The 225,367-nt window shown below is 62.6% G+C and carries 215 protein-coding genes and 1 pseudogene (2 of these 216 only partly in view); 122 read left to right on the forward strand and 94 right to left on the reverse strand.

From position 1 onward, the window contains the following. The 8 genes from tkt to ACLFLU_RS17655 all read left to right on the forward strand — a co-directional run. On the forward strand, window positions 1-993 hold the end of the coding sequence (tkt, locus tag ACLFLU_RS17620; protein ID WP_426413424.1) for a transketolase. It extends 1,023 nt beyond the left edge of the window; 993 of the gene's 2,016 nt are visible here — the last part of the coding sequence; the start codon falls outside the window, past its left edge; its stop codon occupies window positions 991-993. Window positions 994-1,033: 40 nt separating this feature from the next. Continuing rightward, on the forward strand, window positions 1,034-2,014 hold the full coding sequence (locus ACLFLU_RS17625; protein ID WP_426414016.1) for a D-2-hydroxyacid dehydrogenase: 981 nt from the start codon (window positions 1,034-1,036) through the stop codon (window positions 2,012-2,014). A gap of 502 nt (window positions 2,015-2,516) precedes the next feature. Next, a complete protein-coding gene (locus tag ACLFLU_RS17630) occupies window positions 2,517-3,248 on the forward strand; it encodes an autoinducer binding domain-containing protein (protein ID WP_426413425.1) in 732 nt (243 codons plus the stop codon). A 194-nt stretch (window positions 3,249-3,442) separates the two neighbouring features. Beyond that, window positions 3,443-4,081, forward strand: coding sequence for an acyl-homoserine-lactone synthase (locus ACLFLU_RS17635; RefSeq protein WP_426413426.1), 639 nt, complete (start codon window positions 3,443-3,445; stop codon window positions 4,079-4,081). A 36-nt stretch (window positions 4,082-4,117) separates the two neighbouring features. Then, window positions 4,118-4,654, forward strand: a complete 537-nt coding sequence (locus ACLFLU_RS17640) for a hypothetical protein (RefSeq protein ID WP_426413427.1) — start codon at window positions 4,118-4,120, stop codon at window positions 4,652-4,654. Between the two features lie 464 nt (window positions 4,655-5,118). Next, complete coding sequence (locus ACLFLU_RS17645) at window positions 5,119-6,087, forward strand: ArdC family protein (RefSeq protein ID WP_426414017.1); 969 nt, start codon at window positions 5,119-5,121, stop codon at window positions 6,085-6,087. Window positions 6,088-6,304: 217 nt separating this feature from the next. Further along, window positions 6,305-8,035, forward strand: a complete 1,731-nt coding sequence (locus ACLFLU_RS17650) for a ParB/RepB/Spo0J family partition protein (protein ID WP_426413428.1) — start codon at window positions 6,305-6,307, stop codon at window positions 8,033-8,035. A gap of 171 nt (window positions 8,036-8,206) precedes the next feature. Beyond that, on the forward strand, window positions 8,207-8,359 hold the full coding sequence (locus tag ACLFLU_RS17655; RefSeq protein ID WP_426413429.1) for a hypothetical protein: 153 nt from the start codon (window positions 8,207-8,209) through the stop codon (window positions 8,357-8,359). Between the two features lie 211 nt (window positions 8,360-8,570). On the opposite strand, the gene ACLFLU_RS17660 is transcribed toward ACLFLU_RS17655, so the two are convergent. Further along, window positions 8,571-9,200, reverse strand: a complete 630-nt coding sequence (locus tag ACLFLU_RS17660; RefSeq protein ID WP_426413430.1) for a DUF736 family protein — start codon at window positions 9,198-9,200, stop codon at window positions 8,571-8,573. A gap of 241 nt (window positions 9,201-9,441) precedes the next feature. Here ACLFLU_RS17660 and ACLFLU_RS17665 point away from each other — a divergent pair, with 241 nt between their 5' ends. The 8 genes and pseudogenes from ACLFLU_RS17665 (at window position 9,442) to rlxS (ending at window position 17,313) form a co-directional block, all read left to right on the forward strand. Beyond that, window positions 9,442-9,765 (forward strand): DUF736 domain-containing protein, encoded by a 324-nt coding sequence (locus ACLFLU_RS17665; protein WP_426413431.1) that lies wholly within the window; start codon window positions 9,442-9,444, stop codon window positions 9,763-9,765. Between the two features lie 111 nt (window positions 9,766-9,876). Beyond that, window positions 9,877-10,038 (forward strand): annotated as a pseudogene (locus tag ACLFLU_RS17670) (transcriptional regulator domain-containing protein); the annotation flags it as partial. Window positions 10,039-10,170: 132 nt separating this feature from the next. Further along, entirely contained in the window at window positions 10,171-10,683 is a 513-nt protein-coding gene (locus ACLFLU_RS17675; RefSeq protein ID WP_426414018.1) for a DUF2285 domain-containing protein, read from the forward strand. A gap of 178 nt (window positions 10,684-10,861) precedes the next feature. Beyond that, the gene (locus ACLFLU_RS17680; RefSeq protein ID WP_426413432.1) at window positions 10,862-11,080 is read left to right on the forward strand and encodes a helix-turn-helix domain-containing protein; all 219 of its coding nucleotides are present in this window, start codon (window positions 10,862-10,864) and stop codon (window positions 11,078-11,080) included. Further along, a complete protein-coding gene (locus ACLFLU_RS17685; RefSeq protein ID WP_426413433.1) occupies window positions 11,070-11,609 on the forward strand; it encodes a S26 family signal peptidase in 540 nt (179 codons plus the stop codon). Before ACLFLU_RS17680 ends, ACLFLU_RS17685 begins: the two co-directional genes overlap by 11 nt. Window positions 11,610-12,092: 483 nt before the next feature. Then, window positions 12,093-13,040: a methyltransferase gene (locus tag ACLFLU_RS17690; RefSeq protein ID WP_426413434.1), complete on the forward strand. Its 948-nt coding sequence runs from the start codon at window positions 12,093-12,095 to the stop codon at window positions 13,038-13,040. Window positions 13,041-13,700: 660 nt separating this feature from the next. Further along, window positions 13,701-14,765: an IS110 family transposase gene (locus ACLFLU_RS17695; RefSeq protein WP_426413435.1), complete on the forward strand. Its 1,065-nt coding sequence runs from the start codon at window positions 13,701-13,703 to the stop codon at window positions 14,763-14,765. A gap of 580 nt (window positions 14,766-15,345) precedes the next feature. Next, window positions 15,346-17,313, forward strand: a complete 1,968-nt coding sequence (rlxS, locus tag ACLFLU_RS17700) for a relaxase/mobilization nuclease RlxS (protein ID WP_426413436.1) — start codon at window positions 15,346-15,348, stop codon at window positions 17,311-17,313. A gap of 7 nt (window positions 17,314-17,320) precedes the next feature. Here the strand turns inward: rlxS and ACLFLU_RS17705 are convergent, their stop codons facing one another. Then, on the reverse strand, window positions 17,321-18,670 hold the full coding sequence (locus tag ACLFLU_RS17705; RefSeq protein ID WP_426413437.1) for a GSU2403 family nucleotidyltransferase fold protein: 1,350 nt from the start codon (window positions 18,668-18,670) through the stop codon (window positions 17,321-17,323). Window positions 18,671-19,095: 425 nt separating this feature from the next. Here ACLFLU_RS17705 and ACLFLU_RS17710 point away from each other — a divergent pair, with 425 nt between their 5' ends. The 18 genes from ACLFLU_RS17710 (at window position 19,096) to ACLFLU_RS17795 (ending at window position 39,009) form a co-directional block, all read left to right on the forward strand. Further along, the gene (locus tag ACLFLU_RS17710; RefSeq protein ID WP_426413438.1) at window positions 19,096-21,123 is read left to right on the forward strand and encodes a conjugal transfer protein TraG; all 2,028 of its coding nucleotides are present in this window, start codon (window positions 19,096-19,098) and stop codon (window positions 21,121-21,123) included. A 12-nt stretch (window positions 21,124-21,135) separates the two neighbouring features. Then, window positions 21,136-21,687, forward strand: a complete 552-nt coding sequence (locus tag ACLFLU_RS17715; protein ID WP_426413439.1) for a CopG family transcriptional regulator — start codon at window positions 21,136-21,138, stop codon at window positions 21,685-21,687. A 37-nt stretch (window positions 21,688-21,724) separates the two neighbouring features. Continuing rightward, entirely contained in the window at window positions 21,725-22,663 is a 939-nt protein-coding gene (trbB, locus tag ACLFLU_RS17720) for a P-type conjugative transfer ATPase TrbB (RefSeq protein ID WP_426413440.1), read from the forward strand. 101 nt (window positions 22,664-22,764) lie between these two features. Beyond that, complete coding sequence (locus tag ACLFLU_RS17725; protein WP_426413441.1) at window positions 22,765-23,049, forward strand: TrbC/VirB2 family protein; 285 nt, start codon at window positions 22,765-22,767, stop codon at window positions 23,047-23,049. After that, a complete protein-coding gene (locus tag ACLFLU_RS17730; RefSeq protein ID WP_426413442.1) occupies window positions 23,049-23,306 on the forward strand; it encodes a VirB3 family type IV secretion system protein in 258 nt (85 codons plus the stop codon). The genes ACLFLU_RS17725 and ACLFLU_RS17730 overlap by 1 nt, the downstream gene beginning before the upstream one ends. After that, window positions 23,300-25,888: a conjugal transfer protein TrbE gene (gene trbE / locus ACLFLU_RS17735; protein ID WP_426413443.1), complete on the forward strand. Its 2,589-nt coding sequence runs from the start codon at window positions 23,300-23,302 to the stop codon at window positions 25,886-25,888. The genes ACLFLU_RS17730 and trbE overlap by 7 nt, the downstream gene beginning before the upstream one ends. Before the next feature lie 27 nt (window positions 25,889-25,915). Beyond that, window positions 25,916-26,668 (forward strand): P-type conjugative transfer protein TrbJ, encoded by a 753-nt coding sequence (gene trbJ / locus ACLFLU_RS17740; RefSeq protein ID WP_426413444.1) that lies wholly within the window; start codon window positions 25,916-25,918, stop codon window positions 26,666-26,668. An 11-nt stretch (window positions 26,669-26,679) separates the two neighbouring features. Next, the gene (gene trbL, locus ACLFLU_RS17745) at window positions 26,680-27,843 is read left to right on the forward strand and encodes a P-type conjugative transfer protein TrbL (protein ID WP_426413445.1); all 1,164 of its coding nucleotides are present in this window, start codon (window positions 26,680-26,682) and stop codon (window positions 27,841-27,843) included. A 3-nt stretch (window positions 27,844-27,846) separates the two neighbouring features. Further along, window positions 27,847-28,551, forward strand: coding sequence for a conjugal transfer protein TrbF (gene trbF / locus ACLFLU_RS17750; RefSeq protein WP_426413446.1), 705 nt, complete (start codon window positions 27,847-27,849; stop codon window positions 28,549-28,551). Continuing rightward, complete coding sequence (gene trbG, locus ACLFLU_RS17755) at window positions 28,548-29,573, forward strand: P-type conjugative transfer protein TrbG (protein WP_426413447.1); 1,026 nt, start codon at window positions 28,548-28,550, stop codon at window positions 29,571-29,573. The genes trbF and trbG overlap by 4 nt, the downstream gene beginning before the upstream one ends. Before the next feature lie 83 nt (window positions 29,574-29,656). Further along, window positions 29,657-30,847 (forward strand): TrbI/VirB10 family protein, encoded by a 1,191-nt coding sequence (locus ACLFLU_RS17760; RefSeq protein ID WP_426413448.1) that lies wholly within the window; start codon window positions 29,657-29,659, stop codon window positions 30,845-30,847. A gap of 5 nt (window positions 30,848-30,852) precedes the next feature. Further along, entirely contained in the window at window positions 30,853-31,191 is a 339-nt protein-coding gene (locus ACLFLU_RS17765; RefSeq protein ID WP_426413449.1) for a DUF2274 domain-containing protein, read from the forward strand. A gap of 510 nt (window positions 31,192-31,701) precedes the next feature. Beyond that, window positions 31,702-31,902: a helix-turn-helix transcriptional regulator gene (locus ACLFLU_RS17770; RefSeq protein WP_349626519.1), complete on the forward strand. Its 201-nt coding sequence runs from the start codon at window positions 31,702-31,704 to the stop codon at window positions 31,900-31,902. Window positions 31,903-32,274: 372 nt separating this feature from the next. Further along, window positions 32,275-33,711 (forward strand): hypothetical protein, encoded by a 1,437-nt coding sequence (locus ACLFLU_RS17775; protein WP_426413450.1) that lies wholly within the window; start codon window positions 32,275-32,277, stop codon window positions 33,709-33,711. Window positions 33,712-33,832: 121 nt separating this feature from the next. After that, the gene (locus ACLFLU_RS17780) at window positions 33,833-34,828 is read left to right on the forward strand and encodes a hypothetical protein (RefSeq protein WP_426413451.1); all 996 of its coding nucleotides are present in this window, start codon (window positions 33,833-33,835) and stop codon (window positions 34,826-34,828) included. Between the two features lie 463 nt (window positions 34,829-35,291). Beyond that, a complete protein-coding gene (locus ACLFLU_RS17785) occupies window positions 35,292-36,596 on the forward strand; it encodes an SIR2 family protein (protein WP_426413452.1) in 1,305 nt (434 codons plus the stop codon). Next, on the forward strand, window positions 36,574-38,280 hold the full coding sequence (locus ACLFLU_RS17790) for an ATP-binding protein (RefSeq protein WP_426413453.1): 1,707 nt from the start codon (window positions 36,574-36,576) through the stop codon (window positions 38,278-38,280). The genes ACLFLU_RS17785 and ACLFLU_RS17790 overlap by 23 nt, the downstream gene beginning before the upstream one ends. Before the next feature lie 261 nt (window positions 38,281-38,541). Then, window positions 38,542-39,009, forward strand: a complete 468-nt coding sequence (locus tag ACLFLU_RS17795; RefSeq protein WP_426413454.1) for a hypothetical protein — start codon at window positions 38,542-38,544, stop codon at window positions 39,007-39,009. A gap of 210 nt (window positions 39,010-39,219) precedes the next feature. Here ACLFLU_RS17795 and ACLFLU_RS17800 read toward each other — a convergent pair whose 3' ends face one another. From ACLFLU_RS17800 to ACLFLU_RS17810, 3 genes are read right to left on the reverse strand one after another with little or no spacing between them, the layout of a single operon-like run. Then, a complete protein-coding gene (locus ACLFLU_RS17800) occupies window positions 39,220-39,723 on the reverse strand; it encodes a Mov34/MPN/PAD-1 family protein (protein ID WP_426413455.1) in 504 nt (167 codons plus the stop codon). After that, window positions 39,653-41,371 carry a ThiF family adenylyltransferase gene (locus ACLFLU_RS17805; RefSeq protein WP_426413456.1) on the reverse strand — a complete coding sequence of 573 codons (1,719 nt, stop codon included), beginning with the start codon at window positions 41,369-41,371 and terminating at the stop codon, window positions 39,653-39,655. The genes ACLFLU_RS17800 and ACLFLU_RS17805 overlap by 71 nt, the downstream gene beginning before the upstream one ends. Further along, window positions 41,368-42,585: a nucleotidyltransferase domain-containing protein gene (locus ACLFLU_RS17810; RefSeq protein ID WP_426413457.1), complete on the reverse strand. Its 1,218-nt coding sequence runs from the start codon at window positions 42,583-42,585 to the stop codon at window positions 41,368-41,370. Before ACLFLU_RS17810 ends, ACLFLU_RS17805 begins: the two co-directional genes overlap by 4 nt. A gap of 110 nt (window positions 42,586-42,695) precedes the next feature. On the opposite strand from ACLFLU_RS17810, the gene ACLFLU_RS17815 reads away from it, so the two are divergent. Beyond that, window positions 42,696-43,826 (forward strand): SAVED domain-containing protein, encoded by a 1,131-nt coding sequence (locus ACLFLU_RS17815; RefSeq protein ID WP_426413458.1) that lies wholly within the window; start codon window positions 42,696-42,698, stop codon window positions 43,824-43,826. Between the two features lie 182 nt (window positions 43,827-44,008). On the opposite strand, the gene ACLFLU_RS17820 is transcribed toward ACLFLU_RS17815, so the two are convergent. Continuing rightward, on the reverse strand, window positions 44,009-44,620 hold the full coding sequence (locus tag ACLFLU_RS17820) for a hypothetical protein (protein ID WP_426413459.1): 612 nt from the start codon (window positions 44,618-44,620) through the stop codon (window positions 44,009-44,011). A 337-nt stretch (window positions 44,621-44,957) separates the two neighbouring features. On the opposite strand from ACLFLU_RS17820, the gene ACLFLU_RS17825 reads away from it, so the two are divergent. Further along, window positions 44,958-45,572, forward strand: a complete 615-nt coding sequence (locus ACLFLU_RS17825) for a hypothetical protein (RefSeq protein WP_426413460.1) — start codon at window positions 44,958-44,960, stop codon at window positions 45,570-45,572. A gap of 149 nt (window positions 45,573-45,721) precedes the next feature. Here the strand turns inward: ACLFLU_RS17825 and ACLFLU_RS17830 are convergent, their stop codons facing one another. Next, window positions 45,722-45,883: a hypothetical protein gene (locus ACLFLU_RS17830; protein ID WP_426413461.1), complete on the reverse strand. Its 162-nt coding sequence runs from the start codon at window positions 45,881-45,883 to the stop codon at window positions 45,722-45,724. Between the two features lie 95 nt (window positions 45,884-45,978). On the opposite strand from ACLFLU_RS17830, the gene ACLFLU_RS17835 reads away from it, so the two are divergent. Together ACLFLU_RS17835 and ACLFLU_RS17840 are read left to right on the forward strand one after the other, a co-directional pair. Next, a complete protein-coding gene (locus ACLFLU_RS17835) occupies window positions 45,979-47,136 on the forward strand; it encodes a hypothetical protein (protein ID WP_426413462.1) in 1,158 nt (385 codons plus the stop codon). Further along, window positions 47,133-52,010: an NACHT domain-containing protein gene (locus ACLFLU_RS17840; RefSeq protein WP_426413463.1), complete on the forward strand. Its 4,878-nt coding sequence runs from the start codon at window positions 47,133-47,135 to the stop codon at window positions 52,008-52,010. Before ACLFLU_RS17835 ends, ACLFLU_RS17840 begins: the two co-directional genes overlap by 4 nt. Before the next feature lie 394 nt (window positions 52,011-52,404). Here the strand turns inward: ACLFLU_RS17840 and ACLFLU_RS17845 are convergent, their stop codons facing one another. Together ACLFLU_RS17845 and ACLFLU_RS17850 are read right to left on the reverse strand one after the other, a co-directional pair. Beyond that, window positions 52,405-52,650, reverse strand: a complete 246-nt coding sequence (locus tag ACLFLU_RS17845; RefSeq protein WP_426413464.1) for a hypothetical protein — start codon at window positions 52,648-52,650, stop codon at window positions 52,405-52,407. Between the two features lie 522 nt (window positions 52,651-53,172). Continuing rightward, window positions 53,173-53,436 (reverse strand): hypothetical protein, encoded by a 264-nt coding sequence (locus ACLFLU_RS17850; protein ID WP_426413465.1) that lies wholly within the window; start codon window positions 53,434-53,436, stop codon window positions 53,173-53,175. 197 nt (window positions 53,437-53,633) lie between these two features. Here ACLFLU_RS17850 and ACLFLU_RS17855 point away from each other — a divergent pair, with 197 nt between their 5' ends. Together ACLFLU_RS17855 and ACLFLU_RS17860 are read left to right on the forward strand one after the other, a co-directional pair. After that, the gene (locus tag ACLFLU_RS17855) at window positions 53,634-53,864 is read left to right on the forward strand and encodes a hypothetical protein (protein WP_426413466.1); all 231 of its coding nucleotides are present in this window, start codon (window positions 53,634-53,636) and stop codon (window positions 53,862-53,864) included. A gap of 111 nt (window positions 53,865-53,975) precedes the next feature. Beyond that, on the forward strand, window positions 53,976-55,487 hold the full coding sequence (locus ACLFLU_RS17860) for a recombinase family protein (protein ID WP_426413467.1): 1,512 nt from the start codon (window positions 53,976-53,978) through the stop codon (window positions 55,485-55,487). A gap of 420 nt (window positions 55,488-55,907) precedes the next feature. Here the strand turns inward: ACLFLU_RS17860 and ACLFLU_RS17865 are convergent, their stop codons facing one another. Then, entirely contained in the window at window positions 55,908-56,996 is a 1,089-nt protein-coding gene (locus ACLFLU_RS17865) for a site-specific integrase (RefSeq protein WP_426413468.1), read from the reverse strand. Between the two features lie 169 nt (window positions 56,997-57,165). Between ACLFLU_RS17865 and dusA the strand changes: the two genes are divergently transcribed. Further along, window positions 57,166-58,122, forward strand: a complete 957-nt coding sequence (dusA, locus tag ACLFLU_RS17870) for a tRNA dihydrouridine(20/20a) synthase DusA (protein WP_426413469.1) — start codon at window positions 57,166-57,168, stop codon at window positions 58,120-58,122. 48 nt (window positions 58,123-58,170) lie between these two features. On the opposite strand, the gene ACLFLU_RS17875 is transcribed toward dusA, so the two are convergent. The 6 genes from ACLFLU_RS17875 to ACLFLU_RS17900 form a co-directional block, all read right to left on the reverse strand. Continuing rightward, entirely contained in the window at window positions 58,171-58,833 is a 663-nt protein-coding gene (locus ACLFLU_RS17875) for an outer membrane protein (protein WP_426414019.1), read from the reverse strand. A 191-nt stretch (window positions 58,834-59,024) separates the two neighbouring features. Beyond that, a complete protein-coding gene (locus ACLFLU_RS17880) occupies window positions 59,025-59,579 on the reverse strand; it encodes a TIGR02281 family clan AA aspartic protease (RefSeq protein ID WP_426413470.1) in 555 nt (184 codons plus the stop codon). Window positions 59,580-59,607: 28 nt separating this feature from the next. Beyond that, the gene (locus ACLFLU_RS17885) at window positions 59,608-59,811 is read right to left on the reverse strand and encodes a DUF1289 domain-containing protein (protein WP_426413471.1); all 204 of its coding nucleotides are present in this window, start codon (window positions 59,809-59,811) and stop codon (window positions 59,608-59,610) included. Between the two features lie 44 nt (window positions 59,812-59,855). Beyond that, on the reverse strand, window positions 59,856-61,451 hold the full coding sequence (locus tag ACLFLU_RS17890) for a sensor histidine kinase (protein ID WP_426413472.1): 1,596 nt from the start codon (window positions 61,449-61,451) through the stop codon (window positions 59,856-59,858). A 141-nt stretch (window positions 61,452-61,592) separates the two neighbouring features. Further along, a complete protein-coding gene (gene nhaD / locus ACLFLU_RS17895; RefSeq protein WP_426413473.1) occupies window positions 61,593-62,870 on the reverse strand; it encodes a sodium:proton antiporter NhaD in 1,278 nt (425 codons plus the stop codon). A gap of 22 nt (window positions 62,871-62,892) precedes the next feature. After that, window positions 62,893-63,765 carry an NAD(P)-dependent oxidoreductase gene (locus ACLFLU_RS17900; protein WP_426413474.1) on the reverse strand — a complete coding sequence of 291 codons (873 nt, stop codon included), beginning with the start codon at window positions 63,763-63,765 and terminating at the stop codon, window positions 62,893-62,895. Between the two features lie 189 nt (window positions 63,766-63,954). On the opposite strand from ACLFLU_RS17900, the gene ACLFLU_RS17905 reads away from it, so the two are divergent. The 3 genes from ACLFLU_RS17905 to ACLFLU_RS17915 all read left to right on the forward strand — a co-directional run bounded on the left by ACLFLU_RS17905 (window position 63,955) and on the right by ACLFLU_RS17915 (window position 66,870). Continuing rightward, on the forward strand, window positions 63,955-64,392 hold the full coding sequence (locus tag ACLFLU_RS17905; protein ID WP_426413475.1) for a VOC family protein: 438 nt from the start codon (window positions 63,955-63,957) through the stop codon (window positions 64,390-64,392). 53 nt (window positions 64,393-64,445) lie between these two features. After that, entirely contained in the window at window positions 64,446-65,585 is a 1,140-nt protein-coding gene (locus ACLFLU_RS17910) for a P-loop NTPase (protein ID WP_426413476.1), read from the forward strand. A 193-nt stretch (window positions 65,586-65,778) separates the two neighbouring features. Next, complete coding sequence (locus ACLFLU_RS17915) at window positions 65,779-66,870, forward strand: TRAP transporter substrate-binding protein (protein WP_426413477.1); 1,092 nt, start codon at window positions 65,779-65,781, stop codon at window positions 66,868-66,870. Window positions 66,871-67,290: 420 nt separating this feature from the next. Here ACLFLU_RS17915 and ACLFLU_RS17920 read toward each other — a convergent pair whose 3' ends face one another. The 6 genes from ACLFLU_RS17920 to ACLFLU_RS17945 form a co-directional block, all read right to left on the reverse strand. Next, window positions 67,291-68,211, reverse strand: a complete 921-nt coding sequence (locus ACLFLU_RS17920; protein ID WP_426413478.1) for an aminotransferase class IV — start codon at window positions 68,209-68,211, stop codon at window positions 67,291-67,293. A 33-nt stretch (window positions 68,212-68,244) separates the two neighbouring features. Further along, the gene (locus tag ACLFLU_RS17925) at window positions 68,245-69,024 is read right to left on the reverse strand and encodes an amino acid ABC transporter ATP-binding protein (protein WP_426413479.1); all 780 of its coding nucleotides are present in this window, start codon (window positions 69,022-69,024) and stop codon (window positions 68,245-68,247) included. 23 nt (window positions 69,025-69,047) lie between these two features. Beyond that, window positions 69,048-69,713, reverse strand: coding sequence for an amino acid ABC transporter permease (locus tag ACLFLU_RS17930; RefSeq protein WP_426413480.1), 666 nt, complete (start codon window positions 69,711-69,713; stop codon window positions 69,048-69,050). Window positions 69,714-69,723: 10 nt separating this feature from the next. Continuing rightward, window positions 69,724-70,392, reverse strand: coding sequence for an amino acid ABC transporter permease (locus tag ACLFLU_RS17935; RefSeq protein WP_426413481.1), 669 nt, complete (start codon window positions 70,390-70,392; stop codon window positions 69,724-69,726). A gap of 98 nt (window positions 70,393-70,490) precedes the next feature. Next, window positions 70,491-71,324, reverse strand: coding sequence for a transporter substrate-binding domain-containing protein (locus tag ACLFLU_RS17940; protein ID WP_426413482.1), 834 nt, complete (start codon window positions 71,322-71,324; stop codon window positions 70,491-70,493). A 53-nt stretch (window positions 71,325-71,377) separates the two neighbouring features. Then, on the reverse strand, window positions 71,378-72,175 hold the full coding sequence (locus tag ACLFLU_RS17945) for a GntR family transcriptional regulator (protein ID WP_426413483.1): 798 nt from the start codon (window positions 72,173-72,175) through the stop codon (window positions 71,378-71,380). Between the two features lie 339 nt (window positions 72,176-72,514). Between ACLFLU_RS17945 and ACLFLU_RS17950 the strand changes: the two genes are divergently transcribed. After that, a complete protein-coding gene (locus ACLFLU_RS17950; protein WP_426413484.1) occupies window positions 72,515-72,943 on the forward strand; it encodes a YunG family protein in 429 nt (142 codons plus the stop codon). On the opposite strand, the gene dmeF is transcribed toward ACLFLU_RS17950, so the two are convergent. Both dmeF and ACLFLU_RS17960 read right to left on the reverse strand, forming a co-directional pair. Then, on the reverse strand, window positions 72,863-74,134 hold the full coding sequence (dmeF, locus tag ACLFLU_RS17955) for a CDF family Co(II)/Ni(II) efflux transporter DmeF (protein ID WP_426413485.1): 1,272 nt from the start codon (window positions 74,132-74,134) through the stop codon (window positions 72,863-72,865). The two genes, ACLFLU_RS17950 and dmeF, sit on opposite strands and share 81 nt — an antisense overlap. 16 nt (window positions 74,135-74,150) lie before the next feature. Further along, the gene (locus tag ACLFLU_RS17960; protein ID WP_426413486.1) at window positions 74,151-74,426 is read right to left on the reverse strand and encodes a metal/formaldehyde-sensitive transcriptional repressor; all 276 of its coding nucleotides are present in this window, start codon (window positions 74,424-74,426) and stop codon (window positions 74,151-74,153) included. 81 nt (window positions 74,427-74,507) lie between these two features. Between ACLFLU_RS17960 and ACLFLU_RS17965 the strand changes: the two genes are divergently transcribed. The 8 genes from ACLFLU_RS17965 to ACLFLU_RS18000 all read left to right on the forward strand — a co-directional run bounded on the left by ACLFLU_RS17965 (window position 74,508) and on the right by ACLFLU_RS18000 (window position 81,949). Further along, window positions 74,508-75,482, forward strand: a complete 975-nt coding sequence (locus tag ACLFLU_RS17965; RefSeq protein WP_426413487.1) for a hypothetical protein — start codon at window positions 74,508-74,510, stop codon at window positions 75,480-75,482. Between the two features lie 249 nt (window positions 75,483-75,731). Then, window positions 75,732-76,820 carry a TRAP transporter substrate-binding protein gene (locus tag ACLFLU_RS17970; RefSeq protein WP_426413488.1) on the forward strand — a complete coding sequence of 363 codons (1,089 nt, stop codon included), beginning with the start codon at window positions 75,732-75,734 and terminating at the stop codon, window positions 76,818-76,820. A gap of 95 nt (window positions 76,821-76,915) precedes the next feature. Then, a complete protein-coding gene (locus ACLFLU_RS17975) occupies window positions 76,916-77,371 on the forward strand; it encodes a GNAT family N-acetyltransferase (RefSeq protein ID WP_426413489.1) in 456 nt (151 codons plus the stop codon). A gap of 296 nt (window positions 77,372-77,667) precedes the next feature. Further along, entirely contained in the window at window positions 77,668-78,510 is an 843-nt protein-coding gene (locus ACLFLU_RS17980; protein ID WP_426413490.1) for a transporter substrate-binding domain-containing protein, read from the forward strand. Window positions 78,511-78,542: 32 nt separating this feature from the next. Continuing rightward, entirely contained in the window at window positions 78,543-79,241 is a 699-nt protein-coding gene (locus ACLFLU_RS17985; RefSeq protein WP_426413491.1) for an amino acid ABC transporter permease, read from the forward strand. Window positions 79,242-79,276: 35 nt separating this feature from the next. After that, on the forward strand, window positions 79,277-79,942 hold the full coding sequence (locus ACLFLU_RS17990) for a GntR family transcriptional regulator (protein WP_426413492.1): 666 nt from the start codon (window positions 79,277-79,279) through the stop codon (window positions 79,940-79,942). After that, a complete protein-coding gene (locus ACLFLU_RS17995; RefSeq protein ID WP_426414020.1) occupies window positions 79,932-80,696 on the forward strand; it encodes an amino acid ABC transporter ATP-binding protein in 765 nt (254 codons plus the stop codon). Before ACLFLU_RS17990 ends, ACLFLU_RS17995 begins: the two co-directional genes overlap by 11 nt. Window positions 80,697-80,782: 86 nt before the next feature. Continuing rightward, complete coding sequence (locus tag ACLFLU_RS18000; RefSeq protein ID WP_426413493.1) at window positions 80,783-81,949, forward strand: mandelate racemase/muconate lactonizing enzyme family protein; 1,167 nt, start codon at window positions 80,783-80,785, stop codon at window positions 81,947-81,949. Between the two features lie 120 nt (window positions 81,950-82,069). On the opposite strand, the gene ACLFLU_RS18005 is transcribed toward ACLFLU_RS18000, so the two are convergent. After that, window positions 82,070-82,378: a hypothetical protein gene (locus ACLFLU_RS18005; protein ID WP_426413494.1), complete on the reverse strand. Its 309-nt coding sequence runs from the start codon at window positions 82,376-82,378 to the stop codon at window positions 82,070-82,072. Between the two features lie 434 nt (window positions 82,379-82,812). On the opposite strand from ACLFLU_RS18005, the gene ACLFLU_RS18010 reads away from it, so the two are divergent. Continuing rightward, a complete protein-coding gene (locus tag ACLFLU_RS18010) occupies window positions 82,813-83,085 on the forward strand; it encodes a hypothetical protein (protein ID WP_426413495.1) in 273 nt (90 codons plus the stop codon). Between the two features lie 35 nt (window positions 83,086-83,120). On the opposite strand, the gene ACLFLU_RS18015 is transcribed toward ACLFLU_RS18010, so the two are convergent. The 4 genes from ACLFLU_RS18015 to ACLFLU_RS18030 all read right to left on the reverse strand — a co-directional run bounded on the left by ACLFLU_RS18015 (window position 83,121) and on the right by ACLFLU_RS18030 (window position 90,372). Further along, window positions 83,121-84,671, reverse strand: coding sequence for an efflux transporter outer membrane subunit (locus tag ACLFLU_RS18015; RefSeq protein WP_426413496.1), 1,551 nt, complete (start codon window positions 84,669-84,671; stop codon window positions 83,121-83,123). Window positions 84,672-84,684: 13 nt separating this feature from the next. Then, complete coding sequence (locus ACLFLU_RS18020) at window positions 84,685-87,936, reverse strand: efflux RND transporter permease subunit (protein WP_426413497.1); 3,252 nt, start codon at window positions 87,934-87,936, stop codon at window positions 84,685-84,687. A 48-nt stretch (window positions 87,937-87,984) separates the two neighbouring features. Beyond that, entirely contained in the window at window positions 87,985-89,190 is a 1,206-nt protein-coding gene (locus ACLFLU_RS18025) for an efflux RND transporter periplasmic adaptor subunit (protein ID WP_426413498.1), read from the reverse strand. Between the two features lie 417 nt (window positions 89,191-89,607). After that, complete coding sequence (locus ACLFLU_RS18030; protein ID WP_426413499.1) at window positions 89,608-90,372, reverse strand: outer membrane protein; 765 nt, start codon at window positions 90,370-90,372, stop codon at window positions 89,608-89,610. A gap of 82 nt (window positions 90,373-90,454) precedes the next feature. Between ACLFLU_RS18030 and ACLFLU_RS18035 the strand changes: the two genes are divergently transcribed. Beyond that, on the forward strand, window positions 90,455-90,667 hold the full coding sequence (locus tag ACLFLU_RS18035) for a hypothetical protein (protein ID WP_426413500.1): 213 nt from the start codon (window positions 90,455-90,457) through the stop codon (window positions 90,665-90,667). A gap of 170 nt (window positions 90,668-90,837) precedes the next feature. On the opposite strand, the gene ACLFLU_RS18040 is transcribed toward ACLFLU_RS18035, so the two are convergent. The 4 genes from ACLFLU_RS18040 to ACLFLU_RS18055 form a co-directional block, all read right to left on the reverse strand. Continuing rightward, window positions 90,838-91,065 (reverse strand): hypothetical protein, encoded by a 228-nt coding sequence (locus tag ACLFLU_RS18040; RefSeq protein ID WP_426413501.1) that lies wholly within the window; start codon window positions 91,063-91,065, stop codon window positions 90,838-90,840. Then, window positions 91,065-91,790 carry a response regulator gene (locus tag ACLFLU_RS18045; RefSeq protein ID WP_426413502.1) on the reverse strand — a complete coding sequence of 242 codons (726 nt, stop codon included), beginning with the start codon at window positions 91,788-91,790 and terminating at the stop codon, window positions 91,065-91,067. The genes ACLFLU_RS18040 and ACLFLU_RS18045 overlap by 1 nt, the downstream gene beginning before the upstream one ends. Further along, entirely contained in the window at window positions 91,783-93,330 is a 1,548-nt protein-coding gene (locus tag ACLFLU_RS18050; protein ID WP_426413503.1) for a sensor histidine kinase, read from the reverse strand. Before ACLFLU_RS18050 ends, ACLFLU_RS18045 begins: the two co-directional genes overlap by 8 nt. A 409-nt stretch (window positions 93,331-93,739) precedes the next feature. Next, a complete protein-coding gene (locus ACLFLU_RS18055) occupies window positions 93,740-94,486 on the reverse strand; it encodes a hypothetical protein (protein WP_426413504.1) in 747 nt (248 codons plus the stop codon). Window positions 94,487-94,791: 305 nt separating this feature from the next. Here ACLFLU_RS18055 and ACLFLU_RS18060 point away from each other — a divergent pair, with 305 nt between their 5' ends. The 5 genes from ACLFLU_RS18060 to ACLFLU_RS18080 all read left to right on the forward strand — a co-directional run bounded on the left by ACLFLU_RS18060 (window position 94,792) and on the right by ACLFLU_RS18080 (window position 98,183). Beyond that, window positions 94,792-96,423, forward strand: coding sequence for an outer membrane beta-barrel protein (locus tag ACLFLU_RS18060; RefSeq protein WP_426413505.1), 1,632 nt, complete (start codon window positions 94,792-94,794; stop codon window positions 96,421-96,423). A gap of 68 nt (window positions 96,424-96,491) precedes the next feature. After that, on the forward strand, window positions 96,492-97,214 hold the full coding sequence (locus ACLFLU_RS18065) for an outer membrane protein (protein ID WP_426413506.1): 723 nt from the start codon (window positions 96,492-96,494) through the stop codon (window positions 97,212-97,214). A 22-nt stretch (window positions 97,215-97,236) separates the two neighbouring features. Next, window positions 97,237-97,410: a hypothetical protein gene (locus ACLFLU_RS18070; RefSeq protein WP_426413507.1), complete on the forward strand. Its 174-nt coding sequence runs from the start codon at window positions 97,237-97,239 to the stop codon at window positions 97,408-97,410. 26 nt (window positions 97,411-97,436) lie between these two features. Continuing rightward, window positions 97,437-97,724, forward strand: a complete 288-nt coding sequence (locus tag ACLFLU_RS18075; protein ID WP_426413508.1) for a hypothetical protein — start codon at window positions 97,437-97,439, stop codon at window positions 97,722-97,724. Between the two features lie 240 nt (window positions 97,725-97,964). Continuing rightward, on the forward strand, window positions 97,965-98,183 hold the full coding sequence (locus ACLFLU_RS18080; RefSeq protein WP_426413509.1) for a hypothetical protein: 219 nt from the start codon (window positions 97,965-97,967) through the stop codon (window positions 98,181-98,183). Window positions 98,184-98,229: 46 nt separating this feature from the next. Here ACLFLU_RS18080 and ACLFLU_RS18085 read toward each other — a convergent pair whose 3' ends face one another. Continuing rightward, a complete protein-coding gene (locus tag ACLFLU_RS18085; protein WP_426413510.1) occupies window positions 98,230-99,057 on the reverse strand; it encodes a DUF2927 domain-containing protein in 828 nt (275 codons plus the stop codon). 224 nt (window positions 99,058-99,281) lie between these two features. Continuing rightward, the gene (locus tag ACLFLU_RS18090) at window positions 99,282-99,512 is read right to left on the reverse strand and encodes a hypothetical protein (RefSeq protein ID WP_426413511.1); all 231 of its coding nucleotides are present in this window, start codon (window positions 99,510-99,512) and stop codon (window positions 99,282-99,284) included. Between the two features lie 257 nt (window positions 99,513-99,769). On the opposite strand from ACLFLU_RS18090, the gene ACLFLU_RS18095 reads away from it, so the two are divergent. Then, window positions 99,770-100,444 carry a response regulator transcription factor gene (locus ACLFLU_RS18095; RefSeq protein WP_426413512.1) on the forward strand — a complete coding sequence of 225 codons (675 nt, stop codon included), beginning with the start codon at window positions 99,770-99,772 and terminating at the stop codon, window positions 100,442-100,444. 1 nt (window position 100,445) lies between these two features. Continuing rightward, the gene (locus tag ACLFLU_RS18100; RefSeq protein WP_426413513.1) at window positions 100,446-101,801 is read left to right on the forward strand and encodes an ATP-binding protein; all 1,356 of its coding nucleotides are present in this window, start codon (window positions 100,446-100,448) and stop codon (window positions 101,799-101,801) included. A gap of 3 nt (window positions 101,802-101,804) precedes the next feature. Here the strand turns inward: ACLFLU_RS18100 and ACLFLU_RS18105 are convergent, their stop codons facing one another. The 7 genes from ACLFLU_RS18105 to ACLFLU_RS18135 form a co-directional block, all read right to left on the reverse strand. Continuing rightward, entirely contained in the window at window positions 101,805-103,094 is a 1,290-nt protein-coding gene (locus ACLFLU_RS18105) for a M20/M25/M40 family metallo-hydrolase (RefSeq protein WP_426413514.1), read from the reverse strand. Window positions 103,095-103,215: 121 nt separating this feature from the next. After that, a complete protein-coding gene (locus tag ACLFLU_RS18110; RefSeq protein ID WP_426413515.1) occupies window positions 103,216-103,977 on the reverse strand; it encodes a hypothetical protein in 762 nt (253 codons plus the stop codon). A 396-nt stretch (window positions 103,978-104,373) separates the two neighbouring features. Then, on the reverse strand, window positions 104,374-105,975 hold the full coding sequence (locus ACLFLU_RS18115; protein WP_426413516.1) for a TRAP transporter large permease: 1,602 nt from the start codon (window positions 105,973-105,975) through the stop codon (window positions 104,374-104,376). Next, complete coding sequence (locus tag ACLFLU_RS18120) at window positions 105,972-106,511, reverse strand: TRAP transporter small permease subunit (protein WP_426413517.1); 540 nt, start codon at window positions 106,509-106,511, stop codon at window positions 105,972-105,974. Before ACLFLU_RS18120 ends, ACLFLU_RS18115 begins: the two co-directional genes overlap by 4 nt. A 305-nt stretch (window positions 106,512-106,816) precedes the next feature. Further along, window positions 106,817-107,851 carry a GTP 3',8-cyclase MoaA gene (gene moaA, locus ACLFLU_RS18125; protein ID WP_426413518.1) on the reverse strand — a complete coding sequence of 345 codons (1,035 nt, stop codon included), beginning with the start codon at window positions 107,849-107,851 and terminating at the stop codon, window positions 106,817-106,819. A 108-nt stretch (window positions 107,852-107,959) separates the two neighbouring features. After that, window positions 107,960-108,442 (reverse strand): hypothetical protein, encoded by a 483-nt coding sequence (locus tag ACLFLU_RS18130; RefSeq protein ID WP_426413519.1) that lies wholly within the window; start codon window positions 108,440-108,442, stop codon window positions 107,960-107,962. Window positions 108,443-108,598: 156 nt separating this feature from the next. Continuing rightward, complete coding sequence (locus tag ACLFLU_RS18135; RefSeq protein WP_426413520.1) at window positions 108,599-109,273, reverse strand: HAD-IA family hydrolase; 675 nt, start codon at window positions 109,271-109,273, stop codon at window positions 108,599-108,601. A gap of 166 nt (window positions 109,274-109,439) precedes the next feature. Here ACLFLU_RS18135 and rpiA point away from each other — a divergent pair, with 166 nt between their 5' ends. The 3 genes from rpiA to gor all read left to right on the forward strand — a co-directional run bounded on the left by rpiA (window position 109,440) and on the right by gor (window position 112,157). Further along, window positions 109,440-110,153, forward strand: a complete 714-nt coding sequence (gene rpiA / locus ACLFLU_RS18140) for a ribose-5-phosphate isomerase RpiA (RefSeq protein WP_426413521.1) — start codon at window positions 109,440-109,442, stop codon at window positions 110,151-110,153. Window positions 110,154-110,155: 2 nt separating this feature from the next. Beyond that, complete coding sequence (locus ACLFLU_RS18145; protein ID WP_426413522.1) at window positions 110,156-110,677, forward strand: DUF2059 domain-containing protein; 522 nt, start codon at window positions 110,156-110,158, stop codon at window positions 110,675-110,677. Between the two features lie 79 nt (window positions 110,678-110,756). Continuing rightward, window positions 110,757-112,157, forward strand: a complete 1,401-nt coding sequence (gene gor, locus ACLFLU_RS18150; protein WP_426413523.1) for a glutathione-disulfide reductase — start codon at window positions 110,757-110,759, stop codon at window positions 112,155-112,157. A 51-nt stretch (window positions 112,158-112,208) separates the two neighbouring features. Here the strand turns inward: gor and ACLFLU_RS18155 are convergent, their stop codons facing one another. The 3 genes from ACLFLU_RS18155 to ACLFLU_RS18165 form a co-directional block, all read right to left on the reverse strand. Then, window positions 112,209-113,846 carry a porin gene (locus tag ACLFLU_RS18155; RefSeq protein ID WP_426413524.1) on the reverse strand — a complete coding sequence of 546 codons (1,638 nt, stop codon included), beginning with the start codon at window positions 113,844-113,846 and terminating at the stop codon, window positions 112,209-112,211. A 241-nt stretch (window positions 113,847-114,087) separates the two neighbouring features. Continuing rightward, the gene (locus ACLFLU_RS18160; RefSeq protein WP_426413525.1) at window positions 114,088-114,555 is read right to left on the reverse strand and encodes a hypothetical protein; all 468 of its coding nucleotides are present in this window, start codon (window positions 114,553-114,555) and stop codon (window positions 114,088-114,090) included. Window positions 114,556-114,645: 90 nt separating this feature from the next. Next, window positions 114,646-115,785 carry a hypothetical protein gene (locus tag ACLFLU_RS18165; protein ID WP_426413526.1) on the reverse strand — a complete coding sequence of 380 codons (1,140 nt, stop codon included), beginning with the start codon at window positions 115,783-115,785 and terminating at the stop codon, window positions 114,646-114,648. A 355-nt stretch (window positions 115,786-116,140) separates the two neighbouring features. On the opposite strand from ACLFLU_RS18165, the gene ACLFLU_RS18170 reads away from it, so the two are divergent. Next, entirely contained in the window at window positions 116,141-116,449 is a 309-nt protein-coding gene (locus tag ACLFLU_RS18170; RefSeq protein WP_426413527.1) for a hypothetical protein, read from the forward strand. 13 nt (window positions 116,450-116,462) lie between these two features. On the opposite strand, the gene ACLFLU_RS18175 is transcribed toward ACLFLU_RS18170, so the two are convergent. The 5 genes from ACLFLU_RS18175 to ACLFLU_RS18195 form a co-directional block, all read right to left on the reverse strand. Continuing rightward, window positions 116,463-116,648, reverse strand: a complete 186-nt coding sequence (locus ACLFLU_RS18175; protein ID WP_426413528.1) for a hypothetical protein — start codon at window positions 116,646-116,648, stop codon at window positions 116,463-116,465. Between the two features lie 157 nt (window positions 116,649-116,805). After that, on the reverse strand, window positions 116,806-117,435 hold the full coding sequence (locus ACLFLU_RS18180) for an FMN-binding negative transcriptional regulator (protein WP_426413529.1): 630 nt from the start codon (window positions 117,433-117,435) through the stop codon (window positions 116,806-116,808). Between the two features lie 74 nt (window positions 117,436-117,509). Further along, window positions 117,510-118,973 (reverse strand): PLP-dependent aminotransferase family protein, encoded by a 1,464-nt coding sequence (locus ACLFLU_RS18185; RefSeq protein WP_426413530.1) that lies wholly within the window; start codon window positions 118,971-118,973, stop codon window positions 117,510-117,512. Window positions 118,974-119,023: 50 nt separating this feature from the next. Further along, a complete protein-coding gene (locus ACLFLU_RS18190; protein WP_426413531.1) occupies window positions 119,024-119,620 on the reverse strand; it encodes a redoxin domain-containing protein in 597 nt (198 codons plus the stop codon). Window positions 119,621-119,636: 16 nt separating this feature from the next. Continuing rightward, the gene (locus ACLFLU_RS18195) at window positions 119,637-121,397 is read right to left on the reverse strand and encodes an MOSC domain-containing protein (protein ID WP_426413532.1); all 1,761 of its coding nucleotides are present in this window, start codon (window positions 121,395-121,397) and stop codon (window positions 119,637-119,639) included. 184 nt (window positions 121,398-121,581) lie between these two features. Between ACLFLU_RS18195 and ACLFLU_RS18200 the strand changes: the two genes are divergently transcribed. The 5 genes from ACLFLU_RS18200 to ACLFLU_RS18220 all read left to right on the forward strand — a co-directional run bounded on the left by ACLFLU_RS18200 (window position 121,582) and on the right by ACLFLU_RS18220 (window position 124,410). Next, window positions 121,582-121,962: a nuclear transport factor 2 family protein gene (locus tag ACLFLU_RS18200; RefSeq protein ID WP_426413533.1), complete on the forward strand. Its 381-nt coding sequence runs from the start codon at window positions 121,582-121,584 to the stop codon at window positions 121,960-121,962. A 358-nt stretch (window positions 121,963-122,320) separates the two neighbouring features. After that, on the forward strand, window positions 122,321-122,782 hold the full coding sequence (locus tag ACLFLU_RS18205) for a TerB family tellurite resistance protein (protein WP_426413534.1): 462 nt from the start codon (window positions 122,321-122,323) through the stop codon (window positions 122,780-122,782). 2 nt (window positions 122,783-122,784) lie between these two features. Further along, window positions 122,785-123,147 carry a hypothetical protein gene (locus ACLFLU_RS18210; protein ID WP_426413535.1) on the forward strand — a complete coding sequence of 121 codons (363 nt, stop codon included), beginning with the start codon at window positions 122,785-122,787 and terminating at the stop codon, window positions 123,145-123,147. Then, a complete protein-coding gene (locus ACLFLU_RS18215) occupies window positions 123,144-123,782 on the forward strand; it encodes a TerC family protein (RefSeq protein ID WP_426413536.1) in 639 nt (212 codons plus the stop codon). Before ACLFLU_RS18210 ends, ACLFLU_RS18215 begins: the two co-directional genes overlap by 4 nt. A 43-nt stretch (window positions 123,783-123,825) precedes the next feature. Further along, window positions 123,826-124,410, forward strand: coding sequence for a TIGR00645 family protein (locus tag ACLFLU_RS18220; protein ID WP_426413537.1), 585 nt, complete (start codon window positions 123,826-123,828; stop codon window positions 124,408-124,410). A gap of 18 nt (window positions 124,411-124,428) precedes the next feature. Here ACLFLU_RS18220 and ACLFLU_RS18225 read toward each other — a convergent pair whose 3' ends face one another. Both ACLFLU_RS18225 and ACLFLU_RS18230 read right to left on the reverse strand, forming a co-directional pair. Further along, window positions 124,429-125,376, reverse strand: coding sequence for a helix-turn-helix domain-containing protein (locus tag ACLFLU_RS18225; RefSeq protein WP_426413538.1), 948 nt, complete (start codon window positions 125,374-125,376; stop codon window positions 124,429-124,431). 100 nt (window positions 125,377-125,476) lie between these two features. After that, window positions 125,477-126,415, reverse strand: a complete 939-nt coding sequence (locus tag ACLFLU_RS18230) for a LysR family transcriptional regulator (protein ID WP_426413539.1) — start codon at window positions 126,413-126,415, stop codon at window positions 125,477-125,479. Between the two features lie 160 nt (window positions 126,416-126,575). On the opposite strand from ACLFLU_RS18230, the gene ACLFLU_RS18235 reads away from it, so the two are divergent. Then, complete coding sequence (locus ACLFLU_RS18235) at window positions 126,576-127,148, forward strand: hypothetical protein (protein ID WP_426413540.1); 573 nt, start codon at window positions 126,576-126,578, stop codon at window positions 127,146-127,148. A 126-nt stretch (window positions 127,149-127,274) separates the two neighbouring features. On the opposite strand, the gene ACLFLU_RS18240 is transcribed toward ACLFLU_RS18235, so the two are convergent. Further along, window positions 127,275-128,684: an aldehyde dehydrogenase family protein gene (locus ACLFLU_RS18240; RefSeq protein WP_254130672.1), complete on the reverse strand. Its 1,410-nt coding sequence runs from the start codon at window positions 128,682-128,684 to the stop codon at window positions 127,275-127,277. Window positions 128,685-128,864: 180 nt separating this feature from the next. Here ACLFLU_RS18240 and ACLFLU_RS18245 point away from each other — a divergent pair, with 180 nt between their 5' ends. Next, a complete protein-coding gene (locus ACLFLU_RS18245) occupies window positions 128,865-129,242 on the forward strand; it encodes a hypothetical protein (RefSeq protein ID WP_426413541.1) in 378 nt (125 codons plus the stop codon). Between the two features lie 3 nt (window positions 129,243-129,245). Here the strand turns inward: ACLFLU_RS18245 and ACLFLU_RS18250 are convergent, their stop codons facing one another. From ACLFLU_RS18250 to ACLFLU_RS18275, 6 genes are all read right to left on the reverse strand, one after another. After that, complete coding sequence (locus tag ACLFLU_RS18250) at window positions 129,246-129,623, reverse strand: winged helix-turn-helix domain-containing protein (RefSeq protein WP_128960102.1); 378 nt, start codon at window positions 129,621-129,623, stop codon at window positions 129,246-129,248. 145 nt (window positions 129,624-129,768) lie between these two features. Then, entirely contained in the window at window positions 129,769-131,049 is a 1,281-nt protein-coding gene (locus ACLFLU_RS18255) for an MFS transporter (protein WP_426413542.1), read from the reverse strand. A 49-nt stretch (window positions 131,050-131,098) separates the two neighbouring features. After that, window positions 131,099-131,542, reverse strand: coding sequence for a cupin domain-containing protein (locus ACLFLU_RS18260; RefSeq protein WP_426413543.1), 444 nt, complete (start codon window positions 131,540-131,542; stop codon window positions 131,099-131,101). Window positions 131,543-131,568: 26 nt separating this feature from the next. Then, entirely contained in the window at window positions 131,569-132,369 is an 801-nt protein-coding gene (locus tag ACLFLU_RS18265) for an alpha/beta fold hydrolase (RefSeq protein ID WP_426413544.1), read from the reverse strand. A 42-nt stretch (window positions 132,370-132,411) separates the two neighbouring features. Further along, entirely contained in the window at window positions 132,412-132,900 is a 489-nt protein-coding gene (locus tag ACLFLU_RS18270; RefSeq protein WP_426414021.1) for an NAD(P)H-dependent oxidoreductase, read from the reverse strand. Between the two features lie 86 nt (window positions 132,901-132,986). Then, window positions 132,987-134,219, reverse strand: coding sequence for an acyl-CoA dehydrogenase family protein (locus tag ACLFLU_RS18275; RefSeq protein WP_426413545.1), 1,233 nt, complete (start codon window positions 134,217-134,219; stop codon window positions 132,987-132,989). Between the two features lie 409 nt (window positions 134,220-134,628). Here ACLFLU_RS18275 and ACLFLU_RS18280 point away from each other — a divergent pair, with 409 nt between their 5' ends. Next, window positions 134,629-135,402 (forward strand): response regulator transcription factor, encoded by a 774-nt coding sequence (locus ACLFLU_RS18280; RefSeq protein WP_426413546.1) that lies wholly within the window; start codon window positions 134,629-134,631, stop codon window positions 135,400-135,402. A 64-nt stretch (window positions 135,403-135,466) separates the two neighbouring features. On the opposite strand, the gene ACLFLU_RS18285 is transcribed toward ACLFLU_RS18280, so the two are convergent. Continuing rightward, window positions 135,467-136,549 (reverse strand): substrate-binding domain-containing protein, encoded by a 1,083-nt coding sequence (locus ACLFLU_RS18285; protein WP_426413547.1) that lies wholly within the window; start codon window positions 136,547-136,549, stop codon window positions 135,467-135,469. Window positions 136,550-136,660: 111 nt separating this feature from the next. Here ACLFLU_RS18285 and ACLFLU_RS18290 point away from each other — a divergent pair, with 111 nt between their 5' ends. Both ACLFLU_RS18290 and ACLFLU_RS18295 read left to right on the forward strand, forming a co-directional pair. After that, complete coding sequence (locus ACLFLU_RS18290) at window positions 136,661-138,145, forward strand: aldehyde dehydrogenase family protein (protein WP_426414022.1); 1,485 nt, start codon at window positions 136,661-136,663, stop codon at window positions 138,143-138,145. A 189-nt stretch (window positions 138,146-138,334) separates the two neighbouring features. Continuing rightward, window positions 138,335-138,598, forward strand: a complete 264-nt coding sequence (locus tag ACLFLU_RS18295; protein ID WP_426413548.1) for a hypothetical protein — start codon at window positions 138,335-138,337, stop codon at window positions 138,596-138,598. A gap of 1 nt (window position 138,599) precedes the next feature. Here the strand turns inward: ACLFLU_RS18295 and ACLFLU_RS18300 are convergent, their stop codons facing one another. The 3 genes from ACLFLU_RS18300 to ACLFLU_RS18310 form a co-directional block, all read right to left on the reverse strand. Further along, window positions 138,600-138,980 (reverse strand): DUF779 domain-containing protein, encoded by a 381-nt coding sequence (locus ACLFLU_RS18300; protein WP_426413549.1) that lies wholly within the window; start codon window positions 138,978-138,980, stop codon window positions 138,600-138,602. Window positions 138,981-139,051: 71 nt separating this feature from the next. Further along, entirely contained in the window at window positions 139,052-140,572 is a 1,521-nt protein-coding gene (gene adh / locus ACLFLU_RS18305; RefSeq protein WP_426413550.1) for an aldehyde dehydrogenase, read from the reverse strand. 311 nt (window positions 140,573-140,883) lie between these two features. Then, a complete protein-coding gene (locus tag ACLFLU_RS18310; RefSeq protein ID WP_426413551.1) occupies window positions 140,884-141,888 on the reverse strand; it encodes a hypothetical protein in 1,005 nt (334 codons plus the stop codon). 180 nt (window positions 141,889-142,068) lie between these two features. Here ACLFLU_RS18310 and ACLFLU_RS18315 point away from each other — a divergent pair, with 180 nt between their 5' ends. From ACLFLU_RS18315 to ACLFLU_RS18325, 3 genes are read left to right on the forward strand one after another with little or no spacing between them, the layout of a single operon-like run. After that, window positions 142,069-142,302 (forward strand): hypothetical protein, encoded by a 234-nt coding sequence (locus tag ACLFLU_RS18315; protein WP_426413552.1) that lies wholly within the window; start codon window positions 142,069-142,071, stop codon window positions 142,300-142,302. Between the two features lie 58 nt (window positions 142,303-142,360). Further along, the gene (locus tag ACLFLU_RS18320; protein WP_426413553.1) at window positions 142,361-143,167 is read left to right on the forward strand and encodes a substrate-binding domain-containing protein; all 807 of its coding nucleotides are present in this window, start codon (window positions 142,361-142,363) and stop codon (window positions 143,165-143,167) included. 13 nt (window positions 143,168-143,180) lie between these two features. Then, window positions 143,181-144,938: a cytochrome c biogenesis protein DipZ gene (locus tag ACLFLU_RS18325; protein WP_426413554.1), complete on the forward strand. Its 1,758-nt coding sequence runs from the start codon at window positions 143,181-143,183 to the stop codon at window positions 144,936-144,938. Here the strand turns inward: ACLFLU_RS18325 and ACLFLU_RS18330 are convergent. The 3 genes from ACLFLU_RS18330 to ACLFLU_RS18340 form a co-directional block, all read right to left on the reverse strand. Beyond that, window positions 144,917-145,714 (reverse strand): hypothetical protein, encoded by a 798-nt coding sequence (locus ACLFLU_RS18330; protein ID WP_426413555.1) that lies wholly within the window; start codon window positions 145,712-145,714, stop codon window positions 144,917-144,919. The two genes, ACLFLU_RS18325 and ACLFLU_RS18330, sit on opposite strands and share 22 nt — an antisense overlap. A gap of 18 nt (window positions 145,715-145,732) precedes the next feature. After that, the gene (locus ACLFLU_RS18335; protein WP_426413556.1) at window positions 145,733-146,134 is read right to left on the reverse strand and encodes a hypothetical protein; all 402 of its coding nucleotides are present in this window, start codon (window positions 146,132-146,134) and stop codon (window positions 145,733-145,735) included. Between the two features lie 63 nt (window positions 146,135-146,197). Further along, window positions 146,198-146,980 (reverse strand): hypothetical protein, encoded by a 783-nt coding sequence (locus tag ACLFLU_RS18340; protein WP_426413557.1) that lies wholly within the window; start codon window positions 146,978-146,980, stop codon window positions 146,198-146,200. A 195-nt stretch (window positions 146,981-147,175) separates the two neighbouring features. Between ACLFLU_RS18340 and ACLFLU_RS18345 the strand changes: the two genes are divergently transcribed. Together ACLFLU_RS18345 and ACLFLU_RS18350 are read left to right on the forward strand one after the other, a co-directional pair. Continuing rightward, window positions 147,176-147,838, forward strand: a complete 663-nt coding sequence (locus tag ACLFLU_RS18345; protein WP_426413558.1) for a response regulator transcription factor — start codon at window positions 147,176-147,178, stop codon at window positions 147,836-147,838. Further along, a complete protein-coding gene (locus ACLFLU_RS18350; protein WP_426413559.1) occupies window positions 147,835-149,142 on the forward strand; it encodes an ATP-binding protein in 1,308 nt (435 codons plus the stop codon). Before ACLFLU_RS18345 ends, ACLFLU_RS18350 begins: the two co-directional genes overlap by 4 nt. 3 nt (window positions 149,143-149,145) lie before the next feature. Here the strand turns inward: ACLFLU_RS18350 and ACLFLU_RS18355 are convergent, their stop codons facing one another. Next, entirely contained in the window at window positions 149,146-150,042 is an 897-nt protein-coding gene (locus tag ACLFLU_RS18355; protein ID WP_426413560.1) for an alpha/beta fold hydrolase, read from the reverse strand. A gap of 181 nt (window positions 150,043-150,223) precedes the next feature. On the opposite strand from ACLFLU_RS18355, the gene ACLFLU_RS18360 reads away from it, so the two are divergent. The 3 genes from ACLFLU_RS18360 to ACLFLU_RS18370 are packed head-to-tail and all read left to right on the forward strand — an operon-like array spanning window position 150,224 to window position 153,743. Further along, window positions 150,224-151,612 (forward strand): class II 3-deoxy-7-phosphoheptulonate synthase, encoded by a 1,389-nt coding sequence (locus tag ACLFLU_RS18360; protein WP_426413561.1) that lies wholly within the window; start codon window positions 150,224-150,226, stop codon window positions 151,610-151,612. 4 nt (window positions 151,613-151,616) lie between these two features. Then, complete coding sequence (locus ACLFLU_RS18365) at window positions 151,617-151,970, forward strand: diacylglycerol kinase (protein ID WP_426413562.1); 354 nt, start codon at window positions 151,617-151,619, stop codon at window positions 151,968-151,970. Window positions 151,971-151,985: 15 nt separating this feature from the next. Then, window positions 151,986-153,743 carry an NAD+ synthase gene (locus tag ACLFLU_RS18370; RefSeq protein ID WP_426413563.1) on the forward strand — a complete coding sequence of 586 codons (1,758 nt, stop codon included), beginning with the start codon at window positions 151,986-151,988 and terminating at the stop codon, window positions 153,741-153,743. Between the two features lie 23 nt (window positions 153,744-153,766). Here ACLFLU_RS18370 and ACLFLU_RS18375 read toward each other — a convergent pair whose 3' ends face one another. The 5 genes from ACLFLU_RS18375 to ACLFLU_RS18395 all read right to left on the reverse strand — a co-directional run bounded on the left by ACLFLU_RS18375 (window position 153,767) and on the right by ACLFLU_RS18395 (window position 158,296). After that, window positions 153,767-154,159, reverse strand: a complete 393-nt coding sequence (locus tag ACLFLU_RS18375) for a cytochrome C oxidase subunit IV family protein (protein ID WP_426413564.1) — start codon at window positions 154,157-154,159, stop codon at window positions 153,767-153,769. Between the two features lie 8 nt (window positions 154,160-154,167). Beyond that, a complete protein-coding gene (locus ACLFLU_RS18380; RefSeq protein WP_426413565.1) occupies window positions 154,168-154,890 on the reverse strand; it encodes a heme-copper oxidase subunit III family protein in 723 nt (240 codons plus the stop codon). A gap of 14 nt (window positions 154,891-154,904) precedes the next feature. Then, complete coding sequence (locus ACLFLU_RS18385; RefSeq protein WP_426413566.1) at window positions 154,905-155,609, reverse strand: cytochrome c oxidase subunit 3; 705 nt, start codon at window positions 155,607-155,609, stop codon at window positions 154,905-154,907. Continuing rightward, the gene (locus tag ACLFLU_RS18390) at window positions 155,606-157,384 is read right to left on the reverse strand and encodes a cytochrome c oxidase subunit I (RefSeq protein WP_426413567.1); all 1,779 of its coding nucleotides are present in this window, start codon (window positions 157,382-157,384) and stop codon (window positions 155,606-155,608) included. The genes ACLFLU_RS18385 and ACLFLU_RS18390 overlap by 4 nt, the downstream gene beginning before the upstream one ends. Window positions 157,385-157,462: 78 nt before the next feature. Then, entirely contained in the window at window positions 157,463-158,296 is an 834-nt protein-coding gene (locus ACLFLU_RS18395; RefSeq protein ID WP_426413568.1) for a cytochrome c oxidase subunit II, read from the reverse strand. A gap of 538 nt (window positions 158,297-158,834) precedes the next feature. Here ACLFLU_RS18395 and ACLFLU_RS18400 point away from each other — a divergent pair. Then, window positions 158,835-159,743 (forward strand): DUF2189 domain-containing protein, encoded by a 909-nt coding sequence (locus tag ACLFLU_RS18400; RefSeq protein WP_426413569.1) that lies wholly within the window; start codon window positions 158,835-158,837, stop codon window positions 159,741-159,743. 59 nt (window positions 159,744-159,802) lie between these two features. Here ACLFLU_RS18400 and ACLFLU_RS18405 read toward each other — a convergent pair whose 3' ends face one another. Then, window positions 159,803-160,993, reverse strand: coding sequence for a DUF2865 domain-containing protein (locus ACLFLU_RS18405; RefSeq protein ID WP_426413570.1), 1,191 nt, complete (start codon window positions 160,991-160,993; stop codon window positions 159,803-159,805). A 142-nt stretch (window positions 160,994-161,135) separates the two neighbouring features. Continuing rightward, window positions 161,136-161,441 (reverse strand): hypothetical protein, encoded by a 306-nt coding sequence (locus ACLFLU_RS18410; protein ID WP_426413571.1) that lies wholly within the window; start codon window positions 161,439-161,441, stop codon window positions 161,136-161,138. A gap of 288 nt (window positions 161,442-161,729) precedes the next feature. On the opposite strand from ACLFLU_RS18410, the gene cysS reads away from it, so the two are divergent. From cysS to ACLFLU_RS18430, 4 genes are all read left to right on the forward strand, one after another. Continuing rightward, entirely contained in the window at window positions 161,730-163,127 is a 1,398-nt protein-coding gene (gene cysS, locus ACLFLU_RS18415) for a cysteine--tRNA ligase (RefSeq protein WP_426413572.1), read from the forward strand. Beyond that, window positions 163,127-163,618 carry a GNAT family N-acetyltransferase gene (locus ACLFLU_RS18420; RefSeq protein WP_426413573.1) on the forward strand — a complete coding sequence of 164 codons (492 nt, stop codon included), beginning with the start codon at window positions 163,127-163,129 and terminating at the stop codon, window positions 163,616-163,618. The genes cysS and ACLFLU_RS18420 overlap by 1 nt, the downstream gene beginning before the upstream one ends. Next, window positions 163,615-165,213 carry a citramalate synthase gene (gene cimA, locus ACLFLU_RS18425; RefSeq protein ID WP_426413574.1) on the forward strand — a complete coding sequence of 533 codons (1,599 nt, stop codon included), beginning with the start codon at window positions 163,615-163,617 and terminating at the stop codon, window positions 165,211-165,213. Before ACLFLU_RS18420 ends, cimA begins: the two co-directional genes overlap by 4 nt. Window positions 165,214-165,328: 115 nt before the next feature. Then, window positions 165,329-165,706 (forward strand): VOC family protein, encoded by a 378-nt coding sequence (locus ACLFLU_RS18430; RefSeq protein WP_426413575.1) that lies wholly within the window; start codon window positions 165,329-165,331, stop codon window positions 165,704-165,706. On the opposite strand, the gene ACLFLU_RS18435 is transcribed toward ACLFLU_RS18430, so the two are convergent. Further along, complete coding sequence (locus ACLFLU_RS18435; RefSeq protein ID WP_426413576.1) at window positions 165,707-166,312, reverse strand: TIGR00730 family Rossman fold protein; 606 nt, start codon at window positions 166,310-166,312, stop codon at window positions 165,707-165,709. A 200-nt stretch (window positions 166,313-166,512) separates the two neighbouring features. On the opposite strand from ACLFLU_RS18435, the gene ACLFLU_RS18440 reads away from it, so the two are divergent. From ACLFLU_RS18440 to nthB, 14 genes are all read left to right on the forward strand, one after another. Next, on the forward strand, window positions 166,513-168,468 hold the full coding sequence (locus ACLFLU_RS18440; protein WP_426413577.1) for an ABCB family ABC transporter ATP-binding protein/permease: 1,956 nt from the start codon (window positions 166,513-166,515) through the stop codon (window positions 168,466-168,468). Between the two features lie 84 nt (window positions 168,469-168,552). Next, on the forward strand, window positions 168,553-169,251 hold the full coding sequence (locus ACLFLU_RS18445) for a phosphatidylserine decarboxylase (RefSeq protein WP_426413578.1): 699 nt from the start codon (window positions 168,553-168,555) through the stop codon (window positions 169,249-169,251). 87 nt (window positions 169,252-169,338) lie between these two features. Then, on the forward strand, window positions 169,339-170,220 hold the full coding sequence (locus tag ACLFLU_RS18450; protein WP_426413579.1) for a CDP-alcohol phosphatidyltransferase family protein: 882 nt from the start codon (window positions 169,339-169,341) through the stop codon (window positions 170,218-170,220). 120 nt (window positions 170,221-170,340) lie between these two features. Further along, window positions 170,341-171,060 carry an RraA family protein gene (locus ACLFLU_RS18455; protein ID WP_426413580.1) on the forward strand — a complete coding sequence of 240 codons (720 nt, stop codon included), beginning with the start codon at window positions 170,341-170,343 and terminating at the stop codon, window positions 171,058-171,060. 15 nt (window positions 171,061-171,075) lie between these two features. Beyond that, window positions 171,076-171,900: an SDR family NAD(P)-dependent oxidoreductase gene (locus ACLFLU_RS18460; protein ID WP_426413581.1), complete on the forward strand. Its 825-nt coding sequence runs from the start codon at window positions 171,076-171,078 to the stop codon at window positions 171,898-171,900. Between the two features lie 212 nt (window positions 171,901-172,112). Further along, window positions 172,113-172,886, forward strand: a complete 774-nt coding sequence (locus ACLFLU_RS18465; protein WP_426413582.1) for a motility protein A — start codon at window positions 172,113-172,115, stop codon at window positions 172,884-172,886. A gap of 23 nt (window positions 172,887-172,909) precedes the next feature. After that, on the forward strand, window positions 172,910-173,737 hold the full coding sequence (locus ACLFLU_RS18470; RefSeq protein WP_426413583.1) for a flagellar motor protein MotB: 828 nt from the start codon (window positions 172,910-172,912) through the stop codon (window positions 173,735-173,737). A gap of 171 nt (window positions 173,738-173,908) precedes the next feature. Next, window positions 173,909-175,807 (forward strand): potassium transporter Kup, encoded by a 1,899-nt coding sequence (locus ACLFLU_RS18475; RefSeq protein WP_426413584.1) that lies wholly within the window; start codon window positions 173,909-173,911, stop codon window positions 175,805-175,807. Window positions 175,808-175,962: 155 nt separating this feature from the next. After that, window positions 175,963-177,891 carry a potassium transporter Kup gene (locus ACLFLU_RS18480; RefSeq protein WP_426413585.1) on the forward strand — a complete coding sequence of 643 codons (1,929 nt, stop codon included), beginning with the start codon at window positions 175,963-175,965 and terminating at the stop codon, window positions 177,889-177,891. A 171-nt stretch (window positions 177,892-178,062) separates the two neighbouring features. Then, window positions 178,063-178,389, forward strand: coding sequence for a rhodanese-like domain-containing protein (locus ACLFLU_RS18485; protein WP_426413586.1), 327 nt, complete (start codon window positions 178,063-178,065; stop codon window positions 178,387-178,389). A gap of 7 nt (window positions 178,390-178,396) precedes the next feature. Continuing rightward, window positions 178,397-179,575, forward strand: a complete 1,179-nt coding sequence (locus ACLFLU_RS18490) for an aminotransferase (RefSeq protein WP_426413587.1) — start codon at window positions 178,397-178,399, stop codon at window positions 179,573-179,575. Between the two features lie 6 nt (window positions 179,576-179,581). Continuing rightward, window positions 179,582-180,694 (forward strand): polyamine ABC transporter substrate-binding protein, encoded by a 1,113-nt coding sequence (locus ACLFLU_RS18495; protein WP_426413588.1) that lies wholly within the window; start codon window positions 179,582-179,584, stop codon window positions 180,692-180,694. 536 nt (window positions 180,695-181,230) lie between these two features. Next, complete coding sequence (gene nthA / locus ACLFLU_RS18500; protein WP_426413589.1) at window positions 181,231-181,869, forward strand: nitrile hydratase subunit alpha; 639 nt, start codon at window positions 181,231-181,233, stop codon at window positions 181,867-181,869. Beyond that, entirely contained in the window at window positions 181,869-182,525 is a 657-nt protein-coding gene (gene nthB / locus ACLFLU_RS18505) for a nitrile hydratase subunit beta (RefSeq protein ID WP_426413590.1), read from the forward strand. Before nthA ends, nthB begins: the two co-directional genes overlap by 1 nt. 257 nt (window positions 182,526-182,782) lie before the next feature. Here the strand turns inward: nthB and ACLFLU_RS18510 are convergent, their stop codons facing one another. Both ACLFLU_RS18510 and ACLFLU_RS18515 read right to left on the reverse strand, forming a co-directional pair. Next, entirely contained in the window at window positions 182,783-182,959 is a 177-nt protein-coding gene (locus ACLFLU_RS18510) for a LysR family transcriptional regulator (protein WP_426413591.1), read from the reverse strand. Between the two features lie 203 nt (window positions 182,960-183,162). Next, the gene (locus ACLFLU_RS18515; protein ID WP_426413592.1) at window positions 183,163-188,334 is read right to left on the reverse strand and encodes a hypothetical protein; all 5,172 of its coding nucleotides are present in this window, start codon (window positions 188,332-188,334) and stop codon (window positions 183,163-183,165) included. A 296-nt stretch (window positions 188,335-188,630) separates the two neighbouring features. Between ACLFLU_RS18515 and ACLFLU_RS18520 the strand changes: the two genes are divergently transcribed. Beyond that, complete coding sequence (locus ACLFLU_RS18520; RefSeq protein ID WP_426413593.1) at window positions 188,631-190,367, forward strand: winged helix-turn-helix domain-containing protein; 1,737 nt, start codon at window positions 188,631-188,633, stop codon at window positions 190,365-190,367. Window positions 190,368-190,370: 3 nt separating this feature from the next. Here ACLFLU_RS18520 and ACLFLU_RS18525 read toward each other — a convergent pair whose 3' ends face one another. The 6 genes from ACLFLU_RS18525 to ACLFLU_RS18550 form a co-directional block, all read right to left on the reverse strand. Then, entirely contained in the window at window positions 190,371-191,303 is a 933-nt protein-coding gene (locus ACLFLU_RS18525; protein WP_426413594.1) for a lipid A biosynthesis lauroyl acyltransferase, read from the reverse strand. Window positions 191,304-191,311: 8 nt separating this feature from the next. After that, window positions 191,312-192,589 (reverse strand): beta-ketoacyl-ACP synthase, encoded by a 1,278-nt coding sequence (locus ACLFLU_RS18530; RefSeq protein WP_426413595.1) that lies wholly within the window; start codon window positions 192,587-192,589, stop codon window positions 191,312-191,314. Between the two features lie 18 nt (window positions 192,590-192,607). Then, window positions 192,608-193,813 carry a beta-ketoacyl-ACP synthase gene (locus ACLFLU_RS18535; protein WP_426413596.1) on the reverse strand — a complete coding sequence of 402 codons (1,206 nt, stop codon included), beginning with the start codon at window positions 193,811-193,813 and terminating at the stop codon, window positions 192,608-192,610. Then, the gene (locus tag ACLFLU_RS18540; RefSeq protein ID WP_426413597.1) at window positions 193,810-194,280 is read right to left on the reverse strand and encodes a 3-hydroxyacyl-ACP dehydratase FabZ family protein; all 471 of its coding nucleotides are present in this window, start codon (window positions 194,278-194,280) and stop codon (window positions 193,810-193,812) included. The genes ACLFLU_RS18535 and ACLFLU_RS18540 overlap by 4 nt, the downstream gene beginning before the upstream one ends. Before the next feature lie 10 nt (window positions 194,281-194,290). Further along, entirely contained in the window at window positions 194,291-194,578 is a 288-nt protein-coding gene (locus tag ACLFLU_RS18545) for an acyl carrier protein (protein WP_007592476.1), read from the reverse strand. Between the two features lie 257 nt (window positions 194,579-194,835). Then, window positions 194,836-195,183: a hypothetical protein gene (locus ACLFLU_RS18550; RefSeq protein WP_426413598.1), complete on the reverse strand. Its 348-nt coding sequence runs from the start codon at window positions 195,181-195,183 to the stop codon at window positions 194,836-194,838. 314 nt (window positions 195,184-195,497) lie between these two features. On the opposite strand from ACLFLU_RS18550, the gene ACLFLU_RS18555 reads away from it, so the two are divergent. Further along, window positions 195,498-196,124 (forward strand): ParB-like protein, encoded by a 627-nt coding sequence (locus ACLFLU_RS18555; RefSeq protein WP_426413599.1) that lies wholly within the window; start codon window positions 195,498-195,500, stop codon window positions 196,122-196,124. A gap of 16 nt (window positions 196,125-196,140) precedes the next feature. Here ACLFLU_RS18555 and ACLFLU_RS18560 read toward each other — a convergent pair whose 3' ends face one another. Beyond that, window positions 196,141-196,296: a hypothetical protein gene (locus ACLFLU_RS18560; RefSeq protein WP_234680867.1), complete on the reverse strand. Its 156-nt coding sequence runs from the start codon at window positions 196,294-196,296 to the stop codon at window positions 196,141-196,143. Window positions 196,297-196,330: 34 nt separating this feature from the next. Between ACLFLU_RS18560 and ACLFLU_RS18565 the strand changes: the two genes are divergently transcribed. Further along, on the forward strand, window positions 196,331-196,714 hold the full coding sequence (locus tag ACLFLU_RS18565; protein ID WP_426413600.1) for a hypothetical protein: 384 nt from the start codon (window positions 196,331-196,333) through the stop codon (window positions 196,712-196,714). Between the two features lie 24 nt (window positions 196,715-196,738). Here ACLFLU_RS18565 and ACLFLU_RS18570 read toward each other — a convergent pair whose 3' ends face one another. The 4 genes from ACLFLU_RS18570 to ACLFLU_RS18585 form a co-directional block, all read right to left on the reverse strand. After that, a complete protein-coding gene (locus ACLFLU_RS18570; protein WP_426414023.1) occupies window positions 196,739-197,398 on the reverse strand; it encodes a flavin reductase family protein in 660 nt (219 codons plus the stop codon). 109 nt (window positions 197,399-197,507) lie between these two features. Continuing rightward, complete coding sequence (locus tag ACLFLU_RS18575; protein ID WP_426413601.1) at window positions 197,508-197,987, reverse strand: MgtC/SapB family protein; 480 nt, start codon at window positions 197,985-197,987, stop codon at window positions 197,508-197,510. Further along, complete coding sequence (locus tag ACLFLU_RS18580; protein WP_426413602.1) at window positions 197,984-198,562, reverse strand: peroxidase-related enzyme; 579 nt, start codon at window positions 198,560-198,562, stop codon at window positions 197,984-197,986. The genes ACLFLU_RS18575 and ACLFLU_RS18580 overlap by 4 nt, the downstream gene beginning before the upstream one ends. A gap of 223 nt (window positions 198,563-198,785) precedes the next feature. Continuing rightward, window positions 198,786-200,525, reverse strand: coding sequence for an ATP-binding protein (locus ACLFLU_RS18585; protein ID WP_426413603.1), 1,740 nt, complete (start codon window positions 200,523-200,525; stop codon window positions 198,786-198,788). A 435-nt stretch (window positions 200,526-200,960) separates the two neighbouring features. Here ACLFLU_RS18585 and ACLFLU_RS18590 point away from each other — a divergent pair, with 435 nt between their 5' ends. Further along, window positions 200,961-201,929: a catechol 2,3-dioxygenase gene (locus tag ACLFLU_RS18590; protein ID WP_426413604.1), complete on the forward strand. Its 969-nt coding sequence runs from the start codon at window positions 200,961-200,963 to the stop codon at window positions 201,927-201,929. Here ACLFLU_RS18590 and ACLFLU_RS18595 read toward each other — a convergent pair. After that, window positions 201,926-205,438, reverse strand: a complete 3,513-nt coding sequence (locus ACLFLU_RS18595; protein ID WP_426413605.1) for a molybdopterin cofactor-binding domain-containing protein — start codon at window positions 205,436-205,438, stop codon at window positions 201,926-201,928. The genes ACLFLU_RS18590 and ACLFLU_RS18595 overlap by 4 nt on opposite strands. Then, window positions 205,438-205,920, reverse strand: a complete 483-nt coding sequence (locus tag ACLFLU_RS18600) for a (2Fe-2S)-binding protein (RefSeq protein ID WP_426413606.1) — start codon at window positions 205,918-205,920, stop codon at window positions 205,438-205,440. Before ACLFLU_RS18600 ends, ACLFLU_RS18595 begins: the two co-directional genes overlap by 1 nt. A 260-nt stretch (window positions 205,921-206,180) precedes the next feature. Here ACLFLU_RS18600 and ACLFLU_RS18605 point away from each other — a divergent pair, with 260 nt between their 5' ends. The 8 genes from ACLFLU_RS18605 to ACLFLU_RS18640 all read left to right on the forward strand — a co-directional run bounded on the left by ACLFLU_RS18605 (window position 206,181) and on the right by ACLFLU_RS18640 (window position 214,284). Continuing rightward, the gene (locus ACLFLU_RS18605; RefSeq protein WP_426414024.1) at window positions 206,181-207,638 is read left to right on the forward strand and encodes a 6-hydroxynicotinate reductase; all 1,458 of its coding nucleotides are present in this window, start codon (window positions 206,181-206,183) and stop codon (window positions 207,636-207,638) included. Then, the gene (locus ACLFLU_RS18610) at window positions 207,635-208,531 is read left to right on the forward strand and encodes a UPF0280 family protein (RefSeq protein ID WP_426413607.1); all 897 of its coding nucleotides are present in this window, start codon (window positions 207,635-207,637) and stop codon (window positions 208,529-208,531) included. Before ACLFLU_RS18605 ends, ACLFLU_RS18610 begins: the two co-directional genes overlap by 4 nt. 15 nt (window positions 208,532-208,546) lie before the next feature. Then, a complete protein-coding gene (locus ACLFLU_RS18615) occupies window positions 208,547-209,131 on the forward strand; it encodes an amino acid synthesis family protein (protein ID WP_426413608.1) in 585 nt (194 codons plus the stop codon). 32 nt (window positions 209,132-209,163) lie between these two features. After that, window positions 209,164-210,366, forward strand: a complete 1,203-nt coding sequence (locus ACLFLU_RS18620; protein ID WP_426413609.1) for an ABC transporter substrate-binding protein — start codon at window positions 209,164-209,166, stop codon at window positions 210,364-210,366. 70 nt (window positions 210,367-210,436) lie between these two features. Next, window positions 210,437-212,326 carry an ABC transporter permease gene (locus ACLFLU_RS18625; RefSeq protein WP_426413610.1) on the forward strand — a complete coding sequence of 630 codons (1,890 nt, stop codon included), beginning with the start codon at window positions 210,437-210,439 and terminating at the stop codon, window positions 212,324-212,326. Further along, on the forward strand, window positions 212,323-213,114 hold the full coding sequence (locus ACLFLU_RS18630; RefSeq protein WP_426413611.1) for an ABC transporter ATP-binding protein: 792 nt from the start codon (window positions 212,323-212,325) through the stop codon (window positions 213,112-213,114). Before ACLFLU_RS18625 ends, ACLFLU_RS18630 begins: the two co-directional genes overlap by 4 nt. After that, a complete protein-coding gene (locus ACLFLU_RS18635; protein WP_426413612.1) occupies window positions 213,111-213,815 on the forward strand; it encodes an ABC transporter ATP-binding protein in 705 nt (234 codons plus the stop codon). Before ACLFLU_RS18630 ends, ACLFLU_RS18635 begins: the two co-directional genes overlap by 4 nt. Before the next feature lie 13 nt (window positions 213,816-213,828). Then, on the forward strand, window positions 213,829-214,284 hold the full coding sequence (locus ACLFLU_RS18640; protein ID WP_426413613.1) for a MarR family winged helix-turn-helix transcriptional regulator: 456 nt from the start codon (window positions 213,829-213,831) through the stop codon (window positions 214,282-214,284). A gap of 158 nt (window positions 214,285-214,442) precedes the next feature. On the opposite strand, the gene ACLFLU_RS18645 is transcribed toward ACLFLU_RS18640, so the two are convergent. After that, a complete protein-coding gene (locus tag ACLFLU_RS18645; RefSeq protein ID WP_426413614.1) occupies window positions 214,443-215,639 on the reverse strand; it encodes an amidohydrolase family protein in 1,197 nt (398 codons plus the stop codon). Window positions 215,640-215,796: 157 nt separating this feature from the next. Between ACLFLU_RS18645 and ACLFLU_RS18650 the strand changes: the two genes are divergently transcribed. The 3 genes from ACLFLU_RS18650 to ACLFLU_RS18660 all read left to right on the forward strand — a co-directional run bounded on the left by ACLFLU_RS18650 (window position 215,797) and on the right by ACLFLU_RS18660 (window position 218,403). Beyond that, the gene (locus ACLFLU_RS18650; RefSeq protein ID WP_426413615.1) at window positions 215,797-216,570 is read left to right on the forward strand and encodes a ferredoxin--NADP reductase; all 774 of its coding nucleotides are present in this window, start codon (window positions 215,797-215,799) and stop codon (window positions 216,568-216,570) included. A 106-nt stretch (window positions 216,571-216,676) separates the two neighbouring features. Continuing rightward, window positions 216,677-217,003, forward strand: a complete 327-nt coding sequence (locus tag ACLFLU_RS18655; protein WP_426413616.1) for a hypothetical protein — start codon at window positions 216,677-216,679, stop codon at window positions 217,001-217,003. A gap of 92 nt (window positions 217,004-217,095) precedes the next feature. After that, window positions 217,096-218,403 (forward strand): cytochrome P450 family protein, encoded by a 1,308-nt coding sequence (locus tag ACLFLU_RS18660; protein WP_426413617.1) that lies wholly within the window; start codon window positions 217,096-217,098, stop codon window positions 218,401-218,403. Here the strand turns inward: ACLFLU_RS18660 and ACLFLU_RS18665 are convergent. The 3 genes from ACLFLU_RS18665 to ACLFLU_RS18675 all read right to left on the reverse strand — a co-directional run bounded on the left by ACLFLU_RS18665 (window position 218,304) and on the right by ACLFLU_RS18675 (window position 221,438). Then, entirely contained in the window at window positions 218,304-219,554 is a 1,251-nt protein-coding gene (locus tag ACLFLU_RS18665) for a DUF763 domain-containing protein (RefSeq protein ID WP_426413618.1), read from the reverse strand. The two genes, ACLFLU_RS18660 and ACLFLU_RS18665, sit on opposite strands and share 100 nt — an antisense overlap. Before the next feature lie 92 nt (window positions 219,555-219,646). After that, window positions 219,647-220,447 carry an ABC transporter substrate-binding protein gene (locus ACLFLU_RS18670; RefSeq protein WP_426413619.1) on the reverse strand — a complete coding sequence of 267 codons (801 nt, stop codon included), beginning with the start codon at window positions 220,445-220,447 and terminating at the stop codon, window positions 219,647-219,649. A 10-nt stretch (window positions 220,448-220,457) separates the two neighbouring features. Further along, entirely contained in the window at window positions 220,458-221,438 is a 981-nt protein-coding gene (locus ACLFLU_RS18675) for a tripartite tricarboxylate transporter substrate binding protein (RefSeq protein WP_426413620.1), read from the reverse strand. 116 nt (window positions 221,439-221,554) lie between these two features. Between ACLFLU_RS18675 and ACLFLU_RS18680 the strand changes: the two genes are divergently transcribed. From ACLFLU_RS18680 to dctA, 4 genes are all read left to right on the forward strand, one after another. Further along, complete coding sequence (locus ACLFLU_RS18680; protein WP_426413621.1) at window positions 221,555-222,265, forward strand: TetR/AcrR family transcriptional regulator; 711 nt, start codon at window positions 221,555-221,557, stop codon at window positions 222,263-222,265. A 74-nt stretch (window positions 222,266-222,339) separates the two neighbouring features. Next, complete coding sequence (locus ACLFLU_RS18685) at window positions 222,340-223,311, forward strand: amidohydrolase family protein (protein ID WP_426413622.1); 972 nt, start codon at window positions 222,340-222,342, stop codon at window positions 223,309-223,311. After that, the gene (locus tag ACLFLU_RS18690; protein WP_426413623.1) at window positions 223,311-224,195 is read left to right on the forward strand and encodes an amidohydrolase family protein; all 885 of its coding nucleotides are present in this window, start codon (window positions 223,311-223,313) and stop codon (window positions 224,193-224,195) included. The genes ACLFLU_RS18685 and ACLFLU_RS18690 overlap by 1 nt, the downstream gene beginning before the upstream one ends. Beyond that, window positions 224,192-225,367: the 5' portion of a C4-dicarboxylate transporter DctA gene (gene dctA / locus ACLFLU_RS18695; protein WP_426413624.1), read on the forward strand. 126 nt of this gene lie beyond the right edge of the window; the window shows 1,176 of its 1,302 coding nt (coding positions 1-1,176); it begins with the start codon at window positions 224,192-224,194; the stop codon falls past the right edge of the window. The genes ACLFLU_RS18690 and dctA overlap by 4 nt, the downstream gene beginning before the upstream one ends.

The following is a 225,367-nucleotide window of genomic DNA, read 5'->3' on the forward strand; positions in this document are numbered from 1 at the left end:
CTCCCCGAAGGATGGCGCGATGTCACGTCGACCTACAAGGCACGTTCGATCGCTCTGGGCAAGCCGACGCCCTCAATCGAGACATCGGGCGATGTCGCAAGTGCGCTCTACGACGTCATTCCCGATCTCGTGACCTGCTGCGCAGACCTCGAAGCGCCGACCAATCACAAGCGTCAGCTGCAGGCCTTCACGGCGGCCCAAAACCGTGGCCGCTATGTCCACTGCGGTGTGCGTGAACACGCGATGGGTGCCCTCGCCAACGGCATGGCCGCCCATGGTGGCGTCATCCCGCTCGCCGTGACTTACCTTGCGTTTGCCGATTACGAACGTCCAGCGATGCGGATGGCGGCGCTGATGGGGTTGCCGGTCAAATTCATCTTCAGCCACGACTCGATCGGAATCGGCAAGAATGGTCCCACCCATCAGCCGGTCGAGGCTCTGGCTTCGCTGCGGGCAATACCGAACATGCTGGTGCTTCGACCGGCGGATGCCGCCGAGATGGCCGAGTGCTGGGACATCATGCTTGAGCATACCATGGGGCCCGTGTCGCTCGTGTGTGCCCGGCAGATGCTGCGTCAGTTGAGGTCAGATGCAAGCCGCGACAACCGCTCGCGACACGGCGCCTACGTTCTTGCCGAGGCTGAGGGGGCTCGCCGGGTCACGCTGCTCGCCACCGGCTCCGAGGTGGCCGTGGCCATGGACGCGCGCGCGAGCTTGCAGGCGAGAGGCATTCCGACGGCGGTCGTGTCCATGCCGTGCTGGGAACTGTTCGAACGACAGGACGAGGACTATCGCGCCTCTGTCCTGGGGGCTGGCACCGCCCGGGTGGGCGTTGAAGCCGCGGTGAAATTCGGTTGGGAGCGTTGGCTCGGCCATGACGGCGCCTTCGTGGGCATGTCCGGGTTTGGCGCGTCGGGTCCGGCCGACGCGCTTTACAGACATTTCAACATTACAGCCGATGCGATCGTTAAGGCTGCATTGCCACTTCTCTAACTCGACCGCGCCGCCGCGAAGTCCCTTCGGAGACAAAACCATGACGCTCGCCCAGTCTGCACGCATTGTCTTTCTCGACCGCGATACGATGCCGGCCGAAATCCGTCTTCGTTCCTTCGCATTTCCGCACGAATTGCTCGAATTCGGCGCAACGAGATCGGATCAGGTTGCCGAGAGAATTGCGAGCGCGGACGTCGTCATCACGAACAAGGTGCCCATACGGCTCGCCGAACTGGGGGCAGCACCGAAATTGCGATTGATCGCGATTGCGGCGACGGGCTCCGATGTCGTCGATGTCAAGGCTTGTGCAGATCGCGGTATCGCCGTATCCAACATTCGCGGGTACGCAGTCAACACCGTGCCTGAGCACACTTTCGCGCTCATTCTCGCGCTGCGCCGCAGCCTGATCTCCTATCGCGATTCGGTGCGCGCGGGTCGCTGGGCCGAGTCCGGACAGTTCTGCTATTTCGACCATCCCATCAATGATCTCTCGGGCGCCACGCTTGGGATCGTCGGCGATGGTGCGCTCGGCCGCGCGGTGGCCGACATCGGGCGAGCCTTCGGAATGCGTACGCTGTTCTCTTCCTACAAGGGCGTTTCTGGCATGGGTCCTCTATACACTCCGTTCGAGGACGTGTTGCGGCAGAGCGATGTCATCACGCTGCATGCGCCCTTGATGCCGCAGACGCGCAACATGATCGGAGCGGCAGAATTTGCGTTGATGGAGCGCAAGCCCCTTCTGATCAATACGGCACGGGGCGGCCTGGTCGACGAGGTTGCGCTCGGCCAGGTGCTTCGCTCCGGCCAGATTGCCGGTGCAGGCTTCGACGTGGCGGTTGTTGAGCCGCCGTCGGCCGATCATCCGCTCATGCAATTGGTCAATTTACCAAATTTCATTCTGACGCCGCACGTTGCCTGGGCCAGCCGCGAAGCCGTTCAGTCGCTCGCTGATCAACTCGTCGACAATGTCGAAGGGTTCTGGAATGGCACGCCGAAGAACATAGTGGCAGTCGCACCGTGACATCAGGCACATCTTGGCCTTCGCAATGAATATCCTGTCGCGCGAGGGCGGCGCCGAACATGCGCGGCGTTTGGAGCTTGCGCGATTTCGCCCGATAACGGGGCTCGTGCCCTTCAACGTCTATCCTTTTTGAGGTTGGGCGATGAGAGCTCGGCTGGTGTGTTCCCGGTAGGTACCCGCCCGCGTGTCTGCGCGCAAAAAGTCTCCTGTGCGGTGACGGGAGGCGCTCGCACCGCACAGGAGGATAGGGCGAGTCTTGGTTGCGGCATCCCGAATGGGCAACTCGCCTTTGGTCAAGCCCTCAGCTAGGGGACAGCTGAGTTCGGGAGTACCGATCAGCCTATCTTACATCCCCGAATTCCGGAGCGGCATCGTACGGACAGATCGCGCAATTCAAGACAATATGCGCAGAAAAATGCTGTCGATCTGCCGCGCAAGTTCGACTTTTCGATCGTCTTAGGGCGTCCACGATCTCGTAGAGGTTTGCAAAGCGCTGAACAGAATGAATCCGCTTGAAAACATATTCCAGGAATTCATTGATGCCATTCAGACCGCCGGCGACGCGGAAGCGTTCGAACGGGTTGCCGTACGATTGGCGCAACGGTTGGGGTTCCAGCGATTTGCCTATTTGAGCCTAACGGGCGACACCCCCATGCTGATCTCGTCCTACCCGAAATCCTGGACCAACCGTTATTTTCATCTTGGATATCAGCAGATTGATCCCGTGGTCCTTCGGGCCAGGGTCGAACGAGACCTCTTCGGCTGGGGAGGAACGGCGCGCGCGCCGATCGGAAATCGAGCGCAGCGTCAGTTCTTCGATGAGGCGACGACATTCGGCATTCGATCGGGGATCACGGTGCCGATCAGAGGCGGCTTTGGGCGGGTGGCCGCCTTTACGCTGGCGACCAACGATCGCGAGGTCGAAACAGATCGCCTCGCTGGCGAATGGAGGGATGTCGTCCAACAAGCGGGTTTATATTTCCATGTCCATGTCGCCGCCAGGCTTGATGCGGCTGTCGCCACGCAGCACGACACCGGAAGTGAACTGACCCAGCGCCAGCGTCAGTGCCTTGCGTGGACGGCGCGAGGAAAGACGGTCGCCGACATCGCAGTTCTTGTCGGGATAGCACCGCGTACTGTTGTGTTTCATCTCGAGAACGCGCGACGGAAACTCGGGGCGGTGTCGATTGCCCAATGTGTTGCAATCGCCTTGCGCCGCGGCCTTTTGGCCTGATCGATTTCGGTCACCTCGGCTCCCGAAACAGAGGAAAATGCGTTGCGTTGGCATGGCGAGAGAATGGCGCTTACTGCTCCAGCCAAGGTAGTCTAGCGTGATCCTGCGGAGTTGGTGGTCCCTGCAAAATCTGACAGGCGATCAGAGGATCGTTTTCTGATCTCAAGGCTTCCCGGTAACCCGAGGAGGTCAGCATGCACGCCATCGCGCTTCACACGTCTCAATTTGGTCTCCATCTTGACTTTCTGACATCGATGTATCGCCTCCGTCGGCGTGTCTTCAAGGACCGGCTTGACTGGAGCGTGTCGGTCTCGGGAGACCTGGAAATCGATATCTACGATGCCTTAAGCCCGACCTATCTTCTGGCGCTCTCAGAACAGAGGGAGGTTCTGGGTTGTGTGAGGCTTCTGCCAACCACCGGCCCGACAATGCTCACTGATACCTTTCCAAATCTGCTGGGCAACAGAGCCGCGCCCAGAGACGAGCGCATCCTGGAAAGTTCTCGATTTTGCGTCGACACCGAACGCACCGTCGAACCCGGCCGGAATGGACTCAATCGCGCAACCTTCGTGCTGTTTGCCGCGATGATTGAGGCGATGCGGGCGAGGGGAGCGCAATCCATCGTGACCGTCACCGATGCCCGCATGGAGCGCATTCTGAGGCGGGCCGGTTGGCCCTTGGAGCGGTTGTCTGAGCCGCAGCCGCTTGGGCAAACCATCGCGCTTGCGGGATTTCTTCACGATTCAGATCAGGCGCTTGAGACCATGTACCGGCAAGCGGGCGTCGATGGACCGGTCCTGGTCGCAACCGACTTGGAACGCCAGGCCGCCTGATCTCTCCTCACGTCCTTCGGCGCAGAGTCTTGTACCATGCTGGCCGATCCGCGTCACAGCTTCGTCGTTCTCGTGAACATGACGCGTGGCGGCGGGGTGGGCGCTCAGGCGCCCATCCTCCGCCACGGCCGAAGTCTGGCGTTGCTACCCGCTTGTCAGGAAATCTTCGGCATTCGCCAAATCGCGGTTGGCGAGTATCAGCGGCGCCGTCTTCCCGACCAGATTGCCGCTTCGATCGAACATCTCGATATCGATGGCTTGTCCTTGTGGCGAGATCCGGGCCTCGCGGCACGCCTCACAGAAGCCGAAGCTGGTGTCATCTTTCTGGGCGGAGCTTTCCTTGAGGAAGAGGTCATGATCGCTGCATTGGAAGGTGCAAGGCACGGCTATGACATCCGGCTGCTCGCGGATTTGTCGGTGGCACGGCATGAAGCCGATGGTCCCATCGTTCTCACTCGGCTCGCTCACTACGGGATCCTCGCGACCACAATCCGGCAAGCCCTCCTCGAATGGGCTGTTTCTCTGGGTGATCAATCCGTCGGCCGTAGGGTCCAAGAACTTCTTTCGTCATGAAGCGCCTCCCGCAAGCGGCCCCGCTTGCGGGCCGGGCTCTCGTGAAACGAGCCCGCCTTCGCGGTCTCGGCCTTTGGCTTCGATCCCTGGCGCAAACAGATCCTCTCAGGATCATTGCGATATCCACGCTTCATCATCGATGATTGAGTTCGACGCTTTCGAGAATCTGCAGACGAGGCCGCTGAAGGCGATGCTTTAGGAAGCCGGCCGCGGGCGGCCGGCGCATTTGATGAGCCCCCGGACGGCGGGGTGGGCGGCGCTCCCGCATAGCCCCGAACCGGCGGTCCGCAACCGCGCCTCTTCAACTTTCTCTGTGTCGATTGTGTGCGTGGCGCGGTCCTTCGCTGTCGCTCCGGCCGTTCCGGTGCGGTCCGCCTCTCACGTTCGGGGCTTTCCGGTCGCTCTTCGCCGCCCACCCCGCCTTTCCGGGGGCAGGCGCGGAAGAGGAGCGAGCGGAGATCGTCATGTCCAAGCGTTCAACCCACCAAAACGCGACCAAACCGAAACCAAGTCTCTACGAAGAAATTACGGCCCACATCGTTGCCGATCTGGAGGTTGGCATCTTCCCCTGGGCCCGGCCTTGGGGAACAGGTGGCGGCAATCAGGCCTTCGCACTGCCCAGGAATGCGGCCACAAGCAAGGCCTATTCAGGGATCAACGTACTGATCCTGTGGGGACGGCTGTTCGAGTGCAGCTTTACTTCGGGGCGGTGGCTCACCTTTCGTCAAGCCTCGAGTCTCGGCGGAACGGTTCGCAAGGGCGAACACGGCATTACCGTCTGCTACGCCGACCGCTTCATTCCCAGGCGCGGGCAGGGCGAGGCAAGTCGCACCGATCAAGACCAGTCGGATTCCGATGGGGCGGCCATTCCTTTCCTGCGGCGCTATACCGTCTTCAACGTCGACCAATGCGACGGTCTGCCTGACCATTGCCTCGCTCCGGCGCCGGCCTTGCCCGAGCGCGAGATCGTGCCGCAGGCGGAAGCGCTTGCTGCCGCAACACGTGCCGATATCCGCATCGGTGGCGCAAAGGCCTTCTACTCGCCATCAGACGATACCGTCCATATCCCGCCGCAGCCGGCCTTTTTCGAGCAGATCAACTATTACCGAACGCTGTTTCACGAGCTTGGGCACTGGACCGGCCATTCGTCCCGCCTGAACCGAGAGCTATCAGGCGCATTTGGCTCAAAGCTCTACGCCAATGAAGAGCTGGTCGCGGAATTGACGGCGGCCTTTGTCTGCGCCGCGCTGTCGATAAAGCCCACCGTCCGCCATGCCGACTATCTAGGCTCATGGCTGAACGTGCTGCGGGAAGATAGCCGCGCCATCTTCCGCGCCGCCAGCAAAGCCTCGAAAGCCGCCGACTTTCTGCTTGCGTTCGCAGATGGCGGCGGGACCACCGACGCCATGACAGAAGCCGAGGTCGCCCCGTGACGGAGCTGACCGAGCCAACCACGCCGCGGGCCTTCGAGGTCACGACAGCCGGCAGGCGATCGTTGATGCCGGGCACTCCCGCGGTGCCGCGTCGGAGCCGGCTCATGGCGCAGCCCTCAACTTCACCCAATCCGAACACGCCCTCTCGACATCGGGCTCATCGACGAGGTCGTCCGCAACCAAATGAGCCTCTCCTCAAGGATTAAGGAAAACAGATATGGAACTGCGCAACATCGCTTTGAGCGACCTCAGGGTCGCAAACGTCAACGTGCGGCATAGCCGCAAGGCCCCCGACATTTCCGATATTCTGCCGTCGGTTCGGGCGCGTGGCGTGCTCCAGCCCTTGCTGGTCCGGCCTCGCGGCAATGCCTTCGAGATCGTTGCCGGACGGCGCCGCTTCTTTGCGGCAAGCAAGGTCGCTGAAGAGCAGGGCGTGCCAACTGATGAAGTCATGCTGCCTTGCGCGATTGCGGCAGAAGGCGGCGATGCCGACGCCGTGGAAGCCTCCCTGATCGAGAACGTGGCCCGCGCTCCCATGGACGAACTGCAGGAATATGAGGCATTCTCCAAGCTTCTGAAGCAGGGGCGGAGTGTCCCTGATATCGCCAGAACGTTCGGGCAGACCGAGCGCTACATCAAACAGCGGCTCGCGCTCGCAAGCCTGCACAGCGCCATCAAGGACGCCTACCGGAACGGCGATATCGAATCAGAAGAGCTGCAATTGCTCGCCACCGCCACGCGCAGCCAGCAAAAGGACTGGGTTGCTGCGTTGCAGGCCGAAAGTGAACCGGACAGCGACGCCGACGGCGCGCCAAGGGGACACCACCTAAAGCAATGGTTGTTCGGAGCCGAGCAGATCGCAACAGCCGCCGCGCTGTTTCCAGTCGACGGCTACAAAGGCGCCGTCGTCACCGACCTCTTTGGCGACGTCAGCTACTTCGCCGATGTCGAGGCGTTCTGGGCCTTGCAGAACGCCGCCATTGCAAGCTTGAGGGATGGCCTTGCGGCCAAGAGCTGGAAGGTCACCGTACTCGACAAGGGAGCGCGCTTTCCGTCGTGGCAATATGATGAAGTCCCGTTGGAGGACGGCGGCGAAGCTTTCATCGAGGTCCGCACCAATGGCGAGGTGGAGGCCCACCAAGGCTATCGGGCCTATGGGGAGACGCGCAAGGATGCCAAGGGAGAGGAGCCGGAAGGCGCACCGCCGAGCGCACGATCCGAACTCACCAAGGCCGCCGAAAACTATCTTGCCCTGCACCGGCATGCCATCGTCCGCGCCGAGCTGTTGGCCCGCCCCGCGATCGCATTGCGCCTTGCGGCGGCCCACATGATCGCGAGTTCGCCGCTCTGGAGCGTCAAGCCTGACCCACAGCGCGCTGAGAAGGAAGCGACCAGCAACAGCGTTGCGGCAAGCCCGGCGCAGGCTGCTCTTGATGCCGAACGGGACGCCGTCCTGGAACTGTTGCGGCTCGAGAAAAGCTACTACGGCACGGTCACGCGCGGCAACGGCGATGCGTTCACGGGGGCGAGCCTGTTTGCCAGGCTGCTGGCGCTGTCCGACGAGGTCGTGCTGCGCATCATCGCCCTTGTGATGGCCGAGACCTTGGCGGCGGGCTCGATCCTGACCGAGGCTGCGGGAATGGCGATCAAGCCGGACGTGGCGCGGTGGTGGAGGCTGGACGACGCCTTCCTCGATGTCCTCAAGGATCGCGTTGCGATCAACACATTGTTGTCCGAGATCGCGGGCAAGGCGGTTGCCGACGCCAATGTGTCGGAGCCGGGCAGGGTGCAGAAGAAGATCATCCATGACTGCCTGAACGGCGATGGCAGAGAGCGCACCGAACGCTTCGTGCCGCGCTACATGACCTTCCCGATCGGTCTCTATGACCCGAACAAGACGCTCGAAATCGCCCGCGCGACAGAGTGCGTTAATGTTTTGTTTACCTGAGCCTAGGCCCGACGATTCGGACGCGGCTAGCCCCGCCGCGCCCGGATTGCGCACCTGCCGAGTCGCGACAGAGTCAATCTGGGTGGCGTCAAATTTAGCCGATCGAGGGCGCGGCGACTCATCCTATAGCTCGGCTCCTATAGCAGCGTACACTGCATCACGGAGCCGATGATGGCGAACCCGTTCAAGCCGTATCCCGAACCGCAAGCCGTGAGGCTGAGCCGCATTTGCCTCGCGCAAGTCGTCGTCTGCGTTTCTGCGCTGGCTTCCAACGTCGTGCTGTTGTCGAAGGTCGTGCCGACCTTGACGAGCGGGTTCAACTGATCCCCGTGATCCGACCGGAAGGCTCTGGCCGGATAGGAGCGACACCTAGAGATCAAAAGCCGGACCGTATGGCGCGACCACGCGCTCACGATCCGGCTTTGCCGTTGGTACGATCCACTCTCACAAGGCGACGGGATCGGCTACACGCAAGCTCCATGCTGCGTTGGGCCAGCGCGCCTTTCGAGAATGAAAGCGCCTGGTAGGAGAAAGACTACTTCTTTTTCTTCTTGGCTTTTTTCGCGGTGGTCTTCTTCGCTTTCTTTGCTTTCTTGGCCATGAGCCCTCCGTCAATCCTTAAAGCTAAAGATGCAGCCGGGAATCGGCATACACAAAAACAAGTGTAACATCGAATGCCTGAGATTGACATCGCATCACCTGGGCTCGCGTGCATTGCGCTGTTGAGTCGTATCCTTCGCGGCCACGAGGCTGCGGATGAAGCAGCGCACGGCCCCCGCGAGCAGCTTTCGCGGGGACCGACTGGCGTCAGTCCACGGGCTTTCCACAGTGCAAACATGCGAGGCCTCGTCGTGCCGGTAGCGCGGCCGAGATTGGCGTAGAGCTTGCGCGGGCCGAACTCGGGCGCTGCCAGCGACAGGCTCACATAGTCCTTCGCGTTTCTTGCGGCAGCGGATCCGGTCTCGCGCCGATCCCGCCCCTTGCTGAAGGCCCGGAAGTCGGGATGGCTCTCGGCGCCTCTTGTCGCGGCTCGAGCTGAGGTCGATGTGGTCCGGGAGCAAGACGCATCTCGGTTTGCCTTTGTAGCTGCCGCATCACCTTGTGCCGGCCCGATTGGCCGGGCGTTGTGCCTCGTTCTGCTGTCAGAAGGGGCCGATCTCCTCACGCGTGGCGAAGAGACCTATGGGAAGCGCTCCGCCTGCCAAAACCCTCGCCCCCAGCCTTTTTCCCCGCCGGACAAGGAAGTCCGGCTCCTCGCGGCCGCTTCGCTTTCAAAAAAGCTGTCGTCTCAGGTGCTCCGCGTGCGCTGCGCCCCGCATGCGGGTTCGAAGGCGTTTCGCTTCCCATGACGGTCTCGCCATCGCGAGGGGATCGGCTCCTCGCGAACAACAGATGAGGACAAGACCATGACCGCCATCGGATACGTCACCAAGAACGACAACGGCAGCTACAAGGGCCAGCTCAAGACCGTCTCCATCCGGGCCGATATCGACATCATCCCGAACCGCGACAAGAGTGCCGAGGCCCATCCCGACTTCCGGGTCTTCACCCAGGGCGTCGAGATCGGGGCAGGCTGGGTCCGTCGCGGCGAGAACAGCGGTAAGGACTATGTGAGCCTGTCGCTGGCAGCGCCCGAGTTCGGCCCCCGTAAGCTCTACGCCAATCTCGGCCGCGCCGCCGGTCAGGACGACGACAGCGTGTTCGCCTTGATCTGGAATCCGGCGGACTGACACCAATCGGCCCCCGCGAGAGCTGCTCGCGGGGGCCGTGCTCTTGCCTCATTTGGCCGAAACGATCCAAAGTTGTAGTGGGGCTTTGCTGAGGTGTTTTTGAACTGTTCGGTGAATTCGAACCCTGGTCGAAACCACGATGGCGTAGCTTGCCGCTCGCCGGCCGACTATGATGGCGGCGACTGGGCGTGGGAATTCCTGCGGCGGAACGCCGACTATGTCGCCGACTGGCGAAGCTCAGTTCCTCAGCACTTGCCGTGCATCACGCTTCACGACGGGACCAAGCTGTTGCGGCTCAGGCGGAGGTTTCCGCGTGCGGAGAAGTGGGGGCTCTATGCTTTCGCCGATCCAAGGCTCTGCGCGCACAAGGCGATTGCGTTTTGGCATGCCAGCGCCTTCAAGCAGATGGTGCGGCTCAATGCCAAGCCGCCGAAAGGGAGTGACGAGGCAACAGTGCGCCGGCTTGCCGACTTCAATGCCGATCGACAGGCGGTCATCGGCGTCGACGGCATTCCTCGGGTCCTCATGAAGGGCAGGGGCCTTCATGTCCCCCTCGAAATCCACGGCCTCCGAGTCCTGACCGCACCGTTCACGCCGGTCTTTGAGCTGCACGATCTCGCCGACCTCTCTGCTCAAACCGAGCTCCTGAAGCGATTGCAGCGCCTCACCGAACCCAATTGCAGAGCTCGCCCGAACCCTCCGTTTGCGAGCGACGAACGCCTTCGTCATACGCTGGTCGCGCTCGACGAAAGCCTGAAGGGTAAGACCTATCGCCAGATTGCGATCATCATCTTTGGCGAGCAGAGGGTCGCCGAGGAATGGCAGGGGGCAAGCCAGTTCCTGAAGGACCGTACCCGACGGCTCGTTGCCAAGGGAACCGAACTGATGAAGGGCGGCTATCGCGACCTGCTAGGATAGCAGCTTGCAGGTGACCTGTCCTTCGAACTGTCCTTCCCGGCACATCCGCTTGACGAGCTTGGATTGCGCGGGATGGCGAAAGCGACGCTCTCATCTTCGCCACTCCACAAAGCGCCTCCGATCTGACGACGCTTCTTCTTGCACCTTTTGGTTGTATGGGTGCAGGAGGAAAAGTTGGATGACGAAAAGTGACGACAAGGAACCGGACAAGCCGTTCCTCAACACAGTGGAGGCGGCCGCTTGGCTCAGGCTCACCAAGAACACGCTGGAGAAGATGCGGGTCCAGGGCAGGGGACCGGCCTACCGCAAGCACGGACGCTACGTCCGCTATCACATCGAAGACCTCGTCGAATGGTCGGATGCGAGCAAGAGGAGGTCGACCTCTGATGCCGATTGACCGCACAAGGCTTTGGCGCCAGGCCACCACGCTTTCGGGGATGTGCGCCGGCATCATCGCGCTTCTGATGTCGTCCGCGCCCGCGCTGCCGGTTCTGATCTACAACGCCACCGGGAGCGCGCCGCTCGGCTTCTACTACGTAGAGCAGCGATTGCCGGCCCGCGGCGAACTCGCCGTCTTCAAGCCCACTCCTGGAATCGAGCTCCTGATCGTCGCGTATGACATCCTGCCTGTGCCAGTGCCTCTTCTGAAGCGGGTCGAGGCCGTCGGCGGGGATGAAATCTGCCGCGTCAAGCAGCCGATCGGCAGCATTGCGATCAATGGAAAGGTCGTCGCCGAAGTGCTCGAGAAGGACCGGAAAGGGCGACCTTTGCCTGCCTGGGAGGGCTGCGTGAGGCTGGTCGAGGGCGAGTATTTCCTGATGCAGCCGCACCCGAATTCGTTCGACTCGCGCTACTTCGGACCGGTCCTGCGGTTCGATATTCTGGGCGTGGCGCGGCCGCTCTGGACCTGGAATCCGGATATGTGAAGGGTTGGAGACGACGGGCGCGCATCTGTCGTAACGCGCGCGCCCGTCGTGTTTCGCATGGGCCGAGCCGTGATCGACAGCCCACGCGTGACCGCCGGCAGCCTGAGTTTTCAGGCATAGGGCTGACACCCAAGGTGACCCGTCGGATTGCGACGTGGGCGATCAGAAGATCGATCGCAAAGCTCGCATAGGGTCGAATGCTCAAGCCACTTCTCTTTTGAACGGGGGACTTGAGGGGCGCTGCCCCGTCACCCCCGCAAGACCTTCTTTCGTCCTCCGGTGCAGCAAGTCCGTCGCACGTCGCGCTTCGCGGCTCGGTGCAACCGCGTTGCGCACCATCGGATTCGCGCCGCTGCGCAGACGCCAAAACAAGCTCTTGCCCCCGAAACCCCGGTCTCGCCGACGGGCAGGCGGCATGGCGAAGGCCATGCGCGCCGCGCCGATCATCAGACGCCCTTCGAGGGCTAGAAGCGAGACTTAACAATGTCAAAACTTACGAAAGCGGAAGCCAAGGCACATGCTCAGGCTGAAGAACGGTTGCGGAAGGATGTCCTCACCTACGATGAAAAGGTGTTCGTGTTGGACAACTGGCACGAGGGCGCGAGCCACATCAATGGGTCGGCCGGAGCGTTTTTTACCCCGACAGGCCTCGCGGGAGACTTTGCGATCGACGCTTGCGGTGGCCGGACGATCGACCTCTGTGCTGGCATCGGGGCGCTGGCGTTCCATACGTTCTGGCGGGCACATTATGCCCGTGGAAGTGGCGAGCCGCAGAAGGAAATCGTCTGCATCGAACGCAATCCCGCCTATGTCGCAGTCGGTCGTAAGGTGCTGCCCGAAGCTAAATGGATCTGCGCCGATGTGTTCGATTTTGACTTTGCGGGCTTGGGGCGCTTCCGCTCCGCCATTGCGAATCCACCGTTCGGAGCAACTCCCAGGCTCGGAAGTGGACCGCGCTACACTGGGCGGTCATTTGAGTTTCACCTGATCGATATCGCGTCCGACATAGCGGATTATGGGACTTTTATTATCCCGCAGATGTCTGCGCCGTTCGAATATAGCGGCGTGCAGTGCTACCGCGAGCGCCGGAGCGCTGACTATCTGAAGTTCACGGAGCAGACCGGAATTCATCTTGAGGCCGGGTGCGGCGTCGACTGCGCTTACCATCGCGATGCCTGGAAAGGTATTGCGCCAAACGTCGAAATCGTCTGCGCGAACTTTGAAGACATGCCGCGGAAGAACGCCCAGTCCGCAGCCGATCCAGAGGCTGAACTGCGCGTGATCTGGACCGAAAAGGGTCTGTCAGCGGAGCGGCAGGATGCCCTGATCGCCGAAATCGATGCCACCGCCAAGGCTGGAATCAAGTTTGATGAGCGGCCGGTTCAACCGGATTTGTTCGCAGGAATTGGCCCCTCCGGTTCGAGGCGCTGACGACCGCGGTTGTCAATTCGACTGTACATCATCTGAGCGGGGCGGGCCCCTTAGGCCCGCTCCCTTCGGTTGATGCTCAGGGCACGGACACAAACGGAGCGAAGTTAGGAAAGTGGACCGAGAGGGCACTCTCGGGTTGCGCTAAAGAATGGCCTCGGGTGGCGATGCTCCGACTCAGCGAGTTCCTACCCTGTGCGGGGCGCAGCTACGACAGCTTCTGCCTTCGCGATCACAGTTTCGGCACGCTCTATAGCGGCACGGAGTTCTTTGCTCTTCCAGGTATCAACCGAATGGCCGTCGTCGAATGACTCGTCTGTGGCGTCTTGTGTGCGTGAGACCAACTCACGAAGCGCCGCAATGGCTTCGGAGAGCAGCTCGGCATCCGCCCCGCTTTGGGAGGACCGCGTCATCTTTTTAATCCCATCACATCACAAATTTGGAGCGCCGTGCAATATCGTCACAAAGGACGACAATTGCAATTGCCGGGGGGCTCAAGTTCACCACTTGGCGAAGGTCTGAAGAGAAGCAGGTGAGCAGGTGAACGGGAGGGCTCTTCAAATCGGGCTTCGAGATACCGGTGCACGGGGATAAGACGGCCGTGGCCGAATCCGGAGCCTGGTGCAACGACTTGGAAGGTCGTTGCCACAAGGAAGAGCTCCGATGAAACTGTACGTTGGATTGGACGTCGGCCTTGAAGAAACCAGCGTTTGCATCGTCGATAGCGAGGGTCTCACGATCCGCGAAGTTAAGGTCAGCATGGAGCCAGAGGCGATCCGCTCCGCTGTGGAGGGTTACGCGGATCGCCTCGATAGGGTCGGGGTCGAGGCGTCATCGCTGGGTATCGGGCTGTATCGCGAACTACAGCCAGCCGGGCTTCCAATCATTGTCGTGGAAGCGCGCCATATGCGCGTTTCGCTGTCCACAATGCGCAACAAAACCGACCGAAACGACGCGCGCGGCATCGCGCAGATGATGCGGTTGGGCTGGTACCGCGCCGTCCATGTCAAGAATATCGACATGCAAAAAATGCGCACGCTGCTGACGAACCGAAAGCTACTCAAGCGCAAACTGATCGACCTCGAGAACCATGTTCGGGGCGCACTGCGGGCCTATGGATTGCTCGTTGGAGCGGTCGCTCGAGGTGCCTATGAGGCCCGCATCCGCGAGCTGATCGAGCACAGCGACCCGATTTTTGTGATGTCGATCCAGGTCATGCTGGACGTGCGCCGCGCGCTCCTCGAGGGCTACGATCGGCTGCATCGTGTGCTCCTGCAGGTGGTCCAGCATGATCCTGTTTGCCGGCGTCTGATGACGGTTCCGGGCGTCGGTCCGGTCGTCGCCTTGTCATTCAAGGTTGGCGTTGATGACCCTCATCGCTTTGCCCGATCCCGCACCGTGGGCGCCCATTTTGGCCTGACGCCGAAGCGCCACCAGTCCGGTACATCGATCGATTTTGAGGGTCGGATCAGCAAACAGGGCGATATCTCCGTGCGGGAGGCGCTGTGTGAAGCGGCTGCAAGTCTGCTGCTGCGGGTCAGAAAATGGTCGGCATTGCGAGCGTGGGGCCTGCGGATCGCCAAGCGGTCGAGCATGCTGTGTGCGATCGCCGCGGTCGCGCGAAAGCTCGCGGGTATTCTCCACCGGATGTGGGTCAGCGAGACCGATTTCCACGTCGGATTCGGTGCCAAGGTCACGCAAAGGCTGCGCTTAAAGCCAGCGCAGTAGCAGCTACGTAGACGAGTATAGGAAGGCGCTGGGACCACTCCCAGCATGCTGAGGAGGAAACGAATTTAGAGATCCGCGCGCGCGGTGAGCGTCCCCTGGCGGGGCCGCGAAACGGGGAATGTCCGCTATCTCTTGCCTGCTGCCGTCCTTCGGGAATGAGAGCGCCAGACTGCTTGGACAGCCCTGTTTACGAACCTGATGAAGAGCATGCGACGGCCGAAGTGCTGAACGCGAAGGAACGCATGGACCCCGCCTGGAGAATGCCACTGCAACGCGGTGTGGTGACGTTTGTGCGTCGTAGATGGAGGGAAGCAGCGATGCTTATTTTTGCGAGGACTCGAGGAAAAACCTAGGAATGAGTTGACTTTGCCCGCCCGATTAGGAAGGCAAGATAAAAGCACTGGCGCTACAGAGCACCTAAGCCGTTGTCTGCACATCCAAGATTTGGCGCTCTCTAACTCCTCGCTGTCACCACCTTTGGCTCAACGCAATGGCGTTCCTACCCATTTGCGTCTGCGTCTTGGCGGACGCTCCTCGGCTTCACATATCGCCGTCTCATTCAACGTCGGGGGTGCCGGCCATGCGAGAAATCGACGACGAATTTGAAGTAAAGCTTGGACGGATCGGTAACCGCAGAGCCGGAAGGACGGCTAGCTATCTTCGACGCGTTCGGCAGGAGGCGTCCCAGGTAGGCGCCAGCGCGCGAGCAGGTTCGTCCTTTACCGGCGGCCGCATCGGCCGCGGCCGCGCGCAGGGTACGGTGTTGGCGGGACGTGGACGAAGCCAGGGCCAACGCCGTGTCGTGGTCAAGGCCCGGATCGTGCGGATCAAAGCAGGTGACATTGGCGCCGTGCGAGCTCACTTGCGATACGTCCAGCGCGACGGCGTCACCCGCGAGGGCGCGCCAGGGGAACTCTACGACGCCAACAATGACCGCGCCGACGGCAAGGATTTTACGGAGCGTAGCGCCGGCGATCGCCACCAGTTCCGGTTTATCGTGGCGCCGGAGGACAGCGCGGAGCTAGCGGACCTGAAGCCGTTCGTCCGCGACCTCATGCGGCAGATGGAGCAGGATCTCGGCACCCGGCTCGACTGGGTTGCCGCCGATCATTTCAACACCGGCCATCCCCACACGCACATCGTCTTGCGCGGCAAGGATGGCGAGGGGAGCGACCTCGTCATTGCGCGTGATTATATTGCTCATGGCTTTCGGTCGCGGGCAGCGGAACTCATCACGCGAGAGCTCGGCCCTGAAACGGAAATCGAGGTCGTGCGCAAGCTTCAGCAGGAGATCACGGCCGAGCGGTTTACACGGCTTGACCGGAGCATCCTGAGAGATGCTCCGGGCAGAGCTCTTGACCAGGGTGCGCTGTCTGGACGGGAGCCTGCCTGGCAAACCGCGCGGATCGGACGGTTGCGAACCCTGGAGCGGATGGGGTTGGCGGACGAGACCGAACCGGGGCGTTGGCGGATTGACCCTGAGCTCGAGCCAAAGCTCCGACGCATGGGCGAACGCGGCGACATCATCAAGACCATGCACCGCGAGATGGCCGCGGCAGGAGTTACGCGGGCGGCCGGCGACTACGCGATCTTCGATCCTCAGGGAAGCGCTCACCGCCTGGTCGGGCGGGTTGTCGGCGAGGGATTTGCGGATGAACTTACGGAGCGCCGCTATGTCGTGATCGATGGGGTGGACGGACGAACGCACTATGCCGAGATTGGTGCGCTTAGCGCCAACGAAGAGGTACCTGTCCGGAACACGATCCTGGAGCTCCGTGCGCGCGTCGCTGAGCCGCGCGCAATCGATCGCACGATCGCAGAGATCGCCGGCCGCCATGGCGGCATCTACAGCGACCGTCTGCATCGGGAACTCGATCCCAAAGCGTCGGGCGAATTTGTCGGATCCCACGTGCGGCGCCTGGAAGCGATGCGGCGCGAAGGCATGGTGAGCCGTCTCTCCGACGGCACTTGGGGTGTAGGGAAGGACTATCTCGACCAGGCGCTTCGATACGAGGAGCTCCAGCGCTCGCGCAATCCGGTGCGGGTCGCCGTGCTGTCATGGCAAAGGCTCGAGGATCTGCCGCAGGCGCTGGGTGCAACTTGGCTCGACCGCAAACTCGTTGGCAAGGAGCCTGATGGGCTCGCGTCGACCGGGTTTGGCGCGGAAGTCGAGACCGCGTTGCGAGCGAGACGGCAATGGCTGATCGAGCAGGGGCTGGCGCGAGAGGAAGGTGGCCAGGTGCGTTTTGCGCGGAACATGTTGGATACGCTCGAGGCGCGCGAGCTGGCGCGGACCGCGGCCGACATATCCGCACGCACCGGCCTTGAACATGTCGATGCCAAGGCCGGCGACAAGGTCAGTGGCGTCTACCGGCGAATGCTGACGCTGAACAGCGGACAGTTCGCTTTGATCGAGCGATCCCATGAATTCGTGCTGGTGCCCTGGCGGCCGGTGCTGGAGCGGGCGCTCGGACAATTGGTCACCGGTCAGGTCGGCGGGGAAGGCATATCCTGGTCGATCGGCATCAAGCGCGGGATTGGACGATGACGAGAGACTACTTCCGTTTGGGCGCTCGTCGCGTCGAAAAATGATCGACGTCGGATGTCTTGACCAGTACGGCACCAGGGTCGTCGACCGGAGCGGAAAGATATTTGGCGCGAGCGATCTCCTCGATCCTCGACCTGTTCCTGAGGAACGCTTCCATCCGACCCTCCTGCCCGAGACCATCGGCGCCGAAATGGTCGTCCAGCGCTTCGCGACTGACAGCGCAATTGACCGTGCCGCCGGGCTCCTTTCCCGTGAACGTCACGACGTCGCGGCTGAAGTCATAGCGAGCAGGCGGATTGTCGAAAGAGAGATCGAGACCCGGAATGATCGAGCGAGGCGCGCCGACGGTCTTGAGCACTGTGTCTCGAACGGAGGCCGCAAGCAACGCCATCCCTTCGAGCATCAGCTGGCGCCATTTGGGACCGCGCCCGTGAGCCTCCTCCCATGCCGCTTTCAGCTCATTGGGCCGCCTTTCGGCCAGAGCCGCAAGCAGGGCCTCGGACTGTTGCAGGTCCTTGTCGCGCTTTGCAAACCCCTCCGGGCGCCTGCGGGAGATGATCAGCTTGTGCACGGCGTAACGCGCCGGAGCCGGCACGTGCACGTAGATGCCGGCGCCATGCAGGATGACCGCGGGCTCGGGGTCGCGGATCAGGAAGTCCAGGAAGCGCAGCGGCTGGGCGTCGGTGTTCAGGGCGGGCAGCTTTTGGGGGCGGCCGGTCTCCTTGCCCTCATGGGGCGTGAGAAAGTCGACGCGTAGGCCGCCCTTGGCGGCATAGCTGGTTACGCGCCGGCCATCAGATACGTGAGGAACGGCACGAAAGGATTTGTCGACTTCCTTCAGCACGTCCAGAACGGGCGGCGTAGAGTCCTCGACCGCCACCGAGACGTTCTTGAACTGTGCGATGTCCACGTCGCCGGTCTGCAGCGAGCCGGCGGAGAGGCGGACGCCAAGCATCGCAGCATAAGTTTGGTAGGCGATCGTGCCAACAAGCACGCCGCGAAGGCGGAACACGCCGGCCTTGGCAAGCGCAGCGATGACGTCGCCGATCTCGGGAATGGGGCGAGGAAAGCTGAACGAGCGGATCAGCGTGGAGACAAGCGCCCGACGCTCGCGCTCGTCTTCGCGAACCTCCTTGTGGTGGGCAATTCGCTTCAGAAGTTCCGGCGTCTCGGGCCCGACATAGCGCTGCGACCGCTCGGCGCCGGTGCCGGCCTGGAAGTACCAATACTTGCGGCCATTGATGCTCTTGGCCGTGAACGAGCCGTTGTCAGCGAAGGCGTCCTGGAAGGCGGCGTTCGCGGCGCGCTCCAGGAGCTCGGCATAGGTCGTCTGGGCAACCAGGGAAGGGGCCGGCATGGTCGTTTTCCCGATTTATACTCAGTTTGCGGGTTGAGTATAGAAGCCATGGAACCCGGCGTCCAGCGCGTTTATACTCGTTTCGCAAAGTGAGTATAACGCCGGTTAACCGTGATTTCGGGCCGAATCGGCGTACCAATCTCGTCAATTGATCCGTTTGACTGGTTCCGTCTCTGACCTCTGCAGCCCGCTCCCGGCGTGCTCCGGCCCGCATTCAAGGGTCGTCCAATTTGAGCCGGTAGCTCACCTCTTGTTGAGGTGCCTGATCATCCTCGCTGAGACTGGACGCAGATCGTTCTCGCCTTCGCACGCCTGATCGACATTGCTCTCGTTTCCCCGACGCGATTTTAATTTCGATTGAACGCAAAGCGCATTGGCCTCTTTCATCGCGCCGCTCACGTGGGGTGAGTGAGTGGGGCGAGCCAATGTTTCCGGCAAAAATCTACGTTGGTCAGATTGCCGTCGTGTTCGGCATCGTCGTGGTGTCGACCTGGGGCGCTACGCAATGGACCGCCGCAGCTCTCGGCTATCAGCAGCGGTTGGGTGAGCCTTGGTTCCTGGTTGTCAGCTACCCCGTCTATCTGCCGTGGCGGTTGTTCGAATGGTGGTTCGCCTACGAGGCCTATGCGCCCGAGATCTTTGAGGAGGGCGGAGCCATCGCAGCAGCCGGCGGCATTGCAGGCGCGCTGTTTGCGATCGTCAATTCGGTGTGGCGTGCGCGCCAAAGCCAATTGGTGACGACCTACGGTTCGGCACGGTGGGCCACGCCAAAGGAAATCAAGGCGGCCGGCCTGTTCGCGTCCAAGGGCGTTTTCCTGGGGCGCCTCGAGAACAACTATCTGCGTCACGATGGACCGGAACACGTCATGTGCTTTGCACCGACCCGGTCGGGCAAAGGCGTCGGGCTGGTGTTGCCCACATTGCTGTCGTGGACGTCGTCGGCGGTGGTGCACGACATCAAGGGTGAAAACTGGGAATTGACGTCCGGTTGGCGTTCGACGTTCTCGCATTGCCTTTTGTTCAATCCCACGGATTCGCGGAGCGCCCGCTACAATCCGCTGCTCGAGGTGCGCAAGGGCGCGGCCGAAGTCCGCGATGTCCAGAACATCGCCGACATCCTGGTCGACCCCGAGGGGGCGCTCGAACGCCGAACCCATTGGGAAAAGACCAGTCATTCACTTTTGGTCGGCGTCATCCTTCACGTCCTTTACGCCGAAGAAAAGAAGACGCTTACCCGCGTCACGGAAATCCTGGCCGATCCAGCGCAGTCCTTTGAGAAGACGCTCAGGATCATGCTGGCAACCAATCATCTCGGCACCGACGCAGAGCCGAAGGTGCACCCCGTCGTTGCCGCGACCGCACGCGAGCTTTTGAACAAATCAGAGAACGAGCGCTCAGGTGTCCTCTCGACCGCCGTTAGCTTTCTTGGGCTCTACCGCGATCCCGTCGTCAGCCGAAACACAGAGTCCTGTGATTGGCGCATCGCCGACCTCGTCAGCGCCGACAAGGCGGTCACGCTTTATCTCGTCGTTCCGCCGTCGGACATCAGCCGTACCAAGCCGCTGATCAGGCTGATCCTCAACCAGATCGGCCGCCGGCTGACCGAGACGCTGAACACCAAGGAGGGCGACCGCAGGCACCGCCAGCTCCTGATGATGCTGGATGAATTCCCTGCGCTCGGTCGGCTCGACTTCTTCGAGAGTGCGCTCGCCTTCATGGCCGGTTACGGCATTCGCGCCTATTTGATCGCCCAGTCGCTCAACCAAATCGCAAAGGCGTATGGTGAGAACAACGCGATCCTGGACAATTGTCACGTCCGCATTGCCTTCGCTGCCAATGACGAGCGCACCGCTAAACGGATCTCGGACGCCCTGGGTACCGCGACGGAACTACGTGCACAGCGCAACTATGCCGGCCATCGGCTGGCTCCCTGGCTTGGCCATGTCATGGTCAGTCGTCAGGAGACCGCGCGTCCTTTGCTGACGCCAGGCGAAGTGATGCAACTGCCGCCCGACCAGGCGATCGTATTGGTATCGGGCCTTGCACCAGTCCGCGCGATCAAGCTGCGGCACTATGAGGACGCAAACTTCGTCGATCGTCTGCGCAAGCCGCCATCCTTGGTGGAGGGTGAGTATGCCGATTGTCCGGCGGCCCGCACTGACGATTGGCGCGGCGAGGTGCGCACCACCGACCTTCGCCTAGCGACCCTGCCGTATCGCGAGCTCATGCATACGGGCGGCGAGGAGGGGGGTCTCAAGCAGCAATTGCCGTTGTTCGACGAGGCAGCACCAGCTGTGACGGACGTTCGTGCCATCGAGGAGCGATTGCTCGACGACGAGTCCGACGTGGCCGCCGAGCGCAGCCAGATGCAGCAGGCAGCAAACGCGTCCGGCGCCGTACGCCGAGCCCATGCCGTTACTCGCGACGACGACGATCTTCTCCCCTCATTCTGAAGAGCATCCCCCATGAAACCGAAACTGTCGGCCTACGTCTCCGAAAGTGTGGCGCAACGGCTCGAGCTCGCCGCCAAGCGCCCTGGAGCCAACAAGTCAGCCATTGTCGATGCTGCGCTTGATCGCTTTCTCAACCCCGAACGTGACGCCAGCGGCGATGCAGCGTTGATCCGAAGGCTAGATCGGATGAGCAGGCAGCTGGAGCGAGCCGACCGCGACCTCGGCGTCCTGGCCGAGACCATCGCGCTGTTCATCCGATACTACCTGACGATCACACCTCCGCTGCCTTCGCAAGACCAGGATGCAGCGCGTGCGTTGGGACGCGAGCGATTCGAGATGTTTGTCGCCCAGGTCGGCAAACGGGTCGCCTCCGGTGGCCGACTTGTCGCTGACGTCATGGATCGCGTCAGCGCCTCGAAGCCGGATCTCTTCATGCGGAACCTCGAGGAGGGCGCCCCTCTGGGCGCTGTCCAACCCAGCGATACCGGATCCCGCGCGCCGAGCGCGACGGGTGAGCCGCCGGAGCATTCTCCGGCAGGGCGAGAGGGGGTCGGCAATGTCTGATCTCCTCTCGCCAGAAACCCGTGAACGACGCCGGGGCATGCTGCGGACCGCGATGGGACCGGCAATCGCGCTGGCTCTGGAAGAGCCTGATGTCGTCGAAGTCATGGTCAATCCCGATGGGAGGCTTTGGCTCGATCGCCACGGGACGGGCCGGGCGGACACAGGCGTTGTCCTGACGCCGCAGGAGTCGGAGCGGATCATCCGGCTTGTTGCCAGCCATGTGCGGGCGGAGGCGAGCGGTTCGTCTCCAATCGTCTCGGCGGAACTCCCCGAAACCGGTGAACGCTTTGAAGGTGTGTTGCCGCCGGTCTCGCTCGCGCCCTGCTTTGCCATACGCAAGCCCGCAACGACCACGTTCCGCCTGTCCGATTACGTCAAGGCGCAGATTGCCTCGCCATTGATGGCGAAGGTGCTGACATCAGCGGTCACCGACGCACGCAGCATCCTGATCGCCGGCGGCACCGGTTCGGGCAAGACGACGCTTGCCAATGCGCTTCTAGCGGAGATCGCCGGCCTCGAAGATCGGGTTGTCATCATCGAGGACACCCGCGAGCTGCGCTGCGCTGCAAAGGATGCCGTGACGCTCCGGACAAAGCCGGGCGTGGCCAGCCTTGCCGATCTTGTTCGGTCTACGCTGCGCTTGCGGCCCGACCGCATCATCGTCGGTGAGGTCAGAGGCGCCGAAGCGCTCGACATGCTGAAGGCCTGGAATACCGGCCATCCCGGCGGAATTGCCACGGTCCATGCCAACTCGGCACGAGCTGCGCTCTACCGTATCGAGCAACTGATCCAGGAAGCAGTCGCAACGGTGCCGCGCCGGCTGATTGCCGAGGCGATCGACTTGGTTGTCTTCATCAAGGGGCGGGGTCCCGCACGGCGCATCGAGGCCGTCGCCGAGCTCAAGGGCCTCGATCCGTCAGGCGACTACCTGCTCGAGACTCCGCCCGGACTTCCAACCACCTCCCATCGCCCCTGACCTGAAGGAGACTGCATATGTCCATTCGAACTCGTCTAAACGTGCGTTCGCGCCTTCTCTGCTTGTGTTCGGTCAAGGGAGTGCCACTCGTTGAGCTCGGCGTGGCCTCAGCTTGTGTGCTCCTCAGCGTCACGGCGGCACAAGCCGCGGGTTCAGGCATGCCGTGGGAAGCGCCGCTCGAGCGCGTCCTGGAATCCGTGCAAGGGCCCGTCGCCAAGATCGTCGCCGTCATCATCATCACGGTGACCGGCATATCGCTGGCCTTTGGCGATACCTCCGGTGGATTCCGCAAGATGGTCCAGGTCGTTTTCGGCCTCTCGATCGCCTTCGCCGCAAGTTCCTTCTTCCTCTCGTTCTTCTCCTTCGGTGGCGGAGCACTGATCTGATGCGCCCCGATGGTTTTGAACTCGTGCTCCACCGCTCGTTGACCGAACCCATTCTCATCGGCGGCGCTCCGCGCGCCGCCGCCATCCTGATCGGGACCCTCTCGGCCGTGCTGGCCTTGGGCCTCCGTCTTTGGCTCGCTGGCCTTGTTCTCTGGATCGTCGGGCATAGCGCAGCCGTTTGGCTCGCAAAACGCGACCCGGCCTTCGTCGAAGTCGCCATCCGTCACACCAAGCACAAAGGGCGGCTCGCATGCTGAACTTGAGAGAATTCCGCGGCAACGCCTATCGGCTGGCGGATTGGCTGCCATGGGCATGCCTGGTCGCTCCGGGTGTCATCCTCAATAAGGATGGCAGCTTCCAACGGACGATCCGCTACCGCGGGCCGGACCTCGACAGCGCGACCGAACCCGAACTGATGAGCGTCGCGTCCCGCGTCAACAACGTTCTGAAGCGGTTTGGCTCAGGTTGGGCCCTGTTCTTTGATGCCACGCGCATCCCGGCCTCCGAATATCCGCGGTCGGAATTTCCCGATCCGGTGTCCTGGCTGGTGGATGAGGAGCGGCGTGCCGCCTTCGAAGGGCCCGCCGGTGTCGCATGGGAGGATCCGTCTCGTCCCGGCGGACAGCATTTCGAGAGTGTGCTGCATCTGACCCTGATGTATTTGCCGCCGGCCGAGCGGATATCGCGCCTCGAGGGCTTGTTCCTCGAGCGTCCGGCAGAGAAGGATCACGCATCTAGGCGAGGTCGGCGCGTGCGCCGGGACCAATCGACTGCCGATGCTGATCGAAGCGAGAATTCGGCACACAGCGACATCCGCGATGCCGATATCGACGGCCTGCAAAAGCCGGGGCGAAGCGAGCAAGGCTACCGGGATCACCTCCAACGATTCAGCCAGGAAACCGACCGGGCGATCGATCTGCTCTCGTCGGTCTTGCCCGAGATCTGGCCTCTCAACGATGCGGAGACGCTCACATATCTTCACGGCTGCGTCTCGACCAAGCGCCATCCCGTGGTCGTTCCCAAGACGCCAGCCTATCTCGATTGCTTCTTGAGCGATGAGCCGCTGACCGGTGGACTGTCGCCAGCCATCGGGCGGAGCCATCTTCGCGCGCTGACGGTGCTTGGATTTCCGCACGTCACCTTTCCCGGCCTGCTTGACGAACTGAACCGGCTTGGTGTCGCCTACCGCTGGGCCACCCGGTTCATTCCGCTGGATCGCACGCAGGCCAACGCGACGCTCTCGCGCTACCGGCGGCAGTGGTTTGCGAAGCGGAAGTCACTTGCAGCGATCCTCAAAGAGGTCATGTTCAACGAGCAGGCGGCGCTGCTCGACACCGACGCCAGCAACAAGGCACTCGACGCCGACGCTGCGCTTTCCGAGCTGGGCGACGATCTGGTTGCCTTCGGCTATATCACCACGACCGTCACCGTCACGGACGAGGACTCGCATCAAGCGGACGAGAAGATCCGCGCAGTCGAGCGGGTGATCAATAGCCGTGGTTTCACGGCCATCCGCGAGAGCGTGAACGCGGTGGAGGCTTGGTTGGGCGGTCTGCCGGGTCAAGCCTATGCCAACATCCGCCAGCCGATCGTTCACACGCTGAATCTCGCCCACATGTGCCCGCTATCGGCGGTGTGGGCCGGACCGGAGCGTTGCGAACACCTCAATGGACCGCCGCTTTTGGTCGCCAAGACCAAAGGAGCGACCCCGTTTCGTTTGTCGCTCCACGCCGGCGATGTCGGGCACACCATTATCGTTGGTCCGACCGGGGCGGGCAAGTCGGTCCTGCTTTCGATGCTCGCCCTTCAATTCCGCCGGTACTCAAACGCTCAACTGATCACGTTCGACAAGGGGCGGTCCGCGCGTGTCACCACGCTCGCGCTGTCGGGGGCCTGGTATGAGCTAGGCGCCAAGGGCGGTATCGCCTTTCAGCCGCTCAAGGACGTCGCCGAGGAGGGGGCGAGACTCTGGGCGCTCGACTGGCTCTGTGGCGTGCTTGCCCATGAGCGCGTGACCGTGACGCCCGACGTCAAAGAGACGCTTTGGTCGGCACTCAAGAGCCTCGGTTCCGCGCCAGTCTCGCAGCGGACGATGACCGGTCTCGTGGCGTTGCTTGCCCGCGACGCGCTGCGGCAGGCGCTGCAACCTTACACGCTGGAAGGACCGTACGGCCGCTTCCTGGACGCGGACGCCGACCGTCTTTCCGGTGCGGATGTGCTCACCTTCGAAATGGAAGAATTGATGGCGTTGCCGGGCCTGGTGGCGCCGGTTCTAACCTATCTTTTTCACACGCTTGAAGAGCGCTTTGACGGCCGGCCCACGCTGTTGGTGCTGGACGAGGCATGGGTGCTTCTGGACGACCCGCTGTTCGCGAGTCGCATTCGCGAATGGCTGAAGACACTGCGCAAGAAGAACGTGGCCGTGATCTTTGCCACGCAGTCGCTTGCCGATATCGCCGACAGCGAGATTGCGCCCGCGATCATTGAATCCTGTCCGAGCCGAATTTTCTTGCCCAATCCCCGTGCCCTTGAGCCGACCCAGACCGAGACCTATCGGCACTTCGGCCTGAACGACACGCAAGTCCGCCTAATTAGCGAAGCCTTTCCCAAGCGCGACTACTATCTGCAGTCGCGTGCTGGAAACCGCCTGTTCGAGCTAGGCCTTGGACCGGTCGCGCTCGCGCTCGTCGGGGCGTCCTCGCCAGAGGATCAGCGCACCATTGATGCAGTCCTGGCCCGCACTGGGCCCCACCATTTCGCCGAGCGCTACCTCGCTGAACGCGGTCTGCACTGGGCGGCCAACCTGATCAGCACCTTCGAACAAGCCCACAACGTCTGACCTCAACCTCAATGCCTGGAGGCTTCCATGATCGAACCTATCGGCCGCATGTTCTTGGGCACAACTTCAAGGGTTATCATAACAACAATACTATCAGTTGCCATCGCCGTGAGTGGGGTGCGACGGCTCGGGGCGTTCGATATCGTCTTCGATCCTACGAACTACGGCCAAAATCTCCTCACCGCCGCGCGCGCGCTTGAACAGATCAACAATCAGGTCAGGAGCCTCGAAAACCAGACCCAGTCGCTCCTCAATCAGGCGAAGCATCTCGCGAGCCTCCCCACAAGCGTCGTCGGTCAGCTCTCCTCGAACATCAATCAGATGAACGGACTGATCAATCAGGCAAAGAACATCTCGTTCGATGTCCAGACGACTCAGCAGGACTTCCGACGGCTTTACCCCCGTCAGTACGCGGCGGCCATCTCGTCCGACAAGATGGTGCAGGATGCAACGGCACGTTGGGACAACAGCTACGACGGGTTGAAGCAGTCGCTCACCGTTCAATCCGCCATCGTCAGTGGTTTGGATCAAGACGGCCAGACGCTCCGGACGCTGATGGCGAATTCGTCCGCGGCGGTCGGTTCATTACAGGCCCAACAGTCTGGCAACGAATTGCTCGCGTTGCAGATCAAGCAGTCGTTGCAAACCCAGGCACTCATGGCAACCCAAGCGCGCGCGGACACGTTGCGTGCCGCCGAGCAGCAGGCATCGTCGGCCGCCGCCAAGGAGCGATTTACCCGCTTCATCGGCGATGGCCATGCCTACAACGCCAGCAAGTAGGTGAGGGCGCCATGGCTGATCTCTCTGTCATTGACCGCTTCACCGAGACGTTCTCGCGCTACATCGACTCCGGGTTTGGTCTCCTCTCCGGCGACGTCTCATTCTTGAGTTCAACGTTGATCGGCATCGACCTGACGCTCGCCGGCCTTGCCTGGAGCATGCGCGCGGACGACCACATCATGGTCACGCTTGCCAAGAAGGTGTTGTACGTCGGCGCTTTCGCTTTCATTATCGGCAACTTCAAGAGCCTTGCCGATATTGTCTTTGCCTCGTTCTCCAGCATCGGTCTGAAGGCATCCGGCGGGAGCTTAAGTGCGGCCGACCTGGCGCGGCCCGGCTTTGTCGCCTCGGCCGGGTTTACGGCCGCTCATCCTCTTCTGGAGGAGACCGGCCAATTCTCGGGCTTTGATGTCCTGACCAACCTGCCGACGATCCTGATCCTGCTGTTCTGCTGGATCCTGATCGTGCTCGCCTTCTTCGTACTCTCGGTGCAGCTCTTCGTCACGCTGATCGAATTCAAGCTGACGACGCTTGCAAGCTTCATTCTCGTGCCGTTCGCCTTGTGGGGAAAGACCGCATTCCTGGCGGAAAAGACGCTCGGCAACGTGGTCGCCTCGGGGGTGAAGGTGATGGTGCTCGCGATCATCATCGGCATCGGCTCGACCATCTTCGGTCAACTCGCGAGCACGCTGACCCGGCCGGTCGACATCGTGTCGGCCATGAGCCTGTTGCTTGCAGCCCTTTCGCTGTTTGGCCTTGGTATCTTCGGCCCAGGAATCGCAGCGGGATTGGTCTCGGGGGCACCGCAGTTGGGCGCCGGCGCCGCCGCAGGGACGGTGGCGGGTGCGGCGGCGGTCGCGATTGGCGGTGGAGCGGCGGCCGTGGGCGGGCTGAGCTTAGCGGCGGGTGGTTCAATGACTGCGGTTCGCTCCGCGGCATCGCTCACAAGGGCGTCCTCGGCTGCGGGCTCGTCGGCCCGGGCCGCAACCGTGGATCAGCTTTCAAGCGCGAGCACTGCCGGTACGACGAGCGGATCGGCTGCTCAGGGCGCGGGGCGTACGGCCGCGTCGTCAGGACGAGGACACGCAAGGGAAGCGGCCCAGGTCGCCGCTCACACTCTGAAGGAGGGTGACAAGGGCGGGCATTCTTCGGGCCCGAAGCTGGGGGAGGAGTAGGACATGGCAGGTCACCCCTTTCAGCGCGTGTCCGTTCGCTATGGCGAGACGCCTGAGCCGGTCACACCCTATCAAAAGGCAGCCCAGGTCTGGGACGAGCGGCTAGGATCTGCCCGTGTTCAGGCCAGCAACTGGCGGCTGGCAGCGCTGGCGGCCATCGGCCTGTCCAGTGTCCTCGGATTGACGATCTTTACCCAGATCGCTCGCTCGGGTGTCGTTCCCTATGTGGTCGAGGTCGATCGGCTCGGCGAAGTCCGCGCAGTCGGGCAGGCGCTCGAAGCCTACCAGCCGTCAGACGCACAGATCGCGCATTTTCTCGCGCGGTTCATCGAGAATGTCCGCTCGCTGTCGATCGATCCGGTCATCGTTCGGACGAACTGGTTGCGCGCCTACGACTTCGTCACCGACCGTGGCGCGCAAGTCCTAAACGACTACGCGCGCGAAGCCGATCCGTTCACGAAAATCGGCTCGAAGACGGTGACCGCCGAAGTCACCTCCGTGGTGCGCGCGTCCGGCGACAGCTTCGAGATCCGCTGGAAAGAGAACACCTACGAGAATGGTGCGATCGCAAAGACCGAACGCTTCACAGGTCTCGTCACCACCATTCTCAAGCCGCCCGCAGATGCTGAAACCCTACGGAAGAACCCACTCGGCCTCTACGTCCATTCCCTCAATTGGTCGCGCGACCTCATTGGAGACGCCAAATGAATTCTATTACCCTCACCAAGCTCGCGTCGGCCAGCGTGCTCGCGTTGTCATTTGCGCTCGGCGGATGCGCCACCAAGCTCAATCTCGAAGCGCCCTATGATGACATGGTCTTCGAGAAGGGCTTTCCAGAGGCCGATCCCCCAGCACCGGTGCAGGTCGTCGAAACGCCCAAGGTCCTTCCGTTGCCGGGCCAGTTGAAGCCCTTGCCGACAAAGGGCAGCAAGGAGGAGAAGCTGCCGCCGGAGCAGGCGATCGCCACGGCGAACAAGGCGGCGAGGATAGAGCCGACGCGGGCCGGCTACATCAACGCCATCCAGGTCTACCCATGGACGGAAGGCGCGCTCTACCGGCTCTATGCGAGTCCCGAAAAGGTCTCGACCATCGCGCTCCAGCCTGGCGAAGAACTGATCGACGTCTCCACCGGCGATACTGTGCGCTGGGTGGTCGGTGATACCTCGAGTGGGCAGGGGACCGCCCGGAGGGTCCACATCCTGATCAAGCCAACGCTTCCGGACATACAAACCAATCTCGTGGTCCTGACCGACCGGCGGGCCTATCACCTCGAGCTCGTGTCGACCAAGCAGACCTATATGGCGTCCATCTCGTGGACGTATCCGACTGACACGCTCGTTGCTCTCCATAAGCAGAACGTCGCAGCGCAGGAAAACGAGGAACGGATCGTTGATCGTGGTGTGCGGCTCGACAGCTTGAACTTCCGCTATCGGATTGAAGGAGACGATCCGCCGTGGCGGCCGCTGCGTGCCTTCGACGATGGCCGCAAAGTCTATATCCAGATGCCGTCCGGCCTGTTGCAAGGGGAGGCGCCGCCCTTGTTCATTGCCGGAGCCGATGGCCGGCCAAACCTCGTCAATTACCGGGTCCGTGGTTCCTACTACATCGTGGATCGGATGTTCGGTGCTGCCGAGCTTCGCCTTGGCGAAGATCCGCAGCGCATCGTCCGGATCATCCGTATTGACGCGCGGCCGGTGTCACAGGCCTTCAGCACCGGGAGCGCATCATGACGACGGGACTGGATCAGGATCCGGAGCCGCTGGAATTACGAGCACGTCCGCGGGCGGTTCGGCGCCTCAACAGGCGCGCGCTGATGATCGGCTGCGCCGTCGCGGCGCTGTTTGTTGGCGGGGTGATACTCATTGCGCTCCGACCACAATCCTTCAAGCAGTCGGAGCGGACAGAGCTTTATAATACTGACCGCAAACAGACCGCTGAGGGGCTCAGCAAGTTGCCAAAGTCCTACGAGGAGTTGCCGCCGTCGACGCCGCGGCTCGGACCGCCGTCGCCTGGGGACATCGGCCGGGCTTTTGCCGAGAACGAGAGGAAGGCCGGCGTAGTATCGGACACTGGTTTTCGGACCAACCCGGAGGAAGATGCTGAACGGGCGGAACGGATCCGCCAAACGCGGATCAGTCAGCAGGCAAAGGAGTCGGGCTTGTTCGTCCGCCTGTCTGAGAAGCAGGACAAGCGCAAGCAGGCAAGCATGACCGAAGTGCCGGCTGCCGCTCCATCCGCATTTAGGCCTGCGGCCCCCGATACAGGTCCGTCCGCTGCGGAACTCGCAAAGACGGCGCAGGCGATGATTGACCGGTCGGGCGAGATCATTCCATCGTCGCAGGCGCGAAAGCTCGCCTTCGTGGGTGCGAAGGCCGACACGGAGACCACCAATCCCCATGCGCTCAAGCCTGCACCGTCCACCTATGCCGTGATGGCCGGCTCGATCATTCCAGCGAGCCTCGTCACGGGTCTGAATTCGGACTTGCCAGGCACTACCATCGGCCAAGTCACCGAAAACGTCTATGACACGGTGACGGGCGAGCATCTCCTGATCCCGCAAGGGACGCGGATCATGGGAAAATACGACAGCGTCGTCGCTTTTGGTCAGAAGCGGGCGCTGGTCGTCTGGACGAGACTTATCTTGCCGAACGGCAATTCAATCGTGATCGAGAATCTTCCGGCCACAGATGTCGCCGGTTACGCGGGCCTCGAGGATGAGGTGGACTTCCACACCTGGCAATTGCTCAAGGGCGTCGCTCTGGCGACCCTGATCGGGGTGGGGACGCAGCTTTCGATCGGAAACGACGAGAGCGACCTCGTGAAAGCGTTGCGCGAGAGCACGCAGCAAACGACCAATCGCGCGGGGCAGCGCCTGGTGGAGCGCGAGCTCGACGTGCAGCCGACAATCACGGTGCGGCCGGGCTGGCCGTTGCGGGTGATTGTTTCGAAGGATCTGGTGCTGAAGCCGTATCAAGACGTTCAGACGGCGGCCAAGGCGAGATAGTGCCGATGAAACTTTCAAAACTGCCCGACCGCACTCCGGTCAAGCTCAGCACGACGCTAACGCCGGCGCTTGCTGCGCGGCTTCGCGATTACGCCGATTTTTATGCAGAGACCTACGGGACCCGGGAGGAGGTGGTCGATCTCGTACCGTTTATGCTGGAGGCATTTCTAGATGGCGATGCGGATTTCAAGCGAGCCGGCCGGGCAGGCGGCGCGAAGGATCCGACGATCGATAAGCCCCGACGTCCCGATAATCCATCTACCCAGAAAGCGTCGGTGGAGAGCCCCGGCAAGAGTAAGGAACCATCTTACCAGCTCGCTAACAGGGAAGAGGCGAGCCAGTGATTTCCGTCATCTACACCGGAGTAATCGGCTCGCCTGATATCTGGCTGATGGCATCTTTCACGAGACTGATGGAACACTCAAGTCGCTGCAGGAGCGTATTTAGGTCTGAAACAGTTGCTTCCTCCATCCGAAGATTGTCGGAGTTTACGGCTCGTCGAACTAGGACGTCGAGCGCTTCGGTCGGCGGATCTGGGATGGTGTCTGCAGTATGTGGCCATAGAAAATGTGAAATTACCGTTCCGTCCGGACCAATCCCTACTGCTAATGAAGCTCTCGTCAGCACCGTTTGCTCTACGATTTGAACAGGCACTTCGATCGCAGAAACGTAATCGCTGACTCCGACAACGCGGTATCCAAATCGATAGGTATCCCCGGCAACTTCCGCGAACGGCTCTAGCTGTACTGTCCCAGGACCATTCATATGGGATGCTGCCTCCGTAGTTCTCTTTGTTGAGTATACTCAATTGTGGAGTATGCTCAACAAGAAGCATGCCGTCTTTCATGGACGGAATGCGAGACATTGTTGCAAAGAACCTTCGGCGGCTTCGGCATGAAAAAGGCTGGAGTCAGGAGGAACTCTCGTTTCGAGCGAAGGTAGATCGAAGCTATATCAGCCAGCTGGAGACCAGCACCTACAGTGCTTCGGTTACCATGCTTGGCAAGCTTGCAAAGGCGCTGGGCGTGGACGCGGGCGACCTACTGAAACGATAATCGTGCCGACGCGGGGCGCGGAGCCGGCGGTGCGTTCTCTGCAGAACTGGCGCTCGCCGGAAAGTCATCAACCTTGTCCGGGAAAATATTCCCGTTTTTGCGGATACAGGTTACCAGAGACGACTTCGATCATAACTGCCGCCGATGAAGGCAGTTCGTCTTACGCACTGATAAAGGTTTTTAGAGTTTGCCAATCAGCTTGTGGCCCGTACACGCGGCGCATCAATCCGACGACCAAACGTTTCAAATGTGCCGCCGTAACTGCAGATCGCTAGAGACCGGGGTCCCACGGCACAAGGCTCGCCCTTTTATCCGCCAAGCCATCAATTGGCTTATGCTACTCTTAATTGAAGAAGCTTGGGCGAGGCAACAATGCGGTTTCGGCGCTCGGAGGGATTGACGGCATCTGAAAAGATTCTCGCCGAGCTTTGCGACAAGTCTTTTCTAAAATTATGGACCTATCCCAATCTGTTCAGGAAGCCTACCAAGGAGCTTACCGACCTGCTGGTCGTATTCGGGAGTGACGTGATCATTTTTTCCGACAAGTCTTGCAGCTATCCTAACACCGGCGACGCGGATCTGGATTGGTCTCGCTGGTACAATCACTCCGTCACCCATTCTGTCAGGCAGATTACCAAAGCAGAAAAGTGCATTGTCGCCGCCCCGGACAAAGTGTTTCTGGACGCGAAATGTCTTCAAAGGCTGCCCATAGAACTGCCAAGCTTGGCAGAGATGCGCGTGCATCGGATTTGTGTTGCGGTGGGTGCCCTCGATCGCGCGGAAGCCGAAACAGGAACTCGGGCGTTGAGATTTGAGCCTGCAGTTCTGAATGACGCCGTTCGCTTCACCGTGGGGATCAACGACAAGGCGTTAGGATGGGTTCATGTATTTGACGAAGAGAGCCTGGCAACCGTCCTTGCCGAACTCTCGACGGTCACCGATTTCATCCACTACCTGAACAGCAAGGTTGTGCTGACCCAGACCAATTTCAAGTTTGCCGACGCAGAGACGGATCTCCTTGGCTGTTATCTCTGGCATGGAAGAACGTTCCCAGCTAGGGATCGCGACTACCGGCTGGAGCCTGGCCTTTGGGCTACGGTCGAGGCTTCGAAAGAATTTCAGGCGGGTCGGGAAGCCAACAAGCAAAGCCAGTTCTGGGACGGTCTCATCGAATACGTCAACGATAACTACCTCGACCAGACTCTTGAGTTTGGCAACGAGCACGACATGTCAGAGCATGAACGTGTGATGCGCATCCTGGCCGGCGAAACCCGCTTTCACAGAAGGGTCCTCTCGAAGGCCATTCTGCAGCGGGCTGAGTTCGCGAAAAAGCAGGCCATCAGCACTCTGCTCCCCTCCGATCAACCGGACGTCACCTACGTGCTGTATGTAGGGAAGGGCGACCAGGGAAAGGATCATGCCGCCTATCGTGCCGATCGCGCCAAAGAGCTTCAAATGCGGTGCCATGCAGCAAAGGCGGTCACTCCCGAGAGGCGCTTCATTGTCGGCATAGCGATGGATGCCCTTGATGTGAAGGGGTCGTCAGAGGACTTCATTTGCCTCGATACGGGCGACTGGACGGCAGAAGATATCCTGAAAGCGCAGCAACTGCGGACCGACATGGGATACTTCAAGGGCGGAAATCCAGTTCTCCCCCTGTCCGAGGACGAATATCCCGGGCTTAAGCGAGCAGTCGATGTGTCGAAACTGGCCGAGGAGCTTTCGAGTCTAACGGTTTCCGAGTCGGTCCAACTCGCGGAAATGCTCAGAGCGGAATGGACATATTCTGAGCCAAAATCAGACGGCTAGGTAGGGTAGCGGATAAACGGCGGAAACTGATCGTCTCGCGAAATCTCGCCTTTCGTCCAATTGTTTCATTAGCTTACAGTTGCGTTATTGGGCACTCCGCCGGGATTCAGGAGCTTCGTCATTGAACGTTTTTATCGCCAACTTCGGCCGTGAAAACTACGAGTGGCCCCAGTGTCTCCACCGCGGCACCGTTGCGACCATGAACGCCGAGGGAGTGCATGGGTTTTGGGAGCGGCGCGATCGTGCCGGCTATATCGACTATTGCATACGAAATTTGAAAGCGGCATCAGGGATCGCGCCCACGCGTCCCGTGGCGTCGCGTTGGTTCAACCTGATGACGATCATTTCCGAAACATCGGGTGACGTTTGGATTCATCGGGAGAAGGAGCAGATTTGGTGGACCATCTCCAAGTCCGACGCGTCCGAGATTGCTCTGGAAATTGATCCTAGGCCGCTGCAGGGCGCTCCGCGCGTCTATGTGTGCCACAAGCCTTGCGAGCCTTGGAGAAACGTCAATAAGCGGGGTAACCGCCTCGAATGGAATGCTTTGCACGCGAAAGCAAAGGACTTTCTGTTCACTGAGGGAACGCTACAGAAGCTGTCACCGGATCACGCCGCGTATGCCCTGGCTCTCATCGAGGGACAGGACCTGGCGCACTGGCACGACGATCCAACCTGGAAAGCCAAAGCAAAAGCCGCCACAACGCGCTCGGGCGTTGTGTTTAATGGTCGGCAAAAAAGCATTGCCGAAATGGCAATGAACGCAAGAGACACGGCTGCGCGGTCCAACGGACAGCAAGAGTTGCGAACCATAAAGAATAAGGAAGTCAGGTTTGGGCACCTCGACTTTGAACGCTACATCAGCGCGTTGCTCGACGCCCAGGATGGATTGTGCGCAGTAAGTGGCTTGAAGCTTCAATTCCGTGGCGAGCATGATGATTTGGAACTTTTGTGTTCGCTCGATCGCATCGATAGCGATCGCCACTATGAGGCCGGCAACCTCCAGATCGTGTGCCGCTTTGTAAATCGGTGGAAAAATAACAGCGTCGATGCGGAGTTTCGAAGGCTGATGAAATTGGTGCAAACGTCCACAGAAGCGCTGGTCCCCGAGTCTTAAGTGAATGAATGAAAGCCCTGCGCGTGCCCTTTTGGTGGCGTCTAAGTCCCGCGCGTCAATTTCTAAAGCGGTCTCACTGATAAGGCTTTCGCAAAAATCTGAAAAGACATCGCGCGCGTCAGCAGCACGAGGCAGACTCCCGCGCAACGAGCTTCTCTTCAAATCCACGTCGCTGAGCCTCAAGTAGGGGAGCCGCAATAGACTCCGTCAGCCCAATCTGATGCCTACACTTGGTGCAAACGATATGAGGCTCGTAGACGTGGCCGCTCATGCAGAGAAATATCGTTCACTATTCGTTCTATTCTGGCTGAAGGTTGCACCTGGGTCAACACCCCCTCGAAACGATCCCCAGGAAGGCGGGCTCAACCGCAGGCCGGTAAGCCGCTGATAGTCGCGATTGCTGGCAATCGATCTTGCTCGTAATAGTGGAAAATTGCTCGAGTGTTGGAGTTGGAGGAAATCTATGTCGTTTTGGTCGGACAAGCCCGCTGCGGCGTCCAATATCCGCCTGTTCGAGCCTAGCAATGGCTGGAAGGCGCACGACGACCAAGTGAATGAGCAAGGCCATATCGCGGCGCAGGGATCGCATTATGCCGTCGAACTGGCCCTGCATAATGCTCTCAACGCGAATAATCTCGTTATGTTGACTGGCGCGGGCTCTTCCTTCTGCGCGAGTAATGCGCCTGATCAGAAGCGCGCACCGGGCATGGTGGATCTCTGGGACGCTGCTGAAGTCAAGGTTGGCAAGAACGAGTTCGCCGCAATCATTGCAAAGATTCCCAACGCGGCTAACCTAAACAAGAACATTGAAAAGCTGCTGACGCTTTGCAAACTGTATTCCGCGCTCTTCAACGATGAGAACTCCAAGACGATCGCCGCCTTCGTGGACGAAGCGGAGAAGGCCATCCTGGATAAAGTCGATTTCGTCATCGATAGCACGGAGCTGGGGGCGCACCGCAATGTGATCAGGAAGTTCGCGCGGCGAAGCGTTAGGAAGCCCCGGGCCAAGATTTTTACGACCAATTACGATCTTTGTTTTGAAGCGGCCGCACGCCAGCTCCAGTTTGTGGCGGTGGATGGGTTCTCGCATTCAATTCCGCAAACCTACGACAGTGCTCATTTTGCGTATGACATTGTGCGTCGCGGTTCGGACGAAGAGCCTGCGGACTACATCGAGAATGTCTTTCATCTCTATAAGCTGCACGGATCCATCGATTGGCGCCGTCGATCGGACGGGATCCTCGTTCGCTCCAAGAACGGAGAGGACGGCTCGCCCGTTCTGATCTATCCGCGCGACAGCAAATTTCAGGAAGCGTTCGCGAGCCCCTATCTCGACATGATGGCCGCGTTCCAAGCCGCACTGCGCGAGCCTGACACGGCGTTAATCGTTTCGGGATTCGGGTTCAACGATGACCATATTAGCAAGCCCATATTTGCGGCTATCGAGGCCAATCTCACGCTAAAAGTTGTTCTCTGCGACGTCGCTTTCCTGGCAGATAGCGCGCTGAAGACGGAGCCGCCAAATCAGCTTGCGCCTCTCACATCCGAGCCACGGGTCAAAAACAACGAGTATTTGGAGCGTTTCAAGCGGTTGGTTACTCTTGGCGATCAACGTATCACCCTTCTCAATGGCCGATTTGAAGATATGGCTATCGCGCTGCCGGATCTGGTCGCGCAGACCGAGCGCGAGCGTCACCTTGATCGGATGCAGCAGTTTCGTCAGCAATTCTCGGGGGGCATGAACCTTGACGAAACACAGCCTGGTTGATCCCGCGCGCTATCTTGGATCTGTTTGCTTCGTTGCCGCTTCCACGGTCAAAGCCAACATGCCATTTGCGACGGCGAACTCCGAACGTCGCTCGCTTGCGAGAGGTGTTGTCGGCGACTTTGTCTTCATCGATTGCGATTTGGTCAAGCTTCTTGGTCGCATCGTTGAGGTGGGCGTGCCGGACGTCGAACGTCTAACTATCGAGCCCACTCTCGGAAAGAAGTCCGACACGCATCCGATCGGGCGCATCTTGATTTTCGCGTCGGTCGATCAACGGCAGGATAAGCTCCTTCGGGGTCTGCGGGTGCATCCGAAAGTTGGTGATTCTGTCTATCTCGCCGATCCTGCGCACTTTGGCGATCTCATTGCGAACGCCCTTGGTGATACGAGCACGATAACGCTGGAATTGGGGACGTTGGACGCAGGCGCGGGCGTGCCGCTGCGTCTTCATCCTGAAAAAGTGTTCGGCCGACATTGCGGAATTTTTGGCGCAACCGGTGGCGGGAAAAGCTGGACGCTAGCCAAAGTCATCGAACAAATTCAGGCCGCCGGCGGAAAAGCCCTTCTTTTCGATCCGACAGGGGAATTTGCGGACAGCCCCAAAATCAGCAAGCATTACGCCTTTGATGCAGCCGAACCCGGTGCGATCCAGGTGCACTTCCCTTACCGCGAGATGACAGAGGACGACCTTTTTGCTCTCTTTCGTCCCTCGGGGCAAATACAAGGCCCTAAAATGCGCGAGGCGATCCGGAGCCTCAAGCTGGTGAGGATCCTGACCGGGATTCAACATGCTTTGGCTGTCTATCAAGGACGACTTCTCACCAAGCGCGCTCAACCTCGGGCGCCTTTTTTTAACGAGCTGAACGCGAGGAAAGCACAGCTCCATAGCCCCCTTTGCGACTTCGCGATCGAAGACCTGGGTGATCAGCTTCAGGCCGAATGCGTCTACTCCACGGACTTTCAGAACTCCGCCAACTGGGGAAACGTTGATCAACAGGCACTCGGCTATTGTGAGGGGCTGATTGCCCGCATCCGCACGCTGATCCATTCGAACGAGCTCGCATGCCTCTTTGGCGAAGCGGGGCCCTCCCTGGCCACCATTCTTAAGGACTTTTTCGAGAACGAGGATGATGATGTCCTGCGGATCTCGTTCAAGAATGTCCGCTTTGAGCACAACACGCGCGAAATACTGATGAATGTCATTGGGCGGTATGTGTTGACGTGCGCGCGGGCCGATGCGTTCCGTGAAAAACCCCTGATTGTTCTGCTTGATGAGGCGCACCAGTTCCTCGGCCGCACCATAGGCGATGAGTACGCGAATGTTCGGTTGGAAGCGTTTGGCCTGATTGCCAAGGAGGGGCGAAAATATGGGTTAACCTGCGTCCTCGCCACGCAACGGCCGCGCGATATCCCGCCAGATGTTTTGAGCCAACTGGGAACGCTCATTGTTCATAGGCTCACAAACGACGACGATCGTCAGGCCGTGGAACGCGCGTGCGGCGATCTGGATCGCAACGCCGCTCTGTTCATTCCGACGTTGGCTCCCGGAGAGGCCATCATCATCGGACCAGATTTGCCCGCGCCCGTTCCGATCAATATTGCGCCGCCGCTTAATCCCCCCAATTCACATGGGCCAGCTTACCATCAGTATTGGTCGCGCCGCACGAACGACCGACGGCCATAACGTCGAAGCTACTAGTCGCGACAGAAACTCCAACCATCAGTCAGTTCCGAAGCTCCCAGTGAGCTTGCCGGATCCCCCAGCAAGGATCGGCACAAGGCGATTGGAAGCCCCTGTGCTCTATTGACTCTGAAAGATCCCCCCTCGAATCAGGGGATTGCGTTGGTCGCGCGTGGTGGGGAACCCTCGAATCGGCTAGTTCTGCACCATTCATACAGTACTTATGCACTGGCGTTGCGTTTGCTTCCGAACCTGGAGCAGGCAATGGCGAGAATTACCAAAGCCCAACGTGAGCTGGCGGCAGCGCTTGAGTTTCGCACTAGCGCGAAAGCTCTTTTGCACGACCGTTTCAATGACTGGAATGATTGGGAATTTGATTGGCTGACAGACGAGCTGCGGCGGCCTCCCGATTATATTTACACCGAGAAAGAATGGGCGGTGCTGAAGCGGCTCCAGCACTATTCGCGCTCGTTCACGGAATATGCCGGCTATTCCGTCCCGGATTTGACCGCGATCGCTTACGTCAGCCGTTTCGACTTTCAGGAGCACGAGCAGGAGTTTGCCGAAAAAGTACACCGCTGGGGTGCGACGCATCTCAAGCGGCGTCAGATCCGCTTCCTAGCGAACTTGTGTCGCCGGTTCGAGAAAATCGGCTACGACCCGTCGCCAGACTATGAGCCCGTCGAGGAATCGGAATCTGCTGGGGCTGAGGGTCTGTCATCGGCGGCGTAGCTGCAGCGACCGCCAGGATTCGGCGGACGGGTATCTAATTCGGGTCAAAGTTCTGCCGGTTACGGCTGCCGGGATTTCCGATATCTGCTTTATCAGGCTCACTCCTGAAGATAGCGCCTACTATCGCGTCCATGACATGGCCGTGGTGTTAAGCGTTGTAAGCAACCTTGAATCATAACGTGTTCAGAATAACTTCATGCAGCGACGCTGCTAGCGCGTTAGTACGATGGGATAATGTCTGGTGTGCCGGACGAACATGTAAGTTCCCGCTTCGAACCAGCAAAAGCAACTTAGTCTGACAATAAGTAGGACTGAAAAATCGATGTCGCGCTCGCCATCGACCAGGCTCTGCATAGATGCGACATCCTCGTAGCTCGGACGGACCGCATAACTCGGATGCGAATGCCACTCACCAAGGTAATTGAAGCGGCGAAAATCGGACCCGGTGCGTTGAAAAAACTTTTGAAGCTCGGCCGCATGGTGCTCGGTGCTACGGACAAAATGCGCAGCCGTGCCGATCGTATCATCGACAGAGAAATCGACAATGCGGAAATGATCAGGGCCGACCTGCTCACCCATTAGGATGCCGCCGATCTCCCGTACGCCGCCGCGTCGCAAATGCGTACGAAAACGCGCGCGCTGACTATTCGGCAGGCTTATCGTCACCATCGACGGTGCTCGGCAAGAGTTCGCGAAGAAGGGCCAAAGTTTCATCCTTCGATGCCTCGTTTTGTTCCGTCTGCCAAGGCTCTTTGCCGGATAGCTGGATTGGGCGTGTATCGAAAGGCTGTGAAAAGATCCACGCCTTGCGCAGACCGATGGCATATGCCGCCGCCGGAAACTCACTTTCTTCGCCAAGAAGTGCATCGATCACCATTCGGCTCAAATGCCCAGCGATAATCGTCACTTCGGCGTCGTCGGCGATTAATGGCGGCCCGTCATCCCTGTTCGCAGCATAGGGATTTTCTGATCCCGCGACCGGCGCCGGGATGCCCTGCTCGTCACACCAAGCCATGATCTGATTGCGCGCCCTTTGCGGTTCGGGTTCGGACCCAGGACGCACACGCGCAATAATACCGCCGATGCCTCCAGCTAAGACCTCGCCCCATATCAGGGGCTGCAGAGCTGCCTTCGCGACCGCTGAGCAGAAGTTGAAGCAATGGGGATCGGCGGTAGCATCGACGATGAGGTCACATGCTTCGAGCGCCGACATGACTGAATCTGTCGAATCGGCGCTCTCTTGACCGCCAAGCGCTACGCGCCGAACGGTCACGTCGATCGCATTGGCAATTTCCATGAGACGTGTGCGTAATCCATCAACCTTATGTTCGCCTACCGACGTGCCGCTAAGTTCATTCCGAACAAGATTTGTTGCGAAGAAAAGATCGTCATCGATGAGCGTGAACTTACCTACGCCCGCACGCGCGAGCATTATTGCGATTTTTGAGCCCAAAGAACCACAGCCAACAAGGCCGACGTGCCGGGCGGCAAGCGGGGCGTAGTTCGCGGGCAGCCGTTCAGCGGACGGCGCGACGAATGTTTTGGAACGGCCAAACTGCCGCTTTTCGTCGGCGCCAAACGCATAATAATGCGTTACCGCGTTCCCTGAAATCAGCACCAGATCCATATCACCCGACGTCGCCAACGCCTTCGGAAGAAGGCTGGTCAGACCCATGTCGGCGAGGAGCTCAACGATACTTTCCTGTTTGGGGGCCGGAGCGCGTTTTCCATCCGGCAAACGCACAACGTCCGCGCGTCTCTTGATCTCGCGCATGCCGGCTGGCCAGGCGCCTATCTTCGTGACACCGTCGATCTCGACGACCGTGACCGTGATAGCCTCGGCATAGCACTTTTCGGCAATACCGATTTCAAGGCATTCGCCAGGAAGTACCTCTTTCAAGCGCGCTTCAGCCACTGCTGTGAGCAAGAATCTGAAGATGGATCCACGAGCGCTTTGGCCGACTGACACATGATGCGCAGACGGCAGCTCCACATCAAGTGTACGCTCGCCGGCGATCAACCGGTAAGCGCTTTCGATCATCATCGCGCCTGTGACCGTACCTTCCCAATTATCCGCGCGGTATTCCAGACATAGATTTCCTCCCGGACCATATTGATGGTTCGATAGCTTGGCGCCGTCTCGCGGTATGACGATGGGAGGAGCGCTCGGAAAGAACGCGACATACGTCATCGTCAGAGGAAAAATCTCACTGCCGTGCTCGATTTCAAAATCGACCGATAGCGCGAGGCCCGTGGTCAGATACCAGCGAACGCCCTTAAGCCAGCCCACGCGTTCGGCGAGTTCCGCCACGCCCTGCCGCTCGGATCGCGCGCGCGCCGGATTATCAAACCACCAGATCATTCGATGGCACCGAATCCCTTTGGCTTCGTCGGCACGCGCCCCTTGTCGGGGAACGATAGACCGGCACCGGCAGGTGCTACTGCGGCCGCCCGCAAGAGCGAAGATGCGGCCGGTGATTGCCGGCGGCGTGCGGCACGGTCGGCAACACCGCCGCCAACGCCGCGAGCCACAGTTTCGGTGATCAACTTCTTATCGTGAGATCGCGCGGCTTCAGCAAATTCAGCCCTGGCCCTCGCCAGCCATTGGTAGAAAGCTTGGGCGCGCTCGGGATGCTCAAACCATTTATCGGCGAAGTTCTCCAAAGGATCGGTCGGGTTCGGAATCCAGTATCGATTGTTGTGCCACAGAATATGCTTGTCCATTCCAAGAAGGATGGACGTAAGTGCCTGGCCAATCGTCTCCTCGCCGCCATAGGCATGCGCCGCCAGGGTCGTGATGATGACCGAGATGGGGCGAACGTCTTTACGATTCGCGAAGCTGTAATCGCGATGCCGCTTCAAAATCATAACGGCTGCCTGCAGCGGCGTGCGCACCCTGTAATCCGGGATATCCTCGACTTTTGCACGTTTCGCTTCGGCCACGAGCCGGCGCCGACGCTCAAGAATGGCGGCCATCCGGCTCTTGAACCACTCACTGTAGCCTTTCGGGTTCGAACGTGGCCAATCATCGGTCAAAACCGTGTAGAACGGTCCTTCATTGTCGGTGATTGCGATCGCCGTTTGCGTCCATTTTGTATCGAGCCCATACGTCTCGAGCAGAATGCGCGCGCTCTGGCTATTCGGGACAGCAGGCACGATATCCATGTGAAACTGGGCATCCTCCGCGTAGTCCAGAACCCAGCAACGGCGCCCTTCGCGCAGAGGCTTCGTCATATTCTTGGCTTTGCGGTAGGCTTCGATCTCGATGCCAAGCAAATCCTTGAGCTGCTTCTGCGTGAGAGATGTTTTACTCAGTTTTTGGAGTTCGCAGACAGAGTCGACATCGTACTCTTCCGTCTCGTTCAAGGGACGGATTGTCGTACTAAGGCGAAAAGAGCCCTGAACGTACACTTTAGGATCGAATTGTCGGACGCGCGAAGCATCGCGATGAAGCCATTCGCCCAACGCCTTGTAGCTCCGCTCGGCCTGTTCGTATCGGCTTTCAGGTACGCTCAGTTCTTCGGCGAGGTCCTCGAGGAATTCTTCGCTTTCGCGCGTCAGCTGCTGTCCGCTCATTGCGCCTTTCCCGAATATTTCTTCGACCCAAGCGCGTGTATGTCGCACGGTAGGGTTGAGGTTTTGGGGTAAATCGTGAACAATATAACAACTCTCAGTGGATTCGCACTATGGCAAAGACGCAAATTCCCCCGAAAACACAGGTTGCCCTCTGGGCCAAGGCGGCTGGTCGTTGCGAATACCGAGGCTGCAATCAGGAATTAATCGGTGATCTGGTTGCTGGACGAGAGGACGGGAAGTTCGGCTTCGTTGCTCATATTGTGGCTGACAGCGCCGATGGTCCCCGCGGCGATCCAGTCCGCTCGCCCCTTCTTGCCAAAGATATCAACAACTTAATGCTGCTTTGTGCGGCGCACCACAAAGGTGTTGACGTTGACTACCTCGCTGACCATCCCGAGCCAGTTCTGCTCGAAATGAAGGCCGAGCACGAGGATCGTATCGCCATCGTAACAGGGATGGCGCAGGAGCGCGCGGCGCATGTGCTTCGCTTCGCGGCCGATATAGGTTCACGCGACGCCCTGATCTCGACGCGGTCAATCTTTGCGGCCATGCCTCCCGATCACCATCCGGCCGAAGGCCGAACGATCGATATCGAATTGGCCGGCTCCGCGCTCCGCGACCATGAAGCGGCTTATTGGAAATTCCAGCAAGACAATCTTCGCCGCGTGTTCGCGCAACGCGTCAAGGAGCGCATCGAGCAACGAGAGATCAGGCAGCTCAGCGTCTTTGCGCTCGCGCCGCAGCCCTTGTTGATCGAACTTGGTAACCTTCTGGGTGACATCGTGCCCGTCAAAGTTCACCAGAAGTGTCGCGAACCTTCAACCTGGCGATGGCAGTCAGGCCAGCCGGCCATTAACTTCGAGGTCGGCGAGTATTCCGGACCGCCGAAGACGATCGCCCTCAAGCTCGCGTTGAGCGCCACCGTGACTGATGATCGGATCCGCGCGGCGCTTGGAGACGATGTCGCCATCTGGTCGCTAACGGCCGAAAATCCGCATAACGACATCATGCGGCGCCCCGAAGATCTCGTGCTGTTTAAGCAAAAGCTTCGGCAACTCTTCGATCGGATCAAGGCGCTGCATGGGGAAGATGCGACGATCAATGTCTTTCCCATCCTCCCCAATTCAGCTGCCGTCGAAGTCGGCCGCGTTCGCATGCCAAAGGCCGATCTGCCATTGTTGATCTACGACCAAAATCGTTCCGCCGGTGGGTTCATTCCTACGCTTACAATCTCGAACTAATGCCGACGTCGGTAAACCGACAAACTGAGTCCATCCGCTAACTGATGAGCTTTGGTCGCAAAGCTTATCAGTTGTAGCGGAGTTTGAAATTCCGTGACGCCGATCGACGGAAGTCCGCAATCGGACGACCGACTCGCGTCGGTCACCCGAAGGACACATTGACGAGCTATGAGCTTGCGCGATCAAGGATGATCCTCGGAAATCACTTGTCCGCTCCCGATCTCGATAATGTCGATACCCTCCCTACGTAAAATCTCGGCAAGCCAGTTCGCCTCGGGCTCGATGCCAAGCACAGCAATGGTCAAGCGCGATCCGGGGAACGATCGGCTGTAGCGCTTGAGTTGTCCAGCTGCCTCGCCCAGAGCGGCGCTTGTGCCGTGCAATTTGCATTCGATCAGTTCGTCGGCAGTGACATCGAATATGTCGATAACGCCCCCAGCACATCGGCGCTGACGCCTGATTTGATGGCCGAGCGACGTTCGCGCACGCGCTAGCGGTTCTTCGACTTTACGGGCTTCGTCTCCTGGTCCGCGTATTTCGCGAAGCGTTTTGACGCCATCGACCAGTGCCTTTTCAAGCCCAGCCTTGAGATCGAGCGCTGCCTTTAACAGACTTTCATCACCTTCGTTCTGTGCGACAACAATCTGCCTATCGACAAGAGCGATCGCTTGCTCGACCATGACGTCTGTAGCGTGACCACTCCGAGCAAACTGCAAGATGGTCGTGATGAGGCGCACTTCATGGGTCATGTCGTTGACCCGCTTCAGCTTATTTATAAGATCCTTGTCGATCACAACACCTCTTCCCATAGCGGCCTCCAGTCGTCACCGTGGCATGCCGACTATATGCGATCTGACTACTTGCAACCTGTGATCCCCCCGCGCTTAATGGCGCGGTAGATTCTTGATCCGCCGACGGGAAGCGATTTGTATGAAAATGTTGGTCGACTTAAAGCGACGGAAACATTCCTGGGATGCGATCAAGCGTATTCTCGCAAATTCCAAAAGTGCGCTCCTAATACATTACGCCTGTGAGAGCTTCTACAAAACTGATGGACGTTCGCCCCGAGTAACATCTATTGCGGTCCGCAGGCTCGAATCAGCGCAGACAGTTTCATTTTCGATTCACAAAATGGCAGAAATCAATGGGCTGCCCCCGAACGAGATCGACGCAAACTACGATAAGCTCGAATTGCAAATGCTTGACGAATTTTATCAGTTCGTGGACGCGAACCGAAATTGCAATTGGATTCACTGGAACATGCGCGACGAAAATTATGGATTCGGAGCAATCAAACGTCGCTATCAAGTTTTGCAAGGAAAGGATTTTCAAGAAATACCCGAGTCGAGATTGTTTGATCTTTCTCGCCTCTTGGTCGGGATTTACGGCTGGGATTACGTGGGCAACCCTAAATTAGAAAGTCTTGTTCGACTAAACAATATGACCGACACCGGGTTTCTCACTGGCCAGCAGGAAGCTGACGCATGGGACAATAAGAAGTATTTAGATTTACATCGCTCGACGTTGCGCAAGGTTGGCTTATTCGAAGACATCATCGGTCGCCTGGAAAGCGGATCGCTGAAAACTGATGTTGGTAAATGGGCTTTGTACACTGATTACGTCAAAAGCCATCCGGCTTATTCCGGCGTCGTAATTATCGGTGCGCTTGCAGGCGCGCTGTATGCTATCTGGCATCTTTATTCCGTCTGGAATTGGGCCAGCATAAAATCAAATCTGACAGGATAGCACTGAGCCGATACTTCCCACTCAAGCCGGGGAACACTCCGGCTTCAATCATATTGACACGCTCACTCGAGATGCCTTGCGGCAGGAAGCCATAGGCGTTCGATTTCGACGTTGTTCGATAGGATCGGGATAATTGAGGTGGAAACCGATTAAGTTTGCCAATGCGCAGCAAGGCGAATGTCTTTGATAATCATAAAGAGATGGCGCGGGTCGGTCGGCGAAGGCGAGAATCCGAAGTGCCGATCGAAGGCAGCGGCTTGGTCATCCTTCGCGTGAACAGCAAGTGCGCGGATGCCGACCACATCGGCCACTTGCAGCGTTCTTCCCAGTGCGTCAAGCAGCAACCCTCATTGAGAATGTTCGTTAATCGTTCTATGCTGATTTGAGCCGAATTGGAGGCTACCCAGTGAGCAAGCGCGACGAGTTTTCGGCCAAAACCAAACAAGCGCTCGCGCTTCGTGCAGCATACGCCTGCTCGTTTCGGGGATGCGCATGCTCGACTTCTGGTCCGAGCGAAGAGGCTCCTGACGCTGTGAGCATGACCGGAAAGGCCGCGCATATCCATGCCGCGGCGCCGGGTGGAAGGCGCTATCTGGCATCGATGACGCAGGAAGAGCGTAAAGGCTTTTCAAACGGCATTTGGCTGTGCAGCCATCATGCCGATCTAATCGACGATGATGAGGCTACCTATTCCGCGGACGAACTTCGCGCCATGAAGCGCGAACATGAGGCCAGCTGCGACAGGCAGCACCGAGAGGGCGTTCAGAGAGGACAGACCGTCAACGAGTTGATCGCTATCGGTCCCGACATCGTTTTTTGTGGCGAGCTGATCGGTGCGAACCAGTCGGAGTGGAGCTTTCATCTGCAAGATTTTGTAGATGGCGATCTTCACGCCCTGCTTACCTTCATTGCGCGCTACGACCGCGCGCCGCCGATGGATCGGTACGTGCTGGTGAACAGCCTCGGCGATGGACGTGTCATGAGCGGAGCGCCTTCTTTCAAGAAACTGCAAAGCGGTGGATACGAGCTGGCGTTTGCCGTGGCTCCGAGCGTTGAGCGCGTCCGCGCGGCCGATCTTGCGGGGGACCTTGCTCTATCAGAAGAGCACGATCTCATGCTGACAGCGTCCGGCGACCTTGCACTAGTATCGGGCGTGGATTCGCTGCCGCAGAAGATCAAGACATGCCTCTCAAGCCAGAAAGGCGAAAGTCCCTTCCATCGTGTTTTTGGCACGCGGATCGCCGAGTATTTCCGGCTGCTCGCCGGCTCGCCCTGGTTCGAACAATTCTTGAAACTGGAGGTCATCCGGCAGGCCGCGATCCCCTACATCGATCCACTCTACAATAGCCAATACACGCCGCTCCAATGCGTCGAGCGGGTATTCGGAATCAAGCTGCTCGCCGATACTCCTACCAACAACTGGCTGCCCATTCGCCTCGACCTTGAGGTAAAGGGGTTAGGCCGTTGGCAACACGAATTGTCCATTTGCGTCCCGAAGGAGGAGGTGAGGCGGCCCTCCTGGGATGAATTGATGGCCGGTCCTTTGCTTCAGATTAGCGAATGACCGTCGTCGGGCAGCTCGAAAGTGATGACAATCCGGCTTGGTTGCTTGAGCCGCCGGACAACGCAGAAATCGCGCCTCCAATAGATACGCATGCTCAAGAGTTGCCCTTTGGTGGACTGACTTGGCAAAATTTTGAGAGACTATGCCGCAGTCTCGCAAGCTTAGATGGCGACGTCGAATATTGTCGCCTCTACGGAACCGCCGGTCAGGAGCAAGGTGGAATTGATATTTATGTTCGCCGAACCTCCACAGCGAAATATGCGACTTGGCAAAGCAAGCGCCATAAATCCTTTGGCCCTGCTAAGATCGACGCCGCCGTTAAGGAGTTCCTTGACGGTCCGTGGGCTGGAAAGAGCGATCGCTTCGTACTTTGCGTTCAAGCCAACCTTGGTTCGGCCGACGTGCAGGACAAAATCGAGGAGTGTGCGGCTCAACTAAGGGAAAGAGGCGTTGAATTCCAGCCACTCGACGGGGAACAGCTTGGGCTGCGGCTAAAATCCCAGGCAACGATCGTAAGCGATTTTTTTGGCCTAGCTTGGGCCGAGCGCTTCTGTGGCAAGCAGGCCGCCGATGGACTCGCTAAGCGACTTACGCCATCCGAATTTTATTCTCTTAAGCGCAAACTCCGCTCCTGTTACATTTCGCATTTTGCCAGCGTCGATCCCGGCGTTCTGAGCCTTCTAAACTCGCCGACAGGCGGCAAGAGGCAGTTCCAGCTGTCGGAGCGCTTTATCGAACCCGACTTGATGCTTCAAGCTGAGGTCGTGGCCGACGAAGTGCCGTCAGCGCCGCAACAGACGATGGCTAGAACCGATCCCAGTCTTAGCGAAAGGGCGACGCTGCCACTCGCTCGCAAGGATGACTCGCCCAGAAAGGAAAAGACGCGCATCGCGGCGGAGAACTGGATCGCGACCGCAAACCACGACATTGTGCTTGGAGTAGCGGGCGCCGGAAAAAGCACACTCCTGCGATTTATCGCGCTAGATATGTTGTCGGAAACTCCAAAGTTTGTTGCGCTGAGGAGCCAACATCCCGACTTCTTGCCTGTCTGGGTATCCTTCGCGTTCTGGACCAAGCTGATAGCGGCAGACAAGGATCGCTGTTCGCTTATCGATGCGATCGAGTCTTGGTTTAGACGGCAAGATGAACCCGACCTTTTAGCGCTCGTGCGCAAGGCTTATGACGATAAGCGATTGTTCCTACTCGTCGACGGCATCGACGAGTGGGATAACGAGACTGCGGCGAATACAGCATTCACGCTCTTGCAGTCGTTAACAGAGCGGCATTCTATCCGGGCGATTATGACCGGCCGGCCGCATGGTTTTAGGCTCATAACCGGGCTCGACGGTTCCTGGCGAACTTCAGAGATTGCGTCATTCTCTGTGGACCAACAAGTCGCATTGGCTAAGGCCTGGTTCGCGCATTTGAACCCCGGCGGGGAGAGCGTCGAGGAAGTCATTAGCAAGGCGAACCGGCAAGCGACGGCGTTTGTCGAGGAGCTTCAGCGAAACGGGCCTATGGCGCAGCTTGCCGCAACCCCGCTCTTGTTGACCGGCTTGATTGCGCTTAAGCAAGCACACCTGCAATTACCCCGGAACCGTTTCCTCGCCTACGACGAACTCACAAAGCTTCTGCTTGATTTGCATCCAACGGCACGAGATAAGGCCGCGCTCGCGGGCTCGCCCCGTCACACCCTAGATCTTCCAACTCGAGAAATGACACTGGCCGCGCTCGCGTACGCCATCCATAGCGGTCAGGAAGGCGCTTCACCGGATTCGATTGACATTGATCAGGCTATCAATGTCGTGAGCCAATGTCTCATTCAACGCATCGGCATGTCGGCGTCCGATGCAAATCAAAATGCTCGCGCCATTCTAACGTTGGGCGAAGAAGATATCGGCATACTCGTTAAAAAATCGACGCGCGAGGTTGGCTTCTTCCATCGAGTGTTTCAAGAATTCTTGTCCTCCCTGCACCTCGCGAGCTTAGAATTCGAACAGCAGATTGAACTCGTCGGAGCTCGTGCGGCCGATCCGCGCTGGAGAGAAGTGATCCTTTGCCTTCTCTACAAGCTGCAACGGCCGGCCGAAGTTGACCGATTGCTAGGCATCATAGAAGGCGCGGCGGGCGATATTGCGACGCTTGCATCAAGAGACACGTTGCTTGCCGAAGCGACGTTTGGAGAGTTCAAAAAGACACCCCAACTAGCGATCCGGTTGGCTGACAAGGCCTTTGATCAGATCGAGCTGGGAAGGTGGCCGTCCGTTCGGCGCGCTTTAGTGACGCAAGCTATTGAGGGTCTTTCGTCCCCAATCTTGGGTCCCAAGATCTCGGACAAGTTGCGCCAATGGTTTCCCAGGTGGACGAGTTACGGTCTCCAGGAAACCTTCGAGGTAATCGGAAGGTGGCCTGACGATCCGGGGATCGAGACCGTTCTTTGGCGTGGCTTGCACGATGAATATTTCGGCGCAGCGCAAGCAGCAGCTCGAACGCTCGCCAGGTGTTTCGGTGGTCATCCTGAAATAGCGGAACGTCTGAGCAGGCTGATTGCTGATCCTGCAAGCATCAGTGCAGCAGCTGCTGCGATCGAAGCGTTTTGGCGAGGATGGTTACAGCATCCAAGCGCCGAGACGATTTTTAGCGCTGCGCGGGACTCTGAAAGTTCCTTGATTGCGATCGCCGGAATTCGTGGATTGATCGCTTTGGGCAAGCAATGCGATGATGACTTCACTCGTCTGACGGAAATCGGAGAGCGCGACGACTACACGTTAAACGGGGTATTCGGTGAAGCCCTCCTTGCTGGCTGGGCTGGCAGGGAAAAGCTTCGGCAATTTGCGCTGCGAGAGACCGATGGCGAGCGCCACAGGTATGTTCGACGTCTCAGACCGGATTTCGGGTTACTTATTAATGGCTTTCCGGGTGATCCTCAGGTCGCGAAGTTAGTCGCAGCCGACTTTAAAAAAGAGCATCCCCACTGCCTCTTTGATAGAGAAGATTTAGCCGACCTGGCTAAGCATTTCAGAGGCGATCCGGTGGTAACGCCGGCGCTAGAAAGCTGGGTGATTAAGAATCGACCGGACGACGCGTACACGCTGTCACATGCTGCTAGGGTCGCCCCGACTCGCGCCATAAAGGCGGCCCTTCTAAAGTGCGTGGAAGGCAACCACCTCGCATTTTGGGCCGCATCGGCTCTTCTCGATCTGTGGGGGGCGGCCGACACAGAAGTCCACGAGACCCTCAATAAAGTCGCCGAGCAGCCGATCGACAAGCGACAAGACATTGCCCACGCGCTGCCATTGGTGATGAGCGATAAGGAGCGCTGCCGGGAACTACTGTTGGAGGTTGTCGAGTGCAAAGAAGATGGAGTAAGAGCCGATTTTGCCTTACAGGGACTTCTTGTTCTCGGTATCGACGCCTCGGATCGGGAGGCGACCGACCGTGTCCTTACGCGCGGCTACGACAAAGATCGTTTCGTAGTTCAAAACGAAGTCCGAGAAGTCATTTCGGGCTTCTACGGTGATGAACGCGTTGTGGGTCTGGCCAAGCGCGAGCTTGAGAGACAATCTGGCGCTATTGCCACTGTTGCGAAAGTGTTCGCGGGTGACGCCACAATGCGAAAGCTCGTGCTGGATGCTGCCGCACCGCTTGACGCAAACATGCGCTCGGCGATCGTTGAGTCGCTCTCAACACGTGCGATATCTGATCCGTACAGTCGTGCGCGTATTTCCGCTGCCCGTGGGGAGGAATCGGGCGATATCGTTATTGAGGCATCCATCAGCTTTGCGCAAGCTAACAGAGACTCCGGACAACTGCGCCAAGAGTATCTTGATGAAACGGTGAGCGAGCTAGACGCGATAGGTTCACGGATGGATTCTCGCCGTCAGGCGGCAGTGGCCGCGCTGATAGTAATGAAGCGGTTGGATCTGTTGCCGCAACCGGATCAGTTCTCAGAAATACATGGCATCGGCATGCACAAGCACCGCGAAATGTTGCGGTTGGTGGCGGCGGAATGGGCAGCAGTCGTCGAAGGGTTGGGAGGGGAAGATGAGGCCCTTAACGTCCTCGGCGTACAACGAGGAAATTTCTTCGAGGTTTTCGGCAACGACATTGACTCCTCCAAGGGCATGACGAAATTTGCCCTAAGCTTGGTCGAGGCTTCGAGTAATGGGCTGCCCGCACCGGCCATCCGGTTCGTCGAACGAAATCGACCCAATAGCGGTCTTCTGAGGGACATATGTCTGCGTGGCCTCAGTTATAGCGGACAAACGAATTGGGATACGTTTTCGACCGTACTAACCGCCGGCGAAGCCTTGGGTCGAAACTTTTCTTCGGATCAAGACCTCGAAGCTAGATTGACACGAGACCTCGAGGCAGACCCCCGTCATGCAGGTACGATTATGGCGCTGTGCGAGGGATGGCCAAAATCAGTGGCTTTGCAAGCGCTGCGCACGCGTCTCGAAGGCCAACCGCAGCTTCCAATCCCTGTAATGCTCAAGTTGGTATCTGTTATTTCGCGGCCGGATCGCCTCGTGGAGGTCTTAGAGTGGGCCGCAAGCGAACTGCAAGGCAATTTGTGGGAAAGCCCTGCTCATTGGATACCGTCCACCATTCGCCGCCTCAAGCAGGACGACGCGGCATGCTCGCTAATGCTCCAGACACTGCTCGATCAACCATCGCCCGGTGTGAAAGCAAGTTTCCCGCGGCTGCTGGTACGTGCGCGGGGCCTGACGGAGGAATTGCGAGCGTGGTGCCAATCCGAAACCGTGGACGGCAGAAATCGCTGGGTTGGCGAGGTAGGCATGGATTTGATAGCGGGCCAGCAGCGATTGGTCGCGCTGTCGCTGTTCGATATCCTAAGCGGCCAGGATCATTAGAGGTGAACGAGTAGCTGCTGCATAACAGATTCCGGAGTAAGGAAAGACGATCACAAGAGGGGCTAACGATCATATTTCGTTGAGATCGTAAAAGTGGTGAAGTGAGTTGGACCTAGCCGCCGTTGTATGGCTCAAGCTCGCCGTGATGGATTGGAACGAGAGTTCTGGTGTTTCAGTTAGTTGGAAGGCGGTGTGCGCGCCGTGTGCACCGGGAAATCAAGAAAGATCTTGCGTAGGCAACGTGAGTAGGCGTTTTGAGAGATCGGCGGATGAAGTCCCGTCGCCGAATGCGCAGAAAGAGCGACTGGCAACGGTTGATGATGTACCGCTGGCGGCGGCGGTGATGAACGCTAGGGCCGCCGTTGCGCGCCTGGCGGGCCAAAAGACCAAGCGCTTAATACCGCGGCGTCCGCGTACCGAAGCTGCCGGTGTTCGGATTGTAGTTGCCGCTGGTGCCGTAATTGTCGCGCTGCGTCCCGTTCGGATTGGTGGCGACGTAGGGCGCAACATAGGTACCGTTGCTGCGAGTGTAGCCTGATGATGTGTGTGTGCTGGGATTTGAGCCGGTGCCGCTCAGATATTGTGCCTGGGCCGCGGTTGCCATGATCGCCAGCGCAAGAGCCAAAACGAGATGTTTCATTTTCCAGTCCCCCCAATGGTTTTATCAAAGACTGCATGCAGCCATCAGTCGGCGACGGTGTCGAGCCCGACCAACGGATGAGGAGGCTTTCGCCCAGGCAGGCGGACTTGACCACACCTGAGAGGAGGAAGACGTTTCGGTTGATGTCGCCCTGTGGTTGCGGTTGGATGCCAGCAATAGTACTTTGCTTGGGGGAACATTTGATGCGCGTTGTCGCGATCTTGGCGCTTAGCCTGTCTTTGGGGGGATGCCTCACGGACGAACAACTTATTGCGGAACGCAATGCCAAAGACGACCAAAAATGCCAGGGTTATGGGGCTCGGCCTGGCACTGACGCCTACGTGAATTGTCGTGCTCAATTGGATAGCGCGCGCACGACGGCAAGAGCCATTGACAACGCAACCCCGGCTCAAACGACCGTGGTAGTGCGCCCCTCTGACGTGCCGACGCCTATGCCATCGACCGTCCCCGGACAGCGCTGCACGTCTCGGGGGCCGTTTTGTTAGCAGCAAAGATCCTCCTTCATCTGTGCTTGGTCGGCCCGATGTTTGAAGGCTTCGCATGCAGGGCGGTGCGATCACCCGTGAGCTGCTCGACGTAATCGTCGATCGCGTCGATCAGCGGGCGGCCGCAGCCAAGCGTCCTTTCGCGAATGAGATAGCGGCGAAGCCGGTCTAGCTCGACGAGCTCGGCCTCGACCGCCTTGGCGCGAGCTTCTTCGTCGAGTTTGCGCATCCGCTCCAGGTGGTACGCTTTCGCGGCCGCTCGGTTCTCTGCCTTGGTCATGGCGCCATCGAAATGATGCGCCCGCGAGAGTCAAATTTTCAATCCCTTGGGCTCCGGAATGCGATCGAGCCCCAGCTGGTAGGGGGTGTGGATAAATCGACTCGGAAAGAGCGTGCCGATATTCCGAAATTTCTCTTGCTCCGTCGGGCAAAACAGTGGTTCATGGGGTGCTCCTAATCGAATGAGGAGCGTGCCCAATGGCGGAAGAAGTCCAAGCGTCATCGGAACTTTCGAAGATCGCCAAGCTGAATGGAGAGTTCCGAAGAAACTATGGGACGCTGCTTGGAGCATTCCTGTATTTGAGATCTATCAGTGCTGCGCGGGGCCGGTCCTGGCTTCTGTCGGGCTTGGCCTCGATCGTCGGATCGTTCCTGCTCGCGTGGATCGCGAAACACGGCCCGTCTTGGTTTTCAGGCTGGTTGGGATAGGCTGAGCGCTTCCAACGGTTGGGTCGTTCCATGGGAACTGCGCTCACTGTTCCAAATGTACGATTGCCGCGACGTCGGGAGCACGAGCTCCGGGCGGCCCAGTACATCCGGATGTCGACGGATCGACAGCAGTACTCGATCGCAAATCAGATGGCGGTGATCGCGAGCTACGCAGCCGAGCATCAGCTTACAATTGTCCGCACATACATCGACGAGGGTATCAGTGGATTGAGGATCAACAACCGAGCGGGCCTTATCGGCCTGATCAACGATGTTCAGTCGGGCACTGCTGATTTCGCCAGTGTCCTGGTGCGGGACGTCAGTCGCTGGGGTAGATTTCAGGACACGGACGAAGGCGCATACTACGAGTTCATCTGCAAGCTCGCCGGTGTGAAGGTGTTTTATTGCGCCGAGGTCTTCGAGAATGACGGAAGCCCGATGTCCGGCCTCTGGAAGAACTTGAAGCGCCTAATGGCCGCGGAGGACAGCCGAAATCAGTCGGCAAAGGTTTTTGCAGGGCAAAGCCGGATTGCTGGGCTCGGCTACTGGGTAGGTGGCCGGCCTGGCTATGCGCTGCGCAGAGAACTCGTCGGCCCAAAGGGCAACTCAAGGGGGATACTCGAACGCGGCGAGCAGAAAGCGTTGCAAACCGACAGAACGCTGCTACGCGCGGGACCTCCTGCCGAAATCGCCATTGTCCGGTGGATTTTTGAAAGCTTTGTCAGCGGGAAAGAAGAAACCGCGATCGCCCGCGAGCTGAATGCGAAGGGCGTTGCCAATCACCGTGGTGTCCCGTGGAATCTCCAGATGATCGGACGCATCCTTCGGAATGAGAACTACATTGGCAATGCTGTCTACTATCGGACATCGAACTACCTGCGAGGGCGCCGCGTCATCAACAGCAAGGCGAAGTGGATTCGAGGAAAGAATGCGGTCGAACAGATTGTGCCGCGAAACATCTTCGACGACGCCCAACGAATTATTGAGCGACGATTGCGCCATAGGGTGCCGGACGATGAACTGCTGAAGAAATTACGCGTTCTTCAGCACCGGCTAGGCACTCTGTCTCACAATGCGATCAATCGGGCGAAGGGAGCCCCCGGTGCAGACATCTACGAGCGCAGGTTTGGCAGCCTTCGCAAAGCGTATGCGCTGATCGGCTACGTCCCCGAAGGTGATTATAGCTACCTCGAGACGCGCGGTGAGCGCATTAGCCTGATCAAGCAGCTCGCAGGTGAGATCGGTGCTGGCGTGTCGGATGTTGAACCCGATTTGATCACTGAGCGGGCCGGGGGCTGCCTGGCCGTGAAGGACGGGTCCTTTATATCGTTGCGCGTCGTCCGGTGCTGGCAGCATTCTCAGAGGCACTGTCCGGCATGGACGCTGCGGCGAAGCTCCAAAATGCGGCCGGGCCTCGTCGTGGTGGTTAGGCTGGATGAGCACAATCGCGTCCCCCTCGATTTCATCCTAACGCCTAGGAATGGGCTTCCGGAGCGCCCTCTAATCATGACCGAGGCGATCGTGAGGAAGCGATTTCGATCTAGGTTCAAAGGCTCAGGCGACTTGATCCGCGCTTTGAAGCGACGCCTAGCTATTCCCCGAAGAACAGTCGCTAACGGGTGACGCTGCCTCGACATGTCATACCAAGCGAAAGGATTTGAGAGGCAGAGGGCGATGATAATCCCCAATTATCGAAGCCACGACCGAAACTGATCCATAGTTCGGTCGAACCGAAGTGCAATTGACGAAATCTTCCGCGGAAGGTCCACGTTCTTGGGGGAGAAGGATAGGGGGCGAAGCTGGCCTATTCCGACAAGAGGATATTCTCTAACGATCTCAATGGACAAGAAGGCTGCGAATTATCGGAATGTGCATTGAGAACACAAAGGAAATTCGAAGACTTCCAATCTGAGTACAGGCTCGACATCTCTCACAGGCTTCCCAGCTTCACGTCACGTGCACGCTACCAAGAAAATTAGCGCACGATTGCTGGTGCGTAGTGCGACCCGCGCCCATGATCGCCCCACGCCCGTTGATGGGTGGTTACGCCAACAACTTTATGAACTCTTCCATCGACGGCTGCTGTGCGTATTGCAGCTTAAGAAGATCTTCAACCTTGAGGTTGGTATAGCGTTGGAGCTGTCGCCAATCTTTATGGCCGGTGACCAGTGCTACCTTTTCGATTGGAAGTCCCGCCTCGAACAGACGGCTTGTCCCCTCGTGACGTAGATCGTGGAAGTGCAGGTCTTCGATTTTGAGTTCATCACATGCCCGGGTGAATGCCGCACTAACTGATCGGTGGTTATGGGGAAAGATCCGCCCGAGGCCTCGAGTCACAATTCGCTGCTGAAGCACGACTTCCCACGCATCATAACCCGTTAGGTTGAGCAAAGGTACTTTCTGGTCATTTCCTTCCTTATTCCTCGGATCCTTTCTGTCTTGGATGACCACTAGTCGCTTTTTCATGTCGACGAGCGACCACTCGGGTTTGCAGATCTCTTCCTGGCGTAAGGTCGTTGCCACGGCATATCTGACGATCCGCCCCATCGGAATGAATTGCCGACGGTTCGTTTCGAAGTATTCGATTAGTTCGTCAAGTTCGTCTTGTGTGGGCCGTCGGTCGCGCTCTTTGCTCTTTCCAACCAAATTCAGGTGACTTAACGCGACGCGTGCAAGGCGGGCTTCCTCGGCTGAAACTTCGACACCGTGCACGGCTGCGGCGTGCGTTATGATTGTGCGGATGAAAGATAAATCGATCGCCAACGTCGCGGGGCCAGCGCCCTGCTTGGCGCGCTTTCTTCCGAACTCGATCAGCCGCTCTCGATTGAGCGCGGGCAGCTTCACACTGCCGAGCTCAGTCTTGAGCGACGCCATCACGGCAGCTTTTGACCGGCGAGGGGGCTTTCCAACCTCGTGCATGTCTTCGTCGTGCAGGTCAATCAGATCGCCAAACGTGCGAACGTCCCGGACCACGCGTGGCTTGGACGATCCGTTGCGGTCGATATTGCGCTCCATTTCGAGCGCCCATTCTTCTCCGTCCTTGCGTCGTCTGAACGTCTCGGCCACATAACGGGTCTTGCGGCGGACTTGGACGCGCCAGTTTCCAGATGCCAATTGAGTGAAGGTCGCCACGCGTGTGCACTCCGGCTTTCGTGTGCACTATGTGTGCACCGAGAGGTCAAAACGGGTACAAACGTGTGCAATTTCGTCTAGTTTGGAGTGCACACGTTCGTGCTTCATCCCACTGAGAGTGTAGGGTAAATCATTGGAATCGCAAGACTATCGCCTTTCTGTGGCGCCCATGATGGATTGGACCGACCGGCACTGCCGGGTGTTCCACCGACACCTGACACGGCGGGGGTTGCTCTATACGGAGATGCTGACCACGGGCGCCATCATTCATGGCGATCGGGCGCGGTTGCTCGGCTTCGACGCGACCGAGCATCCGGTGGCGCTGCAGCTTGGCGGCTCGGATCCGCGCGACCTCGCTGAAGCCTCTGGGATCGGCGAGGGATTTGGCTATGACGAGATCAATCTCAATGTCGGCTGCCCGTCCGATCGCGTGAAGGATGGGCGCTTTGGCGCCTGTCTGATGGCGGAGCCGGAGCTCGTCGCGCGATGTGTCGCGGCGATGAAACGCGCAGTCTCAATTCCCGTCACGGTGAAGTGCCGCATCGGCATCGACGATCAGGATCCCGAGATCGCGCTCGATACGCTCGCGCGTGCCGTGGTCGCGTCGGGTTGCGACGCGTTGATCGTGCATGCCCGGAAAGCCTGGCTTAACGGTCTGTCGCCGAAGGAGAACCGCGACATCCCGCCGCTCGATTATGATCGCGTCTATCGGCTCAAGCGTGCAATGCCGGATGTGCCTGTCATCATCAATGGTGGCGTCCTGAGCATCGAGGAGGCGAAAGCCCATCTTGCGCATGTCGACGGCGTGATGCTCGGCCGCGCCGCCTATCAGGAGCCGTGGCGGCTGCTCTCGGTCGATTCCGACATCTTCGGCGAGGTGGCACCGCACGCGACCATGCAGGACGCGTTCGAGGCGATGATCCCCTATATCGAGGCGCAGCTCGCGCGCGGCACGCGCCTGCACGCCATCACCCGGCATTTCGTCGGTGCCTTCCACGCCGTGCCCGGCGCACGCGCCTTTCGTCGCCATCTCGCCGAGCAGGGTGTCAAGCCGGGCGCTGGGATCGATGTCCTGCGCGATGCGATCGGATGTGTCGGTGCGCGCGCACCGGCCGAGGCTGCCTAGCCGGCAAGAAGAACCGGATCACAAGATCCGGCTCTTCCTCGATCCGCCTCAGCGGAACAGGTCGAAATGGTAGTTCACGCCGACGCGGAAGCTGTGGAATTTCGCGGCGTTCCAGTCCGGCAGGTCGTTGTGCTTGAACTCGGTGTAGAGATACTCGGCCTTGGCCGACCATTTCGGCAGGAACGCCCATTCCACGCCGCCGCCCGCGGTCCAGCCCATCTTCATCTTGTTGATCGGGCCGTCCTTCAATTCGCCGGTCGCGAGACCTGCGGTGCCGAAGAACAGCAGCCGTGAATCCATCGTCGCAATGCCGGCGCGGGCGCGGCCGGTCATGTACCAGGGCAGGCTGACCGGGGCGCTGCTGATCGCGTCACGGTTCTTGATGTCTCCGCCTTCGAAATCGTTCTCGATGCCGACCACGAACATCGGCGAGAGCTGGTAGTTGTAGCCGATCTGTACGCCGCCGAACGCGCCCTTGACCTTGCCGCCGCTCACCCCGACGAGATTGTTGAAGGCGTTGTCGCCGCTCTCGGCGTAGCCGGCGTTGAGACCGGCGTAGAGACCGGTCCAGGAATAGACAGGCTGCGGCGCAGTGTAGGCCGGTGCGGCGTAACGCGGCGATAGATCGGCCGCGCTCGCGCTGCTCGCGGCGAACGCCGCGGCAAAGGGCAGTGTGCGCAACGCGCGACGTATGGCGGCTCTGGCAGTCATCACTTTCAATCTCCCACTTGGCCGCCTCCGTCACGCGAGAAGCGGCGCTCGTCCAACCCCGATCCGGGAATGCTCTCTTTATAAACCGACTAGACGGTTTGTAAATGGCAGAAATGCCACAGCCGTGATCGTTCGGTGGGATGTCTGACGGGTCTGTCGAAGTGACCGTGCGCGGACGGAGTGCGCCGCCCTTAATCGACCGCCGTGCGCGAGCGGCGGTGGCTGCTCTGAAGCTCCGGGTAGCCCGTGAGCATCAGCGTGTCGGAGCGCACGCCCCAGCTCTCCAGGCGATCGAGGAAGCTCATGCCGAGCAGATTAGTCTTCATCTGCCCGCGCTGGACGACCAGGGCCGGCACCGACTTCTCGACGAGATGGCCGACGGCGAGCCGGTCGATCGTGAGCCGCGCCGCCTTGGTGTGGCCGCCGGCGGTTTCGAGGTCGACGTCATATTCGAGCATCTCGAGCGGCAGCCCGATCGCCTTGGCGGTTTCCCAGGTCAGCACCACCGAGGTGGCGCCGGTATCGATCACCATGGGCGCGGCCACGCCGTTGATCTTGGCGCGCAGTGCGAACTCGCCGCCCTGGCCGCGCTGAATCTGCACGGCGGGGGCAGGCGTTGCCGTTTGCGCGCGAAAAATGTGCGAGACCTTGTGGCTCGCGCGCGCGATCTGGTCGGGATCGCCATAGGCGACAACGGCGCCGGCGGTGCCGGCGAGCGTGATGAGAACGAGCAGGAAGCGGATCATGGCGCGCCTCCGATGGCGCGCTCGCCGGTCAGGCCCGTTTCGATGATCCCGCGATCGGCTGCAAACCGGCGTCCACCATGCGCGTGGGCAACAGCGCCATCACTGCGAGCCGTTCCGCGCTCTTCATGGCGTGCCAGCGCGCGATCTCCGGCAAGGTCCGGCCGCAGCCGAAGCACAGCTTGGTCTTGGGATCGATCATGCAGACGGCGACGCACGGCGTTTCTTTGTTCATCCGGACATAGTGAAGGATTGGCGGGCATGTCTGCAAGCATGTGTTTACGAGCCCGTGCCCGCGCTCATGATGGGCTTGTGGCGCGGCCGGCGCTTCTCGTCGGGCACCATGGAACTCTCCGGCTGCAGCGGCGGCGCTTCCTCCGACAGCGGCGCGAGCGCACTCATCACGCGCTCCGGCGGGAAGGTGACGATCACCTCGGTGCCGATGCGCAGCTTCGACTTCAGCGTGAACGAGCCGCCATGCAGATCGATCAGGTTCTTGGCGATGGGCAGGCCGAGGCCCGCGCCCTGTTCGGCTGATTTGATCGAGTTGGAGCCCTGGCCGAACGAGGCGAGCACGACCGGGATCTCGTCCTCGGGGATGCCGGGGCCGGAATCCTTCACCGACAGATACTGCCCGCCCGAAGCGGTCCAGCCGGCCTTGAGCCAGATCTCGCCGCCTTGCGGGGTGAACTTGATCGAATTGGAGAGCAGGTTGAGCACGACCTGGCGGATCGCACGCTCGTCGGCCCAGAGCCGTGGCATGGCCTGCTCGAACACCTCGTGGATGGTGATGCCGCGGCTGGAGGCGCGCAGCTTCATCAGATGATGGCAGTCGGCGACGATGCCGACCAGCGACACCGCTTCCTCGTTCAATTCGTAGCGGCCGGCCTCGATCCGCGACAGATCGAGGATCTCGTTGATGAGATTGAGCAGGTGCACGCCGGAATTATGGATGTCGGCCGAATACTCCTTGTAGACCGGCACCGCATGCGCGCCAAAGATCTGGCTCTTCATCACCTCGGAGAAGCCGAGAATGGCGTTGAGCGGCGTGCGCAGCTCATGGCTCATCTGCGCGAGGAAGCGTGATTTGGCGACGTTGGCGGATTCAGCGCGGTGCCGCGCCTCGTCCGAGATCGCCTTGGCCTGTTCGAGCTCGCCGATCAGCGCGTCCTTCTCGGCGCGCGCCTCGAGCGTGGCGAAGGTCGAGGAGTGCAGGCGATGCGCCAGCAGCACGAAATAGCCTTCGGCCGCGAGTGCGAGCGCGGCCAGGATGTAATTGTCGAGCGAACCGCTCATCGCAAAGCTCAATGCCATTGCGACCGCGACCGGCGCGGTGGCGGCAAGCGCTGCGATCGGCAGATTGGCCGCAAGCATGCTCGACACTGCGATCACCAGCAGCATCAGGAACATCATCAGCGATTCCGTGACCATGTCGAGCACCGGATGGATCAGGATCGCCATCCAGCACAGGCCGTAGAGCAGGTCGAGCACGACAAAGCGTGTCCGCCAGGTGCGCGTCGCCGCAGGTGAGGAAGGCTCGGCCAGGAAGCGGCGGCAGTTGCGGGTCATAGCCACGTGAAGGCAGATCATGCCGGCGGTCCAGGCCGCGGCCGGGATCGGCTGCATCCACAGCCCGAACAGCACGCCGGTGGCGACCACCAGCAGCATCACGACATAGGAGGCCGACAGGCGCGTCTGGGCATATTGGCGCAACAGCTCGGCGTCGAAGGCCGGCCGGGTTCCGCTGGTCGACGTTAACTTATCGCGCGCCTCGCGCACCCGCTGCGACGCAGCCCTTCGGCTGCTCGCCGACGGAGCGCTGATTGGCTCGGCCGGAAGCTGCACAACTTCAGGCTTTTCAGCGGGGTTACTCATCAAGCAACAACGATTCCTGCCCACGTCGGACGCGGGCCTTCTGCATTGTCTATCTCTGGCAAGAAATCCTTAAGAGGTGACTTAAGGAGCTAAAGAATTACGTTAACCGGGCGTTAATTTGGATCCCGGTAACCGCCCCGCTCAGTGCAACCAAGCATACTGTGCGACATAGACCACGGCGCCGGCCAGATAGCCCGCAAGCGCGGGCACGGCGATGCGGCGGGCGTACCAGAGGAACTCGATCCGCTCGAGCCCCATGGCCGCAACGCCTGCGGCAGAGCCGATGATCAGGATCGAGCCGCCGGTGCCGGCGCAATAGGCGATGAACTCCCAGAGGAAGCTGTCGGGCTGGTAATGGCCGAGGTCGTACATGCCCATGGTCGCGGCGACCAGCGGCACGTTGTCGACGATGGCGCTGAGCAGGCCGAGCACGACGACGATGACATCCTGGCGGCCGATGACCGTCTCCAGCCACCGGGCCAGCATCGTCAGGAGGCCAGCATGTTCGAGGCTGGCGACCGCGAGCAGAATGCCGACGAAGAACACGATCGAGCCCATGTCGATCCGGGTCAGCGCATGCGCGAGCGAGAGGGGACGGCGCACGTGCTCGTCCTTGTCGCGATGAACGATCTCGCCGACCAGCCAGACGATGCCGAGGCCGAGCAGCACGCCCATGAAGGGCGGCAGGTGCGTCACCGTCTTGAAGGCCGGCACCGCGATCAGCACGCCGAGCCCGAGATAGAACACCAGATTGCGCTCGAACCTGTCGACGGCGAGCAACCCGTTGTCTTTCGGGGGCGCCGCAACGGTCTTGCCCTTGAGTGAAAAGCTGATGAATGCGAGCGGCACAAGCAGATTGACCAGCGAGGGCAGAAACACGCCGCTCATGATTTTCAGCGGCGAGATCTGCCCGCCGATCCACAACATGGTGGTGGTGACATCGCCGATCACCGACCATGCGCCGCCGGCATTGGCGGCGATGACGATGAGGGAGGCGAACAGCAGGCGGTCCTCGCGCCGGGCGATCAGCCGCTGCACCAGCGAGACCATGACGATGGTCGTGGTCAGATTGTCCAGAATCGCGCTGAGGAAGAAGGCCACGAACCCGACCAGCAACATCAGCTTGACCTGGCTGGTCGTGCTGATGCGGGACGTGATGACCTCGAAGCCGTCATGGGCGTCGATGACTTCGACGATCGTCATCGCGCCGATCAGGAAGAACACGATCTGCGCGGTGGAGGCGACAGACTCGTCGAGCTGACGCCCGACCAGCGCGTGATCGCCCGTCGTGAGCGCGTAGATTGTCCAGAGCAGGCCCGCGCCGAGCAGCGCGGACGCACTCTTGTTGACGCCGATCGGATGCTCGAGCGCGATCGCCGCATAGGCGAGAACGAAGATTGCGGCGAGCGCGATCAGCAAGGCAGGATCAGTCCGTCAGGTGTCAGCGATTGAGGCGCGCGAGCAGGCTCGACGTATCCCAGCGCTTGCCGCCCATCTTCTCGACCTCGGCGTAGAACTGGTCGACCAGCGCGGTCACCGGCAGATTGGCGCCGTTGCGACGGGCTTCGGCGATCGCGATCGAGAGGTCCTTGCGCATCCATTCGACCGCGAAGCCGAAATCGTACTTGTTCTCGTTCATGGTCTTGTAGCGGTTCTCCATCTGCCAGGACTGCGCGGCGCCCTTTGAGATGGTCTCGATCACTGCGGCGACGTCGAGGCCACTCTTCTTGGCGAAGTGGATACCCTCGGAGAGGCCCTGCACTAGGCCGGCGATGCAGATCTGGTTGACCATCTTGGTCAGCTGGCCGGAACCGGCGGGCCCGAGCAGTTTGCACATCCGCGCATAGGCGCCTGTGATGATCGGCTCGGCGCCGGCATAGGCGCCCTCGGCGCCGCCGCACATCACCGTCAGCACGCCGTTCTCGGCGCCGGCCTGGCCGCCGGAGACGGGGGCGTCGATGAACTTGAAGCCGGCCTTGGTCGCGGCCGCGTCGAGCTCGCGCGCGACTTCAGCAGACGCGGTGGTGTGATCGACGAAGGTCGCGCCCTTCGTCATGCCGGCAAAGGCGCCGTCGGCGCCGATCGCGACCGCGCGCAAATCGTTGTCGTTGCCGACGCAGCACATCACGAAATCCTGGCCTTCGGCCGCGGCCTTCGGGGTCGCCGCGGTCTTGCCGCCAAACTTGTCCGCCCACTCCTTCGCCTTGGCGGCGGTGCGGTTGTAGACGGTGACCTCATGGCCCCCTTTTTTCACGAGGTGTCCGGCCATGGGGAAGCCCATCACGCCGAGACCGAGGAAAGCGACTTTAGCCATGTGTGTGTCCGTAGCTTGAGTTTTACGGTTGCAGCCGGGCGAGGGGCGCCAGCCGGGGGTCCTGAGGTTCCGCCTGCGGGCGGGCCGGGCGCACCATAAACCCTTGCGGCCGGAGGGCAACGGCTTCGTTGGGCGGCCTCCTGTGCTAGGATGGCGGACCTCAAGGACTTCAAAACAAGGGAGCGAAGCATGGGCGGCATAAGCGTTGGCGTGCTCGATCATTTCAACATCCGGACCCGGAATCTGGCCGAGACGGTCCGCTTCTACGAGGACGTGCTGGGCCTCGAAAAAGGCGCCCGGCCGAATTTCGCGTTCCCGGGGGCCTGGATGTACAGCGAGGGCAAGCCGGTGGTGCACCTCGTCGATATTTCGCCGACCTCGGAGCCGCAAAAGCCGGATTCCGGCGTCGTCCACCACGTCGCCTTCGTCAGCCGCGGCTTTGACGGCATGAAGCAGCGCCTGGCCTCCAAGGGCATGACATTCGACTCTCGCCAGGTGCCGGGCGGCGACCTCTGGCAGATATTCGTCCACGACCCCAACGGGGTCATGATCGAGCTCAATTACGAGGCGGCCCACGAGCAGGGGGCAGCGCCCGCCGAGATGGCTGACGATATCGGCAAGCAGTAGCCTTTTTGCCGTTTCCGCTCTAATGGGGCATCCTGAACTTTAGGAGATGCGCTTTGAGCGTGACGCAGCAACAGGTTCTCGACAGCCTCGGCCGGATCAAGTCGCCGCGCGGGGTCGTGCTCACCAATGCCAACGTGCTGAGCCCGATCAGCGCGTCCGACGGCAAGGTGTTCTTCTCGATCAATGTCGACGCCGCCGAGGCGCGGGCCTGGGAATCCGTCCGCGCCGAAGCCGAGGCCGCCGTGCGCGGCATTCCCGGCGTCACCACCGTGATGGTGGCGCTGACCGCCGAGCGTAAGGCCGGAGCCGCACCGCCGCCGCCAACCCCGAGCCGCGGCGCACCCGGCGTGCAGCCGGTCCACGCCCACAAGCCGCCGCCGCAGGGCGGCGCCCAATCGCCGATGGCGCGACAGTCCGAAATTCCGGGCGTCGCCGCCGTGATCGCGGTCGCCTCCGGCAAGGGCGGCGTCGGCAAATCGACCACCGCACTCAACCTGGCGCTGGGCCTGCGCGATCTCGGCCTCAAGGTCGGGCTGCTCGATGCCGACATCTACGGCCCCTCGGTGCCGCGCCTGACCGGCCTGCACCAGAAGCCGGAGCTGGACGGCGAGCGAAAAATGATTCCGCTCAAGCGTTTCGGCCTCGCGATCATGTCGATCGGCTTCCTGGTCGAGGAAGAGACCGCGATGATCTGGCGCGGCCCGATGGTGATGTCGGCGGTGACGCAGATGCTGCGCGACGTCGCATGGGGCGCGCTCGACGTCCTCGTCGTCGACATGCCGCCGGGCACCGGCGATGCCCAGCTCACGCTGGCGCAGAACGTGCCGCTGAAGGGCGCCGTGATTGTCTCGACCCCGCAGGACCTGTCCCTGATCGATGCGCGGCGCGGGCTTGCCATGTTCAAGAAGGTCAACGTGCCAGTGCTCGGCATCGTCGAGAACATGAGCTATTTCCAGTGCCCGCATTGCGGCACGAAATCCGACATCTTCGGTCATGGTGGGGCGCGCCACGAGGCCGAGAAGCTCCAAGTCCCGTTCCTGGGCGAAATCCCGCTGCACATGGCGATTCGCGCCAGCTCGGATGCCGGCACTCCGGTCGTGGACAGCGAGCCGGATGGCCCCCATGCGGCGATCTACCGCGCCATCGCGGGACAGGTCCGGGACCAGCTCAAGGGCGTCATCGCAGCCACTTGAGCGGGTTGTCTGGGGACATGCGACTTTCGTCGCCCCCCGTCATGCCATTGTCGCGTTCCGCGGCAAGGGCTTCCGTGTTAAACGCCACGGCAGCGAAGCCCCTTCGGTTCGACGCGGCTAGACACGTGTCGTCGGAATGAGCGGCAGCAAAGAGGAAGTTCGGGGACACGCCCCAACAAGGAGAGACCTGAAGATGAAGCGTCGTGATTTTCTGAAAGTGTCGGCAGCAGGCGCGGCGGCAACCGCAGCAGTAGCCTCGCCGGCGATCGCGCAGTCCTCGCCCGAGATCAAGTGGCGCATGACGTCGAGCTTCCCGAAGTCGCTCGATACCATCTATGGCGGCGGCGAGCAGGTGGCGAAGTACGTCGCCGAGATGACTGACAACAAGTTCCAGATCCAGGTGTTCGCGGCCGGCGAAATCGTCCCCGGCCTGCAGGCGCTCGACGCGACCTCGAACGGCACGGTCGAGATGTGCCACACCGTGTCGTACTACTACGTCGGCAAGGACCCGACCTGGGCGATCTACGCCTCGGTGCCGTTCGGCCTCAATGCGCGCCAGCAGAACTCCTGGTGGTACCAGGGCGGCGGCCAGGAGCTCGGCAACGAGTTCTTCAAGAAGTCGAACGTGATCGGCTTCGCCTGCGGCAATACGGGCACTCAGATGGGCGGCTGGTTCCGCAAGGAGATCAAGACCGTTGCCGATCTCTCCGGCCTGAAATTCCGCATCGGCGGCATCGCCGGCCAGGTGCTCCAGAAGGTCGGCGTGGTGCCGCAGCAGCTCGCCGGCGGCGACATCTATCCGGCGCTGGAAAAGGGCACCATCGACGCCGCCGAGTGGGTCGGCCCGTATGATGACGAGAAGCTCGGCTTCGCCAAGGTCGCCAAGTACTACTACTATCCGGGCTTCTGGGAAGGCGGTCCGATGGTCCACGCCTTCACCAATTTGGACAAGTGGAATTCGCTGCCGAAGAACTACCAGGCGATCCTCACCAATGCGATGGCGAACGCCAACAGCTGGATGGCCGCACGCTACGACATGCAGAACCCGGCCGCGCTGAAGCGTCTGGTCGCCGGCGGCACCCAGCTCCGTCCCTTCACCAACGAAGTGCTCGAGGCCTGCCTCAAGGCGACCAACGAGCTGTGGGGCGAGATCTCGGCCAAGAACGCCGACTTCAAGAAGTCGATCGACGCCATGCAGGCCTACCGCTCCGACGAATATCTGTGGTGGCAGGTCGCCGAGTACACCTACGACAGCTTCATGATCCGCTCGCGCACCCGCGGCTGATCTTCGAGCAAGTCGTCAGACCAAATGGCCCGGCCTCGTTCGCGAGGCCGGGTTTTTTCTTGGGCGAGGCGGCAGGGCGCACCCAAAATCCGCAAAACAACCCCATGCACAGTAGACTCAGATTGAGAGAGCATCGCGCTGTGGATGCCGCCAACAGTTTGACGCGTCGTGGCAAATCGGCGGAACGACGCATTTATGGTGGAGGTCGGGATCAGCGCGCCAATTCGCCAGACAGCGAGCATCGTTCGCTGCGCTCGCACTGACGCGTGGATACGTGGGCTTGACCCGTCGGGCAAAACAGTGGCATAACGCAATAATCGAATAATCCGAAATTGTCGGTTCCGATCTTGGGCTACGGCGATGACTGAGAGCTGACGGCGATCGGTCGCGGCGGCAGGCCGTGGTCCCGGTGAAACGCTCTCAGGACGAAATGAACTCTGCGTACAGGTCGGCCATGCGCCGCGTGACCGGACCGGGTTGCCCCTGTCCGATTTTTCTGCCGTCGACCTGAGCCACTGGCGTGATTCCACCCAAGGTACCGGTCACGAATGCCTCGGACGCATTGTACACCTCAGCGAGCGTGAAATCATGCTCGCGAACCACTCCGCCGTCGCGACCGAACAGGGAAATCACCTTCTGGCGCGTGATTCCTTTGAAATTGAAGCGGCCCGTCGAGGTCCACAATTCGCCGCCCCGTACAATGAAGAAGTTGGTGGAATTGCAGCTTGCTACGAAGCCGTGCGGGTCGAGCATGAGCGCCTCATCCGCGCCTGCGTTGATGGCCTGAATCAGCGCCTGGATGAAATTGAGCCGGCTGTGCGAATTGAGCCGGAGGTCAAAAACGTCCGGTCCACTGCAGCGAATGGCGGAGGTGAAAAGACTCAACCCCTTGGTCTTCGATTCCGGCTTGGGTGTCTTGTACTCAGCCACGATCACGATCGTCGGCTGGCCCAGCGCAAAGCGCGGGTCCTGATTGGGAGTCTTCTTCCGGCCGCGGGTCACCATCAGTCGCGCATGAGCGCCGTCAGTCATATCGTTCTTCTTGAATGTCGACCAAATGGCGTCGACCATTTGATCCCGCGTCAAGCCGATGTCGAGCTCGATGGCGCGTGCTCCTTCGTAAAGGCGATCCAGGTGGTCGTTCAGCGCGACAATCTTGCCTTTGACCAGACGGATTCCTTCCCAGACGCCATCGCCAAGGACAAAGCCGGCATCGAAGACCGAAACTTTCGCCTCGTCCCTTCGGAAGAATTGACCGTTGACGAAGATCATGACGCCGTCGTTGCGATCATCGTCGACATAGCCCTGCGAGCTGGTCTTGCTGGTGGTGAGTGTTGTCATCTGGAGGGTCTCCCGGATACTTCCGCCGCGCGCCTAGAAGGAAAATTCCGTAAACCGGCTCAGGAAGGCGCGCGTGCGTTCCTGCTTCGGATGCTTCAACACTTCGTCCGGCGTGCCCACTTCGTGGAACACGCCATCAGCGAGGAAGATCACTTTTGTCGCGTAGTGATAGGCAAAGCCGAGTTCGTGCGTGACGAGCAGCATTGTGCGCCCCTCATCGGCAAGCGCACGGATCACGCGCAAGACCTCGCCAACAAGCTCCGGATCGAGCGATGACGTCGGTTCGTCAAACAGCAGGATCTCGGGCGTCATCGCCAGCGCACGCGCGATCGCGACGCGCTGTTGCTGCCCGCCGGAAAGGCGGCCAGGATAGGCGTCAACCTTGTCCGCCAGGCCGACCTTCTGAAGCTCTTTCAGCGCGCATTCGCGCGCCTGCTGTTTCCTCATCTTCTTGACTGTCACCAGGCCCTCCATGGCATTTTCGAGGACCGTCATGTGCGGGAAGAGGTTAAACTGCTGGAACACCATCCCGACGCGCTCTCGAACGGCACAGAGCTCGCTCTCGGCGTAGCGCCTCTCGTCGGGATCGGCTCCGACGGGCTTTCCCAGGACCTTTCCGTCCAGCTCAATCGATCCCGAGGTCGGGCTCTCCATGAAATTGAGGCAGCGCAGAAATGTGCTCTTTCCGGAACCGCTGCCTCCAATGATCGCGACGCGCTCGCCGGGCTCTACGGCAAAATCGACCCCTCGCAAGACATGCAGGTCGCCAAAGCGCTTGTGCAAATTCGACACGCGAAGGATCGATTTCGACATCGCACCGTCTCCAGGACCGGTCATCAACTGTTGCTCGCCATGCGACGTTCGAGCTTCATCGAGAGATAGCTGCCGGGATAGATCAGCAGGAAATAGATCAGGGCGACCGTGGTGAGGATCTCGAGCGGGCGGTAATAGGTCGAGCTGAGGAGCCGCCCCTGATACATAAGCTCGTGAACCGAGAGTACCGAGGCGAGGGACGACATCTTGGCGACCTCAATGGCGCGGTTGGTAAAGGCCGGCAGCATTCTCTTGAACACCTGCGGCAGGATGACCCTCCGCAACACGGCGGCCGGCCGCATGCCGAGCGCCTTCGCGCCCTCCCACTGGCCAGCCGCAATCGACTCGATGCCGCCGCGGAAGATCTCGGCAGAATAGCTCGACGTATTGAGGCTCAGCCCCAGAAGAGCGGCGACGAATGGCGACAGTTGAACGCCGATGATGATCGGGAACGCGTAGAAGAACCAGATCAGCTGGATCAGCACCGGCGTATCCCGGAATAATTCGATATACAGAAGGCTCGGCACACGCAGCCATGGAGCCTTTGAAAGCCTGCACAGCGCCAGGAGGAAGCCGAGAGCGAGACCGATGGCGATGCTCGGCACCCAAAGCTGTATCGTGACAAGCAATCCGCGCAGGAGGACCGGAAGGCTCTGCAGGATGAGCGAAAAATCGAAATGATAATTCATGATCGCTGCCTCACCGCCGGTAAGCGGTCATGCGGGCTTCGGCGAAGCGCGCAAGGGTGCTGGCGGCAACCAATAGAACGACGTACATCAGCGCGATGGTGGTATAGACCTCGAGCGGACGAAAGGTCTCGCTATTGACCAGCATCGCCTGGTACATGAGATCGGCGTAAGCGAGGGTAGATGCGAGCGCGGTCGTCTTGGTCAGTTCGAAGGAGCGCTCGACGAACGGGGGAAACATTCGCGTGAGAGCTTGCGGAAGAACGACGCGGCGCATCAGCTGCGATTGCTTCATGCCAAGCGCTTTAGCGCCTTCCCATTGGCCGCGCTCGACGGAAACAATTCCGCCCCGAAACACTTCCGCATAGAAGGCGCCGGATTGCGTGGACAGCGCAAGGATCGCCGCGACGAAGGGATCGAGGCTGACGTTTGCAACGACGGGAAGCGCGTAGAAGAACCAGAAGAAATGAACGATGGGCGGCGTGTTGCGATAGAACTCGATCAGGATCATGGCCGGATATGATAGTGCGCGCTTCGGCGAAAGCTTCAGAAACGCAAGCACCAATCCGATCACGACGCCAAGGGCGATCGAGATGACCGCGATCTCGACCGTGTTGATGAGCCCCGTAACAAGCAGATCCGAGCGCGCCAACACGGGCGCGAAGTCCCATAGGTAGGTCATGATCCCTTGACCATCATTCTCTACGGAAGGCCTCTGGCGAGAATGCCGACCAAACCTCGTCGCCTAGCAAGACGGAACGAAATACGAGATGCGTGCGCTCACCAGGATTCCTTTATGAGTCCCGGAATTCCTGAAACGTCGATGTTTTTCGACTTGAGATAGGTGTTGAACAGCTGATTGGGGACGCCGGCTTTGTAAAGCTCGGCAAATTGACCGTTCACCCAGTCGCGAAATGCGGTGCTCGGCTCCTTGCGCAAACCCGCGCTGGTCGCCACCGGAGCAACAGGCTCCGGCAAGATCACCTTGCCCAGCTTCAGCCGCGCATATTGGACCACAAGGGCGGGGTGGAACTGGACGACGACGTCGACACGCTTGGCGGCGAAGGCCGCTATCGCCTCATCGTTGTTCGAAAAGCGACTGATCGTAGCCGACTTAGCCATGGCGGTCACGTTCTTGTCGAGCGAGGTGCCAAGGGTCACGCCGATGCGCGTGCCCGGCTTGTCGATTGCGGTCCAGGATGTGAACGCGGCGTTTTCGGGGACAAGCGCGCCCATCGCGTAGTAAAACAGCGGCGCGTCAGGAAAATCGATCGCCTTCCTTCGCTCTTCCGTCGGATCGAGAACGAACATCAGGTCGATCTGGTTCGCTTGCAGCGCGGCAACGGCATTGGCCCATGTTGTCTCGACAGGTATCAGTTCCACGCCGAGGTTGGCGGCGAGCTTCTCGCCCATGGCAACGCCGACCCCGGTCCATTTCTCGGACAGCGGATCTTTGAAGAACCAGGGCTCCGCCGAGGTGACCCCGATACGCAACTGCTTTCTCGCCTTGACCTGGTCCAGTGTCGATGCGTCCTGTGCGAACACGGGCATCGCGTTGAAGCTCGCCGCGGCGCCCGTGGCGAGAGCCAGAAAATGTCGCCTGCTGAAATCCATTTTCATTCTCCTTTGAGGGGCATTCGGCCGTGGCTTTCGCGGCGTCTGTTCGATCAACTTCGACTGTTCGCGAGTTTGGCTCGCCGCGACGCCGACGCGCCGGCCTCGTTTACGGTGGAAGGAGGCGAGGGCCGTGCGATCGGTTCCTGCACGCGGGTCGCGAGAAAAGCTTCCGTCTGGCTCCCGCCGCGCGCCATGTGGCTGGTGATCTCCTGTCGGAGATCCTCAAGGTTATCGCCAAGCGCCGTTCTGACGTAATCATCGTGGCCGTCACGCCGGGGGCCACGGATGCCGTGCGCCCTGTGGTGGGCCGCCCAATAGAGCTGGAGCCGACCGCGAATGCTTTCCCAGGTCTTCAGAAGGATTCGGTGTCCGGTCGCCTCATAAACAAATCCGTGCAGTTGGAGCTCGGCCGAGATGCTGGCCGCGTCATCCTGTGCGTCGATGCATTGGGTCAAGGCGTCATGACGACCAACCAGGCCCTGCCGGAACTGTTCATCGCGGCGCATCCAAATCTGCTCGAATGCAAAGATCTCGATATTGACGCGCATCGAGTAGATCTCGCGAACGTCCTCGACGGAGAGATCGACGACGTGCGTGCCAGTGTACGGGACCGTCACGAGCAATCCTTCGTCGATCAATTGACGCATCGCCTCGCGCAGCGGGCCCCTGCTGACACCGAACTGATCCGCAAGATTGGCTTCGATGAGCTGCGAGCCTGGCTCGATGTCGCCGCGCAAGATTGCTTGCCGAAGTCCTTCGACGATATGCGCCCGGAAGGTGGACTTGGGGACGCGCGCAAAGCGGCTGGCGCCGCGCTCGTCCCTCTCGCCCAAACGAACTTCCTTCATGGCACGATCGTCTTTCGGTAAGTGATCGATTGTCAACAATCTTGCACTTGCCGCTTCTTCCGTCAAGCCGAGGTTCTGCACATTAATTGGGCGGCTGAATGAGCCGGCTGGCACGCGCTTTGGAACGAGGGGCGAGAGGTTACCGGCTGCTCCCTGGATCCTCGGAGCATCAAGGGCCAAGCCGTGACACGTTGCTCGGTCGTGGAAGGCGAGGTCCACGCCAGCGAAGGCAAAGCCGTCTCGCGGTCATATCCTCTTGACAGGTCGCGGCAACGACCGCGTTGCTTGCACGCCTTGCTGCACCCGAAATTCGTTCAACGCCGATCCCTGGAATTGACGATGAGCTTCGATCCCGTTGAGGTTCAAAGCGCGCTGCGCAAGGCGTGGTCGTTGTCGACGGCCAGCCAATGGACGGCGGAGAATCCGGCCGCAGGGCAATGCAACGTCACGTCGCTGCTCGTTCATGAGCTCTTTGGCGGCGACTTGCTGAAGACGCCGCTGCCCGCCGGCGACCACTTCTACAATCGGATCGAAGGCCGCAGGTATGATTTCACGGCGAGCCAGTTCGAGCAGCCGATCGCCTACGTGGATCTACCTGCAAATCGGGCCGACGCGGAGCTCGGAGCCACACATGACGAACTGGCTGAACTCAGAGCCGCATTTCAGAAGCACCGCACCAAGTCGGAATTAAACAACGCTGGCTGTGACCGTCCGGTCGATGTGTTTGACTTCAATGGTCAGGTGCGAAAGCGATCGGAACCGCGTTAGCTTGGCTCGATAGTATTGCTCTTCGTTTTGCTTTGTGGTCGCAACCGAGACAATTGCGCCGAGATGACCGGGTCCCAATCGCCATAGGTGAAGGTCAACGAGCCGATCGCCGTCCTCTTCGATCGAACGTTTGAGATTCTCGGCCATGCGACGATCGGGATTCATGTCGAGGAGAATTGCACCGGTGTCACGAATAAGCCCGATCGACCAGCTGGCAATCACACACGCGCCGATGATCCCGGCCAGCGGGTCCATCCAGAGCCAGCCAAAAGCGCGTGCGAGCAGAAGGCCGACGATAACCAGCACCGATACCGCAGCATCCGCCATGACATGGACGAGAGCAGCCCGCATATTGTGATCGCGCGCCGTCGATCCATGCGCGTGTTCATGTTCCTCAAACGACAAGGGATACGTCTGCGCGCCGATCCTGACATTGGCTTGAAAAGCGTGCGGCTCAGGAATTTCTTCGACGGATTCCAGATAGTCGCCGCGATCCTCAAGGGTGAAAATCTGCCGGGTGCCATCCGGGCGCGTAGTTTCCACGGACGTAGCTGCCGCCGAAAGCTTGACGCCAGTCTTTTCCGAGCGGAGCCGGAAGCGAGGGGGCACGCCGTCCTCGAAGACTTCCAATGTCACGTCACCATCATCGGTCGCGATCCGATGCGTTTCGCCATCGTCGTCATGGTGTGCGTGATTATGGCCGTGGCTATGCCCGTGACCATGATCGTGGCCCCCGCTAAGAAGCCACGCACTGGCAACGTTGACCGCAAGTCCAAGAACCGCAATCGGTATCGCTTCGGTGAAATGGATCGGAACCGGTTCGAAAAGGCGGCTGACGGCCTCATAGCCGATCAGCAGCGCGATCATCGCCAGGATGATGGCGCTTGTGAATCCAGCCAGGTCACCCAGCTTGCCGGTCCCGAACGTGAACCGCGGATCATCCGCGTATCTCCGAGCGTAGGTATACGCGAGCGCCGCAAGCAACAGAGCACCTGCATGCGTGCTCATGTGAAGCCCGTCGGCAATAAGCGCGATTGATCCAAACAACCAGCCACCGACGATTTCGGCGACCATCATCACGCTGCACAGCCAGATCACTGCCCACGTTTTCCGCTCGCTTCTTTGATGCTCCTCACCAAGGAACACATGGCTATGAAGGGCCGGAAAGGCCGCGCCACTGGTCTCGCTCATAGCAATCCTCTTCCGCTTACTTCAGGTACGTCCGCACGACCTCGATCAGGTCCTCGGCTCCCTTGGCCTTTTCCGGGTTCTGCTCATGGGCAGGATCGACCACGTGATGGCGGATGTGATCTTCGAGAAGCTCGACCGTCAGTCCATTCACGGCCCCTCGAACCGAGGCGACCAGCATCAGCACATCGGCGCAGCCGAGCTCGGCTTCCAGCGCTCGCTCGATCGCCTCGATTTGTCCCTTGATGCGACGGACGCGGCCGGTGAGCTTGGATTTGTTCTTGATCGTATGCATGGAGATAATATAAGGGGGTACCCTATATAGATCAAGAGCCGTTTGGTGCTCCCGAGCGTGAGAATTGTGCCGAGCAAGCCCATGAAGCCGACATTGATTTACCGAGGGCTTCTCCTGTTCGTGGCGGCCGTATGGGCGGAATCCGCCGCGGCGCACGGCATTGCCGGCAACCGCTATTTTGCCGGGACCATGACTTTCGACGATCCGGCAGTTGCCGATGAAGCGATCGTGCCGGACTTTTCATACCTCAGCTATCCGACCCAAGGCAGCAACGCGGTCGAGAACCGTATCAACTGGGCTTTCGCACGGCTCCTGACGCCAACGCTCGCAGTAACGCTCGATGGCGGCTGGATCCATCAGAATTGGCCAATCGGTCACACCTCTGGCTTCGACAAGACCAACCTCGGCCTCAAATACGAAGCCTACCGCGACAACAAACATGAGACGCTGGTGTCAGTGAGCCTTGCCTGGGGCATTGCTCACTCCGGGTCTATCGGTGTTGGAGCGGACGCGCCAAACACGATCCTACCCGGCATCACCTTCGGCAAAGGGTTTGGAGATCTTCCGGACTCACTCTCGTGGCTTCGTCCATTCGCTGTGACGGGCTCAATCGTTGACGAAGAACCTGTCGGCTCAGGCGGCCGCGCCCTTGTGCCTAACCTCGCGACGGGCAGCTTCCAGAATCTTTCTTCGCCTGCCGTCGAAACGCTGCATTGGGGCCTCTCCATCCAATACAGCACGCTCTATCTGACCAATCGCTTCACGGGTTCTTCGCCAAAGGATGAGCCGCTTAACCAATGGGTACCGCTGGTCGAGTTCAGGTTCGACAGTCCACGCGGCCAAAAGACGGTCGCAACCGCCAATCCCGGCGTCGCCTATGTTGCCGTGACGTGGCAGGTCGCGGCGGAGGTGATTCTGCCGATGAACCACGCAGGGGGAAATGGTCCCGGTTTTAGGGCTCAGCTGTTGCTCTTCCTTGATGATCTGATGCCATCAGTGTTTGGTAAGCCGCTCCTGACTGGTCCGGCTCCCGACCACCGACAGATCGCGTGGTGAGGAGGCGTATCGCCGCCCACCAGTGTGGCCGCGTCCTCGGATTCCGCTTTGGTCCTTTTCAGACCCGAAGCCGCGCTCGACTTGCGTCCGTCGCTGATCTTTCGAAAGAGTCGCAAGACCGCAAAGGCGGCCGGCCCTTTTTCTTTGCCGCAGTGCGATCACGATGGCATTCGTCAGGTCCTTGCGCCATGCTGCCCTCCAAGCCTCGACAAGAAGGCTCACAATCACAATCCATCAGGGTAGGACATCATGAAAAGACGAGACTTCATCAAGGTTACGGGACTGGCGGCGGCCGGTGCTGCCACGCTCGCTTCTCCCGCGATCGCGCAGTCGATGCCGGAAATCAAATGGCGGATGCCGACGAGCTGGCCGAAATCGCTCGACACGCTCTATGGCGGCGCCGAGATGATGAGCAAGATGGTTGCGGAGGCGACCGACAACAAATTTCAGATCCAGACCTTCGCGGCCGGCGAGATCGTGCCAGGCCTGCAGGTGCTGGACGCCGTGCAGAACGCCACCTGCGAGATCGGCCACACCGCGTCCTACTATTATTTCGGCAAGGACCCGACCTTCACGTTCGGTTCGTCGGTGCCGTTCGGCCCGAACATGCGCATCAACCAAGCCTGGTACATGCTGGGTGGGGGCAAGGAAATCCTCAACGAGTTCTACAAGAGCTACAACGTCGTCTCGCTGCTCGCCGGCAACACCGGCTGTCAGATGGGCGGCTGGTTCAGGAAAGAGGTCAACACCGTCGACGATCTCAAGGGCCTGAAATTCCGCATCGGCGGCTTCGCCGGCCGCGTGCTGCTAAAGCTCGGCGTGGTGCCGCAACAGCTTGCCGGCGGTGACATCTATCCGGCGCTTGAGAAGGGCACCATCGACGGCGCCGAATGGGTCGGCCCCTATGACGACGAGAAGCTCGGCTTCTACAAGATCGCGCCGCACTACTACTATCCCGGCTGGTGGGAGGGTGGGCCGATGCTGCTCGCCTTCGTCAATCTCGACAAATGGAACGCGCTGCCGAAATATTACCAGAGCGTGCTCACGCAGGCCGGCCATTACTCCAACAACTACATGATGGCGCGCTACGACCAGGCCAATCCGCTGGCCCTGAGGAAGCTGCTCGCCAACGGCACCAAGCTGCACGCTTTCTCGCCGCCGATCATGGATGCCTGTTACAGGGCGGCGAAGGAGCTGCACGACGAGGTCTCGGCGACCAACCCCAACTTCAAGAAGGTCTACGAGTCGCTCACCAAATTCTCCAGCGACAGCTACGCCTGGTTCCAGGTCGGAGAAGTCGGCTACGACATCTTCATGGCGCGTCACTCGCAGAGCTGAGTGCGGCGGACGTCGCAGCGCGATCTTCCAAACAGCGAAAGCCCGGTCTCGTAAGGTAGGCCGGGCTTCCGGCCTCCGTGGAGACTTGCCCAATCATGCAGATTGTGTTCCGCCGAGCTCAATTGACAGATCTTCCGGCCATCGTTGCTCTCCTGGCAGACGATGCCTTGGGACAGCAACGGGAGGATGCGAGCTCGCCAACAAACACGAAATACGTCGATGCGTTTCAGGCCATTCTTGCCGATGCCAACCAGCTGCAAATGGTAGCGACCGGGAACGACGAGGTGATTGGCACCCTTCAACTTTCCTTCATTCCCGGACTGGCACGGAAGGGCGCCTGGCGCGGACAAATCGAGGCGGTGAGAATCGCCGCGACACACCGGGGATCCGGCGTTGGGCAGCAGATGTTCGAATGGGCGATAGGCCAATGCCGAGCCAGAGGTTGCGATCTTGTCCAGCTCACGACCGACAAGACGCGCTCCGATGCTCACCGCTTCTACGAGAGGCTGGGATTCGTCGGCAGTCACTTGGGGTACAAGCTGATGCTTTAGCGTTGAACCCCGTCGGGCAGTCAGCGCTCGGCTACGGTCGTCGACTGTAGGCATCGTTACGATGACCTATTAGGCCTCGCTCACCTGCACGGAAGGCGAGGGTCGGCCCTCGAAGACGCAACCGCGCCAGTCCCCGGTCTTGTACGCAGCGGGTGCCCATCGCCATGGATGAGGTGTCGGGCTTCAGCGGCGAAATGACCCCAGCCCTAAATCATACGATTGACAGGTGCCCATGATCATGTTTCGATTAATGGTCGATTGCTGACAATTGACCATGAACGAGGGAAACGTGCGTCATGAAGGTGTTTGGTTGGGTCATTGCTGCTGCTGTTGGATCGGTTTTCGGGCTTTTCGGGAACATTTTGCAATCGCAGGCCGAATGCCTGCCCGCGCCGCCCAGCCTCGTGGAGGCGGGCTATCTCACGGTCGGTACCTCGCTGACCGCGCCGCCCATGGGGTTCATGAACGACGACAAGCCTTCAGGCTTCGACCCGGAATTCATCACGGCGGTCGCCGAGAAGATGTGTCTCAAGGCGAAAATGGTGAACGTGACATTCCAGGGACTGTTTCCCGGTCTGATCGCAAAGAAATTCGATGTCATCGCCTCTCAGATCGGGATCACTGACCCGCGCAAGGAAATGTTCGACTTTGTGCCGGTCTTCGTCGGCGGGTTGCGTCTCGTCACCCAGAAGGACAGCGGATTGAAGCTTCAGACGGAGAGCGATGTCTGCGGCCATGCGGCGAGCATCGTCGCCGGCTCCACGCAGATGGCGGCGCTCGACAGAGTCAAGGGAGACTGCCCGGCCGGCAAACCCATGACGCTCAAGGTCTTCTCCAACCAGAGCGAGGCCTTGAACGAGGTAGCCAAGCGGGCCGTCGATGTCGCCTATGTCGACTGGCCGGTCGCAGCCTACCTCATCCAGCAAAGGCCACAGGACTTCGTCGAGGCGAGCCCCGTGCTCAGCGGCAAAGGTCCGAATACCGAGCGCAACCGCAATGGCATCGTCATCCGCAAGAATGAGACCGCGACGCGGGACGCGATCGCCGCGGCGGTAAAGGCGGCGATGAACGCGGGCGCCTATGACGAGATCCTCAAGCGCTGGAATCTCGCTGATGGCGACGTTCGCAAGGTGAATTGACGCGAAACGTCCAAAACAGGCGGACAACTGAGATGCGCTTCGATCTCGATTACTTCTTGAGCCTGCTCTTCTCGACACGCTTTTTTGAGCCCGTCGCCATCGTCGTCATCGTGGCTGCTATCGCCATGATGATCGGTATCATCGTCGGAACTGTCGGCGGCATCGTATTGAATTCGCCTCTGCCGATGCTCCAGCGCCTGGTGCGCCTTTACGTGACGACGATCCGGGGAGTCCCCGTCCTCGTCCAGATCGTGTTCTGGTACAACGGACTGCCTGCACTCACGGGAGGCGCAATCAACCTGTCGGCTTACGCTGCAGGTATCATCGCCCTCGGAATTAACGAGGGAGCCTACATGACGGAGATCGTGCGCTCCGGCATTCAATCGGTCGACCGGGGGCAGCGTGAGGCCTCCCAGGCCCTCAGTCTGAGCTATCGCTCGATGATGATGAAGGTCATCCTGCCCCAGGCAGTTCGCATCGCGATTCCGCCAACCGGCAACCAAGTCGTCAACCTCATCAAGAATACCTCGCTGCTCTTCACCATCGCAATCCCCGAGATATTTGCGACTGGCACAAATATATTCAGCGCCAACTTCAAATACTTTGAGGTCATCGCGGTCGTGGCCATCTGGTATCTTCTGATTGCCATTGGTTACGGCTTCATTCAGCGGGCCGTGGAGCGCCGCTTCGCCAAGGGGCGGAGAAATCTCTACGACTTCGCGGCAGCCTGAACTGCCGGCGTGACAGCAATGAGAGTACAGTTACGATGAGCCTGAAGGCACTCAAGCGACAACCGGCCGAGCAGTTGGCTGCCCAAGCCCTCAAGGATTCCATCCTTGCCGGAGAACTCAAGCTGGGCGAGCGTCTCACGGAGGCCGCGCTGGCCGACCAGTTTGCCGTCTCGCGCGGGACGGTCCGGACGGCTCTGCACCAGCTCAGCAATGACGGCCTCGTTGTCCTGACGCCTTATACGGGCTGGTCAGTCGCGACGATTGATCGGCAGGACCTCTGGGAAATCTATACGCTGCGCAGCAGCCTCGAACGCCTCGCCGCGCGACTGGCTGCCGAGCGGCTAACCGACAACGGCCGAATCCGCCTCGCCGGCGCGCGCGACGTCTTCTTCGCGGCCTGTGAGCGCAATGATCTGAAAGCAGCTATCGAATTGGACTTCGCTCTGCACCGGAGCATTATCGAGCTCTCCGGGAACGGGCGCCTGGCCAGCCAATACATGATGGTCGAGCAGCAGATCCGGCTTTTCATAAACTCGACCTACGCATCCGCGCCGAATGTTTCTGTCGCCATCGCCCATCACGCGCCGATCGTCGACGCGATTCTCGCGGGCGACAGTCAGGCGGCGGCTCGCCTCAGCGAGGACCACGTGATGAGCGAGGGGGAGAGGGTGCTTGGGATGGTGGCGGCGGATGCCAACTAGCAGGTCCACGGAAGGCTCGATCCGCGAGCCCGTGATCGTCCTCGAAGGGCTGAACAAATGGTTCGGCGCCGCTCACGTCCTGAAGGGCGTCTCACTGTCCATCGGCAAGGGCGAGAAGGTGGTGATCTGTGGCCCTTCCGGGTCAGGTAAATCGACCTTGATCAGGTGCATCAACGGGCTCGAAGGCCATCAGGGCGGTCAAGTATGCGTCGAAGGCGTCGAGCTCGGGCCGAAGACCCTGGCCACGGTCCGGCGCGAGGTGGGCATGGTTTTCCAGTCCTTTAACTTGTTCCCACACCTGACGATCAAGGAAAACTGCATGCTCGCACCGATGGAGGCGCGGGGATTGTCGAAGAACGAGGCAGAGCAGCGCAGTCTCGAATATCTGAAGCGCGTTCATATCACCGAACATGCGCTTAAATATCCCGCTCAACTCTCCGGCGGTCAGCAGCAGCGCGCGGCGATCGCGCGTGCGCTCTGCATGGAGCCGCGGATCATGCTGTTCGACGAGCCCACCTCAGCGCTTGACCCGGAGATGATCTCCGAGGTGCTCGACACGATGATCGAACTCGCCGCGTCCGGCATGACGATGGTCTGCGTGACGCATGAGATGGGCTTTGCGCAAAAGGTAGCCGACCGGGTGGTCTTCATGGATCAGGGCGCAATCGCCGAGGTCGGCCCTCCGGATCAACTGTTCAACTCCCCATCGTCCGAGCGCCTCGCGCTTTTCCTAAGACGGATCCTCACACACTGAACTTCTCATCTCCGGTAGCGGGGTTCGCAGCGTCAGGCATTCCGGCGCGAAGAGCTTCTGTTGCCTCAAGCCGAAAGGACCTTCCCTTGCCGACCATTGACAACATGCGCGTATTCAACATCCGCGGTGGCGGATTGCATCCCGTCATCGTCGAATTGACCACGAAAGACGGGCTTCGCGGCTACGGTGAAGCGGCTGTCGCCTACGGCATTGGCGCGAACGCCGCCGCGGGCATGCTGAGTGATCTCGCACACAAGGTCGTCGGAGCGGACGCGACCTATCCGCGAAACATTTGGCACGAAATCTACGACAATTCTTTCTGGACGAAGGGCGGCGGGGCGATCGTGTTTGCGGCCGTCAGTGCAATTGATCAGGCGCTTTGGGATATCAAGGCCCAATCTCTCGGCGTTCCCGTTTACGAATTGTTCGGCGCGAAGTTCGAGGCCTCGCTTGAAGTCTACGCAAATGGCTGGAATAGCGCCCACGATGACGCGTTGCAGTGGGCGAAGGCCGCCGAGCGACCTCTGAAGGACGGCTACACGATCCTGAAGTGCTATCCGCTCGCAACCCGGCAGGAGGGGGGTACGCTGCGACATGTGCAGCGGCGTGCGCTCGGCTCGGACGAGTTCAAGCGCGCCATCGATCGCGTCCGCAACCTGCGGAAGGTCGTCGGACCGGATATCAGCCTCATGTTCGACCTCAGCGGAGGTTTGAACAACGACCAGTTGATCCGCTTCATGGATGTCTGCTGCGAGCTGGATGTGACCTGGGTCGAGGAGCCGGTTGATCCCTTCAACCTGCAGGGCCTGCGCAATCTCGCCGGCCGGTGGTCTGTCCCGATCGCCGCTGGCGAGCGCGTCTATACGCGGCAGGGCTTCCGAAATCTTCTCGAGACGGGTGGGGTCGATATCGTCATGCCCGATGTCGGCAATTGCGGCGGCATCTTCGAGGCCGTCCAGATCGCTGCGATGGCCGAAAGCTACAATGTGCGCGTTTCACCGCACAATTGTGCGAGCTCGCTCTGCACCGCAGCGACCGTCCAGGTCTGGGCTGCTTCCGCTATCGGGATGCCGCTCGAAACCTATCCATACTTCCCCGATGCGAACGACTACGTGCAGGTCCTTGCCAATCCTCCCGAGAAGGCCGTCGTGAAAGGCCGATTGAACGTGCCGACCGATCCTGGCCTGGGCGCGCAGATCGACGAGAAGGCGATCACCCCTTACCGGTGCTTCGACTTTCGGGCGGATGCCTGAGTGTTTCGTGACCGGCGCGCACAGGAGAGGCCTCGGGCGCCTCTTTCCGCCGTCAGGATTTCGGGGCCACAGGCGTCGCCATGACGCAGGTCCGCCAAAGCGCGAGGCCGGGCGTTGGCGTCAGAACGGGAACGCAAATTCCCGGACCGGGGAGCGGCTGTCAAATCCGAGGCCGGCTGCAGGTCCCATGCGGTAGTGACCGTTGTAATAGCCGAGAGCAGGGCGGCCGGTTGCCGGTGGCGGACAGGCCAGATCGGGTCGATCGGCCAGCGCTGGCCGGTGTTCCTGATAGCGCGTCGACCAGCAGTTGCAGTTCTGGTCGCACACCATCCGCACCTCGACGATCGGCGGCCGAGCAGCGTGATTGGCGGCTGCGCCGCCGGTTGCGAGCAGCGCGGCTTGAACGGCACCGAGGAACAGATTGATCATGTCCGGCTCTCCGGGGATGCGGCTATCGGGTTGGCGGGAGTGAGATCGTCCAGAAATCGTGAAGGCGCTCGCAATCAAGCCAGAAGCGATCGCCCCGGCGAAGCGTCGTCTGCCAGGGCGTGTTCCTGGCGAGCGTTGAGATGGCGGTTGCGCCGTGCGCATCCGTTATGCGCACAGTGGCTTTGAGCAGCCAATCGCCGACTGGTGCATAGGGCAGCTCTTCGGAGGAGAGGACCTCTACATGACAGCGCGATGACATTGCGGCGGTGGCGGCGCCCGTCGACAGCAGGATGAAAGCAAGCGCGAATGTCGGGATGGTTCCGTGCCTCATGGCGGGCTTTCGGCTGAAAAAAGCGGCACTGTTTCAGCGCCTGGGGGATGATGACGGCCTAGTCAGGTTGTGGTAAGATTCGGTCCGGCGCTGGATGGCATCAATGCGGTTGCTCGGTCTTATTCTGCGGACGCTGTTCCTTCTGGTCGTGATCGTGGTCACTTTCCGAGTTGCCACTCCCCAGAGCGAAAGCTTTTGGACGGCCTACGATACGCCTTCCGATATGTTTCGCTTCATCGTGGGCTTTATCGTCTGCGTTTTCTTTGCCGTCCATATATTCCAGTATCCAAGGAATGCGGCCGACATGAGCAAATGGGTTCCGATCGGCCTTGCGGTGCTGCCGCTCGCGCTGCTGTGCGCGCTCGTCATCTGGTAAGTGCTCCGCTCGATCGGCCGGCGAGGTAGCTGCATTCATCTGGTCTCGCTCGCCGGCGCGGTCACGGTGGAGGCGTCCGCCAGCACGCAGTCGCGCCAAACCGGTGTCGTGCACTGGGTCGGCCAGCCGCCGCCGAGCGCCATGAACAGGGCGGCGGTGTCCGAGAGGCGCGTCGCTTGGGCCTGAACGCGGACGACCGCAGCTGTCAGATATACTTGCTGGGCATTGAGCACGACCACCTGATTGACCTGCCCGAGAACGAGCTGTTGCTGAATGATGTCGAGACTTGCCTTCGCGGCGAGTTCAGCCTTGACCGCAGCTTGCACGGCACGCGCGTCGGCCTGCAGACTGCGCAAAGCGTCGGCGACGTTCTGCATCGCCGTGACGACGGCCTGGCGATAGAGTGCGTCCGCCTGGTCCACCGCGGCCTCTGCTGCCTTCTGCTTGTGGTAAAGCGTCAGCCCATCGAAAAGTGGCTGGGTCATATTCGCCGCGATGACATAGAAGCTGGTCCCCGGCGTGAACAACTCGGCCAGGCTGAAGCCGACGGCTCCCGCATTTCCGGTAATCGTTACGTTGGGCAGCCGCGCCGCGATCGACACACCGAGCAGGGCGTTCGACGAGTGTAGCAGCGCCTCGGCGGCTCTGACGTCCGGACGCTGGCTTATCACCTTGCTCGGCAGGCTGACCGGCAGATTTGCGGGTAGGGTCAGCCCGTCGAGCGTAAACTTTTGCAGGATTTCGTCCGCGGAGAATTGCCCGGCAAGCGCGGTCAGGAGGTCGCGCTGAACGGCGAGCTGCTTCTCGAGCGGCGGCAGGAGCTGCTCGGACTGGGCCAGCGCGGCCTCCTGCGCCAGCACGTCGACCTTGGAGGCACTGCCTGCATTGAACTGGTTCTTCACGATCTCCAGGATACCGCGCTCAATCTTCACAACGCGCTGGATTGCGGCAATCTGGCCGCGAAGTGATGCTTCCTGGATCGCCGCGGTGACGACGTTGGCGGTCAGCGTGAGGTAGGCCGCCTCGAGCTGGAACAGTTGCTGCTCGGTTATTGCGTCGAGACTCTCGACGGCGCGAACATTCTGGCCCCAAATATCCGGCACGAAGCTGACGTTCAATTGCGCGGTATGGAGCGAAAATACCGCCGGGGACTGGCCACCTGGGCCCGAACTCGAGGCGCCGGATATTTGCTGCTGGGAGGGATCGTAACTTGCGCCGATCTGCGGGAAGAAAAGCCCGCGCTGTGCCAGCGCATTGAAATTGGCGACGCGGATCGCGGCTTCGGCCGATTGCAGCGAGGGATTGTGCTCGATCGACAGCCGGATCAATTCGTTCAGCGGCGTGGACCGGAACGCCGCCCACCAGCGCGTCGGGATGTCGCCGCCGGCCACGAAACGCTGCCCCGGCACGCGCGGCCCGTCACCATTGCTGCGCGGCGAGGCCGTCGGCTCGGGCGTATAGCGGGTGACGTCGGGCGCTGGCGGCGGTGTGAAATTAGGACCCACCGCGCAGCTTGCAAGCCAAAGGCTTGTGCCGCCCGTTGCGAGCCCGCGCGCGAGGCGGGTGATGGCTGTCACGCTACGCATTCCCCCCGACTTCCTAATGGGCCGCTTCGGGCGGTGAGGCGGCCGGACTGTCCTGCTCGGACGGCGCTCGCTCCCGCGACAGGAAGATCTTGCGCAGCGCCGGCGCTACCACGAGTAGCAGCACTGGACCAATGAACATACCGCCGACCACGACGGTGGCAAGTGGCCGCTGCACCTGGCTGCCGATGCCGTGCGACAGCGCCGCCGGGAACAGGCCGACGCCGGCCGACAGCGCCGTCATCAGCATCGGCCGCATGCGTTGCTCGGCGCCGTTGAATACAGCTTCTGCAATGCTCATGCCGGAGGCGCGCAGCTCTCGGAAATAGGTGATGTTGAGGATGCCATCCATCACCGCGACGCCGAACAGCGAGATGAAGCCGATCGCCGCCGAGATGCTGAAATCGAGGCCCGCGAGATAGAGAGCAATCAGGCCGCCGCCGACCGCGAAGGGGATGCCGGCGAGCGCCAGCAGGCTGTCGCGCACCGAATTGAACAGGCTGTAGAGCAGCACGAAGATCAGGAGCAGGGTCACCGGTACCACGATCATGAGACGGGCCTTCGCCGCCTCGAGATTGTCGAACTCGCCGGACCAGATGATGCGATAGCCGGTCGGAAGCTGCACGGCCTGGGCAACGCGCGCCTGCGCCTCCGCGACCGTTGAGCCGAGATCGCGACCCCGCACGCTGAACTTGATCGGGATGTAGCGCTGGCTTTTCTCGCGGTAGATAAACAGCGCGCCGGTATCGAGCGAAATGTCAGCGAGCTCGCTCAGCGGAATATAGGCATTGGTGCCGGACGGTGTCGCGTAGGCGACCTTCAGGCTGCGGATCTCGTCGATGCTCTTGCGAAATTTGGGGTCGAGGCGCACGGCGACGCCAAAGGTGCGATCGCCCTCCAGCACGTTAGTGGCGACATTGCCGCCGAGGGCCGCCTGAACGACTGTGGTGACGTCGCCGGTGTTCAGCCCGTAGCGGGCCGCCTTCTCGCGGTTGACCTTGATGTTGAGGTTGGGCTGACCGACCAGATGGAAAACCCCGAGGTCGGCGACGCCGCGGACATCACGCATCACGTCCATCACCTTGGCCGCGGCCTGCTCCAGCACGTTGAGGTTGGGCCCGATGATCTTGACCGAATTGGCGCCTTTCACGCCGGACAGGGCCTCCTCGACATTGTCCTGGATGTACTGGGAGAAGTTGAAGGTGATCCCAGGCAGTTCCTCGTCGAACTCCTGCTGCAATTCCTCGGTCAGCTTCTCCTTGGTCAGTCCCGGAGGCCATTGGTCGAACGGCTTGATCGGCGCGAACAGCTCGACGTTGGAGAAGGGGGAGGCGTCGCTGCCATTGTCGGGCCGGCCGTGCTGAGAGACGACGGTGATGATCTCGGGATGACGCAACAGGATTTCGCGCATCTTGCGGGTCGCTTCGGTGCCGGCATCGAGCGAGATGGTCGGCGGCATCGCAGCGCGGATCCAGAAATTGCCTTCCTCAAGTGCGGGGAGGAATTCGCTGCCAAGCCGGCTTGCCGCAAGCCCGGAGATCGCGAGGAAGATGAGGCCCGCGATCACGGCGAGCCTGACGCTGCCGAGCGCCCAGCGCAGCACCGGCGTGTAGGCCCTGCGCAGGGCGCGCACGATGACGGTCTCGGTCTCCTCGATGTGCTCGGGCAGCAGCAGCGATGCGAGCACCGGAGTGACGGTAAAGGTCGCAATTAGCGCGCCGGCGAGCGCATAGCCATAGGTGCGCGCCATCGGCCCGAAGATCTGGCCCTCGACGCCTTGCATCGTGAACAGCGGCACGAAGGCCGTCACTGTGATCGCGGCGGTGAAGAAAACGGCTTTGTCGACCTGGAGCGCGCTGACGAAGATCATCCTGAGCCGGTCGGTCCAGCGCACCGTGGAGGCATGATCTTGTGTGGGCGCGGTCGGATCGGGGCCCCAAAAGCCTTCGGTCAGCTTCTGCAGCACACGGGCGCGACTCTCCGGACTCGATTGGAAATTGCGGAAGATGTTCTCCATGATGATAACGGCGGAATCGACGATGATGCCGAAATCGACCGCGCCGAGCGACAACAGGTTGGCGTCCTCGCCCTGGAGCACCAGGATGATGATGGCGAAGAACAGCGCGAACGGAATGTTGGCGGCGACGATCAGCGCACTGCGCAGATTGCCCAGGAACACCCACTGGATGACGAACACCAGTAGGCAGCCGAACACGAGGTTGTGGAGTACGGTGTGGGTGGTGACGTCGACCAGCGCGCTGCGGTCGTAATAGGGCACGATCTTGACGCCCGGGGGCAGGGTGCCGTCGCTGTTGATCTTGGCGACCTCGTCCTCGATCTTCGGGATGATGTCGTTGGTGTGCTGGGTTCGTCCCATCACGACGATCGCCGCGGCGACGTCGTCGTCCTTGTCCTTGCCGGCGATGCCGAGTCGCGGGACGTAGCCGATCGAGACCTTGGCGACGTCCTTGATCTGGATCGGAAGCCCGCTCTGCTGGGTGAGGACGATATTCTCGATGTCCTGGACCCGATAGCCCTTGGTGACGTCGTCGGCGCCGCCGGAGTCGATCAGGCCGATCCCGCGAATATTGACCGACTGCTGCCCGATCGCAATCTCGCGGCCGCCGACATTGACGTTGGAATTGCCGAGCGCGGAGACAAGCTGCGGCACGGTGATGTTGTAGGACTCGAGCTTGGACAGATCGGCATCGACATTGAATTGCTTGGTGGTCCCGCCCCACGCATTGATCTGCACCACGCCGGGAATGGTCATCAGGCGCCGGGCGACGACGTAGTCCTGCAGGGTGCGCAAGTTCGTCAGGCCGAAATTCGGCGGCCCGACGAGCTCGTACCGGTAAATCTCGCCGACCAGGCTCGACTGCTGGATGGTCGGCACGAGGTTGCCGGGGAGCTGGATGTTCTGCTGGATGCTGTTGGCGGCCTGGGTCAGCGCGAAATAATAGTCGACGCCGTAGCGAAAGGTGACGCGGACAAAGGACAGGCCGTAGAACGAGGTCGAGCGGATGTTGACGACGCCGGGCGTCGGATAGAGTCCGACCTCCATCGGGATCGTGTAGTATTTCTCCATCTCCTCGGCCGAAAGCCCCGGCGCCTGTGCGGTGATCTCAAGGATCACCGGCGCCGGATTGGGATAGGCTTCGATGTTGAGCTTGCTGAAGGCGACCAGGCCAGCGGCGCAAAACACGATGAGGCCGAGCACGATGATTGCGCTGCGGGTCAGGCCGAACTGGAGGAGGCTCTTGATCAAGATCGTCTACTTGTAATGAGAGGCGGGCGCGATTGACGGAAGTGAGGTTCAGCCCGTGACCGCGATCGCGAACTTGTTGCTGAGGTAGATTGCACCGGTCGAGGCGACCAGCTCTCCGGGGTTCAGCCCCTCGAGGATCTGGCGCCATCCGTTCTGCTCCAGTCCGACCTTCACCGAGCGCCTCTTGAAGCGGCGCTGGTCGGTGGCGACCCACACTGTCATAGAACCGTCGCCTTCGCGGACGATGGCCTCCGACGGGACCGCGAGCGATGCTTTCGGCCCTTCGATCTCGATCGAAAAGGTTGCGAGCATGCCGGCGCGAAGCTTGTGGTCGGGATCGTCAATCACCGAGCGAACCAGCTGACGATGCGTGCTCGGGTCGATGTTGAGCCCGAGCGTTGTCACTGTCCCGCGGAACACCTCGTTAGGATAGGCCGGTACGCTGACGGCCACGGGCTGGCCGAGCCGATAGGCGGGTGCGTCGGTCTCGATGACGTTCGCGACCATCCACATGGTGGAGAGATCGGCGAGCGTATACGGAGCCGGCGCGTTCGCCGGCTGGACGTAGAGGCCGGGCGCTGCGGTTCGGGCCACGATCTGGCCTGAGATCGGACTTGGCACGCGCAGGATCGAATCGACCTTACGATCGGCGAGGATGCGGTCGACCTCTTCGTCGGTTTTGCCGAAAATGCGCACGGCGTCGCGGGCTGCCTTGTAGTTGCCTTCTGCGGTCTGCTGATCGGAGGTCGCTTGATCGACGTCCTTTTGCGCGCCGCCGCCGGTCTTCAGCAGCTGCTTCACGCGGTTGAGCGTCCGGGTCTGCAGCTCCAGCACGCCGGCCGCCGCCAGCAGGGAGGATTCGGACTGGAGCAGATCGGGGCTGTCGATCGTGAACAGGGTCTGTCCCTTGGTGACGGTATCGCCGACGTTGAGGACCACGTCGACGATCTTGCCGGGGTTGGTCGTGAACGCCTGAACCAGCATGTTCTGGTTGAAGTCGATCGAGCCGACCGCATTCTTCACGACGCGGAAACTGCGCGATTCGGCCGCCAGGATCTTGAAGCCGTCGGCCTGCTTCTCGGTGATGTCGACGGTCTGCTGTGCGACATCGACGTCGCTAACCGCGGCCGCTGGTGCGGCCGCCTTGGCGGATCGCAGCTCGCCTGGGTGCGTCAGGAGCCACGCGCCGCCGGCGATGGCCGCTACGGCTGCAATGCCGGCCGTCATCCCGGCATGCTTGATGCGAAATGCCATCACAGAGCCCCGTTCTACCCGCTTTCGGATGTCCGCCCTCCAATCAGCCGAATCACTGCGCAAAAGTCTGCGGCGTGAAGCGATTGGGACGGACGAAATCTTGTTAACAAGCCCAACTGACGTCAACCTTACAGTGTTGTGACACCAGGGTTGCCATAGGTCAGTACTAGCGGCCTGTTTATCTGTTTTCGATGCTGGGAACGAGGGATATTAATACTCAAATGATAGCGCCGGACGAGCGCCAGCGCTCGATTGAACAAAGGCCGGTCGACTGCACAGGGCCTTTGCCTGCGCTGCAATCAATCGAAATTTATTGATGCGCAGTTCCACGACAGATGTGGCCTTCCGCAAAGGGCGGAGCAAAAAAAGCCCCGGACGGACCGGGGCAAAAGTCGTTGGAGGTTGCAGAGAGGGACCTCAGTACCTGGCGACGACCGGGCCGTCCCAATGCAGCTTGTAGTTGATGCCAACGAGCACGGTCTGAACGCGCTGCTGGAAGTTGATGACTTCGCCCGCGCCGCCGCCGGGCAGGGTGAAGGCCTGGGCGTCATCATCGTGAAACCACATGTAGTTGTACTCCGCGAAGACCGACCAGTCCGGCGCAAACATCCATTCGGCACCGATGCCGAGGGTGATGCCAGGCTGGTAGAAGCTCACGGACTCGGCGACGGCGCCACCCGGGGCGAACACCTGGTTGCGATTCTTGATCCAGGCCGTACCGCCCTTGAGATAGCCGAGGAATTGCGGCGTCCAGAGATAGCCGACGCGGCCGGTCGCGGTGTAGATTTCCTTCAGGCTGTTAGACTCCGAGAAGGTCGGGAAGTCCGCCAGCGCGTGGCGGCCGTTGATGCTGCCGAAATCGAAACTGCCGCCGATGCCGAAGACGAGATTGCCGGTCTGGAAATCGCAGCCGACCTGGCCGCCGCCGATCACGCCGCTGTCGTTCTCGCGACCGTAATTGTTCGGAGCTGCAGTGCCGGCAACGTCGAGCAGGCGCGCAGTGTCGAGCCTCGTCCATCCGGCACCGACATTTGCGCCGAGATAGCAGCCGGTCCAGTTGTAGAGAGACACCGCCGGCATCGGCCGCGCCTTGAGCGGCAGATCGGCAGCATTCGCCGAGACGGCAGCACCCAGCCCCAGCAACACTCCCGCGACGAGAGCGGATTTCGGTTTGGCGTACATTCAAGCCCCCTGCATGGCCGTGTGGCCAATTGTCGCTGACGATCTTATGGAGAGCAGGAAGATTCCGCGATGCGGAAACGGCGTGAAAACCGCTGAGAAGCTGCTTTTTGAGCGCTCGTTGCGCGCTCGCGACATCGAAAAGCGCCGCAAACAATTAAGAGAAAATATCTTTCGCCGGTGCGTGATGATTATCGGCTTTTGCGCACGCGGCGACGGTCAGGTCCGGTCGCGCGTGCGCCAGACGAAGATGATGAAAATTGCGACAACGACTGCACCGGCGAGCATCCAGTACTGAACGTCGAGACCAAAAACGCTAAATTTCTGAACGAGGAAGTCCACTGCATCCGCCCCTTTGTTGTGCAAGGTAAGCGGTTTGCGCGAGAAAATATATTACTTCTTTACGAGCGTGGATTCGCGCTGTGTCCAGCTGGTCTGGATTGCCTGAGAGTGGGCCTGAGGAGGCGATCAGATTGCCGCGCGCGAGGCGCGCTCGGTGACGAGGCCGTTGAGGAAGTCCTCGAGCGCAATCCGGCCCGCCTGATGCGCGGCGTGATGCGAGGGGAAGTTGGACTCCCGGAGCCTGATGCCCATCGGCTTTCGCTTGCGACGGATTTCCCAGAACCAGCCGTCCTGCGCATTGCCGCTCCAGGAGACGACGACGTAGAAAGAGCGGCGCGGGCAGGGGCGAAGCATCAGTTCGCCCGATCGGCGACGGGCACGGGGGCGAACCGGTTCTGAAGCCGGTAGCCCACCCCGGATTCCGTGATCAGCAGGCTTGGCTGATTCGGATCGCTCTCGATCTTCTGGCGAAGCTTGCGCACGAGAATGCGCAGGTACTGGATGTTGTCGCGCTGGTTGCCGCTCCAGATCTCCTTGAGGAGCTGGTCGTGCGTGACGACGAGGCCGACATGCATGGCGAGCACGTGCAGAAGCCGGTATTCCTTTCGCGTCAGGCGAACCGGGCTCTGGTTCAGCGACACCGTGCGCGTCACGAGGTCGACCGAGAGCGGGCCCGCGACGACGACCGGATTTTCCGTCGCCGATTTGAAATAGCGCCGCAGCGCGGCTTCACTGCGCGCGAGCAACTCGGCCATGCCGAAGGGCTTCACGACATAGTCGTCGGCGCCGGCCTGGAGCAGCCGGACCTTGTCGTCTTCGCCCGCGGCCACGGAGAGAATGATGATCGGCACGTTCGACCAGGCGCGGATCCGTTCGAGAACCTCGGTGCCGTGAAGATCCGGCAGCGCAAGGTCGAGAACAACGAGGTCCGGCGCGCTGAACGTGGCGATCTTCAGGGCATCTGTCGCGTTCTCAGCTTCGAGCACGACAAAGCCGTTGAGCTCGAAACCGGCGCGCAGGAAACGCCTGATCTTCGGCTCATCGTCGATCAGCAGAACGACGTTTGCGGGCTTACTCATTGAAAGCCATCGTTTCAGGAGCGGGCGCGGCGGCGGGCAGGGCGATGGTGACGGCGGTTCCTTGACCGTGTCCCCGGCTCTGGACGGAGATCGTTCCGCCATGGGTGTGCACAAATGTCGCAGCGATCCAGAAGCCAAGGCCGGAGCCGGGCACGGATGCCTGATGCCGCGTCCCGCGGAATGATCGATGCCCGAGCTTTCCCTGCTCGTCTGGTGTGATGCCGACGCCCAGGTCAGTGACCCGGATGGTCACGCCCTCCTGCTCCGGCCTGACGTCGACCGATATGGTCGAGCCGGATGGCGAGTATTTCGCGGCGTTCTCGAGGATCTGGCCACAGGCTTCCTCGATCAGTCCGGAATCGACGCAGAGCAGCGGCAGATCATCGGCGAAATTGATTTCGATCCGATGGGCTGCGAGCCGGCGTCCGCGCCGTGTGGCCGCGCCGTTCACGATGTCTCTTGGGTCGGCCCATTCGAGACGTGGGCTCAGGCCGCCCGCCGTGACGCGGGTGGCGCTCAGGATGTTCCTGATATAGCCGTCGAGCTGCGCCGTCTCCTCGGAGATCGCGTCGACCAGTGCGTGAATGCGGGCATCGCCACGGATCGCAGGAATCGAATCCAGAACGCTGGCCGATCCCTGGATCGCGGCGAGTGGCGAGCAAAGCTCGTGGGACAAGGTGCCGTGAAAGGCGTCCCGCAGCAATTGTCCCTGCAGGTGAAGTCGTGCGCGCTCCATGGCTTTGCCGATGTCCAGACGTTGCAGCGTCAGCGCGGTTTCGTCGAGAATGGCCTCGATCCGGCGTGTGCGGGTCGCGATCGTCTGCTGCGAGCCAAGCCCCATGTTCACCGCGATGACCCCGTGAATCGCGTCGTCCGAGGAGATCGCCCGCAACAGCCAAAGCTCCCTTCTGTTCTCGTCGACAATCGTTCGCGACATCGGGCCGATACCGGAGTTCATCGCGGCGGCGCCCGACTGCACCGGTGGGGGCGCGAAGCGTGAGTCCGGCGGTTCGACGTGGCCGTCAGACGTCGTGACGAAGAAGGTGGCGGAGTGGCCGAAAGCCCGGGCGAAGTGCTGCTGAATGGCCGCGATGAGATCGGCGATGGTAAAACAGGACGCAAGACTCCGCGAGAAATCGCAGAGCGCTTGCATCTCTCGCTCGCTTCGACGGAGACGTTCGGTCTCCTGACGCAGGCGCGAGGCCAGATTGCTGCTGGCCAGCGACACGATCAGGAACAGCAGAAGATCGACCGCTTCCTGGGGGTCATCGACGCGAAAGCTGTAGAACGGGGCGAAGAAGAAGAAGTCGGCAGCCGCCATGGCCGCGATCGACGCGACCGTGGCGGGCCAGATGCCCCATCGGGTCGCCGCGAAAATCACCGGAATCAGATAGGCAATCGGCACCAGGCTGGTTGCAACGTTCCGGCTGAATGCAAGCAGCGGCGCCGTGAACAGGGCGACGGCAAGAACCGAAAACAGAAAAGGCGACACCGTGCGCCATAGCGCGTGCGGCTGCTGTTGCTCGTCCGCAGCCGTCAACTGGCCAGCTCCGGCGTTGGGTCTGGTCGTCCGCATGCTCGCCGTTGACGACATGCGGCCAAGTGGGAAATTTGCAATCAAAGTAGGTACGCGCCTTGAGTGAAGGACATCAGTGGCCGGAGAGGCCCCTCGGCGATCGCACCGGATCACGTCAGAGTGCATTTGGCTGAACACCGGCGCACGAAACTGCGCGGCGTGGCAACGCAAGCCCACCCCTGATGTCGTCGACTAACCCGGCAATCCGACGATGTGCCGGATCGGCGTAGAAAATCTATGTCGTTGAATGTCGCCGGAAATAAAAAAGTAATAGCCGTTCTGGTCCGTGGATCTACGGACTCAGGCGAGGTCGGCACGGGGAGTGGCGGCAACCCGAGCGAGTCTCTCTAAAGAATTACGCGTATTTGGGCGGTCAAGGCGCCGGGGCGTTTCTCGCGGCGGAATCCTGCTCGTTTCGAATCATGCTCGCATATTGAAGCGCGCGCCGCTCGCCCGACAGTTCGGGGCGCGATGCATGATGAAGGCCGGTGTCGTCGTGCGACCGGCTTGCGGGAGGTGCCAGCGTGGCAATGGCGGCCGCGCTGATCTGCTTCGGCGGATAGAGATAGAAGTCCATCAGCGCCATGTGTGCCCCATGAGCATTGCGCTGGAGGACGTCGCGCGACGCTTCGCCGGCGACGGGATAGATGGCGTTCCAGCCGGCAAAGCTGCTGGCCAGGATCTCCAATGCAAGAATCGTGGTGGTGATCTGGACGAAGCCTTCATTGGCCTTCTTGGCGCTGCGCGTGGTCGAGGCCTTGCGCAGGAGTTGCCGCAGCTCCTTGTGGCGCTCGATCAAGGGGCCCATGCGAAACTGCCACAACATGTTTGGCAGCGACGCGAAGCCGTGAACCTCGTGATACGATTCGATCAGGCTGCGGCATTGTCCCATCAGCGTCTTCGGCAGGAAGGTGAGATCGAATCCGGCATCGTCACGCGCCGGATCGCCGGTGAGGCGCGCAGCATGAGTCACGGTGTCCATCGTCGAACCTCGCCAAGCAGAGTTTAGCCGTTGCGAAGAGACTACCGAGTCCGGACATAAATCTTCGATCGAGAATCCGGCGCGATTGCGTAGCAAAAAAATAGCCACAGCACGTTGCGCGGGCTCTTCTGCGCGCAAGTCGAGCAGGCGCTTCGAGCGACTATGACGAAAATGACACAGCTCGTGTGAAACGGTTGCGCTGCGACATCGTTCATCCGCGAAATCTTCACGATCTCGCCGACGCTTTGAGCAAACCGCGCGGGCAATTGATGACTTCGCGTGCAAACGACGGCGAAGTGCATCGTTGCGCTATTTTATTTTAACGAACGCTCGCGCCAAACCGTATCGCCTTTTTCTGCGCCCCGCACGAAGGATGACACCGAACTTAACGAAACCGAAAGAACGCCTTGAAGGCGTCGGTACCAACCGTTTGGGGCAACATGATGAGAAAGTATCTTCTGGCAGGCGCATCGCTCGTTGCGATGATGGGGATGGGCGGCGCTGCCAATGCGGCGGACACGCTTCCGCCGGTGGGGCAGACGTTTTGCGATCCGTACAAGAAGTATTCGTGTCTCGATAGCTATCTCGGCACTGACTTCTTCACGCGCTTCATCAACTACTATCGGCTTGAATGGAATCACGACGCCGCGCCCGCCGATCCGAAGGCGCCGCCCTCACGCCGCGCCGAATGGCCCACGACGCCGCAAAGCACGCCGCCGATGCCCTTCACGGAGTGGCCCTATGGCGGCACGACCAACCTCGGCGTGACGCGGCCGAACTCGGTTGACAGTCCATTGATGAGTGCGATTTCCAACACGGCTCTCGGGTCGTGGATGAATGACGCCCATATCCAGGTCTATGGCTGGATCGATCCGGGCGGCAATCTCAGCAACAACACCGTCCGTGGTGGCAATGCCCCTGCCGCCTACAGTTACAATCCCAATACCGTTCAGCTCGATCAGGCTGTGGTCTACATCGAGCGCCTGCCCGACACGGTTCAGAAGGACCATGTCGATTGGGGTTTCCGTATCGCGCCGATCTATGGCGAGAACTATCGCTACACCACGGCCTACGGTCTGTGGAGCAACCAGCTGCTCCAGCAGAACAAGAACTACGGTTACGACATGCCGATGGCCTACGGCGAAGTCTTCATTCCGCAGGTCGCGGAAGGTCTGAACATCCGCTTCGGACGGTTCATTTCGATTCCGGACATCGAGGCGCAGCTCGCGCCGAACAACTACATGTACTCGCACTCGATGACCTATACGTTCGACAACTATACCAACACGGGTGTCCAGGCGACGCTGGCGGCGACGAAAAACCTGATCCTCCAGTTGGGTTCCACGATCGGTACCGAAGCGATGCCCTGGCAGTGGGGCGCGAGGATCGTGAATACCAATCCGAACCCGCTTTACCCCGGCACCACGTTCCTGAAGGATCCAGGTGCAAAGCCGAGCATCACCGCCGGCGTTCGCTATACGACCGACAGCGGCAACGACAGCATCAACATCGTCGCTGACGGCATCAACAACGGCGTTTGGGGTTACAACAATCTGCAGTGGTACGGATTGACCTACTACCACAAGTTCAATGACCAATGGCATGTCTCGTTCGAGAGCTACAACGGGCATCAGAGCGGCGTACCGAACCTCAACAATGCCGTTGTCCAGGCCATCAATGCTGCTGGGGCGGGCACGCCATTTTCGGCGAACGTGATGCCGTTCAACGCGCCGGGCCAGGCGTTCTGCGCCAACGCGGCTGCACTCACCTGCAACGCCTCCTGGCAGACCTACCTGATGTATCTGAACTACAAGGCAACGCCGCTCGACAACATCTCCTACCGTTTGGAGTGGTTTGACGACAAGCAGGGCCAACGCACCGGCACCAAGACCCGCTACGTCGAAACCGGGATCGGCTGGCAGCACTGGTTCTCGCCCCAGATCGAGATTCGGCCGGAGGTTTCGTTCTACAGAGCGCTGGACGCGTTTGCGTTCAACGGCAACTCGAACCTCGGTATTGCGCCGAACCGCAAGAACGCCCTCATCGGCTCGGCGGACATCATCATCCACTTCTGATGCACGGCAAAGCGCGGCGGCCTGGATCGCCGCGCTTTCATCAGGACAATTCTACAGAGGTTCTCAAAATGAAGCGGTTTCTTTTCACCACGGCCTCGCTCTGCGCACTTGGTCTCGCATCACCGGCGTTTGCGGCGGATCTTCCGATCTACGGCAAGGCGCCGGCGATGGCCCCGCCAGCCTATGACTGGAGCGGTTTCTACGTCGGCGCGTTCGGCGGATATGGCCTCGGCAACCACAACCTGAACAATGCAACAGGTCCGGCGGGCTTCGCGAACTTCACCGCCAACTACGATTCAGCGGGCGCTCTCGGTGGCGGTGAGGCTGGCTATAACTGGCAGTCCGGCAACATCGTGTTCGGCGTCGAAGCCACTGCCTTCGGGGCAGACATCAAGGGTGGCGACAATTTTGCCCTCGGTTGGGACGACACGACCAAGCTGCGTTGGGGCGGCACGGTTCGTGCGCGAGGTGGTATCGCGGTCGATCGCCTTCTGCTGTTCTTCACGGGCGGCTGGGCCTACGGCTCACTGACGCATACCGATACGAATCCGGGCGTCGGCGTCGACACGTTCAAGACGACACGCAGCGGCCTCGCCGCAGGCGGCGGCATCGCCTATGCGATCACCGAGAATCTGATCGGGAAGTTCGAATACACCTACCTCGATCTCGGGACTTTCCGTCGCGATGCACCGACCAACGGTGTGCTCGCTTACGACGTCGCCAACACATATTCGCTCGTGACACTGGGCCTCGACTACAAGTTCGGCGGCCCGGTGGTGGCGAAGTACTGAGACCCTTGGAGGAGGGGACAGCATGACTTGTTCGAAACGTGTTCGGACCATGGTGACCATGATCGCTCTCGCAGGGCTCGGTGCATGCCTTGCCGGATGCGTGAGCGATCTTGGCGCGGCGACGGGCGAGGCCGCGGCCTCGCCCCAGATGCGCTACTACGGCGGCCCCAAATCGCCGATGTGGCCGGCGCAATGAAGCGTGCAACCCGGCTGAGAGGAATCATGAAGTCAGCGGTGCACACCGCAGTCGCAATGCTTGCGAGCGCGCTGCTGCTGGTTTCATGGGCGAGCCCCGCAGCAGCAAAGCACAGCCACCATCGGCAATGGCACGCTCATCACAGGGTGGCGACGCCGGTCCACGTGGCCGACGCAGCATCGGCGGGTGCCGCGCGGTTGGCCTGGGGTGCGGCGCCGATGCAGGTCGTCGCACAGGCGCCGATCCATCTCGGACCAATGCGCTACTATGGTGGACCGAAGTCGCCGATGTGGCGCGGTCAGGCGGCAAACTAGGCTTGAGCGTCGCCGACGGCACCACGCGCGTGATTGCGGTGCGACGGCCGGTGCTTCGCCTTTGTTCTAGGCGGCGAGCTGCGTTGCTCCATTTTGCTGCATCTGCCGATTAATCTTGCGAGCGATGCGGATTGGGATCAGCATCCGATTGCAGGGACAACCGCGCGACGGATGGAGTCGCAGATTGGAAATGTAAAGCCTCTTCCGTTGAAGTTGTCCCGCTTCACATGGAGGGTGCAGATGTCCAGGACTTTTGTTCTCAGCGCGATCGCGATTGCTGCAGCGCCGTTGTTGCTGGCGCAGCCTGCGTTGGCCGGTGCCTCCGCCAGCGCGCCGTCGAAGTACAGTCAGAACAGGCAAGTAGCGGTCGCCCACCAGGCGCGCCATACGCAGAAGACCGATTTCGCGATTACCGAATTTTCGTCGTCATCGACCAAGACGACGTCGCCGCGGAAGTAAATTCGTCGGAACGCGATGCCATCAGGCATGGCCCCGTCGTGTACCGTCAGTTCGGGTGGAGGAGGCGGGTTGCGTCCGCATCCTCGCCTGGATTGTTGCGGCTGACTTGATCACGCACGGTCGTGAGCACCGCGGGAAGGATTCGTTCGACCTCGCTTCGTGTCATTCCCGGCCGGATTCGCGGGTCATAGAGGATGTTTAGGAGATATTGGTCGTAGATGTCGAAGAAGCCCATCTGGACGTTGTCGTTGAACATGGTCCAGGGAACGCTGGCGTCGTCGTTGATGGCGCCGAGACCTTGCAGCAGCTCCTCGTAGGCGCAATCATAGAAAGAGAATTCACCGACATCGGTTGGCAGGATGACCTCAGCCCGCCGGATGCGATAGGCGCCGTCCTTGGCGATGCCCGAAAGGCACTGCGGACTGAGCGAGTGCTCGATCTTGTTCGCCTTCTCCCGGCCGAAGCGGGTGCGAACGGCCGGGATCAGGTCTCGCGCTGCGACCAGTGTCACGATGAAGTTGGCGGCGTCTCGATCCTCGGTCAGTGCCAGATCGAGATGATCGACGCGTCGTCGGATGTCGGCGACAATCGCCGTGAGCGTGGCAGCGTGCTGGCCCTTGGCATCGATGAATATCCGGACCGGTTCGTCGAATTTGCGAATCCGATGAACCGGTGCGTCCAGCGCGAGTTCCGCATCGAGCGCGATCTTGAAGAAGCCGTTCCGGATTTCGGCGTCGCTGAACCCTTGCCTCTGCTCGGCCCGCCGGTTCGCAATCTCCAGCGGCTCCGCGTGCGCCTGAAGCGCGGCGACGCCACACCACGCCACCGTGGCAAGGCCGACCAGACGTGTCATCGGACTGAAATTGCGCATCATCGGGGTGATCCGCAGGCAAGATCCATACCGGCGATCGCGAATGCAGACCGCGGCGGTACTGGTTCATTATCCTGCAGTGCGCATAGGAATTCGATCGGATGCCGCGATCGATCCCATAGGAGACGCATAAGGACTTGGAGAACTGGCGCCGCCCACGCAAGCCGACCTTACGCTAACCTGACAAGCGTAGCGGTCGTCGCGTGCGGCTCGACGATCGAGCGCCGCTAGCGATCCTCATCCGAGTGCGACGCCTTTTCGATGATCTGGGCGATGACCGAAACGATCGCGGCTGCGGCCGCAACGGCGGCCTGCCGCGATTGGGTCCCAAGGTCCGGGGCGGCGTAGCTCCCGCCATTCCAGGCAAACAGGCCGAGGGACAAGGCGACCTCCAGCGCCAGGATACCCGCGATGCAAGCGGCAACGAATGCAATCCAGCGTGCGGCACTGCGACTCATGGGCTTGGATCGAAGCGACGTGGCTCAACTCCGGATCTGCGAAGGCCGGCCGAGGTAAGCTCCTCATTCGCCAGCAACTCTGCCAATTGTATCGGCGGCGATCCGGACTATGCTAACAAGTCCATCTGACACCGGCCTTACGGTGCCTCGCAGGCGCGCTATGTTCTGGAAAATTGGCGCTTCCATTCGCATCGAATGGGGGTAGCAATAAAGGTCAAAGTGCCTGCCCAATTGGAATTTGTTGGAATTCTCCAGAAATGCGCCTTCTGATCGTCGAGGACAATGCCGAGCTGTCGCGGCTCGTGGCCCGCGGGCTGGCGGCGGCCGGCTATGAGAGCGATATCGTTGCTAGCACCGAGGAGGCGCGCGAGGCGTTGCACAATGTCAGCTATGCCGCGATGATCCTCGACCTCGGCCTGCCCGACGGCGACGGCCTGTCAGTGTTGCGCGAGCTGCGGCGGCAGATGGAACCGCTGCCAGTGCTGGTGCTGACCGCGCGCGGCGGCGTGCAGGACCGCGTCAACGGCCTGCGCAGCGGCGCCGACGATTACCTGGCCAAGCCGTTCGCGATGGAGGAGCTGGTGGCGCGGCTGGAGGCGATCCTGCGCCGTCCGGGCCAGCTGCTCGGACGCTCGCTGCGGCTCGCCAACCTCGTCTACGACACCGAAAGCCGCCAGATCTTCGTCGACGACAAGCCGCGGATCATCTCGTCGCGCGAGACCTCGGTGCTGGAGATCCTGCTGCGCCGGCAGGGGCGGGTGGTGCCGAAGAAGAACGTCGAAGATCATATCTTCGGGCTCGAGGGCGAGGTCGCATCCAACGCGGTCGAGGTGTATGTCTCCCGGCTGCGCAAGCAACTTGCCGAGCATGGCGCCAAGGTCGTGATCCACACCATCCGCGGCGTCGGCTACATGATGGCCGAGGAGAAATAGTGTGGCCGCCGCCGGGTTGTTCGCCAGGCCGTCGTTCAAATCGCTGATCTCGCGCATCGTGTTCTTGCACATCATTGCGGTCGCGGTGGTGGCGATCTTCCTGCCGCTGGTGCTGTTCTGGCTGCTGAATTCCGAGATCGACCAGCTGCATCGCGCTGCGATGCGCGCCCAGGCCGAGACGCTGGCCGAGCGTATCGCGGTCCAGCCCGACGGCAGGGTGACGTTCAATCTGCCCGACAGCCTGCGCGGTCTCTATTCGGAAGCCTATGGCCGCTACCAGTACGACATCCGCGATGCCGACGGCCGCCTGCTGTTCTCGTCGCACAAGAAGAGCGGTGGCGTTGAATCAGAGTCGATTTCCGGCGCCGACGTGACCCAGACAATCGGCGATACCACCGTTCGCATTCAGGTGGCGGAAGACCTGTCCCATCGCGACGTCATCACCGATGACATCGTGTCCAACTTCTTCCGCCGGGTCGGCTGGATCACCATTCCCATTCTCCTGATTCTGCTCGCCACCGATATCATCATCTTCCGCCGCGCGATCGCGCCGCTGTGGAAGGCCTCGGAACAGGCGAGCAATATCGGTCCGTCACGCACCGACATTCGCCTGCCGACCGAGCAGATCCCACGCGAGATCGTGCCGCTCGTCACCGCCGTCAACCAGGCGCTGGATCGCCTCGAGGACGGCTTTCGCGTGCAACGCCAGTTCACCGCCGACGCCGCCCATCAGCTGCGCACGCCGCTCGCGATCCTGCGCACGCGGGTCGAGACGCTAGGCGACGGCGCCGCCAGGCAGGCGCTGCATGACGACATCGCAGGCATGAGCCGGATCGTCGCGCAGCTCCTGGAGATCGCCGAGCTCGACACGCTGGTGCTCGATCCAGGCGAGACAGCCGATCTGCGCGCCGTCTGCGCCGAAGTCGTGGGCGCAATCGCGCCGTTCGCGATCGCGCAGCACAAGGACATTGCGCTCCGGGGCGCCGACGCGCCGGTGATGATTCACGGCAATTCCGAGATGCTCCAGCGCGCGGTCTTCAACCTCGCCGAAAACGCCATCAAGTTCACCGCCAAGGAGACGTCGGTCGATGTCGAGGTCGGGGACGATGGTTCGGTGCGCGTGCGCGATTGCGGTCCGGGCGTCGCGGAAGCCGAACGTGAGCTGATCTTCCAGCGCTTTTGGCGCAGGGATCGCCATCGCAGCGACGGCGCGGGCCTGGGACTTTCGATCGTGCGCGGCGTCGCCGACGATCACGCCGCAACGGTGGCAGTGGACAATCTCCCCGGCGGCGGCGCCGAGTTTACGCTGCGGTTCAGGCTGGCGGAGGCGGGGGCCTCCGCCCTTGGCCGGAGCTGACCGCTACTTCAGCTTGCCGGTGGACAGATCCATGATCATGCGCGTGGTCAGGTAGAGACGCGGCACGATGGTGTCGAGCTTCACATATTCGGCATCGTTGGAATGCGCGCCGAAGCCCGACAGGCCCATGCCTTCGACCACGGCGCCCTTGGTCTTGAGCGCGGCAAAGGCAGCATCGGTGCCGCCGCCGGTCGCCTTCTCGTCGACCTTGAGGGGCAGTCCGATTTCCCCGTAGATCGTCTTGCCGTAGGCTGCGACGTGGCGCGAGGCGTCGTTGGCTTCCAGTGGCGGGCGGCGCACCTCGAATTTCAGCTCGACCTTGGAATCGGGCAGCAGGCGATTCTTGATCTTCTCTTGCAGCGCCTTCTCCAGCTCGTCGAAATCCGACACCTTGAGTGCGCGCGCATCAGCCTGGGCCGTGGCTTCGGCGGGGATCACGTTGCGGTTGGTGCCAGCTTTGGAGACCGTCCAGTTCAGCTTCAGGCCCTGCTCGGGCTTGGACAGGTCTTTCATCTGCAGCACCTGGTGCGAGAGCTCGTAGAGCGCATTGATGCCGCCCTCGGGCCGCGCGCCAGCATGCGAGGACTTGCCGGTCACCGTGAGATAGGCCGAGCCGATGCCGCTGGTGGCCAGGCGCAGCGTGCCGTCGGTGCCGCCGCCCTCGAACGAGAACACCACGTCCTGATCGGAGGCGAACTTGGTGATGGTGCTGCGCCAGCCGGGCGAGGAGATCTCCTCATCACCGTTGGTCAGCACGGTGAGCGTGCCGTAGTCTTTGAAATTCAGCTTCTGCAGCATCGCCACGGTATGGAGGATTAGGGCGACGCCCTGCTTGTCGTCGGCAATGCCGAGGCCGTAGGCCTTGTCGCCGTCGATGCGGAACGGCTGATCCTTCAGCATGCCCTTCAGGTAAACCGTGTCCATATGGGCGATCAGCATGATCTTCTTGGTGCCGGTGCCCTTGAACACGGCGTGCACGGCCGGGCCGATCTTCTCGGGCGTGTCGTCGAGGCGATAGATGTCAGTGGGCTGCAGGATCTCCACCGCGCCGCCGAGCTGCTTGAGTTGGTCGGCTACGCGGCCTGCGATCAGGTTCAGGCCCTCGACGTCCTTGCTGCCGGATTCGATGCTGACGAGATCGCGCAGCGTGTCGAGCAGCGGCTGCTGCTCCTTTTGCGCCAGCGCCTGAACATCAGCCATCGGTTCGGCATGCGCCATCGTTGCGGCAAATGCCAGCCAGAGAGAGGCGAGCAACGGACGAGCGAGCGATGGAGCAGGGAGCGATCGGGACATGCGCGGCGGACCATAGGTTGGAGGATGGCCCGATATGCCTATGTTTCCGGCACTTGTCACGCGACACTTGCGCTGCGCCCCTTCTGTATTCCTCAGTCTCTCGCCTCGCTCGCGTTTGTGCTCATGGCGGCAGGAATGCTGCTGCCTGCTCAAGCTGGTCAACCAGCACAGCTTCGGTCGGCCGCTCGAATACGAAGCGAGAGGTCACTGATATTGCGGCGCCGGCACCGCCGTCCTGGCCTATGAGGATGAGTCCGGCCCCGCCATTGGCGACATTCAGAATGGTCTCCTCGCCGCTCCAGGTCCTGATCGGGTCCATTGCAATGATGAGAAATTCCCCCAAGGGCTGGTCGAGATATTGAAGCCTCAACTGGGGACCGACCTCCGCCGCGGCAATCCGCAAACCCAGCCGCTTGGCGCGCTCGTACATTGCGGCCAAGGTCACTGTGTCTGTCTCGAAGCCAAGTGCGGCCGCCGACACAGTGACCAGCTCCACTTCCTTTTTCGTAGAACTGACGATGAAGGCCGGCCGCGCGAGGATTTCTGCAGCCGATCCTCCGACGTGGCAGCCGATTGCGTCCATGGCGTTTCGAAGGGTGAGCGAATTTGAATAGCTGCCGAGAGTAATCCTCTTCCACACCGGGAGATCGGCAATTGATCTGACTGGCGTGACCGGCGCATGACTTGACGAAGCCGTCTTCGGCTTCGACTGGTTCTGCAACACATCTCGTGCGCTGCATTGCGCACCAGCTTCAGTCGCGAACTGGAACATACACACGGCGCAGAGCATCGTGGTCAAGAGGCGACGGCTACGATGATGCGCTGCTGTCGAACAATGCTGTCGTGCTCGGCAATCAATTTCCTGATGTAAATCCTGGTCCATGACAACCTCGCTTGCGTGAGGCGCGGACAATATGAATTGAAAAGTCTTTTATAGAATTGATCGGTCGGTCCGCGTCGTAATGGATTTCTGAAAGTGGCTGTAAGCTTAATCCCGATGGCGCGCGTGAACAGCGTAAATTTCGAGAGATCAGGGAAGGTATTGGGGCAAGGATGCTGACGGGGCTCGCACAATGCCGGTGCGCCGGCACCGTTCCACCGAGAATCGCACGCCCTTTGATGGTGCGCGTGAGCAGTTCAATTTCAGCGCGATCGCCGATGCAAATCGCCGATGCAAGACGTCGGCGTCCGTCGCGACCGGCGCCCCAAGATGCGCCTTCCCCCACATCCGCCTTCGCCAAGGCTTCGGCGGATATGAGGGGAGAAGAAAGCGCGTCCGCTACTTCGTCGGCGGGCCGAGATCCAGTGGCGGCAGGTCGATCTGCGGTACCTCGATCCTGACCTTGTCGAGGTCGACATTGACCGGCTTGTCGAGGAGGCCCGTCACCGTGATCGGGAAGGCGATCACGATCAGCACCATGATCATCTGCAGGCCGATCCAGGGCATCGCGCCCCAATAGATGTCCGAGCTCTTCACTTCCTTCGGCGCCACGCCGCGCAGGTAGAACAGCGCGAAGCCGAACGGAGGATGCAGGAACGAGGTCTGCATGTTCACGCACAGCATGACGCCGAACCAGATCAGCGCCGGTCCGTCACCGACTACAGGCCCCAGGATCTTCTGCGCAATCGGCGCGATCATCGGCAGAATGATGAAGGCGATCTCGAAGAAGTCGAGGAAAAACGCCAGGAAGAAGATGAAGAGGTTGATGAAGATCAGGAAGCCCCAGACGCCGCCGGGCAGCGAGGTCAGCATGTGCTCGAGCCAGACGCCGCCGGAGACGCCGAGGAACACCACCGAGAAGCAAGTCGAGCCGATCAGGATGAAGGTGACCATGCAGGTGATGCGCATGGTGGTCTCGTAGCCCTGCTTGATCAGGTCGCGCAGGTCGGGAATGCGCGCGGCCTGGATGCAGATCCAGGCGACCGCCAGATACGTCACCGCGAAGGCGAGCTTGAAGATCAGGTTCTCGGTGAACAGCATCGCGATGATGGTGCCGATGCCGGCCGCGATCACGCCGACTATCAGCACCTTGCGGTCGGTCGAGGTGAAATCCTTGTGATGGATCGCGGCGAGCACGATGGCGCCGACCGCGCCCATGGCGCCGGCTTCGGTCGGTGTGGCCAGCCCCATCATCATGGTGCCGAGCACGACGAAGATCAGTACGGCCGAGGGGATGATGCCCATCAGGCACTTCTTCCACAGCGCCCAGCCGGTCAGCGTGCGCGCCTCCTTCGGGACCGGCGGCACGTGGTCCGGCTTGATCAGGCCGAGAATGAAGGTGTAGCCGGCGAACAGCATGATCTGGAACACCGAGGGGCCCCAGGCGCCGAGATACATGTCGCCGACCGACTTGCCGAGCTGGTCGGCGAGCACGATCAGCACCAGCGAGGGCGGCACCAGCTGCGTGATGGTGCCGGAGGCAGCCAGCACGCCGGTGATGTAGCGCATGTTGTAGCCGTAGCGGATCATCACCGGCATCGAGATCAGCGCCATGGCGATGACCTGCGCCGCCACGGTGCCGGTGATGGCGCCGAGGATGAAGCCGACGATGATGACGGAATAGCCGAGACCGCCGCGGATCGGGCCGAACAACTGGCCCATCGAATCCAGCATGTCCTCGGCTAGTCCACATCTCTCCAATATGGCGCCCATGAAGGTGAAGAAGGGAATCGCCAGCAGCAGCTCGTTGGAGAGCACGCTGCCGAACACGCGGCCGGGGATCGCCTGGAGGAAGTTGAGGTCGAAGAATCCGAGATGGATGGCGAGGAAGCCGAAGGAGAGGCCGACGGCCGCGAGCGTAAACGCGACCGGGAAGCCGAGCAGCATCACCAGAACCAGGCCGCCGAACATCAACGGCGGCATCATCTCCAGCGTGATCATTGGGTCGGCCTCTCGTACTTGGCGTCGATCGTCACATAGCCCTGGAGAGCCGCGATACGCTTGATGACTTCGGAAACTCCCTGCAATGCCAGCATCACGAAGCCGGCGGGGATCACGAACTTGATGGGCCAGCGGATCAGGCCGCCGGCATTGCCCGACATCTCGCCGACCTCATAGGCCTGCATGAAGAACGGCCACGACAGGTAGGAGAGCAGGAGGCAGGAGGGGATCAGGAAGAACAGCGTGCCGATCAGGTCGAGCCAGAGCTGGCCGCGCTCGGACAGCATCAAATAGAGAATCTCGACGCGGACATGCTCGTTGCGCTTGAAGGTGTACGACGCGCCGAACATCACGAGGATCGCGAACATGTACCATTGCAGCTCCAGCCACCCGTTCGACGAGTAGCTGAAGGCATAGCGGATCATCGCATTGGCCGCGCTGACCAGGCAGGCGAGAAGCACGAGCAGGTTACAGACGTACCCAATCTTTTCATTGAGGGCGTCGATGGCGGTGCTCACCGCCAGCAATGGACGCATCTTACTTTCTCTCCGTCGCCGTCGCGGCCTAACACTTTACGGGAGACTTCAGCGCGCAAATCTCGGCCCGCGTGCCATGAGCACGCGACCGCACGGATCACAGTCCGAAAGCGATTGCGGCGTCAGTCCTCCCCTCGTGCCTTGCCGTCTTGACCGCGACCGCCAACGGGGCGGGCCGGCTTATTGCTGCCGGGCAAGCAAAGGCGGTCGCACCAAACCAGCGGGCTTGTGCGCCGTCAATCGGAAAATGGGCAAATTGACGGCGGGTCAAAAGCTTAGGTTGTTGGGGAGGGGGCGGCGAATCCTCAGCCGCCAGTGACGCTCATATGCCTGCTGACGCTGGGACGGTCGTGGCGGCGGTCGATGATGAAATCGTGGCCCTTGGGCTTCAGCCCGATAGCGCGGTCGATCGCGGCCGCTAGCAGTTCATCGTCGCTCGACGCGCGCAAAGGCTTGCGTAGATCGGAGGCATCCTCGTGGCCGAGGCAGGTGTGCAGCGTGCCGGTGCAGGTGATGCGCACCCGGTTGCAGGATTCGCAGAAATTGTGGGTCATCGGCGTGATGAAGCCGAGCTTGCCGCCGGTCTCGGCGACACTGACGTAGCGCGCCGGCCCGCCGGTGCTCTCGGCCAGATCCGTCAGCGTGAATTGCTGGGCGAGCCGCGCGCGCACCAGCGACAGCGGCAGATACTGGTCGATGCGGCCCGAACCGATCTCGCCCATCGGCATCACCTCGATCAAGGTCAGCCCCATGCCCTTGCCATGGGCCCAGCGCATCAGATCGGGAAGCTCGTCCTCGTTGAGATTCTTCAGCGCCACCGCGTTGATCTTCACCGCGAGCCCTGCGGCGCGCGCCGCCTCGACGCCTTCCAGCACCTTGTCGATCTCGCCCCAGCGCGTGATCTCGCGAAACTTCCTCGGATCGAGCGTGTCGAGCGAGACGTTGATGCGGCGGACGCCACAATCGGCAAGTTCCCGGGCATGTTTTGCGAGTTGCGTGCCGTTTGTGGTCAGCGTCAGCTCGCCCAGCGCGCCGCTCGTGAGATGGCGCGACAGCGAGCGCACCAGTGACATCACATTGCGCCGGACCAGCGGCTCGCCGCCGGTGAGCCGCAGCTTCTTCACGCCCTTGGCGATGAAGGCCGTGCAGAGCCGGTCAAGCTCCTCGAGCGTCAGCAAATCGGCCTTGGGCAGGAACGTCATGTCTTCCGACATGCAATAGAAGCAGCGCAGGTCGCAGCGATCGGTGACGGAGACGCGCAAATAGGAGATGGTCCGCCCGAACGGATCGGTCATCGCGCTCGACAGCGCGGCGCGGGAGGTCGCGGGAGATCCGTTCATACCAAATGCCTTGTCACTTACGGCGACGGGCGCACCTTTGCTTCAGCGGTGCCGTAGAAGCAATCTAAGCATCGGATGCGGCTAGGACAATCGGGCAGTATGCGTAGATTAACGCTTGCCCGCGTTCGGATCGGGGAACGCTGAACCGGCTGCGGGCGCTGCAGCATCGGCCGGCGCCGCGGCGGGCGCGGCTGCGGCCGGTTTCGGCGTCTTCGGCCGGTGCGGCTTCTTCTTCACCGGCTTGGGCGGCACCGCCGGCTGAAGCTCCGCGAACACCGGGTTCGGATCGGTGGTCACCGTAGCGGGCGTGGTGAAATCGCCGGGATTCTTGATCACGTTCACGGGCACGCTGGTCGGCTGATACTTATTGAGGACGTAGTCGACCGTGAACGGAGCCTCCGGCGCGGGAACCGAGACCGAGCAGGGGGTCTTGCAGCCCGGACCGAGCGAGGTCTTGGCGTCGGCCCCCGGGGGATTGGATTCGAGCCGGACCTGGACGGTCGGCGGCGCCGATTTGAACATGTCCCAAGACATCGAGGAGCAGCCACCAAGGCTCGCTCCCGCTAACGCAATCGCGATGACACGACGCATGACCATCCACTTCTAGTGCGACGAACCGCCACATAACCCCGCGCAGACCTTAGGAGCGTCGCTTGGGGCAAGCAACCGGCGCACCGTGCATAGTTAATAGATGGTTAACGCAGGGTTTCCTGGAATAACGCAGCTATGTCAGGGCCTTGCCTGGTCCTAAGCCGTCATCAGGCTATGGGCGGCCGCCGGCAGGTCGCGCATGTGATGGATCAGCCGGTCCGGCTTCAGATCGGCGATCGGCACGTCCGTGTAGCCGAAACTGACCCCGATCACAGGCACTCCCGCGCGCCGGGCCACGCCGACGTCGGTTCCGGCGTCGCCGACCATGATGCTGGCTTTGACCTCGCCGCCGGCCCGCGCCACGGTCTCGCGGAAAATGGTCGGATCGGGCTTCTGGACCCCAAAGGTGTCCGCGCCGCAGATCGCTGCGAACCGCCGGCTCAGGTCGAGCTGGTCCAGGAGCCGCTTCGACAGCCATTCCAGCTTGTTGGTGCAGACCGCGAGACGATGGCCCTGGGCCGCAAACAGGTCGAGCGCGTCGAGGAGCCCCTCGAAGGGCAGCGATTCGACCGCGATATGATCGGCGTAATAGGCGATGAAATCCGCCGTCATCCGGTCCATGTCGGCAGGCGTGACCGAGCGGCCCTCGGCCTCCAGGCCCCGCTCGATCAGCTTGCGGGCACCGGCGCCGATCATGTTGCGGGCCGAGGCCATCGGCACGGGCGGCAGGCCTTCGCGGTCGAGCACGTAATTGAGCGCGGTGATCAGGTCGGGCGCCGTATCCACAAGCGTGCCGTCGAGATCGAAGACGAGAGTGTAGGGGGAGGTCATGGTCCAAGCGCTACCGGCCCGGCCGTACCGGCGCAAGGGGCAGGGCTATAAGATCAGCTTATAGGCCCGTTCCCAGACCCTGTTCTCCGGGGAAAAACGAGGCTACATAGGCCCGCCGCAACCGACGGGACCAGCGGCACTCCAGACTTGAGAGGCGGGCCCAAACTTGGACATGGACCAGTTGAAGCGGCAGGCTGCGGCGCGTGCGCTGGAAGAGGTGCGTGACGGCATGCAGCTCGGCCTCGGCACCGGCTCGACCGCCAAGCATTTCGTCGAGCTGCTTGGCGAGCGCGTCGCTGCCGGCCTCAGGGTGATCGGCGTGCCGACCTCCGAGGCGACGCGCGCCGATGCGGCGCGCTGCGGCGTGCCGCTGACCACGCTCGATGAGATCGACCATCTCGACATCACCGTCGACGGCGCCGACGAGATCGATCCCGAGCTCAATTTGATCAAGGGCGGTGGCGGTGCGCTGCTGCGTGAGAAGATCGTGGCGGCCGCCTCGGATCGCATGATCGTGATTGCCGACGACACCAAATGGGTGCCGACGCTCGGCCGCTTTCCGCTGCCGGTCGAGGTCATTCCGTTCGGGCTCGGCGCGACGCGTCGGGCGATCGAGAAGGCATTTGCGGAGTGCGGCGTTTCCGGGCAAATGGCGGTCCGCAAGGCCAGGGATGGCCACGTTTTCGTCACCGATGGTGGCCACTGGATCGTCGATGCCCAGCTCGGACGTATTGTGGATCCGGCCAGCCTCGCCAGGGCGTTGAGCGCGATCCCCGGCGTGGTCGAGCATGGGTTGTTCATCGGCTTGGCCAGCTCGGCTGTTTTGGCGGGTGGCGAGGGAATTCGTGTGATTGAACGGCGAAAGCCGAAAGGAGACTAGAAATGAAGAGCGTTTTGAAGATCGTGCCCGCTGCGTGCCTCGCTTTCGCGCTGGCACTGGGGGCAGTGCCTGCGACTGCGCAGCAGCCGGCAGCACCGTCGGCGCCGTCTGCGGCGTCGATTGCGGCGGCGAGGGAGATTTTGACGCTGAAGAATGCCAGTGCGATGTACGCCAACGCCGTGCCCGGCATGGTGGAGAAGGTCAAGGGCACGCTGATCGGGCAGAACCTCAACTACCAGAAGGATCTCAACGAGCTCGCCCCGATCGTCGCCAAGCAGCTTGCCGGCCGCGAGCAGGAGATCGGCGATGGCATGGTGGGCGTCTATGCCGGTGAGTTCACCGAGCAGGAGCTGAAGGACCTCGTTGCGTTCTACAAGTCGCCGCTCGGCCAGAAGCTGATCACCAATGAGCCCAAGGCCATCAGCCTCAGCATGCAGGTCATGAACGCCTGGGCGCAGAACTTCTCCGAGGTCGTCGCGAGCGCGTTCCGCGCCGAGATGAAGAAGCGTGGCAAGGAAATGTGACAGTACCTATCTCCAGGGATAGCTGATCAGGAAGCCCCAAAGCGCGCCGCGGTTTGGGTTGAAGAGGTCGGAGTGGACAATGGCTGAATTCGACGTCGACCTCTTTGTCATCGGTGGCGGTTCGGGCGGCGTGCGTGCCGCCCGTATCGCGGCCGGATACGGCGCCCGCGTGATGATCGCGGAAGAGTACCGGATGGGCGGCACCTGCGTGATCCGCGGCTGCGTGCCGAAGAAGCTGTTCGTGATCGGCTCGCATGTCCGTCACGAACTCGAGGACGCCGCCGGCTTCGGCTGGAGCGTTCCGCCCGCGACCTTCGACTGGCCGACGCTGATCGCCAACAAGGACAAGGAGATCGCGCGGCTGGAGGCGGCCTACACGACCAATGTCGAGAAGTCGGGCGCGCAGGTCGTCAAGAGCCGCGCGGTGATCGAGGACAAGCACACCGTCCGCCTGCTCGCGGACGACAGGAAGATCACCGCGAAATACATCCTCATCGCCACCGGCGGCGCGCCCAATCATGGCGCGTCGATTCCCGGGATCGAGCATGTGATCTCGTCCAACGAGGCGTTCCACCTCAAGAAGCTGCCGAAGCGGATCGTGATCCAGGGCGGCGGCTACATCGCGCTGGAGTTCGCCGGCATCTTCGCCGGCTTCGGCTCCGACGTCACCGTGATCTATCGCGGCGACAACATCTTGCGCGGCTTCGACGAAGACGTCCGCGCGCACGTCCGCAGCGAGATGGAGAAGCAGGGCATCACCATTCTCACCGGCTGCACGGTGAACAAGGTGGATCGCCATGTCGACCGTAACGGCGAGGAATTCACCACGCATCTGTCGAACGGATCGAGCCTCGCCTCCGACCAGGTGATGTTCGCGATCGGCCGTCATCCGGCCGTGGCCAGTCTTGGCCTGGAGAAGGCCGGCGTCGCCATCAATCCGAAGAACGGCGGCATCGCGGTCGATCATTTCTCGAAGAGCTCGGTCGACAGCATCTATGCGATCGGCGACGTTACCCATCGCCACAATTTGACGCCGGTCGCGATCCGCGAGGGCCATGCTTTCGCCGATACCGTGTTCGGCAAGCGTACCGTGCAGGTTGATCACTCGTACATCCCGACCGCGGTGTTCTCGCAGCCGGAGGTCGGCACTGTCGGTCTGACGGAGACCGAAGCGCGCGCGCAGTTTAGCCACGTCGACATCTACAAGACGACGTTCCGCCCGATCAAGGCGACGATGTCGGGCCGAGACACCCGCGTGCTGATGAAGCTCATCGTCGACGGCTCGACCGACCGCGTGCTTGGCTGTCACATCGTCGGCGATTGCGCCGCCGAGGTCACGCAAGTCGTCGCGATTGCCGTGAAGATGAAGGCGACCAAGGCCGATTTCGACGCGACCATCGCGCTGCATCCGACCGCTGCCGAAGAGCTGGTGACGATGCGCACCCCGACCGCGCGCCACGTGCGTCAGGCGGCGGAGTAGGCGCTCACGACGGGGAGCCGCGACCGGCTCCCCGCTGTCTTCTCTTCCCGGTCAGAAGTCGAACGTCATGCCGGTCGTGACCGCTTTGGCCTTGTTGCCGGCAACGACGTTGTTGTTGGCGTCGCGTCCGCAGACGGCGTAGCCGTGCCCACTGGCGCCGAGGCAGTAATGTGCGCCCGGTCCGTTGCGCAGATAGCTTCCCACCATGTACCAGCTCACGAACGGGCTGAAGTGATACTTCATGCCGATCGCATACTGGTCTGCACTGGAGTCGACGCTGTTCAGCGCGAAGTCGGCGGAACCGGCCGGAGCGGATACCGCCACCCCGGCGGTGGGATAGGCGTTAAGGACGCCCGTGCCCGGCGAGCCCGGCGAGGCGTTGGCGTGAGCCCAGGATGCGCTGACGTCCCACTTGTCGATCGACTGCGTGGCGCTCAGGAAGTAGCCGTCGCGCGAACGCTCGTTGAAGGCGGCGACCGTATTCTGGCGGCGCATGATCTCGTAGATGCCGTAGAGCTGGAGACTGCCGATCATGTCGTTGAACTTGTAGCCCGCGCCGACCTTTGCGGCCCACTCGTTGGCGATGCCGACCGCTCCCGTCGGCACCGTGAGAACGCCGCCATTGCTCAGCGGTGTCACGCCCTCGTCGCCGGTTCGGTTGGTACCCTCATGCAGCTCGTAAGCGGCGACGCCGGTGAAGCCACCCTTGTTGTAGGTCAACGATGCGCTGTAGAGATTGCCGTATGAGCCGTCGGTGCAGCCTTCCGGCGCGGATGTGAGCGGGAAGCCCGAGCCGCTGCCGCGCGACGAGGTGGCAGGGCAATTGAAATCGCCGAGCGCATAGTCGCTGTTGTCCTTCGCCGTATTCTGCCCCGGCGAGACCATGAGTGTGGCCTGGAAGCCGTTCCACACCGGCGATTCATACCAGATCGCATGCGCCGCGCGCCAATCGAACTCGGCGCGGAGATCGCCGCCGGTGTTGCCCATGATCGAGTTGTAGTCGCCGAGCGTGGCCGAGAACGGATCGAACTTCGCCGTCGCCTTCTTGTAGGGCGTATCCGCCTTGCCGGCCTTGATCGCGCCCCAGGGGCTTTCCATGCCGAGGAAGCTGTCGCGCGTGCCGAACGCCGCGCGCTCGGTCGGAACGGCCGCGACCTCGACGAGCGACTCGAACTGCGCGATGGCCGCCCATCCGGGATAGCCATAGGGATCAAGGTTGTGCCGCGCGCGAACGCCGAAATAGGTGAGATTGCTCGAAACGCCGAACTTCGTGCCCTGATCGTAAACGCCGGGATTGAAGATATCGCCCGAGACATCGACGTGGCCGTAGAGCGTCACCGTGGTGTTGTCGATGAATGGATTGCTTCCGGGCGCTTTGCTGTAGAGCGGAGCGCCGCCGAGGCTGACGACGGTGTGCTCTGGCGCCGGCGATGGCGCGACCGCCGCGTGCAGAACTGGATTGCCCTTGGGCGAGGCCGGCGCGGCGGCAGTCCCCGCGGATTTCGGCTCGCCGATGTGATTGACGCGCTCGCGAAGCTGCGCGTTCTCCTTCGCAAGCTTGGCGTTGCTGCGCTCGAGCGCATCGAGGCGGGCAACGACGTCATCTATAGTTGCTGCTCTTAGTTGATGTATATTTGTAGTTGTAAATAGGGCAGCAAAGCCTGTGCCGAGCAGAAAGGCCTTCCTCATCGTGATTCCCCTCTATCGCCGCGAACTCTCAATGGGTCCGGGATCAAGCGGAGCGTATTGTATGCCAGATACCATATACAATCGGACTCGTGTGATGCGGCTCACTTTCCGACCGACTGTGTCTGATCAGCAACTATTCCTGACAAAGCGTGTCGCGCGGCGAACTGCCGCATTGCGGTGCACCGAATTGGCTCAGCGTCAAAAAGTGAATGGCTTCCAAGGCTTGGGTCAGTGACTCGGGTCAATCGCACCAAGGCGTTTCGCCGCGGGCGAGTCGGCTGGCGATGTCGGCCTGGAACACGGGTGGTCCGAACGCGAACCACTCATCGCCGATCTGGTAGACCAGCAGCCGTCTTTGCTCGGCGCAAAATCGTGTCAGCCAGTCCAGCGCCTTCTTCTTTGGCTGCTCGCCGACCGGCACCACGACGTCGACCGGCAGGCCGCGCCAGAAGAAATTGGCGGCCAGCATGATCATGCTGGATTGATCCGGCCGCATCCAATCCGGCAGCGGGCTCGATGCGACCAGCCAGCCGCAGACGAATTCGCGGCAGGGATGCTGCGGGCGTTCCGGATAGATCGAACAGCGGTGGGCGATGCTGAACGGGCACGGTTGCCCCTTACGCACCTTGTGACCGCGCACCTCGATCTGCAGCCAGCCATCGCAGCAGGCCGTGCAGCTTCCGCAGGTTCTGGTGACGTCGCGGCTCACGGGCGAAGCTGGTGCTCCAGGCGCATCTCGATCGCCTATGAACTACCAGCACTATTTGTGGGCGGGCAAGACCCGCAGCGGAGAAGTCGCTTATGCGTACAGATATCCGACCGGCTTGCCTTCGGTGCGTAGTGGACGGATGTCCTTCTGCGTGATGATCTGGCTGGCCAATCCGTCGATCTCGTCGCGCTGCGTCGGCGTCCAGCTGCGGAGGTCGTTCATGCCTTTCAATAGACCGAGCCGCAGGACCTGGGTGTTTTCGCCGAGGCCGGCGAGGCTGATCGACTCCTTGCCCGCTGTCACGACATCGCCGGCGGAGAGTTCAAAGGTCTCGCCAGCCTTCTTCTTGAATGCGGCCGTGCCGCGAATGACGCGATAGATCACGACCTCGCCCTTGGCGAAACAGGAGGCGTCTGCGGCGATGGATGTGCTCTTCGGCAGCAACGAGTGGCCACGCGGGTCGGTTGCGATGATGTGGCCGGCGACGAGATGGCCGCTTGGAATCTCGATCCCGATATCGCGCACGTAAACCGGCAGCGCCGATTTGACCGAGCCGTCGGTGAGCGGCTTGAACAGCGCATCCAGCGCCAGGGGATCCTGAAGCCAGAAGCCGCCATCGGCCGGACGATCGTGCAGTGGATGGCTCCAGGCCACACGCGGCGTCTCGGCTTCGTCGATCTGATCCGGGCCGACGATGGTCGGATTCGGAAAGGTGGTGGGATCGGTGATGAAGGCTTCGAGGAATTTGCCGGAATAGCCCATCGAGATCGGATCCGGCACCACCGTCTGCGGCGTCTTCAAATTCTCTTCGGTCGACAGACCCGACCAGGTGTAGAACAGCTGGCGGTGCACGATCGCGCTTTGCAGCATCACCGCGCCCGGGCCGACATTGTAGAAGCGTCCGTCATAGTCGAAGGTGAAGGCGCCCGAGGTGACCAGCACGAGCTGAAAGCCGCCCGGCGGTAGATGCAGATGGAAGTCGGTGGGGCCGGTGTCGGGGCGATAGATCGGCAGATTGGTCGCGACTTCGTGGAGCAGGAAGGTTTCGTTGTTGGCGTGAAAGCCTTCGTTGGCGCGATTGTAGAGGGCTTGCGGACGATACGTCGCTTCGAACTTGGCATTGCGGTCGCGATCGATCGCCACAAAATCCTGGGTGTTGAGGCGGAGCGGCGCGCCGTTCGGATGGGTGAGGCCGGTGGTCTTGAGATCGCCCGCAGCATGCACGTTCATGACGTTCTCCGCTCTGCGCCATTGCCAAGCTTGCGACGTCGTTGCGAATTTTGGGCCAGCTGGTTTGCGGATCGACAAACGGGCCCGGCGCCGTGGCGCGGCGAAGTTGTTCAGGAAAAAATCCCGTGGTTGCACGGGAGGTTAGATCGCCCGCTTGGTTTGACCGTCCGACGCAGCGCCGGCGCCTCACGCTTCCGGGAGAGCGGCTCGACTTGTCTAATTTGTCAGCAAGCCTCGTCAGTGCGCGTGCAGTTGCGCCGCCCTGGGATCGGCGGCGACGTCGCAATTCGTCAGGGCGGCGATTGACAATATGTTCATGGTTTGTTCTTATGCTGCGACCGAGATGGAGGCAGCCATGGACAACCGCATCAACGACATCCGCAGAACGATCAGGGCGCTTCGCGTCAGCATGCGCGAGGCTGAAGCGATCATGCATGAGCAGATCAATCGCGACGAGGACTGCAGCTTCGTGGCGCAGGAAGTCATCAAGATGCGCGCGGTGATGAGCGGGCTGGTGAAGGAGCGAACCGCGCTCGGCGACAACGAGCCGATTCTCGTCAACAGCTTCTTCATCCCGCGGCGCCGGTCGACGCGAAAGCCGGTCGCTGCTCCTGCCCCGACCGTCGCGTCCGTGTTCGGTCCACGCCTGGTGGCGAGGGTCTGACGCGGAGGGTGGCTCAATCAAAGGAACGAGGCGCGGCCCGATCCGGCTTGCCGGCCGGGCTGTCCGCCCACTTCGCCATCTCCATGGTCCGCGCGTCGACGCCCTCGCACCAGAAGCAGCTCGGCGTTGTCGAGCCCTTCCCGGACAGGATCGGGACCAGGCTGTGGCCGCAACCGGCGCACCAGGTGATGTCAGTCATGTAGTCCCCTACGGCGTAGCGAGTTCAGAAGAGACGTTCTCGTTGGCGAAGCTTGCGCGGGCGCTATGACGGCGCTGAAGCGCGCATTGTTTGCTGAGACGCACCAACGCACCTGACGGGACAATGGTTCCCTGCCGTGAAGGCCAGGAACAGCCTCTTAGGTTGGTAGCGGAATCAGGTGCGCGACTTCGCGATCGCCAGCGCTCTCGCTCGCCGCGAGCCCTGCTGCGACGCCGATGCGGTCGGCCTCGGGCCGGTTCTGGCTCATCTTGCGCTTGCCTTCGAACCGCACCACGGGGATGCGCACGCCGACGATCCCGCGTAGCTGCGCGGCGATGAAGTCTGCGGGCGCATCACTGACCGCCCACGGCTTTGCGCGCGCGCCTTCGTGCTTTTTGGTCAGCCGCGTCACGGCCTCGAGCAGGCGCTCCGGCTCCTGGAAGAATTCCACCGGGCCATAGGCATGCACGGCGATGTAGTTCCAGGTCGGTACGACCTTTTCGGTCTCCTGCTTGGTCGCGTACCAGGACGGCGTCACATAGGCGTCGGGACCGGCAAAGATCGCGAGCGCATCGCCGATCGCCGGCAGCTTCCATTGCGGGTTGGCCTTCGCCACATGCCCGTACAGCACGCCATGTTCGCCTTCGCTCTCGTCGAGAAAGAGCGGCAAGGGCGTGGCGACCGGCCCCTCGGCGGTGGCTGTGACGAGGCTCGCAAGACGCGCGGCGCGGATGGTCGCGCGGATGCTCTCGATGTCGTCGTCCCTGAAGGCGGGGGGAATGTACATGGCGTGTCTCCGTTCCTGGTCCGGAGATAGCCCGAATCTGGCCTGTAAGAAACTGCCAGTTATGCACGATATCATCAGTCCAGTTCGGCAACCGCCTGCGCGAGAAGCTTGCATCCCCGCTCGATTTGCGCGGTTTCCAGCGCCGAATAACCCATGACGAGGCCGACCGACTTCCGTGTCCGGGAGCCGACGAACAGCGCCGAGACGGGATAGATGCCGACGCCCTTGGCGCGAGCCGCCATGATCAAGGCATCCTCGCGCTTTTGCGGCAGATCGTCGAACCACGCCACCACATGGAGGCCTGCGGCGGTGCCCTCGATCCTGATACGATCGCCGAACCTCCGGTGCAGCGCGTCGAGCAGGGCCTGCTGCCGTTCGGCGTTGCGCCGGCGCACGCGCCTGACATGGCTGTCATAGGCGCCGCTCTCCAGCATCGCGGCAAGCGCCTCCTGTTCGATCAGCGGCGTGTGCCGGTCCATGATCTGCTTGGCAGCAGCGAACAGGGATCGCAGCGCCTGCGGCACTACGAGATAGCCGATCCGCAAGGTCGGCGAGAGCGTCTTGGAGACGGTGCCGAGATAGATCACGCTATCGCTGCCCTCCAGCGCATGCAGCGGCGGGATCGGCTTGGTGTCGTAGCGATACTCGCTGTCGTAATCGTCCTCGATCACATAGGCGTTGTTCTTGCGCGCCCATGCCAGCAACTGATGCCGGCGTCCGATCGGCATGACGCCGCCAAGCGGATATTGATGCGACGGCGTGACATAAGCGAGGCGGGCCGCGATGCCGGCGAGCCGCTCGGTCTGAAGGCCGTCGCTATCAACCGTGACAGGCAGCGCCACGGCGCCCGTCGCCGCAAAAGTGTGCCGCGCCATCAGGTAGCCGGGATCCTCCATCACGAAGCGGTCGCCGGTGTCGAGCAGCAGGCGCGCGCAGATGTCGAGGCCCTGCTGCGAGCCGTTGACGACGACGATCTGGTCGACCTCGCAACGCACGCTGCGCGACCGCCATAAATAACCTTGCAGTGCGGTCCGCAGCCGCGGCGCGCCGCAGGGATCGTCATAAGCGAGCCGTTCGGGCTTGCGCGCCATTGCAGCGGTCACGGCCTTCTTCCATGCCAAGACCGGAAAGTCGGAGGGCGAAAGCTCGCCGTAACGGAAGTTCGCAACAAGCCCGCGCGGCGGCGCGGTCCAGCGCGGTGGGTCCTGGCGCAGCCGCTCGCCGAATGCCGACAGCCGCACCTTGCGCGTCGATGGCCGGGATGTCGCGTGCGTGCGCCCGCGCTCCACCACGGCGCGCGCCACGCGCGGCCGGGCGCCATGGCGCGTCGCGATAAAACCTTCGGCGGCGAGCTGCTCATAGGCAATCGTGACGGTCGAGCGCGCCACGCCCATTTCGCCGGCCAGTGCCCGCGATGACGGCAACAGGCCGTCAGTGCCGTAGACCAGCGACATGATCTGATCGCGCAGCGCCTCGTAGATCTGGCGTGCGCCCATGCGGCCGGCGCGTCCGCCGGGATTGGTTCTCTTCTGCATCATCCACATTCCAGGTCGGCATTGCTTCGGACCGACGAGTTTGGAATGTGTTTCTAGCCCTGTTCGCCGAGCGTTTCGGCGTAAGTTTTGCCGTAGGGATAAAAATTCTCCTTGTGGCCCTGATCCCATTGCGTCCTGAACCCGGGCGCGGTGATGTCCCAATCCGGTCGGCAAGCCATGCTCACCGCTCTGAGATCTTGGCGAAGCTCTTCGACGGTCGGGCGTCCGAAGAACCAGTAGCCGTTGTAGATCTTGTGAATGCGTAAGCCGGGCTCGAGCACGATGACATGGGGAATCATCGGGTTGTGGATGGGATCGGTGTACTCGGCGATGTCGAGATCCTTCTGGATGACCCGCCTGGGATCGGACAGGAAGGGCCAGTGCGCGCCCGCGCCGCTGCGATATTCGTTGGTCTGGGTGATGGTGTCGGTGGTGATCGTGACCAGCCGGCAATAGCCCACCTCCATCTCGCGATGGAGCTGCACCAGCCCCTCGGTCTGACGACGGTCCTTCGGACAGAAACCGCCGCGGCCGAGGACGAGCACCATCGGATCGCCGCCCTGCAGCGCGGAGAGCTTGCGGTGCTTGCCGGTGTGATCGCTGAGCTCGTAATCCGGTAAGGTCGCACCCGGGACAATATCTGTTCGCATAGGACTCTCCTGTGTCTTAGAGATCGATCACGATGTCGCCTTGCGGGCGTGCGCAGCAGATCAGGACATTTCCGTCCGCCGGTGCATCGAGCGGATCGGGCTGATAGCTGACGTCGCCCGCAACGAGCCCACTCTCGCAGTTGTGGCAGACGCCCGTCCGGCACGACCAGCGCACGGGGACGTCGCAGGCTTCCGCCAATTCGAGCAGGCTCGCGTATGATGGTCCCCAGCAGACATTGAGGCCGCTGCGCGCGAAGGACACCGTGGGCCCCGGGCCCGGTGCGCCGGCCGGCACATGCGCGGGCCGGTTCGGTGAAGCGGCGATGCCGGGCGTCAGGGATGACCTGGCGCCGAACAGTTCGGTGTGGATGCGGTCGGGCGCAACGCCCAATGCGTGGAGGCCGGTCGTGAGGTCGCTCATGAAGACCGCCGGTCCGCAGAGATAGAAGTCGCCGTCTAGCGGCACGTTGATCGTCTGAAGCAGCCGCTGATCCAGATGTCCTATGCTGTCGAAATCGACATCGCGGCGATCGCCGGGATCGGGCGTGCTGTAGCAGACATGGCTGTGATGGTGAGCCAGCCTGCCCAGGAGTTCGCGCACCTCGGCGGCGAAGGCGTGCTCGCGACTGTTGCGGCTGCCGTGCAGCCACCAGACCTCTCGCCTCGATGCTTCAGCAGCAAGAGAACCGAGCATTGCGAGAACAGGCGTCACGCCGATGCCGGCGCTCAGCAGGACGATGGGCCGGGTGCCTTCCTGCAAAGTGAAGCTGCCGCGCGGCGCGCCGAGCTGCACGATGTCGCCGGCTCTGAGCTCGTCGGCGATATATGTGCTGGCGATGCCGTGGGCCTCGCGCTTGATGCTGAGACGATAGGTCGCCGCATCGGAATAGCGCGACAGCGAATAGCTGCGCGTCATCGCAGGCGTGGCGGAAGGTCCGAGCCGCACGATGACGAACTGGCCGGGCAGCGCGACCGCTCCGGGACGTCCGTCTGCGGGTTCGAGGATCAGCGACGTCACGTTGCTGCTTTCGGCGATTTTACGCGACACGCGAAACGGCCGGAAACCGCGCCAGGCCGGAGGCGGGCTGGCCGCCGGGCCAGGCCCGGCATTTCCTGTTGCGGCACTTTCCGGGCTGCGCTGCTCGAGTAGCGCGACGAAGGAATGACGCCAGCCACGGCTCAGCGCCGGAATCCGCAGCGCGCGTTCGAGGCGCTCGCGCGGGTGAGGGGGCAGATAAAGCAGCGCGTTGATCTCGAACACGCTCATGCCTTCGGGCCCACTCGCGACCTGAATGATCTCATCCCCGGCCGCGACGTCGCCTTCCTCGATCACACGAAAATAGAAGCCGGGCCGGCCGTGCTTGACCAGCAGCGCGGCCATGTCCGGTTCCTCCATGCGAATGCCGAGCCGGTAACAGGTGACGCGCGGTTGCGTCACTTCGAACAGGGCGGAGCCGATCCCGTAACGATCGCCGATGCAGACCTCGGTGTCGGCGAGGCCCTCGACGGTGAAGTTCTCGCCGAATTGACCAGGAACGAGGCTCGATCGACCGAGATGCTTTTGCCAGTAACGATAGGACTCGGCCTGATAGACGAACACGGCGCGCTGCTCGCCGCCGTGACCTGCGGTATCGCCCTGGCCGTCGCCATCGATGTTGAGTCGGCGCACCCTGCGCGGGCCCTCGACGGGCGCCTTCCAGATGCCGGTATGGACCGTCCTGCCTTGCCAGGCGACGTCGCGCGGCAGGCCGACATTGACGGACAGCAAACGTGCCATACTCGTTTCCTGGTGTGACCAGCGCCGCGCCGCGGCCCGGCGAACTCCGGATCGCTCCAGCGTCAATCTGCATCCTGGTCGGGTTTTTGGCCCGTTAGTCGTTGTTAGACTTTGCGAGGCGGCCTTGCCGCCAGTTGGCTGCGCTCCGATCTAAAGAGCAGAAACCGCAAGGCGGGAGATCGCAATGGACGACCAGGCCAAGTTCACGGCGCTCCAGCGCCATTGGGACGCTTCGGACGCGAACGATTTCGACGCCGAGCATGACATCTATCGCGAGGACGCCGTGCTCGACTATCCGCAGTCCGGCGAGCGTATTCGGGGCCGCCGGAACATTCAGGAGAGCCGCTTCGTGCAGCCCAACAGGAAGCGCTTCACGGTCCGGCGGATCATCGGCGGCGGTGATCTCTGGGTGAGTGAGTTCGTGCTGACCTATGACGGGGTGCCGTCCTACGTCGTCAGCATCATGGAATTCCGCGACGGATTGGTGGCGCACGAAACGCAATATTTCGGGGATCGGTTCGATCCGTCACCGACGCGTGCGCATCTTGTGGAGCGGGTGGGGTAGATCGGCATCTTCCGTCATTGCGAGCGCAGCGAAGCAACCCAGAGTATTTCCGCGGAGGGATTCTGGATTGCTTCGCTGCGCTCGCAATGACGGTACGGACGGAACCCTTCTGCGGCGGCTGGTCGCACTGTTGTCGCCTTGATTCCGGCTCACCCGGCTTTATCTCTGGAGAGAACAAGAATCCGGGCCCCTCTGGCGAGGACGCTGAAAATGTCAGCAAAACCTCGCGATGTCGGATGACCTGTCCCGCGCGAATGCGATGGATCGGCCGATCGTCGGGCCTTCTTACGTTCCCTCCGACCAAATCGTCCCCATCGGCAGCTCCGTGCGGTCATTTCGCAATGATAGAGGAGCAACGATGTCCGACGCCAACACTTCCAATCCGATCGAACCCGAGATCACCGAGCCGCGCAGCTTCAACGAGCAGGCTGCGGTCGCGCTGGTGATCGCCGGCGCGCTGGTCGCCGTGGCCGACCGGCGCGTGTCGCCGGTCGAGCGCGACGAGGTGATCCGCTTCATCAGGGAACGCGGATTGGCGCCGCACGTCAGCGAAGAGCGCCTGTTTTCGATGTTCGACGAGCTCGCCGAACGGCTCGAGGAGCCTGATTTCGCCAATGTGGTGATCGACACGCTGCGGCCGGTCTCGGACCTGCCGTTGTCGTCCCATCTCATCGAGCTGTCGGAGCGCGTCGCGGCCGCAGACGAGGACGTGCATCCGCACGAGGTGCAGGCGATCAAGCTGTTGCGCCTGCTGACGCTGGTGCTGCCGCGCGCGAAGCCGGTCGGGCCGGCTGCGGTCAGCGCCGCCTCGAAGGCGTGAGCATGAGCGCAGTTTCGGACGAGCAAAAGACGAGAAGTGAGGGCGCCTCCGGCCAGCCGGCCGGCGGCGACCCGCGGCTCGACGCGCTCGTTCATCGGCTGCCGCCGCGCCTTGCCAGCACCGTCGACTATCTCCTGCAACCGTCCAGCCGCTGGGTCCGGATTCCCTCGGGCGCGCTGCTCGTCGTCGGCGGCGTGCTGTCCTTCCTGCCGGTGCTCGGCATCTGGATGCTGCCGCTCGGCCTCGCGCTGCTCGCTGAGGACGTGCCGGCGCTGCGTGCGTCACGCTCGAAGGTCTTCGACTGGATCGAGCGCCGCAAGCCGCACTGGCTGGATCCGTCAGTTCCGAAAAATAATCAGTCATGATTGAATTCGTCACCGCCGATGCGCTGACCGCTCTGCTCCAGGTCGTCCTGATCGATCTCGTGCTTGCCGGCGACAATGCCGTCGTCATTGGCCTCGCCGCCGCGGGCCTGCCGGTCGACCAGCGCCGCCGCGCCATCGTCGTCGGCATCGTCGCCGCGACCGCGCTGCGCATCGTCTTTGCCGGCGTCGCGACCCAGCTTTTGCAGGTGATCGGCCTGTTGCTCGCCGGCGGCGTGCTGCTGCTGTGGGTGTGCTGGAAGATGTGGCGCGAACTGCGCGAACAGGCTGCGCATGCGAACCAGCTTGCGTTCAGCCATGGCGGTGGAGCGACCAGCGCGGCTGCGCCGCGGAAAACGTTCAAGCAGGCCGCGTTGCAGATCGTCGCCGCCGACGTGTCGATGTCGCTCGACAACGTGCTGGCGGTCGCGGGCGCGGCGCGCGAGCATCCCTACATCCTCGTCTTCGGCCTGGTTCTGTCAGTCGCGCTGATGGGCGTCGCCGCCGATCTGCTCGGCCGCGTGCTCCAGAAGCAGCGCTGGATCGCCTATGTCGGCCTCGCGATCATCGTCTACGTCGCGTTTGAGATGATCTATCGCGGCTCGCTCGAGCTCGCGCCTGTCATCGCAAGCCTCTAAGTCCTGCCTTCGTTTTCCTGCCTTCGTTTTCCTGGAGTGATCGATGTCGTCTGAACCCATAGCACCTTCGGTGGCGTCGGCGCCGCGGCCGCGAATCGGCCCGTTTGCCCAGCTGATCTTCGGCTCGCGCTGGCTGCAGGTGCCGCTCTATGTCGGCCTCATCGTCGCGCAGGCCGTCTACGTGCTGCTGTTCCTGAAAGAGCTCTGGCACCTGGTCGCGCATTCGTTCGACGCCAGCGAGCAGCAGATCATGCTGGTCGTGCTCGGCCTGATCGACGTCGTCATGATCTCGAACCTCCTGGTGATGGTGATCGTCGGCGGCTACGAGACGTTCGTCTCCCGGCTGAACCTGAGCGGTCATCCGGACGAGCCGGAATGGCTCAGTCACGTCAACGCCAGCGTGCTCAAGATCAAGCTCGCGATGGCGATCATCGGCATCTCCTCGATCTCGCTGCTCAGGACCTTCATCGAGGCCGGGAATCTCGGCACCACGCGCAGCAATTTCACCGAGACCGGCGTGATGTGGCAAGTGCTGATCCACCTGACCTTCATTATCTCGGCGATCGGCATCGCCTGGGTCGACCGCATCAGCGAGAACGGACATCGCAAGGAGAATAGCCACGGCTGAGCGCGCGACCCGGCCTGATCAGAGACGCCGGCTCCGCGCGAGTGTCTCGGAGGGTGTCTCGCCGAATGCCAGTCTGTAACCGCGCGAGAAGTCACCGAGGTGCCAGAAGCCGTTGCCGAGGGCTGCGGCCTTGACGCTGGCAACGGCGCCTCCGGTCATGAGCTGGACGCGGGTGGCCCACAGCCGCTTGAGCCGCAGATAATGATGCAGGCTCACGCCGTGCACCGCTTGCGTGGCGGTCTGGAGCGTGCGCACGGAGACGCCGAGCGTGGTGGCAAGGTCATCGCTGTAGAGCGGGCGGCTGCCGTAGGTCGCCGCCACTTCATCGAGTCGTGCGATCAGCCTGTTGTGCTTGTCGAACGATCCGCGCCGCGCGGCCAGCCCATCGGCCGGCACCAACGTGTCGTCGAGGCAGGCGAGCAGCGTCTCCTGGATCGGCCGGTTGAGCGCGTCGAACTGCCTGGGATTGTCGAGGTCCGAGGCCAGGCAGAACATGCTCAGGATCGTAGCACGCAGGCGCGCCATCGCAGCATCGTGCGAGCGGAAGAAGCCCAGGCCGCTCTCGTAATCCGCCCAGCCGCGATGGCGCATGTCCGAGTTGAAGCGCATCATCACATAGGTGTTGGCGCCTTGCTCGACGGATTTGATCGGAACCCTGCCGCGCACGACGTTCACCGTCGAACTGTCGATCTCGCGGCCGTTGGTGATGGAGTGAAACGAGAACGGGATTGTGAGGCCAACGCCGCGGTCGGTGCCGACATCGACTTCGAGGCGACGGGCGAACGCGCGCTGGAGCACGAACAACCCGTCCTGCAGCGGCAGGATGGCGCGCGACATCGAGAACTCGCGCGGGCGAAGCGGCGTAGAGATGCCGAGGCCGAGCACCTCGTTGGCGCGAAATTCGCCGAAGTCCGAAAAACGCTCGATGCCGAGGATTCGTGAGGGTTTTAGCCGACCTAGCGGCATTTCGGGATCCTGGGGCGCGTCCGCGTTGGGCGGGCTGAATATACGAAAGGTATCAGACGACGGACCATCAGCCCTATTCCGGGAAACTACTGCGGCTTCATCACGGCACTTGTGGATAGGCCGCGTTCTCCCGCCGCTCGCGCTCGCCAAGCTCGCGTACGAGTTCCTGGAGGAAGGATTCGGTGAAGGCGGGCAAGGTGCGCTCGGCGCGGACATAGATGCCGAGATCCGACCACACCGGGCTGCCAGCATTGTCGAGCGGCAGGAACACGAGCTGCGCGTCGCGCGACAGCCGGCCGATGCCGAGCTGGGTCTGGAAGGCGACACCGACGCCGCGCGCGGCGAGCTCGCGCATCAGGTCGATCGAGTTGGCTTGAATCGCAGGCTCCGGCGTCTCGGGGAGCTGCACGATCAAGGGCTGGAGCAAATGATAGATCGACAGCTCCGGCAGCGCGTGAATGACGGGGAAGGCGAGACATTGCTCCAGCGTCACCGTCTTGCGGCGCGCCAGCGGATGCTCGCGCGCAACCAGCGCGCCGAGGCGAAACCGTTTGAGCGCGACCTGCCGCAGGTCGGGCGGATGCCTGAGCGCGATGGCGATGCCGATATCGGCCTCGCCCCGGCGCAGGGCTTCAAGCACGTCGGACGATCCCATCACTTCCGTGGTGAAGCTGACGCGCCGGGCACGGGTCCGGTGCGAGGCGATCAAATCCGGCAACACCGACTCGGTGAGGGACTCGATGCAGGCGATGCTGACAGTGCCATGCCAGGCGCCGGACAGGGATTGGACGTCGGAGCGGAAGCGGTCGAGGTCCTGGAGCACGTTCATGACGTGCCGGGCGAGCATCTCGCCGACCGTCGTGAGGGTCAGGCCGCGCGCATTCCGTTCGAATAAGGGGGACCCAACCTCTTGTTCAAGCTTGAGAATTTGACGGCTGACGGCAGACGAGGCGACGTTCAGGAGGCGCGCTGCGGCGCGGATCGAGCCGGTGCGGCGGACGGCATGGAAGTATTGGATTGAAGGTGAGTGAAAGCGCATGGGACCCCCGGGGGCACTATAGCTGTTGCCGAAACGGCAGCAATATGTACGAATTTCTCTGCCTTTTGAGAGCGCCGGTTTCATCCTAGTGTCACGTGCCGACGGGTCCTTCGGGCCCGCGCGGCGACGCGCCCGCAACGATGCGGCAGGGGATTTTGGGGTGAACGAGAATATCGCTTGCGAGCTCGAGCACGGGCGCGATGCCCGTCTCGTCGACCGCCGCCGCGCGGCTGCCTATGTCGGCGTGACGGCCGGCCGCTTCGAACAGCTGGTGCGCGACAATGTCGTGCCGCCGCCGGTCATGGTCGACAACAAGCGGCGCTGGCCGATCGCGTTGCTAGACGGGGCCAGGGAAGCAGTCGGCAGCAGCATCCCGTCGCAGCCGGCGGTGCGTGCCGATGTCGAGGCGCGCCCCTGCGATCGCGACAGTGCGCCGCCTTCGCCTGAGTTACCCGATCAGGCCTGGTTCGAGCAGCGCGCGAGCTTCGTGCAACGCGTCCGCCGCTCATTGCTCTCGGGCAACGAGATCCGCCTGCTGCGCGAATTCAAGCTGCTCAGGCAGAACCAGATCAGCATGTTCGGCTACTATGGCAGCTTCGAAGCGCTGATGGTGCGCGGCTACATCGTCGAGACCGACCGCAAGCCGCCATCGAGCCGTCCGCTGGTGACCTATCGCCTGACGACGCAGGGCGAGCAGGTGATCGCGGCGCTGAAGGACGAGCCGGTCTACTGACCGGACGCGCACGCTATTTGGGCAGCGCGCAAACCGTCGGATGCTCATCGGCGATCGGATCGCTGCGTTTCTCCTATCAAAATAAATCGGGGCCGCGGCGATCTCGCCGCGACCCCTTATGTCGGATCAGGCCGCCGGCGGGCCGTTGATGATCTGGAGCTGGGTGAATTCAGCGAGGCCTTCCTCGGCGAATTCGGTGCCGATGCCCGACTGCTTGGCGCCGCCGAACGGAATGTGCGGGGCCATGTCGAGATGCTTGTTGATCCAGACCGTTCCGGACTCGAGTTGCGTTGCCACCTCGTGGGCGCGCTTGATGTCGGATGACCAGACCGAGGCGCCGAGGCCGTAGGTCGTGGCGTTGGCGCGGCGGATCACGTCATCCTTGTCGGAATATTTGATCAGCGGCAGCACCGGTCCGAACTGCTCCTCGTCGACCAGCTTCGAGCCTTCCTTGATGTCGCGCACGATGGTCGGCTCGATGAAATAGCCGGGACGGTCCATCGCGGCGCCGCCGGCAACCACCTTGCCATTCTTGTGCGCGTCCTCGAGGAACGTCTTCACCTTTTCGTACTGCATCTTGTTCTGCAGCGGCCCGAGCTTGGTGCCCTGCTTGGAGCCGTCGTCGACCACGGTGCTCTTGGCGATCGCGACCAGCTCGTCGCAGAGCTCGTCATAGACGGACTCATGCACATAGAGCCGCTTGATGGCGAGGCAGACCTGGCCGGAGTTCTGGAACGCGCCTTCGAAGATGCCGGGTGCGACCTTCTTCGGGTCGACGTCGTCGAGCACGATGCCGGCGTCGTTGCCGCCGAGCTCGAGCGTGATGCGCTTGAGCGTCTGCGCCGCGCTCGCCATCACCTTCTGTCCCGTCGCCGTGGAGCCGGTGAAGGAGATCTTGCGGATATCAGGATGCTTGGTCATCTCGCCGCCGAGATCGTTGGCATCGGTGATGAAGTTGAGCACGCCCTTCGGCACCACGTCCTTGATCAGCTCGGCGAAGCGCAGGGAAGAGAGCGGTGTGGTCGGCGCGGGCTTCACGATCAGGGTGTTGCCGGCGATCAGTGCGGAGGGCAGCTTGAAGGCGAGGATCAGAAGCGGATAGTTCCAGGGGATGATGGCGCCGACGACGCCGAGCGGGCGGCGATAGGCCTCGACCTTGCGGTCGCCGGAATTCTCGATGACCTTCATCGGCAGATCGAGCGAGCCGAGATAGCGGAAGAACGCGGCCATGCCGAGCACTTCGCCGGTGGCATCGGCGAGCGGTTTGCCTTGCTCGGCGGTGAGCAGGCGCGCGAGCTCGCCCGAATTGGCCTCGATCACGTCGGCCATCTTCATCACGACCTTGCGGCGGTCCTCCATCGAGGTCGCGGACCAGGCAGGGAAGGCCGCCTTCGCGGCGGCAACGGCCGTATCAAGCTGGGACTTCGAGGCGCGGGGACATTGTGCCACCACCTCTTCGGTCGCGGGATTGAGAACCGGCATGGTCATGTCGCCGGGCACCATTTTGCCGTCGATCAGCAGATTAAAGTCGCTCATAGGCTTTGCGCTCCCTTGAAGAACGGGCCGTTCGGGCCTCGTTATATTGCATTGTATATCACGATCCGGCCGGGCCGGCCATGGCTGCGGATTCGATCAATTCCAGAAAAAGCGGCTGGACGCAGCTGGGCTTATCGATATATCGTGACGGATATAGCGAGGTGCGTTCCGGGACTGGCGATGGAAATCAAGGTGAGGCAGCTCACGACCTGCGAGGTGGCGTCCGACGGCGGTGCGATCTCGCTGGGCTTCGAGGATGTGGCGGGCAATCCCGCCGCGGTCAGCGTCTCGCTCAACCAGGTCGGCGCCCTCATCATGACGCTGCCCGGACTGCTCGAGGCGGCGCTGAAGGCCCGCTACGGCGACCAGAGCCTGCGCTACGCCTATCCGTTGGCGTCCTGGGTGCTTGAACAATCCACCGACACGGCCCAGCGCATCATCACGCTGGAGACCGAGGACGGCTTCAAGGTTCGCTTCTCGATCCCTAGGGCCGAGCAAAGCCTGCTCGGCGAAGCGTTGACGCAGCCGATTCCCGAAACGTCGGTGCGACCGAACTGACCGCTATGAGGATTTGCGGGAACGGGCGATGTCGCTCTTGAGCGCTTCCAGATCCTTGTGCACCGCGCGTGCGGCGTCGCGCTCGATCTTCCGGTAGCGCGCGACGAGTTTTTCGCCGAACGGCGTCAGCATGGCGCCGCCGCCGTTCTTGCCGCCGGCCTGCGGCTCGACCGCGGGATGTCCGCAGATTCGGTTGATCTCGTCGACGAGATCCCAGGCGCGCTTGTACGACATGTCCATGGCGCGGCCGGCCCCGGAGATCGAGCCTTGCTCGCGGATCTGCTCCAGAAGCTCGATCTTGCCAGGCCCGATCCGATCCTCGCCGTCGAGGTCGATGCGAAGGCTCAGCTGGGGAAGGGATTTGGCGCTCGCGCGCGACATAACGAAATCTCTTGGGATCACTCGACGCGAGATTGCCACTCTTGCCCGCGGCGGACAAGGTGAGGGCGCCGGATTTCCCAGAAGATAGACCTTTGTCGAAGCCCGCAGAGCACGGGCTTCAGCCCGTGCCCTTGATCGCTGCACCTTACTCCGCGGGGCTTCCGACCACCGCGCCCTGACTGACGTCCTCGCGGGCGAGGATCACCAGGAGGCCGACGATGACGAGTTCGACAACAGCGAATGCGATGAAGGCGCCGGTGAACGAGCCCCCGGAGGCGTTGATAATGGCACCCATCATCCAGGGTGCCACGAAAGCCGAGAAGATGCCAAACACCTCGGCGTATCCGATCGCGGCCGGTGCGAGCGCGTCGGAGTATTTCTCGCTGAGCAGGGCGAAGATCGCGCCGCCGCCCAGCAGTGCGATGCCGCTGAGCGCCGCAAACAGCACCAGCATCGGAAACGACATCGGAGTGACCACGCTCCACAGGAACATCAGCGCGGTTAAGAAAGCGAGACATGCGGTGAGCTTGATCATGAAGGGCTTGCCGAGCCGATCGGACATGTAGCCGCCAATCACCAGGAACAGCACCTGCGACAGCCCCATCACGGTGCCGATGACCGCGCCGGCCTCCGGAGGCATGTGCTGCACAGTGATGAAGGCCGGCACCACCCAGGTGGCGGTACCGGCGATCGCGAAGGTGCAGGCCACGATGCCGAAGCCGCCGACCGCAATCCATTTCGAGCGGAATATTTCGCCGAGCGGCAGATGCTCCAGCGGTGTTTCGTTGCCCCAGGTGAAGCCGTCGAGCCCGAGCTCGCGCGGATTGTTGCGGACGACGAGTGCATCGACAGCCGCGACCAGCAGCGTGCCGATTGCCAGCACGGCGAAGAAGGTTCGCCAACTGGTCGCCATCGTCAGGGGGATGCCGAGCGCGAAATCCATGGTGATGGCGAGGCTGTAGGCAGCGAGAATGATGCCGACCACCGAGCCACGCCGACTTTGTGGAAACCAGCCGAAGATCAGCTTCATGTTGCCGATGAAGATGCCGGCGTCAAAGAAGCCGATCACGAGCCGGAGTATCACGAGCTGCGTGTAACTCTGCACGAACACCTGGAGCACCATGCCGACGCCGGTGCCCGCAAGCCCGATCAGCAGCATGTTGCGCGCCGTCATCGACCGGCTGACCGGCGACCACACCACCATGCCGATGCCGTAGGTCAGCGCAAAGATGCCTTGCGCGAGCCCGGCCTCTGCGGGATTGAGCTTGAGGCTCTCGGAGACGAAAGGCAGTACGGCCGCGAACGCATACCAGTCCGCGGCGAGAAATATCTCGCAGAGGATGGCGAGCGCCAGCATGCCTTTTTGCCACCGGGCTATCCGACGGCGGTCGCTCTCGGAGATGGTCGTCCAAGTTGTTGTCAGCATGGTCATCATCGGTTCTCGCGGTTTGCGTGTCGGTGGAATCGGCGCAGCTTCAGGCAGGCGGCGGCAGGAAATTCACCTCGTGCTCGGCGGCACGTCGCACCACCTCCTGCGGATCGGGGAGATTGTGGATGCGTTCAAACAGCTCTTTCAGCGACCGCGTCGGTGCGACCCAGAACAGGCTGGTGGCGGTTTCGCCCGACTTGTTGAAGATGCCGTGGGGGATGCCCTTGGGCATGCGGACGAGGTCGCCGGCCCTGGCGACAAAATCCTTACCGTCGAGCCAGAGGTCGTAGCGGCCGCTCAGCACATAGACGAACTCATCCTGGGTCGGATGGACGTGCGGCGGCACGAAGGTGCCGTCCGGAAAAACGGCATGCCAGGCCATCGACGCCTCGGAATGCTGTTTCAGTGTGTAGGTCTGGCCCAGAATGTTCCAGACGACGTTGCCAAATCCTTCTTTGGCAGGGGTCACGCCCGGAGGCATCTCGATCATGGTGGTGTCCTCTGTTGTTTGCGGGATCAATCGGCGAGAAAGTCGGTGACGTGGTGTGCGGCGGACGGCGTCTCCTCGAACACGAGATGACCGGTCGTCGGCACCAGCACCACGCGTGCGTCGGGGAGTCCTGCTTTCCAGGCCTCTGCCTGGGCTGTCGGACGCAGGCGATCGGCGGCACCCCACAGCACCAGCGTCGGCATCACGATCCGATGCAGCCAGTGCGCGAGCTTGGGATTGCCCTGCGGTTCGCTGCGGATCAGCTTGGCAAAGCCCGTGACCTCTCGTCCGAGGCGGGCGTCGAAAGCCGGGTCGGGCGCCTTTGGAAAGTAACGCAGTGCCGCGGCCGGATCGTGCGCGAGATAGGCGGGCAGTTCCTGCGGCGCGATCTCGAACAATCCGGGCGCAGGCGCGCTTGCGACCACAAGACCGGCGGGGGCAACCAGCGCCAGCTTGCGGACCCGATGCGGCTGACGGATCGCGAACTCCGCGGCTAGCCATCCGCCGAGCGAAAATCCGGCGAGGTCGAATTGCTCAAGGCCAAGCTTGTCGAACAGATCCATGTAATGAAGGACGTGATCCTCGACGGTGTCGATCGTCTCGGCGTCGCCGGAATCGCCAAAGCCCGCATGATAGGGGATGATGACGGTGTGCCGCTTCGCCCAATCGCGCGCCATCTCGAAGCCGGTGAAGGTGCCGGTGCCGTGCAGGAATACGAGTGCTGGGCCGCTTCCGATGCTGTGAACGACGGTGCGCACGCCGTTGATCGTATATTCCGCGCGCGAGAAGCCGGTGAGATCGGGAGAGGGATTGGGGGTATCAAGCATGGTTGTCTCCGGTTGACGTCGGCAGGGCCGCGCGTTTGTGGGTCATGCGGCGGCTGCCTGGCGACCGCTGAGAAGCGAGGCGAATTGTTCGACCGCGTTGGCGAGCCGTGCGGCCGTCATTGGTGCGAGCGGCTCGCCCGGCACGATCTCGCCGCTGCTGGCGTAGATCGCCGTTGAAACGGTGCAGGCTTCGAAGAAGCCGAACAGCGGGCGGAGCTGGTGCTCGACCACCAGCGAGTGGCGCAGGCCGCCGCCGACGGCGGTCAGCAGCACCGGGCGGTTGCGCAGCACGCTGGGTTCGATCAGGTCGAATACGTGCTTGAACAATCCGGGATAGGACCCCTGGAACACCGGGCACCCGATCACGAGGCCGTCGGCCTGTTCGATGGCCTCGACGACGGCGCGCGCGTTGTCATCGAGTGCGATCCGGGTGAAGCCGGCGATGCCGCAACCGGCATCGACAAGATCGAGGACCGTGGTCTTCAGTCCATGCTGCGCCTGAAGGTCGGCGGCGACGGCTTCCACCAGCATGCGCGACTTCGCCGGGCGCCAGCTGTTGCCGCAGAAGCCAACGATGCGGGATGTCCTCACCTCGACGCCCTCGTCTGATCGCTTGCTCAGCCCGTCACCCCGAAGACCGTCCATTGCGCGCCTGGGCCGGGGAGGCCGAGCAGCGCGCGGCCGCACTCTTCGACGATCTGGTCGGCCATCAGGATGTGCTGGGTGCCCGAATGGATGTCGCGATAGAACCGCTGCATCGGCGTGTTGTGCAGCGAGGCACCGCGGGCGGCGCGATGCGCGAAGGTGGCGACATCAGACAGAACGTCGTGGACGTGGCGCAGTGACAGCTTGATCATCGTCATCTGCTCCAGCGACGGAGAGTCACCGCTGGCGCAAGTCTCCGAGACGTCCTTCCAGGTTTCGTGGACCAACGCACGCGCGGCGCGGAAACGAGCTTCAGCCTGCGCGAACTGAAACTTGAAGCTGGCGCTGTCGCGCGACTTGCCGAATGGATCCTGGCGCTGGACGATCACCTTGACGAGTTCGTCGAGCATGCGGCGGCCGACACCGACGGCCCAGGCGGAATGCGCCCAGGCGCTGTAGCCTGCCAGTCCCAGCGCACCCTGCACACCACCTCGGCGCGGCGCGCCAATGTCAAAATCGTAGGTCATGTGCGTGGGTACGAACAACTCGTCGCCCTCGCTCAAAGTGTAGTCGAAGCTTCCGGTCGCGCGCAGGCCAAGCACGTCCCAATTGCCCATCAACTTGATGGTCGCGCGCGGATGGTGTGTGACCACGATCTTGGGCTGACCGTTGGGACCGAAGACCATGTCCTTGCCGGATGCGTCGGTGACGAAGCAGCCGGAGTGGACCCACTCGGCGTGCTGGATGCCGCTGCCATACGCCCAGTTGCCGCGGATCATGTAGCCGCCATCGACCGGTCGTGCGAAGCCGCGCGGCACGCCGTTGCCGGCAATCGTGATGTCGGGCCCGCCCGCGAAGACCTTCTTGATGCCCTCGTCCTCGATGTAGATAGCGAGCGTCGTGCCTTCCATGTTGTTGCCGATGACGCACCAGCCGGCCGAGGCGTGCGTGTAAGCGAGCCGCTCGATGACGGTCATGGCATCGTAAGGCAGAAGCTCGGCGCCGCCGATCTCCTTCGGGAACAGCATGGTGTAGATGCCGGCCTTGCGCAGCGCCGCCACGACATCGTCAGTCAGATAGCCCTGTGCCTCGGCCTCCGCAGCCCTGGATTCGACCAGCGGCAGCAGCGCGTCGAGGCGCGTATGGAACTCGGCCACCGTCGGGGTCGCGGAAGGTTTGACTGCGAGTTGCGCGGAAGGGCTCATGGTCGGTGTCTCCAGGTCGATTTGTTGGTTCTTCGCGCAACGCTGCCGAACGCGAAGATCTCGGGCGGACGGGACGGTCGCGGGCAAGACTCGCCCGTACGCGCCAATGTCAGTTGGCGCGCGCGACGATCGGCTCGCTTTGGTGTCGAGATGTCCCCGCCGGAACCGCGCGCGTCGTGACGCGATCCCGATGGCCAGGATGCTAGAGATGAGGTGGCCAAACCAGCAATCCCCCATCATGGGGGGATCGGCCATGGTGCCCTGCCGCAAAGCTGGGCCGGGAGAGCAGCGCGTTGCCGCTTCTTTTCGCTTGACCAAAGATCAGGCAAGGCAGAAATTTTAAGCCTATAACAATCGGCAATGGCGTGCGTGTGCCCGAGAGCACCGCGCGTTCTCGCGAGGAGTGGCGGTGAGGGCCGAGCACGAGCAGTTGGATGGTCTGCCCGAGCGCCAGCTCGCAGATCGGCTGATGTCCATCGCCGAGAGCTGCTCGGTGCGTGCGCTTGGCGTCGCCTGCTGCTCGGCGATCACCGAATTGACGGGATCGCCGACTGTCGGCCTCTATTTGCTCGACGGGCTTGAGCCGGAGCTGGTCTACAGCCGCCACGTCGCGGAAGGCCTGCTCGACAATTACAGGGCCGGCTTCTGGAAGCATGACCCCGTGCTCGACTGCATCATGACCCGGGGCCGCGCGGTCGACGGCGAAACCGTGATCGGTCCACAGCAATGGCGGCACAGTCCGTCCTTCGAGATGCTGCACGAGTGGGGTTTTGCGTACAACATGGGCGGCCCATTGTGGTGCGGGCAGAAGATCGTCGGCGTGTTGTTTACTGCGACGACCGACACGAACGCGCCTTACACGATGCGGTCACGGCAGCGCATGGAGATGCTGTGTCGGGCTGGCTCGCTGGCCTTGACCAACATGACAAACGCGGGCGCGGTCGACGCCCATCGTGCCGCGACCCAGGTCCGTGAGCCGGCCGCGACGCTCTCGCTCCCGCCAAGGTCGGCGGACGTCGCCATCCGGGTCTGCCGCGGCCAGACCAACAAGGAAATCGCCCGCGAGATGGGGATTTCCGATCAGACGGTGAAGGAGCACGTCGCCAATTTGTGCCGACGTTTCGGCGTGCACAATCGCACCGAGCTCGCGGCCTGCCTGCTGAGCCCGGGCACCCGGCAATAACCTGTCGGGGTCGGGTCTCTCGACAGCAAGCCTCGTCCAAACGCCCTGCATACGGCGTGCGGCATCATCGTGCGGAGTGCATCTCCAGGAAGGTCTTTACGCCGGAGACCTCGCCCGTGTCGGACAGGGTGTAACCGGGCAGGGCAGCGACGGCCGCTTGAAAATCATGACTGCGGATGATGTCGAGGATGCGTCGCATCGGCTCCGTCTCCAGGAAGGCGCGTTTGCAGACAAAGAAATAGTCCTCGGTGAGAACCCGGATGAAATCGAGACCGAACTGGCGGGCAGCGGCCTCGACACCGAAGGTGACATCGGCCATGCCGCTCGCGACGTAGGCTGCGACCGCCGCATGAGTGAACTCGATCTGCTGCGCGCCGTTGATCCTGCTCTGGTCGATACCTTGCGCGCCGAGCAGGCGGTCGAACAGCAGACGTGTGCCGGAATCGTGGTCGCGGTTGACGAAGCGCACCTTCGGTTCGGTCAAATCGCGAAGCGAGGCGATCCGCAACGGATTGCCGCGCGCGACCATCAGCCCCATCTCGCGCGTGACGAAATTGATGACGCGGTCCTCGCGCGGGTCGAGCCATTCGCGGGCGGAGTTGATGCCCTGGGCGCGCAGCTCGCCGCGCGGCAGATGCAGCCCGGAGAGATCGCATGCGCCCTGCGCCAGCGAGACCAGCGAATGCTGGTTGCTGACATAGCGCAGATCGACGCCGATGCCCGGCTCGCGGTCGAGGAATTCGCGCAGCTTTGCGACTGCAAAGCCGTGACTGGCATGGACGCGGATCACGGAGGGTCGTTGCTCGAGGAACGGCTTGATCTCGCTCGCGAGCTCCTGCGCCAGGTTTTCGAGCTGCGGTCCGAGCCGCGCCTGCATGCGCTCGCCGGCCCACACCAGCCGCTCGCCGAACGGCGTGAGTTTTGATCCCTTGCCGCGCTGGGTTTCGACCAGGGGCGTTCCGAAGAACTCCGACCATTGCTCGATCAGGTTCCAGACATGCCGGTAGGACAGCTGCGCATCGATGGCCGCGCTCGTGATCTTCCCGGTTTTCCGGATCTCATTGAGCACGCCGATCACGATGACGGCGGTGCGCGGATTGCCTTCATGGCGAAACCGCCACACAGCCTCGATCTCGATCTGAAGCATGAGTTTGCTTATGAAGTTCGCTTCATATATTGGACGTCCATCGGCACATCATATCATATTTACTCCGGCCATTTGGCGCTTAATCTGGCATACCAGAATGGAGGAAATATGATGTCTGTTGCATATGACTTTGCGCACTCGCCGGCCACCGAGTTCATGTCCCGGCCGCAGCATCTGCTCATCGACGGCCGCCGCGTGCCCGCGAGCTCCGGCCGCACCTTCAAGTCCCTCAATCCCGCCACCGGGCAGGTCATCGCCACCATCGCCGAGGGCAACGAGGCTGATGTCGAGTACGCGGTGGCGGCCGCCCGCCGCGCCTTCGAAGGTCCCTGGCGCACGATGCGCGCCTCTGAGCGCGGCCAGATCCTGCTGCGCTGGGCGGATCTGCTCAAGCAGCACTCGGAAGAAATCATCGAGCTCGAGTCGATCGATGCCGGCAAGCCGATCTCTTCGACGATGCGCCAGGATTTTCCGGCGGCCGTCGACACGCTGATCTATTACGCCGGCTGGGCCGACAAGATCAGCGGCGACGTCGTGCCGGTGCGCGACGATGCCTTGACCTACACCGTGCGCGAGCCGGTCGGCGTGGTCGCGGCGATCGTGCCGTGGAATTTCCCGCTGATGATCGGCATGTGGAAGCTTGCGCCTGCGCTGGCCTGCGGCTGTACCATCGTGATGAAGCCGGCCGAGCTGACCTCGCTGTCGGCGCTGCGTATCGCGGAGCTCGCGCTCGAAGCGGGCTTGCCGGCGGGCGTCTTCAACGTGGTCACCGGTCCGGGCCGCGTCGTCGGTGACGCGCTGGTCAATCATCCCGATGTCGACAAGGTCACCTTCACCGGCTCGCCCGGCGTGGGCCGCGGAATCATGAAGGGCGCGGCCAGCAACTTCAAGCGCGTCTCGCTCGAGCTCGGCGGCAAGTCGGCCAACGTCATTTTCGACGATGCCGATCTGGAGGCTGCTTCCAAGGCTGCGGCCTCCGGCATCTTCTTCAATGCGGGCCAGGTCTGCTCGGCCGGCTCCCGCGTGCTGGTGCAGGACAAGGCGTATGACGAGGTCGTGGAGCGCCTCGCCGCGCGCGCGAAGTCGATCAGAATCGGCGATCCGCTCGATCGTAAGACGGCGCTTGGACCTGTGATCTCCGAGAAGCAGATGAAGTCGATTCTCGACTATGTCGATATCGGACAGAAGGAGGGCGCGACCCTCGTCACCGGTGGTGAGAAGGTCGGTGATCGCGGCTATTTCATCAGCCCCGCGGTGTTCGCTGATGTTGCGCACGAGATGCGGATCTCGCAGGAAGAGATTTTCGGCCCCGTCGTCAGCGTCATCAAGTTCAAGGACGAGGCTGATGCTTTACGGATCGCTAACGGCACGGCCTACAGCCTCGCGGCCGGCGTCTGGAGCCGCGATATCGGCAAGCTCCAGCGCTTCGCCAAGCGGGCACGCGCCGGCACGGTCTGGATGAACACCTATGGCTACACCGACGTGCGGCTGCCCTGGGGCGGCGAGCGCGACTCCGGCCTTGGCCGCGAGCACGGCACCGCCGCGATCGACAATTTCACCGAACCCAAGGCTGTGTGGCTGAATTTGGCCGTCTGATACCTCCCGAGCGGCCAATCCTGGAGCCCGCCTGATCCGCCCGGTCAGGCGGGCTCTCTTTTTGGAGATCGATATAATTGTCTCCAATCCGCTCAGCGGCGGCAAACCCTGCGGACAAGAACCGATGTGGTTTAAACCTCCGCTTTGGAACCGACATGCATCCTGCCTGCAAAAGCGTGGGGCATCAGCATGTCAATTCTCAAGGAGATCGTCGCTGCGGTCGCGGGAGTCTATGCGCTTCTGTTCGTCTGCGACGCATTGTTCGGCGTCGGCGAGGCGCGCTTCGACGAATCCTATTACAGCGCCAGCTTCTACGCGCCGAAGCCGAAAGAATTCCGCTTTGCCAGCGATACGCCACCGGCGACCCGCGTCAGCGAAGCCTTCGCACAGTTCTCGGCGGCCGAGGCCAAGCCGAACAAGCGCTACTCGTCGCTGACGACGATCATTCGCTAATTCACGCCGCCCGCGCCGGCGGACCTGCGGCTTCGAGCTCGGCGGCTTCCTCGTCGGTGAAGACGCGGCTGCGGGTGAGAAACCGCACGCCTTCCGGCGCCTCGGCCGAGAAGCCCGAGCCGCGGCCGGGCACGACGTCGATGATGAGCTGGGTGTGCTGCCAATATTCGAACTGAGCCGCACCGATATAAAACTCGCAATCCGCGATCTTGCCGAGCAGCACGTCCTGCGGGCCGACCCTGAAATCGCCGACCGGATAACACATCGGCGCCGAGCCGTCGCAGCAGCCGCCGGATTGGTGGAACATCAATGCGCCGTGCTGGGTCTTGAGGCGCGCGACGATCTCGGCCGCCTTCGGCGTGATCTCGACCCGATTGACCATGATGAGCTTCCTGCAAACAAAAGGGTGGCGCAGGTGCGACGAGCCGCACCTGCGCCAGAGGCGGCGAACGATCAGAAGAAGCCGAGCGCCTTGGTCGAGTAGCTGACCAGGACGTTCTTGGTCTGCTGGTAGTGATCCAGCATCATCTTGTGGGTCTCACGCCCGATGCCGGACTGCTTGTAGCCGCCAAACGCCGCATGCGCGGGGTAGGCGTGGTAGCAATTGGTCCAGACGCGGCCGGCCTGGATGGCGCGGCCGAACCGGTAGGCGCGGTTGCCGTTGCGGGTCCACACGCCGGCGCCGAGGCCGTAGAGCGTGTCGTTGGCGATCGCGAGCGCGTCCTCCTCGTTCTTGAACTTCGCGACCGACACGACCGGCCCAAAGATCTCCTCCTGGAACACCCGCATCTTGTTGTTGCCCTCGAAGATCGTGGGCTCGACGTAATAGCCCTCGGCGAGCTCGCCCTCCATCTTCGCGCGCTTGCCGCCGGTCAGCACCTTCGCGCCTTCCTGCTTGCCGATGTCGAGATAGGACAGGATCTTTTCGAGCTGGTCGTTGGAGGCCTGCGCGCCGATCATGGTCGAGGCGTCGAGCGGGTGACCCTGCTTGATCTTCTTGGTCCGCGCGACCGCCTTCTCCATGAACTTGTCGTAGATCGATTCCTGCACCAGCACGCGGCTCGGGCAGGTGCAGACCTCGCCCTGGTTGAGCGCGAACATCGCAAAGCCTTCCAGCGCCTTGTCGAGGAAATCGTCGTCGTGTTCGGCGACGTCGGCGAAGAAGATGTTCGGCGACTTGCCGCCGAGCTCCAGCGTCACCGGAATGAGATTGTCGGACGCATATTGCATGATCATGCGGCCCGTCGTGGTCTCGCCGGTGAAGGCGATCTTGGCGATCCGCTTGTTCTGCGCCAGCGGCTTGCCGGCCTCGATGCCAAACCCGTTGACGACGTTGATGACGCCGGGCGGCAGGATGTCGGCGATCAGCTCCATCACGGCGAGGATGCCGAGCGGGGTCTGTTCAGCAGGCTTCAGCACCACGCAATTGCCGGCGGCAAGCGCCGGTGCGAGCTTCCACGTCGCCATCAGGATCGGGAAGTTCCAGGGGATGATCTGGCCGACGACGCCGAGCGGCTCATGATAGTGATAGGCGACGGTGTCGTGGTCGATCTCGGAGATGCCGCCTTCCTGCGCGCGCACGACGCTGGCGAAATAGCGCCAATGGTCGACGACCAGCGGCATGTCGGCATGCGTGGTCTCGCGGATCGGCTTGCCGTTGTCGAAGGTCTCGATCAGCGCCAGCAGATCGAGATTGGATTCGAGCTTGTCGGCGATCTTGTTCAGGATGCGCGAGCGTTCCTGCACGGAGGTCTTGCCCCAGGAATCCTTGGCCTTGTGAGCGGCGTCGAGCGCGAGCTCGATGTCGGCGGCGGTCGAGCGGGGCACCGAGCAGAGCTTCTTGCCGGTGATCGGGCTCGGATTGTCAAAATACTTGCCTTCCACCGGGGCAACCCATTTGCCGCCGATGAAATTGTCATAGCGTTCGCGGATGAGGAGTGTTTTCGAAACCTGGTCGAGCGCCTGCTGGAACATGAAGCTTCCTCCGTGGGATTGACGAATTTTTGTACTTTGTCGCCTCTGCGGTCTCGCGCCTGGTTGGTCGTGTGCTCCGATCGCGGCGGTGCAACACGATGCAACTGGTTGGCAAGAGCGCAGCGCGCTCCAGCAGCGAGTGGGATTCAGGTATCCCGGCGAAACCATCAGGAAGTCTGCGCTTAACACAGACATTCGTCAACGTTATATCCAATGGGATATTGCGACACATCAGGACCAACGTAGTAGGCGATCTCGCCGGGCACACGCCCCTTGGCGGGAGCAAGCGCCCGGCGTCGGCAAGGCAAACTTTATTTCGGCAGTGCTACGGACTTCAGCACGAATGGCCCGGGGTCCTTGTCCTTGTTGGGACCGATCAGATAGGACAATTTGCCTTCTGCAACCCAGGCGCTATCGCCGACCTGCGCCACCGAGACGGGCTCGGCAAGGCCATCCTTGATCACCTCGATCTTCGCCTCGTCGCCGCTGACCGTGACTTTGTCGAGCCGGCCTGCGCCCTCGATCAGGAGCAGGCCGTCACCATGCGCGCGCAGCGCATCGGCATGGTCGAGCGCGCTCGACGGCTTCAGCTCGGTGACGGCGCCAGCCTTGCCGTCTTTGACGGTGATCCGGAACAGTTTTCCAGGGATGAAGGTCGTCACATAGAGATTGCCGTCGCCTCCGACGGCGATGCCGTCGAGGCCGACGCCGTCCTTGGCAGGTGCCAGCGCTGGATCCGTCGCCCAGACTTCGAGCGCGGTCGCACCGGGCTTGAGGCTGTAGACATAGGGCGCAAAGGAGTCGCTGATATAAGCCGTCCCGTCGCTGCCGACCGCGATGTCGTTGCAGAACGATTTGTCGTCCTTGAGCGCGAAGCTGCCCTTGGGCGCGCCTGTGCGCAGGTCGAACGTCTTCAGGAACGCGCCCTTGCCGCTACCGGGGCTCGGAACGCCTATGCCCGACAAATCGTTCGAGCAGGCGTAAAGCGTGCCGCTCTTCTCGTCGGCCAGTACCCCGAGCGTGGAGCGGCTGCCGTTGGCGCCGGGCGAGATGAAGGCATCGACCTTGCCGGTTGGCGTCACCCGCGTCACCCCGCCATGGTTGAAGCTGCCGACATAAAGCGCGCCGTCGCTGGTCGCCGACACGCTTTCCGGGAAACATTTCTCGGGCAGGTTGACGGGCGTGCTCTCTGCCTGGGCAAGGCCTGTGGTCAATAGACTGGAGGCGAGGATAGCAGCGGCCGCACCGAGGGTGCGACCGATCGCGAGCGTTTCTCCCTGCCTGCGCGAGCGCAAGGCATTGTCGTGTTTTTTCATGATTGCGATTCCTGACGAATAAGAAGGGACTATTCTTCAGAGGCGAGCTTTGTCGGCCGTTTTGTCGCTTGCAGCTGGCGGATCCTTTTGCTCCTCCCCGGTCCGCCTTGCCGCGTCCGATATATATCAGTAAATATAGCGATACGAAGGCCGCTCGCCGGAACCGAAGAGGATGCCACGATGTCCCGTCACCTTGCGCCGATGGGCGAAGAGAACCGCAGCGTCGAAGCGCCCCGCAGGTGCTTGAGTTGCAACGGGATCATCGCCGGTCTCGCCGATCAGGATCTCGGCATCGGCCTCAACATCAAGCTCGGTCTGGTCTCGGACGAATGCGCGCTGATCTGCAACGCGTGCACCGCAAAATTGATCGAGACGGGGCCTCCCGCCGCAAGGCCCGTCACGCGGCGACGATAGCGTGGGGAGCCCGCGGCTGGGCTCGGTGGCTCGCGATAGAAGAGATAGACTGGTATCCATGAGACAATCGCTTTCCATCATCTCCGCGTTGATCGTCGCAATCAGCGTTACGACCGCTCGCGCCGAACCGGCAAAGGTCTTCGCCGCCGGCAGCCTGATTGCTCCGCTGAAGCAGGCGATCAAGGCGGCTGGCCTCGACGCCTCGCAAATCGCCGATCCCGTCTTCGGCCCGTCAGGCGGCCTGCGCGAGCGGATCGAGAAGGGTGAGGCCGCCGATCTCTTTCTGTCGGCCGATACAGGGCATCCGCGCACGCTGGCGGCCGAGCGGCCTCAGGCATTGATGGTCCCGTTTGCGCGCAACAATCTCTGCCTGTTCAGCCGCGAGGCGGTGGGGCTGACCGAGGCCAATGCGCTGGAGATGATGCTCGACCCCAACACGCGTCTGGCGACATCGATGCCGATCGTCGATCCCGGCGGTGACTATGCTTTCGCGGTGTTCAAGCGGGCGGAGACAGTTCGTGCCGGGGCTGAGGCTGTGCTCAGCCAGAAGGCCCTGAAACTGATCGGAGGGCCGGGCGCCATGAAGCCGCTCGAGGGGCACTCGCCAGCCGCCAGCATCTTCCTTGCCGACAAGGCCGATCTCCTGCTGGTCTATTGCAGCGGCCAGCAACAGACCTTGCGCGAGGTTCCCGGCTTGAAGGTGTCGCGGCTGCCGCCGGCGATCGATGTTGTCGCGACCTATGGACTGGTGCTGCTGACGGACAATCCGGCCGCTACGCGTCTTGCGCTGTTCCTGCTGTCGGATAGGGGCCAGGGCATTATTGCCGAAAACGGTCTTGTGAAGATCGCTCCCGCCGAGCGGTGATAAGAGCGGGCTCATGATTCTCTATCTGCTGGCCTATCTCGGTGGCGTCCTGACCATCGTGAGCCCCTGCATCCTCCCGGTCATTCCGTTCGTGCTGGCGCGCGCCGATCGTCCGTTCCTCAGGAATGGGCTGCCGATGCTGATCGGCATGTCGCTGGCGTTCGCCGTCGTCGCGACGTTTGCCTCGGTGGCGGGTGGCTGGGTCGTCTCGGCCAATCAGTATGGGCGCGGCGCCGCTCTGATCCTGCTCGCGTTGTTCGGCCTGACATTGGTATTTCCGGAGCTGGCCGACCGCCTGATGCGACCGCTGGTGGCCGTTGGTGCGCGGATGTCGCAATCGGCGGAGCAGCCGGGCGAGGACAGACTTGTTGCGCCTTTCGTGCTCGGAATTGCGACCGGCTTTCTCTGGGCGCCCTGTGCGGGTCCGGTGCTGGGCCTGATCCTGACCGGCGCCGCGCTTCAGGGCGCCAACGCCGCGACCGCGCTGCTGCTTCTGGTCTATGCGGCGGGCGCCGCAACCTCGCTGGCGCTGGCTTTGCTGATCGGCGGCCGCGTCTTCGCGGCGATGAAGCGCTCGATTGGCGCCGGTGAATGGATCAGGCGCGGCGTCGGCGTGGCCGTGCTTGCCGCTGTCGTCGCCATCTCGCTCGGCCTCGATACCGGCTTCCTCACCAACCTTTCCGTCGGCAGCACGACGTCGCTGGAGCAGGCGCTGCTCGACAGGTTGCGCCCGAGCGCGAAGACCGCGATGACGGGACCGTCGATGCAGGCGAAGCCAACCGGCGAGAATGCGTCAGATCTGCTGATGGTCGAGGACCTCGACCCCAAGCTCGCCGGTGCGCAGGAATGGCTCAACTCGCCACCGCTGACCTTCGAGGAGCTGAAGGGCAAGGTCGTCCTCGTCGACTTCTGGACCTATTCCTGCATCAACTGCCTGCGCTCGATCCCCTATGTCCGCGCCTGGGCTGAGAAATATCACGACCGCGGTCTCGTGGTGATCGGCGTGCACGCGCCGGAGTTCGCCTTCGAGCGCAATGTCGCCAACGTCAAGAACGCGGTCTCGACGTTGAAGATCAGCTATCCCGTCGCGATCGACAACGACTACAAGATCTGGCGCTCGTTCGAGAACCAGTACTGGCCTGCGCATTACTTCATCGATGCCAATGGGAAGGTCCGTCACCATCACTTTGGTGAGGGCGAGTACGCGGAGTCCGAGCGCGTCATCCAGGCTCTGCTTGCAGAGGCCGGCAACAAGAACGTCCCGTCCGATATCGTTGCGGTCAAGGCCTCGGGCGCGGAGGCGGCGGCTTCGGATAGCGCCGATGTCAAATCGCCCGAGACCTATGTCGGCTACGATCGCAGCGAAAACTTCGTCTCGCCCGGCGGCGTGGTGAAGGACGAAAGCCACGTCTATGCTGCCGGCGAGCCGCAGCTCAACGACTGGTCGCTGACCGGAAACTGGACGGTCGGGCCCGAGCGCGCGCAACTCAACGCACCTGACGGCAGCATCGTTTATCGCTTCCATGCCCGCGACCTGCATCTCGTGCTCGGTCCCGCCGCCGAAGGTGCCAGCATCCGCTTCCGCATCACCATCGACGGCAAGCCGCCCGGCAGCGCGCACGGCATGGACACGGACGCTGACGGCAACGGCGTGGTGACGACGCAGCGGCTCTATCAACTCGTCCGGACGCCGGACGCTGTCGCCGACCACACGTTCGAGATCCGGTTCCTCGATCCCGGCGTTCAGGCTTACGCCTTCACGTTCGGCTGAGCGAGTGCCTCGCCGGGATGCTGGCCCGCACGTTGCGGGATCAGCAGCAGGCAGGCCACCATGAACGCTGCGATCACGGCCGAGGCGAGAGGCCGGCTCAGCGCAAGTCCGCCGTGATCTAGCGGCTTGTCGAGGAAATCGCCGACGGTCGCGCCCAGCGGTCGCGTCAGGATGAACGCAGCCCAGAACAGCGTGACTCGCGAGACGCGCGTCCAGAAGTAAAGTGCAGCGATGACGGCAAGCCCGGCTGCGAAGATCAGCGCGCCGCCGCGATAGCCCATGTCGCCGGTATCGGCGATCCAATCGCCGAGTGCGGTGCCGAGCGTCTGCGAGAAGGTGATCGCGCCCCAATAGAAGGCCTCGACCCGCGGCGTGCTGACGCTGTTGACCGAGATCGTTCCTTCAGTGCGATACCAGAGGCCGAGCACCAGCACGAGACAGGTGAGGAGGAGCGTCGAGCCGCCGGTGTAACCAATGCCAAGTGAACGGTCGGCGAAGTCGGCCATCGTCGTGCCGAATGTCGTCGATGCCACGATGGTGGCCCAGTACAGCGCCGGATTGAACTTGCGCGCGCGGATCTGTGCGGCGATCAGGACGATCATCACCGCCAGGAACAGGCAGGTGCCGGCGAGGTATCCCCAGTTCAGCGTCATTGTCACGGTGTCGCCACCAGTCTCGCCAAGCGTCGTGGCGGCGATCTTGATGATCCAGAAGCCGAGCGTGACTTCGGGGACCTTGCTTTCGCTGACGAGGTTGCTCTTTGTGTAATCTTGCATGGTGTCCTCGTTGTCGTCTCACGCCTTGGCGACGCTATCCATGATCGCGAGCAGATCGGTGATCGCCTGCTTGCACTTTGCGGCATCCGGCGTGCTGGCGCGCAACGCCTCCAGCGCGCGGTCGATGGCCTTGTCGACGGTGTGCCAGTCGGCCGCCGCGCGCGGCTTCAAACCGGCTTCGGCCTCGTCCCATTTGGTCTCGAGGTCCTTGATCCTTGTCTTGGCGCCGGGCAGATCGCCCTTGTCGATCAGCGCGGCGACATCGACCACGATACTCCGGAACGGCGTGAGATCGCCGAGTTTTGCGGTCGCGGCTTCCGCGAGCGGTACGAAGGTGAAGTGCTGGCTCGCATGCATCTGCGGTTCGCCGGTGAAGGTTGTCATGAGCCCAACGGTAACGGCGGCGATAAGTCTCATCATGTGGTTTCTCCTGGTGTGGTTCCTGCGTCCGTGCAGGGAGCGGTGAAGTCTTTTGGGAGTGGGCTATTGCGCCGGACCGGCGCGGCGCGCGCCGTCGCCTTCGAACGTCACCCAGGCAACGAGGCCGACGATCACGGTCAGGAAGACGATGCTGGTCTGGATCGTGCCGAGGCCCATGCCGCCATACTCGCGCGACTGCGACAGCAGGTCGCCGAGTGAGGCGCCAAGCGGGCGGGTGAGGATGTAGGCAAGCCAGAAGGTCAGGACGGAATTGGCGCCGAAGTTGTAGGCCGTCATCACCGCAGCGATCAGCATACCGAAAGCGGCGACGCCGAGCTGGAAGCCGAGGCCGAGCGCTTCGGTTGCAAGGTCACCGGCGGCGGTGCCGAGCGCGAAGGTGAACAGGATCGCGGTCCAGTAGAACAGCTCGCGCCGCGTCGTGACGATGCTGTGGATCGACAGCGTGCGCTCGGCGCCGTACCAGATCGCGAAGGTCGCAGCTAACGCACAGGCGAAGGCCGCGGTGCTGACATAGAGACTGATCTCGAGCTTGTCGGTCAGGAGATCGGTGAGCTGCGTGCCGACGATGCTGACGAGGACGACGGTGAGCCAGTAGATCCAGGGCACATAAGCGCGGCGGCTCAGTTGCAGCAGCAGCGCGGCGAGCAGGAGGCCACTCATGCAGATCGCGGTCAGGCTGGCGCCGAGCCCGACATGCACCGCAAGATAGTCGGCGCCGGTCTCGCCCACCGTGGTCGAGAGAATCTTGATGGCCCAGAAGATCGCGGTGACCTCCGGAACCTTGTTCAGCATTTGCCTTGCGCCAAAGCCTGAATATTGCGACATGCCCAAATCTCCCAAAGCCGAAGCGATGCCGGAGCGTCGCGCAGGCGACTTAGGCCCGGCTTAGGGGCGGGAATTTTTCCGGGCAGGGCGGCGTTCGCCGCAATTTGGGCCCGCTGAAGCTTCCTAACTCTGCGCTAAGTCGGAATGGCCATGATTTTGACGGCCGGATGGCCTGGCGGTTTTGAGGATCTATTCTTGCGGGTTTTGCTGATCGAGGACGACAAGATGGTTGGCGCCGCCGTCGAGCAGGCGCTGAAGGATGCCGCCTACGCCGTCGACTGGGTGAGAGACGGCGAGGCTGCGCTGGTTGCTGCTGCAAGCGAATCCTACGAGGTCATTCTGCTCGATCTTGGCCTGCCCAACGTAGACGGCCGTGACATCCTGCGGCGGCTGCGTGCTGACGGCCGTAAGCTCCCCATCATCATCGTGACCGCGCGCGATGCCATCGACGATCGGATCGAGGGGCTCGATCTCGGCGCGGACGATTACCTGGTCAAGCCGTTCGAGATCCGCGAGCTGCTGGCGCGGATGCGCGCGGTGACGCGCCGCGAAGGCAGCGGTGCGCCTGCTGTGCTCGGCAACGGCAAGCTCAATCTCGATCCTGCGACCCGCGAGGCCTCGCTCAATGGCCAAACGGTTCTCCTGACCGCGCGCGAGTTCGCGCTGCTCCAGGCTTTGCTGACGCGGCCCGGCACCATCCTGTCGCGGGGCGAGCTCGAGCGGCAGCTTTACGGCTGGAACGAGGAGGTCGAAAGCAATGCGGTCGAATTCGTGATCCACACCATCCGAAAGAAACTCGGCACGGAGGCGATCCGTAACGTGCGCGGGATGGGATGGATGGTGGATCGCGCGCCATGATCAAGTCGTTGCGCGGACGGCTGTTCATCAGCTTGACGACGATTGTCCTGCTGACAGGACTTGTGGGGGGCGTGCTTGCGCACCGGTGGGCATTCGACGAAGCCATTGAGACGCAGGACTCCGTCCTGATCCAGATCGCGGGTCTCGTTCAGAGCGGCGGTTTCACAGGAGCTCAGGACCTCCGCGGGGTCGATGAGGATTCCGAAGTCTGGCTGATGGAGCTGGGCAAGACGCCGCAAGGCACGCCCGAGGAGCGTCAGTTGTGGCGGCTTCAGGACGGCATGCGCGACGCGACGCGAAAGGGAAAGCCGGTCCGCGTGGTGCTGCGGACGCGGCCCGATGGCAGCCGCTTTGCAGTGGCGCAGAGCACGGGCGTTCGTGATGAGATCGCGGGCGACATGGCGTTCCGCACCGTGCTTCCGATTGCAGCGCTCATCCCCTGCCTGATGCTGGTGATCGCCTTCGTCATCGCCAGATCGCTGCGCCCGATGGTGCGTCTTGCAGAGGAACTCGATGCCAGGCCCGCGGATGACATGACGGCGCTCCCGCTTCACGACCTCCCGAGCGAACTCAACCCGTTCGTATCCTCGATCAACGGTTTGTTGCGCCGCGTGCACGACATGATGGAGCAGCAGCGCAGGTTCATCGCGGATGCCGCACACGAACTGCGGACGCCGCTGACGGCGCTGAGCCTGCAGGCCGAGAATCTCGATCAGGTCGAGCTGCCGCCTGTGGCACGCGAACGCCTTGCGGCGCTCCGGCAGGGCATGCGCCGCAGCAAGCATCTTCTGGAACAGTTGCTGGCGCTGGCACGGCATGACACAACGCCCTCCGATCGTGCCCAATGGGAGGTCGTGGAGCTCGATCGCACGGCAAGAGGGGTGATCGCCGATCTGTTGCGGGAGGCGATCAACCGTGGCGTCGATCTCGGCTTCGCACGAGCCGAGCCGGTCCCGGTGCGAGGTGAGCCCGTCATGCTCACCGCCATGATCCGAAATCTCATCGACAACGCGCTCCGGTTCGTGCCGGAGGGTGGCAGGATCGATGTGGCGATTTACCAGGACGATGCGACATGTGTGCTTCAAATCGAGGACACCGGGCCCGGCGTTTCTTCCGACGAGATCGATCGGATCTTTGAGCCGTTCTTCCGAGGGCAGCGTCCGGAAGGCGATGGCGTCGGTCTCGGCCTCTCGATCGTGAAACGGATCGTCGATCGGCTTGGTGGTACGATTGAGGCGGCGAACGTCACGGAGGCGGAGCGAACCGGGCTACGCGTTGTCGTCAAATTGCCCTCGGCCGCCTAACGATCATTCCCCCTGGATCCATTCCGCCACGCCGCGCCACAGCGTGTCGCGGTGCTCCGGGCGGAAGAAGCCGAAATGGCCGATCGCCTTGGCGCCAACGTCGGAGGGTTTCACCGTCAACACCTCCGGCTGGATCGCCGTGAAGCCGGACGCGAGCAGCTCGACCGCCGGCCGCGTTGCCCATGGATCATCGGAAAAGCAGAGCGCGCGCAGCTCGCCCTTGAACTTCGCAAAATTCTCAAGTGCCGGCAGTTTTGAATCGAAGAGATAGCGCGGGCTCGAGACCCAGTCGGCCCATTGCAGGAAGACGCCCTTGGGCAGATCCTCGCCGATGCCGACCCAGCCCGGCGCATAGCCGAGCGCGTGGACCAGCGGCACGCCAACGAAATTCATGAAGGTGTAGACGCGGTATTTCTCCGGCGACGTCATCAGCCGCCAGGTCGCGGCCTGTGAGGCCACGAACGCGGCGCGCGAAATCTCGCTGTTGTTTTCGATCAGCCCGAGCGCCTGGCCACCGAAGGAATGGCCGACATAGGCAAGTGCTAGCCCATGATAACGTTCGCGCATCCAGCGCACCGCAGCGGTGACGTCCTGCGCGGCCCAGTCCGACATCGAGGCCTTGAAGCCGACCAGCGATTTCGGCTGGTTGTAGCCGACCATCGCCGGCTGCCGGGAGTCGCCGATGCCGCGATAGTCGTAGGTGAGTACCGCGCAGCCACGATGGGCGAGATAGGAGGCAAAGCCGCGATAGATTTTTCGCGGGACGGCGGTCGCTGAGTTGATCAGGACGGCATGGCGCTTGGCGCCGCGGGGCAGGAACAGGGTGCCGGTCAGCGCGTACCCGTCGGTCGCCGGGAAGCTGATCTCGTCGATGAAAACGTCGTCCAGTGCCGCGTCCATGGGTGGAAGTCGTCTTGCCGGTTTCCTCTGCCGCCCCTAGCAAATGCGAATTCGGCTTTGCTCGCAAGGGTTTGCATTGCGAAATGGATTTACAACTGGCGGTGTCGTGCCAGCCTGTGTATAAGGCGGCCCTCGCAACCCACAGATCAGGTTGCACTTTTTGCTTCACGGAGAGATTGCGATGTCCGAGCGGTGGACGCCCGAGTCCTGGCGCAGCAAGCCGGTGCTACAGGTGCCCGAATATCCCGACGCCAAGGCTTTGGCCGACGTCGAGGCGCAGCTTGCAACCTTTCCGCCGCTGGTGTTTGCCGGCGAGGCGCGCAATCTGAAGAAGGCGCTGGCCCGCGTTGCGGCCGGCGATGCCTTCCTTCTGCAGGGCGGCGATTGCGCCGAGAGCTTTGCCGAGCACGGTGCCAACAACATCCGCGACTTCTTCCGCGTGCTGCTGCAGATGGCGGTGGTGTTGACCTACGCCGGCGCGGTGCCGGTGGTGAAGGTCGGCCGCATCGCCGGCCAGTTTGCAAAACCGCGCTCGTCGCCGACCGAGAAGGTGGGCGGCCTCGAGCTGCCGAGCTATCGCGGCGACATCGTCAACGACATCGCCTTCACCAAGGAAGCGCGCGTGCCGGATCCGCAGCGCCAGCTGATGGCCTATCGCCAGTCGGCCGCGACGCTGAACCTGCTGCGCGCCTTCGCCACAGGCGGTTTCGCTAACCTCGGCAGCGTGCATCAATGGATGCTCGGCTTTCTCAAGGACTCGCCGCAGTCACGTCGCTACAAGGAATTGGCCGACCGCATCTCGGACGCGCTCAACTTCATGCGCGCCTGCGGCCTCGATCTCGAGAGCCATCCGGAGCTGCGCGCCACCGATTTCTACACCAGCCATGAAGCGCTGCTGCTCGGCTATGAGCAGGCCATGACCCGCGTCGATTCCACGACCGGCGACTGGTACGCAACCTCGGGCCACATGATCTGGATCGGCGACCGCACCCGCCAGCTCGATCACGGCCATGTCGAATATTTCCGCGGCATCAAGAACCCGATCGGGCTGAAATGCGGCCCGTCGCTCAAACCCGACGAGCTGTTGAAGCTGATCGACGTGCTCAACCCCGACAACGAGCCGGGCCGGCTGACGCTGATCAACCGCTTCGGCTCCGACAAGGTCACCGACCATCTGCCGAACCTGATCCGCGCCGTGAAGCGCGAGGGCAAAGTGGTGGTCTGGTCGTGCGATCCCATGCACGGCAACACCATCACCTCGACGTCGGGCTACAAGACCCGGCCGTTCGACCGCGTGCTGTCGGAAGTGAAGTCGTTCTTCACGATCCACGCCGCGGAAGGCACCCATGCCGGCGGCGTGCATCTGGAGATGACCGGCCAGGACGTCACCGAATGCATCGGCGGCGCCCGCGCCATCACCGACGAGGATCTCAACGACCGCTACCACACGGTCTGCGATCCCCGCCTCAATGCCGAGCAATCCATCGACATGGCTTTCCTTGTCGCCGAACTGCTGAAGCAGGAACGTGCCGGCAAGGTCAGGCCGATGCCGGCCGCAGCGGGGCTCTAAAACCTTGCTGCGGATCTGGAAGGCCACGATCAACTCGCGGAACGGTATGGCCTTTGCGTTCCGCTCGGAACAGGCCATCCGCGAGGAGATCTTTGCGCTGATCCTGTCGCTGCCGGTGGCGTGGTTCGTCGCCGCGACCGCAACGCGCGCGGTCGAGCTGGTGTGTTCCGTCGCCTTCGTGCTGGTGGTCGAGCTGCTCAACACCGCGATCGAGAAGCTCGCCGACCGCCTGACCATGGATCACGACAAGCAGATCGGGCGGGTCAAGGACATGGGCTCGGCCGCGGTGGGCGTTGCGCTGCTGATGGCCGGCGCGTTCTGGATCATCGCGATCATCGAGCGTCTGGGGTTCCTCTAGCTGGGCGGAGCGGCCATGACCGAACGTCTCAACGCATTCGCGGTCACGCTCGCGCAGCTCAATCCGACCATGGGCGACATCGAGGGCAACGCCGCGAAAGTTCGCTCGGCGCGCGCGCGAGCCATCGCCGATGGCGCCGATCTCGTGCTGTTTCCGGAATTGTTCATCGCCGGCTATCCGCCGGAAGATCTGGTGCAGAAGCCGGCCTTCCAGGCCGCCTGCCGTTCCGCAATCGAAGCGCTCGCGCGCGAGACCGGCGACGGCGGCCCGGCGTTGCTGGTCGGCACGCCCTGGGTCGAGGAGGACAAGCTCTACAATGCCTGCGCGCTGCTCGACGGCGGGCGCATCGCAGCGTTGCGCTTCAAATGCAACCTGCCGAATTACGGCGTGTTCGACGAGAAGCGGTTGTTTGCGCGCGGGCCGGCGGCAGGCCCGGTCACCGTGCGGGGCGTGCGGATCGGCGTGCCGATCTGCGAGGACATCTGGCTGGAAGAGTCCGAGGATTACGAAAACGTGGTCGAGACGCTGGCCGAGACCGGCGCCGAGATCATTCTGGTGCCGAACGGCTCGCCCTATGGCCGCGACAAGAACGACGTGCGTCTGTCGGTGGCGGTCGCGCGGGTTACCGAGAGCGGCTTGCCGCTGGTCTATCTCAATCAGGTCTGCGGCCAGGACGAACTCGTGTTCGACGGCGCGTCTTTCGCGCTCAATGGCGATCTCTCGCTCGCCGCGCAACTGCCGGCGTTCGCAGAGAGCATCACGACGTTGCGCTTCATCAGGAACGGCGGCGATTGGCGCTGCACCGGACCGATTGCCGAGCAGCCCGAAGGCGATCACGCCGACTATGCCGCGTGCGTGCTCGGCCTGCGCGACTACGTCACCAAAAACGGCTTTCCCGGCGTGCTGCTTGGCATCTCCGGCGGGATCGATTCCGCGCTCTGTGCGGCAATCGCGGTCGATGCGCTGGGCGCCGACCAGGTGCATGGCGTAATGCTGCCTTATCGCTACACGGCGGCACACTCGATTGCGGATGCCGGCGAGCTCGCCGGCCATCTCGGCATCCGCTACGAGGTGTTGCCGATCGCGGAAGCCGTGACCGGCTTCGAGACCATCCTGTCCGGTATCTTCAAGAATCTGCCGCCCGATATCACCGAGGAAAACCTTCAGGCCCGCACCCGCGGCACGCTGCTGATGGCGATCTCCAACAAGACCGGGCTGATGGTGGTGACGACAGGCAACAAGTCGGAAATGTCGGTCGGCTATGCCACGCTCTATGGCGACATGAACGGCGGCTTCAATCCGATCAAGGACATTTACAAGACGCAGGTGTTCCGGCTGGCGGCGTTGCGCAATTCATGGAAGCCCGACGGCGCGCTCGGACCCGCAGGCGAGATGATCCCGCCCGACATCATCACGCGGCCGCCGACGGCGGAGCTGCGCGAGAACCAGACCGATCAGGACTCGCTGCCGCCCTATGAGGTGCTCGATGCGATCCTGGAGCGTCTGGTCGAACGCGAGGAGCCGCTCGACCAGATCATCGCCGCGGGCTTCGACCGCGAGACGGTGACCCGTATCGACCATCTTCTCAACGTCGCCGAATACAAGCGCCGCCAGGCCGCGCCCGGCGTGAAGGTGACACGGAAGAATTTCGGCCGCGACCGCCGCTATCCCATCACCAACCGCTTTCGCGACCGGGGCGAGCCGCTCGCCGCTCCGGACGAGACGCTGGTGTCGCGCGGCAGCAAGGCGTCGATCGACGCGTTCGAGGGGTGACGTCAGTTCCAGGTCTGGCGGTGCTACGACGGGCTTGCGAAAAACAGCGCCCGCAGCAGGTGCGTGTATTCGGATTCGAGCACCATGATTGACACAAATACCAACACCGCAATCGGCGGCAGCAGGATGGCATAGGCGAGGGCCAGCCGTTCCCAGGCCATGTGCATGAAGACGGCGACGATCAAGCCGGCCTTGAGCACCATGAACAGCAGGATCAGCGACCACCTGAGATAGCCGTGCAGGCCAAAGTAATCGACGAGGTAGGAGCACGTGCTGAGGACGAACAACCAGCCCCAGACCACGAGGTAGAGCTTGATCGGATGCTGTTGCCCCTTGGCGTGCACGGCTGCTGTTGCGACTGCGCCATGCGCAGGAGCGTGGAGCTGTCCTTCCATGTGTACCGTCGCGTTCGTCATGCGCCACCTCACCAAAGATAGAACAATGCAAAGATGAATACCCACACGAGATCGACGAAGTGCCAGTACAGGCCCATGATCTCGACGATCTCGTAGTACCCCTTCCGGCTGGTGAAGAAGCCGCGCCTCCCGACGTCGAAGTCTCCGCGCGCGACCTTGCGTGCAATAGCGATCAGGAAGATGACGCCGATGGTCACATGGGTGCCGTGGAAGCCGGTGATCATGAAAAAGCTCGAGCCGAACTGCTCCGCACCCCACGGGTTGCCCCAGGGCCGGACGCCCTCCCTGATCAGCTTGGTCCACTCGAAAGCCTGCATGCCGACGAAGGTTGCGCCGAACGCCGCCGTGACCAGCATCAAGGCTGCGGTTCTGATGCGATCGCGGCGATAGCCGAAATTGACGGCCATCGCCATGGTCCCGCTGCTGCTGATCAGGATGAAGGTCATGATGGCGATCAGGATGAGCGGGATGTGCTTGCCGGCGAGGTTGAGGGCGAAGACTTCGCTGGGGTTGGGCCACGGCACGGTCGTAGACATGCGCGCCGTCATGTAGGAGAGCAGGAAGCAACTGAAGATGAAGGTGTCGCTGAGGAGGAAGATCCACATCATGGCCTTGCCCCAGGACACATTCTTGAACGCGCGCTGATCCGAAGCCCAGTCCGCAGCGATGCCGCGCCAGCCCGGAAGCCGTTCGGGAGCTTCTGCTGTATGTGTCAGCACGGTCTCAGCCATCCGGTCTCGCCTCCCTAGCTCAGCAATTGGCGACAGATGTTGACGAAATCGTCGGTCCAGCCCGTGAGAAGCCCGAGCAGGACAAGCCAGACCAACAGCAGGAAGTGCCAGTAGGTGGCACATAGTTCCACGCTCAAGCGCATGTCGGCGATCTCGGAGCTGCGCCACACCTTGGCCGAGGTTCGGCCCAGCGCAACCAGGCCGCCCGTCAGATGCAGCCCGTGCAACGCGGTCAACAGATAGAAGAACGAATTGGCCGGATTGGACGCCACGAAATATCCGGCCGCGTTGAGCTGCTGCCAGGCCAGGAGCTGCCCGGCGAGGAAGATCATGGCGGACACTCCGCCCGCGAGCAGACCGGTCATGACGCCATCAGCGTCGTGTCGGCGCGCGGCCACAGACGACCATTGCAGCGCGACGCTGCTCACGACCAGGACGCCCGTGTTGATCCACAGCAGCCGCGGCACGGGCAGCGCCCGCCAATCAACCGCGTTCATGCGCATCGAGTAGGCGCTGATGAAGAGGACGAACAATGAACTCGCGACGGCGAGAAACACGCCAAGCCCGATCTTCGCTGCCGGCCAGGTCATGGCATCGCCGCCGGGGAAGTCACCGACCGGACCTTCCTCCAGCCAGGGCTTGGCCGTCAGCCGCTGCTGCGACAGCCACCAGCCAGCGATGATCGCGATCACAGCCAGGAACAGGAGGATGGCACTCACGAAGCAGCTCCCTGAACGACCGGCGTCGCGCGCGGCGGCTGGTTCTGCGGAATGAAGTCCTCGGCGGCGCCGGGGACACTGTAGTCATAGGCCCAGCGGTAGACGACCGGGAGCTCCTTGCCCCAGTTGCCGTGCCCGGGGGGAGTCTCCGGCGTCTGCCATTCCAGCGTCGTCGCCCGCCACGGATTGCCGCCCGAGGGCTCACCTTTGAACAGGCTCCAGGCAAGATTGAACAGGAACACCATCTGGCTGAAGCCGACGGTCAGGGCCACCACGGAAATGAAGGCATTCAGCGAGTGGGCCGAGGGCGGGATGAACGCGGTGTCACCGAGTTCGAAATACCGGCGCGGAACCCCGAGCAGTCCAAGATAGTGCATGGGGAAGAAGATCAGGTAGGCCCCGAGGAAGGTGACCCAGAAGTGAAACTTGCCGAGGACGTCGTTCAGCATCCGCCCCGTAACCTTGGGGTACCAATGATAGATCGCCCCGAGCACGACCATGATCGGTGCCACGCCCATCACCATGTGGAAATGCGCGACCACGAACATGGTATCCGAGAGCGGAACGTCCACGACGACGTTGCCGAGGAAGAGGCCGGTGAGCCCGCCGTTCAAGAAGGTGATGATGAAGCCGAGGGCGAACAGCATCGGGACCCTGAGATGAATGTCGCCGCGCCACAGGGTCAGCACCCAGTTGTAGACCTTGATCGCGGTTGGGATGGCGATGATGAGCGTCGTGGTTGCGAAGAAGTACCCGAACTGCGGGAACATTCCGCTTACATACATGTGGTGCGCCCATACGAGGAAGCTGAGCGCGCCGATGGCCACGATCGCCCAGACCATCATGCGGTAACCAAAGATGTTCTTGCGTGCATGCGTGCTGATCAGGTCGGAGACGATGCCGAAGGCGGGCAGGGCGACGATGTAGACCTCGGGATGGCCGAAGAACCAGAACAGGTGCTGGAAGAGCAACGGGCTGCCGCCATTGTATTTCGACAGCTGGCCCATCTCGACGAGGGAGGGCATGAAGAAGCTGGTTCCCAAGAGACGGTCGAGCAACAGCATGACCGAGGCAACGAAGAGTGCCGGGAACGCCAGCAACGCCATGACGGTCGCCGTGAAAATGCCCCACACCGTCAGGGGCAGGCGCATCAACGTCATGCCGCGAGTGCGCGCCTGGAGCACCGTGACCACATAATTCAGTCCGCCCATGGTGAAGCCGATGATGAACAGGATCAGAGACGACATCATGAGAACGATGCCCCAATCCTGCCCGGGTGTTCCGGAGAGGATTGCTTGCGGCGGGTACAGCGTCCAGCCGGCGCCGGTGGGACCGCCGGGCACGAAGAATGTCGAGGCCAGCACCAGGACCGCGAGCAGATAGACCCAGTAGCTCAGCATGTTCACATAAGGGAAGACCATGTCCCGGGCGCCGACCATCAGCGGGATCAGGTAGTTGCCAAAGCCTCCCAGAAACAATGCGGTGAGCAGGTAGATCACCATGATCATGCCGTGCATGGTGATGAGCTGGAGGTACTGGTTGGGATCGATGAAAGAGAAGGTGCCGGGAAATCCCAGTTGCAGTCGCATCAGCCACGACAGCACCAGGGCCACGAGACCGATGGCCGAAGCTGTCAGCGCGTACTGGATGGCGATGACCTTGGCATCCTGCGAAAAGACGTACCGCGTCCACCAGCTTCTCGGATGGTAGAGCTCGACCTCAGGCACTTCGGCAGGCGGAATGCCGGTGATCCCATCATATGGAATATCGACCATAGAAACCTCCTCGGTCGTTTCCATCGGGGGCGACGAGCTGGCCTCACGCACCCGACCTAACTTCGCGGCGGCACCTAGCTACTTGCCGCCGGATTGATACGTCGCCTTCATGATGGCGTTTCGGGACGACAATTCCGCAAACGTTTTCTGTTGCTCCAGCCAGGCATGATATTCGCGCTCTTCGTCGACGACGACCTTGGCCCGCATCTGATAATGAGCGGCGCCACAAAGCTCCGCACAGAGAACATCGAACGTTCCGGTTCGGATGGGCTTGATCCAGAAATAGGTCACCGCGCCTGGAACCATGTCCATCTTGGCCCGGAATTCGGGCACGAAGAAATCGTGCAGGACGTCAACCGAGCGGAGGAGAACCTTGACCGGCTTTCCCACTTGAAGGTGCAGGTCTCCGTTCTCGATCACGACATCGTCCTGCCCAACTGGATCGTCGCGATTGAGGCCCATCGGATTCTCAGGACTGATGTTGCGGACATCGGTTGTGCCCAACCGTCCATCCTTGCCCGGAAGGCGGAAGCTCCATTGCCATTGCTGGCCCATCACCTCGACTTCGGTCGCGTCCGCAGGCACCGTCACGAACTGGTGCCAGACCACGAGGCCAGGCGCGAGCATGGCCGCGACGCCGACGCCGGTCCCGACGCTCAGCCACCATTCGAGCTTTTTGTTTTCCGGATTGTAGTCAGCCCGTCTTCCCTCTTTGTGGTGAAAGCGGAAAACGCAATAGGCCATGAAGGCGATGACCGCGACGAAAACGAAGCCCGTGATCCAGAACGTGATGTTTATGGTGTTGTCGATATAGGCCCAGTTCGTGGCGATCGGCGTCCACCACCACGGGCTGTAGAGGTGAAACAGCACCGAGCCAATCGCGACCAGAAGCAGTATCAGTGCGACAGCCATCCTGATCCATCCTTGCCATCAAAGGCTACGGATACGAATCCAGGGCGGAGCTCACGTCTGTCGCGATGGCTGGCTTTTCTTGGTCGGCGTCTACGCCATCGCCGGCCTGTTCCTCGCCCATTCCACGGGTCGCGAAATCAAGAGAACGGTCGCGACCAACGATCTTATCGGAGCTAAGGGCGTCTGCTTCTAAAATGATACCAGCCGAACCCGGCGTCAATAGAGCATGTCGGCGTGCGGAGTGGCGCTCGCGTTGCTGTCGCCGGCAAGTCGGCAATGCGTCGGTTGTGCATGGCGGCGGGACGCAACGCGCAAATCTGTGCAGATGCACAATTCACCCAACCGTGAGTGCAGCCGCGCCCCGCGCGCGCTAAGCTTGCGAAGCAGGTCGCGACGGGTTCCGTCCGGCCAGGCTCGTTTCGCTGAACCTGGGTTGCCGTACTCGGCCCATCGCGTTTCTCGCTCATGAGGCGGACACGCGCGTGGCTTGAAAGCGCGCGGTATGACCGCCGCGGCTTCAGCACGGGAGGGTGCGTTCATGGCCACTCTGTACTCCCACGATACCATCAGGCGGCACGTATTCGGCGAAGCGGCCTCTTATCCCACTCGTAAGATCGGTTGGTCCGACCTAACCGCGGCGCTACGCCTGGGGTGGGAGGATTTCCAGGCGATGCCAAGTCACGCGATCGTCCTGTGCGTGATTTATCCCGTCCTTGGCCTCGTCCTGTTCAGGATGGTCCTCGGCTATTCGGTGCTGCCGCTGTTGTTTCCGCTGGCCGCCGGGTTTGCCTTGATCGGCCCCTTTGCTGCAATCGGCCTCTACGAACTCAGCCGTCGCCGTGAGCGCGGCGAGGAGGTCGGTGCATGGGACGCGATCAAGGTGCTGCGGGCACCGTCGTTCGGCGCCATGCTCGAGCTCGGCGTGCTCCTGCTGGTCCTGTTCGGGGCCTGGATAGGCGTCGCGAACGCGATCTACATCATCATCTTTGGTCACGCGCCGGCTGCAAGCATTCCCGACTTCGTAACGCGTGTGCTGACGACACCGGAAGGCTGGACGCTCATCGCTGTCGGTTGTGGTGTCGGCTTCCTGTTTGCGGTCGTGGCCCTGTGCGTCAGCGTTGTGTCGTTTCCGTTGATGCTCGACCGGCATGCGACTGCGATCGATGCGATCCGCACCTCGCTCCGAGCGGTGGCGGCGAATCCGGTTGCGATGGCCGGGTGGGGCCTCATCGTGGCGGGGCTGCTGGTGATCGGCTCGCTACCACTCTTCGTCGGTCTCGCTGTCGTTCTGCCGGTACTTGGTCACGCCACCTGGCATCTCTACCGGCGGGTGGTCGAGCCGAACCCGAATCCACCGGACGAGCCACCGCCGCCCCCAAAGGGAAAGCGGTACGCGGCGGACTTTCCGGCCAATCTCTTCCCGTGGAGCCGCGAGGGCGGGCAGTAACAGCGAAACGGCCGCGCGAGGCGGCCGCTCGTTCGCGGGGCTTGATAGAGCGTAACGGTCTACTTCTGCTGCTGCGGCAGGAAGGTCGGCCCGACCGAACGGATCGGCTTGTTCTCCGAGGTGGTGGTCGTGCTCGCGTCCGCTGGCGATGCCGCTGCCGGTGCGGTCGCGGTCGTGGGCGCCGGAGCTGCGCCCTTCTTGGCCGTCGCTGCAGGCGCCCCCTTTCCGAGCCGCTGCTGCTGCATCTTCTTGGCGCTCTCCTCGGTGACGATAATGTCGCCCTGCTGCTCGACGGCCGCCTTGTCGTCGGCCGATTTCAGCGCGTCGGCCCAGGTCTGGCCCGCCGCTTTGCACGAACAGGACGGGTTGAACTCGCTGCGGAATTTGAAGGCGGTCGGCAGCGCCGTGTAGGGCTGGCCGCTGATCGAGACCGCCGAGCTCATGTCCTCGCCGGGATTGCGGTGGGCGTAGAGCACGGCTTCGGCTGCCGGGCACAGCGCCTTGCAGGTCTTCTCGTCGTCGGGGAAGCGCGCCGGAACGGTCGCGAACGAAATCGGGAAATAGGCGCCGTCGCAGGTGCGCACGCACACGGTCCGATAAGTGCCGGATTGCGGGCCGCCGAGATCGGAGGGCGGTGCGACCTGCGGCGGATTGTTGGCGTTGTTGCCGCCGAACAGATTGCTCAGGAAGTTGCCGCCCTGCGACTGCGCGGCATTGGCGTATTGCGGGCCGCAATTGTTCTGCGCAAGCGCAATCAGCACCGAGCGGCGCTGGCTGTCGCGCTCGGGGCTGCCGCCGCCGGGACCGCCGCCGCGCAAGCGTTCGAGATTGCCGGTGATCTGGTCAAGATTGGCGCGCATCTGCTGGATCTGGGTGTTGACCGGACCGCATTGCGCCGACTGGCCGTTGAACAGCGAGAAGAAGCCGGAGGAATCGCAGCCCATGCGCTTGGCCTGCATGGTGACGCGATCGAGTTCGGCCTGCTGGCGGGTCTGGGACTCCTGGTAGCGGCGGATCTGGTCGTCGCGCGCGGGGTCGCCGCTCGCCCCACCGTTGAGCGCGGCGAGCTGTCCTTCCAGCCGTGCACACATCGGATTCGGTCCGAGGCCGCCTTGGGCCGGCGGCGGCGCTCCAGGCGGGCCGGCCTGTGCAAAGGCGTCCGTGGCGAGCACGAGCGCGCTCAGAAGCACGGCGCAGGCAAGGAGGGAGCGAGGACGGGACAGAGACAAAAATTCAGGCATATCCGCCATTCTAGCGAGGTCACGGCCCCAGGTGACTTCCAATGTGAGTTGGGGGGCCGAAGCGCGCCCTCCAATAGCCGCTTCCTGCGGCATCGTCACGTCGTTTCAGGGGTCGAAGAGGGGTCCTAAGGTCCGCCAGTTCCGAGCGAATTCAGCGCTGGCAGGTGATTGCAACATATTCGTCGCAATGGCCATGGGAGCAGTTTGCGCCGGATTTGGGGACAGAGCCGGTAATTTCGTCGGGATCGACCCGGCGGTAGGCCGATGCCTGCGCAAAGTCCCGTGACTGGCAGTAGGTGCGGGCGACCTGCGCACTGCATTTCTCGCCCTTGGCCAGGCACTGATCGACTCCGTAGCCATCCGCCTGGTTGGCGATGATGAAGACGCGGGTCTCGGCGAAAGCGCCGGACGCTGCGACAATGGAGGCACAGGAGACGAGCGCGAACAGGGATCGCATGGATGCACCGGGGCTGGGGGACCGCCGGGTTCCAAATTAAGGTCAAAAGGTTAAGGATGACGAACCATCAAGGCGGGGCGGCCGCGCATTGCGGAGATAAAACGGCATTTTCGCGGCTCTCTTGACGAAAGGCGCCTTCGTGGCCCATATGTCGCCGCATGAACGGTCTCCTCGCCATCTGCATTATTTGCCGCGAGATTACGAGCTAGCGATTCGCTGGCTGGAGCCGTCTTTTCTCAACCACATTGAGAGCACTGGACGCCCGGCCAACAGCCGACGGGTGTCCATATGGAATTGCGTCTTTACGATACGCTGAGCCGGGAAAAGCGCGCCTTCGTGCCGCTCGATGCGAAGAACGTCCGCATGTATGTCTGCGGACCGACCGTCTATGACTTCGCCCATATCGGCAATGCGCGGCCGGTGATCGTGTTCGACGTGCTGTTTCGGCTGCTCCGCCATCTCTATGGCGAGGCGCACGTGAAGTATGTCCGCAACATCACCGACGTCGACGACAAGATCAACGACCGTGCCGCGCGGGATTTTCCCGGCCTGCCGCTGAACGAGGCGATCCGCAAGGTCACCGAGCAGACCGGACAGCAGTTTCACGCTGACGTCGATGCGCTCGGCGCGCTGCGGCCGAGCGTGGAGCCGCGCGCAACCGAGCATATCGGCGAGATGCGCGAGATCATCGAACGGCTCATTGCCGGCGGCTTTGCCTATGCCGCCGAGGACCACGTGCTGTTCTCGCCACAGGCGATGAACGCGGCCAACTCCACGCTGCCGCGCTATGGCGCGCTGTCGAAGCGGTCGCTCGACGAAATGATCGCCGGTGCACGCGTCGACGTCGCGCCCTACAAAAAGGATTCGACTGATTTCGTGCTGTGGAAGCCGTCTAAGCCGGGCGAGCCGTCCTGGCCGTCGCCGGCCGGCATCGCCGCTCAGGGACGCCCGGGCTGGCATATCGAGTGCTCGGCCATGGCCTGGAAGCATCTCGGCGAGCAGTTCGACATCCATGGCGGCGGGATCGATCTCGTGTTTCCGCATCACGAGAACGAGGTCGCCCAGACCTGCTGCGCCTTCCACCAGCAGCGCATGGCGAACTACTGGATGCACAACGGCTTCCTGCAGGTCGAGAGCGAGAAGATGTCGAAGAGCCTCGGCAACTTCATCACCATCCACGAGCTGCTCGCGGACTGGCCGGGTGAGGTGCTGCGCCTCAACATGCTGAAGACGCACTACACCTCGCCGATCGACTGGACCATGAAGTCGCTGGACGAGAGCGCCAAGACACTCAACGACTGGTACCGCTTTGCGGCTGACGTCGCGCCGTCAGAGCCGGCGGCGTCCGTGCTCGAGGCCCTGCTTGACGACCTGAACACGCCGCTGGCGATCGCGGCGCTGCATGGCCTGCGCAATTCGTCCGATGCGGCCGGGCTGTCGGCCTCGCTGCGTCTGCTGGGCTTCCTGTCCGAGAGCGTGGCGCAATGGGAAGGCCGGAAGCAGCGTGCGAGCGGCGTCGACGCCGGCGAGATCGACCGCCTGATCGCGGAGCGCACGGCTGCGCGGGCGCGAAAAGACTTCAAGGAATCCGATCGCATCCGCGACGAGCTCGCCGCCAAGGGCGTCGTGATCAAGGATGGCAAGGATTCCGACGGAAAGCCGCTGACGACATGGGAGCTCGCGTGATGGCACAAGCGCATCCCAAGCCCGGCTTGCGGCCGTTTTTGCCGGCCGACGTTCCTATGCTGGCCGCGATCTTCGTCGCCAGCATCCAGGAGCTGACCGGTGACGACTACAGCGAGGCGCAGCGGGAAGCCTGGATGGAGGCGGCCGAGACCGAGGAGTTCGGCAAGCGGCTCGCCTCCGACCTGACGCTGATCGCCACGCTGGATGGCTCGCCCGTCGGCTTCGCCTCGCTGCGCGGCACCGATCACATCCGCATGCTCTATGTGCATCCGGCAGTTGGCCGGCAGGGCATCGCGACCATGCTGGTTGACGCGCTGGAAAAGCTCGCGGGCGGCCGTGGCGCTGCAGCGCTCACGGTCGATGCCAGCGACACCGCCCAAAATTTCTTCGCGAAGCGCGGCTACGTCCCCATGCAGCGCAACAGCGTCACCATCAATGACGAATGGCTCGCCAACACCACCATGAAGAAGACGCTCGGAGTACCGCAATGAGCAAGGAGCGCCTTTATCTTTTCGACACCACGCTGCGCGACGGTGCGCAGACCAATGGCGTCGATTTCACGCTGACCGACAAGCAGATCATCGCGGCGATGCTCGATGAGCTCGGCATCGACTATGTCGAGGGTGGCTATCCCGGTGCCAATCCGCTCGACACCGAATTTTTCGGCAACAAGCCGAAGCTGAACCATGCGCGCTTCACCGCCTTCGGCATGACGCGGCGAGCAGGGCGCTCGGTCTCCAACGATCCCGGCGTCGCCGGGCTTCTGGAAGCGAGGGCCGACGCGATCTGCTTCGTTGCGAAGTCGTCAGCCTATCAGGTGCGCGTCGCGCTGGAGACGACGAAAGAAGAAAACCTCGCCTCGATCCGTGACAGCGTCGCAGCGGCAAAAGCGGCTGGCCGGGAAGTGATGCTCGACTGCGAGCATTTTTTCGACGGCTATAAGGAAGATGCGAGCTTTGCGCTCGCCTGCGCCAAGGCTGCCTATGAAGCCGGCGCACGCTGGGTGGTGTTGTGCGACACCAATGGCGGCACCATGCCGAACGAGATTGAGGCTGTTGTCACCGAGGTGACCAAGCACATCCCCGGCGACCACATCGGCATCCACGCCCATAACGACACCGAGCAGGCGGTGGCGAATTCGCTCGCCGCGGTGCGCGCCGGCGCGCGGCAGATCCAGGGCACGCTGAACGGTCTCGGCGAGCGCTGCGGCAACGCCAACCTCTGCTCGCTGATCCCGACGCTGAAATTGAAGAAGGAGTTTTCGGACGCCTTCGATATCAGCGTCACGCCGGAGAAACTGGCGACCCTCGTCAAGGTCTCGCGTACCCTCGACGACATGCTCAATCGCGTGCCGAACCGCCATGCCGCCTATGTCGGCGAGAGCGCCTTCGTTACCAAGACCGGCATTCACGCCTCCGCCGTGATGAAGGATCCGCAGACCTACGAACATGTGTTGCCAGAGACCGTCGGCAATCACCGCAAGGTGCTGGTGTCCGACCAGGCCGGCCGCTCCAACGTCATGGCCGAGCTCGACCGCGCGGGCATTGCTTACGAGAAAAGCGATCCGAAGCTGACCCGGCTGGTCGACGAATTGAAGGAGCGCGAGGCCGCCGGTTACGCCTACGAATCCGCCAACGCCTCGTTCGATCTGCTGGCGCGCCGCACGCTCGGCAAGGTCCCGCATTATTTCGAGGTCGAGCAGTTCGACGTCAACGTCGAGCAGCGCTACAACGCCCTTGGTGAGCGTGTCACCGTTGCTTTGGCCGTGGTGAAGGTCGACGTCGCCGGCGAGCATCTGATTTCAGCAGCCGAGGGCAACGGCCCCGTCAACGCGCTCGACGTCGCCCTGCGCAAGGACCTCGGCAAGTATCAGAAGTACATCGAGGGTCTGACGTTGATCGACTACCGCGTGCGTATCCTCAATGGCGGTACCGGCGCGGTCACGCGCGTCCTGATCGAGAGCGAGGACGAGAACGGCGATCGCTGGACCACGGTCGGCGTGTCCCCGAACATCATCGACGCCTCGTTCCAGGCGCTGATGGATTCGGTGATCTACAAGCTCGTGAAGTCGGGCGCGCCTGCGTAGGTGTTGCCACAAACACCGTCATTGCGAGCGCAGCGAAGCAATCCAGAGTGTTTCCGCGGCGGCAGTCTGGATTGCTTCGCTACGCTTGCAACGACGAGGGGAGGGAGCGCGACCAATGATCGACCATATCTCCGTCGGAGTCAGCGATCTCGAACGCTCCACAGAGTTCTACGAGGCCACGCTCGCCGCCCTCGGCCTCACCCGCCTGGTCACGCGACCGCGCACGATCGGATTCGGCAAGGCCTATCCCGAATTCTGGATCAATCTGCGCGAGGCCATGCCGCATGTAGCGCCGGAGAGCGGCGTGCACATCTGCCTGCGGGCGAAGACAACGGCCGAGGTCGATGCGTTTCATGCGGCAGCCCTTGCGACCGGCGGCACATCCGATGGCGCGCCGGGCATTCGCCCGCACGACCGCGTGCGCTACTACGCAGCCTTCGTCGTCGATCCCGATGGTAACCGGATCGAGGCGGTGACGTTTCCGCAGGCGTGATTACAGCTTGCGCGCCACGTCCGGGGCGAGCTGCTTTTCCGCCTCGGCGATCTGGGCCACCGCCGACTTCAACTTCGGCAAGATGTCCTCGACGCGATCGGCCTTGAGGATATCGACCGAAAGGCCGGGGCGGATGAACTCGGTCTGGCGCATGTGCGACAGCAGCGAGAACAGCGGCTCCCAGAAATTGTCGATGTTGGCGAGCAGCACCGGCTTGGCGTGACGGCCGAGCTGCTTCCAGGTCAATTGCTCAACCAGCTCCTCCAGCGTGCCGAGACCGCCCGGCAGCGCCACGAAGGCGTCGGAGTGCTCGAACATCAGCCGCTTGCGCTCGTGCATGTCGGGGGTGACGATCATTTCCTGCACGCGGGTCAGCGCGTTCTCGCGCTTCCGGAGGAATTCGGGAATGATGCCGGTGACGATGCCGCCGTGATCGAGCACGGAGGTCGCGACCGAGCCCATCAGGCCAAGCGAGCCGCCGCCATAGACCAGACGGATGTTGTTCTCGGCGAGCGCCTTGCCGAACGCCTTGGCGCCTTCGGTGAAGTGGGGATTGGTTCCGGGACCGGAGCCGCAATAGACACAGACGGTTTTGATCGTGCTCATTGGCGCCATGATGCATTGCAGCGAACGGGCGTCAAGCCCAATCGGTGATTCGGGTCACCCGGAAATCTACCGGTAAATGACGACAAACAATCGAAGATTCGCCATCTGGCGGGGTGCGCTGGCCCCCGGAAGCTTCTATATGACGAGCGAAAACAGTTAATCGCAACGCGCCCGCATCCGGCGGGCCTCCAGGTTTTTTGATGAGCCCACCTCATTCGCCAGACGTCCCCGACGTGCCAGCGCCTGCCGACGGACCGCTGGAGCGGGCAACCCTGATGGGCACGCTGGCGCATCTGTGGCCATATATCTGGCCGGGCGACCGCGTCGACCTGAAGATGCGGGTGGTCTGGTCGATGGTGCTGCTGCTCGCCGCCAAGCTGATCACGCTGACGGTGCCGTTCAGCTTCAAATGGGCAACCGACGCGCTCACGGGCGCCAACACCGCACCCGTGCAGCCCGGCAACTGGCACCTCTGGGTGGTCGCATCGCCGCTGATCCTGACGGCGAGCTACGGCGTCACGCGCATCGTGATGGCGGTGCTGACGCAATGGCGCGACGGCATCTTTGCACGTGTCGCCATGCATGCGGTACGCAAGCTCGCGAACATCACTTTCATCCATATGCACGAGCTCTCGCTGCGTTTTCACCTCGAGCGCAAGACCGGCGGCCTGACGCGCGTGCTCGAGCGCGGCCGCGCGGGCATCGAGGTCATCGTGCGCATGGTGATCCTCCAGCTGATCCCGACCATCGTCGAGGTCTCGCTGCTGATGGCGGTCCTGCTCTGGCAGTTCGACTGGCGCTACGTGCTCGCGACGCTGACCACGGTGGCGGTCTACATGTACTACACCTACGTCGCGACCGAGTGGCGGATCGGCATCCGTCGCAAGATGAACGATTCCGACACAGAGGCGAACACCAAGGCGATCGACTCGCTGCTCAACTACGAGACCGTCAAGTATTTCAGCGCCGAGGCGCGCGAGGCGCAACGCTACGACCGCTCGGTCGCACGCTACGAGGAGTCGAGCGTCCAAGCTTATACGTCGCTCGCCGTGCTCAACACGGGACAGGCCGTGATCTTCACGCTGGGCCTGACCGCCACCATGCTGATGTGCGCGATCGGCGTGCGCAACGGTACCAATACGGTCGGCGATTTCGTGCTGGTCAACGCCATGATGATCCAGCTCTACCAGCCCTTGAATTTCATGGGCATGGTCTATCGCGAGATCAAGCAGGCAATCATCGACATCGAGAAGATGTTCGGCGTGATCGGCCGCGAGGCCGAGATCAAGGACGCGCCGGGCGCGAAGCCGCTGGTCGTCTCCGCCGGGACCGTGCGCTTCGAGGACGTGCGCTTTGCCTATGACCCGGCGCGGCCGATCCTGAAAGGCATCAGCTTCGAGGTGCCGGCCGGCAAGACGGTGGCGATTGTTGGCCCATCCGGCGCCGGCAAATCGACGATCTCGCGCCTGCTGTTCCGCCTCTACGACATCTCCGGTGGCAAGATCCTGATCGATGGCCAGGACATCCGCGAAGTCACGCAGGCGAGCTTGCGCGCCTCGATCGGCATGGTGCCGCAGGACACCGTGCTGTTCAACGACACCATCCGCTACAACATCCGCTATGGCCGCTGGGACGCCGATGATGCCGAGGTGGAGGAGGCGGCGCGGCTCGCGCAGATCGACAATTTCATCCGCATGGCGCCGATGGGGTACGAGACCCCGGTCGGCGAACGTGGCTTGAAACTGTCCGGCGGCGAGAAGCAACGCGTCGCGATCGCGCGCACCGTCTTGAAGGCGCCGCCGATCCTGGTGCTGGACGAGGCGACCTCGGCGCTCGACACCCACACTGAGCACGAGATCCAGGGCGCGCTCGACCGTGTGGCGAAGAATCGCACCTCGCTCGTGATCGCGCACCGGCTCTCGACCATTGTCGGTGCCGACGAGATTATCGTGCTGGACCAGGGCCGCATCGCTGAGCGCGGCACCCATGCCAGCCTGCTCGCACAGGGCGGTCTCTACGCCAGCATGTGGAACAGGCAGCGCGAGGCCGAGGCCGCGCGCGAGAAACTGGCCCGGATGGCCGACAGTAGCGAGGCGCCCAACCGGGAGCCGCCCCCGGTCGAGGATGCCCTCACGGCGCAGGCGGCCGCGGAGTGAGCTTGTCTCCGGTCCCAACTCTGGCCTAAACAACCCCACCGCGCGAGACGACCCGCGCCATCAACCCCTGAGCGGCAGATAGCGATGTCCATTCTCGATTCGATCCAGCGTCAGATCCCGCCGATCCACAAGGAGGGCTATCCCTTCATCGGCGGCTTTGCACTGGCAAGCCTCGTTCTGTTCTGGCTGTGGTCGCCGCTGGGGTGGATCGGCACCATCATCACCGTGTGGTGCGCGCTATTCTTCCGCGATCCCGTGCGCGTGACGCCGGTGCGCGACGGGCTCGTGGTGTCGCCTGCCGACGGCCGCGTCTCGATGATCACCATGGCGCTGCCGCCGGCAGAGCTCGGGCTCGGCGACCGGCCGCTGCCGCGCATCTCGGTGTTCATGAGCGTGTTCAACTGCCATGTGAACCGGAGCCCGATTGCAGGCAGGGTCGATCGCATCGCCTATCGGCCCGGCCTGTTCATCAATGCCGAGCTCGACAAGGCGAGCGAGGACAATGAGCGCAATTCGCTTGTCATCTCGACCCCGCAGGGCCGGATCGGCGTGATCCAGATCGCAGGCCTCGTCGCAAAGCGCATCGTGTGCTTTGTCAAGGAAGGGCAGGCGCTCGGGGCCGGTGAGCGGTTCGGCCTGATCCGCTTCGGCTCGCGGCTCGATGTCTACCTGCCTGTTGGCACCAAGGCGCTGGTCTCGGAAGGGCAGACGGCGATCGCCGGCGAGACCATCCTGGCCGATCTCACCGGAGACGACCCGGCCCGCGCCTACCGCGCCAATTAACCATTGGGCCGATGTCAGGGGCCTTCCGCCGCAATGGCGGAGGGGAACGCGGCTTGCTATATCTCGCCTTCAGGTGAGGACGAGCCAATGACGCCCTACGACTTCAGAGATCCCGACATACGCCGCCGGCGGTTCCGCCCGATCCCGGTGCGGATGCTGGTGCCCAACGTCATCACGCTGCTGGCGATCTGCGCCGGCCTGACCTCGATCCGGCTGTCGATCGAGGGGCGGATGTCGCTCGCCGTCTACGCCATCGTGTTCGCAGCCGCGCTCGACGGCATCGACGGCCGCGTCGCGCGCCTGATCAAGGGTCAGTCGAAGTTCGGCGCCGAGCTCGACAGCCTCGCCGACTTCGTCAATTTCGGCGTCGCCCCGGGCTTGATGCTGTACTTCTGGCAGCTGCACGAACTCGGCAATGCCGGCTGGATCGCGGCCATGGTGTTTGCGATCTCCATGTGCCTGCGGCTCGCGCGCTTCAACGCCACGCTGGACGATCCGAACAAGCCGGCCTTCGCCGCCAATTTCTTCACCGGCATGCCCGCGCCGGCTGGCGCGATCACCGTAATGCTGCCGATCTATGCGGCGTTCCTGGAGCTGGGGCGCTGGCCTGCGGCCCTGACGGCCGGCTACACGCTGCTGATCGCGTTCCTGATGGTGTCGCGCCTGCCGGTGTTCTCTGGCAAGAGCATGCGCATGCGGGTGCCTCCGGAGCTGGTGCTGCCGGCGTTCGTCGCGGTGATCTTCTTCATCGCGCTTCTGATCAGCTATCCGTGGCACGTGCTGTCGGCCGGCACGGTGCTTTATCTGCTCTGCCTGCCGCTCGGCTACAAATCCTACCGCGATCAGGCCCGCGCGATGGAAGCGGCAGTGCCTGCGGGCGGCGAGGTCTCGTCGCCGCCGTCAGCGCCGACAATGGCGAGCCTGTCTGAGCCGCCGCTCGATGACGATCGGCCCGGACGGCTGCACTGAGCGGTCGCACGCGGATATCTGCCATGAGAGCGCCTGAGTTGGGTTGAGGCCCGATCTCGGCTATATCGCCCTGTGCCGGCGGCACCGCGTCAATCAGCCGCCAATCTGGGAGATAACGCCGTGACCAATACCGCGACCGGGCCGCTGCCCGCTTCCGTGCTCGAAGCGCTGGGCCGCTACGACACGCCGACGATCTGCAATGCCATGGAAATCGTGGCGCCCGAGCGCCGCCTGATCGGCTACACCACCAAGCAGCTGGTCTGCCCGTTCCCGGATCTGCCGCCGATCGTCGGCTACGCCCGCACGGTCGCGATCCGCTCGGTGTTGAAATCGTCGCTGCCGGCCGAAGAACAGTCGAAGCGCCGCATCGAATATTACGAATATGTCGGCACCGGACACGGCCCGCGCATCTCGGTGATCCAGGACATCGACGGTCCCGACGTCGGCTACGGCGCGTTCTGGGGCGAGGTGCAGAGCAATGTGCACAAGGCGCTCGGTTGCCTCGGCGTCATCACCGACGGCTCGATCCGCGACATCCCGCAATGGGCCCCGGGCTTCCAGGCGCTCGCCGGCTCGATCGGCCCGTCGCATGCATGGGTGCATGCCGAGAGCTTTGGCGGCGAGGTGCGCGTCGCCGGCATGACCGTGAAGTCGGACGATCTGATCCACGCCGACCAGCATGGCGCCATCGTGATCCCGCTCGACATCGCTGCGAAGCTCCCCGAGGCCGCCGAGCTCTGCGGCCGCCGCGAGACGCCGATCCTCGAGATCGCACGCAGCCCGGACTTCTCGCTGGAGAAGCTCAAGGCCGCGCTGAAGCGCTCGGCGGAGATCCATTGAGCCTGGAGTAACGTCATGGACATGGCCGGCAAGACGGCGCTGATCACGGGTTCAACCGATGGTGTCGGACGCTACGTTGCAACCCGCCTTGCCGCCGAAGGGGCGCATGTCCTGATCCATGGCCGCGATGCAGCGCGAGCAAAAGCGCTGATCGACGAGATCGTGAAGGCCGGCCACACGTCGCCGACCTTCTATCAGGCCGACCTGTCGTCGATGGCTGGCACCCGCGAACTCGCCGCGGCCGTGATCCGCGATCACAGGCGTCTCGATGTCTTCGTGAGCAATGCCGGCATCGGTTCACAGAATGACGGGCCGCAACGGCAGCAGAGCCGCGACGGTCACGAGCTGCGCTTTGCCGTGAACTATCTCTCCGGCTTCCTGCTCGTGCATCTGCTGCTGCCGTTGCTGAAAGCCGCGGCGCCGTCGCGCATCGTCAATGTCGCCTCGCTCGGCCAGCATCCGATCGATTTCGACGACGTCATGATCACGAAGGGCTACAGCGGCTCGCGCGCCTATGCGCAGAGCAAACTGTCGCAGATCATGTTCACGATCGATCTTGCGGCCGAACTCAAGGACGCCGGCATCACCGCGAATTCGTTGCATCCGGCGACTTACATGAACACCACGATGGTGCGCGCCGGCGGCATCACGCCGATGTCGACGGTGGAGCAGGGTGGTGCTGCGATCCTGCATCTGGTCCAGGGCGATGACGTCGCGGGCAAAAGCGGCCTGTTTTTCAACGGAATGAACGAGGCGCGCGCCAATCCGCAGGCCTATGATGCCGATGCGCGCAAGCGCCTGCGCGCGCTCAGCCTGGAGCTGACGGGACTGTCGTCCTGACGTGCCTCATTCATAGTTAGCAAAGCGTTGAGATTGACGTCGCTGAACGGCAAAGCCGCCGTCCTTTCAGCGTACCGCGCCGCTCCGTCGCATCGGCTGAACTTAACCTTTACGCGGCTTTAAGGGCGGCGCTCTAGGGTTTCGATGCGGTTCGGGGTTGGACCGCGCCACCGGCTAGGACGGCCGTTGTTGCGTTCGCTTTGGAGACTCCCATGGATATCATGACGGGCGCCGGCCTCGTGGCGGGCTTGATCGTCATCGCGACGATGGTGTTTCTGGGCGGCGATATCGGCATGTTCATGAGCGACCATGCTGCGATCATCATCTTCGGCGGTTCGGCCGCAGCGACCATGATCCGCTTTCCGCTCTCCGTGCTGGCGCACGGCCTGCCGCTCGGCATGAAGTTCGCCTTCACAATGAGCCGGCTGTCGGCACACGACCTGGTCGACGAGCTCGCTCGCATCGCCGAGATCGCCCGCAAGCAGGGCCCTGTCGGCCTGGAAAAGGTCGAGACCGACGAGCCCTTTCTTGCCAAGGGCATCCGTTACGTCGCCGACGGCTACGACCTCGATTTTATCAGGGACAATCTGGAACGCGACCGCGACAATTTCCTCATGCATCTCAACGAAGGCAGCAAGATCTACCGAGCCGTCGGCGACTGCGCGCCTGCATTCGGCATGATCGGAACGCTGATCGGCATGGTGCAGATGTTTTCGAACATGTCGGATCCCTCGAAGCTCGGTCCGTTCATGGCGACCGCCCTGCTGGCAACTCTCTACGGTGCGTTGGTCGCGAACCTGCTCTGCCTGCCGATCGCCGACAAGCTGCATGGCAAGCTGATCGACGAGGAAACCAATCGCACGCTGATCATCGACGGCATCCTCATGATCCGCGACTCCAAGAGCCCGACTTTGGTGCGCGAAATGCTGCTGGCCTATCTGCCCGAGAAGCACCGCCACGCCGAAGGCGAGCCGGTTCCGGCCTGACGCCGGACGCCGGGATCTGACCGATGGCAAAGAAAAAACGCGAAGAGGCACACGGCGGCCACGGCTGGTTCGTGACATTCGCCGATCTGATGGCCTTGCTGCTCGCGTTTTTCGTGATGCTGGTCGCATTCTCCACCCAGGACGCCAACAAGCTGAAGATCGTCGCAGGCTCCATGCGCGAGGCCTTCGGCGTCCAGAGCGAAGCGCGCTACGCCGGCATCATCGAATCCGACGGCCTGCCGACCCGCGCGCGGCTGAAAAACGTCGACCACATCCAGCCTGAGGAGTCCTCCAACACGCCGACACCGGATCAGGAGGATCGCGACAAGACATCCGGCGCCAAGATCAAGGTCGACCGCAACTTCGCGCTCGCCGCGGCCTCGCTGCGACAGGCGTTGCAGGACATGCCGGAACTGACCGAGATGTCCAAGCACGTCATGTTCGAGGAGACCAAGCAGGGCCTCAATCTCGAGATCGTCGACCAGGACGGCCGCTCGATGTTCGCGGACGGCTCCAAGGTGCCTTACGACCGCACCCGCCGCCTGATCGAGAAGCTTGCGATCCCGCTGAAAGCGACCCCTCTCCGCGTCTCCATCGCCGGCCACACTGCGGCCGGCTTCGTGCCGACCCGCAGCGACTACGGCGCCTTCGACCTGTCGGCCGACCGCGCCAATGCCGTGCGCCAGATCCTCGAGCGCGAGGGCCTGCCGCCGTCGCACATCTTCGCCGTCTCCGGCAAGGCGGACACCCAGCCGCTGTTCCCGGACGATCCGTCGCTGGCCGCGAACCGCCGCGTGACCATCACCTTGATGCGTGAAGATCCACCGCTGCCGCCGAACTTGAAGCCCTAACCCTTGCGCTACCATTTTACCTGAGACAATTCGTCGCGAAGGCGACGAACGCGGCCACGCCGTCACAGCTTCTCGCTCGGCGCCTGCTATGGTGGCGGGCCGATTGACAGGCGCGCCGGAAGCGTCAAAAGGCGCCGGATCAATTCCAGGGACGAAGCGTTTTCCACCCTCATGACGGCGAGCATCACACAGGCCGAGACCCAGGAAGGGCCGGTCACCTCGGGCTTTTGGTCTCTCACGCTCGGGAGCATCGGTGTCGTCTTCGGCGATATCGGCACCTCACCCCTCTATGCCTTTCATGAGGCGGTCAGGGGCGCGGCCCATGGCGAGCCGGTCACGCGGCTGATGGTGCTCGGCGTACTGTCGCTGATCCTGTGGGCGCTGCTGATCGTCGTCACCGCCAAATACGTCCTGCTGCTGCTGCGCGCAGACAATAACGGGGAGGGCGGCACACTCTCTCTGATGGCGCTCGGCCAGCGCGCGCTGGGGCGGCGGAGCTGGCCGCTGCTTGCGCTCGGTGTCGTCGGCGCGTCGATGTTCATCGGCGATTCCATGATCACGCCGGCGATCTCGGTGCTATCGGCGGTCGACGGCCTCAAGCTGGCGACGCCGGCATTCGAGCACTATGTCGTGCCGCTCACCGTGCTGATCCTGGTGCTGCTATTCGCGGTTCAGAGCAAGGGGACTGCGCTGGTGGCCTCGGCGTTCGGGCCGGTGATGGTCATCTGGTTCACTGTCCTGGCGGTGTTGGGCGTTATTCATATCGCCGACGATCCGTCGGTGCTGGCCGCGATCAATCCTTACTATGCATTCCAATTCCTGCTGTCGCACGGCACGATCGGCCTGGTTACGCTCGGCGCGGTTTTCCTTGCCGTGACCGGTGGCGAGGCACTCTATGCCGACCTCGGCCATTTCGGCCGCAAGCCGATCCAGTCGGCCTGGATGTTCTTCGTGCTGCCGTCGCTACTGATCAATTATTTCGGGCAGGGAGCGCTGGTGTTGTCCGATCCAAGCGCGATCGAGCATTCCTTTTATCGCATGGTGCCCGAGCATTTCGTGCTTCCGCTGGTTGGCCTTGCGACGGCGGCGACCGTGATCGCCAGCCAGGCGGTGATCACCGGCGCCTATTCGCTGGTTTATCAGGCGGTGCAGCTCGGTCTCCTGCCGCGCTTCGAGGTGCGCTACACCTCCGAAACCCATGCCGGCCAGATATATCTGCCGCGCGTCAACCGGCTGCTGCTGATCGGCGTGATGCTGCTGGTGCTGTTGTTCCATACGCCCAGCAATCTGGCTTCGGCCTATGGTATCGCGGTCTCCACCACCATGGTCGCCGACGGCATCATGGGCTTCGTTGTGATCTGGAAATTGTGGAACTGGCGCGCCGCGACCGCGGCGGTCGTGATCCTGCCCTTCGTCATGGTCGACATGACCTTCTTCAGCGCCAACCTGCTGAAGCTGCTCGAAGGCGCCTGGGTGCCTCTGCTGTTCGGTGTCGCGATGGCGGGGACGATCTGGACCTGGCGGCGCGGCTCGGGGATCCTGATCCAGAAGACGCGCCGGATCGAGGTGCCGCTCGACGATCTGATCCGCAGCCTGGAGAAGCGGCCGCCGCACATTGTCAAAGGTACGGCGGTGTTTTTGACCAGCGATCCCGCCTTCGTGCCGACCGCGCTGCTGCACAATCTCAAGCACAACAAGGTGCTGCACGAGCACAACGTGATCCTCACCATCGAGACCGCGCACACGCCGCGGGTCGATCTCTCCGAGCGCTTCAAGATGGCGAAGATCAGCGAGAAGTTCTCCAAGGTGCGCTTGCGCTTCGGCTTCATGGAGCAGCCGAACGTGCCCAAGGCGCTCGCGATTGCACGCAAGCAGGGCTGGCAGTTCGACATCATGTCGACGTCGTTCTTCGTGTCACGGCGCTCGCTGAAGGCGTCGGCGCAGTCAGGCATGCCGCTCTGGCAGGATCACCTGTTCATCGCGCTCAGCCGCTCGGCCAATGATGCCACCGACTATTTCCAGATTCCGACCGGGCGGGTAGTTGAAGTGGGGACCCAAGTCACCATTTGAACGCTCGATTGGGACGCAATTGGCGGACCCATGCGGATTTTGCATGCCGAGGGCCCAGAATCGGGCTAGGCTATGCCAGCAGCGCAGGACTATAAGCCGCGCGCGCTCCTCCGCCGTTGTGCAGTGAAGCATTTTAGAGGCCACCAGGCTCTCCCATGACAAGTGACGTAGCAGTTCCCGCCCCGGAAACGGCGGCGGCCAATGGGCATGGCGATGCCCACACCACCGCCGGTTTCGGTGCGCTGACGCTCGGCAGCATCGGCGTGGTTTATGGTGATATCGGCACCAGTCCGCTCTACGCGTTCCGCGAGGCGGTGATAGCGGCCTCAGGCGCGGAAGGGGCGCCGACGTCGGCGGCTGTTCTCGGCGTGGTGTCCCTGATCCTGTGGGCGCTGATCATCGTGGTGACGCTCAAATACGTCGTGATCCTGCTGCGCGCCGACAACAACGGCGAGGGCGGCACGCTGGCCTTGATGGCGCTGGCCCAGCGCGCGGTCGGCACTGGCGGGGCGACCATCGTCCTGCTCGGTATCATCTCCGGCGCCCTGTTCTACGGCGATGCCGTGATCACGCCGGCGGTCTCGGTGCTGTCGGCCCTCGAAGGCATGAAAGACGTCACGCTGCGGTTCGAGCCCTATATCGTTCCGCTGACGGTGCTGATCCTGGTGTTCCTGTTTGCCGTGCAGTCGCGCGGCACCGCCCGCGTCGCGGCGTTCTTCGGACCCGTGATGTGCGTCTGGTTCGCGGTGATCGCGATCGCGGCGATCCATCCGATCATCGCGCAGCCGCAGGTGCTGCTCGCGCTGAATCCGTTCTACGCGGTGTCCTTCATGCTCCACCACGGCATCATCGGCTTCGTGACGCTGGGTGCCGTGTTCCTGGCCGTGACCGGCGCCGAGGCGCTCTATGCCGACCTTGGCCATTTCGGCAAGCGGCCGATCCAGACCGCCTGGCTGTTCATCGTGCTGCCGTCGCTGGCGCTGAACTATCTGGGGCAGGGCGCTCTCGTCCTCGGCGATCCCGGCGCGATCGAGAGCCCGTTCTTCCAGCTCTTCCCGCAAGGCATCGTTCGCGGCAGCATGGTCGTGCTGGCCACGGCCGCCACCGTCATCGCCAGCCAGGCTGTCATCACTGGCGCCTATTCACTGACGCGGCAGGCGATTCAGCTCGGGCTGCTGCCCCGATTCGAAATTCGCCATACCTCTGAAGCGCATTCCGGCCAGATCTTCATCCCGCGCATCAACCAGCTGCTGCTGGTGGCCGTGATCATGATGGTGCTGCTGTTCCGCTCCTCCAGCGCTCTGGCCTCCGCCTATGGTATTGCCGTGACCGGCACGATGGTGGTCACCGGCTTGATGGGCTTTGTCGTGATCTGGAAGGCCTGGAAGTGGTCGCCGCTGTGGGCAGCCGCCCTGATCGCGCCGTTCCTGTTCCTCGACCTGACTTTTCTTGCCGCCAACCTGCTCAAGGTGTTCGAGGGCGGCTGGGTGCCGCTGGCGCTCGGCTCGCTCATGATTTTGATGATGTACACGTGGCGGCGCGGCAGCCGGCTCCTGTTCGAGAAGTCGCGCAAGCTCGAATTCCCGCTCGCCGACCTCGTGGCGATGCTGGAGAAGCGGCCGCCGCAGCGGGTGCCTGGTACGGCCGTGTTCCTGACCAGCGATCCCCTGAGCGCGCCGACCGCGCTGATGCATAGTCTGAAACACTACAAAGTGCTTCACGAGAAGAATGTCATTCTCACCATCGAGACCGCGCAGACTCCGCGCATCGATCCGGCCGAGCGGGTGAAGCTGGAGCAGATCAGCCCGACCTTCTCCAAGGTGACGCTGAAGTTCGGCTTCATGGAATCGCCCAACGTGCCGAAGGCGCTGGCGATCGCCCGCAAGCTCGGCTGGCAGTTCGACATCATGTCGACCTCGTTCTTCCTGTCGCGGAGGGCGCTCAAGCCCGCCGCCCATTCCGGGATGCCGCGCTGGCAGGATAGGCTGTTCATCTCGCTCAGCCGCTCCGCCAACGATGCCACCGACTATTTCCAGATCCCCTCTGGCCGCGTCGTCGAGGTCGGCACGCAAGTGACGATTTAAGCTCACGATCCAGGGCCGGGATTCAAAGCGCACTTCAAGTCGCTGCGATTTAGCTTTAACTTGCGCAAGGCAGCTCAAGCCTTTGTAGCGCTTGATTTTTGGTGCCTGAGAGGCGAGGTTGCCCGCCGGCCGGGATCGCCCCGGCGGCGCCCCGCGACGTTGGAGGATGATGTGGCAAATCAAGTACAGGATCTGACCCCCGAGGAGGTTTCCAACGGTGTCGCGGAGGGCCGCTATCTGCTCGTCGACGTCCGTGAGCCGAACGAGGTCGAGGCCGAGGCTTATCCATACGGCGTCGTCGTGCCGCTCTCGACCTTCGATCCCAAGGCGATCCCCGATCCCCAGGGCAAAGAGGTCGTGTTCGCCTGCCGCTCGGGCAAGCGCTCGGTGACCGCCTCGCTCGCCGCCCAGGCCGCGGGCCTGCCTTATGACAAGCATCTGGCGGGCGGCATGCTGGGCTGGAAGGCGGCGGGTCTTCCCAGCAAGGTTGGTGGCTAACGTCGCGATGACCAAGAGCTCTTCGCTGAACAAGGTCTTCGCCGACCTTCCCGTCACCATCTTCGAGGCGATGTCGCAGGCCGCGCGCGACAACAACGCGATCAATCTCGGCCAGGGCTTTCCCGACGATCCCGGCCCCGAAGACATCCGCCGCGCCGCCGCCGACGCCTCGCTCAACGGCTATAACCAGTATCCGTCGATGATGGGCATCCCGGAGCTGCGCCAGGCGATCGCGACCCATTATGGCCATTGGCACGGCCTCAAGCTCGATCCGATGAGCGAGGTGATGGTGACCTCCGGCGGCACCGAGGCGCTGACCTCGGCCATCCTCTCGGTCGTGCAGCCCGGCGACGAGGTGGTCTGCTTCCAGCCGGTCTATGATTCTTACTTGCCGATCATCCGCCAGGCCGGCGGCATTCCGCGCCTGGTGCGACTCGAGCCCCCGCATTGGCGGCTGAATGAGGACATGCTGAAAAGCGTCTTCAATTCAAAGACCAAGGCGGTGCTGTTCAACAACCCCTTGAATCCCTCGGCGGTGGTCTATCCGCGCGAGGACCTTGAACTGCTCGCGCGCTACTGCCAGGAATTCGACGTCATCGCGATCTGCGACGAGGTCTGGGAGCACGTCACCTTCGACGAGCACAAGCATATCCCGCTGATCACCATCCCCGGCATGCGCGACCGCACCATCAAGGTCGGCTCGGCCGGCAAGATCTTCTCGCTGACCGGCTGGAAGATCGGCTTCGTCTGCGCCGCGCCGCCGCTGCTGCGCGTCGCCGCCAAGGTGCACCAGTTCCTGACCTTCACCACCGCGCCAAACCTCCAGGCCGCCGTCGCCTACGGCCTCGGCAAGCCCGACGAGTACTTCCTGTCGATGCGCAAGGACCTGACGCGGAGCAGGGACCGTCTGACCAAGGGCCTCGAAAGCCTCGGCTTCCCCGTGCTGAAGTCGCAGGGCACCTACTTCCTCACCGTCGATTTGTCGCCGCTCGGGCTCAACGAGAGCGACGCCGAATTCTGCTGGCGGATCGTGAAAGACTACAAGGTCGCCGCGATCCCGGTCTCGGCCTTCTACGAGCAGGACCCCGTGACCTCGGTGGTCCGCTTCTGCTTTGCCAAGAAGGACCAGACGCTCGACACCGCGCTGGAGCGGCTGTCGGACGCGATACGCGGGCGCAAGAGGTAGACCGAGATGACGAATGTCAGCCGCTTCAGGCTTTGCCTTGGTTTTGCAATCGCCGCAGCGCTGACTTTGCTCTCGCCTCCCGCAGGCGCCGAGGAGCGCGTCGTCAACTTCTACAACTGGTCGAACTACATGGCGCCGGAGGTCCTTGAGGCCTTCACCAAGGAGACCGGCATCAAGGTGGTCTACGACACCTTCGATGCCAACGAGACGCTGGAGACCCGCCTGATGGCCGGCAAGTCCGGCTATGACGTCGTGGTGCCCACCGCCTATTTCCTGCAGCGCCAGATCAAGGCGAACATCTTCCAGAAGCTCGACAAGTCGAAGCTGCCGAACCTCGCCAACGCCTGGCCGATGGTGACCAGGAATCTCGCCACCTACGATCCCGGCAACGACTTTGCCGCGAACTACATGTGGGGCACGACGGGCATCGGCTACAACGTCGCCAAGGTGAAGCAGATCCTCGGGCCGGACGCGAAGATCGACAGTTGGGACATCGTCTTCAAGCCGGAGAACCTGGCGAAGTTCAAAGACTGCGGCGTGCACATGCTCGACTCCGCCGACGACATCTTTCCGGCGGCGCTGAGCTATCTCGGGCTCGATCCGAACTCGACCAGGCAGGCCGACCTCGAGAAGGCCGCCGACGTCGTCGCCAAGGTCCGCCCGTCGGTGCGAAAATTTCACTCGTCCGAATATCTGAGCGCGCTCGCCACCGGCGAGATCTGTTTCGTGGTCGGCTGGTCCGGCGACATCATGCAGGCGCGCGCCCGCGCGGCTGAGGCCAAGAACGGCATCGAGATCGGCTATGCTATCCCGAAGGAGGGCGCGCAGATGTTCTTCGACAATCTCGCGATCCCCGCGGATGCCAAGAACGTCAAGGAAGCCTACGAGCTGATCAACTATCTCTATCGTCCGGACGTCGCCGCCAAGAACTCGGACTTCCTGTCCTACGCCAACGGCAACCTCGCCAGCCAGAAGCTGGTCGACCCAAAGATCCTGAACGACAAGAACATCTATCCGGACGACGCGACGCTCGCAAAATTGTTCGTCATCACGGCGCGAGATCCGGCTACCCAGCGGATCATCAACCGGCTCTGGACCAAAGTGAAGACGGGGCGGTAGTCGTTTTCGGGACCGACCCGGAAACTCATTTCCGCAAAACAACCCCATGCACAGTAGAACCGCGATCGTCGTGTTGGCGGCGGTGATGGTGCTTAAGTCAAGCTGCGGCTTGGCTGAATCGACCCGCGTGCGAAAAAGACTCTAGGCTCCTCGTGCGCTGCACGAAGTGAACTTTCGAGCACGTCGCTGAATCAGGCTCCGGTCATTTGACACGTCGGGCAAAACACCTGCAGAATGACATCGTCGCCATCAGGTCCAGACACCGCTCTCGATGCGAAGCATCGCGTGAGCAGGGCGTTGGCGTCGCCCTTCGCGCCCCCTTATTGAGATCGCCCGCAGTATGGCTTGAACCACAGGGGTTTCGCCAGACGCAGCTCTCCCAGACAGGCTTCGGTCGGGCGCTTACGGGTAGAAGCGGACGTCAGCCAGCCGCCCATCTCCGCTGAAACTGAAACCGTCGAAAATGACCCGACTCGGACTGCGCGCGTTTTGATGCTATACCTGCTGTAATCGAACCAGCGGCGATGGAGTTTTCCATGGCGAGCAGCCGCGACGACGATCACGTACATCACGACCAACACGGCTCGGAGCTGTCCGAGGTCCAGCTTCGCGTTCGCGCGCTGGAAACGGTGCTGACGGAGAAAGGCTACATCGAACCGGCGGCCATCGACGCCATCATCGAGGCCTATGAGACCAAGATCGGTCCGCGCAACGGCGCCGCGGTGATCGCCAAGGCCTGGACAGATCCGGCATTCAAGAAGGCGTTGCTGGACAACGCCACCAAAGCAGTTGCCTCGATGGGCTATCTGAGCGGGGCCAGCGACTATCTGGTGGCGGTTGAGAATACACAAAAGCGCCACAACATGATCGTGTGCACGCTGTGCTCCTGTTATCCGTGGGAACTGCTTGGCTTGCCGCCGACCTGGTACAAGTCCGCGCCGTACCGGTCCCGCGCCGTCAAGGACTCTAGAGGCGTGCTGGCCGACTTCGGCGTTACCTTGCCGAAGGACACAGAAATTCGGGTGTGGGATTCGACCGCCGAAACGCGCTTTATTGTGCTGCCGATGCGGCCCGCCGGCACGGAGGGCTGGAGTACAGAGCGGCTCGCCGAACTGGTGACGCGCAATTCCATGATCGGCACGGGCCTCGCCCTCAATCCCGGGGAGAAGCCCTGATGGACGGCGTGCACGACATGGGTGGCATGGACGGCTTCGGTAAAATCGAGTCCGAGCAGAACGAACCTGTCTTCCACACAGCTTGGGAGGGCCGCGTGCTGGCGATGGCGCGCGCGATCGGATATGCCGGCGCATATAGCGCCGACCATTCTCGCTTTGCACAAGAACGGCTCCCGCCGACGACCTATCTGACCGCGTCCTATTACCAGCGCTGGCAACTGGCGATGGAACAGAACCTGCTGGAGCGGGGATACGTAACGGCCGAAGAGCTCACCTGCGGCCACGCATTGCAGCCGGCGAAGCCGCTCAAGCGCAAATTGACCTTCGAGGTGGCCAGCGCCGCGCTGGCACGCCCGTCGTACCATCGGCAACAGCAGGCTCCGCAGCGCTTCAAGCCGGGTGATCGCGTTCGCACCAGGAACATCCACCCGATCACCCATACCCGGCTGCCGCGCTATGCGCGCGACAAGCTCGGTGTTGTCGAGAGTTGCCGCGGCTCCCAGGTCTATCCAGACTCTGTCGCGATCGATCGTGGCGACGATCCGCAGTGGCTCTACACCGTGGTGTTCACCAGCCGAGAACTTTGGGGCCCCGACGCCGACCCGACGATCACGATCACAATCGACGCGTTCGAGCCTTATCTCGATCCAGTGTGACGTGATATCCATCGATCCGCACGCCACGCAAACGTATCCGTCGCAATCGTAAATCCATCAATAACCGACTATCAGCTTGGATCTGGAATGATTGCGATTGAATAGCCTGTCTTGCTGTGGCGCTTGAGTCGGGATTGGCCCTTCGTGACGGTTTACGCAGCACGGGGATACATCCGGAGATAGGGCTGAACCGGAAGTCGTCGGCTCGTGCCCAGACTGGCGCTGTTGACCGAGAGGCGACACAGATGGCGAAAATCTCAACCCGATCGAAAACTCCTTGCCGCTCCCCCAAACAAGTTCAAAAAGTTGCGGACCGCAAGAAAATCCCGGCCAGCGTCCGTTAGTTCGACACCACGCGCTTTGCGGTGAAAAAGCTGAACATCCAGTTCACTTTCTATCGCTCTGATCTGCCGGCTGAGAGGCGGTTGCTGCATATCGAGCCGCTCTCAAGGAGCGCGGGATACGATCGCATACGCTTGTCCAGCAACAACGCACTGACGGCCTCGCATCGGCTTTACGAAAGGATGGGCTTCCAGTGCACCGCCTCATGGGACCCTGGCGGTGAGGCTCACTCCCGCTACTACGCTCTCCGCATATGAAAGACCATTTCCGAACCATCGCGAGAGCATGGCGCCGCCTACCACTCATACCGCAGCGTGCCCTTGCCGGCGTATGAGCGCGTCACGTTGGAGAACTCGCCCTCGAAGCTTGCAGCCGTCGACCACCCGTTCAGCCATTTCATCTCCGCGGAGGCGGTGGTGAGGGCGGAGTCGGCTGCCGGTCGTGCACCGCCGACGACGAAGCTCGCACCGGGGAGCGCCTGGAATGTCGCGGCCACGATGCGATCCGGATTGAAATCGTGCGCCCAGGCGGCGCGGCTGCGCAGGGTGAGCACGCCGTTTTGCATGGCAAAGGATTTGTCGGCGCGCAGGCCGAGCTCGCTGCGCGTGTCGGTCACGCTCTTGGCGGCATAGGCCAGCGCGAAGGCATTGTTGCCGGAGACGACCGTTTCAGCATAGGCCGGGAGGTTGAACGTTGTGAACTGGCCTGCGGCATAAGGGGTGAGGCCGATGCCGCCAGCCCACGGCGTGACGAAGCGATAGCCGACTTCGAGCCGGCCGCTCCACGCATTGGCGTTGAACTCGGCGCGCAGCCGGTCAATTCCGGCGAGCGTCACCGTGCGATCGGTGGTGACGTCCTGCCAGCCATAGGCAAGCGCGGCGGAGATGTAGCTCGGGCCGCTGGTGTGGCGGAGGTAGGCGCCGGCCTGGAACAGGTCGGAGCGGCCGGTGCCACCACCGGTCACGGAGAAGCTGGTGCCGCCACCGGCGAGCGCGAAGCCGGCCAGCGTCTGCGGCGAGAAAGCGTATTCGGCGCCGGCGGCGGTGCCGAACAGACGGCTGGTCGCGCTGTTCGAGCCCTGCGCGGTATTGCCGTCGGTGGTCTGCGATCCACCGAAGCCAGCGGCCCACACGTTCCAGCGCTGTTCGAAGGTCGGCGCCTTGGCCAGCATGGCATAAGCATCGCGCGCGGCGGCCACCGGTGCGTTGTCGGCATAGGCCGGCGGTGCGGATGAACCGGATTCGCGGCTCGTGCTGAAGGGATCGGTGAGCAGGCCCATGAACTGGCCCATCGCCTGGAAGGTGGTCTGCTGCGAACCCGCCGCGGTCTCGCCGGACGCCTGCGTCAGGCCGGCGGCCGTGAGCCCGCTATAGACCAGCGAAATGCCGCCATTGCGGTTGAAGGAACCGATGATGGCATTGCCGACCTTCTGCTGGTTGCCGGAAAGGCCGCTGCCCGGCGGCGCAACGAAGTTCAGGATCAGGTTCAGATAGGCGTGCGTGCCGTCGTAGCTCAGCTCGGAATGGAAGTTCGACGACAGATTGGTATTGACCAGCGTGCCAAACTTGCCGCTGACGCTGCCGGCGGTCAGGATGGTGTACTGCTTGGCGACGTAGCTGCCCGACGCGAACACCGCGTTGACGGTGGCGCCACCCAGTGCCGCCGTACCGGTCACGTTGGCGAACGAGGCGGTCGAGGGGTTGATCTGCACCAGATAAATTGCGCCGGAGGCGAACGCGAGGCTGCCGGTGACGGACGCGGACGAGCCTGCGACGGTGGTGCCGGGCGCATAGGTGCCGCCGCTGTTGACGTTCAGCGTCGCCGTCGAACCGGTGCCGGTCAGGATGCCGCCGTTCACTACTGTCGTTCCCAGGATCGAACCTGAGTTGGTGGTGGTGCCTGACGCGTTGGTCAGTCCGCCGCTCAGCGTGCCGGCGTTGGTGACTGTGCCGCTGTTGGTCACAAAGCCGGATACGGTGCCGCCGGCGTTGTTGATGAAGCTACCGGCGTTCGCAATCGTGCCGGTCCACACCGCGTTGTTGGTGATGGTGCCGGTGTTGCTCGCGACGTTTGCGACGTAAGTGCCGTTGTTGGTCACGGTGCCGGCGTTGTTGAGGGCGTCGCTGATGCTGCCGCCCGCGGAAACCACAATCGTGCCTGATGAGGTGTTGGTGATGCCGCTGGCCGTCGCCGTCAATTGTCCGGTACTGGCGACCGTGATTGCGCCGCTGTTGGTCAGAAGACCCTGAAGGATGTAGTCGCCGCTCGCGTTGATCGCCAGCGTCGCGCCGTGGGCGTTGGCAAAGGTCGAGTCGCTCGTCACGGTGCCGCCGACATTGAACACGCCGTTGGCATTGTTGGCGACGACGCCGTTGACCACGCCACCATTGGCGTTGACGGTGGCGGTGTTGGTGAGGCCTCCCGCAATGGTGTTGGTGGTCGTCAGCGTGCCGCCGGAGACGTACACGCCGCCGTTGAGCTGGCCCGCATTGGTGGTGGTTCCGGTGTTGGTGAAAAGGCCGGCGACGGTGCCGGTGGCGTTGTTGAGGAAAGTCGCCGCGTTGGTGGTGCCGCCGGTCGTCATCACCGCGCCGTTGTTGGTGAAGGTGCCGGCATTGTTGGCGATGGTGGTGGCGCTGAGCGTCCTGCCGGAGGAGACGCTGACTGCTGAGGCGGACGTCGAATTATTGATGAAGGTCGTAATGCCGGTGAAACTGCCGCCGGAGACGGCGAGCGCCGCCGTGCCGCTATTGGTGAAGGTGCTGTTGGTCGTGAGCGCGCCGGTCACCGTGAACGAGCCGGTGCCCTGGTTGGCAATGCCGTCATTGACCGCGCCGGCCGCATTGACGGTGCCGTTATTGGTAAGGCCGCCGTTGACAATGCCGGTGGTGGTGAAGGTTCCCGCACTTCCGTTCGCGATGCCGCCGGTCGTCGTCACCGTGCCGTTGTTGATGAAGGTGCCGGCATTGTTGGCGATGGTGGTGGCGCTGAGTGTCATGCCAGAGGAGACAATGACGGCCGACGCTGATGTCGAATTGTTGGCGAGGGTGGTGATGCCGGTGAAACTGCCGCCGGAGACGGCCAGCGTCGCCGTGCCGCTGTTGGTGAAGGTGCTGTTGGTCGTGAGCGCGCCGGTCACCGTGAACGAGCCCGCGCTCTGGTTGACAATGCCGTCATTGACCGCGCCGGCCGCATTGACGGTGCCGTTATTGGTGAGGCCGCCGTTGACAATGCCGGTGGTGGTGAAGGTCCCCGCACTTCCGTTCGTGATGCCGGCGGTCGTCGTCACCGTGCCGTTGTTGGTGAAGGTGCCGGCATTGTTGGCGATGGTGGTGGCGCTGAGCGTCATGCCGGAGGAGACGCTGACTGCTGAGGCCGACGTCGAGTTATTGATGAAAGTCGTAATGCCGGTGAAACTGCCGCCGGAGACGGCGAGCGTCGCTGTGCCGCTATTGGTGAAGGTGCTGTTGGTCGTTAGCGCGCCGGTCACCGTGAACGAGCCCGCGCTCTGGTTGACAATGCCGTCATTGACCGCGCCGGCCGCATTCACGGTGCCGGTATTGGTGAGGCTGCCATTGATGGTCCCGGTGGTGGTGAAGGTTCCCGCGCTACCGTTCGTGATACCGCCGGTCGTCGTCACCGCGCCGTTGTTTGTGAAGGTGCCAGCATTGTTGGCGATGGTGGTGGCGCTGAGCGTCCTGCCGGAGGAGACGCTGACTGCTGAGGCCGACGTCGAGTTATTGATGAAGGTCGTAATGCCAGTGAAACTGCCGCCGGAGACGGCGAGCGTCGCTGTGCCGCTATTGGTGAAGGTGCTGTTGGTCGTGAGCGCGCCGGTCACCGTGAACGAGCCGGTGCCCTGGTTGGCAATGCCGTCATTGACCGCGCCGGCCGCATTGACGGTGCCGTTATTGGTGAGGCCGCCGTTGACAATGCCGGTGGTGGTGAAGGTCCCCGCACTTCCGTTCGTGATGCCGGCGGTCGTCGTCACCGTGCCGTTGTTGGTGAAGGTGCCGGCATTGTTGGCGATGGTGGTGGCGCTGAGCGTCATGCCGGAGGAGACATTGATCGCCGAGGCTGAGGTCGAATTGTTGGTGAGGGTGGTGATGCCGGTCATGTTGCCGCCGGTCAGCGTCAGCACGCCGTTGTTCTGGTTCGTGATGTTGCCTGTGACGGCGACGTTGCCACCGAGCACCTTGATGTTGCCGTCATTGACGATGCTGTTCGTTCCCGAAGACAGCGTCGCCGTTCCGGTGGGACCGTTGAAATTGATCGTGCCGCCGCCAAGATTGTTCACCGCACCGGCGTCGACAATGGCACCGCCGGCGCCGACATCGATGACCGCGTTGTTGTTGAGCGTGTTGCCGACGCCTTGCAACGTCGCCCCGGCGCCGATGCTGATCGTGCTTCCATTGTTGTTGATCGTCTGGGCGCTCAGCGTACGGCCGGCGCCGATGGCGATGGTGCCGTAGTTCGTCAGCGTCGTGATGCCGGTTGCGTCATTCGCCGCCGTTGCCCCGGTCACCGACATGGTGACGCCGCCATTGACCTGGACCGTGCTGTTGAAAGCGCCTGCCATCGTCGTGGCGCCGCCGAGTTCGATCGCGCCGATGTTGCTGCCGGCGAGCGCCGTGATGCTGTTGACGCCGCCGGTGATGACGATGGCGGACGAAAGCACGCCGGTCCCACCGCCAAATGGGCTCGTGTTGGCGGCACCCTGCTCACCGCCGGCGATCGTACCGCTGTTCACGATCGTCAGGTTCTGTCCGATGATTCCGTAGCCGCCGGCCTGCGGCCTGTTGGAAATATTCACGTTCTGGAAATCCGTGCCGCCGCCACCGCCCTTGATCGAGCCAGAATTGGTGATCGTCAGCCCGGCGGAAGACGTCGCGGTAACGCCATTGCCGCCGCGCCCGCCGGTGCCATCAGCGGGAGAACTCGGAAAGGGGAGGCCCGGACCGACACCCGCGCCACCGCCGCCGCCATTGCCGCCGGCGATCGTGCCGGTGTTGACGAGATTGCTGCCCGTCGTGGCGATGACGCCCGACCCGCCGCCGCCACCACCGCCGCCGGCTCCATAGGCGTAGCTCGGGCTGAAGGCCGAACCGCCAAAGCCGCCGTTGCCGCCGTTACCGCCTGTGATCGCGGCGTTGTTGGTCAAGTCTGAGCTCAAGGTGAGTCCGGCGCCGCCTGCTCCACCGCCGCCGCCGCCCGATGCATAGCCGCTGTAGCCCTGGCCACCCCCACCGCCCTGATCCGAGCCGCCGCCGCCGCCGCCGGAACTATTGCCGCCGGGCCCGGTCCCGCCGCCGCCGTTCGAGCCTGTGGTCGAGCCATCGCCACCGAGACCTGCCGCGCCACCTCCGCCTGCTGTCGAACTTGATCCGTTACCGCCACCCGCGCCGTTGGCGCCCGTGCTTTGGGCCAGCGCCGGCGGCGTCGCTACCAATGCCAGGGCCGTTGACACCAAAAAGAGCGCCCGCAAGCGGTGCTTGCCGCCAAATTGATCCGCTGCCGCCACTGTTGCGTTCCCCCGCCGCGCGGCACGGATCAGCCTGGCAGCTCATCCGTGCGCGATCATTCCCGCAGCCCGGAAAGTCGAGTCTGCCGCATCTTCATCTCACCGAGAGGGGAGGGGTGTCCTGATAAGGGCTTGGCTAGTTTCTGAAGGTTTCTGATATTTCCATTTCAGACCTGAATTTCGGGCATTTTCGGCAGACTTCCGCTATATGAGCCGCTTTGAGAGACGCTTCGGGGGTTCAATTGCTTCGTTTCGCCGGCTTCGAGCTGGACCAGCGGCGCGCGGAGCTGCGTTCGGCCGATGGCGTTGCAATCAAGCTCCGGCCCAAGACCTTCGAGATGCTGCGGTTGTTTGCGACCTGCGGCGGCCGGGTGCTGAGCAAGCAGGAGCTGATGGAGGCGGTCTGGCCGAACATCCATGTCGGCGAGGACAGCCTGTTCCAATGCATCCGCGAGCTCCGCACCGCGCTCGGCGACGAGCGGCGGCAGTTGATCAAGCTCGCCTCCGGCGGCGGCTATCTGCTGGCGGCGGAGGTCGTGGAGGCGCCTGATGTCACGGCACCGGCCGAGGCGCCGCCGTCGGCTGCGACCGACGACAGCGAGCCCAAGCCGGCGACCCCGGTCGCGGCGCAGCCTGTGCGGCCGCAGCGCGCCATCTTCGGTTTGAGCCGGCGTGCCGTCGTTGCCGCCGTGGCGGGGCTCGGCGTGATCGTCATGGGGCTCGCGGTGGCCGCGCCGGTGCTGAAGCCGGACCTGCTGTTTAAGCGAACGCCGCCGCGCATCGCCGTGATGCCGATCGTTGATGCCAGCAACGATTCCCGCGGCGCTGCGACGGCCGCGGAAGTCACCGGCCGCCTGACGGACGGATTTGCCAAAATTCAGAACATCAGCGTGGTGGCGCCGCGATTGGCGGCGGACGCGGGCGGCGAAAGCACCACCGCGCCGGCGGCGTCATCCGATTACGAAGTGCGCGGCGAGTTGCAACTGGCCGATCAATCCTGGACGCTGCGGGCGCGCATCATCAAGACCGGCAGCGGCGAGGTTCAATCGGTCGCCACAGCGTCGGTGAACGCGGAGGCGGTGGAACCGCAGCTTGCGCAGTCCCGGCTCGCCGCGGGCGTCGGCCATGTGCTGGCGCGCCGCATGAACGAAATCCTGGAGCCAAGTTCGTCGTCATCGGCGCGCCGCGCAGCGTCGACGGGCGGCGACAAGGTGGCCGTCGAGCAGGCGCTCGCCTCGATCAACCAGACCACGCGCGAGCGCTTCGATGCGGCGCAGACCATGCTGCAAAAGGCGCTTAGCGACGACCCTGATAATGTCGATCTTGCCGTTGCGCTCGCATCGCTCCAGATGCGCGGCATTCAGATGGTCTGGTTCAGCCCGGAAGAGGCGGTCGCCGTCGAGGCGAGGGCCAATGCGACGCTTGAGCAGGCGCTGCGGTCGAAGCCGAATTCGATTCCGGTGCTCGAGGCCACTTGCCGCTTCCTCAGCGCGACCAACCATTTCGTCGAAAGTCTCGTGACCTGCGCCAAGGCGTTGAGTTTCGATCCGTGGGACGGGGCGGCGCTCTATCTGATTGGCCTGGGCCAGATCTATCTCGGTCGCTTCGAGGATGCGCTCGCGACATTCCAGCAGGCCGATCGCTACGACACGCCGACCGCCTCGCGCTGGACCTGGCTGCTCGGCGCAGGCATCGCGAATGTCGTGATGGGGCGCGACGAGGAGGCGTTGCCGTGGCTGCAGCGCTCGATCGCCATCACGCCGGGGACCGGCCGCTCGCATTTGCTGCTCGGCGCCGCCTATCAGAGATTGGGCCGGTTCGAGGAGGCGAGGGCGGCGATCGCGGAGGGACTGCGCTTGCGGCCCGGCACGACACGGCAAAGCGTCTGGCCGCCGATGAAGAACGCAAGTCCGATATGTATCGCAGCCTGGGAACGCATCGTTCAGGCCGAGGTGGATGCGGGTTTGCCGGAGCAGTGAGCCTTACCGCCACCGCCGGTGCAGCCACAGCCACTGCTCGGGATGCTCGCGTACCCAGCCTTCCACCACGTTGGTGATCGCCTGCGTCGTGCCCTGGATGTCGATCTTGCCGTCGGCGTCGCGCACTGGCGGAATCTCTTCCGTCAGCTCGGCACGGAAGCGAAAGCCGGGCAGGCGGATGACGCGCACGCCATGGATCGGGCATTCGACCTGGCGCAACAGGCGCGCCAGCATCGGATTGGCGCGGGTCTTGCGGCCGAAGAAGGTCACCTCGACGCCGCCGGTCAGATACTGGTCGATCAGCATGGCGACGTGCTTGCCGTCCTGGAGCGCCTGCGCGAGCCGCAGCGGCGCGTCGCGGCCCGCGGGGATCAGCGTGCCCATGTTGACCTGGCGCATCTCCTGGATGATGCGGTCGGCCGAGGCAATGTTCGGACGGCGATAGAGGATCGCAGCATCGAGCCCATGCGCGGGGGCGGCGAGCGCGGGCAATTCCCAGTTGGCCAGATGCGAGGCGAAGATCAGCGCCGGCTTGCCGTCGTCCCTGATCTGGTCGTACAGCTCGATGGTGCGCGGCGGCAGTTCGATCCGACTGCGTTCCGGATGGGCGCGATCGTAATCCCAGACATGGTCGATATGGGCGAACTCGGCGCCGACGCGGCCGAGATTGTCCCACACGCCCATCAGGATCTGCTCAATCTCTTCGGGCGATTTCTCCGGAAACGCCGCAGTGAGGTTGGCGCGGCCGATGCGATGCTCGCGCAGGCGCGGGCCGATCGTCTTGGTGACGCGCGCGAAAAAGTCCGAGGTCTTGACCGGATCGAAATAGCGCGTGGTGCGCAGCATGCCGACGGTGGCCGCGCCAATCAGGCCGCCTCCGATCGATTTGGCGGCTTCCCGCGCGCGGGCCTTCGTGCTCGCAGGAAGCAGCGCCATGCGTCCGGTCAGGCCGGTTCGCGGGTCAGGATCAGCGAGGCGTTCTGGCCACCGAAGCCGAACGAGTTCGACATCACAGCGGTGACGCGGGCATCGCGCGCCTTGTTGCCGACGACGTCGAACAGGATCGTGGGATCCGGATTGTCGTAGTTGATGGTCGGCGGAATGCGCTGATGCTCGAGGGTGAGCAGCGAGAAGATCGCCTCGACCGCGCCCGCGGCCGAGATGGTGTGGCCGACCATCGACTTGTTGGAGGTGACCGGGATCTTCTGCAGGAGATCGCCGAACACGGCCGATGTCGTGTTGTACTCCATCTTGTCGTTCTCGGGCGTCGCGGTGCCGTGCGCGTTGATGTGGTCGATCTGGTCCGGCGTCATGCCGGCATCTGCCAGCGTCTTGTTCATGCAGCCGATGATCGGCTTGCCGTCGGGCGAGGAGCGGGTGCGATGGAAGGAATCGGTGAGCTCGCCGCAGCCTGCGATGACGCCAAGGATTTTTGCGCCCCGCGCGATCGCCGCTTCGTAGCTCTCCAGCACGAGGGCACCGGCGCCTTCGGCCATGACAAAGCCGTCGCGGTTCTTGGAGAAGGGGCGGGAGGCCGCCTGTGGCGGATCGTTCTGGGTCGACAGCGCCGAGAGCAGCGAGAAGCGCACCAGCGCTTCGGGATTCACGGTGCCGTCGGTCGCGACGCACAGCGCGGCGTCGGTCTCGCCGCGGCGGATCGCCTCGACGCCGAGCTGGATCGAGGTCGCGCCTGAGGCGCACGCCGTCGACAGCGAGATCGGCGAGCCCTTGGTGCCGAAGGTCTCGGCGAGGTGGGCGGCCACCGAGCCGAACATGAAGCGGTGATGATAGGCGCTGTACTTGCCGCCGCCGGAGATGCGCAGCAGATCGTCATAGGTGAAGTCGGGCGCGCCGACGGCGCGGCCAAGCTCGCGACGCTGCGGCCATTCGACCTCGACCGGCGCGACCGCGAGGAAGAGGGGGCCCGGGAAATCGCCCTTGGCGCCGATGCCGGCCTGCTCCAGCGCTTCCTGCGTGACGAGCTCGGCCATCCGCTCGGAAAGGCCGGTGGAGGAGAACGGATCGACGCTGACGAAATCCACCGTGCCGGCCATCGTGGTCTTCAGGCCGTCGATCGGAAAGCGCGTGATGGTGCGGATGCCGGATTCGCCTGCAACGAGCTTCGACCAATTGTCGGTCTTGCCGGCGCCGAGCGAGGTCGTGATGCCCATGCCGGTGACGACGACGACGGGACGCCCGAGTTTGTCGCGTGGTGCAGTCATGTCGATCCCCCGATAGAGCTAGTCAACAGCCTCGACCAGCGCCATGCCTTCGCCGCGCCAGTGTCCGGCCCCCACCACGACGATCTGGGTGGGCGCCCCCTGCATTTCAACCTCGGTCCCGGTCGAATCGTTCGGCGGGAACAGCGCGCCGCGCGAGATCGAGAGCGCCGCGAGCGCAATGCCGAGCGGGAATTGCGTTTCCATGGTGTGCCCGAACATCGTGCCGGTCGCGCGCACCGGGAAGTCGGCGTGCTTCTTCAGGAAGCTGCGCTCCTCCGACGTCGCCGGCTCCGCGCCAGTCGCGCCCGAGATGATCGCGCCCTTGCCATCGCGCTTCGGCAGCTTTTCCCAAAGCTTCTCCAGCGTTGCTTCCATGTCACCGCCCTGCTTGCGGCGGGCCAGATCCGTCACGACGCTCGACAGCTTCGCGTACGGCTTGGCGCCGCGCGCTTCCGCGTGCGCCTTCGACTCCAGCACAAGGAAGGCGCCGGCCGAGCCGAGCGCGAAGCCGGCGTGGTCCTTGCGCGCCCACACGGGGGCGAACTTGTCCCTCAGGTTGAAGTCGCCGAATTCGTAGAGGACCATGAGGTCCTTGCGCTCGCCATTGTGCGAGCCGCCGACCAGCGCGATGTCGCTCTCGCCCGAGGCGATGCGCGACAGCGCGATGCGCGCGGCATCGGCGCCCGCAACCTCTTCGCCCATGAAGGTGCGCGAGGTGCCGCCGAGACCGTTGACGATGGCAATGTTGCCGGCGAGCAGATTGGAGAGCTGGGCCAAAAACAGCGTCGGCCGTAGATCGCTCATCAGCCGCTCGTTGAGGAAGCCGGGCGCATTGGCGCCCTTGGCCTCGGCGGTGAGCACGCCGGTGTCGACGTTGAGGTCGCGCTCGCCGCCGCCGGCGGCGACCACCATGTCGATCTTCGACAGGATGTCCTTGTTGCCCTTGATGCCGGCCGAGTCGAGCGCGAGGCCCGCGGCATAGACGCCGATGCGCTGCCAGGCCTCCATCTGGCGCTGGTCGCCCTTCTTGGGGATCTGGCTGTCGAAGGTAACAGGCAGCAGCGGATGCACGATGAAGGGCGCAAAGCCCTTCTCGTCGACATTGATGCGCTTCTCCTGAAGCGCGGCCCAGTTGGCGTCGAGACCTTCGCCGAGCGAGGTGGCAAGACCAATACCGGTGATCCAGACTTCCGTCTGGCCCGGCTTCGAAGCGGTGTCAGTCATGGCGAGACGGCCTGTTGCGGAAAGCCGACGCGTTTTGCGACCGCGTCCATGTATCCGCGCATATCCGAATTGGGGAAGGGGATCAGCGTGAAGGTGAGCGTCGAATTCGCGCGCAGCTTGCCGTCGACCCGGATCTTCGCCTCGGTCATCGCATAGCCCGAGCCCTCATGGGCCACGCTCGCCTCGAGGGTCATGAGGTCGCCCGGAAATACCGAGCCGCGCACCTTGGCTTCCTTCACGGCAGCGAGAATCGGCATGCGCTCGAACTTCAAGACGCCAAGCAGGAGAAAGCCCGAGGCCTGCGCCATCGATTCGATCAGCAGCACGCCGGGCATCAGGGGATAGCCCGGGAAGTGCCCCTCGAAGATGGTGCTCTCCTGGGGGACCTGGGCCTCGACGACGATCTTCTTCTCGTCGACCTTGAGGTCGACGATGCGATCGATCATGTGGAAGTATTCGAGTTGCATGGTCGCCCGATCAGGCGCTCGCGCCCTTGGCGGCAACCAGCTCGTCGATGCGCGCGCACAGATTCTTCAGCACGAAATACTGCTCGGTGGTCGCCTTGCCGTCGTTGACTTCCTGGGTCCACTTTTCCAGCGGCAGCTTGATGCCGAACTGCTTGTCGATCGCGAACGCGATGTCCAGGAAATCGAGGCTGTCGATGCCGAGGTCATCGATGGCATGGCTATCCGGCGTGATCGTGTCGCGCGGGATGTCGCAGGTTTCAGCGATGATCGTAGCGACCTGATCGAATGTGGAGGACATCACTAAGCCTTTGATATATTGCGGGTATTTGTCAGATATCCGAGAGTGGCACGGTGGGTGGGCATCGCGCCCCGAATGACGCCCTCTAACCCCCCTCTGGACGGGTCGAAAGCCCGTATATCGGAGCGCCGCCCTGAGTTCAATGGAGCCGGACAGGGGTGGGGACAGGCCTGGGGATGCCGGTCCGGAGCGGTTTCGGCCGAGGTGACCCGCCGGCAGGGAGCGTCCGGCGCCAGGGCCTGGTCTACAAGGCCTGCCTAGATGTGCGGCGTCGTGATCTTGACGCAGTCCCGCCGGCCCATCATCACGCAATCCTGGGTCCGGCGCAGGTCGGCGATGCTGACGGCGAGCCAGATCCCGATCGCGGTCAGCGCGATGGTGAAGGCGAGCGCGGCGATATTGGCGAGCATGCGGTGGCGGAAGTCGTCCGGCTCCTCGCGCGGCCGCTCGTATCGGGACAGGTCGAGCGGTTCGGGGGCCGCGTGCACGTGCAGCGGCTGGACGGCACCACTGCCCCGGTGGACCACCGGGGACGGCGTCGTGCGCGGCCTGAACTGGAGCACCCGGTGCTCGTCGTCCGAGGTTATGGGCCGCTGGGATTTCATGGGGCGGGGATCACTCCGAAGCAGCGATTTTTAGATAGCATAGGCGACACAGGGGATGCAGAAAATCTTCTCAACGCGCACGTGCATTGCGCATTCGCATTATCTTCCCTGATCATTTTTCGGGCGCGGTCACGCGCGCCGCGAACGATTGTCGGAGCGGGTTGTCATGCCGGTGTCAGGGACGCTCGGGTTGCGCTGCAGCAACAGCCAGAACAATGGTGCTGGCCGCGCTGAACGCATATTGCCGCCGCAGGGCCCATGGCATAATCGGGAACCCTGACCAGCCTTCGCAACCAACAGAAAGGCCCTCGATCATGACCCCCAACGCGCGCGAGCCGAGAGTGCACCCGGTGCCGATCCTGTCGCTTCGGCCGACGCAGATGACGGTCGGCATGCGCGAGGTCAAGGAGAAGCGCAAGCGCTGGCGTGGGCACGATAAGAAGAAGCAGTCCGACCTGCTTGGCACCCATATGATCCCCGTCGTCGCCGGCCCAGACGGGCGTTACTACGTCATCGATCACCATCATCTCGGCCGCGCGCTGCACGACGAGGGCATCAAGCAGGTGCTGGTCACCGTGGTCGGCGATCTCCGCATGGTCGAGCGCGAAGCGTTCTGGGGCGTGATGGACAACAAGCGCTGGGTCTATCCTTACGACTCCAAGGGCGAGCGTCGTCCATTCCGCGATCTGCCGAAATCCGTCGTCGACCTCAAGGACGATCCCTTCCGCAGCCTCGCCGGCGAGATCCGCCGCATGGGCGGCTTCGCCAAGGACACCACGCCGTTCTCCGAATTTCTCTGGGCTGACTTCCTGCGCCGCAAGCTGACGCGCAAGGCGGTGGACGCCAATTTCGACAAGGCACTGGAGAAGGCGCTGGCCGCGGCCAAGAGCAAGGACGCGATCTATCTCCCCGGCTGGTGCGGCCCGGCGTCGGACGATTGAGGCGCTGACGCTCGCATCAGTCGCGCTGGAAGATCTTGGCGCCGGGGTAGACGCGCCGGGCATAGGTGACGACCAGCGCGCGGTCCTGGGTTGCCAGGAAAGGCGTGCGGATCCGGCACGACCCGATGATGAGGTGCCACAGACCATTGAGCCTTTGGATGACGATTTTCATCTGACTGTTCCTCGAAAACTCCGTAATTGAGCAAGTGCTGCTTGTCACGGCTGACTTGCTATTCCTGATCGTGGTCGCGGGTGTGAAATTCCCCGAGACCGCTCGTACGCGCCGCAAGACGACGGCGACTATTATGAGTTGGTTACGAGATGCGGTTCGAAAAGCTGAATTCGATCACAGCCGCTTGAGCGACATCATTTTCCATGCCGACGAAACCGTCCTGAAACAGAGCCACCCCATCCTCTGTGTTTCGAGTTCACACAGGAGGCGAAAAATGCGCCGTCTGGTTTTCGCAATTGCCTTGCTCGCGGTGGCTTCGGTCGGAATCTCTGCCTCGTTTGCCGCAGTTCACCAGGCCAGGACACTGACCTTTGAAGAGCGGTTTGCGCCGGCGCTTCCGTTGATGGTGAAGCACTAGCGGCATCGCGGCAGCGGACATCCTCTAGGACTCCCGCTGTTTCCAATCGTCGAGCGTCGGCGTCGCCATGTCGAAACGATCGCGAATGGTCGAGCAGGTGCTGCCACCCAGCCTTCCAATGGCATCGAGCCTGATGGGGTCGATATGTAGGCGCTCGGCATCGACGACATCGGCGTGATAATGCGCGAACAAGATCTCACCCATGATGATCTGCCGCGACTTGCCGAGCTCCAGCGTGATGTGGCGGCGGCATTCGAACGCGGCCGGCGCTTCCTTGATCCAGGGCGACGCCACGGTCTTGCCAGGCATCGCGGTCAGGCCCGCGGCCTTCAATTCGTCATGCTCCGGCGAGAACGGCACGGCGCAGACATGCATCGCCTCGGCAATCGCGTGCGAGACGATGTTGACGGTGAAGACCTCGGTCAGGCGGATGTTGAGACCGGTGTCCTTGAACCGCATGTCCGGATGGTTCTCGACGCCAAGCGCGAGGATCGGCGGATCGGCCGACAGGCAATTGAAGAAGCTGAATGGCGCTGCGTTGATCCGCCCCTCCGGATCAACCGTCGTCACCAGCGCGATCGGCCGGGGCACGACGGTACCGATCAGTAGCTTGTATTTGTCGCGCGCCGACAGTTCGCGGAAGTCGAACGTCACGTCGCCGGGGTCGTGAGCACTGCTCTCCATCATGCCTCTCAGGTCCGAACGGCAATCAAGCCAGCGACCACCGCGAATTTTCCGGAACAATTATCAGCGCTTCAGACCAATATGCGAGCGGAAGATTTGAGCAAGGCCGCTACGTTTGCCGGCGGTCCTCGCGCGGCTCGTCCTTGCCGCCGAGCACCCGATGCACATGGCGCTCGATACGGCGGCCGACCGTGAGCAGCACGAAGGCTAGCGCCAGCGCGACTGCGACGATCTTCCATTGTCCAGCACCGCAGACGATGCCGAGACAGGCGGCCAGGAAGGTGCAGGCGGCGCTGGTCAGGCCGCGGACGCGAAATCGTTCGCTCTCATGGACGATGACGCCGGCGCCGAGGAAGCCGATGCCGGTGAGGATGCCCTGGATGACCCGGCTTGTCGCGTCAGCGACCTTGCTGGGCTCGGCGAGTTGCAGCGCGAGCAGCACCACGGTCGCGGTGGAGAGGCCGACGATGCCGAGCGTCTTCAGCCCGATCGGCTTGCCGTGCAGATCGCGGTTGAGCCCGATTGCACTGCCGGAGAGCGTCGCAACGCCGAGACGCAGCAGGATTTCGGGCCAGTCGAGCTCCGTCATTGTTTGGGCAGGCGTCCCATCAGATAGAATTCGTCATTCGGCCGCATGCCGGTGAAATTCGCGAGGCGATTCGACAGCGCGAAGAAGGCGGAGATCGCCGCGATATCCCAGATGTCATCGTCGCTGAAGCCGTGCGCAGCGAGGCTTGCGAAATCCTCCTCGGCGATCCGCTGTGCGTCGGCCGAGATCTTCATCGCGAAATCGAGCATCGCCTTTTGGCGCGGCGTGATGTCGGCCTTGCGATAGTTGATCGCGACCTGGTCGGCGATCAGCGGGTTCTTGGCGCGGATGCGCAGGATCGCGCCATGCGCGATCACGCAATATTGGCATTGGTTGGCCGCCGAGGTCGTCACCACGATCATCTCGCGCTCGGCCTTGGTGAGGCCGCCGTCCTTCTCCATCAGCGCGTCGTGATAGGCGAAGAAGGCGCGGAACTCGTCCGGACGATAGGCCAGCGTCAGGAACACGTTGGGTACGAAGCCGCTCTTCTCCTGCACGGCGAGGAGACGCGTGCGGATGTCTTCGGGCAGCGTGTCGAGAGCGGGTGCGGGGAAGCGTTGCGCGGGCTTTGTCATGGGCATGGATTCCGGCTGGGGGCCGGCAACCATAGTCGATGTGGGCGAGACGCTCCAGAGGCGTTGCAAAGTCTCGTGCCCCGGACGCAGCGCAGCGCCTCTTTGGCGATGCGCTGCAGAGCCGGGGCCCAGATTCTAGGAGAGGATAGTGTGGGCGGCGTGGGTCCCGGCTCTGCGCAGCAACGCTAAGGGCGTTGCTGCGCGTCCGGGACACGAGAGCGATTTACCTTAGCGGCTTCTTCAGCAGCGAGAAGCGGTCCGGATCGAGGCCCATCGAGGGCTGCAGCATCGGTGTCTCGGCCGGTGCCAGCGTCTTGGCGGACGGCGCCTGGAACACCGGGTCGTTCGGAACGTCGCGCTGCGAGGTCGCACCGCGCCAGCGCTCGAGCACGGCGCCGACGAAATGCATGTCGTGACCGGAGGTGACCGAGGGAACGCTGGAGATGGTGGCTTCGCCGCGCGGCAATTGATGCGGCGGCACCTCCTTGAAGCGCAGCCGTGTCGGCAGTGCGACGCCTTCGCCGAACGCCAGCACCTCGCGGGTGCCGAGCGAGGGGACGAAGGACAGCAGATTCGCAGCCGCGTCCGACACCGCGGCGCGCAGCAGCGCCTGGTCGCGGTCGTTGGCAAGACGCATCGTGAACAGCGTGTTGCACTGAGAGATGATGGTGGCGTCGAGCTCGGCCGGGCGCTGGGTAATGAGGCCGAGATAGACGCCGTATTTGCGGCCTTCCTTGGCGATGCGCGAGACGGCCTTGCGGGTCGGACCGAAGCCGACATTGCGGTCGGCGGAGGCGTAACGGTGCGCTTCCTCGCAGACGAACAGCATCGGCGACACGCCGTCGCTCCAAAGGCCGAAATCGAAGGCCATGCGGCACAGCACCGAGACGACGGAATCGATGACTTCCGCCGGGAAGCCGGCGAGCTGCATCACCGTCATCGGCTTGCCGTTGGCGGGCAGGCGGAACAGATGGCTGATCACCTCGGCCATGGTGTCGCCGCCGACATTGGCGTTGTCGAACATGAAGGCGTAGCGCGGATCGTTGCGGACCGCCTCGATGCGCGAGATCAGCTTGTGATAGATGATGCGCGAGGAGCGGTTTTCCAGCTTGCCCATGCGCTCGTCGATTAGCGAGATCAAATCGACCAGACGGTATGGCACCGGCGTATCGACGGTGAAGCCGATCTGCTTGGGGTCGATGCGCTTCAGGCCGAGGCGATCGGTGTTCTGGTATTGCGTGTAGATGCCCTTGGCGACCGGGATGACTTCCGCGAGGACTTCGAGCTCCTCGGGTACGCCGGCGCGGCCACCGAACAGCACGTCGACGATTTCCTCGAAATTGAACAGCCAGAACGGCAGCTTCAGGTTCCGCGGGTTGAGCACCAGCGCGCGGTCGCCGAAGCAGCGGCCATATTCGTTGTGCACGTCGAGCAGGAAGATGCGCAGGTTCGGACGAGATTTGAGGATCTCGTTGAGCAGCAGCGACACGCCGGTCGATTTGCCGACGCCGGTCGATCCTAGCACAGCAAAATGCTTGGAGAGCATTTCCTCGACGTCGACATAGGCGACCACGGAGCGGTCCTGCTGGAGGAAGCCGACATTGATCTGGTCCGATCCGGTCGGCGCGTAGATGGTGCGCAGCTCCTGGCTGGTGATCAGGTCGACGGAATCGCCGATGGTCGGATAGTTGGTGACGCCGCGCTGGAATTTGGCCTTGTCGGCGGCATTGTGGATTTCGCCCAGCAGATCGACCGAGGCGATCGCGATCAAATCGTCGGTGCGCGAGAGATTCTCGCAGGACACCTCGGTGATCATGGCGACGATGACCGAGCTGGCGCAGCGGATGCTGACGAAGCGGCCGACGGTCGCCCGAATCTCCGAGGCCGGCATCTGGCTTGCCGCCAGAAGCCCGACCCGGGCGAGCGATCCGCGTACCGAAATCACGCGTCCAAAGGAAGTCACGATGGATGAACCTGGAGAGTCCGAGGAGTTTGCCCCTGACTATGCGAGGCGGGGCTGCACAAACTGTTAAGCGGCAGGGGCGGGAGCTTCGTTAAATGTGCCGAAATTCGGCAGGGCGGTTTGTACCTAATGCATGCTTGGGGGCGGAAAGGGCTGGAAAATGCTGGTTTGTTGGGCTCTTGAGCCCAAATCCAATTAGGGAAGATTTTACCATTCGGGCAGTCCGTCGGTCGTTCGGGGGACGGTCGTTCACTGCAAGGGACGAGGTGGACGCGCACAGGCCATGCGTTGATTTGTTGACGAGACCTAATCATTTGTACATTAGTACAAATGAGCCCGTGGCCGAGTGCCGTCCGGGCGCACCCATAAAGATTGCGCCCTGCGCCCGATTGCGCGATTCCGTGAACCGGACCGCCACGCCTTTGGAGGAACCCCATGCAGCCCGAACCGATCCTCGATCTCGCCCATCTCGGCCACATGGAACTGCTGACGCCGAAGCCCGACGAGAGCCTGAAATTCTTCGTCGATGTCATGGGCATGACCATCAGCGGACGGAGGGGCGAGTCGGTTTATCTGCGCGGCTGGGATGATTACGAGCGCTATTCGCTCAAGCTGACGGCGTCGAAGACATCAGGCATGGAGCACATGGCGCTGCGCGCGCGTAGCCAGCAGGCGCTTGAGCGGCGCGTCGCCGCACTGAAGGGCTCGGGCTTCGACATCGGCTGGATCGACGGCGACATGGGGCAGGGGCCGACCTTCCGCTGCCGCGACCCTGATGGCCACATCGTCGAGCTCTATTACGAGACCGAATGGTATCAGGCGCCGCCGGAGCTCAAACCCGCGCTCAAGAACCAGGCCCAGCGCTTTCCCGCGCGCGGCGTCAACGTCCGCCGTCTCGACCATCTCAACTGCCTCGCCGTCGACATCAAGGCCAACCGGGAGTTCTTCGAGACCTATCTCGGCTGCCGCCTCACCGAGCAGATCGTGCTGAATGACGGTCGCGAGGCGGCGATGTGGCTGACCATGTCGAACAAGAGCTACGATTTTGCCTATTCGCTCGACCATTCCGGTACGCCCGGCCGCTTCCACCACGTCACCTACGCGCTCGACAGCCGCGAGGAGATTCTGCGCGCTGCAGATATCTTCCTGGAGAACGGGGTGCACATCGAGACCGGCCCGCACAAGCACGCGATCCAGCAGACCTTCTTCCTCTATGTTTACGAGCCCGGCGGCAACCGCGTCGAGGTCGCCAATGCCGGCGCCCGCCTCATCCTTGCACCGGACTGGAAGCCGATCGTGTGGACGGAAGAAGAGCGCAAGAAGGGCCAGGCCTGGGGCTTGAAGACGATCGAGTCCTTCCACACCCACGGCACGCCGCCGGTGGACGCGAAGAAGCACGGCTAATGCGCTGAAGCGCGAACGCGTGCGATCGTCTCGCGCACGCCGGTCCAGGCCGGCTTGTCCGGTGCAAACTGCCCGCGCAGGAAGCTGACGAGCTCCTCGACCTGCACGTCGCTCATGCTGCCTCTAAACGCCGGCATGTAGCCGAGGTCGCTTGAGACGGGCTCGGCGATGCCGTGCAGGATTACCTGCACGAGATTGTCCGGCGTCGCGCTGTGCAGATTGCTGTTGAGCGCGAGTGAGGGCCGGCTGCCGAACAGCGGCATGCCGCCGACCTCGTGGCAAACGGCGCAGGCGCCCTGATAGAGCCGTGCACCGGTCGAGGATGCGACGGTGACCTGCGTCGCGCTCTCCAGCCTCGCTGCCAGTGCGGGCGTGTCGGTCGGGGTGTCGCTGAACGAGCCGAGATAGACCGCCATCGCCCGGATGTCGGGATCGGGCAGGGCCTTCAGGTCCCCGATAACAGGCGCCATCGGGCCGGCCGCGACGCCGTGATAGCGCGAATGGCCGGTGCGCAGGTATGCGAACAGCTCGTCCTCACTCCACGGGATCGGTGCGTGCGACAGCGAGGTCAGCGGCGGCGCTTCCCAACCTTCCGCAAATCCGCCGGCGAGATAGGCCTGACGCAGCTCGGCGCCGAGCACATTGCGCGGCGAATGGCAGGCGCTGCAATGGCCGAGACTCTCGACGAGATAGGCGCCGCGGTTCCACTGCTCGGATTTCGCGGGATCGGGCTTGAACTCTTTGGTCTGGTGGAACAGCGCATTCCAGCCCGCCAGCAGTGGGCGAACGTTGAACGGGAAGGTGAGCGTGTTCGCAGGCTGTGTCGCCCGCACCGCGGGCTGCGCCATCAGATAGGCGTAGAGCGCCTGCATGTCGGCATCATCAGTCTTCGAAAAGTGCGTGTACGGGAAAGCGGGGTAGAGTTGCCGTCCGTCGCGATGCAGCCCCTCGCGCATGGCGCGCTCGAAGGCGGGATAGGACCAGGCGCCGATGCCGGTCTCGACATCGGGCGTGATGTTGGTCGTATAGATCGTGCCGAACGGCGTCTCCAGCGCACGGCCGCCGGCGTTCACGGCGCCGCCGATCGTTGTGTGGCACTCCGCGCAATTGCCGAGCGCTGCGAGTTGCTGGCCGCGCGCAATCGTCGCCGCGGAATAGACCGAGGCATCGGGCCGTGCGATCGGCGCGATCGCGCGCCCGGGCAGCAAGGCGACGCCAACGCCGATCGCGGCGGTGCAGACGGCCGCGATCGTTGCAAAAATGCCGGCGCGTTTGGCGAAAGGATTCTGCCAGATGCGAGACGGCTGTGGGGCGGTCGGCGCGGGTAGCGCCTGTGGCTTCGCCGGCACATCGCCGTGCAATCCCCTGAGGATACGCTCCGGCGTGAACGGCGGCTCGCGAAAGCGCACGCCGGTGGCATCGAAGATCGCATTCGCAATCGCCGCCGCGCTCGGCACCGACGCGGACTCGCCGACGCCGAGCGGCGGCTGGTCCTGTCGCGGCAGCATCAGCACGTCGATCTTGGGTACGTCGGGGAAGGGGATGATCGGATAGGCGCCCCATTCCCGCGCGGCGACTGCGCCGCGCTCGAACGAGACTTCCTCCATCAGCGCGCGGCTGGTGGACTGGATGACGTTGCCGTGAATCTGGTGGCGCACGCCGTCCGGATTGATCATCAGGCCGGAGTCTTGCCCCGCGACCACGCGGGTGACGCTGACGTCGCCGGTGGACTTGTTCACCGCGACGTCGGCGACCCAGGCCGACCACGCCGCACCGTAGCCCGGAAACTTGCTGTGGACGTAGAGCGCATAGGCAAAGCCGCGCCCGTGCACGATCTCGCCGTCCTTCTCCTCGCGCACCGGCCGCGGCGTCCAGCCCGCGCGCTCGGCCACCGCATTGACGAGATCGACGGCGCGCTGGTCCTTGAGATAGTGCAGGCGATATTCGATGGGATCGATTCCGGCCTCGGTCGCGGCCTCGTCGATATAGGATTCATGCGCAAAGGTGTTCGGCAGCGCCGAGACGCCGCGAAACCAGGATGCGCGCACGATCGGCGCCATGTCATGCGCGACGACGCGCATGTTGTCGTAATCATAGGGCGGGATCGCGGTGCGGTCGCCCATCTGCAACACGGCAGGTTCAGGCGAGATGCGGCCGGTCAGCAGCAGCGCGAGCGTCGGTGCGGCGTTCGACGGATAGCGCGTGGCGAGATCGTAACCGGCGATGCCGCCGTCGGCATCGAGGCCGCCATTCACATCGATGAGCTGCGCGGTGCCCTTGGGTTCCCAAGCGTGCTCCTGCTCGCGCGTCAACTGCACGCGCACGGGCCGGCCGACCGCACGCGACAGCAGCAAGGCGTCGGCGGTGACGTCATCGGCGCAGTTGCGGCCGTAACAGCCGGCGGCCTCGAGACGAATGACCTCAACCTCGCTCTCCGGACGCTCGATGAGCAGAGCGAGGTCGCTGCGCAGCACGTGTGGGTTCTGCGTGCCCGACCAGACCCGGACATTGCCGTCCTGGAAATCGGCGACCGCGCAGGACGGGCCGATCGAGGCGTGCATCTGATACGGCCACACATAAGTGCGCTGCATCGGCTTGGCCGCGCCCGCGATGGCAGCATTGACGTCGCCCTTGTCGATCAGTGTGCGCGGCGTCGACGGATGGGCGCGCAGCGCGGTCTCGACATCGGCGAGATCGGTGAGCTTTGGCGTCGGCTTCCAGGTCACCGCAAGCTGCTCTGCGGCGCGAATCGCGTTCTCCTCGCGCTCGGCGACCACGCCGACGAAATCGCCGATGCGGACGACGGCCACGAGACCGGGGACGTCGCGGACCGAGGATTCATCGACCGCGATCAGGCTGGTGCCGACGAACGGGCCGGCGTCGACGCCGGAGTAGGGCGGGCGCACCACGCGGCCGTGCAGCATGCCGGGCAAGCGGATGTCGTGGACGAAGGTCAGCTCACCCGTCGCCTTCGCGGGAAGGTCGATGCGCGGCATCGACTGGCCAACGATGGCGTAGTCGCCGACCGCCTTGACGGCGACGTTATCGACTAGCTCGAGACGGATGGTCTCGCCGCCGATCAATTCGCCATAGCTGACGCTGCGATTGTGGCCACGGACGAGGCCGTCTTCGATCTTCAGCTCTTCGGCCGGCAGATCCAGCTGCTCGGCCGCGCGCGCGATCAGGAAGTGCCGCGCTTGCGCCGCAGCCTTGCGCAACGGAACGGCGGTGATCTGGATGGTCTCGCTCGCAATCGTCGCGCCCTGGTTCGGCGCAGTGGCGGTGTCGCCGAGGACGACGACGACACGCGCAAAGGAGACGTCGAGTTCTTCGGCGACGATCTGGCCGAGTGCGGTGCGGATGCCGGTGCCGAGATCGACGTGGCCGTTATAGGCCGTGACAGAACCATCCGCGGTGATGCGGACGAAGGTTTCGGTCGTAACCTCGTCCACGGTGCGGACGACGACGAGCGAGCCCCGCTCAGCTCCGTTCGGATGCGGGGAGGCCATCAATCACCGGCCTCGGCGAGCTGGCCCGATGCGCGCATCACGGCGCGCAGGATTTCGACATGCGTGCCGCAGCGGCAGAGATTGTAGCGCAGCGCCGCGAGCGCTTCCTGCTCGGTTGGTCGCGGGTTGATCGCAAGCAGCGCCTTGGTGGTCATGATCATGCCGTTGAGGCAGTAGCCGCATTGCGCGGCCTGCTCGTCGATGAAGGACTGCTGCACCACGTCAGGCTTGTCGCGCGTGCCGAGGCCTTCGAGCGTCACGATGTCGCGTCCGGCGCAGCCGCTGATCGGAATCACGCAAGAGCGCGCAGCCGTGCCGTCGATCAGGACAGTGCAGGTGCCGCATTCACCCAAGCCGCAACCATATTTCGGGCCGTTGAGTCCGAGATCATTGCGCAGCACGTAAAGCAGCGGCGTCTGGCGCTCTGCCGTGACGTCGTGGATCCTGCCGTTCACGGCGAGGCGGATCGGTGCCTGCGTCATCCTCGTTCCCAAACCCTGCGATCGCAAAAATTCCAGATCGCTCGAAATCTATGTCGCGACGATACCGTTTGTACACAAACGTGCAAGCGGCCATGCCGCAGTGCAGCGCAACTGCCCGCTTTGTGGACAAGGCAGGGAGGCAAATGAGGTTTTATTCGGCAGGCGCGCCTTTTCGCGCGCGGCGCCGCTTGACAGTGTTCAGGACCGCGCGCAACATCGTTCGTATACGAATGATAACCGCAATGTCTGCTGGCTTTGACATGGTGATGGAAACAACGGGCGCTGCCACCGACAAGATCCGCTGCGATGCCTGTCCGGTGATGTGCTACATCAAGCCGGGCGCGGCGGGCGCCTGCGACCGCTACGCCAATCACGACGGCAAGCTTGTCCGCGTCGATCCGCACATCATTCTCGAACGCACCGTGTCACAGGGCGGCAAGCTCGTGCCGTTCAGCCGCACCGAAGACTGGGACGGCAAGATCGTCCATGAGCCCTCGACCTTCGTGACCGCGATCGGCGCGGGCACGACCTATCCCGATTACAAGCCGGCACCGTTCATCGTCTCCTCCGAGGTCGACGGCGTCGACATGGTGACCGTGGTCACCGAGGGCATCTTCTCCTACTGCGGCATCAAGGTGAAGATCGACACCGACCGTTATCTCGGCCCGGAAACCGCGACGGTGCGCGCGCAGGGCGAAGCGGTCGGCCACGTCACGACCAGCGAATACGGCTCGCAGATGCTGTCGCTTGGCGGCGTGCATCATCTCACCGGCGGCTCCAAGAAGGAGGGCCGCGTCACCTGCGACACGCTGATGGACCTCGCCAATTGCAAGGCGGTGGAGCTCACCATCGATGGCGGCGCGAGCGTGGTGGTGCAGGCCGGCCAGCCGCCGATCGTCAACGGTGTGAAAGAAGAGCGCATGCGCGTCGGCTGCGGCTCGGCGACGATCGGCATGTTCGCCAAGCAATGGCATGGCAAGGTCGATGAGGTCGTCGTGGTCGACGACCACATCACCGGCGTGCTCAGCGAGCACCAGGCCGGCAAGTTGCTCGACATCGCCGACACCGGCATCAAGATGAAGGGGCGACGCTCGACGCCCGGCCGCTATTTCCAGGTCGCCGATCCCGGCACGGGGTGGGGCGGCACTGACATTTCCGACCCGCTGGCGATCCTCGGTCCGTTTGACGCCAAGGAGGCCAAGCCCGGCCTCTCGATGCTGATGGTGTCCACCACCGGCGAGCACTCCTCTTACTATGTGCTCGACGACGCCCTGAAGCCGGTCGAAACGGAAATGCCGGCCGAGCTGAAGTTTTCGGTCGAGCGCATTCAGGAAAATTGCGAGCCGGCGCTGTGCACCGTGCTGTTCATGGCCGGTGCAGGCGGTTCGTTGCGTGCGGGCGTCACGGACAATCCGGTGCGGCTGACGCGCTCGGTGAAGGACGCGCTGACGCGCGTCACCAGCGGCGGCGCTGCCGTCTATGTCTGGCCGGGCGGCGGCATCACTTACATGGTGGACGTGACGCAGATGCCTGCAGGCGCATTCGGCTATGTGCCGACGCCAGCGCTGGTTGCGCCGATCGAATTCACGATGAAACTGACCGACTATGCCGCGCTCGGCGGACACATGGACTATGTGAAGCCGCTCTCCGAGGTGAGGGGCGGCGAGGACGTCCGTCAGCTGCCCTGGCAGAATCCGATCCCTGGACGGCCGGCATGACGCGGCTCCCGCAAATCGCATTGCTGTCTGAAGGCCGGCGGCTGCATTTGCAGGATGGACCGATTGACCTGATCATTGAGGCGAGCGGTCCCGCGCACGAGGTGCGTGCGGCTTTTGAGGCTGCGGCGCGCCGCTTCACCGGTCTGCTCGACGAGCTCTGTGCGGAACTGCCGGAATTGCGAGCGGCCGCTCGGAACGAGACGTCGCTGAAGGGCGTGGTGGCGCGTCGGATGCACGCCGCTGCCGCGCCTTTTGCTGCCGATTGCTTCATCACGCCGATGGCTGCTGTCGCCGGCAGTGTGGCCGAAGAGATCCTGGCTGCGATGCTGGACGCTGCGTCGCTCGACCGGGTTTACGTCAACAATGGCGGCGACATCGCGCTGCATCTCGGGCGGGGCGAGCATTTTTCCGTGGGGCTGATGGATCGGCCTGATAGCGACGGGGTGATGCACGCCATGAGGGTCGATGCGAATGATCCGGTGCGCGGTATCGCGACCAGCGGGCGCCACGGCCGCAGTTTTTCGCTCGGCATCGCCGATGCGGTGACGGTGCTGGCGGCGACGGCATCGCAGGCCGACGCGGCGGCGACGGTGATCGCCAATGCAGTGGATCTGCCCGGGCATCCCGCCATCGTCCGGCAACCCGCCAACGAGATTCAGTCCGACAGCGATCTCGGTGCGCGTCTTGTCACCCGCGACGTCGGTGAATTGTCGCAGAGCGAGATCGCCACGGCGCTGGAATCTGGCGCGGAATGTGCACGGCAGTTATTCGATCGCGGATTGATCGAGGGTGCCGTGCTGCGGCTTTGTGGTGATATGCTTGTCATCGGACCTAAGGATATAAAAGAGCAACGACCGCGCCCGCTTGTGCTGGAGAACGCGGTCCGTGCCTGAACAGGGAAGCGAAACATGAGCGCGATCATCCGCAAGATCGTCACCGTCGTCGAAGAGACTCAGATGGAGATGGGCCGCCAGGTCTCGCCGCCGACCCGGCGTGCGGCTGCGATCGCCGTGATCGAAAATCCCTTTGCCGGAAAATATGTCGAGGACCTGTCGCCGCTGATCGCGATCGGCGAGGAGCTCGGCGAGTTGTTGGCGAAGCGTGCGGTGGCGGCGCTCGGTATCGATGGTTCCAAGGCGCAGAGCTATGGCAAGGCCGCTGCCGTCGGCGAGAACGGCGAGCTGGAACATGCCGCCGCGATCCTCCACCCGAAAATGGGCGCGCCGGTGCGGAAAGTGCTGAGCAAGGGCGCGGCGCTGATTCCGTCATCGAAGAAGCGTAGCGGCCCCGGTACGACGCTCGATATTCCGCTCGGCCACAAGGATGCGGCGTTCGTGCGCAGTCATTTCGACGGCATGGAAGTGCAGATCAACGACGCGCCGCGCGCCAACGAGATCATGGTCGCCGTCGCCGTCACCGATAGCGGCCGTCCGCTGCCGCGCGTCGGCGGCCTGACGGTTGCGGAGATCAAGGGCGAAGACGGTTTGAAATAGAAGACGTAGAGAGTTCAAAACTGGAGGTTGGGATGCGAGCAAGAAACTATTTTGTCGGCGCGGCCTTTGCGCTTCTGGCTGCCGGCATGGGCCATTCGGCCTTGGCAGAGGACATCAAGATCGGTGAGATCAACAGCTACTCGCTGCTGCCGTCCTTCACCGAGCCTTACCGCAAGGGCTGGCAGCTCGCCGTCGAGGAGATCAACGCGGCCGGCGGCATCAACGGCAAGAAGCTCGTCGTCATCTCCAAGGACGACGGCGGCAAGCCGGCGGATGCGCAGACCGCGGCCAATGAGCTTGTCTCCAGCGAAGGCGTGGCGATGCTGACGGGCACGTTCCTGTCCAACATCGGCCTCGCGGTCTCTGACTTCGCCAACCAGAAGAAGGTGTTCTTCCTCGCGGCCGAGCCGCTGACGGACGCCGTGACCTGGGCAAAGGGCAACAAATACACCTTCCGCCTGCGTCCCTCCAACTACATGCAGGCCGCGATGCTGGTGGAAGCCGCCAGCAAGCTGCCGGCCAAGCGCTGGGCGACGATCGCGCCGAACTATGAATACGGCCAGTCGGCGGTGTCGGTGTTCAAGAAGCTGATGTCGGAGAAGCGTCCTGACATCCAGTGGGTCGACGAGCAGTGGCCGCCGCAGGGTAAGATCGATGCGGGCCCGGTGGTCCAGGCCGTGGCGCAGGCCAACCCGGAAGCCATCCTCAACGTCACCTTCGGTCCCGACCTCGTCAAGCTCGTGCGCGAAGGCAACACCCGTGGCCTGTTCAAGGGGCGCGAGGTCGTGTCGTTCCTGACCGGCGAGCCCGAATATCTCGATCCGCTCAAGGAGGAGACGCCCGAGGGTTGGATCGTCACCGGCTATCCCTGGTACTCGCTCAAGACGCCCGAGCATGATGCGTTCCTGAAGGCCTACCAGGCCAAATACAACGACTATCCGCGCCTCGGCTCGATCGTCGGCTACCAGACCATCAAGGCAGCCGCCGCCATCCTGGCCAAGGCCGGCTCGACCGATACCGACAAGATGATCGCTGCGGCTGAAGGTCTGTCGATGCCGTCGCCGTTCGGCGAGATCACCTTCCGCAAGATCGACCACCAATCGACGCTCGGTGCCTTTGTCGGCAAGACCGCGCAGAAGGACGGCAAGGGCGTGATGGTCGACTTCTCCTACAAGAAGGGCTCGGACTATCTGCCCAGCGATGCCGAAGTCGAGAAGCTGCGGCCGAAGGATTGATCTCTCCTTATCTCTCTCTCTCCCCGCTCTTCGCGGGGAGAGGTGAATTCAGACCGAACCCGGACCGCCGATGGCCTTTTACGTCGTACAGTTTCTGACCGGTCTCGCCAGCGCAGCGTCGCTGTTCCTGGTGGCCTCGGGCCTGTCGATCATCTTTGGCGTGACGCGGATCGTGAATTTCGCGCATGGCGCCTTCTACATGATCGGCGCCTATATCGCCTTCACGCTGACCGAGCGCTTCTCCAGCGCGTTCGGCTTCTGGGGCGGGGTGGTGATGGCAGCGCTGGCCGTGGCGCTGATCGGCGTCCTCGTCGAGATGGTGCTGCTCCGGCGGATCTATCATGCGCCCGAACTGTTCCAGTTGCTCGGCACCTTCGGCCTGACCCTGATGGTCGAGGATCTCGTGGTGCTGATTTGGGGACCCGACGATCTCGTCGGCCGCCGCGCGCCGGGCTTCAAGGGCGCGGTCGATTTCTTCGGCCAGAACATCCCGAGCTATGATCTGTTCCTGATTGCGCTGGGCCCGGTCGTGCTCGGCATCCTCTGGCTGCTGTTCCAGCGCACGCGCTGGGGCGTGCTGGTGCGGGCGGCGACGCAGGACCGCGATATGGTTGCGGCGCTTGGCGTGAACCAGAAATGGCTGTTCACCTCCGTGTTCGCGGTCGGCGTCTTCCTCGCGGCCCTTGGCGGCGCGCTTCAGATCCCGCGCGATGCCGTGCATCACGCCATGGATCTGCGCATCATCGTCGAGGTCTTCGTCGTGGTCGTGATCGGCGGCCTCGGCAGCATCGTCGGCGCGTTCGTTGCGGCGGTGCTGGTGTCCGAATTGAATGCGTTCGGCATCCTCATCTTCCCGAAGATCTCGATCATCCTGGTCTTCCTGGTGATGGCGGTGGTGCTGATCGTCCGTCCCTGGGGCCTGTTCGGCAAGCCGGAGGCGGCCGCGCGCAAGACGCCGGGTCTCACCGTCAATCCCTGGCGGCCGTTGACGTCGAACGAGCGGCTGGCTGCGCTCGCCACCCTCGTGATCGCTGCGATGCTGCCGCTGTTCGCCGGCAATTACGCGCTGACCGTCGGCTCCGAGATCGCGATCTTCGTGATCTTCGCCGTCAGCCTGCACTTCTTGATGTCGGTCGGCGGGCTCGCGTCGTTCGGTCATGCCGCCTATTTCGGCCTCGGCGCCTATGGTGTCGCCTTCCTCGCGAAGATGGCGGGGCTGCCGATGATCGTCTGCCTCTTGCTCGGGCCGCTGCTCGGCTGCATGGGCGCGGCCGTGTTCGGCTTCTTCGCCGTGCAGCTCTCCGGCGTCTACTTTGCGATGCTGACACTCGCTTTCGCGCAGATCGTCTGGTCGATCGCGTTCCAGTGGGTGAGTGTGACCGGCGGCGACAACGGCATCCTGGGCGTCTGGCCTGCGAGCTGGGCGGCAAGCCCGTCGCATTTCTACTGGTTGGCACTCGGTGTCGCGGCGCTCGTGACTATTGCGCTGCGGGTCATGGTGTTCTCGCCATTCGGTTATGCGCTCCGCGCCACGCGCGACTCGCTGCTGCGCAGCGAAGCGGTCGGCATCAACGCCAAGCGCATCCAGTGGACCGCGTTCGTGATCGCGGGCACCACCGCCGGCATCGGCGGTGCGCTGTTCGCCTACCTCAAGGGCAGCGTCTTCCCGGATAATCTCGGCATCTCGCTCTCGGTCGATGCGCTGGTGATGGTGCTGCTCGGCGGCGTCGAGACGGTGTCGGGCGGGGTGATCGGCGCGATCGTCTACAAGGCACTCAACATCTGGCTGGTGAGCCAGACCGATCTGTCAAAGCTCGTGCTCGGCGGCTTCATCGTGCTGATCGTCGTCGTTTTCCCCAAGGGCATCGTCGGCATGCTGGAGCTGCTGGCGCAGCGCCGCAGCAAATCCTCGCCGCCGGGATCATCTTTGCTCGCCAAGCCGATCGAGTCCGCCGAATGAGCGTCGCACCCCCACTTCTCGCGGTCGAAGGCCTGACCAAATCCTACGGCGGCATCCACGCCGTGCGCGGCGTCTCGTTCTCGCTGCTCGCCGGGGAAATTTTGGCGCTGATCGGTCCCAACGGCGCCGGCAAGAGCACGTGCTTCGACATGCTCAACGGCCAGAACCGGCCTGATAGCGGCCATGTCCGTCTGCTCGGCGAGGAAACCACCGGCAAGAAGCCGCGCGAGATCTGGCGCATGGGCGTGGGACGCACCTTCCAGATCACCGCGACCTTCGCGACCATGACCGTGCGCGAGAACGTCCAGGTCGCACTGATCTCGCATGGCAAGCAGCTGTTCAATCTCTGGGGCTCTGCGCCGAATGTCGACCGCGGCGAGGCCGGCCGGCTGCTCGAACTTGTCGGCATGAGCGGCTATGCCGATCGTCCCTGCGGCGAGCTTGCCTATGGCGACCTCAAGCGCCTCGAGCTTGCCGTCGCGCTCGCCAATGATCCAAAACTGCTCTTGATGGACGAGCCGACCGCCGGCATGGCGCCGCGCGAGCGCGTCGAGCTGATGCGGCTCACGGCGCAGATCGCACGGGAGAAGTCGATCGGCGTGCTCTTCACCGAGCATGACATGGACGTGGTGTTCGAGCATGCCGACCGCATCATCGTGCTGAATCGGGGGACGCTGATCGCAAAGGGCTCGCCGGCCGAGGTGCGCGGCAATCCGCAGGTGCAGGCGATCTATCTCGGCGAGGGCTTGCTTTACGAGGGCGGGCATCGCGAGGGAGCCTCGGCATGAAGCTCGCGGTGCAAGACCTCAACAGCCATTACGGCCCCGCGCATATCCTGTTCGACATCGGTTTCGAGGTCGGCGAGGGCGAGGTGGTGGCGCTGCTCGGGCGTAACGGCGCCGGCAAGTCGACGACCTTTCGCTCGATCGTCGGCCTGGTCGCGCAACGAACCGGCCGCATCACGTTCGAGGGCAAGGACGTCTCTGCCAAGCCGACACATGAGATCGTGCGCGAGGGCCTCGGCTATGTGCCGGAAGAACGTCGCATCTTCACCGATTTGACGGTGGAGGAGAATCTCGAAGTCGGTCGCCAGCCCAAGCGACCGAATGCGCCGTACTGGACCCGCGAAAAGCTGTTCACGCTGTTTCCGAATCTCGGCGAGATGAAGGGCCGTCCCGGCGGCCGTATGAGCGGCGGCGAGCAGCAGATGCTGACGATCGCGCGCACGCTGATGGGCAATCCGTCGCTGGTGCTGCTCGACGAGCCCTCGGAAGGCCTGTCGCCAAAAATTGTGGAGCAGATGGTCGATGCCATCCTGACCATGAAGAAGGAGGGCGTCAGCATTGTCGTCTCCGAACAGAATTTGCACTTCGCGCGGCTGATTTCCGATCGCGCCTATATCATCGAGCGCGGCCGCATCTGCTTTGGCGGGACCATGGCCGAGCTCGACGCGCGTCCGGATATCCGCGACGCGCATCTGTCGTTGTGAAGGGCGGGAACGGATGGCGAGAAGCGTGGCGGCAAAGAAGAGCGTGAAGCAGGGCAAGCCGTCTTACGTGCTGGACGAGCAGGTCGGCTTCATCCTGCGCCAGGTCTGGCAGCGCCACAGCTCGATCTTCTCGCGCGACATCGGCACCAATCTGACACCGACGCAGTGGGCAGCATTGTCAAAGCTCGCCGAGACCGGGCCGTGCTCGCAGAACCAGCTCGGACGGCTGACCGCGATGGACGTTGCGACCATCAAGGGCGTGATCGATCGCCTCACGGCGCGCGGCCTGACGGAGACCAGCCAGGATCCCGAGGACGGACGGCGCCTCTTGGTGAGCCTCACGCGCGCCGGTCAGCAGCTTGCTGAAAAGCTCGCGCCGAATGCGATTGCGATCACTCGCGAGACGCTGGCCCCGCTCGATGCGAAAGAGCGCGAGCTGCTGATGGGGCTTCTTAATAAGCTGAGGTGAATTCACATTTCTGACCGTCACCCTGAGGTGGCCGCTTCTTCAGCGGCCCTCGAAGGGCGACGGCCCGTCTGCACCATCTCGGCCGTTCATCCTTCGAGGCTCGCCTTGCTGCGCAAGGCGTGCACCTCAGGATGACGGGTCTGGTGTTTGCGCAAAGATTACTTCGCCACCACCTCCGGCACCCGGCCTGCCGGCGGGGTATTGCGGCTCCGTTGCGTGCGTACGATGCCGTCGATGATGGTCATGCCGATGCCGGGGAGGTCGCCGAGCTGGACGCTCTCCAGAATGGTCTTGCCGGGCGAGTGCTGCGCCTTGTCCATGATGACGAAATCGGCGGAGCGGCCGACCTCGATCAGGCCGCAATCGAGCTGCCGCATCCGCGCGGTGTTGCCGGTGGCCAGGCAAAAGGCGATCTCGGCCGGCAGATCGCCGAGCGAGGACAGCATCGACACCATGCGCAGAATGCCGAGCGGCTGCACGCCGGACCCGGCGGGCGCATCGGTGCCGAGGATCACGCGATGCAGATCGCCCATCTCGCGCGCGATGCGCAGTGTGAACAGGGCCGAACGCTCATTGCCGTTGTGCACGAGCTCGAGGCCGCGCTTGCAGCCCTCGCAGATGCAACGGATCTGATCGTCGGGCAGGGCGGTGTGGCCGCCGTTGATGTGGCCGACCACGTCGGTGTCGGCCTCCAGCACCACATCCTTGTCGATCAGGCCGGAGCCGGGGATCGAGGGGCCGCCGGTGTGGATGGTGCTCTGGATGCCGTATTTGCGGGCCCAGCCGACCATCTTGCGGGCCGTCGGGCCGTCCTTGACGCCGCCAAGGCCAACTTCGCCGAGCAGCTTGACGCCAGCCGCGGCCAGCTCCTTGAAATCCTCCTCGACCATCTCGCATTCGATCACGGGCGCACCGGCGTGAACCTTCACGCCGCCGGGGCGCAAATTCCAGAATGCGCGCTGGGCGAAGATCGCCATGGCCTTCAGCCCGACAACGTCGCGCGGGCGACCGGGCATGTGCACTTCGCCGGCGGAAATCATCGTGGTGACGCCGCCATGGAGGTTGCTGTCGATCCAGCCGATCTGGTTCTGCCGCGGCGTCCAGTCGCCGGCGACGGGGTGGACATGACTGTCGATCAGGCCCGGCGCCACCGTGGTGCCGTTGGCCTCGACGATGGTGGTCGCGTCGTCCGTGTTGAGGTCCTTGAAACGGCCGATCGCGGTGATCTTGCCGTTCTCGGCAACGATGGTGTCGCCGTCCAGGATCGGCTTTTCCATCGCGCCGGACAGGATCAGGCCGATATTGCGGATCACGAGCTTCGAGGGTCCGGCGGCCTGGGGTGCGTCATGCGCCATGGAAGGGGCTCCTTATTCCTAACTGCAACGCTTCCGATCTTGGGCAGCCTTGACCGCGGGATCAAGCCGGATTATTCATTAGTATACGAATGATCGTGTACAAACGACGCATAGCTGGCCGCCTCGGAACCGCAATTGACGCGACAGGGAAGGTGAGATGAGCAATTTCAATCAGGAAAGCGTTTTGAGCGTCCACCACTGGACCGACACGCTGTTCTCCTTCAAGACCACCCGCAGCCCGACGTTCCGTTTCCGCAACGGCGAGTTCACCATGATCGGGCTCAAGGTCGGCGAGAAGCCGCTGCTGCGGGCCTACAGCGTCGCCAGCGCCAATTACGAGGACACCCTCGAATTCTTCTCGATCAAGGTGCCGGACGGACCGCTGACCTCGCGCCTCCAGCACCTGAAGCAAGGCGACGAGATCATCGTCAGCCGCAAGGCCACCGGCACGCTTGTCATCGACAACCTGGAGGACGGCCGCAACCTCTACCTCATCGGCACCGGCACCGGGCTGGCGCCGTTCCTGAGCGTGATCAAGGATCCCGAGACCTACGAGCGGTTCGAGAAGGTCGTGCTGCTGCACGGCTGCCGGCATGTCAAGGAACTCGCCTATGGCGAGATGATCACCGAGCACCTGCCGAAGGACGAGATGCTCGGCGAGTACATCCAGAACCAGCTGATCTACTACCCGACCGTGACGCGCGATCCCTTCCGCAACCGCGGCCGCATCACCGACCTCATCACCTCGGGCAAGCTGTTCGACGATATCGGCCTGCCGGCGCTGGAAGCAGCCCATGACCGCGTCATGATCTGCGGCAGCCCGGCGCTGGTCGCTGATACCCGCGTGCTCCTGGGCGAGCGCGGTTTTGTCGAAGGCAACCACGGCGAGCCCGCCCAGTTCGTGGTCGAAAAGGCCTTTGCCGAGCGCTGAGCCGCGAAGACCCGCACAATAACACCGTATTTTCGCCTTCGGCCGGGCGTTGCCCCGCCGATTCGGCGCGCGATACACTGTGGGAGCGAATCAGCGGAGTTCCCACATGGTTGCGGACAGCGACAGCAACATCGCCTGGCACCGGGTTCAGTTGAAGAAGAACCGCGCCGAGTTGAAGGCGCTGGAGACCGCGCGCTTCACGATGGGCGAGATCGCGTCCTCGAAGCGCGACGGCCAGACCCAGAAGGCGATCGGGGATCTCAGGCGCAAGATCGCGCAGTCCGAACGCGCGATCGCCGACCACGACAAGCGCACGCGCCGCCCGCTCGGCACCGACATGCAAAGCCTGAGCAATGGCAGTTGGAGTCATTGGGACGCGTACACCAACCAGCAGCAGCGTAAGGCCGGGCCGCGCTCGCCGGGGCGGGGCTAGTCCCGCTGCTCAAGAACGGCCGGTTCCGGCCCTTGCGCCCGCGGCGTCGCTCACCATCTCGTTGAGGCGCCATCAACCGGTTCGGTGATCCCATGGCACCGCGCATCGATTTCACCAGCGAGGCTTTCTTTCGCGATCCGCCCAAGGCCATCGCGGCCCTGCGGGTTGCCGGCCCTGTGGTCGCGACCCGCTTTCCGCTCGTCGGCGACGTCTGGATCACCACAACCCACGATGCGACCGCGCAGGTGCTGAAGGACAGCACGATCTTCACGCTGCGCAAGGAAGATGGCGAAGTCGCCGGCCTCCGCTGGTGGATGCCGAAGCTGGTCAGGACCATCGCCAACAACATGCTGACGATGGACGAGCCGGATCACACCAGGCTGCGCAGCATCGTGGACGAAGCCTTTCGCCGCCGCGCCATCGTCGCGATGGAGCCGCGCATCCGCGCCATCGCCGACGGCCTTGCCGATGAGCTGTTCGCCGACGGCAGCCCGGCCGATCTCGTCCAGCGCTACGCCCGCATCCTGCCGTTGTCGGTGATCTGCGAATTGCTGGGCCTGCCGCTGGCCGATCGTCCGAGGTTCATCGCCTGGGCGAATTCCATGTCGTCGCTGACGAATGTGGTCAGCTTCTTCCGGCTGCTGTTCGCGTTCCGCAAGATGCGCTTCTATCTCGAACAGCAGTTGAGACTGGCGCGCGCGCACGGTGGCGAGGGTTTGATTGCCGAGCTGGTCCAGGTCGAGCGGGAAGGCGGCCAGATCACGCCGGACGAAATGGTCTCTATGGTCTTCCTGTTGTTGGCCGCGGGCTCCGAGACCACTACTCATCTCATCAGCGGCTCGGTCTATGAGCTTCTCAGGAATCCGGCTCTGCGCGATTGGCTGGAACAGGATCGAAGCCGCATCGCTCTCGCCGTCGAGGAGTTCCTGCGCTTCGTCTCGCCGGTACAGTTCTCGAAGCCGCGCTATGTCCGGCAAGATATCGAGCTTGCGGGAGTGCGGCTGAAGAAGGGCGATCGCGTCATGGTCATGCTCGCCGCGGCGAATATGGATCCAGCGATACACGAGCAGCCTGAGCACCTCGACCTTACGCGCAAGCCGAACCGCCATATCTCCTTCGGTACGGGAATCCATTTCTGCCTCGGCCACCAGCTCGCGCGGATCGAAGGCGCGTGCGCGTTGGAAGCGCTGTTTGCGCGCTGGCCGAAGCTCGGACTTGCCGTCGATGCGTCCCAGATTCACTGGCGCAAGCGGCCAGGTCTCCGCGCCATAGCGGAGTTGCCGGTCGTCGCGGCGGACCGTCAGCCCGTCGATTTGCGCGACGCGACGACATCGCGCTCCCAGCCGAACACGGAGCGGCCGTCGAGATCGGGAGAGGCTGCACGTTCTCCCGCGATGTAGGTCTCGACCGATGGCCCGCTTGCGGTTCGTTCCAGCCGCCGTGCCTGGTCGTCGAGGCGCTTGATCGCCTGCATCTCCTCCTCGCGCCCGAGCTTTGCGTTCTGGATCGCGCCCTTCAGGACACGGATGGTCTCGTCATAGACCTTGATCGGGACGGGGTAGGGATGCCGGTCCTTGCCGCCATGGGCGAGCGAGAAGCGCGCAGGATCGTTGAAGCGATAGGGCGCGCCATGCACGACCTCGGCGACCATCGCCAGCGACCGCACGGTGCGCGCGCCGACGCCCGGCGTCAGCAACAGCTCGGGGAAGTCGACCGGGCCGCGCTCGGCGGCGGCAGCCAACGTGCCATGCAGGCGTCGCGCGAACACGTCCTTCGGACGGACGTCATGATGCGCGGGCATGATCAGATACGGCAGCATCGCTTGTGCCGGCTCCGGCGCAGTCCCGGTGAGGTGCTCGAATTCGCTGAGGATGCGATCGGGGCCGAGGTCTGAGAGAAGCTCGAGCTGCGCGGTGCGCGAGAGGTCGGCGCGGTGGTCGGTAAGATTGACGATTTCGCCTTGCTCGGGGCCGTCGATCGCACTATGCGGCGCATCGACAAAACTTTTCAGCGCCTCGGAATGCCAGTGATAGCGGCGGGCCTGGCGCTTGTCGCCGTTCATGCCCTGCTGCACCACCGTCCACTTCGCATCGGCGGTGACGAAGAAGCCGTGCAGATAGAGATCAAAGCCGTCCTGCACCGCCGCGCTATCGACCTTCGCCACCAATCGGCTGGCGCGGGTCAGCATTGCGCCGTCAAAACCAACGCGCTCGCCGAGCTGCAACAGCTCGTCCGGCGTTTTGCGCGAATGCTGGCCGCGGCCGCCGCAGACATAGATGCCGAGCTCGTCCTGGAGCGGGCCGAGTCCGCGCTTGAGCGCGCCGATCACAGAGGTGGTGATACCAGAGGAGTGCCAGTCCATCCCCATCACGGCGCCGAACGACTGGAACCAGAACGGATGCGAGAGCCGTTGGAGAAACGCGTCGCGGCCGTAATGAAGCACGATCGCCTGCGTGACGATCGCGCCCAGCGAGGCCATGCGGCTCGCCAGCCATGGCGGAACCCGCCCGGTGTGGAGAGGAAGATCGGCGCTGCCGGTCCGTCTGGTCATGATCGCCTAGCAATAGCGCAGTTCGGCGACGGTTGCACCGAGGGAATACTGAATTGCGCTGGACGGGAGCACGCGTCACCCAAGTCCGCGATCTATTCGCGCGTCGCCTTGGTCGCGCCGCGCAAGCCCGCCTGCTGCTGGATCGTGTCCAGCGCGCCGGACGACTGCTCCTCCGCGACGAAGCTGTTGAGCAGGGGAAGCGCGGCCTCGCGTCCCATGGGGATTGCGATGGCCATATGCTCGGCGCCCCAATTGCCGTCCAGGATTTTTGCGCCCGGCATCCGGTCGGACATTTCGAACAACGTCGGCTTGTTGGTGGCGTAGAGATCGATCTCGCCGTGGCCGAACATGGCGATGGCGATCTTGACGCTCTCGGCGGGAACGATGGTCGCGTTCTTGAATCTCGTCGGCAGCGTACGCTCGGAGGTCGAGCCCTTGGTGACGCCGATCTTCACGCCCGGCTTGTCGATATCCTCGATCTCTGAGATCGGCGAGTTCGCGGGAACGAGATAGCCGAGCTCGATCGCCAGCACCGGCTGGCTGAAGCTGACCTCGTTGGCGCGGGCCGGCGTAGCGTTGGTCACGGTGAAGTCGACCTGACCGTCGTGGATCGCGGTGACGATGTCGGCGACACGCTGAAATCTGACATAGTCGATGGGAACGCCAAGCCGTTTCGCCAACTCGCCGCCGAGGTCGTAGGCGAGGCCGTGCGGCTTGCCGGCTGCATCTGTCACCATCGAGGTCGGGCTGCCCGGATAGATGCCGACGCGCAAGCTGCCGCTCGGCGCCAGCAGTTTTGCTTCCCCGTCAGCGCGCGCGGGCGCGCCGAACAGGCTGGCGATCGCGAAGGCGAGCAGGGCGGAGTGCGAAACTCGGCCAAGCAAGGTCCTCATGTGAGAGACCTCACTGCGCGCGGATGTCGGCAGCCTTCAGCACCGGCTCCCATTTGGTCGCCTCGGCGTGCATGTAGGCGTCAAAGTCCTTGGCGGAGGAGCCGACCGGGGCTGCGCCAATCTTGCTGAGCGTCGACAGCACGTTCGGATCCTGCAGCGCCGCCTTCAGATCGGTCTCGAGTTTTGCGACGATTTCCGGCGGCATTTTTGCCGGGCCAAGCACACCCCACCAGACCGAGACGTCGTAGCCTGATACACCGGACTCGGCGACGGTCGGAACATCGGGCAGCGCCTTGGAGCGCTCGGCCGAGGTCACCGCGAGTGCGCGCACTGGGCCGCCTTCGAGCTGGCCGATGGCTTCCGCGAGCGGATTGATGCTGAGCGGGATCTCGCCCGCGATCACCGCGGTCAGCGCCGGCGCGCCGCCCTTGTAGGGGATCGCGACGATCTTGGTGCCGGACATGTACTTCAACAGTTCGCCGGCGAGATGCGCCGAGGTGCCGTTACCGGACATGCCGTAGGAGAGCTTGTCCGGCTCCTTCTTTGCAGCAGCGAGGAGATCGCCGAGCGTCTTGTAGGGACTGTCCTTTGCCACGACGATCGCGAGCGGCGAGGAGGCGACTTCGCTGATCGCGGTAAAATCCTTGAACGTGTCGTAGGGCACGCTCGGATAGATGAACTGGTTCAGCGGATGGCCGCTGGCAACCAGGATCAGCGTGTAGCCGTCGGGTGCGGCCTGCGTCAGCGCCTGCGAGGCGACGATGCCGCCGGCGCCGGGGCGGTTGTCGATCACGGGCTGCTGGCCCCAGGTTTTTGCGAGTGCCTGTCCGAGCGTGCGGGCGAGCACATCGACCGCGCCGCCGGCCGCGTAGGGCACGAGGATGTGGACCGGCTTGCTTGGATAATTGTCGGCGGCCTGCGCGACGCGGCCCGCCAGCAGCAGACCGGCGCCGAGCATCACGGCGCCGATCTTCGTGTTCAAACCCAGCATTATTCAGCACTCCCTGGAGCATTCGCGTCCGCGCGGTGGTCTTCCGAGCCGCTTCCGGACGTTGCCCGTGGTTTTTGTTGACGAGACCTGATCTTTTGTACGATAGTACAAATCACATGGTACGCAAGCCCACCAGCAAGGAAACGGCCCGCAAGCCGAACATGCGCGAGGCGATCCTCGCCGCGGCCGAGGAGCTGTTCGCCACCAACGGCTTCAACGCCGTCTCGGTGCGCGACATCGCGCAGGCAGCAGGGGCCAATCCCGGCAGCGTCACCTATCATTTCAAGACCAAGGATGGCCTGCTGCTGGAGATCTACCGGCGCCATTGCGGGCCGATGAATTTGCGCCGCTCGGAGCTGCTCGCCGCCGCCAAGCGCGTGCGCGATCTCCAGGACCGGCTGGAAGCGGTGGTGCGGGCCTATGTGGTGCCGGCCTTCACTTCGGGCAGCGATCTCGCGGGTGGTGGCGCGCGTTTCACCCGGCTGCGCGCCGTGATGTCGGCCGAGGGCAACGAGGTCGCGCGAAGAATCATCGCGCAGACCTTTGATGATACCAGCCACGCCTTCATCGACGCGATCCACGACAGCCTGCCGCACATTCCGCGCACCGACATCGTCTGGCGCAGCCACTTCCTGCTCGGCGCACTCTATTACTCGCTGGTGACGCCGGATCGCGTCTCGCGCCTGTCGCGCGGCGAGGCTGACGGCAGCGATCCCGCCAATGCCATCGAGCAGTTGGTGCAGGCCACTGTTGCGGCGTTCCAGGCGCCGGCCCTGGATCAGGCCGCGCCGGCGCGGCGCCGGACTGTTGCAAGCAGCAAGACTTGAAAGAAATCGCCCGAGGCGAGGCGCGCAACAGCGCTTCCGCTCGCAAGCGGACATGTGATGGGGTGTTTGAGGAAATGAACAGGCGGGAGTGCTTGCATCTCTTGACCGGGCTGGCCGGCGCCGCGCTCTCGAGCGAAGCATGTGCGCAAGGGGCTGAGCCCAAAGCCGAACTCAAGGCGATGCCGACGATCACGCCGCCGGACCCCAATCCGAAGACACCGTCGTTCAAGCTGCCACCGAAATCCTGCGACAGCCACACCCACATCTTTGGGCCGGCGTCCCGTTATCCCTTCTCTTCGAGCCGGCCCTACAACACCGCCGACGCGCCGCTGGAGACGTTCCGCAGCGTGCACGAGAAGATCGGCGTCGAGCGCTGCGTGATCGTCAATGCCACCGTGCACGGCACCGATAATCGCGTCGTCACCGATGCCATCGCGCAGAGCGAGGGGGCCTACAAGGGCATCGCCAATGTCAGTGACGAGATGAGCGAGAAGGAGTTGGCAAAGCTCGACAAAGGCGGCATCTGCGGCTGCCGCTTCGCCTTCCTGAAGCGCCTCGGCGGCGTCGGCGATATGACCAAGTTCCAGCGCATCGTGCACCGCGTCGCCGAGCTCGGCTGGCACATCGACGTCTATTTCGAGCCGGGCACGATCGCCGAATTCGCGCCGATCCTGACCGCGTTGCCGACGCCTTACGTGATCGACCACATGGGCACGGTTCAGGCCGCGAAGGGTCTCGCCGATCCCGGCTTCACCGCGATGCTCGATCTCCAGAAGAGGGATGAGAAGTGCTGGGTCAAGATCACTGGCCTCGAGCGGGCCTCCGCTGCCGGCAAGCCGTTCCACGACGCCGTGCCGTTTGCGAAGGCGCTGATCGACAATTCGCCCGACCGCGTCATCTGGGGCACCGACTGGCCGCATCCCAACGTCAAGGTGATGCCGAATGACGGCGAGATCGTCGATTTGATTCCTCTCTATGCGCCGGACGCGAAGATCCAGCAGAAGCTGCTGGTCGACAATCCCGCCCACCTGTTCAAATTCAGCTGATGAACATCATGTACACGCCGACCATCCCGCCGCCCGATCCGAACACGCGGACGCCGAAGTTCAAGCTGCCAAAGCTGTCCTGCGATGCGCATTGCCACATCTTCGGGCCCGGCGCGAAATATCCGTATTCGCCGGACCGATCCTACACGCCGCCGGATGCGCCGCTTGAGGATTTCAAGGTCTTGCACGCCAAGCTCGGCGTCGAACGCGCAGTCATCGTCAATGCCAGCGTGCACGGCATCGACAACACGGTAGCGCTCGACGCCATCGCGCAGAGCAACGGGGCCTATCGCGCAGTCGCCAATATCGACGACACCATTACCGAGCGCGGGCTTCGCGGGCTGCACGAGGGCGGCTTCCGCGGCTGCCGCTTCAATTTCGTCCGCCATCTCGGCGGCGTCCCCGACAAGCGCGTCTTCAACCGCATCATCGCCATGGTCGCGCCGCTCGGCTGGCACATTGATCTGCACTTCGATGCGATCGATCTGCCTGAATATGCCGACATGCTGACAAAACTGCCGCTGAGCTACACGATCGACCATATGGGGCGGGTGAAAGCCGCCGACGGGCTCGACCAGCTTCCGTTCAAGATCCTGATCGAGCTGATGCAGCGCGACGAGAAGTGCTGGGTCAAGATCTGCGGATCGGAGCGGGTGTCCTCGGCCGGCCCGCCGTTCACCGATGCAGTGCCTTTCGCGCGAAAAATCGTCGAGACTGCGCCCGACCGCATCATCTGGGGAACCGACTGGCCGCATCCCAACGTCAAGGCGATGCCGAATGACGGCGACCTCGTCGATCTGATCCCGCTGTTCGCGCCGGAGCCGGAGTTCCAGCAGAAGATCCTGGTCGACAATCCGGCGCGCCTGTTTGGGTTCGACGAATGACCGCGATGGCGATCGACAAGCCGCGCGGGCGGATCTGGTGGAAGGAGCTCTGGATCCAGGTGCTCATCGCCATGGCGGCCGGCATCGCGCTTGGCATCGCTAGTCCCGAGGCGGGCGCCAAGATGCAGCCGCTCGGCGACGCCTTCATCAAGGCGATCCGGATGCTGATCGCGCCGATCATCTTCTGCACCGTCGTCCATGGCATCGCCCATATGGCCGATATGGCGCGGGTCGGGCGCGTCGCGGTCAAGGCGATCATCTATTTCGAGGTCATGACCACGATCGCGCTGATCATCGGTCTCATCGCAGTGAATGTGCTCAAGCCCGGCGCCGGCATGAACATCGATCCTGCCAGCATCAATGCCAGCGCGGTCGAGCCTTATGTCAAGCAGACCGCCGTGATCGGCTTCGTGCCGTTTCTGATGAACATCGTGCCTGCGACCTTCATCGGCGCCTTTGCCGAGGGCAACATCCTGCAGGTCCTGTTCATCTCGGTGCTGTGCGGCTTTGCGCTGGTACAGCTCGGCGAACGCGCCGCGCCGCTGGTTCATCTGATCGACATTGCCGCAAAGATGGTGTTCGCCGTCGTCGGCTTCGTGATGTGGGCCGCGCCGATCGGCGCGTTCGGCGCGATCGCCTTTACCGTCGGCAAGTTCGGCGTCGGCTCGCTGGCCTCGCTCGGCAAGCTGCTGGGTGGGTTCTATCTCACCTGCATCATCTTCATCATCGTGGCGCTCGGCCCGGTGGCGCGACTCTGCGGCTTCTCGCTGCTGAAGTTGATCCGCTACATCTGGGAAGAGTTGCTGATCTGCATCGCCACGACCTCGTCCGAGACGGTGTTGCCGCGGATGCTGACCAAGCTCGAGAAGGCCGGCTGCGAGCGGAGTGTGGTCGGGCTTGTGATCCCGACCGGTTATTCCTTCAATCTCGACGGCACTTGTCTCTACCTCGCTGCCGCCTCGGTGTTCCTAGCGCAGGCGACCAACACGCCGTTGGGGCTTGCCGCGCAGATCGAGCTGCTGCTGATCCTGCTCGTGACCTCCAAGGGCGCGGCGGGCATCGCCGGTGCCGCCTTCGTCGTGCTGGCGGCAACGCTGTCCGCCACCGGCACCATTCCGGTGACGAGCGTCGCGCTGGTGCTTGGCATCCATCGCCTGATGTCGCAGGGGCTG

It is taken from the genome of Bradyrhizobium ganzhouense, from assembly GCF_049949285.1.
GTDB lineage: Bacteria > Pseudomonadota > Alphaproteobacteria > Rhizobiales > Xanthobacteraceae > Bradyrhizobium > Bradyrhizobium ganzhouense.

Excerpts from the sequence above, each read along its gene's own strand:
- ACLFLU_RS18005 (WP_426413494.1), bottom strand. The coding sequence starts at position 82,378 with ATGATCAATCTGTTCCTCGGTGCCGTTCAAGCCGCGCTGCTCGCAACC.
- ACLFLU_RS18040 (WP_426413501.1), bottom strand. The coding sequence starts at position 91,065 with ATGCTTCGCCCCTGCCCGCGCCGCTCTTTCTACGTCGTCGTCTCCTGG.
- ACLFLU_RS18535 (WP_426413596.1), bottom strand. The coding sequence starts at position 193,813 with ATGACTGACACCGCTTCGAAGCCGGGCCAGACGGAAGTCTGGATCACC.
- ACLFLU_RS18265 (WP_426413544.1), bottom strand. The coding sequence starts at position 132,369 with ATGCTTGATACCCCCAATCCCTCTCCCGATCTCACCGGCTTCTCGCGC.
- ACLFLU_RS18030 (WP_426413499.1), bottom strand. The coding sequence starts at position 90,372 with ATGTACGCCAAACCGAAATCCGCTCTCGTCGCGGGAGTGTTGCTGGGG.
- ACLFLU_RS18440 (WP_426413577.1), top strand. The coding sequence starts at position 166,513 with ATGAGCCCACCTCATTCGCCAGACGTCCCCGACGTGCCAGCGCCTGCC.
- ACLFLU_RS18255 (WP_426413542.1), bottom strand. The coding sequence starts at position 131,049 with ATGCTGACAACAACTTGGACGACCATCTCCGAGAGCGACCGCCGTCGG.
- dmeF (WP_426413485.1), bottom strand. The coding sequence starts at position 74,134 with ATGAGCGAGACCAGTGGCGCGGCCTTTCCGGCCCTTCATAGCCATGTG.
- ACLFLU_RS18540 (WP_426413597.1), bottom strand. The coding sequence starts at position 194,280 with ATGCAACTCGAATACTTCCACATGATCGATCGCATCGTCGACCTCAAG.
- cysS (WP_426413572.1), top strand. The coding sequence starts at position 161,730 with ATGGAATTGCGTCTTTACGATACGCTGAGCCGGGAAAAGCGCGCCTTC.
- ACLFLU_RS18080 (WP_426413509.1), top strand. The coding sequence starts at position 97,965 with ATGTCCAGGACTTTTGTTCTCAGCGCGATCGCGATTGCTGCAGCGCCG.
- ACLFLU_RS18390 (WP_426413567.1), bottom strand. The coding sequence starts at position 157,384 with ATGGTCGATATTCCATATGATGGGATCACCGGCATTCCGCCTGCCGAA.
- ACLFLU_RS18690 (WP_426413623.1), top strand. The coding sequence starts at position 223,311 with ATGAACATCATGTACACGCCGACCATCCCGCCGCCCGATCCGAACACG.
- ACLFLU_RS17630 (WP_426413425.1), top strand. The coding sequence starts at position 2,517 with ATGAATCCGCTTGAAAACATATTCCAGGAATTCATTGATGCCATTCAG.
- ACLFLU_RS18640 (WP_426413613.1), top strand. The coding sequence starts at position 213,829 with ATGGCGAGAAGCGTGGCGGCAAAGAAGAGCGTGAAGCAGGGCAAGCCG.
- ACLFLU_RS18110 (WP_426413515.1), bottom strand. The coding sequence starts at position 103,977 with ATGGACCAGGATTTACATCAGGAAATTGATTGCCGAGCACGACAGCAT.
- ACLFLU_RS18165 (WP_426413526.1), bottom strand. The coding sequence starts at position 115,785 with ATGAACGTGCATGCTGCGGGCGATCTCAAGACCACCGGCCTCACCCAT.
- ACLFLU_RS18610 (WP_426413607.1), top strand. The coding sequence starts at position 207,635 with ATGACGCGGCTCCCGCAAATCGCATTGCTGTCTGAAGGCCGGCGGCTG.
- ACLFLU_RS18300 (WP_426413549.1), bottom strand. The coding sequence starts at position 138,980 with ATGGTCAATCGGGTCGAGATCACGCCGAAGGCGGCCGAGATCGTCGCG.
- ACLFLU_RS17640 (WP_426413427.1), top strand. The coding sequence starts at position 4,118 with ATGCTGGCCGATCCGCGTCACAGCTTCGTCGTTCTCGTGAACATGACG.
- ACLFLU_RS18295 (WP_426413548.1), top strand. The coding sequence starts at position 138,335 with ATGTCAATTCTCAAGGAGATCGTCGCTGCGGTCGCGGGAGTCTATGCG.
- ACLFLU_RS18245 (WP_426413541.1), top strand. The coding sequence starts at position 128,865 with ATGGAAATCAAGGTGAGGCAGCTCACGACCTGCGAGGTGGCGTCCGAC.
- ACLFLU_RS18010 (WP_426413495.1), top strand. The coding sequence starts at position 82,813 with ATGCGGTTGCTCGGTCTTATTCTGCGGACGCTGTTCCTTCTGGTCGTG.
- ACLFLU_RS17940 (WP_426413482.1), bottom strand. The coding sequence starts at position 71,324 with ATGGATTTCAGCAGGCGACATTTTCTGGCTCTCGCCACGGGCGCCGCG.
- ACLFLU_RS17675 (WP_426414018.1), top strand. The coding sequence starts at position 10,171 with ATGGTGCGGCTCAATGCCAAGCCGCCGAAAGGGAGTGACGAGGCAACA.
- ACLFLU_RS18225 (WP_426413538.1), bottom strand. The coding sequence starts at position 125,376 with ATGCCGCTAGGTCGGCTAAAACCCTCACGAATCCTCGGCATCGAGCGT.
- ACLFLU_RS18570 (WP_426414023.1), bottom strand. The coding sequence starts at position 197,398 with ATGGAGAGCAGTGCTCACGACCCCGGCGACGTGACGTTCGACTTCCGC.
- ACLFLU_RS18195 (WP_426413532.1), bottom strand. The coding sequence starts at position 121,397 with ATGGCACGTTTGCTGTCCGTCAATGTCGGCCTGCCGCGCGACGTCGCC.
- ACLFLU_RS18555 (WP_426413599.1), top strand. The coding sequence starts at position 195,498 with ATGACCCCCAACGCGCGCGAGCCGAGAGTGCACCCGGTGCCGATCCTG.
- ACLFLU_RS18670 (WP_426413619.1), bottom strand. The coding sequence starts at position 220,447 with ATGAGGACCTTGCTTGGCCGAGTTTCGCACTCCGCCCTGCTCGCCTTC.
- trbJ (WP_426413444.1), top strand. The coding sequence starts at position 25,916 with ATGATCGAACCTATCGGCCGCATGTTCTTGGGCACAACTTCAAGGGTT.
- ACLFLU_RS17890 (WP_426413472.1), bottom strand. The coding sequence starts at position 61,451 with ATGAGTAACCCCGCTGAAAAGCCTGAAGTTGTGCAGCTTCCGGCCGAG.
- ACLFLU_RS17650 (WP_426413428.1), top strand. The coding sequence starts at position 6,305 with ATGGAACTGCGCAACATCGCTTTGAGCGACCTCAGGGTCGCAAACGTC.
- ACLFLU_RS18420 (WP_426413573.1), top strand. The coding sequence starts at position 163,127 with ATGGCACAAGCGCATCCCAAGCCCGGCTTGCGGCCGTTTTTGCCGGCC.
- ACLFLU_RS17730 (WP_426413442.1), top strand. The coding sequence starts at position 23,049 with ATGCGCCCCGATGGTTTTGAACTCGTGCTCCACCGCTCGTTGACCGAA.
- ACLFLU_RS18335 (WP_426413556.1), bottom strand. The coding sequence starts at position 146,134 with ATGATGAGACTTATCGCCGCCGTTACCGTTGGGCTCATGACAACCTTC.
- ACLFLU_RS18370 (WP_426413563.1), top strand. The coding sequence starts at position 151,986 with ATGACCGAACGTCTCAACGCATTCGCGGTCACGCTCGCGCAGCTCAAT.
- ACLFLU_RS18550 (WP_426413598.1), bottom strand. The coding sequence starts at position 195,183 with ATGAAATCCCAGCGGCCCATAACCTCGGACGACGAGCACCGGGTGCTC.
- ACLFLU_RS18430 (WP_426413575.1), top strand. The coding sequence starts at position 165,329 with ATGATCGACCATATCTCCGTCGGAGTCAGCGATCTCGAACGCTCCACA.
- ACLFLU_RS18135 (WP_426413520.1), bottom strand. The coding sequence starts at position 109,273 with ATGACCTCCCCCTACACTCTCGTCTTCGATCTCGACGGCACGCTTGTG.
- ACLFLU_RS18120 (WP_426413517.1), bottom strand. The coding sequence starts at position 106,511 with ATGCGTCCATTGCTGGCGGTGAGCACCGCCATCGACGCCCTCAATGAA.
- ACLFLU_RS17850 (WP_426413465.1), bottom strand. The coding sequence starts at position 53,436 with ATGACCAAGGCAGAGAACCGAGCGGCCGCGAAAGCGTACCACCTGGAG.
- ACLFLU_RS18530 (WP_426413595.1), bottom strand. The coding sequence starts at position 192,589 with ATGACTGCACCACGCGACAAACTCGGGCGTCCCGTCGTCGTCGTCACC.
- ACLFLU_RS17900 (WP_426413474.1), bottom strand. The coding sequence starts at position 63,765 with ATGGCTAAAGTCGCTTTCCTCGGTCTCGGCGTGATGGGCTTCCCCATG.
- ACLFLU_RS18580 (WP_426413602.1), bottom strand. The coding sequence starts at position 198,562 with ATGACAAAGCCCGCGCAACGCTTCCCCGCACCCGCTCTCGACACGCTG.
- ACLFLU_RS17805 (WP_426413456.1), bottom strand. The coding sequence starts at position 41,371 with ATGATCTGGTGGTTTGATAATCCGGCGCGCGCGCGATCCGAGCGGCAG.
- nthB (WP_426413590.1), top strand. The coding sequence starts at position 181,869 with ATGGACGGCGTGCACGACATGGGTGGCATGGACGGCTTCGGTAAAATC.
- ACLFLU_RS18285 (WP_426413547.1), bottom strand. The coding sequence starts at position 136,549 with ATGCTTCAGATCGAGATCGAGGCTGTGTGGCGGTTTCGCCATGAAGGC.
- ACLFLU_RS18230 (WP_426413539.1), bottom strand. The coding sequence starts at position 126,415 with ATGCGCTTTCACTCACCTTCAATCCAATACTTCCATGCCGTCCGCCGC.
- ACLFLU_RS17885 (WP_426413471.1), bottom strand. The coding sequence starts at position 59,811 with ATGAACAAAGAAACGCCGTGCGTCGCCGTCTGCATGATCGATCCCAAG.
- ACLFLU_RS18605 (WP_426414024.1), top strand. The coding sequence starts at position 206,181 with ATGGTGATGGAAACAACGGGCGCTGCCACCGACAAGATCCGCTGCGAT.
- ACLFLU_RS18215 (WP_426413536.1), top strand. The coding sequence starts at position 123,144 with ATGATTGAATTCGTCACCGCCGATGCGCTGACCGCTCTGCTCCAGGTC.
- ACLFLU_RS17980 (WP_426413490.1), top strand. The coding sequence starts at position 77,668 with ATGAAGGTGTTTGGTTGGGTCATTGCTGCTGCTGTTGGATCGGTTTTC.
- ACLFLU_RS17915 (WP_426413477.1), top strand. The coding sequence starts at position 65,779 with ATGAAGCGTCGTGATTTTCTGAAAGTGTCGGCAGCAGGCGCGGCGGCA.
- ACLFLU_RS17855 (WP_426413466.1), top strand. The coding sequence starts at position 53,634 with ATGGCGGAAGAAGTCCAAGCGTCATCGGAACTTTCGAAGATCGCCAAG.
- ACLFLU_RS18340 (WP_426413557.1), bottom strand. The coding sequence starts at position 146,980 with ATGTCGCAATATTCAGGCTTTGGCGCAAGGCAAATGCTGAACAAGGTT.
- ACLFLU_RS18435 (WP_426413576.1), bottom strand. The coding sequence starts at position 166,312 with ATGAGCACGATCAAAACCGTCTGTGTCTATTGCGGCTCCGGTCCCGGA.
- ACLFLU_RS18070 (WP_426413507.1), top strand. The coding sequence starts at position 97,237 with ATGACTTGTTCGAAACGTGTTCGGACCATGGTGACCATGATCGCTCTC.
- ACLFLU_RS17760 (WP_426413448.1), top strand. The coding sequence starts at position 29,657 with ATGATCGGCTGCGCCGTCGCGGCGCTGTTTGTTGGCGGGGTGATACTC.
- ACLFLU_RS18395 (WP_426413568.1), bottom strand. The coding sequence starts at position 158,296 with ATGGCTGTCGCACTGATACTGCTTCTGGTCGCGATTGGCTCGGTGCTG.
- ACLFLU_RS17655 (WP_426413429.1), top strand. The coding sequence starts at position 8,207 with ATGGCGAACCCGTTCAAGCCGTATCCCGAACCGCAAGCCGTGAGGCTG.
- ACLFLU_RS18355 (WP_426413560.1), bottom strand. The coding sequence starts at position 150,042 with ATGGACGCGGCACTGGACGACGTTTTCATCGACGAGATCAGCTTCCCG.
- ACLFLU_RS17625 (WP_426414016.1), top strand. The coding sequence starts at position 1,034 with ATGACGCTCGCCCAGTCTGCACGCATTGTCTTTCTCGACCGCGATACG.
- ACLFLU_RS17800 (WP_426413455.1), bottom strand. The coding sequence starts at position 39,723 with ATGAAACTTTGGCCCTTCTTCGCGAACTCTTGCCGAGCACCGTCGATG.
- ACLFLU_RS18685 (WP_426413622.1), top strand. The coding sequence starts at position 222,340 with ATGAACAGGCGGGAGTGCTTGCATCTCTTGACCGGGCTGGCCGGCGCC.
- ACLFLU_RS18510 (WP_426413591.1), bottom strand. The coding sequence starts at position 182,959 with ATGCAGCAACCGCCTCTCAGCCGGCAGATCAGAGCGATAGAAAGTGAA.
- ACLFLU_RS18250 (WP_128960102.1), bottom strand. The coding sequence starts at position 129,623 with ATGTCGCGCGCGAGCGCCAAATCCCTTCCCCAGCTGAGCCTTCGCATC.
- ACLFLU_RS18170 (WP_426413527.1), top strand. The coding sequence starts at position 116,141 with ATGGACAACCGCATCAACGACATCCGCAGAACGATCAGGGCGCTTCGC.
- trbF (WP_426413446.1), top strand. The coding sequence starts at position 27,847 with ATGGCAGGTCACCCCTTTCAGCGCGTGTCCGTTCGCTATGGCGAGACG.
- ACLFLU_RS18270 (WP_426414021.1), bottom strand. The coding sequence starts at position 132,900 with ATGCTGGTGGAAGCCGTCGCCGCCGACCTTCAGGCGCAGCATGGACTG.
- ACLFLU_RS18560 (WP_234680867.1), bottom strand. The coding sequence starts at position 196,296 with ATGAAAATCGTCATCCAAAGGCTCAATGGTCTGTGGCACCTCATCATC.
- ACLFLU_RS18130 (WP_426413519.1), bottom strand. The coding sequence starts at position 108,442 with ATGCGTCGTGTCATCGCGATTGCGTTAGCGGGAGCGAGCCTTGGTGGC.
- trbE (WP_426413443.1), top strand. The coding sequence starts at position 23,300 with ATGCTGAACTTGAGAGAATTCCGCGGCAACGCCTATCGGCTGGCGGAT.
- ACLFLU_RS18085 (WP_426413510.1), bottom strand. The coding sequence starts at position 99,057 with ATGATGCGCAATTTCAGTCCGATGACACGTCTGGTCGGCCTTGCCACG.
- ACLFLU_RS17705 (WP_426413437.1), bottom strand. The coding sequence starts at position 18,670 with ATGCCGGCCCCTTCCCTGGTTGCCCAGACGACCTATGCCGAGCTCCTG.
- ACLFLU_RS18480 (WP_426413585.1), top strand. The coding sequence starts at position 175,963 with ATGACAAGTGACGTAGCAGTTCCCGCCCCGGAAACGGCGGCGGCCAAT.
- ACLFLU_RS18060 (WP_426413505.1), top strand. The coding sequence starts at position 94,792 with ATGAGAAAGTATCTTCTGGCAGGCGCATCGCTCGTTGCGATGATGGGG.
- ACLFLU_RS18310 (WP_426413551.1), bottom strand. The coding sequence starts at position 141,888 with ATGAAAAAACACGACAATGCCTTGCGCTCGCGCAGGCAGGGAGAAACG.
- ACLFLU_RS18210 (WP_426413535.1), top strand. The coding sequence starts at position 122,785 with ATGAGCGCAGTTTCGGACGAGCAAAAGACGAGAAGTGAGGGCGCCTCC.
- ACLFLU_RS18675 (WP_426413620.1), bottom strand. The coding sequence starts at position 221,438 with ATGCTGGGTTTGAACACGAAGATCGGCGCCGTGATGCTCGGCGCCGGT.
- ACLFLU_RS17770 (WP_349626519.1), top strand. The coding sequence starts at position 31,702 with ATGCGAGACATTGTTGCAAAGAACCTTCGGCGGCTTCGGCATGAAAAA.
- ACLFLU_RS18645 (WP_426413614.1), bottom strand. The coding sequence starts at position 215,639 with ATGGCGCATGACGCACCCCAGGCCGCCGGACCCTCGAAGCTCGTGATC.
- ACLFLU_RS18115 (WP_426413516.1), bottom strand. The coding sequence starts at position 105,975 with ATGATCACGCTGGAGATGATGCCGCCGTTGATGTTCGGCGGCCTGGTT.
- ACLFLU_RS18575 (WP_426413601.1), bottom strand. The coding sequence starts at position 197,987 with ATGACGGAGCTCGACTGGCCCGAAATCCTGCTGCGTCTCGGCGTTGCG.
- ACLFLU_RS18320 (WP_426413553.1), top strand. The coding sequence starts at position 142,361 with ATGAGACAATCGCTTTCCATCATCTCCGCGTTGATCGTCGCAATCAGC.
- ACLFLU_RS18615 (WP_426413608.1), top strand. The coding sequence starts at position 208,547 with ATGAGCGCGATCATCCGCAAGATCGTCACCGTCGTCGAAGAGACTCAG.
- ACLFLU_RS17765 (WP_426413449.1), top strand. The coding sequence starts at position 30,853 with ATGAAACTTTCAAAACTGCCCGACCGCACTCCGGTCAAGCTCAGCACG.
- ACLFLU_RS18595 (WP_426413605.1), bottom strand. The coding sequence starts at position 205,438 with ATGGCCTCCCCGCATCCGAACGGAGCTGAGCGGGGCTCGCTCGTCGTC.
- ACLFLU_RS18180 (WP_426413529.1), bottom strand. The coding sequence starts at position 117,435 with ATGTACATTCCCCCCGCCTTCAGGGACGACGACATCGAGAGCATCCGC.
- ACLFLU_RS18680 (WP_426413621.1), top strand. The coding sequence starts at position 221,555 with ATGGTACGCAAGCCCACCAGCAAGGAAACGGCCCGCAAGCCGAACATG.
- ACLFLU_RS17970 (WP_426413488.1), top strand. The coding sequence starts at position 75,732 with ATGAAAAGACGAGACTTCATCAAGGTTACGGGACTGGCGGCGGCCGGT.
- ACLFLU_RS17845 (WP_426413464.1), bottom strand. The coding sequence starts at position 52,650 with ATGAAACATCTCGTTTTGGCTCTTGCGCTGGCGATCATGGCAACCGCG.
- ACLFLU_RS18220 (WP_426413537.1), top strand. The coding sequence starts at position 123,826 with ATGTCGTCTGAACCCATAGCACCTTCGGTGGCGTCGGCGCCGCGGCCG.
- ACLFLU_RS17815 (WP_426413458.1), top strand. The coding sequence starts at position 42,696 with ATGGCAAAGACGCAAATTCCCCCGAAAACACAGGTTGCCCTCTGGGCC.
- ACLFLU_RS17795 (WP_426413454.1), top strand. The coding sequence starts at position 38,542 with ATGGCGAGAATTACCAAAGCCCAACGTGAGCTGGCGGCAGCGCTTGAG.
- ACLFLU_RS18655 (WP_426413616.1), top strand. The coding sequence starts at position 216,677 with ATGGTTGCGGACAGCGACAGCAACATCGCCTGGCACCGGGTTCAGTTG.
- ACLFLU_RS17695 (WP_426413435.1), top strand. The coding sequence starts at position 13,701 with ATGAAACTGTACGTTGGATTGGACGTCGGCCTTGAAGAAACCAGCGTT.
- ACLFLU_RS17710 (WP_426413438.1), top strand. The coding sequence starts at position 19,096 with ATGTTTCCGGCAAAAATCTACGTTGGTCAGATTGCCGTCGTGTTCGGC.
- ACLFLU_RS17825 (WP_426413460.1), top strand. The coding sequence starts at position 44,958 with ATGGCAGAAATCAATGGGCTGCCCCCGAACGAGATCGACGCAAACTAC.
- ACLFLU_RS18460 (WP_426413581.1), top strand. The coding sequence starts at position 171,076 with ATGGACATGGCCGGCAAGACGGCGCTGATCACGGGTTCAACCGATGGT.
- ACLFLU_RS18590 (WP_426413604.1), top strand. The coding sequence starts at position 200,961 with ATGCAGCCCGAACCGATCCTCGATCTCGCCCATCTCGGCCACATGGAA.
- ACLFLU_RS18465 (WP_426413582.1), top strand. The coding sequence starts at position 172,113 with ATGGATATCATGACGGGCGCCGGCCTCGTGGCGGGCTTGATCGTCATC.
- ACLFLU_RS18175 (WP_426413528.1), bottom strand. The coding sequence starts at position 116,648 with ATGACTGACATCACCTGGTGCGCCGGTTGCGGCCACAGCCTGGTCCCG.
- ACLFLU_RS18240 (WP_254130672.1), bottom strand. The coding sequence starts at position 128,684 with ATGAGCGACTTTAATCTGCTGATCGACGGCAAAATGGTGCCCGGCGAC.
- ACLFLU_RS18095 (WP_426413512.1), top strand. The coding sequence starts at position 99,770 with ATGCGCCTTCTGATCGTCGAGGACAATGCCGAGCTGTCGCGGCTCGTG.
- ACLFLU_RS18630 (WP_426413611.1), top strand. The coding sequence starts at position 212,323 with ATGAGCGTCGCACCCCCACTTCTCGCGGTCGAAGGCCTGACCAAATCC.
- ACLFLU_RS17925 (WP_426413479.1), bottom strand. The coding sequence starts at position 69,024 with ATGTCGAAATCGATCCTTCGCGTGTCGAATTTGCACAAGCGCTTTGGC.
- ACLFLU_RS18380 (WP_426413565.1), bottom strand. The coding sequence starts at position 154,890 with ATGGCTGAGACCGTGCTGACACATACAGCAGAAGCTCCCGAACGGCTT.
- ACLFLU_RS18185 (WP_426413530.1), bottom strand. The coding sequence starts at position 118,973 with ATGATGCAGAAGAGAACCAATCCCGGCGGACGCGCCGGCCGCATGGGC.
- ACLFLU_RS17785 (WP_426413452.1), top strand. The coding sequence starts at position 35,292 with ATGTCGTTTTGGTCGGACAAGCCCGCTGCGGCGTCCAATATCCGCCTG.
- ACLFLU_RS18075 (WP_426413508.1), top strand. The coding sequence starts at position 97,437 with ATGAAGTCAGCGGTGCACACCGCAGTCGCAATGCTTGCGAGCGCGCTG.
- ACLFLU_RS18105 (WP_426413514.1), bottom strand. The coding sequence starts at position 103,094 with ATGTCCCGATCGCTCCCTGCTCCATCGCTCGCTCGTCCGTTGCTCGCC.
- ACLFLU_RS18660 (WP_426413617.1), top strand. The coding sequence starts at position 217,096 with ATGGCACCGCGCATCGATTTCACCAGCGAGGCTTTCTTTCGCGATCCG.
- ACLFLU_RS17930 (WP_426413480.1), bottom strand. The coding sequence starts at position 69,713 with ATGAATTATCATTTCGATTTTTCGCTCATCCTGCAGAGCCTTCCGGTC.
- ACLFLU_RS18325 (WP_426413554.1), top strand. The coding sequence starts at position 143,181 with ATGATTCTCTATCTGCTGGCCTATCTCGGTGGCGTCCTGACCATCGTG.
- ACLFLU_RS18620 (WP_426413609.1), top strand. The coding sequence starts at position 209,164 with ATGCGAGCAAGAAACTATTTTGTCGGCGCGGCCTTTGCGCTTCTGGCT.
- ACLFLU_RS17840 (WP_426413463.1), top strand. The coding sequence starts at position 47,133 with ATGACCGTCGTCGGGCAGCTCGAAAGTGATGACAATCCGGCTTGGTTG.
- ACLFLU_RS18495 (WP_426413588.1), top strand. The coding sequence starts at position 179,582 with ATGACGAATGTCAGCCGCTTCAGGCTTTGCCTTGGTTTTGCAATCGCC.
- moaA (WP_426413518.1), bottom strand. The coding sequence starts at position 107,851 with ATGAACGGATCTCCCGCGACCTCCCGCGCCGCGCTGTCGAGCGCGATG.
- ACLFLU_RS17965 (WP_426413487.1), top strand. The coding sequence starts at position 74,508 with ATGAAGCCGACATTGATTTACCGAGGGCTTCTCCTGTTCGTGGCGGCC.
- ACLFLU_RS17875 (WP_426414019.1), bottom strand. The coding sequence starts at position 58,833 with ATGACTGCCAGAGCCGCCATACGTCGCGCGTTGCGCACACTGCCCTTT.
- ACLFLU_RS18145 (WP_426413522.1), top strand. The coding sequence starts at position 110,156 with ATGAAGAGCGTTTTGAAGATCGTGCCCGCTGCGTGCCTCGCTTTCGCG.
- ACLFLU_RS17905 (WP_426413475.1), top strand. The coding sequence starts at position 63,955 with ATGGGCGGCATAAGCGTTGGCGTGCTCGATCATTTCAACATCCGGACC.
- ACLFLU_RS18360 (WP_426413561.1), top strand. The coding sequence starts at position 150,224 with ATGTCCGAGCGGTGGACGCCCGAGTCCTGGCGCAGCAAGCCGGTGCTA.
- ACLFLU_RS18045 (WP_426413502.1), bottom strand. The coding sequence starts at position 91,790 with ATGAGTAAGCCCGCAAACGTCGTTCTGCTGATCGACGATGAGCCGAAG.
- ACLFLU_RS17960 (WP_426413486.1), bottom strand. The coding sequence starts at position 74,426 with ATGCATACGATCAAGAACAAATCCAAGCTCACCGGCCGCGTCCGTCGC.
- nthA (WP_426413589.1), top strand. The coding sequence starts at position 181,231 with ATGGCGAGCAGCCGCGACGACGATCACGTACATCACGACCAACACGGC.
- ACLFLU_RS18470 (WP_426413583.1), top strand. The coding sequence starts at position 172,910 with ATGGCAAAGAAAAAACGCGAAGAGGCACACGGCGGCCACGGCTGGTTC.
- ACLFLU_RS17950 (WP_426413484.1), top strand. The coding sequence starts at position 72,515 with ATGAGCTTCGATCCCGTTGAGGTTCAAAGCGCGCTGCGCAAGGCGTGG.
- ACLFLU_RS17990 (WP_426413492.1), top strand. The coding sequence starts at position 79,277 with ATGAGCCTGAAGGCACTCAAGCGACAACCGGCCGAGCAGTTGGCTGCC.
- ACLFLU_RS18665 (WP_426413618.1), bottom strand. The coding sequence starts at position 219,554 with ATGACCAGACGGACCGGCAGCGCCGATCTTCCTCTCCACACCGGGCGG.
- ACLFLU_RS18600 (WP_426413606.1), bottom strand. The coding sequence starts at position 205,920 with ATGACGCAGGCACCGATCCGCCTCGCCGTGAACGGCAGGATCCACGAC.
- ACLFLU_RS18445 (WP_426413578.1), top strand. The coding sequence starts at position 168,553 with ATGTCCATTCTCGATTCGATCCAGCGTCAGATCCCGCCGATCCACAAG.
- adh (WP_426413550.1), bottom strand. The coding sequence starts at position 140,572 with ATGTTCCAGCAGGCGCTCGACCAGGTTTCGAAAACACTCCTCATCCGC.
- ACLFLU_RS17945 (WP_426413483.1), bottom strand. The coding sequence starts at position 72,175 with ATGAAGGAAGTTCGTTTGGGCGAGAGGGACGAGCGCGGCGCCAGCCGC.
- ACLFLU_RS18625 (WP_426413610.1), top strand. The coding sequence starts at position 210,437 with ATGGCCTTTTACGTCGTACAGTTTCTGACCGGTCTCGCCAGCGCAGCG.
- ACLFLU_RS17665 (WP_426413431.1), top strand. The coding sequence starts at position 9,442 with ATGACCGCCATCGGATACGTCACCAAGAACGACAACGGCAGCTACAAG.
- ACLFLU_RS18405 (WP_426413570.1), bottom strand. The coding sequence starts at position 160,993 with ATGGCGGATATGCCTGAATTTTTGTCTCTGTCCCGTCCTCGCTCCCTC.
- ACLFLU_RS17920 (WP_426413478.1), bottom strand. The coding sequence starts at position 68,211 with ATGACAACACTCACCACCAGCAAGACCAGCTCGCAGGGCTATGTCGAC.
- ACLFLU_RS18525 (WP_426413594.1), bottom strand. The coding sequence starts at position 191,303 with ATGGCGCTGCTTCCTGCGAGCACGAAGGCCCGCGCGCGGGAAGCCGCC.
- ACLFLU_RS17715 (WP_426413439.1), top strand. The coding sequence starts at position 21,136 with ATGAAACCGAAACTGTCGGCCTACGTCTCCGAAAGTGTGGCGCAACGG.
- ACLFLU_RS17635 (WP_426413426.1), top strand. The coding sequence starts at position 3,443 with ATGCACGCCATCGCGCTTCACACGTCTCAATTTGGTCTCCATCTTGAC.
- ACLFLU_RS17985 (WP_426413491.1), top strand. The coding sequence starts at position 78,543 with ATGCGCTTCGATCTCGATTACTTCTTGAGCCTGCTCTTCTCGACACGC.
- ACLFLU_RS18290 (WP_426414022.1), top strand. The coding sequence starts at position 136,661 with ATGTCTGTTGCATATGACTTTGCGCACTCGCCGGCCACCGAGTTCATG.
- ACLFLU_RS18400 (WP_426413569.1), top strand. The coding sequence starts at position 158,835 with ATGGCCACTCTGTACTCCCACGATACCATCAGGCGGCACGTATTCGGC.
- ACLFLU_RS18545 (WP_007592476.1), bottom strand. The coding sequence starts at position 194,578 with ATGTCCTCCACATTCGATCAGGTCGCTACGATCATCGCTGAAACCTGC.
- ACLFLU_RS18015 (WP_426413496.1), bottom strand. The coding sequence starts at position 84,671 with ATGCGTAGCGTGACAGCCATCACCCGCCTCGCGCGCGGGCTCGCAACG.
- ACLFLU_RS18315 (WP_426413552.1), top strand. The coding sequence starts at position 142,069 with ATGTCCCGTCACCTTGCGCCGATGGGCGAAGAGAACCGCAGCGTCGAA.
- ACLFLU_RS18490 (WP_426413587.1), top strand. The coding sequence starts at position 178,397 with ATGACCAAGAGCTCTTCGCTGAACAAGGTCTTCGCCGACCTTCCCGTC.
- ACLFLU_RS18090 (WP_426413511.1), bottom strand. The coding sequence starts at position 99,512 with ATGAGTCGCAGTGCCGCACGCTGGATTGCATTCGTTGCCGCTTGCATC.
- ACLFLU_RS18635 (WP_426413612.1), top strand. The coding sequence starts at position 213,111 with ATGAAGCTCGCGGTGCAAGACCTCAACAGCCATTACGGCCCCGCGCAT.
- ACLFLU_RS17810 (WP_426413457.1), bottom strand. The coding sequence starts at position 42,585 with ATGAGCGGACAGCAGCTGACGCGCGAAAGCGAAGAATTCCTCGAGGAC.
- ACLFLU_RS17860 (WP_426413467.1), top strand. The coding sequence starts at position 53,976 with ATGTCGACGGATCGACAGCAGTACTCGATCGCAAATCAGATGGCGGTG.
- rlxS (WP_426413436.1), top strand. The coding sequence starts at position 15,346 with ATGCGAGAAATCGACGACGAATTTGAAGTAAAGCTTGGACGGATCGGT.
- ACLFLU_RS18155 (WP_426413524.1), bottom strand. The coding sequence starts at position 113,846 with ATGAGGAAGGCCTTTCTGCTCGGCACAGGCTTTGCTGCCCTATTTACA.
- ACLFLU_RS18375 (WP_426413564.1), bottom strand. The coding sequence starts at position 154,159 with ATGACGAACGCGACGGTACACATGGAAGGACAGCTCCACGCTCCTGCG.
- dusA (WP_426413469.1), top strand. The coding sequence starts at position 57,166 with ATGATGGATTGGACCGACCGGCACTGCCGGGTGTTCCACCGACACCTG.
- ACLFLU_RS17975 (WP_426413489.1), top strand. The coding sequence starts at position 76,916 with ATGCAGATTGTGTTCCGCCGAGCTCAATTGACAGATCTTCCGGCCATC.
- ACLFLU_RS18205 (WP_426413534.1), top strand. The coding sequence starts at position 122,321 with ATGTCCGACGCCAACACTTCCAATCCGATCGAACCCGAGATCACCGAG.
- ACLFLU_RS17775 (WP_426413450.1), top strand. The coding sequence starts at position 32,275 with ATGCGGTTTCGGCGCTCGGAGGGATTGACGGCATCTGAAAAGATTCTC.
- ACLFLU_RS18275 (WP_426413545.1), bottom strand. The coding sequence starts at position 134,219 with ATGAGCCCTTCCGCGCAACTCGCAGTCAAACCTTCCGCGACCCCGACG.
- ACLFLU_RS18450 (WP_426413579.1), top strand. The coding sequence starts at position 169,339 with ATGACGCCCTACGACTTCAGAGATCCCGACATACGCCGCCGGCGGTTC.
- trbL (WP_426413445.1), top strand. The coding sequence starts at position 26,680 with ATGGCTGATCTCTCTGTCATTGACCGCTTCACCGAGACGTTCTCGCGC.
- ACLFLU_RS18065 (WP_426413506.1), top strand. The coding sequence starts at position 96,492 with ATGAAGCGGTTTCTTTTCACCACGGCCTCGCTCTGCGCACTTGGTCTC.
- ACLFLU_RS17935 (WP_426413481.1), bottom strand. The coding sequence starts at position 70,392 with ATGACCTACCTATGGGACTTCGCGCCCGTGTTGGCGCGCTCGGATCTG.
- ACLFLU_RS18330 (WP_426413555.1), bottom strand. The coding sequence starts at position 145,714 with ATGCAAGATTACACAAAGAGCAACCTCGTCAGCGAAAGCAAGGTCCCC.
- ACLFLU_RS17880 (WP_426413470.1), bottom strand. The coding sequence starts at position 59,579 with ATGATCCGCTTCCTGCTCGTTCTCATCACGCTCGCCGGCACCGCCGGC.
- ACLFLU_RS17685 (WP_426413433.1), top strand. The coding sequence starts at position 11,070 with ATGCCGATTGACCGCACAAGGCTTTGGCGCCAGGCCACCACGCTTTCG.
- trbG (WP_426413447.1), top strand. The coding sequence starts at position 28,548 with ATGAATTCTATTACCCTCACCAAGCTCGCGTCGGCCAGCGTGCTCGCG.
- ACLFLU_RS18200 (WP_426413533.1), top strand. The coding sequence starts at position 121,582 with ATGGACGACCAGGCCAAGTTCACGGCGCTCCAGCGCCATTGGGACGCT.
- ACLFLU_RS18190 (WP_426413531.1), bottom strand. The coding sequence starts at position 119,620 with ATGCGAACAGATATTGTCCCGGGTGCGACCTTACCGGATTACGAGCTC.
- ACLFLU_RS18260 (WP_426413543.1), bottom strand. The coding sequence starts at position 131,542 with ATGATCGAGATGCCTCCGGGCGTGACCCCTGCCAAAGAAGGATTTGGC.
- ACLFLU_RS17690 (WP_426413434.1), top strand. The coding sequence starts at position 12,093 with ATGTCAAAACTTACGAAAGCGGAAGCCAAGGCACATGCTCAGGCTGAA.
- ACLFLU_RS17645 (WP_426414017.1), top strand. The coding sequence starts at position 5,119 with ATGTCCAAGCGTTCAACCCACCAAAACGCGACCAAACCGAAACCAAGT.
- ACLFLU_RS17995 (WP_426414020.1), top strand. The coding sequence starts at position 79,932 with ATGCCAACTAGCAGGTCCACGGAAGGCTCGATCCGCGAGCCCGTGATC.
- ACLFLU_RS18350 (WP_426413559.1), top strand. The coding sequence starts at position 147,835 with ATGATCAAGTCGTTGCGCGGACGGCTGTTCATCAGCTTGACGACGATT.
- ACLFLU_RS18025 (WP_426413498.1), bottom strand. The coding sequence starts at position 89,190 with ATGGCATTTCGCATCAAGCATGCCGGGATGACGGCCGGCATTGCAGCC.
- ACLFLU_RS18650 (WP_426413615.1), top strand. The coding sequence starts at position 215,797 with ATGAGCAATTTCAATCAGGAAAGCGTTTTGAGCGTCCACCACTGGACC.
- ACLFLU_RS17680 (WP_426413432.1), top strand. The coding sequence starts at position 10,862 with ATGACGAAAAGTGACGACAAGGAACCGGACAAGCCGTTCCTCAACACA.
- trbB (WP_426413440.1), top strand. The coding sequence starts at position 21,725 with ATGCTGCGGACCGCGATGGGACCGGCAATCGCGCTGGCTCTGGAAGAG.
- gor (WP_426413523.1), top strand. The coding sequence starts at position 110,757 with ATGGCTGAATTCGACGTCGACCTCTTTGTCATCGGTGGCGGTTCGGGC.
- ACLFLU_RS18410 (WP_426413571.1), bottom strand. The coding sequence starts at position 161,441 with ATGCGATCCCTGTTCGCGCTCGTCTCCTGTGCCTCCATTGTCGCAGCG.
- ACLFLU_RS18475 (WP_426413584.1), top strand. The coding sequence starts at position 173,909 with ATGACGGCGAGCATCACACAGGCCGAGACCCAGGAAGGGCCGGTCACC.
- cimA (WP_426413574.1), top strand. The coding sequence starts at position 163,615 with ATGAGCAAGGAGCGCCTTTATCTTTTCGACACCACGCTGCGCGACGGT.